Origin of the sequence: Flavobacterium sp. GT3R68 (genome assembly GCF_007109225.1) — a bacterium.
GTDB lineage: Bacteria > Bacteroidota > Bacteroidia > Flavobacteriales > Flavobacteriaceae > Flavobacterium.
On record NZ_VJZK01000001.1, the window covers coordinates 557,088 to 787,773 of the forward strand.

General features: G+C 38.0%; 197 protein-coding genes, 3 tRNA genes and 1 pseudogene (2 of these 201 only partly in view). 71 read left to right on the forward strand and 130 right to left on the reverse strand.

The window, feature by feature from the left end:
• The 3 genes in view from FNW07_RS02405 to FNW07_RS02415 are tightly spaced (at most 17 nt apart) and all read right to left on the reverse strand, a layout consistent with a single transcriptional unit that may run on beyond the window.
• On the reverse strand, positions 1–635 hold the 5' end (the start) of the coding sequence (locus tag FNW07_RS02405) for a M28 family peptidase (RefSeq protein WP_255512716.1). Its footprint begins 1,765 nt before the window's first position; 635 of the gene's 2,400 nt are visible here — the first part of the coding sequence; the start codon lies at positions 633–635; its stop codon lies off the left edge, out of view.
• Between the two features lie 17 nt (positions 636–652).
• Positions 653–1,000 (reverse strand): hypothetical protein, encoded by a 348-nt coding sequence (locus FNW07_RS02410; RefSeq protein ID WP_126742430.1) that lies wholly within the window; start codon positions 998–1,000, stop codon positions 653–655.
• The gene (locus FNW07_RS02415) at positions 997–2,526 is read right to left on the reverse strand and encodes a bifunctional GNAT family N-acetyltransferase/carbon-nitrogen hydrolase family protein (RefSeq protein ID WP_126742431.1); all 1,530 of its coding nucleotides are present in this window, start codon (positions 2,524–2,526) and stop codon (positions 997–999) included. Before FNW07_RS02415 ends, FNW07_RS02410 begins: the two co-directional genes overlap by 4 nt.
• 180 nt (positions 2,527–2,706) lie before the next feature.
• Between FNW07_RS02415 and FNW07_RS02420 the strand changes: the two genes are divergently transcribed.
• Complete coding sequence (locus FNW07_RS02420; protein WP_126742432.1) at positions 2,707–3,039, forward strand: single-stranded DNA-binding protein; 333 nt, start codon at positions 2,707–2,709, stop codon at positions 3,037–3,039.
• A 56-nt stretch (positions 3,040–3,095) separates the two neighbouring features.
• Here FNW07_RS02420 and FNW07_RS02425 read toward each other — a convergent pair whose 3' ends face one another.
• The 5 genes from FNW07_RS02425 to FNW07_RS02445 form a co-directional block, all read right to left on the reverse strand.
• Positions 3,096–3,725: a chloramphenicol acetyltransferase gene (locus tag FNW07_RS02425; protein ID WP_126742433.1), complete on the reverse strand. Its 630-nt coding sequence runs from the start codon at positions 3,723–3,725 to the stop codon at positions 3,096–3,098.
• Positions 3,725–4,408, reverse strand: a complete 684-nt coding sequence (locus tag FNW07_RS02430) for an HAD family hydrolase (RefSeq protein WP_126742434.1) — start codon at positions 4,406–4,408, stop codon at positions 3,725–3,727. The genes FNW07_RS02425 and FNW07_RS02430 overlap by 1 nt, the downstream gene beginning before the upstream one ends.
• Before the next feature lie 4 nt (positions 4,409–4,412).
• Positions 4,413–5,849 (reverse strand): hypothetical protein, encoded by a 1,437-nt coding sequence (locus tag FNW07_RS02435; protein WP_126742435.1) that lies wholly within the window; start codon positions 5,847–5,849, stop codon positions 4,413–4,415.
• A 12-nt stretch (positions 5,850–5,861) separates the two neighbouring features.
• On the reverse strand, positions 5,862–7,922 hold the full coding sequence (metG, locus tag FNW07_RS02440) for a methionine--tRNA ligase (RefSeq protein WP_126742436.1): 2,061 nt from the start codon (positions 7,920–7,922) through the stop codon (positions 5,862–5,864).
• Positions 7,923–8,191: 269 nt separating this feature from the next.
• Complete coding sequence (locus FNW07_RS02445; RefSeq protein ID WP_126742437.1) at positions 8,192–8,938, reverse strand: hypothetical protein; 747 nt, start codon at positions 8,936–8,938, stop codon at positions 8,192–8,194.
• A gap of 185 nt (positions 8,939–9,123) precedes the next feature.
• Between FNW07_RS02445 and FNW07_RS13740 the strand changes: the two genes are divergently transcribed.
• From FNW07_RS13740 to FNW07_RS02465, 5 genes are all read left to right on the forward strand, one after another.
• Positions 9,124–9,294: a hypothetical protein gene (locus FNW07_RS13740; RefSeq protein WP_185964604.1), complete on the forward strand. Its 171-nt coding sequence runs from the start codon at positions 9,124–9,126 to the stop codon at positions 9,292–9,294.
• Positions 9,295–9,362: 68 nt separating this feature from the next.
• Positions 9,363–9,902, forward strand: coding sequence for a hypothetical protein (locus FNW07_RS02450; RefSeq protein ID WP_126742438.1), 540 nt, complete (start codon positions 9,363–9,365; stop codon positions 9,900–9,902).
• Between the two features lie 135 nt (positions 9,903–10,037).
• Positions 10,038–10,934: an LD-carboxypeptidase gene (locus tag FNW07_RS02455; RefSeq protein ID WP_370511488.1), complete on the forward strand. Its 897-nt coding sequence runs from the start codon at positions 10,038–10,040 to the stop codon at positions 10,932–10,934.
• Positions 10,935–11,294, forward strand: coding sequence for a YraN family protein (locus FNW07_RS02460; protein WP_126742440.1), 360 nt, complete (start codon positions 10,935–10,937; stop codon positions 11,292–11,294).
• Positions 11,295–11,357: 63 nt separating this feature from the next.
• Positions 11,358–12,017: an aspartate kinase gene (locus FNW07_RS02465; protein ID WP_126742441.1), complete on the forward strand. Its 660-nt coding sequence runs from the start codon at positions 11,358–11,360 to the stop codon at positions 12,015–12,017.
• Between the two features lie 2 nt (positions 12,018–12,019).
• Here the strand turns inward: FNW07_RS02465 and mfd are convergent, their stop codons facing one another.
• The 3 genes from mfd to FNW07_RS02480 all read right to left on the reverse strand — a co-directional run bounded on the left by mfd (position 12,020) and on the right by FNW07_RS02480 (position 17,816).
• On the reverse strand, positions 12,020–15,376 hold the full coding sequence (gene mfd / locus FNW07_RS02470; RefSeq protein ID WP_126742442.1) for a transcription-repair coupling factor: 3,357 nt from the start codon (positions 15,374–15,376) through the stop codon (positions 12,020–12,022).
• 122 nt (positions 15,377–15,498) lie between these two features.
• A complete protein-coding gene (locus FNW07_RS02475) occupies positions 15,499–17,157 on the reverse strand; it encodes a T9SS sorting signal type C domain-containing protein (RefSeq protein ID WP_126742443.1) in 1,659 nt (552 codons plus the stop codon).
• 74 nt (positions 17,158–17,231) lie between these two features.
• Positions 17,232–17,816: a hypothetical protein gene (locus FNW07_RS02480; protein ID WP_126742444.1), complete on the reverse strand. Its 585-nt coding sequence runs from the start codon at positions 17,814–17,816 to the stop codon at positions 17,232–17,234.
• Positions 17,817–17,953: 137 nt separating this feature from the next.
• Here FNW07_RS02480 and FNW07_RS02485 point away from each other — a divergent pair, with 137 nt between their 5' ends.
• Entirely contained in the window at positions 17,954–18,892 is a 939-nt protein-coding gene (locus tag FNW07_RS02485; protein ID WP_126742445.1) for an L-threonine 3-dehydrogenase, read from the forward strand.
• 68 nt (positions 18,893–18,960) lie between these two features.
• On the opposite strand, the gene FNW07_RS02490 is transcribed toward FNW07_RS02485, so the two are convergent.
• A complete protein-coding gene (locus FNW07_RS02490; protein ID WP_126742446.1) occupies positions 18,961–19,470 on the reverse strand; it encodes a nuclear transport factor 2 family protein in 510 nt (169 codons plus the stop codon).
• A gap of 134 nt (positions 19,471–19,604) precedes the next feature.
• Here FNW07_RS02490 and FNW07_RS02495 point away from each other — a divergent pair, with 134 nt between their 5' ends.
• Complete coding sequence (locus tag FNW07_RS02495; RefSeq protein WP_126742447.1) at positions 19,605–21,182, forward strand: murein L,D-transpeptidase; 1,578 nt, start codon at positions 19,605–19,607, stop codon at positions 21,180–21,182.
• Between the two features lie 59 nt (positions 21,183–21,241).
• Here the strand turns inward: FNW07_RS02495 and FNW07_RS02500 are convergent, their stop codons facing one another.
• Together FNW07_RS02500 and trxA are read right to left on the reverse strand one after the other, a co-directional pair.
• A complete protein-coding gene (locus tag FNW07_RS02500; protein WP_126742448.1) occupies positions 21,242–21,457 on the reverse strand; it encodes a DUF2892 domain-containing protein in 216 nt (71 codons plus the stop codon).
• Positions 21,458–21,475: 18 nt separating this feature from the next.
• Positions 21,476–21,775, reverse strand: a complete 300-nt coding sequence (trxA, locus tag FNW07_RS02505; protein WP_126742449.1) for a thioredoxin — start codon at positions 21,773–21,775, stop codon at positions 21,476–21,478.
• 131 nt (positions 21,776–21,906) lie between these two features.
• Here trxA and FNW07_RS02510 point away from each other — a divergent pair, with 131 nt between their 5' ends.
• Positions 21,907–23,172, forward strand: coding sequence for a sorbosone dehydrogenase family protein (locus tag FNW07_RS02510; RefSeq protein WP_126742450.1), 1,266 nt, complete (start codon positions 21,907–21,909; stop codon positions 23,170–23,172).
• 18 nt (positions 23,173–23,190) lie between these two features.
• Here the strand turns inward: FNW07_RS02510 and FNW07_RS02515 are convergent, their stop codons facing one another.
• Positions 23,191–24,027, reverse strand: a complete 837-nt coding sequence (locus FNW07_RS02515) for a polysaccharide deacetylase family protein (protein ID WP_126742451.1) — start codon at positions 24,025–24,027, stop codon at positions 23,191–23,193.
• A gap of 18 nt (positions 24,028–24,045) precedes the next feature.
• Positions 24,046–25,080, reverse strand: coding sequence for a hypothetical protein (locus FNW07_RS02520; RefSeq protein WP_126742452.1), 1,035 nt, complete (start codon positions 25,078–25,080; stop codon positions 24,046–24,048).
• 230 nt (positions 25,081–25,310) lie between these two features.
• Between FNW07_RS02520 and FNW07_RS02525 the strand changes: the two genes are divergently transcribed.
• Entirely contained in the window at positions 25,311–27,383 is a 2,073-nt protein-coding gene (locus FNW07_RS02525; protein WP_255512718.1) for a TonB-dependent receptor, read from the forward strand.
• 3 nt (positions 27,384–27,386) lie between these two features.
• Here the strand turns inward: FNW07_RS02525 and FNW07_RS02530 are convergent, their stop codons facing one another.
• The 4 genes from FNW07_RS02530 to FNW07_RS02550 form a co-directional block, all read right to left on the reverse strand.
• On the reverse strand, positions 27,387–28,511 hold the full coding sequence (locus FNW07_RS02530; RefSeq protein ID WP_126742453.1) for a PQQ-dependent sugar dehydrogenase: 1,125 nt from the start codon (positions 28,509–28,511) through the stop codon (positions 27,387–27,389).
• 389 nt (positions 28,512–28,900) lie between these two features.
• On the reverse strand, positions 28,901–32,356 hold the full coding sequence (locus FNW07_RS02540; protein ID WP_126742455.1) for a DEAD/DEAH box helicase: 3,456 nt from the start codon (positions 32,354–32,356) through the stop codon (positions 28,901–28,903).
• 1 nt (position 32,357) lies between these two features.
• Complete coding sequence (locus FNW07_RS02545; protein ID WP_126742456.1) at positions 32,358–32,747, reverse strand: (deoxy)nucleoside triphosphate pyrophosphohydrolase; 390 nt, start codon at positions 32,745–32,747, stop codon at positions 32,358–32,360.
• Positions 32,748–32,913: 166 nt separating this feature from the next.
• Positions 32,914–36,276, reverse strand: a complete 3,363-nt coding sequence (locus tag FNW07_RS02550) for a T9SS type A sorting domain-containing protein (RefSeq protein WP_126742457.1) — start codon at positions 36,274–36,276, stop codon at positions 32,914–32,916.
• 331 nt (positions 36,277–36,607) lie between these two features.
• Between FNW07_RS02550 and FNW07_RS02555 the strand changes: the two genes are divergently transcribed.
• From FNW07_RS02555 to FNW07_RS02575, 5 genes are all read left to right on the forward strand, one after another.
• Positions 36,608–37,666, forward strand: coding sequence for an HNH endonuclease domain-containing protein (locus FNW07_RS02555; protein WP_126742458.1), 1,059 nt, complete (start codon positions 36,608–36,610; stop codon positions 37,664–37,666).
• Positions 37,667–37,765: 99 nt separating this feature from the next.
• The gene (locus FNW07_RS02560; protein WP_126742459.1) at positions 37,766–39,937 is read left to right on the forward strand and encodes a sensor histidine kinase; all 2,172 of its coding nucleotides are present in this window, start codon (positions 37,766–37,768) and stop codon (positions 39,935–39,937) included.
• 2 nt (positions 39,938–39,939) lie between these two features.
• The gene (locus FNW07_RS02565) at positions 39,940–40,584 is read left to right on the forward strand and encodes a hypothetical protein (RefSeq protein WP_126742460.1); all 645 of its coding nucleotides are present in this window, start codon (positions 39,940–39,942) and stop codon (positions 40,582–40,584) included.
• A 4-nt stretch (positions 40,585–40,588) separates the two neighbouring features.
• Positions 40,589–41,230: an HNH endonuclease gene (locus FNW07_RS02570; protein WP_126742461.1), complete on the forward strand. Its 642-nt coding sequence runs from the start codon at positions 40,589–40,591 to the stop codon at positions 41,228–41,230.
• Entirely contained in the window at positions 41,227–42,834 is a 1,608-nt protein-coding gene (locus FNW07_RS02575) for an N-6 DNA methylase (RefSeq protein ID WP_126742462.1), read from the forward strand. Before FNW07_RS02570 ends, FNW07_RS02575 begins: the two co-directional genes overlap by 4 nt.
• Positions 42,835–42,863: 29 nt before the next feature.
• On the opposite strand, the gene FNW07_RS02580 is transcribed toward FNW07_RS02575, so the two are convergent.
• The 8 genes from FNW07_RS02580 to FNW07_RS02615 form a co-directional block, all read right to left on the reverse strand.
• On the reverse strand, positions 42,864–43,514 hold the full coding sequence (locus FNW07_RS02580; protein WP_126742463.1) for an NUMOD1 domain-containing DNA-binding protein: 651 nt from the start codon (positions 43,512–43,514) through the stop codon (positions 42,864–42,866).
• Positions 43,504–44,907 (reverse strand): primase-helicase family protein, encoded by a 1,404-nt coding sequence (locus FNW07_RS02585; RefSeq protein WP_126742464.1) that lies wholly within the window; start codon positions 44,905–44,907, stop codon positions 43,504–43,506. Before FNW07_RS02585 ends, FNW07_RS02580 begins: the two co-directional genes overlap by 11 nt.
• 209 nt (positions 44,908–45,116) lie before the next feature.
• Positions 45,117–45,854 carry a hypothetical protein gene (locus FNW07_RS02590; protein WP_126742465.1) on the reverse strand — a complete coding sequence of 246 codons (738 nt, stop codon included), beginning with the start codon at positions 45,852–45,854 and terminating at the stop codon, positions 45,117–45,119.
• A 173-nt stretch (positions 45,855–46,027) separates the two neighbouring features.
• Positions 46,028–46,276 carry a hypothetical protein gene (locus FNW07_RS02595; RefSeq protein WP_185964605.1) on the reverse strand — a complete coding sequence of 83 codons (249 nt, stop codon included), beginning with the start codon at positions 46,274–46,276 and terminating at the stop codon, positions 46,028–46,030.
• A gap of 71 nt (positions 46,277–46,347) precedes the next feature.
• The gene (locus tag FNW07_RS02600; RefSeq protein WP_126742466.1) at positions 46,348–47,325 is read right to left on the reverse strand and encodes a DUF3871 family protein; all 978 of its coding nucleotides are present in this window, start codon (positions 47,323–47,325) and stop codon (positions 46,348–46,350) included.
• Positions 47,306–48,199 (reverse strand): AAA family ATPase, encoded by an 894-nt coding sequence (locus FNW07_RS02605; RefSeq protein WP_126742467.1) that lies wholly within the window; start codon positions 48,197–48,199, stop codon positions 47,306–47,308. The genes FNW07_RS02600 and FNW07_RS02605 overlap by 20 nt, the downstream gene beginning before the upstream one ends.
• Before the next feature lie 110 nt (positions 48,200–48,309).
• Complete coding sequence (locus tag FNW07_RS02610; RefSeq protein WP_126742468.1) at positions 48,310–48,651, reverse strand: hypothetical protein; 342 nt, start codon at positions 48,649–48,651, stop codon at positions 48,310–48,312.
• Positions 48,652–48,894: 243 nt separating this feature from the next.
• Positions 48,895–49,839 (reverse strand): hypothetical protein, encoded by a 945-nt coding sequence (locus FNW07_RS02615; protein ID WP_126742469.1) that lies wholly within the window; start codon positions 49,837–49,839, stop codon positions 48,895–48,897.
• Positions 49,840–50,005: 166 nt separating this feature from the next.
• Between FNW07_RS02615 and FNW07_RS02620 the strand changes: the two genes are divergently transcribed.
• Positions 50,006–50,257: a helix-turn-helix transcriptional regulator gene (locus tag FNW07_RS02620; protein WP_126742470.1), complete on the forward strand. Its 252-nt coding sequence runs from the start codon at positions 50,006–50,008 to the stop codon at positions 50,255–50,257.
• A 30-nt stretch (positions 50,258–50,287) separates the two neighbouring features.
• Here the strand turns inward: FNW07_RS02620 and FNW07_RS02625 are convergent, their stop codons facing one another.
• The 4 genes from FNW07_RS02625 to FNW07_RS02640 all read right to left on the reverse strand — a co-directional run bounded on the left by FNW07_RS02625 (position 50,288) and on the right by FNW07_RS02640 (position 55,261).
• Complete coding sequence (locus FNW07_RS02625) at positions 50,288–51,493, reverse strand: site-specific integrase (RefSeq protein ID WP_126742471.1); 1,206 nt, start codon at positions 51,491–51,493, stop codon at positions 50,288–50,290.
• Positions 51,494–51,722: 229 nt separating this feature from the next.
• A tRNA-Asn gene (locus FNW07_RS02630) sits at positions 51,723–51,796 on the reverse strand.
• Positions 51,797–51,899: 103 nt separating this feature from the next.
• On the reverse strand, positions 51,900–53,246 hold the full coding sequence (gene rseP / locus FNW07_RS02635; RefSeq protein WP_126744222.1) for an RIP metalloprotease RseP: 1,347 nt from the start codon (positions 53,244–53,246) through the stop codon (positions 51,900–51,902).
• 77 nt (positions 53,247–53,323) lie between these two features.
• On the reverse strand, positions 53,324–55,261 hold the full coding sequence (locus FNW07_RS02640; protein WP_126744223.1) for a M1 family aminopeptidase: 1,938 nt from the start codon (positions 55,259–55,261) through the stop codon (positions 53,324–53,326).
• Positions 55,262–55,419: 158 nt separating this feature from the next.
• Here FNW07_RS02640 and serS point away from each other — a divergent pair, with 158 nt between their 5' ends.
• The 10 genes and pseudogenes from serS (at position 55,420) to FNW07_RS02690 (ending at position 66,321) form a co-directional block, all read left to right on the forward strand.
• Positions 55,420–56,691: a serine--tRNA ligase gene (gene serS, locus FNW07_RS02645; RefSeq protein ID WP_126744224.1), complete on the forward strand. Its 1,272-nt coding sequence runs from the start codon at positions 55,420–55,422 to the stop codon at positions 56,689–56,691.
• Positions 56,692–56,799: 108 nt separating this feature from the next.
• Positions 56,800–58,578 (forward strand): tetratricopeptide repeat protein, encoded by a 1,779-nt coding sequence (locus FNW07_RS02650; RefSeq protein WP_126744225.1) that lies wholly within the window; start codon positions 56,800–56,802, stop codon positions 58,576–58,578.
• A 24-nt stretch (positions 58,579–58,602) separates the two neighbouring features.
• Positions 58,603–58,914: a DUF4286 family protein gene (locus FNW07_RS02655; protein WP_126744226.1), complete on the forward strand. Its 312-nt coding sequence runs from the start codon at positions 58,603–58,605 to the stop codon at positions 58,912–58,914.
• Between the two features lie 115 nt (positions 58,915–59,029).
• Entirely contained in the window at positions 59,030–59,809 is a 780-nt protein-coding gene (gene rsmA / locus FNW07_RS02660; protein ID WP_126744227.1) for a 16S rRNA (adenine(1518)-N(6)/adenine(1519)-N(6))-dimethyltransferase RsmA, read from the forward strand.
• Complete coding sequence (gene mgtE / locus FNW07_RS02665; protein ID WP_126744228.1) at positions 59,799–61,151, forward strand: magnesium transporter; 1,353 nt, start codon at positions 59,799–59,801, stop codon at positions 61,149–61,151. Before rsmA ends, mgtE begins: the two co-directional genes overlap by 11 nt.
• 12 nt (positions 61,152–61,163) lie before the next feature.
• Positions 61,164–61,940 (forward strand): pyrroline-5-carboxylate reductase, encoded by a 777-nt coding sequence (proC, locus tag FNW07_RS02670; RefSeq protein ID WP_126744229.1) that lies wholly within the window; start codon positions 61,164–61,166, stop codon positions 61,938–61,940.
• A 271-nt stretch (positions 61,941–62,211) separates the two neighbouring features.
• Positions 62,212–64,038: a PAS domain-containing sensor histidine kinase gene (locus FNW07_RS02675; protein ID WP_126744230.1), complete on the forward strand. Its 1,827-nt coding sequence runs from the start codon at positions 62,212–62,214 to the stop codon at positions 64,036–64,038.
• Positions 64,039–64,116: 78 nt separating this feature from the next.
• Positions 64,117–65,097 (forward strand): annotated as a pseudogene (locus FNW07_RS02680) (2-hydroxyacid dehydrogenase); the annotation flags it as partial.
• Positions 65,098–65,570: 473 nt separating this feature from the next.
• On the forward strand, positions 65,571–65,996 hold the full coding sequence (locus FNW07_RS02685) for a DUF805 domain-containing protein (RefSeq protein ID WP_126744232.1): 426 nt from the start codon (positions 65,571–65,573) through the stop codon (positions 65,994–65,996).
• A gap of 43 nt (positions 65,997–66,039) precedes the next feature.
• Positions 66,040–66,321 carry a TM2 domain-containing protein gene (locus tag FNW07_RS02690; protein WP_126744233.1) on the forward strand — a complete coding sequence of 94 codons (282 nt, stop codon included), beginning with the start codon at positions 66,040–66,042 and terminating at the stop codon, positions 66,319–66,321.
• Between the two features lie 46 nt (positions 66,322–66,367).
• Here the strand turns inward: FNW07_RS02690 and FNW07_RS02695 are convergent, their stop codons facing one another.
• Both FNW07_RS02695 and FNW07_RS02700 read right to left on the reverse strand, forming a co-directional pair.
• The gene (locus tag FNW07_RS02695) at positions 66,368–66,721 is read right to left on the reverse strand and encodes a DUF805 domain-containing protein (protein WP_370511480.1); all 354 of its coding nucleotides are present in this window, start codon (positions 66,719–66,721) and stop codon (positions 66,368–66,370) included.
• Between the two features lie 36 nt (positions 66,722–66,757).
• Positions 66,758–68,563 carry a lysophospholipid acyltransferase family protein gene (locus FNW07_RS02700; RefSeq protein ID WP_126744234.1) on the reverse strand — a complete coding sequence of 602 codons (1,806 nt, stop codon included), beginning with the start codon at positions 68,561–68,563 and terminating at the stop codon, positions 66,758–66,760.
• A gap of 146 nt (positions 68,564–68,709) precedes the next feature.
• Between FNW07_RS02700 and FNW07_RS02705 the strand changes: the two genes are divergently transcribed.
• From FNW07_RS02705 to FNW07_RS02715, 3 genes are all read left to right on the forward strand, one after another.
• Positions 68,710–69,477, forward strand: coding sequence for an exodeoxyribonuclease III (locus tag FNW07_RS02705; protein ID WP_126744235.1), 768 nt, complete (start codon positions 68,710–68,712; stop codon positions 69,475–69,477).
• A gap of 22 nt (positions 69,478–69,499) precedes the next feature.
• A complete protein-coding gene (locus FNW07_RS02710) occupies positions 69,500–70,462 on the forward strand; it encodes an OmpA family protein (RefSeq protein ID WP_126744236.1) in 963 nt (320 codons plus the stop codon).
• 90 nt (positions 70,463–70,552) lie between these two features.
• Positions 70,553–71,590 carry an aldo/keto reductase gene (locus FNW07_RS02715; protein ID WP_126744275.1) on the forward strand — a complete coding sequence of 346 codons (1,038 nt, stop codon included), beginning with the start codon at positions 70,553–70,555 and terminating at the stop codon, positions 71,588–71,590.
• A 7-nt stretch (positions 71,591–71,597) separates the two neighbouring features.
• On the opposite strand, the gene FNW07_RS02720 is transcribed toward FNW07_RS02715, so the two are convergent.
• The 9 genes from FNW07_RS02720 to panC form a co-directional block, all read right to left on the reverse strand.
• Positions 71,598–72,986 carry a sorbosone dehydrogenase family protein gene (locus FNW07_RS02720; protein ID WP_126744237.1) on the reverse strand — a complete coding sequence of 463 codons (1,389 nt, stop codon included), beginning with the start codon at positions 72,984–72,986 and terminating at the stop codon, positions 71,598–71,600.
• Between the two features lie 113 nt (positions 72,987–73,099).
• On the reverse strand, positions 73,100–74,713 hold the full coding sequence (locus FNW07_RS02725; RefSeq protein WP_126744238.1) for a DUF4139 domain-containing protein: 1,614 nt from the start codon (positions 74,711–74,713) through the stop codon (positions 73,100–73,102).
• A gap of 57 nt (positions 74,714–74,770) precedes the next feature.
• Positions 74,771–76,729 (reverse strand): transglycosylase domain-containing protein, encoded by a 1,959-nt coding sequence (locus FNW07_RS02730; RefSeq protein ID WP_126744239.1) that lies wholly within the window; start codon positions 76,727–76,729, stop codon positions 74,771–74,773.
• Between the two features lie 20 nt (positions 76,730–76,749).
• Positions 76,750–77,214: a hypothetical protein gene (locus FNW07_RS02735; RefSeq protein ID WP_126744240.1), complete on the reverse strand. Its 465-nt coding sequence runs from the start codon at positions 77,212–77,214 to the stop codon at positions 76,750–76,752.
• Between the two features lie 146 nt (positions 77,215–77,360).
• Positions 77,361–78,722, reverse strand: a complete 1,362-nt coding sequence (radA, locus tag FNW07_RS02740) for a DNA repair protein RadA (RefSeq protein ID WP_126744241.1) — start codon at positions 78,720–78,722, stop codon at positions 77,361–77,363.
• Positions 78,722–79,972 (reverse strand): alpha/beta hydrolase, encoded by a 1,251-nt coding sequence (locus tag FNW07_RS02745; RefSeq protein WP_126744242.1) that lies wholly within the window; start codon positions 79,970–79,972, stop codon positions 78,722–78,724. Before FNW07_RS02745 ends, radA begins: the two co-directional genes overlap by 1 nt.
• A 63-nt stretch (positions 79,973–80,035) precedes the next feature.
• Positions 80,036–81,079 (reverse strand): lysylphosphatidylglycerol synthase transmembrane domain-containing protein, encoded by a 1,044-nt coding sequence (locus FNW07_RS02750; protein WP_126744243.1) that lies wholly within the window; start codon positions 81,077–81,079, stop codon positions 80,036–80,038.
• Positions 81,080–81,095: 16 nt separating this feature from the next.
• The gene (gene panD / locus FNW07_RS02755; RefSeq protein ID WP_126744244.1) at positions 81,096–81,446 is read right to left on the reverse strand and encodes an aspartate 1-decarboxylase; all 351 of its coding nucleotides are present in this window, start codon (positions 81,444–81,446) and stop codon (positions 81,096–81,098) included.
• A 14-nt stretch (positions 81,447–81,460) separates the two neighbouring features.
• On the reverse strand, positions 81,461–82,309 hold the full coding sequence (gene panC / locus FNW07_RS02760; protein ID WP_126744245.1) for a pantoate--beta-alanine ligase: 849 nt from the start codon (positions 82,307–82,309) through the stop codon (positions 81,461–81,463).
• 109 nt (positions 82,310–82,418) lie between these two features.
• Between panC and FNW07_RS02765 the strand changes: the two genes are divergently transcribed.
• The 7 genes from FNW07_RS02765 (at position 82,419) to FNW07_RS02795 (ending at position 93,541) form a co-directional block, all read left to right on the forward strand.
• Positions 82,419–83,228, forward strand: a complete 810-nt coding sequence (locus FNW07_RS02765) for a glycogen/starch synthase (RefSeq protein ID WP_126744246.1) — start codon at positions 82,419–82,421, stop codon at positions 83,226–83,228.
• A gap of 13 nt (positions 83,229–83,241) precedes the next feature.
• Entirely contained in the window at positions 83,242–84,960 is a 1,719-nt protein-coding gene (locus FNW07_RS02770; protein ID WP_126744247.1) for a DUF4270 domain-containing protein, read from the forward strand.
• A gap of 8 nt (positions 84,961–84,968) precedes the next feature.
• Positions 84,969–86,816, forward strand: coding sequence for a glutamine--fructose-6-phosphate transaminase (isomerizing) (gene glmS, locus FNW07_RS02775; RefSeq protein WP_126744248.1), 1,848 nt, complete (start codon positions 84,969–84,971; stop codon positions 86,814–86,816).
• 284 nt (positions 86,817–87,100) lie between these two features.
• Positions 87,101–89,953, forward strand: coding sequence for a TonB-dependent receptor domain-containing protein (locus FNW07_RS02780; protein ID WP_126744249.1), 2,853 nt, complete (start codon positions 87,101–87,103; stop codon positions 89,951–89,953).
• A gap of 34 nt (positions 89,954–89,987) precedes the next feature.
• Positions 89,988–91,445: an SGNH/GDSL hydrolase family protein gene (locus tag FNW07_RS02785; protein WP_126744250.1), complete on the forward strand. Its 1,458-nt coding sequence runs from the start codon at positions 89,988–89,990 to the stop codon at positions 91,443–91,445.
• A 236-nt stretch (positions 91,446–91,681) separates the two neighbouring features.
• Entirely contained in the window at positions 91,682–93,193 is a 1,512-nt protein-coding gene (atpD, locus tag FNW07_RS02790) for a F0F1 ATP synthase subunit beta (protein ID WP_126744251.1), read from the forward strand.
• Between the two features lie 66 nt (positions 93,194–93,259).
• Positions 93,260–93,541 carry a F0F1 ATP synthase subunit epsilon gene (locus FNW07_RS02795; RefSeq protein WP_126744252.1) on the forward strand — a complete coding sequence of 94 codons (282 nt, stop codon included), beginning with the start codon at positions 93,260–93,262 and terminating at the stop codon, positions 93,539–93,541.
• A 303-nt stretch (positions 93,542–93,844) separates the two neighbouring features.
• On the opposite strand, the gene FNW07_RS02800 is transcribed toward FNW07_RS02795, so the two are convergent.
• Both FNW07_RS02800 and FNW07_RS02805 read right to left on the reverse strand, forming a co-directional pair.
• Positions 93,845–94,051: a helix-turn-helix transcriptional regulator gene (locus FNW07_RS02800; RefSeq protein WP_126744253.1), complete on the reverse strand. Its 207-nt coding sequence runs from the start codon at positions 94,049–94,051 to the stop codon at positions 93,845–93,847.
• Positions 94,052–94,053: 2 nt separating this feature from the next.
• Positions 94,054–94,566, reverse strand: a complete 513-nt coding sequence (locus FNW07_RS02805; RefSeq protein ID WP_126744254.1) for a DUF2975 domain-containing protein — start codon at positions 94,564–94,566, stop codon at positions 94,054–94,056.
• Positions 94,567–94,687: 121 nt separating this feature from the next.
• Between FNW07_RS02805 and FNW07_RS02810 the strand changes: the two genes are divergently transcribed.
• The 7 genes from FNW07_RS02810 to FNW07_RS02840 all read left to right on the forward strand — a co-directional run bounded on the left by FNW07_RS02810 (position 94,688) and on the right by FNW07_RS02840 (position 100,990).
• Complete coding sequence (locus tag FNW07_RS02810; RefSeq protein ID WP_126744255.1) at positions 94,688–95,836, forward strand: pyridoxal phosphate-dependent aminotransferase family protein; 1,149 nt, start codon at positions 94,688–94,690, stop codon at positions 95,834–95,836.
• Positions 95,837–95,951: 115 nt separating this feature from the next.
• Complete coding sequence (locus FNW07_RS02815) at positions 95,952–96,455, forward strand: RNA polymerase sigma factor (protein ID WP_126744256.1); 504 nt, start codon at positions 95,952–95,954, stop codon at positions 96,453–96,455.
• A complete protein-coding gene (locus FNW07_RS02820) occupies positions 96,445–97,065 on the forward strand; it encodes a hypothetical protein (RefSeq protein ID WP_126744257.1) in 621 nt (206 codons plus the stop codon). Before FNW07_RS02815 ends, FNW07_RS02820 begins: the two co-directional genes overlap by 11 nt.
• A gap of 196 nt (positions 97,066–97,261) precedes the next feature.
• Positions 97,262–97,660, forward strand: a complete 399-nt coding sequence (locus tag FNW07_RS02825; RefSeq protein WP_126744258.1) for a GxxExxY protein — start codon at positions 97,262–97,264, stop codon at positions 97,658–97,660.
• Between the two features lie 49 nt (positions 97,661–97,709).
• Positions 97,710–98,327 carry a dethiobiotin synthase gene (gene bioD, locus FNW07_RS02830; RefSeq protein ID WP_126744259.1) on the forward strand — a complete coding sequence of 206 codons (618 nt, stop codon included), beginning with the start codon at positions 97,710–97,712 and terminating at the stop codon, positions 98,325–98,327.
• Positions 98,328–98,330: 3 nt separating this feature from the next.
• On the forward strand, positions 98,331–99,602 hold the full coding sequence (gene bioA / locus FNW07_RS02835) for an adenosylmethionine--8-amino-7-oxononanoate transaminase (RefSeq protein ID WP_126744260.1): 1,272 nt from the start codon (positions 98,331–98,333) through the stop codon (positions 99,600–99,602).
• A 233-nt stretch (positions 99,603–99,835) separates the two neighbouring features.
• The gene (locus FNW07_RS02840) at positions 99,836–100,990 is read left to right on the forward strand and encodes a beta-ketoacyl synthase N-terminal-like domain-containing protein (RefSeq protein ID WP_126744261.1); all 1,155 of its coding nucleotides are present in this window, start codon (positions 99,836–99,838) and stop codon (positions 100,988–100,990) included.
• A 47-nt stretch (positions 100,991–101,037) separates the two neighbouring features.
• Here FNW07_RS02840 and FNW07_RS02845 read toward each other — a convergent pair whose 3' ends face one another.
• Both FNW07_RS02845 and FNW07_RS02850 read right to left on the reverse strand, forming a co-directional pair.
• Positions 101,038–101,739 carry a hypothetical protein gene (locus FNW07_RS02845; RefSeq protein WP_126744262.1) on the reverse strand — a complete coding sequence of 234 codons (702 nt, stop codon included), beginning with the start codon at positions 101,737–101,739 and terminating at the stop codon, positions 101,038–101,040.
• A gap of 100 nt (positions 101,740–101,839) precedes the next feature.
• Positions 101,840–102,355, reverse strand: coding sequence for a regulatory protein RecX (locus FNW07_RS02850; RefSeq protein ID WP_370511481.1), 516 nt, complete (start codon positions 102,353–102,355; stop codon positions 101,840–101,842).
• A gap of 245 nt (positions 102,356–102,600) precedes the next feature.
• Here FNW07_RS02850 and FNW07_RS02855 point away from each other — a divergent pair, with 245 nt between their 5' ends.
• From FNW07_RS02855 to FNW07_RS02865, 3 genes are all read left to right on the forward strand, one after another.
• On the forward strand, positions 102,601–109,803 hold the full coding sequence (locus FNW07_RS02855; RefSeq protein ID WP_126744264.1) for a T9SS sorting signal type C domain-containing protein: 7,203 nt from the start codon (positions 102,601–102,603) through the stop codon (positions 109,801–109,803).
• A gap of 340 nt (positions 109,804–110,143) precedes the next feature.
• Entirely contained in the window at positions 110,144–114,217 is a 4,074-nt protein-coding gene (locus tag FNW07_RS02860) for a reprolysin-like metallopeptidase (protein WP_126744265.1), read from the forward strand.
• 483 nt (positions 114,218–114,700) lie between these two features.
• Complete coding sequence (locus tag FNW07_RS02865; RefSeq protein WP_126744266.1) at positions 114,701–117,502, forward strand: T9SS sorting signal type C domain-containing protein; 2,802 nt, start codon at positions 114,701–114,703, stop codon at positions 117,500–117,502.
• A gap of 72 nt (positions 117,503–117,574) precedes the next feature.
• Here the strand turns inward: FNW07_RS02865 and bioB are convergent, their stop codons facing one another.
• The 3 genes from bioB to FNW07_RS02880 all read right to left on the reverse strand — a co-directional run bounded on the left by bioB (position 117,575) and on the right by FNW07_RS02880 (position 120,315).
• Positions 117,575–118,663, reverse strand: a complete 1,089-nt coding sequence (gene bioB, locus FNW07_RS02870; RefSeq protein ID WP_126744267.1) for a biotin synthase BioB — start codon at positions 118,661–118,663, stop codon at positions 117,575–117,577.
• A gap of 92 nt (positions 118,664–118,755) precedes the next feature.
• The gene (locus FNW07_RS02875) at positions 118,756–119,193 is read right to left on the reverse strand and encodes a hypothetical protein (RefSeq protein WP_126744268.1); all 438 of its coding nucleotides are present in this window, start codon (positions 119,191–119,193) and stop codon (positions 118,756–118,758) included.
• Between the two features lie 192 nt (positions 119,194–119,385).
• A complete protein-coding gene (locus FNW07_RS02880; protein WP_126744269.1) occupies positions 119,386–120,315 on the reverse strand; it encodes a bifunctional riboflavin kinase/FAD synthetase in 930 nt (309 codons plus the stop codon).
• A gap of 331 nt (positions 120,316–120,646) precedes the next feature.
• On the opposite strand from FNW07_RS02880, the gene FNW07_RS02885 reads away from it, so the two are divergent.
• Positions 120,647–123,928: a reprolysin-like metallopeptidase gene (locus tag FNW07_RS02885; protein WP_126744270.1), complete on the forward strand. Its 3,282-nt coding sequence runs from the start codon at positions 120,647–120,649 to the stop codon at positions 123,926–123,928.
• 370 nt (positions 123,929–124,298) lie between these two features.
• Entirely contained in the window at positions 124,299–127,082 is a 2,784-nt protein-coding gene (locus tag FNW07_RS02890) for a zinc-dependent metalloprotease (RefSeq protein WP_126744271.1), read from the forward strand.
• 135 nt (positions 127,083–127,217) lie between these two features.
• Here the strand turns inward: FNW07_RS02890 and pth are convergent, their stop codons facing one another.
• From pth to FNW07_RS02905, 3 genes are all read right to left on the reverse strand, one after another.
• Complete coding sequence (gene pth / locus FNW07_RS02895) at positions 127,218–127,844, reverse strand: aminoacyl-tRNA hydrolase (RefSeq protein ID WP_126744272.1); 627 nt, start codon at positions 127,842–127,844, stop codon at positions 127,218–127,220.
• A gap of 271 nt (positions 127,845–128,115) precedes the next feature.
• Positions 128,116–128,724 (reverse strand): 50S ribosomal protein L25/general stress protein Ctc, encoded by a 609-nt coding sequence (locus tag FNW07_RS02900; RefSeq protein WP_126744273.1) that lies wholly within the window; start codon positions 128,722–128,724, stop codon positions 128,116–128,118.
• Between the two features lie 130 nt (positions 128,725–128,854).
• Positions 128,855–129,796 carry a ribose-phosphate pyrophosphokinase gene (locus FNW07_RS02905; RefSeq protein WP_126744274.1) on the reverse strand — a complete coding sequence of 314 codons (942 nt, stop codon included), beginning with the start codon at positions 129,794–129,796 and terminating at the stop codon, positions 128,855–128,857.
• A 289-nt stretch (positions 129,797–130,085) separates the two neighbouring features.
• On the opposite strand from FNW07_RS02905, the gene FNW07_RS02910 reads away from it, so the two are divergent.
• A tRNA-Leu gene (locus FNW07_RS02910) sits at positions 130,086–130,165 on the forward strand.
• 104 nt (positions 130,166–130,269) lie between these two features.
• Here FNW07_RS02910 and FNW07_RS02915 read toward each other — a convergent pair.
• From FNW07_RS02915 to aspS, 26 genes are all read right to left on the reverse strand, one after another.
• Complete coding sequence (locus FNW07_RS02915) at positions 130,270–131,292, reverse strand: RES family NAD+ phosphorylase (protein ID WP_126744647.1); 1,023 nt, start codon at positions 131,290–131,292, stop codon at positions 130,270–130,272.
• Positions 131,293–131,306: 14 nt separating this feature from the next.
• On the reverse strand, positions 131,307–132,230 hold the full coding sequence (locus tag FNW07_RS02920; protein WP_126744648.1) for a sce7725 family protein: 924 nt from the start codon (positions 132,228–132,230) through the stop codon (positions 131,307–131,309).
• 4 nt (positions 132,231–132,234) lie between these two features.
• A complete protein-coding gene (locus tag FNW07_RS02925) occupies positions 132,235–133,113 on the reverse strand; it encodes a sce7726 family protein (RefSeq protein WP_126744649.1) in 879 nt (292 codons plus the stop codon).
• 764 nt (positions 133,114–133,877) lie between these two features.
• On the reverse strand, positions 133,878–134,816 hold the full coding sequence (locus tag FNW07_RS02930) for a hypothetical protein (RefSeq protein WP_126744650.1): 939 nt from the start codon (positions 134,814–134,816) through the stop codon (positions 133,878–133,880).
• A 276-nt stretch (positions 134,817–135,092) separates the two neighbouring features.
• On the reverse strand, positions 135,093–136,283 hold the full coding sequence (locus FNW07_RS02935; RefSeq protein ID WP_126744651.1) for a hypothetical protein: 1,191 nt from the start codon (positions 136,281–136,283) through the stop codon (positions 135,093–135,095).
• A gap of 124 nt (positions 136,284–136,407) precedes the next feature.
• The gene (locus FNW07_RS02940; protein ID WP_126744652.1) at positions 136,408–136,686 is read right to left on the reverse strand and encodes a helix-turn-helix domain-containing protein; all 279 of its coding nucleotides are present in this window, start codon (positions 136,684–136,686) and stop codon (positions 136,408–136,410) included.
• A 96-nt stretch (positions 136,687–136,782) separates the two neighbouring features.
• Positions 136,783–137,496: a hypothetical protein gene (locus FNW07_RS02945; protein ID WP_126744653.1), complete on the reverse strand. Its 714-nt coding sequence runs from the start codon at positions 137,494–137,496 to the stop codon at positions 136,783–136,785.
• Positions 137,497–137,529: 33 nt separating this feature from the next.
• Complete coding sequence (locus tag FNW07_RS02950; protein WP_126744654.1) at positions 137,530–138,849, reverse strand: phage integrase SAM-like domain-containing protein; 1,320 nt, start codon at positions 138,847–138,849, stop codon at positions 137,530–137,532.
• A 444-nt stretch (positions 138,850–139,293) separates the two neighbouring features.
• Positions 139,294–140,010, reverse strand: a complete 717-nt coding sequence (locus FNW07_RS02955; protein WP_126744655.1) for a DsbA family protein — start codon at positions 140,008–140,010, stop codon at positions 139,294–139,296.
• 148 nt (positions 140,011–140,158) lie between these two features.
• The gene (locus FNW07_RS02960) at positions 140,159–141,529 is read right to left on the reverse strand and encodes an NADH-quinone oxidoreductase subunit N (protein ID WP_126744656.1); all 1,371 of its coding nucleotides are present in this window, start codon (positions 141,527–141,529) and stop codon (positions 140,159–140,161) included.
• A 12-nt stretch (positions 141,530–141,541) separates the two neighbouring features.
• Positions 141,542–142,984: a NuoM family protein gene (locus FNW07_RS02965; protein ID WP_126744657.1), complete on the reverse strand. Its 1,443-nt coding sequence runs from the start codon at positions 142,982–142,984 to the stop codon at positions 141,542–141,544.
• Positions 142,985–142,993: 9 nt separating this feature from the next.
• Positions 142,994–144,880, reverse strand: coding sequence for an NADH-quinone oxidoreductase subunit L (gene nuoL / locus FNW07_RS02970; protein ID WP_126744658.1), 1,887 nt, complete (start codon positions 144,878–144,880; stop codon positions 142,994–142,996).
• Positions 144,881–144,886: 6 nt separating this feature from the next.
• Positions 144,887–145,207 carry an NADH-quinone oxidoreductase subunit NuoK gene (nuoK, locus tag FNW07_RS02975; protein WP_126744659.1) on the reverse strand — a complete coding sequence of 107 codons (321 nt, stop codon included), beginning with the start codon at positions 145,205–145,207 and terminating at the stop codon, positions 144,887–144,889.
• Position 145,208: 1 nt separating this feature from the next.
• Entirely contained in the window at positions 145,209–145,721 is a 513-nt protein-coding gene (locus FNW07_RS02980; RefSeq protein WP_126744660.1) for an NADH-quinone oxidoreductase subunit J, read from the reverse strand.
• Entirely contained in the window at positions 145,721–146,278 is a 558-nt protein-coding gene (locus FNW07_RS02985) for an NADH-quinone oxidoreductase subunit I (RefSeq protein WP_126744661.1), read from the reverse strand. The genes FNW07_RS02980 and FNW07_RS02985 overlap by 1 nt, the downstream gene beginning before the upstream one ends.
• Positions 146,279–146,449: 171 nt before the next feature.
• On the reverse strand, positions 146,450–147,502 hold the full coding sequence (gene nuoH, locus FNW07_RS02990; protein ID WP_126744662.1) for an NADH-quinone oxidoreductase subunit NuoH: 1,053 nt from the start codon (positions 147,500–147,502) through the stop codon (positions 146,450–146,452).
• On the reverse strand, positions 147,502–148,545 hold the full coding sequence (locus FNW07_RS02995) for a 2Fe-2S iron-sulfur cluster-binding protein (RefSeq protein WP_126744663.1): 1,044 nt from the start codon (positions 148,543–148,545) through the stop codon (positions 147,502–147,504). The genes nuoH and FNW07_RS02995 overlap by 1 nt, the downstream gene beginning before the upstream one ends.
• Positions 148,546–148,621: 76 nt before the next feature.
• The gene (locus FNW07_RS03000; RefSeq protein ID WP_126744664.1) at positions 148,622–148,996 is read right to left on the reverse strand and encodes a four helix bundle protein; all 375 of its coding nucleotides are present in this window, start codon (positions 148,994–148,996) and stop codon (positions 148,622–148,624) included.
• Between the two features lie 20 nt (positions 148,997–149,016).
• Positions 149,017–150,372: an NADH-quinone oxidoreductase subunit NuoF gene (gene nuoF / locus FNW07_RS03005; protein ID WP_126744665.1), complete on the reverse strand. Its 1,356-nt coding sequence runs from the start codon at positions 150,370–150,372 to the stop codon at positions 149,017–149,019.
• Between the two features lies 1 nt (position 150,373).
• Positions 150,374–150,904, reverse strand: coding sequence for an NAD(P)H-dependent oxidoreductase subunit E (locus FNW07_RS03010; protein ID WP_126744666.1), 531 nt, complete (start codon positions 150,902–150,904; stop codon positions 150,374–150,376).
• A gap of 3 nt (positions 150,905–150,907) precedes the next feature.
• Positions 150,908–152,146, reverse strand: a complete 1,239-nt coding sequence (locus tag FNW07_RS03015) for an NADH-quinone oxidoreductase subunit D (protein WP_126744667.1) — start codon at positions 152,144–152,146, stop codon at positions 150,908–150,910.
• Between the two features lie 22 nt (positions 152,147–152,168).
• The gene (locus FNW07_RS03020; RefSeq protein ID WP_126744668.1) at positions 152,169–152,690 is read right to left on the reverse strand and encodes an NADH-quinone oxidoreductase subunit C; all 522 of its coding nucleotides are present in this window, start codon (positions 152,688–152,690) and stop codon (positions 152,169–152,171) included.
• The gene (locus tag FNW07_RS03025; protein WP_126744669.1) at positions 152,690–153,238 is read right to left on the reverse strand and encodes an NADH-quinone oxidoreductase subunit B; all 549 of its coding nucleotides are present in this window, start codon (positions 153,236–153,238) and stop codon (positions 152,690–152,692) included. The genes FNW07_RS03020 and FNW07_RS03025 overlap by 1 nt, the downstream gene beginning before the upstream one ends.
• Before the next feature lie 98 nt (positions 153,239–153,336).
• On the reverse strand, positions 153,337–153,702 hold the full coding sequence (locus FNW07_RS03030; RefSeq protein ID WP_126744670.1) for an NADH-quinone oxidoreductase subunit A: 366 nt from the start codon (positions 153,700–153,702) through the stop codon (positions 153,337–153,339).
• A gap of 236 nt (positions 153,703–153,938) precedes the next feature.
• Positions 153,939–154,139, reverse strand: coding sequence for a cold-shock protein (locus FNW07_RS03035; RefSeq protein WP_027310289.1), 201 nt, complete (start codon positions 154,137–154,139; stop codon positions 153,939–153,941).
• 127 nt (positions 154,140–154,266) lie between these two features.
• Positions 154,267–156,018: an aspartate--tRNA ligase gene (aspS, locus tag FNW07_RS03040; protein ID WP_126744671.1), complete on the reverse strand. Its 1,752-nt coding sequence runs from the start codon at positions 156,016–156,018 to the stop codon at positions 154,267–154,269.
• A gap of 158 nt (positions 156,019–156,176) precedes the next feature.
• Between aspS and FNW07_RS03045 the strand changes: the two genes are divergently transcribed.
• Positions 156,177–157,175 (forward strand): TlpA disulfide reductase family protein, encoded by a 999-nt coding sequence (locus tag FNW07_RS03045; protein WP_126744672.1) that lies wholly within the window; start codon positions 156,177–156,179, stop codon positions 157,173–157,175.
• A 317-nt stretch (positions 157,176–157,492) separates the two neighbouring features.
• Here FNW07_RS03045 and FNW07_RS03050 read toward each other — a convergent pair whose 3' ends face one another.
• The 5 genes from FNW07_RS03050 to FNW07_RS03070 all read right to left on the reverse strand — a co-directional run bounded on the left by FNW07_RS03050 (position 157,493) and on the right by FNW07_RS03070 (position 165,296).
• A complete protein-coding gene (locus tag FNW07_RS03050; RefSeq protein WP_126744673.1) occupies positions 157,493–158,533 on the reverse strand; it encodes a TlpA disulfide reductase family protein in 1,041 nt (346 codons plus the stop codon).
• Between the two features lie 173 nt (positions 158,534–158,706).
• Positions 158,707–162,177, reverse strand: coding sequence for an efflux RND transporter permease subunit (locus FNW07_RS03055; protein ID WP_126744674.1), 3,471 nt, complete (start codon positions 162,175–162,177; stop codon positions 158,707–158,709).
• Positions 162,178–162,219: 42 nt separating this feature from the next.
• Positions 162,220–163,356, reverse strand: a complete 1,137-nt coding sequence (locus FNW07_RS03060; protein WP_126744675.1) for an efflux RND transporter periplasmic adaptor subunit — start codon at positions 163,354–163,356, stop codon at positions 162,220–162,222.
• Between the two features lie 19 nt (positions 163,357–163,375).
• Complete coding sequence (locus FNW07_RS03065; RefSeq protein ID WP_126744676.1) at positions 163,376–164,689, reverse strand: TolC family protein; 1,314 nt, start codon at positions 164,687–164,689, stop codon at positions 163,376–163,378.
• Positions 164,690–164,699: 10 nt separating this feature from the next.
• The gene (locus FNW07_RS03070) at positions 164,700–165,296 is read right to left on the reverse strand and encodes a TetR/AcrR family transcriptional regulator (protein WP_126744677.1); all 597 of its coding nucleotides are present in this window, start codon (positions 165,294–165,296) and stop codon (positions 164,700–164,702) included.
• A gap of 155 nt (positions 165,297–165,451) precedes the next feature.
• Between FNW07_RS03070 and FNW07_RS03075 the strand changes: the two genes are divergently transcribed.
• Entirely contained in the window at positions 165,452–166,426 is a 975-nt protein-coding gene (locus FNW07_RS03075; protein ID WP_126744678.1) for a polyprenyl synthetase family protein, read from the forward strand.
• Positions 166,427–166,446: 20 nt separating this feature from the next.
• Positions 166,447–166,797, forward strand: coding sequence for a hypothetical protein (locus FNW07_RS03080; protein WP_185964606.1), 351 nt, complete (start codon positions 166,447–166,449; stop codon positions 166,795–166,797).
• A gap of 49 nt (positions 166,798–166,846) precedes the next feature.
• Here the strand turns inward: FNW07_RS03080 and FNW07_RS03085 are convergent, their stop codons facing one another.
• From FNW07_RS03085 to FNW07_RS03165, 19 genes are all read right to left on the reverse strand, one after another.
• Positions 166,847–167,632 carry a CPBP family intramembrane glutamic endopeptidase gene (locus FNW07_RS03085; protein WP_158626865.1) on the reverse strand — a complete coding sequence of 262 codons (786 nt, stop codon included), beginning with the start codon at positions 167,630–167,632 and terminating at the stop codon, positions 166,847–166,849.
• 7 nt (positions 167,633–167,639) lie between these two features.
• Positions 167,640–168,347 (reverse strand): hypothetical protein, encoded by a 708-nt coding sequence (locus tag FNW07_RS03090; protein ID WP_126744681.1) that lies wholly within the window; start codon positions 168,345–168,347, stop codon positions 167,640–167,642.
• A 6-nt stretch (positions 168,348–168,353) separates the two neighbouring features.
• Positions 168,354–168,785, reverse strand: a complete 432-nt coding sequence (locus FNW07_RS03095) for a DUF2141 domain-containing protein (protein ID WP_185964607.1) — start codon at positions 168,783–168,785, stop codon at positions 168,354–168,356.
• A gap of 10 nt (positions 168,786–168,795) precedes the next feature.
• Positions 168,796–170,988 carry a TonB-dependent receptor gene (locus FNW07_RS03100; protein WP_126744683.1) on the reverse strand — a complete coding sequence of 731 codons (2,193 nt, stop codon included), beginning with the start codon at positions 170,986–170,988 and terminating at the stop codon, positions 168,796–168,798.
• The gene (locus FNW07_RS03105) at positions 170,985–172,028 is read right to left on the reverse strand and encodes a hypothetical protein (RefSeq protein ID WP_126744684.1); all 1,044 of its coding nucleotides are present in this window, start codon (positions 172,026–172,028) and stop codon (positions 170,985–170,987) included. Before FNW07_RS03105 ends, FNW07_RS03100 begins: the two co-directional genes overlap by 4 nt.
• A gap of 15 nt (positions 172,029–172,043) precedes the next feature.
• On the reverse strand, positions 172,044–172,802 hold the full coding sequence (locus FNW07_RS03110) for an alpha/beta fold hydrolase (protein ID WP_158626866.1): 759 nt from the start codon (positions 172,800–172,802) through the stop codon (positions 172,044–172,046).
• A 4-nt stretch (positions 172,803–172,806) separates the two neighbouring features.
• Positions 172,807–174,030 carry an arginase family protein gene (locus tag FNW07_RS03115; protein WP_126744686.1) on the reverse strand — a complete coding sequence of 408 codons (1,224 nt, stop codon included), beginning with the start codon at positions 174,028–174,030 and terminating at the stop codon, positions 172,807–172,809.
• The gene (locus tag FNW07_RS03120) at positions 174,030–175,220 is read right to left on the reverse strand and encodes a hypothetical protein (RefSeq protein ID WP_126744687.1); all 1,191 of its coding nucleotides are present in this window, start codon (positions 175,218–175,220) and stop codon (positions 174,030–174,032) included. Before FNW07_RS03120 ends, FNW07_RS03115 begins: the two co-directional genes overlap by 1 nt.
• Before the next feature lie 279 nt (positions 175,221–175,499).
• Positions 175,500–175,640: a hypothetical protein gene (locus FNW07_RS13745; protein WP_158626867.1), complete on the reverse strand. Its 141-nt coding sequence runs from the start codon at positions 175,638–175,640 to the stop codon at positions 175,500–175,502.
• A gap of 35 nt (positions 175,641–175,675) precedes the next feature.
• A complete protein-coding gene (locus FNW07_RS13935; RefSeq protein WP_255512719.1) occupies positions 175,676–175,810 on the reverse strand; it encodes a hypothetical protein in 135 nt (44 codons plus the stop codon).
• A gap of 41 nt (positions 175,811–175,851) precedes the next feature.
• Positions 175,852–176,142, reverse strand: a complete 291-nt coding sequence (locus tag FNW07_RS03125; RefSeq protein ID WP_126744688.1) for a hypothetical protein — start codon at positions 176,140–176,142, stop codon at positions 175,852–175,854.
• Positions 176,143–176,165: 23 nt separating this feature from the next.
• Positions 176,166–177,386 carry a beta-ketoacyl synthase gene (locus FNW07_RS03130; protein WP_126744689.1) on the reverse strand — a complete coding sequence of 407 codons (1,221 nt, stop codon included), beginning with the start codon at positions 177,384–177,386 and terminating at the stop codon, positions 176,166–176,168.
• A 53-nt stretch (positions 177,387–177,439) separates the two neighbouring features.
• Entirely contained in the window at positions 177,440–178,192 is a 753-nt protein-coding gene (locus FNW07_RS03135) for an SDR family NAD(P)-dependent oxidoreductase (protein ID WP_126744690.1), read from the reverse strand.
• Positions 178,180–179,403 carry a beta-ketoacyl synthase N-terminal-like domain-containing protein gene (locus tag FNW07_RS03140; protein WP_126744691.1) on the reverse strand — a complete coding sequence of 408 codons (1,224 nt, stop codon included), beginning with the start codon at positions 179,401–179,403 and terminating at the stop codon, positions 178,180–178,182. Before FNW07_RS03140 ends, FNW07_RS03135 begins: the two co-directional genes overlap by 13 nt.
• A 6-nt stretch (positions 179,404–179,409) precedes the next feature.
• A complete protein-coding gene (locus FNW07_RS03145; protein ID WP_126744692.1) occupies positions 179,410–179,847 on the reverse strand; it encodes a 3-hydroxyacyl-ACP dehydratase FabZ family protein in 438 nt (145 codons plus the stop codon).
• Positions 179,798–180,400, reverse strand: a complete 603-nt coding sequence (locus tag FNW07_RS03150; RefSeq protein ID WP_144265609.1) for a 4'-phosphopantetheinyl transferase superfamily protein — start codon at positions 180,398–180,400, stop codon at positions 179,798–179,800. Before FNW07_RS03150 ends, FNW07_RS03145 begins: the two co-directional genes overlap by 50 nt.
• Entirely contained in the window at positions 180,375–181,778 is a 1,404-nt protein-coding gene (locus FNW07_RS03155; RefSeq protein WP_126744694.1) for an AMP-binding protein, read from the reverse strand. The genes FNW07_RS03150 and FNW07_RS03155 overlap by 26 nt, the downstream gene beginning before the upstream one ends.
• 4 nt (positions 181,779–181,782) lie before the next feature.
• Positions 181,783–182,211, reverse strand: a complete 429-nt coding sequence (locus FNW07_RS03160) for a hypothetical protein (RefSeq protein ID WP_126744695.1) — start codon at positions 182,209–182,211, stop codon at positions 181,783–181,785.
• A 289-nt stretch (positions 182,212–182,500) separates the two neighbouring features.
• Positions 182,501–183,055 (reverse strand): hypothetical protein, encoded by a 555-nt coding sequence (locus FNW07_RS03165; protein ID WP_185964608.1) that lies wholly within the window; start codon positions 183,053–183,055, stop codon positions 182,501–182,503.
• 116 nt (positions 183,056–183,171) lie between these two features.
• On the opposite strand from FNW07_RS03165, the gene FNW07_RS03170 reads away from it, so the two are divergent.
• The gene (locus FNW07_RS03170; protein ID WP_126744696.1) at positions 183,172–185,949 is read left to right on the forward strand and encodes a 2-oxoglutarate dehydrogenase E1 component; all 2,778 of its coding nucleotides are present in this window, start codon (positions 183,172–183,174) and stop codon (positions 185,947–185,949) included.
• Positions 185,950–186,073: 124 nt separating this feature from the next.
• Entirely contained in the window at positions 186,074–187,315 is a 1,242-nt protein-coding gene (gene odhB, locus FNW07_RS03175) for a 2-oxoglutarate dehydrogenase complex dihydrolipoyllysine-residue succinyltransferase (protein ID WP_126744697.1), read from the forward strand.
• A gap of 51 nt (positions 187,316–187,366) precedes the next feature.
• Here the strand turns inward: odhB and FNW07_RS03180 are convergent, their stop codons facing one another.
• Together FNW07_RS03180 and FNW07_RS03185 are read right to left on the reverse strand one after the other, a co-directional pair.
• Positions 187,367–187,822, reverse strand: a complete 456-nt coding sequence (locus FNW07_RS03180) for a hypothetical protein (RefSeq protein WP_126744698.1) — start codon at positions 187,820–187,822, stop codon at positions 187,367–187,369.
• A 105-nt stretch (positions 187,823–187,927) separates the two neighbouring features.
• A complete protein-coding gene (locus tag FNW07_RS03185) occupies positions 187,928–188,368 on the reverse strand; it encodes a retropepsin-like aspartic protease (protein WP_126744699.1) in 441 nt (146 codons plus the stop codon).
• Between the two features lie 104 nt (positions 188,369–188,472).
• On the opposite strand from FNW07_RS03185, the gene FNW07_RS03190 reads away from it, so the two are divergent.
• From FNW07_RS03190 to FNW07_RS03215, 6 genes are all read left to right on the forward strand, one after another.
• Positions 188,473–189,240 carry a TatD family hydrolase gene (locus FNW07_RS03190; protein WP_126744700.1) on the forward strand — a complete coding sequence of 256 codons (768 nt, stop codon included), beginning with the start codon at positions 188,473–188,475 and terminating at the stop codon, positions 189,238–189,240.
• A 61-nt stretch (positions 189,241–189,301) separates the two neighbouring features.
• Positions 189,302–190,438, forward strand: coding sequence for a 1-acyl-sn-glycerol-3-phosphate acyltransferase (locus FNW07_RS03195; protein ID WP_126744701.1), 1,137 nt, complete (start codon positions 189,302–189,304; stop codon positions 190,436–190,438).
• A complete protein-coding gene (locus tag FNW07_RS03200; RefSeq protein WP_126744702.1) occupies positions 190,428–191,453 on the forward strand; it encodes an asparaginase in 1,026 nt (341 codons plus the stop codon). The genes FNW07_RS03195 and FNW07_RS03200 overlap by 11 nt, the downstream gene beginning before the upstream one ends.
• A 63-nt stretch (positions 191,454–191,516) precedes the next feature.
• Positions 191,517–191,604: transfer RNA gene (locus tag FNW07_RS03205), tRNA-Ser, on the forward strand.
• Positions 191,605–191,688: 84 nt separating this feature from the next.
• On the forward strand, positions 191,689–192,495 hold the full coding sequence (locus FNW07_RS03210; protein WP_126744035.1) for a hypothetical protein: 807 nt from the start codon (positions 191,689–191,691) through the stop codon (positions 192,493–192,495).
• 121 nt (positions 192,496–192,616) lie between these two features.
• A complete protein-coding gene (locus FNW07_RS03215) occupies positions 192,617–193,303 on the forward strand; it encodes a porin family protein (RefSeq protein ID WP_126744036.1) in 687 nt (228 codons plus the stop codon).
• Here the strand turns inward: FNW07_RS03215 and FNW07_RS03220 are convergent.
• The 4 genes from FNW07_RS03220 to FNW07_RS03235 form a co-directional block, all read right to left on the reverse strand.
• Positions 193,298–193,903 (reverse strand): hypothetical protein, encoded by a 606-nt coding sequence (locus tag FNW07_RS03220; RefSeq protein ID WP_126744037.1) that lies wholly within the window; start codon positions 193,901–193,903, stop codon positions 193,298–193,300. The two genes, FNW07_RS03215 and FNW07_RS03220, sit on opposite strands and share 6 nt — an antisense overlap.
• A gap of 12 nt (positions 193,904–193,915) precedes the next feature.
• Positions 193,916–195,382 carry an RNA polymerase factor sigma-54 gene (gene rpoN, locus FNW07_RS03225; protein ID WP_126744038.1) on the reverse strand — a complete coding sequence of 489 codons (1,467 nt, stop codon included), beginning with the start codon at positions 195,380–195,382 and terminating at the stop codon, positions 193,916–193,918.
• Positions 195,383–195,463: 81 nt separating this feature from the next.
• Positions 195,464–196,897, reverse strand: a complete 1,434-nt coding sequence (gene asnS / locus FNW07_RS03230; protein WP_126744039.1) for an asparagine--tRNA ligase — start codon at positions 196,895–196,897, stop codon at positions 195,464–195,466.
• 235 nt (positions 196,898–197,132) lie between these two features.
• On the reverse strand, positions 197,133–199,550 hold the full coding sequence (locus FNW07_RS03235; protein ID WP_126744040.1) for an RND family transporter: 2,418 nt from the start codon (positions 199,548–199,550) through the stop codon (positions 197,133–197,135).
• A gap of 196 nt (positions 199,551–199,746) precedes the next feature.
• On the opposite strand from FNW07_RS03235, the gene FNW07_RS03240 reads away from it, so the two are divergent.
• Both FNW07_RS03240 and FNW07_RS03245 read left to right on the forward strand, forming a co-directional pair.
• Complete coding sequence (locus FNW07_RS03240) at positions 199,747–202,014, forward strand: cation:proton antiporter (protein WP_126744041.1); 2,268 nt, start codon at positions 199,747–199,749, stop codon at positions 202,012–202,014.
• A 2-nt stretch (positions 202,015–202,016) separates the two neighbouring features.
• Complete coding sequence (locus FNW07_RS03245; RefSeq protein ID WP_126744042.1) at positions 202,017–202,346, forward strand: multidrug efflux SMR transporter; 330 nt, start codon at positions 202,017–202,019, stop codon at positions 202,344–202,346.
• Here the strand turns inward: FNW07_RS03245 and FNW07_RS03250 are convergent.
• The 3 genes from FNW07_RS03250 to pyrH form a co-directional block, all read right to left on the reverse strand.
• Positions 202,343–204,832 (reverse strand): DUF5686 family protein, encoded by a 2,490-nt coding sequence (locus FNW07_RS03250; RefSeq protein ID WP_126744043.1) that lies wholly within the window; start codon positions 204,830–204,832, stop codon positions 202,343–202,345. The two genes, FNW07_RS03245 and FNW07_RS03250, sit on opposite strands and share 4 nt — an antisense overlap.
• Positions 204,833–204,925: 93 nt before the next feature.
• Positions 204,926–205,489, reverse strand: a complete 564-nt coding sequence (gene frr, locus FNW07_RS03255; protein ID WP_126744044.1) for a ribosome recycling factor — start codon at positions 205,487–205,489, stop codon at positions 204,926–204,928.
• A 65-nt stretch (positions 205,490–205,554) separates the two neighbouring features.
• Positions 205,555–206,262, reverse strand: a complete 708-nt coding sequence (gene pyrH / locus FNW07_RS03260; protein WP_126744045.1) for a UMP kinase — start codon at positions 206,260–206,262, stop codon at positions 205,555–205,557.
• Positions 206,263–206,474: 212 nt separating this feature from the next.
• On the opposite strand from pyrH, the gene FNW07_RS03265 reads away from it, so the two are divergent.
• Positions 206,475–207,080, forward strand: coding sequence for a thioredoxin family protein (locus tag FNW07_RS03265; protein ID WP_126744046.1), 606 nt, complete (start codon positions 206,475–206,477; stop codon positions 207,078–207,080).
• Here FNW07_RS03265 and truB read toward each other — a convergent pair.
• Genes truB through FNW07_RS03285 form a run of 4 tightly spaced genes read right to left on the reverse strand, consistent with a single transcriptional unit; the run spans position 207,052 to position 209,734 of the window.
• On the reverse strand, positions 207,052–207,849 hold the full coding sequence (truB, locus tag FNW07_RS03270) for a tRNA pseudouridine(55) synthase TruB (RefSeq protein ID WP_126744047.1): 798 nt from the start codon (positions 207,847–207,849) through the stop codon (positions 207,052–207,054). The genes FNW07_RS03265 and truB overlap by 29 nt on opposite strands.
• On the reverse strand, positions 207,773–208,582 hold the full coding sequence (locus FNW07_RS03275) for an undecaprenyl-diphosphate phosphatase (RefSeq protein WP_126744048.1): 810 nt from the start codon (positions 208,580–208,582) through the stop codon (positions 207,773–207,775). The genes truB and FNW07_RS03275 overlap by 77 nt, the downstream gene beginning before the upstream one ends.
• Positions 208,583–208,585: 3 nt before the next feature.
• A complete protein-coding gene (locus FNW07_RS03280) occupies positions 208,586–208,828 on the reverse strand; it encodes a DUF3098 domain-containing protein (protein ID WP_126744049.1) in 243 nt (80 codons plus the stop codon).
• A gap of 30 nt (positions 208,829–208,858) precedes the next feature.
• Positions 208,859–209,734 carry an ABC transporter permease gene (locus tag FNW07_RS03285; protein ID WP_126744050.1) on the reverse strand — a complete coding sequence of 292 codons (876 nt, stop codon included), beginning with the start codon at positions 209,732–209,734 and terminating at the stop codon, positions 208,859–208,861.
• Between the two features lie 308 nt (positions 209,735–210,042).
• On the opposite strand from FNW07_RS03285, the gene leuS reads away from it, so the two are divergent.
• Together leuS and FNW07_RS03295 are read left to right on the forward strand one after the other, a co-directional pair.
• The gene (leuS, locus tag FNW07_RS03290) at positions 210,043–212,904 is read left to right on the forward strand and encodes a leucine--tRNA ligase (protein ID WP_126744051.1); all 2,862 of its coding nucleotides are present in this window, start codon (positions 210,043–210,045) and stop codon (positions 212,902–212,904) included.
• 75 nt (positions 212,905–212,979) lie between these two features.
• Positions 212,980–213,651, forward strand: a complete 672-nt coding sequence (locus tag FNW07_RS03295) for a zinc metallopeptidase (RefSeq protein ID WP_126744052.1) — start codon at positions 212,980–212,982, stop codon at positions 213,649–213,651.
• A 173-nt stretch (positions 213,652–213,824) separates the two neighbouring features.
• Here the strand turns inward: FNW07_RS03295 and FNW07_RS03300 are convergent, their stop codons facing one another.
• The 5 genes from FNW07_RS03300 to FNW07_RS03320 form a co-directional block, all read right to left on the reverse strand.
• A complete protein-coding gene (locus FNW07_RS03300; RefSeq protein WP_126744053.1) occupies positions 213,825–214,412 on the reverse strand; it encodes an NUMOD4 domain-containing protein in 588 nt (195 codons plus the stop codon).
• Positions 214,413–214,550: 138 nt separating this feature from the next.
• Positions 214,551–215,021, reverse strand: coding sequence for an Lrp/AsnC family transcriptional regulator (locus tag FNW07_RS03305; protein ID WP_126744054.1), 471 nt, complete (start codon positions 215,019–215,021; stop codon positions 214,551–214,553).
• A 170-nt stretch (positions 215,022–215,191) separates the two neighbouring features.
• A complete protein-coding gene (locus FNW07_RS03310) occupies positions 215,192–216,562 on the reverse strand; it encodes a saccharopine dehydrogenase family protein (protein ID WP_126744055.1) in 1,371 nt (456 codons plus the stop codon).
• Positions 216,563–216,681: 119 nt separating this feature from the next.
• Complete coding sequence (locus FNW07_RS03315; protein ID WP_126744056.1) at positions 216,682–217,002, reverse strand: hypothetical protein; 321 nt, start codon at positions 217,000–217,002, stop codon at positions 216,682–216,684.
• A 12-nt stretch (positions 217,003–217,014) separates the two neighbouring features.
• The gene (locus tag FNW07_RS03320; RefSeq protein WP_126744057.1) at positions 217,015–217,764 is read right to left on the reverse strand and encodes a DUF3108 domain-containing protein; all 750 of its coding nucleotides are present in this window, start codon (positions 217,762–217,764) and stop codon (positions 217,015–217,017) included.
• 130 nt (positions 217,765–217,894) lie between these two features.
• On the opposite strand from FNW07_RS03320, the gene FNW07_RS03325 reads away from it, so the two are divergent.
• Positions 217,895–218,281 (forward strand): DUF423 domain-containing protein, encoded by a 387-nt coding sequence (locus FNW07_RS03325; RefSeq protein ID WP_126744058.1) that lies wholly within the window; start codon positions 217,895–217,897, stop codon positions 218,279–218,281.
• Between the two features lie 129 nt (positions 218,282–218,410).
• The gene (gene pckA / locus FNW07_RS03330) at positions 218,411–220,024 is read left to right on the forward strand and encodes a phosphoenolpyruvate carboxykinase (ATP) (RefSeq protein ID WP_126744059.1); all 1,614 of its coding nucleotides are present in this window, start codon (positions 218,411–218,413) and stop codon (positions 220,022–220,024) included.
• Positions 220,025–220,092: 68 nt separating this feature from the next.
• On the opposite strand, the gene FNW07_RS03335 is transcribed toward pckA, so the two are convergent.
• From FNW07_RS03335 to FNW07_RS03345, 3 genes are all read right to left on the reverse strand, one after another.
• Positions 220,093–220,458, reverse strand: coding sequence for a hypothetical protein (locus FNW07_RS03335; protein WP_126744060.1), 366 nt, complete (start codon positions 220,456–220,458; stop codon positions 220,093–220,095).
• Between the two features lie 115 nt (positions 220,459–220,573).
• Positions 220,574–221,365, reverse strand: a complete 792-nt coding sequence (locus FNW07_RS03340; protein WP_126744061.1) for a uroporphyrinogen-III synthase — start codon at positions 221,363–221,365, stop codon at positions 220,574–220,576.
• Positions 221,366–221,385: 20 nt separating this feature from the next.
• Entirely contained in the window at positions 221,386–222,051 is a 666-nt protein-coding gene (locus tag FNW07_RS03345; protein ID WP_126744062.1) for a DUF4271 domain-containing protein, read from the reverse strand.
• A 100-nt stretch (positions 222,052–222,151) separates the two neighbouring features.
• On the opposite strand from FNW07_RS03345, the gene FNW07_RS03350 reads away from it, so the two are divergent.
• From FNW07_RS03350 to FNW07_RS03360, 3 genes are read left to right on the forward strand one after another with little or no spacing between them, the layout of a single operon-like run.
• A complete protein-coding gene (locus tag FNW07_RS03350; protein WP_126744063.1) occupies positions 222,152–222,877 on the forward strand; it encodes a polyprenol monophosphomannose synthase in 726 nt (241 codons plus the stop codon).
• A 12-nt stretch (positions 222,878–222,889) separates the two neighbouring features.
• Entirely contained in the window at positions 222,890–224,230 is a 1,341-nt protein-coding gene (locus tag FNW07_RS03355; protein WP_126744064.1) for a dihydroorotase, read from the forward strand.
• 12 nt (positions 224,231–224,242) lie between these two features.
• On the forward strand, positions 224,243–224,602 hold the full coding sequence (locus FNW07_RS03360; RefSeq protein ID WP_126744065.1) for a DUF4296 domain-containing protein: 360 nt from the start codon (positions 224,243–224,245) through the stop codon (positions 224,600–224,602).
• Here FNW07_RS03360 and FNW07_RS03365 read toward each other — a convergent pair.
• Complete coding sequence (locus tag FNW07_RS03365) at positions 224,599–225,609, reverse strand: NAD-dependent epimerase/dehydratase family protein (protein WP_126744066.1); 1,011 nt, start codon at positions 225,607–225,609, stop codon at positions 224,599–224,601. The two genes, FNW07_RS03360 and FNW07_RS03365, sit on opposite strands and share 4 nt — an antisense overlap.
• A gap of 123 nt (positions 225,610–225,732) precedes the next feature.
• Here FNW07_RS03365 and tyrS point away from each other — a divergent pair, with 123 nt between their 5' ends.
• A complete protein-coding gene (gene tyrS, locus FNW07_RS03370; RefSeq protein ID WP_126744067.1) occupies positions 225,733–227,028 on the forward strand; it encodes a tyrosine--tRNA ligase in 1,296 nt (431 codons plus the stop codon).
• 58 nt (positions 227,029–227,086) lie between these two features.
• Here tyrS and FNW07_RS03375 read toward each other — a convergent pair whose 3' ends face one another.
• From FNW07_RS03375 to FNW07_RS03395, 5 genes are all read right to left on the reverse strand, one after another.
• Positions 227,087–227,752, reverse strand: a complete 666-nt coding sequence (locus FNW07_RS03375; RefSeq protein WP_126744068.1) for a hypothetical protein — start codon at positions 227,750–227,752, stop codon at positions 227,087–227,089.
• Positions 227,753–227,857: 105 nt separating this feature from the next.
• Positions 227,858–228,838 (reverse strand): acyl transferase, encoded by a 981-nt coding sequence (locus tag FNW07_RS03380; RefSeq protein ID WP_126744069.1) that lies wholly within the window; start codon positions 228,836–228,838, stop codon positions 227,858–227,860.
• 82 nt (positions 228,839–228,920) lie between these two features.
• Positions 228,921–229,910 (reverse strand): T9SS type A sorting domain-containing protein, encoded by a 990-nt coding sequence (locus FNW07_RS03385; protein ID WP_126744070.1) that lies wholly within the window; start codon positions 229,908–229,910, stop codon positions 228,921–228,923.
• A gap of 107 nt (positions 229,911–230,017) precedes the next feature.
• The gene (locus FNW07_RS03390; RefSeq protein WP_126744071.1) at positions 230,018–230,353 is read right to left on the reverse strand and encodes a T9SS type A sorting domain-containing protein; all 336 of its coding nucleotides are present in this window, start codon (positions 230,351–230,353) and stop codon (positions 230,018–230,020) included.
• Between the two features lie 101 nt (positions 230,354–230,454).
• Positions 230,455–230,686 carry the 3' portion of a hypothetical protein gene (locus FNW07_RS03395; protein ID WP_126744072.1) on the reverse strand. It continues 944 nt past the right edge of the window, so only the last 232 of its 1,176 coding nucleotides appear in the window; its start codon lies off the right edge, out of view; the stop codon is at positions 230,455–230,457.

Below are 230,686 nucleotides of genomic sequence, written 5' to 3' on the forward strand. Positions count from 1 at the left end.
CCTTGATTGACTTCCATCAGCATATAACTCGGGCCACCGGTACCCCGTGCTTCAAAATTCAAAACCAGTCCAACGTCTTTAGCCCATTTGTTTTGTGTAACAAAAAGAGCCGCGCCGTTCAGGCCCAATTCTTCGGCATCCGAAAAAAGAATGATAATGTCGTTTTTATGTTTTGTTTTGGTGTGCAGAAAAGCACGTACCCCTTCCAGAATAGTGGCAATTCCGGAACCATCATCGCTGGCACCATGCGAAAAGGAATGAGGCGCGCTGTCATAATGGGATAAGAGCAATAAGGCTTTGGAGTTATCCAATCCTTTAATTCGGGCTAAAATATTTTTTGATTTCACCAGATTACCCCAGTCGGAAAGTGTTGTTCCTTCTTGTATAGAAGTTTCCAATCCCATTCGTTGTAATTCTCTTTGGAGATAATCGGCAACTTGCTGATGGTTTTCGGAACCTATAAAATGGGGTGTTTTTGAAATTTCTGCAACTTGCTCCAAAGCTCTTTTTGTTGAAAATTCGGCTAGCGGACTTTCTTCTTTGGGAATCCATTGCGGCATCATTGTGAAATACATCAATCCGAGAATCACCATGATAAACAGAGTGGAAAAAAGAGAGGTATAATTTTTTTTCATGGCATTAGTGTTGGGGTCTAAATGTCTTTTTTGACTAACATGTAAAAATCATTGTCCAGTGCGAGATAGCCCTGGTCGTATAGGAAATAGTAGGTATTTCCGGTTTTGGTCTGCAGGATATTGGTAAAAAATTCAAAATCAAATCCTTTTCCCAGTAATTTTGTTCGGGTCGTTTTGGATTTTCCTTCAGTATTGAGTTCGGATAAAATTCGGTAGTTCTTGCGCAGCTTATTATTGACATTGCGCATGAAATTGTTACTGTCTTTATTGATCTTGTTGTTGTAGGCGTTTCTGCAACCGTCACTGCAAAACTTTTTGTCTTCGCGGCCGACTAATTTTTCACCGCATTCTAAGCAGGTTTTCATGGCTTTATTTTTTTGATGTCATATAAATCGCGGCGACGATCTTTCAAGATTCGGACGCTTCCATGCTCGTGGAGTTCTTTCAGTAAATCGAGATCCACATCTACAATAAGGGTCATTTCGGTATTGGCAGTTGTTTCCGCTTTTATTCCGTTGCTCGGAAAAGCAAAATCAGATGGAGTAAAAACGGCGGATTGGGCATATTGAATATCCATGTTGTTGACCTTCGGGAGGTTTCCAATGCATCCGGCAATCGCAACATAACATTCATTTTCTATGGCACGGGCCTGAGCGCATATTTTTACGCGCATATAAGCGTTTTGCGTATCGGTTAAAAAAGGTACAAATAAAATATTCATTCCCTCATCGGCCATTAACCTTGCTTGTTCCGGAAATTCGACATCATAACAGATCATAATCCCGATTTTTCCACAATCGGTGTCAAAAGTCTGGATGTTTGAACCGCCTTTCATTCCCCAATGCAAAACTTCATTCGGCGTCACGTGGATTTTAGCATACATTTCGGAAGTTCCGTCTCTTTTGCAAAGAAAACCGACATTGTACAACGTGCCTTTATCCAGATACGGCATGCTTCCGGTAATAATATTGATGTTATATGAAATGGCAAATTCCTGGAAACGTTTTCGGATGGGGTCCGAATGTCTTGCGAGTTCCCGAATTGCATCTGCTTCCGATAAATGGTTATAATCGGCCATTAAAGGCGCAATGAACAGTTCAGGGAAAAGCGCAAAATCACAACCATAGCCTGAAACCACATCAATAAAAAATTCACTTTGCTCAAATAAAGAGTCCAGATTATTCAACGGACGCATTTCCCATTGTATTAATCCAAGGCGGATAACACTCTTCTCCTTGTTGATTAAACTTGGGCTTTCGTTGTAATATATATTGTTCCATTCCAGTAAAACGGCGACCTCTTTAGAATCTTTGTCGCCTTCGAGATAATTTTTCATGATCCGCAATACATGAAAATCATTGCTGAGCTGAAAGGAAAGTACCGGGTCGTGTAATTCTTTAAGTTTTACTTTATCGATATAGGTTTTCGGGCTTAATTCCTTCGCATAATTAGTGTAATTTGGAATCCTTCCTGCAAAAACAATAGCCTTCAGGTTTAACTCTTCGCAGATTTCTTTTCGCGCATCATACAAACGCCTTCCAAGCCGTAAACCTCGATATGTGGGATGGATAAACACATCAATTCCGTATAAAATATCTCCTTTCGGATTATGGGTTGAAAAGGTATAGTCTCCGGTTATTTTGGCGTAATCATGGTTTTTGTCAACCAGGTCCTCATCCACCACTAGTGATAATGCGGCTCCAACTACTTTTCCATCCACCAAAATGACTAATTGGCCTTCGGGGAAGACTCCCAACAACTTTTCAATATCATCTGCCCGCCAATACGAGTCTACCATTTCGGGATAGGACTGCACCATGGATTTTTTCAATTGTTTGTAGTCGTCAAACTCAAGATTTCGTAATTCTACTTTTTTTATTTTGGCCTGCATAAGAGTCTGATTTTGATCAAATATAATCAAAATAATTCCATTTACAAACGGTTACAAACAACTACAAACGAAATTAAATAGTTTCCAACCGATTAACTTGACATAGCCATCACATCTTTGCCTCGTTGATTTGAAACAACAATCATCACGAACATTTATAAACATTTAAATTTACAAGCCATGAATGCATTAAAAAACAGAGTACAGTTAATCGGGAACGTAGGAAATGATCCGGAAATCAAAATTTTGGACGGTGGAAAAAAATTAGCCAATTTCACTTTAGCTACTAATGAACGCTACAAAAACGACAAAGGGGAAAAAGTTGAGGAAACGCAATGGCATCGACTCACAGCGTGGGGTAAAACGGCGGAACTGATTGAGAGTTATGTAACCAAAGGGAAAGAAATTGCCATTGAAGGCAAACTAACGCATAGAAGCTATGAGGATAAAAACGGCGAAAAAAGATATGTTACTGATGTGGTGGTGAATGAAGTGTTGATGCTCGGAAAATAACTGAGGCAGTAAACAAGTAGTAACAATAAGAAGGTTTCCAGCAATGGGAGCCTTTTTTATCTGTTCATCAATTCCTGAAAACAATCTATAAACTGCCCCAGATGGAAACCGTCCATTAAACCATGATGCACATGCACAGAAAGCGGCATTGTTCTTTTGCCGTTTTCTGAAATAGTCATTTTACCCAAGGATATTTTTGGGCAGCTGTCTGGAAAAGTTAAATTCCGGGCATGGGAAAGCGAAGTAAAATCCAACCATGGTACGGCCGAAAAATGCAATAGGTTATCTTCATCAAAAGTTCTGGTAAACAAGCCGGGTGTATTTTTGACGCGCTCGATTTCTATTAGGGCTTTTTCTGCAAAGACATTAAAATCAGGATGGTATTCAACCAATGAAAAACCAAAGGTATCATCGTCGCGGCTGATGGTAGCAGACACATCGATTTGGTCATGGATGTGAATTTCGTCACCTGAAATCCGATAACGGAAAGGTTCAATCATATTGGCAGCGCCGACAGTTTTGTGTAAGTAATATAGAAAAAAAGAATGACCGAATTGTTTGGAAACGGCATAAGCTTTAGAACAATCGATTGTTACGGTTGCTCCAAAGAAAGGATCTTCAAATTTTCTAAAAAAATCAAAGTGCTCTTTTCTGTTCCACTGCTCAATATCCAAAATGGTTATCATTACAATACTTTTAAAACATCCGTAATCTTTGCAAAGGCTCTGAAATTTTCATGCTCCACCGCATGGTCAATACGCTCATGTTCCCAGGTTGTATGAAACGGAATATGAATCGCATGTCCGCCAATGGCCAGTACTGGCAAGATGTCGGATTTAAGGGAATTACCGATCATCAAAAATTCAGAGGCATCAATGTCCAAACGCTTCAACAATTTCTCATAATTGATTTCGTGCTTGTCGTCCATCACTTCGATATGGTGAAAATAAGGACCCAGACCTGAATTATGCAGTTTGCGCTGCTGGTCTTTTAAATCGCCTTTGGTCGCAACAACCAATTTATAGCGTCCCTGAAGTGCCTGCAAGGTTTCTTCGACACCGTCCAGCAATTCGATTGGTTTTTGACTCAGCTCTTTTCCGAATTCCATGATTTTGGAAATGAAATCGACCCCAATGGTTCCATTAGATACTTTAATTGCCGCTTCAATCATCGAGAGGATATAGCCCTTGATCCCATAACCATACAACGGAAGATTGTTGACTTGTGTCGTGAACAATTCACGGGACAATCCCTGATGTGACAAATAATCCTCCAGAAGCACGCAAAATTTCTTTTCGGCTTCTTCAAAATAAGGTTCGTTGACAAATAAAGTGTCATCCGCATCGAAGGCAATTACTTTTATGTTCATATTGTTAATCTTCAAATTTTCTTAGTTTATACATTTTTTCATAATTGTTGTAAAACCCTAAGAAATAGGAATTATCCAGTTTAAATAAAGTTGGGGAAGAAACAGCCTTGTTTGCCTCAAAGAAATCTCTCATTTTGTCAAAAGCAAGAGGTTGTAGTTCTCCATCTAAGTGATTCCCATTTTTGTCGAACAAACAATTGATATAAACTACTTTTCTCTTGGAGTAGGAATTAAAACTCTGATACGTCGGATTGGAAATGGCATAGGCAATCAAAACGCCACCGGCCCCAAACATCGCTCCATACATCACGGCACTGTTCTCGCTTACTTCAGAAATACTGCCAATCGTAGCTATATAATCATCATTTTTTTTATAGCAGGATATACCGCAGTTTAAGTTATTAACCTTCCTGATAAACTGGGATGTTTTTTCCAAAATCCGAGTATTACTTTTTTCACCGTTTTCTTGGATAATATCAGAATTCTTAAAACTAATAGGATTAGCTTCTGTAACAACATATTCTTTTAAAAGATGGTCTTCCGGATCTTTTATATTTAAAATAAATTTCTCCGTAGAAACCTTTATTTGATATAACCGGTCATCAATCAAAAAAGAATTAGAGTTAACCTGATAAAATTCGGTATATTGAATGAAAGGCTTTTTGAATAATTTCTGTTTGGCGGTAAAATTTTCCAAATCCAAAGTTACCATTTGGGTAAGGTCAAAATTATTATCAAAGGTCAGAATAATTTGTTTCGCATTTGAATAACATTTTCTTTTTTTGGCACTTTCGGTAAGCGATGTTGGACTTTCCGGATTTATTTTCTGTAATTCAAATGCGTTTTCCAATGGTAGTAAATTTTCTGAAAGCAGACCATATATAGTTACTTTGGAATAGTTAGTCTGAAAAAAACGGAAACCGGTCAGGTCAATTACTTTTTCTTCTAATTTCCCGTCATTTCCAAAAACATACAGTTTTAAAGTATTGCTGTTTTTTAATACCGTCAGAATATAGAATTTTTCATTTTCCGAGAATTTCTGCAGGAACCGCTCGTCCTTCAAGGGCAAATTATAATTTTTACTGGTAACCTTTCGGCCTTCAAAATTATACGATTGCGTAAGGATTTCTTTGTGATTTTCCGAAGACCAAAACAAGGTGGTATTGCTTGTATTGGTAGTATAACCAATCATGTCGCTATACATTTTTTCGGGCCTCACGGTCGACAAAGAATCTATAATCTGGATTTGCCCGTTTAGGCGAATCGCATTAACCGTTTTTTTATCGCTTACAAACAAAGTGGTCTCTTTCGTTTTGTCGTTTACAATCTGAAAAACATCCCGGTCTTTTTTAAGGACTAACGGAATCGAAGTCACGATTTCCTGAGAAAATGAAAGAAAACTGCTTAGATATATTAGGAAGACAATGTTTATTTTGTACATGTAAATCTTTTATTAATTGATCGTCTCCCCATTTCCAACACCATCGGCATCCGGATTGACAAAAACCAGTTTCCCTTCGGCGTTGTTGGTCATCAGGATCATTCCCTGGCTTTCAACTCCACGCAGGTTTCTTGGCGCAAGATTCACTAAAACGGTTACGCGTTTGCCAACAGTTTCCTCTGGCGTAAAACTCTCGGCGATTCCCGAAACGATTGTGCGGACATCAATTCCTGTATCGACTTTCAGGATTAAAAGTTTGTTGGCTTTTGGCATTTTTTCGGCTTCCAGAATGGTTCCGACACGCAGATCCATTTTGGCGAATTCCTCAAATTGAATCGCCTCTTTCTGAGGTTCTGCTTTTTTATTTTCGGCTGTATTGGCCACTTTCGTTGCTTCCAGTTTGTCTATTTGTTTTTGGATTTCTTCGTCTTCGATTTTTGAAAAAAGCAATTCAGCTTCCCCAATCTGGTGTCCCGCCGGAATTAAATCGGAGTCTTCAGAAATGGTTTTCCAGTTAATTTTATTTTCGATTTTCAGGATTCGGGAAAGTTTCGTACTCGTAAACGGCAGGAACGGTTCACACAACACACTCAATGCAGCAGCGATTTGCAATGCCACATACATTTGGGTCTGCACACGCTCCGGATTGTCTTTAATGACTTTCCAAGGCTCTTCATCTGCTAGGTATTTGTTTCCCAAACGGGCCACATTCATCAGTTCGCCTAATGCTTCCCTGAATCTGTATCTTTCAATCGAACTCGAAATGACCGCAGGATAAGCTTTCAATTCCGTCACAGTTGCCTCATCGACTTCCGAAAGTTCATTCGGTTGCGGAACGATTCCGGCGTAATATTTATTGGTTAACACCACGACACGATTGATGAAGTTGCCAAAAATCGCTACCAGTTCATTATTATTTCTAGCCTGAAAATCTTTCCAGGTAAAATCATTGTCTTTGGTTTCCGGAGCATTTGATGTCAGTGCGTAACGCAACACATCCTGCTGATTCGGGAAATCTTCAAGGTATTCATGCAACCAGACCGCCCAGTTTTTTGAAGTCGAAAGTTTGCTTCCTTCCAGATTCAAAAACTCATTCGCCGGAACATTGTCCGGTAGAATATAGCTTCCTTCGGCTTTTAGCATCGCCGGGAAAATGATGCAGTGAAAAACAATATTGTCTTTCCCGATAAAATGCACCAGTTTCGTATCGTCACTTTTCCAGTACGGTTCCCAGTCTTTACCTTCACGAAGGGCCCATTCTTTGGTAGAGGAGATGTATCCGATAGGCGCATCAAACCATACGTATAATTTTTTTCCTTCGGCACCTTCAACCGGCACATCAATTCCCCAATCCAAATCGCGGGTTACGGCACGAGGTTCCAATCCGCCATCAATCCATGATTTTACCTGACCGTAAACATTCGGTTTCCAGTCGCTTTTATGTCCAACGAGAATCCATTCTTTCAAAAAATCTTCATAACGATTCAGAGGCAAAAACCAGTGTTTCGTTGATTTCAATACGGGAACTTCTCCGGTTATCGTTGATTTTGGATTGATTAAATCGGTCGCGTTCAGGGTCGATCCGCATTTTTCGCATTGATCACCATAGGCTTCTTCGTTGCCACATTTCGGGCAAGTCCCAACAACAAAACGATCCGCTAAGAATTGATCCGCTTTCGTGTCGTATAATTGTTCGGTTACTTCTTCAATAAAATCGCCATTATCATACAATTTCCTGAAAAATTCCGATGCCGTATCATGATGAATTTTAGCCGAGGTCCTCGAATAATTATCAAATGAAATCCCGAAATCCATAAACGATTTACGGATAATCGCATCATATTTATCAATAACCTGTTGCGGTGTGATTCCTTCTTTTTTGGCTTTCATCGAAATCGCCACGCCGTGCTCATCGCTTCCGCAAATGAAGGCCACGTCTTTCCCCTGTAATCTCAGGTATCTGGAATAAATATCAGATGGCACATAAACGCCCGCCAAATGGCCAATGTGAATCGGTCCATTCGTATAAGGCAATGCCGCTGTAATGGTATATCTTTTTGGATTTTGTAACATAACTCAATTTAATTACTTCGTCTGTTCGGGATAATTCCCTCGAGTGACTGCAAAAATAAGCAATAGAATTGAGAGTTTTATGGTTTTTATTAGGAGCTGTTTCCCGCTATTCGCTACAATCTTTTGCCCCGCTAAAAAGCGCGACAAAAGGATTTTCGCTGCTATCCGGGCTAGAGATTCCGTTAATGGGAAGTTGTATTTGGTTATTTTTAAAATAAAATCCCGATTAGAAGCACTAATCGGGATTTTTTAAAATCATTTTATTTCAATTAATGATGGCTCATTTTACCACCCCCATTATCATTATTCTCATCATCATCATTGTGGTCCCCATCATGGTGACCGCATTCTGAATCAGCTTCTTCAATAGCCGTCTGTAAATCGTCATTATTATTTACAATAACTGTTGTTCCAGTAGCGTCGGTGATAGTAAGCGGGTAAGAAATAACGATCGAGTTTGTTGCTTCTAAATTGGTTAAAAAAGCGTACGCTTCATCATCAGTATTTAAAATGACAACGGTGCTAAGATTATTGGCATCTGTATAAGTGATGTTAATTGGATAATGAATATTCAGGCACTCAATATCATCCTCATCTTCGTCTTCATCACTGCAAGTATCCAAAACCTGTTGTAAACCTTCCGTACTGTTTATTGTCTGGGTTGTACCATCAGCAAAAGTAATGTTTATCGGAAAGACAAATGACACACTCGTGCTGTCATCATCACATTGGTGAAGGGCGTTTTGTACAGTGGCGTAATCATCCTGACTGGTTACGGTAACACTTTGCCCGTTGTTCTCAATAGTCACGGGAAGGTTTACGGTAAAACAAAATTCATTGGTTTCATTCTCGGATTTACCAGCTAGGGTGGGATTATGGGTAACCCGTAAAAGTAAATTGGTCAATGGGGAAGTTTTGGTTAGCGCTTGAGAACTGCCTCCGTCATCATTCTGACAGGAATTTGTTGTCAAAATAATCATTGTTAAAACAGCAACCGATAAAATAAATTTTTTCATAGTAGGATGGGTTTAAATTATTTTTTGTTAAATATATTATTTTTTATTACAAAACATATGGTTTTAATTGTAAAATGTTAAAGATCAATTAAAAACAATGCAATTTTTATATCGTTATCAATGGGATCCGATTGAACAATCAGAATACTTATATTTGCAAAGGGAATTAATGAAAATCGAAAATTATGGCAAAAGGACCTGAAAAAAATACCAAAAACAAGGCTTTACACACCAAATTGCTAAACCGGAAAAAGACGAAACTTCAAGAAGTAAAAAAAGAAAAAGCATTACGTTTGAAAGCTTTAGTTGCAAAAATGAATCAAAAAATGAATACCGACGAACTTGATCCCAAATAAATCATCTTGTATTTCATTTCTGTTTTATTTTCGCCGAAATTTGCTTCAAATCTTTAAACTCAAACCCTATGGAATTCGGCAGAATAATTATTTCAGAAAACGCAATGAACAGTGAAAATCTTCAGGATATAATTCATTCCAATATTTCGGTAATTAACTTGATGCGGGAAGAAAAGATTGATGATGATCTGATTCACAATGATGCTCTGATGAGTTATTATTTGGATTATTATACCTCACAATACACTCAGGGTAATTTTTCCCAGTTTGTATTTAATTCGGGTTGGAATTCCGAGTTAAACGAGTTGATTGAAGAAGGCCTGGCTTTAATCTGTGCCGAAAAACATTTGGAATTATTCAAACAACAAAGCAAAAAAGTAAAATTATTGAGCAGCGTGAAGCTGAATAAGTTCCTAACTGGAAAACTCGAAGGGGTAAATCCCACCAGAGATTTGCTCAACAATGACGCTTTTTTTGATCTGGATGAAAATTTGGCACACTTGAATGCCAATTTCTTAAAAACCCATCCTGATCTTGAAGTACTTTCGGTAGATGACATGTTTGCCGTTATTGAAGAATTTATCGGACATGAGATTAAAAGAGAGTAAACCACTCAAAACGATTAATTCACATAGATTTATATCTTTGTTAGATTGATTTCCATTACTATGAAAAACTTCAAGCCAATTAGCATCTTGTTATTACTAATCTTTTTGGTTTCCAACACCCAAGCACAAAACCATATCGTTATGCCAAAATTTTTGCAAAAAGGAGATACTGTAGGCATTTTGGCCACAGCCAGAAAAATTGATTCAGAAACCCTGCAGCCTGCCGTTGCGTTACTCGAAAGCTGGGGTCTGCATGTGGTCATCGGGCGAAGCATCGGGAAAGAAGAAAACCAATTGGCCGGACCCGACTGGCTTCGTGCCACGGATTTTCAGGAAATGCTCGACAATCCAAAAATAAAAGCCATTTGGGGTGCCAAAGGCGGTTACGGTACTGTTCGGATTGTGGACCGCATCGATTTTACCAACTTCAAAAAGAACCCGAAATGGATTGTGGGTTTTAGCGATATTACCGTTTTGCACAGCCACATCAACAATATGGATATCGCTACTTTGCACGGTATTATGGCAATCAGCGCAAAAACGGCAAGTCCTGAAGCAGTTGAAAGTCTCCGAAAAGCACTGTTCGGCGAAAAATTGGAGTATCATGTTCCTCATCACGCCTTTAATAAAATGGGAAGTGCGAAAGGCGAATTGGTAGGCGGTAATCTTTCGGTCCTTTATAGTGTCATGGGTTCCAAATCGGAAATCGATTACATAGGGAAAATTCTTTTCATAGAAGATCTGGATGAGTATCTCTATCACATTGACCGCATGATGATGAACCTGAAACGCAATGGGTATTTTGACGGTCTGAAAGGCCTAATTATTGGCGGAATGACCAGCATGAACGATAACGAAATTCCGTGGGGAAAAGATGCGTTGGAGATTATTCAGGACGTCACCAAGGATTTCGATTTCCCGGTGGTATATGATTTTCCGGCGGGACACTTAAAAGACAATAGGGCTTTGATTCTTGGTAAATCAGTCACGTTGGAAGTGAATGAAACCGAATCGGTTCTGAAATTCGAATAAATGGCAGAACATAATGATTTAGGGAAATTAGGAGAAAAACTGGCGGTCGAATTCCTGCAGAAAAACGGTTACTCCATTCTGGAAACGAATTGGACTTTTCAAAAAGCGGAAATTGACATTATTGCCAGAAAGGAAAACATCATTGCCGCCATTGAAGTAAAAACCCGTACCGGAGTAGATTTTGGATTGCCTCAGGATTTCGTAAAACCAAAAAAAATCCAATTGTTAGTAAAAGCAATCAATGAATATATAGTTGCAAACAACTTCGACAACGAAGTTCGTTTTGATATTATTGGGATACAAAAAGAAGGCAACCAATTCAAAATGGAACATTTAGAGGATGCTTTTTATTATTTTTAGCAGGTTAAATCCCTTACAAATTGTTTTTTCGACTATATTTGCCCAACCATAAATCTCAAAAAAATGAAAACCGTTTCTTCCGTTGTAGAGCATTACATTCAGACTAAACCATTTTTATTGGGTGCTCTTTCCCAAGGAATTATAAATTTGACGTCTTTGTCTAGAAATATGATGACGGAACTCGAAGGCGAGTTGGGAAAAGAGGTGAAGCAAGGAGCAATTGTAATGGCGCTGAAAAGACTTTCTGTCGATTTAGACTTCCGATTGAATCACAAAATCATAAAAGTTTTCAAAAATTTAGGGGAAATCACCGTTCGTTCTTCGTTGTGTGATTACACGTTTGCCGTTACGGATTCCATTTTAAACAAGCAAGTGGAGTTTATGTCTGAGATCAACAATTATTCTGATATTTTCTATACTTCATCCAGAGGTGTGAGCGAAACGAATATTGTTGTTAGTGAAAGTGTCAGCCATTTGGTAGACAAACACTTTTCAGACGAAAGACTCTTGCACAAATTTGACAACCTGGCGTCAATAACCGTTAAGCTTCCAAAAGAAAACGTTTCGACTCCGGGTATTTATTACTTTATCTTTCAACGTTTGGCGTGGGAAGGAATTGTCATCAATGAAGTAATTTCGACTTCCTGTGAATTTACACTTTTGGTTAGCGAAGATGAAATCGACGTTGCTTTTAAAGTAATCAAGGATCTCAAATCGTTGTAGGTCTACACCATTTCTATCATCTCCAAAGCTTTCCTGATTGATTTTACGTTTTCGAAAGTCAGCAATAAACGCAATCCATTGACGGTTTGTTTTTCCTTCATTTTGCACAACGTCGGATGCTTTTGTACAAACTGCAACACCTGATGAAAACGCTCCGATTGGTAATACTGTGATTGTTGGTCCGAAACAAAATAACAAATCATTTTACCCTGCTTCATTACCAGTTTTTCAACACCCAATTTCGTAGCAATCCATTTTATCTTAATACTGTTCAATAACGCAATTGCCGGTTTTGGCAATGGCCCGAAGCGGTCAATCAGTTTGTTTTCATACTTCAGAAGGGAATCCTCATCCTTAATCAGACTCAGTTCATTGTATAAATTCAGACGTTCCGAGATGTTATTGATGTATTCATCCGGAAACAACAATTCGAAATCCGTGTCAATCTGAATGTCTTTTACATATTCTTTTTCTTCCCCTTTATCTTCATCGGCATACAATTCCTTGAATTCATTTTCCTTCAGTTCATCGATCGCCTCGTTCATAATTTTTTGGTACGTATCAAAACCAATTTCATTGATAAAACCGCTTTGCTCACCACCAAGTAAATCTCCGGCACCCCTAATTTCCAAATCTTTCATAGCGATATTGAATCCACTGCCAAGTTCACTGAATTGTTCCAGTGCCTGGATTCGTTTGCGTGCATCATCTGTCATCGCAGAATACGGCGGACAAATGAAATAACAAAAGGCTTTCTTATTGCTTCGTCCTACGCGGCCTCTCATTTGATGTAAATCGGATAAACCGAAATTATTTGCGTTATTGATAAAAATCGTATTGGCATTTGGAACGTCCAAGCCACTTTCAATAATGGTGGTGGCCACCAGGACATCAAATTCACCATTCATAAAAGCCAGCATCAGTTCTTCCAGTTTTTTTCCGTCCAGTTGGCCGTGTCCAATTCCGACTCTCGCTCCCGGAACCAAACGTTGAATCATTCCGGCGACTTCTTTAATGTTTTCAATACGATTGTTGATAAAGAAAACCTGTCCGTTTCGCTGTATTTCATAAGAAATCGCATCCCGAATCAGTTCTTCACTAAAGCCGACAACATGTGTTTCGATAGGATATCTATTGGGCGGTGGGGTCGTAATAACCGATAAGTCCCTTGCGGCCATCAATGAGAATTGAAGCGTTCTTGGGATTGGGGTGGCGGTCAATGTCAGCGTATCCACATTCGCGGCAATCGTTTTGAGTTTGTCCTTGACGTTGACTCCGAATTTTTGTTCCTCATCCACAATCAGTAATCCTAAATCCTTAAAAACGACGTTTTTGTTCACCAACTGATGCGTTCCGATGACGATATCGAGTTTTCCATCTGCCAATTCTTTTAAGGTTTCCGTTTTTTGTTTGGCTGTCCTGAAACGGTTCAGATAGCCAATGGTAACGGGCATGTCTTTCAGCCTTTCCGTAAAGGTACGGTAATGCTGAAAAGCAAGGATAGTGGTTGGCACCAAAATAGCCACTTGTTTGCCGTTATCAACGGCCTTGAATGCAGCGCGGATGGCAACTTCTGTTTTTCCGAAACCAACATCTCCACAAACCAATCGGTCCATCGGACGGTCGCTTTCCATGTCGTTCTTTACTTCCTGCGTGGATTTGGTTTGGTCCGGGGTATCTTCATATATGAACGAACTTTCCAATTCCAGTTGTAAATAGCTGTCCGGTTTGTATCGAAACCCTTTCTCTAGTTTTCGCTTGGCGTACAATTGAATTAAATTGAACGCAATATGTTTGACGCGAGCCTTTGTTTTTTGCTTCAGAACTTTCCAGGCATTCGAACCCAGTTTGTAAATCTTGGGCGGGGAACCGTCTTTCCCATTGAATTTGGAAATCTTATGCAGCGAATGGATACTCACATAGACAATGTCATTATCGGCATAAACGAGTTTAATCGCTTCTTGGGTTTTGCCTTCGACCTGTATTTTCTGCAATCCGCCAAATCGCCCGATTCCATGATCGATATGCGTTACATAATCACCAACTGATAAGGTGGTTAATTCTTTTAGGGTAATCGTCTGTTTTTTGGAATACCCGTTTTTGATGCTGAATTTATGATAACGTTCAAAAATCTGATGGTCGGTATAGCAGGCAATCTGCATTTCCTCATCGATAAACCCTTGGTATAATGGAAGTACGATTGTGTCGTATTGTTTTCGGATGCTTTCATGGTTGGCTTCATCCAAAGTCTGGAAAATATCATGAAAACGTTTCGCCTGAGCATCATTGGAACAAAACAAATAATTTTTTATTCCATTGAAATGGTTGTCACCAAGATTATTCAGAAGCAAATCAAACTGCTTGTTGAATGACGGCTGTGGCTGAATATGAAATTCAAATGTTTTTTGGGTTTTGAAAATGGGTTTGGTCCCCAATTCTATAATCGTAAAATCCAATGCTTTTTTGATGAACGCCGATTGGTTCAAAAACAACTGCTGAGGTTCAAGATGTTTAACCGTCGCATTTAAGGCGGCAAAAGTCTCTTCGGCTTTTTGGAACAGCTTATCTAATTTTGAAAATAAAGCATCGGTATCCTGAATAAAAAGCACCGTTTTTTCATGGATATACTCGAGGAAGCTTTCACGGTTTTCTTGGAAAAACTTATTTTCGACATTGGGAATAATCGTTATTTTTCGTTGTTTTTCAATCGACAATTGTGTCTCAACATCAAAACTCCGGATACTGTCCACTTCGTTGCCAAAAAACTCAATTCGGTAGGGATTGTCATTTGAAAAAGAAAAAACATCGATGATTCCGCCACGAACAGAGAACTCTCCCGGTTCAGTAATGAAATCGACGCGCTTGAATTCATATTCAAAAAGCACTTCATTGATAAATTCAATCGAAATTTTATCGCCTACGGCTACTTTTAAAGTATTTTTCTCAAGTTCTTTTTTGGTGACCACTTTTTCAAAAAGTGCTTCCGGATAGGAGACAATGATGGCTGGTTTTTTTCGGGAATTGATTCTGTTCAGTACTTCCGCACGTAATAAAACATTGGCATTGTCGGTGTCTTCAATCTGATAGGGACGGCGATAGGAGCCGGGATAAAACAATACATCCTGTTCGCCTACGAGTTGTTCCAGATCATTCAGGATATAGGCAGCCTCTTCTTTATCCTGTAAAACCAATAGGAAAGGCAATTCACTTTTGGAAAAAAGGGAGCGGATAACAAAAGATGTCGACGATCCTAAAAGTCCTTTGAGGTGGATTTTATTTTCTCTTTGCTGTAAGCTTTCCGCAATTTGGTTGACTTTCGAAGATTTGTCGTATTTGCCTAAGAGTGCTGATTTGCTCAATGTCTAAATGATTTTAAAACGTAGTACAAAGATACTATTTTGCATTTGGAAGTTGGTAAAAAATAAAATCCGGTTCTTTCTCTGAAATTAGAAAAAGAACCGGATTGAAGTATTTGTGGAATCTAATTCATCAGCTTTTTGATCACTGTCTGATTGTTCTCCAGTTTTATTTTAACAGCCAACGCTTGGTTTTTTGCTGTAAGTGTTGAAATCACATATTGGTTTTGATTAAGATTATTGGTTTCAAAAAGAAGTCTTCCCAATAAATCATAAACTTCAATGGATTTAATTTTAACTAAAGTAGATTCAATAGTAATCACATTATTTTTAGCACTCGCCGCAACAGTATTGGTGTCCAAAACATGGGCTTCGTTTGATAATAATGGATTTACATAGTGAATTACAAATCTCGAATTGAAAGTACCGATGGCAGTATTAAAAGTATAAGGACCGGTTTTTAGATTGTGAACCGTCCCGGTCGTTAAATCTTGAAGAAAAATATCCTTGGAATCAAAAAAAGTGTCATTATGATCGAGTGTAATATCAAATGGGCCAACGATAGTAGTGGAGTAACCCAATGCAATCTGGTCGGTTATATTCCAGGGAAATGCTCTTCCCTGAATTGCATATCCTGTGGTTCCTATCAGAGAATAGAAATTGATAAAGGTTCCGGGTGCAGCAGCGGCATCGGTTCCAAAATCATAGCCGTTAGTAGCGCCCTCCTCATACCCGAAAGCCAATTGTTTAAAGGCACCTCCGGTGTTAGTCATATTCAGCCAGGTGTAATAATATTGTGGATCGGTTTGGGTGGTTTCAGTATTTTTAAAAAATTGCGAATTGTTTCCGCTGACGCGCATTGTATTTGTAAAAGTGATTGTCCCTGTTGCGCTTGAAGATGCAAAAAATCCCTGTCCGGATGCTACATAAGCTCCTGGGACGCTACCTCCCGTTACTGCTTGGGTTCCCACAAATTTAGTTCGGATGGCATAATCATTACTTGAAAACGAATTGTTTGTAATGGCAGTATTATGTGTCCAGAAATAAAGCGTTCCTAACGTAGTATTGTTAATTAAGGAAACTACACTAATAGCGGAAGGATAAGGGTTTCCCAGAAGGTTGTAATCCAATAGTGCGGGGTTGTGGATGATCACTCCGGCTGTTATATTCCCGTTGTTTGGATTTCCAGTGAATTCTCCGTTAAAAATCTGTGGTGTGGGAGTATAGTCATCCGGCGCACTAATAGCATATCCTTTTCCAGGAATCATAGTGTTGCTTCCGTTTTCACTTACCCATGTATTCGCAGCGGTATCGAAAGAAAAATAACGATCGGGGTCGGTCAAAGGTGAAAAGCCTGCTAATGTTTGTCCAGTAACAGGGGATGACCAATACGTGTACTCAAATTCACGCATTGCTGTAGCATTTCTCTTGAAGGTGATGTTTCCTGTATTGATTGCCGCGGCGTTAATTTGTAATAAACTGGCATTGTTCTCAAAAACCAGACTGGAACCGGCTGCGATGTTGATGTTGTTATCTACTGTGAACGTATGCCCCGAAGAGATGGTTACCAAAGAATTGTTTGTTATTAAAACCGTTTTGGCCGCAAAATCAATTACCGAAGAATAATTGGCGTTAAATATCGCGTCTTTACTGTTGTCCGGAGCGCCCGCATCCCAAATTGTTCCATCCCATGTGGTGGTCTGTGCGGAAACAGTATTATTGAAAGACATAAGCCCAATGAGTCCAAAAAGAATGGTTTTAAATAAAGTGTAAAATTTTGGCATAAGTGACGATATTAAATATTCAGTAAAATTACGATTAAGTATTTGATATAAAGTCAATTACTAAAAAATTATTTTTATTCAGGTATCTTAGTGGTGGGTACAGCTCGGGAAGTATCCAGCATTTTAATTAAATCGGATTCACCCTCTTCTTTCGGGATTAGATTTTTCCGGACAATTTCATCAAATTGTGCCTGAAGCGAGGCTAACTCAATATTGATTTCGCTAATCAGCGACAGGACTTTCTGAATCGGAATTTCATCCAGGTTGATGTACAAATTCAGTGAATTAATTTTGGTGGTCAGTACTCCAATCCTGCTTTTTACTGCCGGTTTACTATAGGTAGCCGGAATATTATTATTCAATTCCGTCACTTTTACTGAAAGTGTTTTGGCCTTTTTTTGAAAGGCACCCATAGTACTCTTTGGTTTTTGTGATAGTTCGTTCAGAAAAATTCTCCATTCACTCCAAGTGTTGGCAAGCGATTGAGAAGTTGCGTTGGATGGCTGCCCATTAAAATTCCAACCCTTATTGATATTTTCAAAAATAACGTCCTTTTTTTTAGCGTCTTTTGCATTTTCAGAAGTCCGTTTAGCGAGGTCTTCCTTGCAGGAAGTCAACATCAGAAGTAAAAGAAGGATATACGAAAATTGGATTTTCATTTTTATGGATTTTGAGCAAAGTTACAAAGGTAAATTATGAAAACAGAATCAGGAGTTAATATTTGTAACCGAATTGGCGACATATTGATTTTTATTTTTCGAAATCGCTATCTTTGCTCTTCAAATCGTTATTACATATGAGTACAAAAATTTTGATTATCGGAGCTTGCGGCCAAATTGGCACGGAACTCACCCAAAAATTACGAGCTATTTACGGTACAGAAAACGTTATTGCATCCGATATTAGAAAATTAAATACTGATGTAGTCAATTCAGGGCCTTTTGAAGTGGTCAACGCGTTGGATTTTAACCAAATTGAAAATCTTATTGAGAAACATCAAATTGATGAGGTGTATTTAATGGCTGCTTTATTATCGGCAACGGCCGAAAAAAACCCTGCATTTGCCTGGGATTTAAATATGAATTCGCTTTTCCATGTTTTGAATCTGGCGAAAGCCGGAAAAATAAAAAAGATATTCTGGCCGTCCAGCATTGCTGTTTTCGGACCTACAACTCCGAGAGAAAACACCCCGCAATATACCATAATGGAACCTTCTACTGTTTATGGAATCAGCAAACAGTCAGGCGAAAGATGGTGTGAATACTATCATAACATTTTTGGTGTCGATGTCCGTAGCATCCGTTATCCCGGTTTAATCAGTTGGTCATCGCCTCCCGGAGGTGGAACTACCGATTATGCGGTTGATATATTTCATAAAGCATTAGCAGATGGAACATACGAATGTTTCCTTTCTTCGGAAACGAAAATGCCGATGATGTATATGGATGATGCCATCAATGCAACGATTAATATCATGAAAGCACCCGCAGAGCAAATAAAAATCCGTTCTTCGTATAACCTGGCAGCCATGAGTTTTACGCCGACAGAAATTGCCGCGGAAATTAAAAAACACATTCCGGATTTCACAATAACCTATGCTCCGGACTTTCGTCAAAAAATAGCCGACAGCTGGCCCGCGAGTATCGATGATGCGAGCGCCAGAGAAGATTGGGGATGGAAGCACGAATTCGATTTAACTTCGATGACTACCGATATGTTGGAACATTTATCGTAAACCGAACTGTATATAAAAGTAAACGCCGCTTCTGTTTCAGGGCGGCGTTATCATTTATGTAATTCTGATTATTTAGACGTTTTCAGTTTCACGAGTAAAGCATCATCAAATGCGGTTTTTAGTTTGACCACTTCATCGGTGCTGTCATTTGGAATAGCGATGGACAATACGTAATGAGCAATTTTCCATTTTCCGTTCTGTAGTTCCAAAACGCCGGATCCACGGCAAATCTTCATTTGAGTATCCAGTAGTTCATCAAACCAGGCTGTTTTTTTGTCTTTACTGAAATAAATGTGACGTTCCACTGTTTTGAAGTTCCAGGCTTTCCCTTTGTTAAAATAAGGTTTAGCGAAAGCTATGAAAGCGGTTTTGTTCCAATTTTCGGTTGGATCGGTACCAATAAATATGGCGTCCTCAGTCATTGCACCAAAGTACTCGTTAAAATTGGTTTCGGCAGCAGCCTTATGCCAGGCATCGAGAGTTGCGTTAATTTTTGCCCTTTCCTGCTGAACATCTTTAAACGGAACAAAGGAGGAAAACAATACGATACCTCCGATAAAAAAGAAGAGTTTTTTCATGAAAATGGTATTAAATTTGGTATAATAAAAATATAAATCCGTAATGATTGTTATGTAAATATAGTATTTTAAGTTAAAATGGTAGTTTATGTGATGGCGTTTTGGTTATTTTTATAAAAAAAATAAGTTCATATATGAGAAAGTTGTATGCCCCAATGATGATTATTTTTTGCACGTTATTTTTCGCCACTGTTTCCTGCAACAAACGCGAAAAGAAAATAGCCGAGAATCAAAGTAAATTAAAAGAATATGAAATACCTTTTGATAGCGGTGTTATCAACGATTTTTTTTCAAAACACCCGAAATTAAAGGGATATCAGGCCGAAGTAGAATCTTTGTACAGCAAGCACGAATACCATTATGTGTGGTACGATAAAAACGGGATTAATGAGTTTGGAAATTTGTTATATGACAAAATCAATAATCTCGACGATGAAGGGGTTCAGGCCGTTGTTCCTTATAAAGACAGGCTGGATGAAGTGTATGAACATCCGGAAAACGGACAAAAACCCAACATTGAAACCGAACTGCTGAGTTCTTCCCTGTATTTTTTTTATGCCCATAAAGTATTTCACGGACTGGATGCCAAAAAAACAACCGAATTGGAATGGTATCTGCCCCGAAAAAAGCAGTCCTTCGTCACTTATCTCGATTCGTTATTGGCAAATCCTGCATTAATCAACAAAAATGAACAAGGCGTATTGAGCCAGTATTATCGTCTAAAAACGGTGTTGCAGCGCTATCGTGAATTGGAAAAAAAAGGAGGCTGGAAAACTATTGTTGTAGATTCGAAAATAAAATCTTACAAACCTGGGGATAGTGCCAAAGCGATTGCACAAATCAGAGAAAGATTGTTCATTACGGGTGACATTCGAATGGATTCGAAGAGTGCTGTTTATGATAAAACGCTGGTTGCAGGGGTATTAAAGTATAAACAACGGAACGGGAATATCGTCAACAAGACAATTTTACCGGAACATATCCAAGAAATGAATGTCCCGATAGCCGACCGTATCAAAACCATTATGATCAATATGGAACGTTGCCGTTGGATTTCGAATGACATCACCAAATCAAAAGAATTCATTGTGATAAATATTCCGTCGTACCAATTAACCTATTTCAAAGATGGCAAGCCTGAACTGCGCTCAGATGTTGTAGTTGGTAAAGCGTTGAATAAAACCGTTATTTTCAGTGCCACCATGAAATACATCGTTTTTAGTCCGTATTGGAATGTGCCGACGACCATTCTTAAAAAGGAAATACTTCCGGGCATTGATGAGAATCCGAATTATCTGGAGGAACATGAAATGGAGTGGTTTGAGGGAAATGTACGACAACGTCCTGGACCCCAAAATTCATTGGGAAAGGTCAAGTTTTTGTTTCCAAATTCGAACAATATCTATCTGCACGATACGCCTTCCAAAAACTTATTTAACAGTGAGGACCGCGCTTTCAGTCACGGATGTATCCGTGTTCAGAAACCAGCAGAACTGGCCAAAATTATTTTAAAGGATGATAAGAACTGGACACGTGAAAAAATCGATGAAGCAATGGATGCAGGAGTGGAATCCTGGTATACACTTAAAAATAAAATCCCAGTGTATATCGGTTATTTTACCGCCTGGGTGGACGACAGAGGAGCGGTGCATTTCTATCAGGATATTTATGAACGAGATCCTGAATTGGCTTCCTTGATATTTAAGAAGTAATGAAATTTATAAATAAAACCCCGTTAGGTGCCAACTTACGGGGTTTTATTTATAAAGTATTAAATCTCATCCTCTTCTTTTGGAGCGGAAGTAAATCCCCACAGCATATATACTGGGCAGCACCCAATAAAACTGGTAATAACAAACATTATAGCTATAGCCGATAGCACGTAACTGAGTGTTCCCGTGACTACATCAGTATTGACCAGATATACCAACATCGCTGCAATAATGATGCGGATGGACTTGTCAAGCATTCCCATATTATTTTTCATTTGGAATGTTTTTAAAAGTTAAAGCAGGTGTGGTGTTATAACACTAACCAAATCATTCTTAGAAAGGACGCCTGACTGCCTCCAGAGTTGCTTCCCATTCCGGAACAGCAGCATCGTCGGTATGCCTCGTACCTGAAACTGCGAAGCAAGCGCCTCGTTTTTATCGACGTCAATTTTTATAATGGATATATTGTCCCCGAATTCGACCTTTACCTCCTTCAAAATTGGCGTTAAAGCTTTGCATGGACCGCACCAGGTGGCAAAAAAATCCACCAGGACCAGCTTATCCCTATTGATGAGATCTGAAAATGTATTCATATCATCATATTCAAAAATTTCGAATAAAGTTACTGAATATTTTGAAAACTCTAAATATTAGCAGCATTAAATTTTTATTAAATAACTGTAAATCAGTACCTTTATAAGACATGTCTCAAAAACCAATGCTCATGAAACGTCATCTATTATTCATGCTGATTTTGCCCTTAATTTGTTTTGCCCAAAATACTTTAAAAACGACAACGCTGCCTCCGCCATCCAAAGCAACGGGCAATTATTCCAAAGTAATCGGATGGAAAGGGGGCCAGACACCAATTGCACCTTCAGGATTTGTAGTGAGCAAGTATGCTGACGGTTTTAAAAATCCCCGTTGGATTTGTATTACACCCAATGGCGATGTTTTGGTGGTGCAGAGTAATTCCAATTACAGTTGGCTGAAGCGCATAGGGGCCTCACTAATAGGGGCCGGAAGATCCAATAATCTCAAACCAAGTGCCAATGTCATTACGTTATTGAGGGATTCAAACAAGGATGGCGCCCCGGATCAGCGGGAAACCTTTTTAACAGATGGCCTCAATCAGCCTTTTGGAATGCTGGTAATCGGGAATTGGTTTTATGTGGCCAATACCAATGCTTTGATTCGGTATCCATACCAACCAGGCCAAACAAAGATAATCGGCAAAGGAGAAAAAATTGCGGATCTTCCTGCCGGAAAACACAACCAGCATTGGACGCGAAATATCATCACCAATGCCGATAAAAGCAAAATCTATATTTCGATTGGATCCGGATCAAACATCGCGGAACATGGAATTGCAAACGAACTTTCAAGGGCGTGTATTTTGGAATTAAATCCGGATGGTACCGAGTTGCGAGTGTTTGCTTCGGGTCTTCGGAATCCGGTAGGCATGGATTGGGCGCCCGGATCAAAAACGTTATGGACGGTGGTGAATGAACGTGACGGTTTGGGGGAGAATTTGGTGCCGGATTATCTGACTTCTGTTAAAGAAAATGGGTTCTATGGCTGGCCGTATGTTTATTTTGGAAACCATATTGATGTCCGGGTGAAGGAAATGAAACCGGATCTGGTTGAAAAAACCCTCGTTCCTGATTTGGCTTTAGGGTCACACACAGCTTCTCTGGGATTGGCTTTTTATACCGGAACAGCTTTTCCTGAAAAATACAGAAACGGCGCTTTCATTGCCCAGCATGGTTCCTGGAATCGGAAAATACTTTCGGGTTACCGCGTGGTTTTTGTTCCGTTTAAAGACGGAAAACCTTCCGGTGATTACGAAGATTTTCTTACGGGGTTTATTATTGATCCCAATAAAGATAAGGTACACGGAAGACCAACGGGAGTTTTTGTTCATCCCGACGGATCTTTATTACTGACGGACGACAAGACCAATACGGTCTGGCGCATCGCCGCTAAATAAAAGTTTTCCTGTTTATTTTTAGTGGAAAGACGATTCCATGGCTTTCAGCATTCCCGCAGTCGACCAGGAACTTGGCACCAAGATTCTTCTGACAGTGTATAAAGGATCAAGAGTGTCTCTTTTGGTAGCAAGAATGAATGCCATTTTGTAACCCTTCTCTTTTAGTTGAGGAATGGCCGCCTGATTCCACAATCCGAATGGATAAGCAAAATGTTTTAAAGGTTTTCCGGTAATATCTTCGAGCTTCTTTTTTGGTTTAGCGAACTGAAGATTCCAGTCTTCACCCGAATATTTGGTTACCATATGATGGTCCCAGGTATGGGCTGCAATTTCATGTCCGTCATCGGCTAGCTCCTTAATCATCTCTTTGGTCATGTAGTTGGGACGGTTAATAGAAACGGTCATGATGAAAAAAACGCCCTTAAAACCATACTTTTTCATTTCGGCGGCACCGACAGTATATTGCTGCAGATTGGTATCATCAAATGTGAGCATTACCGGTTTAGCCGGCAATGGCACATCATAGGCCAGGTAATCGTATAATTGGTCTGGGCTGATGGTATGGAACCCATTCTCTGATAAAGTTTTCATCTGCTCTGCAAAAGCCTCCGGAGTTACCGTATAGGCTCTTTTGTATTCACTGTCACCGGGTTGGATGTTCTTGATGTGGTGATAGCACAGCACCGGAACTTCCTTTTTTGCCAGAATTGTAGCCGCATCAGCCATTGTTTTTTTGACAACTTCTTTTTTAACAGGCTTTACGGCCACAGGTTCGGTTTTGTCTTTTTTCGCTTCAGACTGACAGCCAACAACTAAAAAAAGCAACATAACAAAGGAAATAGAAATATTTTTCATAGAGGAATCTACCAGGAATTATTGAAATTGAATATACATCGGGATTGGGGTGAACTTAAGCAATTCTTCAGGAGTGTAAAGTCCGTTTGGATCTTTCTTAATGTCATTCTTATAAAACAGTTTAAATCCTGTAAACTGCACCGGCTCTCTTTTAATATAAGTCAGGTATGTAGATTTTTTCAAAATTTTAGGACCGAATCCGTCCATATCCATTACGATCTGAACTTCAGGAACTTTTTTGATTCTTTTATAATCGGTTACCATTCCTTGTGTAAAACGGTGCACTACCAAAATCTTCGGAGGCAGATTGTTTTCACGTACAATTTTGGCCAGGTAATCAATAGCGTCATTGATGTCATCCGCATTCATCGTTCCGATTTTTCTTCCCGGGACATGTCCGAATTTCATCGAAAACTCCGGATCGATTCCTAAATGTACCTGTGGTAATTTTAAATATTGTTCCAACGTAGGCACTTCTTCTTTTACCGTGCTGTGTCCCACCTGAATATCAAGAAAAACAAGCGCATCGATAGGTTTAGCCCATTTGATCACCGTATCAATCTGGCGCAGTGACAAACGCATGCGGTATTTATTATCTTTTCCGGGAACACCCTGTGCAGTGGTAGCGATATAATGCAATGCCGGAATGGCTTTCACCGTTGGATCGGCTGCCTGCCATTTGGCAACTTCTCCCTGAAGTTTCTTCAGCATTTCGTCTTTTGGCAATTCGCCCAAAATCCCCATTCTTTTGGAATACAAATTTCCGTAAAATGCAATGATCCGGTTGTACGGTAAAATAGCGCCCGGTAATGGGTAAGGTGTTTTTACAGGCCATCTTCCGGTAGTATCACCGTTACTGATTGCCAGCATTCTTTTGTTATAATCAGCGGTATCGATGACGGTGGCTGCTTTTTTGGTTTCGGTTACTGTAGTAATGGAATCCTTTTTTTTATTTTCACTTGCCGTGACAATGGTATCATTTTTTTTGCAACTGGTAACACAAAGTAATACTATTGGAAGTATGCGGACAAGAACAATAAACGGCTTTCTCATAAATAAATTCTAAAGATGGATTTTCACAAATATAAAGCATTTTAGGAATTGGAAACTAACAGTAATCGTTTTATGGTGCTAATTTTTAACATAATCGGTTCAAAGACTTGATTTACTTGTATTTAAACGGAACAAATTTAAGTTAATTATGGCTTCATCAATAGATTTTTGAAAACCGAAAGAAAAAGCTAACTTTATGAAACTTTTCTAATCCTCTAAATAGCAAACCATTGTTCAAAAATTTCCTTTTCACTTTACTGCTTTTGGTAATTACCGGCGTTGCTGTTTGTGCTCAGGGCAAAAAAGATACAATTGTACTTTCGCAGGTTGTTTTGAAAGGACCGCCCATTAAAAATGCACTGCAGAATACCGCTTCTTCCATTTCGGTGATTACGGAAGCTGACCTCAACAAAAGTGACGGCATTGTGCTGACGCCGGTTTTGAATAAAATCCCCGGGGTCACCATGCAGCAAGGGGCGTTGAATACCAACAGGATTACGATTCGGGGAATTGGCGCGCGGTCCCAATACGGAACCACTAAGATCAAAGCGTATTTTGACGGGATTCCGTTGACTTCCGCCGAAGGGGAAACCACTATTGATGATATTGATCTGGCGGCTATCGAAAGAATAGAAATCACAAAAGGCCCCAATTCCACCAGCTTTGGTTCCGGCTTGGGTGGCGTGATCCAATTGTTTTCCAGAGAAATACCGTCGTTGGAATCTTTTGGAAAATCATCCCTTACTTCGGGGAGTTTCGGTTTGCTGCAGCAACGTCTTTCGGCAGGATACAGCAATGCCAAATACAATTTATACAGCAGTTATACCGATTTGCAAAGCGAGGGATTCAGGGACAACAGTTCGTATAACCGAAAGTCATTTAATTTTCATGGCAGGCAAAAAATCACAGCTCATAGCAGTTTGTCTTTTTTAGGGATTTTCACCAAATTAAAAGCTTTTATTCCCAGTTCGCTGAATGAAACCGATCTGGAAAACAATCCGCAGAATGCTGCCACCACTTGGGCAGCGGCGAAAGGTTATGAATCATTTGATAAATTTATGTTGGGTTTGGGGTACAGTCATCAGCTTTCTGAGAAATGGGTTTTGCAGACGAGTGTGTTTGCCAATTTAAAAGACGCGTATGAACCCCGGCCGTTTGATATTTTGGATGAAAACACCAGTTCCTTCGGTTTTCGTGCGAATGTGAATTATAAAGAACAATTGTTTTCGCGTCCTTTCGAATTAAGTTTTGGTACCGAATTGTTAAGCGAGAACTACCAGTATTCTCTTTTTGAAAATGAGTATCAATCGCAGCCGGGACAGGGAAGCATTGAAGGGGATAAGTTCAGTGACATCAGGCAAAACCGGAAGTATGCCAATTATTTTCTGCAAATGGAAATCTGGCTTTTATCATCCCTACATCTCGAAACCGGTATTGCTTTCAATACGACCAAATATACTTTAAATGACGTCTTTGAGAATACTCCCGAGAACCCGTTTACTTTTGGGGAAGTCTGGTCACCACGCTTGGGATTGTCTTATAAAGTCAGTCCAGGGAAGAACCTGTTCGCATCCGTAAGTAAAGGATTTTCGGTTCCATCCGTTGCGGAGACACTGACGCCGGAAGGCCAGATCAATACCAATCTGAAACCGGAAATCGGGTGGAACTATGAAGTGGGATTTAAAGGCAATTGGTCAGCAAAATTATATACCGAAGTCACACTGTATAGCACCCAAATCAAGAATCTTCTGGTGGCGCGCCGCACGGCCGATGATCAATATGTGGGAATCAATGCAGGCAGCAGTTCGCATTCCGGCTTAGAGTTCATTATTAATTATAAACTTTATGACGGTCAACACTTTCAACTCACGCCGTATGTTTCAGGGGCGGTCAATACTTTTGAATTTAAGGACTTTGTCGATGGCGATGCTGATTATTCCGGAAATGAACTGACGGGAGTTCCTGATGAACAGTATAACTTCGGAGTGGATGTGAACACCAGATGTGGATGGAGCCTGAATTCGTCTTTCCGCATGACGGGGAAAATTCCGCTGAACGATGCCAACACCAAATATACCGAAAGGTATTCGCTGCTCGATGTTAAAACGGCGTATGTTTTTACAATCCTGAAGCACCTGAAAACGGAATTGCATGCGGGAGTCAATAATGCTTTGGATGCCAAATATGCAGCGAGTATTGTCCCGAATATGGTGGCGTTTGGGAATGCTGCGCCCCGCTATTTTTACCCCGGAAACCCGGTAAATTATTATGGCGGTTTTTCTGTCGCGTATGTTTTCAGGTAAAAACTACTTCGGCATGATCCGGATAATTCCTTTTCCTTCGACACCCATATAGATATAACCGTCCGGGCCTTGCGCTACATTCCGCATGCGGCCGATATTGGTGGCGATTTTCTGCCGTCCGATAACCTGGTTGCCTTTCAGCTTCACCAATTCCAGATATTGAAATTTCAGTGAGCCAACTAATAAATGTTCTTTCCATTCGGGATACACATTGCCGGTGACGAAAGCCATTCCGCTGGGAGCGATGGACGGTATCCAATAGTAAATGGGTTTTTCGATACCGGGTTTCTCACTTTGTTTACTGATGGTGGTGCCGTCATAATCGATGCCGTAGGTCACCACCGGCCAACCGTAGTTCGCGGCTTTTTTGATGATGTTGATTTCGTCGCCACCCTGCGGGCCGTGTTCGTGCGTCCAGATGGCGCCTGTAGTGGGATTTTTTGCCATTCCCTGCGGATTGCGATGCCCATACGAATAAATTGCTTTTTTCGCGCCAGCCTGATTCACAAAAGGATTGTCTTTTGGGATGCTTCCGTCGTCATGGAAGCGGTATATTTTTCCGCCATCGCGTTGGATATCCTGCGGGTTTTTGAAGTGTTCGCCACGTTCCCCTATCGAGAGATACAAATAGCCTTTGTTGTCAAAGGCAATGCGGGAACCAAAGTGCTGTCCGGCGGTGGTATTGGGTGTGGCTTTGTAAAGCGATTGGATTTGCGTCAGGCTTCCGTTAACGATTTTGGCACGTATCAGTTTGGTATGGCCGCCATCACCTCCGCTTTCATCTGATGCATAGGTCATATAGATCCAGCCATTTTTAGCATACTGAGGATGCACGGCGATGTCCAATAAGCCACCCTGTCCGTGGACATATACTTTAGGGACATTCTTTATTTTGGTTTTTACGCCTTTTTTGATTTGGTATAGCGTGCCGCTTTTTTCGGTAACCAATAAGGTTCGGTCCGGTAACCAGGCCATTCCCCACGGAATATCAATACCGGAAGCGACGGTTTGGAACGTGTAGTTTTTCACTTCGGCTTTAAGGGGAACATCGTTGGGTTTTACCTGAGCTTCGCAGCTTATAAAAAGCAACGAAAAGACGGAAAGATAGAACGATAGGATTTTTTTCATGACGGTTCTTTTTAGCAAAACGAAACTTAAAGATAGTGAAAAGCAGCGGAAGTATACTACTGCGCGCAAGGCATAAAGCAGCGTGCGGAAGACATGAAGCAGCGTGCGGAGAGAGTAAAGCAGCGTGCGGGAGGGAAAAAGCAGGGTGCGGAAGGAAGAAAGCAGCGTGCGGAAGGGATAATGCAGCGTGCGGGAGGGACAAAGCAACGTGCGGTAGGGATAATGCAGCGTGCGGAGAGCATAAAGCAGCGTGCGGAGAGCATAAAGCAGCGTGCGGAAGGGATAAAGCAGCGTGCAGAAGGGAGTTTACTGCGAACGGGAGGTATGTGTGTTATTGCGGATTTTTCTTTAACTGGATTTCTGTCTGGATTTTAAGGATGCAAAATATTTTAATTCAATACTTCAACAAAAACTCCAATTACTTTAAAATCAGTTAAATCTTCATCTACTAAAATCAAATCTGAATATCCTGGCAAAGTAGAGTGTGGTTTCAGAATTATTGAATTATGATTCCAATTTTCTTCAGTAACCGTTTTTTTACTTTCATATAATTTTACGGTAAAACCGGAACCAAAATCAGAATCTTGAATATTAGTTTGGTGAACTAATACAATTTTACCGGATCTTGAACCACCCGGATCTTTTTTAAATAAACACCAAGAATCACTAGGAATAATTTTATTCATAGATTCTCCAATTACTTTACATACAAAATAATCGTGATTATATTTAAAGGGTTTAATTAATTCAATCCAGTCGGTTTCTGAGTTAATTTGTAAATTACTAAAATTACCCGCTGCAGCTTTTATATTGTAAAGAGGGATACAATTTTCATATTCATTTACTTCCTCGGGAGGTAGAATTCTGAACGGATTAATAATTGAATCTTCAATTTCATCTGAAACAACATCAATTGAAGCATTATCAAACTTATTAGTCAAATATTCATAAATAGAATCTTCAACTGTATTATTCATAGAAAAATGAACTTTAACAACAGACACTTGTTTTCCGTTATCATCCGGAATTGATGTTTGCCTAAAACTATTTTCAATTGGAGTTACATTTCCCATGAAATAGAATTCTGTTCCTTCATCATTATTTTTTTTTACAAAAAGAGGCAAACGCAAACCACTTTTATAATTTTTAATTGATAAAACATCAGGACTATTCAAAGTACGTTTTGACTTAGACATCCATTCGAATTCTGAATTGTTTATAAAACCATCTTCATATTTGGTAGTACTAGAAATACTTTCCTCTTTGTGGTAATTTACGAAAATAGGACAGTTTGTTTTACTAGAACTTATCATATAACCGCCAACATTTTGTGCTAAAGGATTACTTTCCCAATTTAAAATTCTAAAAACATCTTTCCGTGAATATTTTCGATACAAAACAAAACCCTCAATAAATTTACTCTTCACAAATAATTTATTAAATGTTTGAATTGAATAGTTAACATTGTCTTTTAAGAATTTTAAAAAAGTTAATTTTTTCAATGTTTTAGAGAAAGATTCATCAATTATAATTTGATTGCCAACTTTTTTTAAAACATTAATACCATATATTTCATGAACAGTGACCAGCTTTTTATTTTTATTTTCAGTTATAAATTTAAAATTCAAATTATTTATACATGATTGAATTGTTTCGTCTGAAAGATTATAGTCATACTCCTTATTTACCAAATCTTTTAACTCCGAAATATTAATTTTGCCTAATTCTATTATGCTATTAAGGATTAGACTTTCTTCAACACGTTTCGAATTATTTATTTCATTTGAAAAAAGCTCAAGCAGTTTTTTTTCGTTATCATCCAATAATGGTTTTAAACTATCTTCTAAATCCATCATAAAATTGTAATATGATTTTGAATAACCTACATAAAGAAATGGATCTCTAGAACCATGTTCAATAAAATCAACCATCATAGGAATTCTGCCTAATTTGAATTTTAATAGTCTGTAATCGTTGACTAAATCCTTTTTCAATTGCATATTTGCAGTATCAATGGCTTCAAATATTTTCTCCTTTGAGATTTTATCAAAATTTATTGTAGACGTTCCAGGTATTAAATTACTTCCGCTCGACATTAATTTTCGTAAAGAATCTTTATTATAAGAAGTGTCGCCATATAGTGCAATAGGGACTAAAAAGTTATTTTTATAGTTCCCAATAAAATCAATTACTGTTAAATATTCCTTATCGTCAATTTTTCTTAGTCCGCGACCAAGTTGTTGAACAAATATTATTGCAGATTGAGTTGGTCTCAGCATTATTACTTGATTCACACTGGGAATATCAATTCCTTCATTGAAAATATCGTAAGTGAATATATAATCAATTTTATTCTGCTCATCTTTAGATTCAAGTTTTAAGATTGCTTGAGCTCTTTCTTCTTCAATATTTTCTCCACAAAGGGAGATTGTTTTTAAACCTCGTTTATTAAATCCTTCTGAAAGGACTTTACTTTCTGGAAGGGACGAACAAAAAATTAATCCTCTTACATTTCCATTATCGCAACCATAAATACCTGCCTTTTCAATTATTCGGTCTATTCGCTCTTCAGAAGCTAGATACTTAAAATCTGTTTTTTCGTCTAATAAACTTCCATTCACAGTTATATCTGTTACGCCATAATAATGAAATGGACTTAGAATATTCTCTTCTAAAGCTCTGTGCAAACGGATTTCATATGCAATGTTATAATCAAATAACTTAAAAACATCTAATCCGTCAGTTCTTTCAGGAGTTGCTGTCATTCCTAATAAAAATTTAGGAGTGAAATAATTCATTATTTTTTGATAGGATGCTGCAGCTGCTCTATGAGTTTCATCTATTACGATATAATCAAAATGACTTTGTTCGAATTGTTTCAGATTTTCCTCTTTAGAAATTGTTTGGACAGTACAGAAAATAAAATCTGCTTGTAGGTCTTTACTACTTCCAGAATATATCCCCATAGTCTTAGAATTACCAAATATTGATTGGTATGTCCGCATTGCAGCTTTTGCAATATTTAAGCGATGTACTACAAATAGGAATTTTTTTGGGTTAGTTTTCTTTGCATCGAATGCTGATAAATAGGTTTTTCCGGTTCCTGTAGCTGATATTAATAATGCTTTTGATTTACCTTGAATTCGCAATCGTTCGAGATTGCGCAAGGCTTCCACTTGCATTGAATTTGGAATTATTTCCTTTATACTAGAAATAATTAATTTATTTTTAAGCGCTTTATTAAAAGCAAATTGTTCTTTGTATAAAACTTCATAGTTTGCGATAAAAGCTGAATCAACAACAACAGCTTTTGCATATTCAGCTGTAAATTCCTTTATCGCATTAAAAATAATATGGCTTATGGGTGTTGCTGTAATTTTTAAATTCCATTCTATATTCGTAGATAGCGCACTTGCGGTTAGATTACTACTTCCTATAATCAAATCATATACTTCTCCTTTTTTAAAAAGGTAACCTTTTGAATGAAAAGCACTATCAACAGCTATTTTTACTTCAATATTATTGAATTGTAATAGTTTTCTCAAAGCCTCAGGCTGCGTAAAATTTAAGTATTGAGACACTAATATTTTACCTCTAATACCTTTACTTTCTAAATCGATTAAAGTTTCTATTAAACTTGCAACACCACTTGTTGTTATAAATGCCACTGAAAACCAAAACTCTTCACAATCATTTAATTCTTGTATAATCGTTGAAAGAACTTTTTTACCTTCAATCTTATCATTAACTAATAATTGGGGTAGATATCCGCTATAGGAAGGAAGACTTCGGCTTAAAAAACCTGTTTGTAAACTTTGCTCTAATTGAGTAATTATTAAACTCATATTAATTCATTAATTTTTTTACAATTGGGATATCAGCAGCAGCCCAATCTAAATTCATCAATTCATCTTTGTTTAGCCATTTAAAATCAACATGTTCTGTTAAAGTAAGGTCTGGATTATCACATAAACATATAAAGCTATGCATTGTCAGTATAAAGTCAGGATAATGATGATTTACCGTAATAAAATCTTCCTTAACTTTTATTTCCATTTTTAATTCTTCAAATATTTCTCTTTTAATAGCTTCCTCTCTAGTTTCACCAATCTCCATTTTGCCACCTGGGAATTCGTATTTATGAGAGATGTAATCCAGCTTATTTGTGCCACGTTGAACACATAAAATTTTATCGTTATAAATTATTATAGCCGCAACTACTTCAATACTTTTCATTAATAAAAATATTATTGGTTAAAAATTTATAGTGCAATATACTGAACAATTTAAGAACAAGTATAATCCATTTTTGTTTCAAAAGTATTTTTTAAGCACAAGCAGATATGATATAAACAAAAAAAGCCACTCTTTCGAATGGCTTAATAATTCAACTTTATGCTTGTTAATTTTTAATCACCTTAAACACCGCCGTTTCTTCATCACATTGCAGGTGCACCCAATAAATCCCTTTTGCGGCTTCTTCGAGCGAAACTATAAATTCCTGCTGTCCTTTAAAATTTTCTTTTTTGATAATCTTTCCAATCACATCCGTAACCCGTATGGTCGTATTTTCGAAAGTAGTCGGCAGTTTTATTGTACAGATGCCCGTTGTCGGATTCGGATACAGTTTTGCAGAATGGGCCAATGCAGAATGCGCACTTAAGAACGTCTGACAACTGGACGTATTTCGGCAGCCATTGAATCGGGTCATTGCGGCGTAATTTCCACTGACCGTTGGCGTAAAAGAGGCGTTAGTGGCTCCTGTAACCGGGGCGTTGTTATTGTTGCAGTCAATCCATTGGTAGGAATCCGCCGGTGTGGTGACCGTTAATGCATTTGCCAATAGGGTAACAGTAACCGGAGTGGGGCTGCAGTCTTTGTAGGTGGCCAAAAACATGTCGGAAGAGTTCAGCGCTTTTAACTCTGACACCTCAGTGGAGAAATCAAAATCAGTGGTCAGCATAAAGGATCCGGTGAGTACCATTTCATCATTTTGGGTTATCGCCATGGAACTACCCGATTCGTCCAAAACGCTTCCGGCTGATTTCGCCCAAAGGTATGTTCCGCTACCATTGAATTTGGCTAAAAAAAGATCTCTTCCATCCGTGGTGGTTAGGGTAGTCGCGGGATTGGTGGGGTCAAAAGTGATGGTGGTGCCGCTGTTACCCTGCGACCTTCCAAACTCCCCGGTCATGATCAGGTTGTCTTCGCTGTCTGCCACAATCGCATTGATATAGGGCGATGAATCTCCGGTAATGGGTTTCGCCCACAGATAATTGCCGTTCCCATCGTACTTGGCAATGAAGTGGTCCACACTGCCTGAGGAGGTCGTAATTGCAACGGCGGCCGACGGATCAAAATCGGCACTGCCCACGAATCTTCCGCTGAGGTAGAGTTGATTGTTGGCATTAATCGCCATCGTCTCGAATTCGGCGACATCCAATCCCAGAATGCCTTTTACCCACAATAGTCCGCCATTGCTATTGTACTTGGCGAAATACATGTTGTTGAGGCCACCACCATCGAGAATCGCGGTACCTGCTGACGGGTCAAAATCGACCACATCGGCAAAAGGACCGGTGATATAAATGTCTCCGTTGCTGCTCAGGCACATCGCGTTTGCCCGGTCGTACCAATTGCCTCCAATGGCGTTTGCCCAGAGGTAGTTTCCGTTAGAATCGTACTTGGCCATGAAGATGTCATAAAATTGTGTGGAAGTGCGTATCGCATTGGCGGGCGAAGGGTCAAAATCCAACGAGCCTTCAAAATATCCTGAAATATAGATGTTCCCATTCGCATCTGCTGCGATTGATTTTATGGGATTCGTCCCTGAATTATTGCCGGTTTTTTGGATAAGTTTGGCCCATAGATAATTCCCGGACGGGCCGTATTTGGCAATGAAAATATCACTAAAACCCACCGAGGTTAATGCTGCGGTGTTGGGGGATGGATCGAAATCAACCGTACCGTAAAAATAACCGGTAATATACACATTGTCATTGGTGTCGGCCGTTAGTGCTGTTATCGACATGCTTTCACTGGCGACTCCTCCAATAGATTTGGCCCAACTGTAATTTCCTGCCGGAGTGTATTTTGCGATAAAAATATCTTTTTGACCGAGAGCGGTTAAATTCACTTTGGCCGGCGAAGGGTCAAAATCGACAATGTTTGAAAAGACACCCGCAACATAAATCGATTCGGTCGGACCCAATGCGACTTTGTTCTCGTTTTCGGCGAAGTCACCGGTAGGATAGCCACCGATTATGCCTGCATTCAGAAAAGCGCCCGCGGAAGAATATTTGGAAATAAAGATATCGAAATTACCAATGGAGCTGAGGTTCTGGGTTGCCCCTGACGGATCAAAATCAAACAGCTTACTGAAATTTCCGGTACTGTTTATATTTCCGTTACTGTCCAGGGCAATCGATCCCATATTGGCATCACCGGTTCCGCCTGATGCCTTCGCCCAAATGTAATTTCCGTTGGTATTGTACTGAGCCATAAAAACGTCACGCTCGCCCTGCGAGGTCAGGTTGGCTGTCGCCGCAGAAGGATCGAAATCGACGGTATCACGGAAATTCCCTGCAATATGAATGAGTCCGGAGGAGTTAATTTTAATGACATTAAACCCGTAACCATTAGCTGCCGCACCGACGGAATTTGCCCACAGGTGGTTTCCATTGGTGTCGTACTTGGCCATAAAATTATTCCACTCGCTGGTCGCTGTGAGGTTGTTGGTCGCTGTCCCCGGGTCAAAATCGACAGTGCCTGAAAATGCACCTATAATATGAACCTGTCCGCTTGCGTTCACTGCTATGGCATTTGGATTGGGATCTGCGGTAGTGCCTCCGATATCTTTGGCCCAGATATAATTCCCGTTCCCGTCGTATTTGGCGATGAAGCCATCCTGAAAATCTACGGTATGGGAGGTCAGGTTGGCGGTGGCCGCAGAAGGGTCGAAATCGACGGTGTTTAAAAATTGGCCGGTCAGATAGATATTACCGGCAGTATCGGCGGCAATGGCGCGGGTGGAGGCTGTTGCCACTAACGGTTTTACCCATACAAAATTTCCGCTGGCCGTGTATTTCGCGACAAACTGATGAAAACCTCCCGCTATCTGTACGATGGCTTCCGAAGGATCAAAATCGACATCACTAAGGTCACTGCCTGTTAAATAAATGTTCCCGGCGGTGTCTGTTGTAAACGACGAGAGGCTATTGTATTTGCTGACTAAAATGGTAAAGGACGAAAGGTAATTTCCATCAGAATCATATTTGGTGACAAAAATACCGAATTCAGCAAAAGATTCTGCGGTAGCTTCTGAAGGGTCAAAGTCAAAAATACCTCCCCGCTTACCAATAATGAGTATGTTGCCGCTGTTGTCCAATATAATTCCAAAGCCACTATCACTGCCATAATAGGAATCGGGTCCACCGATGGTTTTGGCCCACAGTAAATGACCGTCTGGGTCGTATTTGGCGAAAAAAACATCACCCCTGTCAGGGCGATAGTACGTATCGATGTAGGTTGCGCTCAAATTGAAGACAGCGGGTGAAGGATCAAAATCAGCGTTTAAGGTATAACGGCCGGTTATGTAGCGATTGCCGGCTGCGTCGACCGCTATGGCATTACTTTGAACGAACGCGGCGGAGGGTGTGGGATTTCCTGCGCTGAAAGCCCATTGTAACTGAGGGGCAGATTGTGCGAAAGTGTTACCGGATAATCCTGCTGCTACTAACCAGATAAATACGTATATATTTCTCATAATCAATAATTTAGGACCTTAAAGGTAAGGAAAATTTTGATGGGGTAGGGTATGAAAAATGTTGTAAATACAACAAAATGAGGGCATTAAAAAAGCCGGACATGGCTGTCCCGCTTTTCAATTATTTTACGGAAGTATATAAAACAAAAAACGCCACTCTTTCGAATGGCGTCTGCTTTTTGCTCCCTCTCTTGGGCTCGAACCAAGGAGTGTGGCTAGCAGTAAACCAAAGCTTTACACCGTTTCTTTTTTTTAAGTTACCGAATTGTATGCCTTTTTTATTAATTTTCTTATATATTTACTAGGTTAGAACTTGTTAATCCTGAAATGAATGAACTTTCCTTTTTCAAATGATCTTCCGATAAATAAATTATCATCGTCATTTTCAAATACATCTGCAACTTACAAATTTTATTGGTTAATTGCAATTCTCGAGTTGGTTGAAGAAGGTAATCAAAAAATTGAGAAAAGAAAACTTTTCTCGAGAATGATAAGTAATTCATGGTATACGGTTAATTATTTTCATATCTCTTTTGGGCAACAAGATTTGATTCAAAAAGCAATAAAAGAAATTACTGTTTATGAGAAGTTGGCTATTGATGATAAAAAAGATAAAGTGATTTCTGTTCTGGAAAATTCACAGAACATTTTAACTAAGAGAGCTTTGAACCATTTTAATTCAAATGTTCCACATTGGTTCTTATCGCCATGGTTCCCTAAAATTAAAGGTGAAAACGATAACAGCCACAAGAGGCGTATTTATTTTTCATCACAAAACTTTGAAAATGATTGCATTTATGGCTTGTACGATGATGTAATCATTATAAATCCAAAATGGATTTCATATTTAAAATTAAATTCGAAAATTCTTAAAGACTTTTGTTATTGGAATTTATCATTATTTCTTCAATCTAGAAATCCTAATGTCCCAGATATTCCCAACAAATTAATTAAACCTGTAATTAGGAACGGACTTATTAAACAAAGAGCCAATTATTGGGATTTAGTTTTTAAAGAACTTGGCTCTGTTAATTGCATTTTTACAGATAAAAAATTGCTGATAGATAACTTTGCTATCGACCATTTTATTCCTCACGCTTTTGTTTCACATAATTTAATTTGGAATTTGATACCTATTGACAAAAGTTTTAATTCATCAAAAAGTGATAAGTTACCATCTATAGATAAACATTTTGATAAATTTTTTGAGTTGCAAAAAACTGCATATGAAATTGTTTCAAATCAAAATCCTAAAAATAAACTTTTAGAAGATTATTTAACGATTTTCCCTAATCTTAAAAGTAGTAATGAATTTGAATATTTAAGATATAAAGACAGTATACAGCCTTTAATCACAATAGCGCATAATAACGGATTTTCTTATTTTTGATCAACTTAGCTTATGAAATAAATTGGAACAGTTAAGTCATTTGGTAGAATTTTTTTTACAATTTTAAATTCATACATTTATACGATTATTGAAAAAAACATGGGAAAAAATTTTAGTATTGATGCAAGACTAATTTTACAATTAGGGAGAGATAGTATTAAAAATCATACGACGGCTCTGACGGAGTTAGTTAAAAATGCATATGATGCAGATGCTACAAAAGTTGATGTAGAAATTAGAGCGGATTATATCAGAGTAGCTGATAACGGCTTTGGGATGACAGAAGATGAGATAAATAAAAACTGGTTAGTAATCGGTTATTCAGAGAAGAGACATTCTAAAGAAAGTGAAAAAGGAAGAAGAAAGACAGGTGAGAAGGGCATTGGAAGGATTGCTACAGATAGATTAGGTAAAATTGTAGAGATTAAAACAAAATCAGCTTTAGAAGTTGGTCAAGGATTACGGATTGATTGGGAGCAATTTGATGTTGACAAAAAATCACTGGATTCAATAGATATTGAAGAAATTGAAAATCCTACTTTAACAATACCGAAAAGAGATGATGGTAAAATCTCTGGCACAGAAATTATTATAACAAGTCTGAGGGAGCAATGGACGTCGCAAAATATACAAGATTTATATGATGAATTATCATATTTCATTTCGCCTGCAGGAGCTGATGATAAAAAATTTGAAATCAATTTTGCAAATGACTTTGATGGTGCTTATTCTAAAAAGGTAAAATCTGCGATAGACAAATTATCAGAAATAGATTTAACAGCAATCTATGATGGTGGGGATGAAATAATTTATACACTAACAAACAAGTATAATAGTGTTATTACTACCAAGATAATGAAGATTACTGAGCTTTACCAAACCTTGAGTATTGAAGATTTGGATAATAAAACAGAGTTAAATAGTGGACCTTTTAATCTAGATTTATCACTATTTATTCAAAAAACTTCTTTGTTGTCAGGTACTAATTTCAAATTAGGAGATTTAAGAGATTTTTTAAATAATAATTCAGGAGTAAAATTTTTTAGAGATAATATTGTTGTGAAACCTTATGGTTTCGCAAAAAGTGTTCTGGGATATGATTGGTTGAATTTAGCAGAAAGAAAAGCAAGAGATCCTGCGGGTGTTGGTCGTGATACCTATAAAATTTCTCCCAACCAACTAGTGGGCTCAGTGTTTATAACTAGAGATTTAAATCATAATCTAAAAGACAGTGCAGCAAGAGAAGGGTTAGTTGAAAATGATTCGTTTTTTGATGTAAAAAATGTAGTTTCTGGTGCAGTATTTCTTATGGAGTCATATAGAGTGAAACTATTAAAAGAAATAGAAAAAAAGCCTGAGAAAAAACCAAAAACAAGTTACGATAGCATTAAACTGATAACTACTGAGTTAGATGATGTCAAAAAAGAACTTGAAAAAATTCAGGCGCATGTTGGGACTCTGGATGATTTTAAGGGTAGGCCTTTAAGTATGACAATTAATAAAATTAGTCATGCTATCGAGCAAACGGAATACACCTTTGAAAATTTATTGGACGAGAAAAGAGTTTTAAATGCTTTGGCAACTCTAGGAATTTCTTCAGCAGTCTTTGGTCATGAGACTGAGGATGCCATTTCCAATCTAAAAATCAGTTCAAAAAACGCACGGGATTACTTAACAGTCGATATAGATATCGCGCAGTCAGAACTTAATAAGGCATATGAGCAAGCAAAATTAGTTTCTGGTTGGGGGGCATTTGCTTTGGCAAGAGTTGAGAGAGAAAAAAGAAGTAAACGAAAAAGAATGATTTCTAAGGTAGTTGTCGATACTATTGAACAAATTAAACCTGCTTTAGAATCAAAATCTATTGAATTAATAGAAGAATATGACGATTTTTATGCCACTTCATATTCAATGGATATTGAATCGATAGTAATGAACTTGATAACAAATGCATTTACTTTTTGTGTCAATGAAAACAAAGTACGTAAGATTAAAATTGTGGTTTCAAAGAATATAATTGAAACGAAAATAGGCTACAATATAATTGTTAGTGATACTGGTAATGGTGTGCCAGATGAATATATTGATAGAATCTTTTCGCCGTTATTTAGTACTAAAATCACGGGCGAAAGGAAACATAACGGGACGGGTTTAGGTCTTACAATAGTAAAATCAATAGTTGACGAAATGAACGGTTTTATTGTAGTATCTAAAGATAAAGAATTAAAAGGAGCTAAGTTTGATATTTGGCTACCCACTGAAATTAATTAATTATGAGATATATAGGACTTATTGATGACAGAGAAAGGACACGAACAAGCTTAAGAAACGCGATTTTATTGCCGTTCTTAACTGATGGAAATAAAGAATGGGATGTTATAGATATCGAACCACTTAGTAGCAAAGCGGATTATCAATCGTGGGTTTTGGAAAATGAAATTTCAGTTTTAATAATAGATGAGAAACTTAACGAATCATCTGTTGTGGACTATTTAGGTCATGATGTTGTTATTTTATTGAGAGCGGTTTATCCTGAATTACCTATTTTCTGTATAACAGCTGCCAAGAGAGACGATGATTTAAATGAAAATTATAAAAATTATAATTTTATACTTTCTAAATCCGACTTTGAAAAAAACACCAATGAATGGGTAAATTTATTCGTAAAATCTGGAAGTGATTTTTATGACAAATATTCTTCAAAAAAAGATAGGCTTTCAGAATTAGCAGCTATTGTTTCCAGTTCAGATGGTGAAGTATCTCCTGAAATCAAAGAAGAAATGAATAAAATTCAGGAATTTCTTTCAATAACGCATAATGTTGATACTGTTTCAACAGAAGCATGGTTAAGAGAATTTTCTGCGGAAATAAAGGAATTTGATGAATTACTCATAAAAATTGAGTCGAACCTAAAATAAGAATATGATTTGGGATATTGTAGTTAAAGATGCACATAAACTTTCACAAGAAAAAAATTATAGAGATTGTAAACCTGAGTTAGCAATTGAAGCTGGGTATAAATGTGTATACTGTTGTATACATGAGAGTAGATTTGGGGGAATCAGAAATTTTCACGTAGAGCATTTTAAACCAAAATCAAAATTTCCAAATTTAATTAACACATATAGTAATTTATTTTACTCATGTTCAATTTGCAATTGTTTTAAAGGTAATGATTGGCCAAATAATCATAGCGATAAATTTGACAAACCTTTTTATCCTAATCCTTTACTAATAAATTACTTCGATTACATATCAGTAAATCCTTCCACAGGATTTATTTTAGGAAAAACAGTAACTACAAATTACATCATAGAAAAGCTATACTTAAATAGACCTCAATTAGTAAATGAAAGAAGGTTTTATCAGCTGATGAATCAATTGACAAAAAATTTAAATTGCTTAAGGGAGCTTGAAGAAAAATTGCAAAAACTCCCGAAAGAAAAAAAAGCTGAAATATTTGATTCTTTTCTTGAAACAGCAACGTCCGTTCGTAGAATCACGCAATTACAAGTTAAACTGCAGAGTATTTCCCCTTATACAATCCCACAAATTAGTAAATGATTAATAAAGAAACAGGCTCTTATTATACCCCATATGTTTTATCAGAATTCTTAGTTAAACATATTGTTAAGAACTATAAGTTAAAAAATTATAAAATTTTAGAACCTAGTTGCGGAGATGGAAGTTTCGTCGAAGCCTTAAAGAACAACTTGCCAATAAATAAAAAGATCCTTATAGATATATGCGATATTAATGAGGAGGAATTATTAAAGTCCTCAGATATTTTGCTGTCCAATAAAAATTTTACTGTCAAAGTACATCTGGGAGATTACCTCACGAAAGAGAATGATAAATTTTCAATTATTATTGGAAATCCACCATACATAAGTAAGAATTTTTTATCTAAAGAACAAATTGAATTATGTAAAAAAGTTTTAGACAAATCCATAGATAAATATGGTGAGGTCAAAAATATTTGGCCAGCATTTTTAATAAAAGCTACTGAGGAACTAGATGAGGAAGGGATAATATGTTATGTACTTCCCTCGGAACTCCTTCAAGTAAAATATACTAAACCAATCAGAGATTTTTTATTAGCGAATTATAGTAGAATTGAAATTTTTGCTTTCAATGAATTAATATTTAAGGGTGCTGAACAAGATGTTGTAGTTTTTATAGGTAAGAAAAAAAGTAATCCTATAAAAAATGAAGTTTCCTTTTATCAGGTAGAAAAACTGGAAGATTTAAAAATTCCTGACTTTGTTGAAAAACATACTAACATAAACAGAAAAAGATTAGACAAGTGGACTAATTATATATTAGATGAAGATGAATTAAATTTTATTGAATCACTTGTGACTAAATTTAAATTGCAGCCTATAAAAGAATTTTGTGCAAAGGCAGAAGTTGGAATTGTATCGGCGGCAAATGATTATTTTATTAGAAGTAAGTCAGAGGTTGAGGAAAGAATGCTAACAGATATATCAAAAACAATCCTTAAAAAGAGCAGTTTTCTTAAGAATACAATAATTTTTGATATTGATGAGCTTATTAAATTAAATAATGAAAATAAACCTACACAATTAATACTATTTGAAAATACTAGATTCAAGTTGCAGAATAAACCTTTTCAAAAATACATTTTAGAGGGAGAAAAATTAAAACTTAATCTTAGATATAAAATGAAACTGAGAGAAAATTGGTATACAATACCTTCTGTATGGCATCCAGAAGGATTTTTTGTAAAAAGGTCTCATGTCTTTCCAAAAATAATTTTCAACCCAGTAAATGCTTTGGTTACTGATTCTTTCTATAGAATAAAAATGCGTGATTCTTTTTCTATTGAAACCCTTACATTTTGTTTTTACAATACATTAACATTTATTTTGTCTGAATTAGAAGGGCGATTTTATGGTGGGGGAGTTTTGGAATTAACACCATCTGAATTTAAAAACCTTAACATTCCGTACCGCCATGAAATAGGTAATGAAGAGCTTAAGGAATTAAATACAATGTTTGTAAAAGAAAAAAGTATAATTGAAATTTTGAATTATACCGACTCAATTATTTTTAAAGATTTACCTATTAATGATATAGACAAACTTAGGGGTATCTGGATTAAACTTTTAAAAAGAAGATTAAAATCTGATATTGATTTCAAATAAAAAAGACGGTTTTTACACCGTCTTTAAGTTTAAGAATATTTCCATACAAACCCTTTACTCTGTTCAGTTTCTCCACGACAACATCTAGTAATAGAAGTTTTCGAAACATCGGTTTTTCTTGATGCTTCAGCAGCCGAAGAGTAATCTGCAATAAATGTTCCGTCTAAAGAATATTGGGAGACGAACTTCTTACGGCAGTCAGGCTCATTTTTAAAAACTGGAGCCTTGGTGTAGCTCCAATAAAATTGTTTACACGATTTATAAATTTGCAAACACGAATTACTGATACTTCGTTTGTCAGTGTCCACCGCTGTTGCTGCACTTTGTAAATCCTCATAAGAATTTAGGAATTCGCCAGTATTAAAATCATATTGATATATGGTTTTTTTAAATCCACCACCACGATTTGAGTTATAGCCATTTTCTTGACTATTGAACTCAATAATAAAATTCCTCTCTTTTTCCGCTAAGTCATTAGCTGTTTCTGCTGTATCTATGGCTTCCCATACAAAAGCATCTGCGCCGTATGTCGCAATAGCTTCTTGAAAATATGAGCCATTTGATTTATTGGCTTTTTGAATATGGTCTTCGATTCTATCCTCTAAAGTTTTTGCAGTTGCACCTATGTATACTTCTTGAGTAATCGTGTTTATAGCTTTATATATAATATTAGTTTCCATTTGCATCTTCGTGTTTGTTTAAAATAAATAAATAAATACCACCAGTAGATTTGTCTTCATACGCACTTCCAAAACTTACGCCATAATCTTTAATCCATTTTGTGAATTTATGGGAAGATAAGTCCTCTATTTCAGGATATGAAGATTGAAAAATCTGAAAAATATTCCTTTTATCAATCCATTTATTAAAAGTGATATTTTCTTTGGCGAATTCAATAAATTGTGGACAACTCTGGTCAATCATCCGATTCTTTCTCAGGTTTATTGATTCAGGTTTAATCAATCCATTTTTTAAATAATCCATTACACAGGTCATCATAAAAAAGTAGAATTTATTCCATTCTTCCTGACTCCAGTCACTATTGAAAAATCGTGACCCAAATTCCATTTCTGGGGTTAATTCTTCATTGTAATAGTTTGCAATTTCAAATTCATGTCTTCGTCTTGAATCGGAAGAACCGCCTGGACCCTTAACAATGTAATTGGAACTAATTAAAATTTTTGGTGATTTGTCCTGCTCAATGTAAAAAGACTGTTTGCCTTTTTTTTCCACTTCTATACCAGAGGTGATTATTGGAAAAAATGATTCAAAATTCACATTGGCTTTTAAATCGTCGTATACCATTAAATCAGTAGTAAGATTTAATCTTTGATTTTTAAAGAAACTGCCCTCTTTTATTTCCTTCCCGTCGAAAGTTTCTAATTCTCTACATTCTTTTAAAGCGAGGCTTAGTAAAGTCTTTCCAGTTCCTCCATGGGCTTGTTTGTTAAGTCCCATTTTTTCGTCATACAGAATAATAGCTTTAGATTCCCCGACTTCTTTATTTCTATGAAGTAAATAACCTAACGTTGTTTTTAAAGCCAGGAATCGTTCATCATTGTTAAATGAGATGTTTTTACAGAAGATTTCAAAATCTCCGCTTGTACTCAGAGAAGGCATTTCGAAATTTCTTTTTATCAATTTGTCTTCCCAAATAACTGAGGTTAATGCGCTGTAATCTAGAATTTGGATACCTTCAGAAGTTACTCTACAAAAGACATTTTGGAAAAAGAAATTTGAACTGTCCTTAGAGTCTCTATCATCAATTAGAGCAGTTTGGTCGAGTAACTCTAATTTGCATTTTGTAACATAAGATCCAACACCTTTTGTAAATGTTTCTAAAACTTCTTCATTCGCATATTCCTTCAAATGCTTCTGTACAAGAATTTTTATTTCTTCCTCTGAGGCAATTCGAACTCTATTATTTGTTTTCTTAACCAATATCGTATTGGTATCATTTATTTTTGCTTTTGAAAAACCGTTTTCGTTTATAAATCCAAGTAGTTTTGAATGGCTGATTTTTGCAGTTTTTCCTTCTTCATTCCAGAAAATTTTATTTTCTTCCTTTATCATTAAATCATTTTTAAAATGCTACTCACTTTACCATTATGGTCTTGTAGTGGAGTAGGTTAACTACGCCGTTTTTGGAACATAAAACTTATTGCTCGAGCTAAATAAGTTGTTTCTATTTCAAAGAACTGGTGCAAAAGTATTTTAAAAATAGAGTTTTTATAGGGGAAAAGATTTCATCCCCTGTTGGTTTTTAGAGAAGAAAAAATCCTTCATAAATTGTAAAACGAATCGTCTTGAAGTATACTTTTTAATCGGTCTATTGCTTTATTTACAGGTCTAGATCCGTTTTTAATATCGTTTATTACTTTTCCTGCTTTAATAATATTATCATATGATTTCGTTTCTTCATTATAATATTGAAAAGTTTTTTCAATCAAAAATCCTAGTTGGGCATCATAGGGACAGTTTAAATGTCCCTTCAATCTAAATAAATGCATTAATAAGAGTAAATCAGTTTTGTTTAAATTGAACTGCAATTTTTTTTCTATTTTGTATTCTTTATCAGAATTATAATTTGAAAGAAAATCTATAACCATGTTTAATTGGAGAAGTAATTCATCTTGAATTGTACTATTAAAATAGTCAGCTGATGATACTCTTTCCCCTATTACGAATAGCTCATCTAGTGTGTATTGTATGAAATGTTCTCTTTCGGGTACATTGTGTAAAAACTGGGAATCTATTTTCGTGTTTATCTTTCCAATAAAAGTTCTAGCTAAGGTATTTATCTGTGGATTGATGAAGTCGTAAAATGAAATCTCTGTAACATCAGGATTGTGATTTTCATCTACAGATTGAGTTGTTATTGTAAAATCGCCTAGAATAAATTGCTCATATTGTGGCTCCTCCATTCCCTGACGACTAACGTCGTAGTTGGCAAACTTATTTTGAAGGGCTAAATATCTTTCAACGGTGGTAAAATCTGAAAAAAGTACGTTTAATATCATAATATAAATTTGATGCCAAGTTTGACAAGTTTTTTAGTAAAAAAGGTAACGCAATGTATATATTTTTTGCGTTACCTAATTAAATAGCTATTACGTTTTCAATTGTTTTTTGTTAAAGGAGAAACGGTTTCAAAAGCTTGGTCATACAAAAAAGCATAACTCCTTTGCCTATTTTAAACTTCGATATTAAAGTGAAAGTAAAAATAAGCGGCATTGTTAATTATATAAACAGTTTTTAATTCTAATGTAACCTTGATTTCGTCAACTAATACAATCTGCCCACTCTCCAGTACTCCGATATCTCGCAATACTTTTACTGAGAATGGACAAAACAACCGTATTAGGACACCGTAATGCGTAATAACATACAATTCTTGTGGAGAACTGTATTTTAACAGCTCCGCCAACTCTTTTTTTGTCATTTGTGGAGTGATTATTTCTTTTTTTAGATGCTTTTTTTGCTGTTGTAAATGGGCATAAAAGCTATGTATAATTAATGAAGGAAGTAGTTTGGTTTCTGATTTTCAACCGAATTTAGCATGTAATTGATAAACTCGAATGCATTTACATTGCGCTCCAAGTTATTGTCAATATACGTGCTCTTATTGGCTTCTGTCATTAGATTGTAAAGACTCCAAAAGTTAATCGTATTGTCCCCTGATTTAGAGAAGTGTGCATCCGTATGATAATCCTTCACGATAATATTTAGCTGCGTGTCATTTATCGCCAATGGGAACAGGGTTTGCTTTTCTTCTTTAGCCAAATACGGAAACAACTTCATTTTACCAATAAGGTGGGCAAATTGTATTTCTGTTAACGAGTACCTGAACATTCTTTCCATATTGATAAGATGCTCCTTCTTTTTATAGTTGTTGACTAGCTCATAAATTTTAGCTTTCAACTCTAATACAGAACTTACCCGAAGATCCTCCAGCAAGCCATCAGTCGAAACACAGAGGTTCGTACAAACTGTATTCTGGAATCCAATAAACACTTTAAATTTTTCCATAGATTTTTTACTGAAAAGGTTTTCCTGATTATATGAACGTACACCACCGATGGTTAAATTGAGTTTATTGCCATTGATAATTTCACTTATTTCAGGGATTTCTATTAGGAACATACAGCGCTCATAATAGATGGTCTTCTCGCTGTCAGAGAGCTCGTTTGCGGGCTTTCCAATTGCGGACGGAATTCTGCCTTTGATTATGTGAGATGTTCTTATATTAGGCGTTAAAACGCCTTTATAACTCAATATATCTTCAATCACTTCTTTCGCGCTGTTGATAAATTCATAATGGCTAATTGTACACTCATTATCTTTGGAAAACACGGGAATCGTGCATTCATTTTGGAGATGTTTCAACGAAACTTCAATTGTGTTCGCTTCAATAAAATTTCTTTTTTTTGATTGAACAATTTCTATGTCATCAATGATTTGACTGTCGGGATTATTTATTAATAAATTCATTTTCTTGAGGATTTAAGTTTTGAATGATTTCTTCTTCGTTGATTAATTGTGCTGAAGCATTATCTAATACTTCTTTTCTAGCCATTACAATTGGATAAAGTTCAGTGCTTAAATTTGGGTACTTAGCATAAACTTGTTTCAAACTATCAGCAGTTTCGCAAGTATTGATTTCTTCTTTAATTTTATCAATACTAATTCCTTGATTACACCAATTGATTAATTTTTTTCCAGTTGCAGAATTAATTATAAATTCAGGTTTACCCATAAATAAACCAGTTCTGTCTTTAGATGCGGACACGAGATGATTATCATTTAATAATTCAAAGTTTACTGTGAGCTCATACTCAAAACCTTCTCTTGTAATTTCTTTTGTACCCAGTTTCATTACTTTGGTTTTACCATTACCATCTTTGTCAAGGCTGTAATCCACCTTTCTACGGGAAGTGGTAATAACATGGCATGGAGATAGCAGGATAGCATCTATAAAAGAATTATGACGAGGAGTTACACGAGCCCAATCTTGAAAACGAGCTCCTAATTGTTCGTGGATTTCAAGACATCCGCCTTTTCCCTGCCATTCATGCGAGATAGAATCAATAATGATAATTTCTATACCTGAGTCTTCACATACCTTAATCGCTTTAATATAGCGTTCTGGGGTAAATGGTTCTTCCAGTGACAATACATTGAAATCTCCTAAATGAGAGTAAAGGCTTGCGGATTTGTTCTCTGTGTCAATTAAAGCGATTTTGCCCCAATCGTTTGTGATTCCATAAGCTAACAATAATGCGGAATAGGTTTTTCCAAATCCACTAGGACCTGAAAGACCAATGCGTAGTTTTACCTGATGGCGTTCTGCTTTTTGTAGTTTCATAATTTTTAGTTTTAAATTTTTTCTTTAGAAATTTGACAATTGTTTTGAAATAGATGTAATAAAAAAGGTCTCCCAAAAAGAAGACCTTGTTATTTATACCTTTCAAGGGTTTAGTGGACTAATTCACTATTTACTAACTGATGTTTTAGTGCATCGACACCCGTTACATACTCGTAACGATGATTTAGTTTTACAGTTTCACCCGTTTCCTTAATAGTGAACTCATAAGAGTCACTTGGAACTTTGACAATCGTACCTTCAAATTGTGAACCAATTAAACTTTTGCAAGTCGCTTCATCGAATGTTGCTGGGACTCTAACGGTTCTTGTCGTGAAATACATTTTGCCAGTTGTAACACTTTTTACAGGTTCGACTCCTCCCTGCAAGACTAATAACAAGAAATTTTCGCCGTCTTCTTTTTCTACTGATTTGTAATCAATTACACTTACCATAGTTTTTTGTGATTTAAGATTAAACAATAATGGATAATTCCCAGGAATTGAAAAGTTAGAACGTCAATTCAACTCTACATTCCTGGGGGTATCTCCCAAAGTTTGAGGAGAGTCGGGGCTTGATGTTGGGTTTATCCACACGTTTGATCATAAATTTTTTTAAAAAAAATAAAAATTTTAACCATAAAAAAAGGCTCCCGTAATGGAAGCCCTGATGTTTAAATTTTTAACTCTGAATCCAAATCATGATTCTATAAATTTAGGGTAAACATTAGCGTATGCTTTTGAGATTATATATTCAATGTCGTCTTCGTTGATGTCAAATTCCACTTTATTTGATGTTAATTGGGTTTTGAATTCGTTACTTATTATCTGCATCTTGTTTATTATTTGAAGTCCTTCAAGCGGACTGTCTTTCCACGGATTGTTAGGGATGAAACCTTCAATTTCTTGAATCATGATTTTTTCGATTTTGCCAGCCCAAAAAACATTAATCTTTTTATTTACAATAACATCATCAAAGATTCTAACTGGTTGTATTTCCTCCTCAAAATCCTCCTCCTCAAAATCCTCCTCCTCGAAATCCTCTTCTTCCAGACCCATAGTATGATTAATAGCTAAAATTTCTTCTGAAGGTTTTTGTACTTGCATAATGTCAATTTCCGTAATAACAGCGGGAGAATTGGTTTTGTCGATTAATTCCTCATTGTTATCACTTTTAATTGTATTATAAATGAAGATAATAATTAGAAGAAACACAACTCCTATTCCAATATTTCTATAAACCCCCCATTCCTCTTCCCACTTTTGTTGTCGAAATCTATTCAACGAACCTTGAACATCGTTCGGATTAATGTCACCATTCCATTTTATTTCTGAATCATATTTTGATGAACCCAAATCAGTATTATAATATTGGTTATTTGAATAATTACTTGTTGTTTGTGTCGATGTTGAATCTAATTTATTTAATTCATCTAAGAGTAATTCATTTTCACTTTTTGATTCATTTTCCTTCGGCTCTACTTTTAATCCCAAGTGGGTTGTTTTTGATATGGGCAATTTAGAAGTGGGATCAAAAATCGATACTTTATTAGTTTTACTTTCACCATCTGTTTTGATATCATCTTGGGCTGTAACTGTAAAATTGGAAATTATTAAAAATGAAAGTAGAAGTAGTTTTTTCATATAGTTGTTGTTTTTTAGTTTAAAATAATAATTGATTTTTGTTGGTTAAAACTCATGGCACTTTGCATCTTTTTGTATTTCTAAAAATACAAATCTAATTTAATTTTCGACTTATAAGTCGAGAGGTGAAAGGAATTTTGAGTTAGCCATTTGTTTCCTTTGTTCAATGCAGAAGCATCTTGAACAAATAGAAGTTGAATTAACTCAAAGGCTCTACAAAGAGTTCCTTGTGAAATTTGATGGAAATAAATCTGAATTTGCCAGAGCTTCACAATGTTCAGAAACTACCGTACGAAGGGTATTTAGAAATGAACAAAGAATGACAGTAGATTTATTATTGAGATTTTGTTCTGCTTTAGGGAAAAATATAAATGAAATCTTTGAAGGATTAGATATTTTAAATAAAAAAGGAGACTAGGCTTATTAAATATGTTAGTCTCCTTTTGTGTTATTTCAATTTATTTTTAAGATTGGACATTGCCTCACTCACTTTCTTCTGAACAATTTTCCCATAACTCTCTTGTGTAATAGTCATATTTGAATGACCTAACAATTCTGATACAATTTCCATAGGAACATCGTTGAAAAGCAGAACCGTAGACGCAAATGTTTTTCTTGCAATATGATGAGTAAGTCGTTTTTCAATTCCAGTTATTTCCGCAATCTCTTTGAGATAAGAATTGAATTTCTGGTTGCTTATGGATGGGAATACGAGTTTCTTCTCATTTGAATACTTATCAATAATTTCTTGAGCCTTTGGAAGTATTGGAATAGAGATTTGACGCTGTGTTTTCTCTCGTTTCATTTGAATCCAGTTAATGCCATCAAAGCCTACTTGTATGTTTTGCTTTTCAAGATGGGTCATTTCTGTGAACGCCAATCCTGTATAGCAGCAAAAAATAAATAAATCTTGAATGATGCATAATCTTTTTTGTTGCAATACCGCTTCTTCAAGTGTTTGGAGTTCTTCTGTGGTAAGGAATGTAACGACTTTACGAACTGTTTTGGACTTATGGAGTACAAAAGGATCCCTCGCTAAATAACCTTCTGAAATGGCTTGTTTTATTGGCGCTCTAAGTCTCTGTATTGTTTTATTGATGGTAATCTGCTCTTGACCTTTCTCTGTCTTTAAATAGTAATCAAAGTAGTCAAGAAATTGTAAGTTCAATTCTTCCAAAGGGAAGTCTGATTTTTTAAATTTCCATTTTATGAATGACTCTAAATGCGTGCCAACATAGACGAATTTTTTATAGGTGCTCTCTTTGATTTCTAATCCTACAAGTTTCTTGATTTTAGTTAAATATTGTTTGTAATAGGAGAGGATGTGTTCTTTCTTTTTGATTTCTACACCGATATATTTATTATAGATGTTATCAAGCGTGCAATCTGCTCCCTGAAGTTGGAGAACCAATGCAATATTTTTTATCTTAATTTCAATTTTCTCAATTTGAGCATTAATGAATTTGTGATTAGAATCCTGTGTGTTGACTTTTTGGAGTTTGTTTCCCCAATATTTGGGATTAACAAAAAGTCCTGTACTGAATTGTTTCCGTTCTTTATTGAACGTAATTCTACAATTAAGAGGACATAATCCTTTTTGATTGGTTTTGTTTGCGCTAATTACAAACAGAATGGTGATTTTTTCTTGATGCATTTCCAATTGAATTTGAGTTAAACAATTGGCATATCAATTCGGAATTTAAAAATGGGTACCTCGAGATTTTAGATGGGTACCGATTTGGGTACCTTTTTTTATCAAAAAACCTGTCAAAGTTGTCAAACGACAAAATATCCATTTGTAATAGAAATTAAGTGAAGTCTTGAGTTTACTGAGATTGTATAAAACAAAAAACGCCACTCTTTCGAATGGCGTCTGCTTTTTGCTCCCTCTCTTGGGCTCGAACCAAGGACCCTCTGATTAACAGTCAGATGCTCTAACCAACTGAGCTAAGAAGGAAACTGAGCAAGAAAAGTTAACGTGTGTTTCACTTTTAAAGCGGTGCAAATATAGGGCGAAATTTAATTATTGCAAACAAATTTCAATAAATTTTTCAAAATAATTATTTTCCGATAACGGCTTTGTAAATATCGTTCCCGTTAGCAAATAAAAGGAGCGAGATAAGTAATACGAAACCAACCATTTGGGCATTTTCCATGAATTTATCGCTTGGTTTTCTTCTCGAGATCATTTCGTATAATAAAAACATCACATGTCCTCCATCCAATGCCGGAATAGGCAATAAGTTCATTACACCCAACATAATCGACAGCAACGCCGTGATGCTCCAAAATGCTTCCCAACTCCAGGTTTTAGGGAAAATGTCAAAAATGGCTTTAAAACCACCCACACCTTTGTAGGCACCTGTGCTTGGATTGAAAATCGCTTTTAATTGTTTTCCGTATCCTAATAATTGGTTTTTACCTTTTGTTATTCCAACAGGAATTGATTCCAATAATCCGTATTCCTGTTTGCTTACTTTGTACAAACCTAACTTTTCTAAATTATCAGCCGACAATCTCGGAGCGAATGCTATTCCCATTTTGGCACTGTCATTCACTTTCAGGGAAACAGCAATTTCCTTGTTGTCTCTGGTGACAATAGCAGGAACTGTTTTTCCTTTCAGGCTGTCTACTGCTCCTATAATCTCATCGGCATATTTCACGGGAACACCATTGAAGCTGGTAATGATGTCTTTTGGCTGGACCTTATCCTTGTTTGGAGAATCTTCGGTAACTCCGCCAACAACAAAAGGAATTCTCAATTCAACCACAGAGATTTTTTCTCCCTGCATCAATTTGTCAATAAAATCTACCGGCAAGGCAATTTTTTGTTCGGTTCCATTGCGCTCCACGACCACTTCTTTTCCTAAAAGGATTTTTTCGTTCAGTTCGTGGAATTTATCGGCTTTAACACCGTCAACGGAAATAATTTTATCACCGGTTTTCAAGCCTGTTTTCTCCACTACCGGATTCGCGATCCAGATACCGTCTTTTACTTCCGAATTTGAAATGTACAAATCCCCATAAGCGAATGCCATCCCGATGTAAATGATAAAGGCTAAAATAAAGTTGACCGTCACTCCTCCAAGCATAATGATCAATCGCTGCCAGGCCGGTTTCGAACGGAATTCCCACGGTTGAGGGGGAAGTGCCATTTGCTCTTTGTCCATGCTTTCGTCAATCATCCCTGAAATTTTCACGTAACCACCAAGAGGCAACCATCCGATTCCGTATTCGGTTTCACCGATTTTCTTCTTAAACAAAGAATACTTAACGTCAAAAAACAAGTAGAATTTCTCTACTCTGGTTTTAAATAATTTGGCAGGAATAAAATGTCCTAATTCGTGCAGTATAATCAGTAAAGAAAGGCTCAGTAAAAACTGGCCCATTTTGATAGCTATTTCCATTTGTAAGTTTCAGGTTCAATAATAACGCACAAAAGTAAGGTTTTCGCCTTACTTTTTGCATGAATGTTCAGGACAGTTTATTTTTTTATGAATTTTTTGTGAAAGGTTCCTGCGGAAGTGGTCATTTTGATAAAATGAACCCCGGTTGAAAGCGCCGCAACCGAAATAATGTTGCTGTTGTTTTCAAGAACCGTCTGTCCGATGCTGTTGTAAACGGTCACTTTTTCCAAAGTTATGGATGAAGGAACTTCGATATGTAAAACATCTGCCGTAGGGTTCGGATACAACTGAATGGCCTGCGCCATAATGTAATCTTCAGTCCCTAAGGTAGCCGTGTTGTTTCGGGAGATAATATCTTTATTCGGATCAAAAGTGACACTGGAAACTGCAAAAGGAACATTTTCCAGGAAAATCTGTCCATTGGTCGTATTCTGCAAAATGAAATCCATCTGTTGTCCTCCGGATCCAAAAACCCTTACCGGTACCGGCATTTCAAAGAACGTAACCGAAGCATCAGATTGCGTTTGATTTACCACGAACCGTACTTGTCCGGGAATCGTATTTTGCGCTGTAATGGTATAAGTTGGATATCCTTGATTGTACACCCAGTCATTAAAGAACTCGGTAAAACTTAATCCGGAAACCGCTTCCAGATGTGCCTTAAATTGTGGAGTTAAAGCAAAACCGTATGCTAAAGCTGGATCGGCTAAATAATTTTTTAACGCCTGAAAGAAGTTAGTATCGCCCATTCTAAATCGAATCATATGGGTAACCATCGATCCTTTATCATAGGTTATTCGGCTACTGAAAATTCGGTTAACATCCATCGCCTGAGCATCGGTTAAGTAAAGATTTCCGGTGGCCTGTGAAGTGATATTGGCTGATTTTCCATTTTTCCAGGAAACAAAACTTGCCGCCCCGTCCTGATTTTCTACGACCAGACCGGACATGTATTCGGTGATGCCCTCGTTTAACCAGATGTCTTTCCAGGTACCACAAGTGATTTTATCCCCAAACCATTGATGGGCCATTTCGTGCGCAATCAGGCCTCTCGACCATCCACCCATAAAAGATACTGTTGTATGTTCCATGCCACCACCCCAACCAAATTGGGCATGACCGTATTTCTCATTTCGGAACGGATAATTTCCCACCAGGGTTTCATATAAATTGATGATTCCGGGTGTAACTGCCAAGCTGGCTTGTGTGCTGGCTGCCGTTTCGGGATAGATATAATTGATGATAGGAAAGTACGGACTGGCAACAGTGCCTAAACCTCCCTGTTGGTTGAATACATTATAATTGGTAACGGCCATGGCAATCAGGTAGGCAGGAATTGGATAGCCGTGGTGAAAATGTGTCGTTTTATTGGCGCCAACAATTACCGGTGCTGTCGTTTCGATTCCGTTGGAAACGCTGACATATTGGGACGGCGCTGTAATGTATACGTCGATACTGTTTACCTTGTCGTTCAGGTCCTGTTTACATGGCCACCAATCGCGAGCGCCGAAAGGTTCTGAAAGGGTATATAAAACCGCGGCTCCCGAATGGGTTTCAGTTGTAAATGCTTGCTCGGCAGTTGAGGGGGCACCACTATAGGTGATTACGACAGTAGCAGAATTTCCTGTTGTCAAAGTCGAAGGAAGGGTAATGATCAATTCATGACTGCTGTTGTGTACAAAAGCCAAACTGACATTGTTCATTTTTACTGAAGAAATATTAAATGGAACTATATTTTTTTTGTAAAAATCAAATGTAACTGTCGACATATTCGACAAGGCCGTAAATGTAGTCGTTACTTTTCCTGCGATGGAATAAACCGCCGGATCCACTGTAAATTCTAGCTTATGGTAGGTAATGTCGTAGTTTAAAGTATTCGGATTTACCGCTAAATTAATCAATTTTGAGGCTGCTTTCATTTCAGCTTCAGCAATATGACTGGTTTCTATATCTGATTCCTGAGCAAATACTCCAGATATGGCAAACATTAGGGTAAGTAGGTAGGTTTTTTTCATTGGGCGTGGTATATTTTTGCGAATATAGTCAATATAGTTGTAAAATTGCGTTAATGCACTACCAAAATACACTTCCGAATGTAAATTTCAAGTTTTTCAGTTTGCCTGTCTTTATATAAAACAAATCCTTAAATTTGCTTCCTTATTAAAATCAGGATATGTTACAGATAGCATTTATTAGGGAAAATCAGGAAAAAGTTATTAAAGCTTTGGCGAAAAAGAACATGGATGTCAAAACGGTTGTGGATGAAGTGGTGCAGTTGGATGAACAACGCCGTTCGACGCAGGTGGAATTGGACAACATTTTATCCGAATCTAATAAACTATCCAAAGATATCGGTGAGTTGATGAAAAGCGGTGAAAAATCAAAAGCCGAAATTTTAAAAGCGAAAACCGTTGTCCTGAAGGAAAAAAGCAAAACACTTGCGGAAAAAGCAGACGCATTGGCAGCTGAATTGACGCAAAAATTATACACGTTACCCAATCTTCCGGCGGACATTGTTCCGGAAGGAAAAACTCCTGAAGAAAATCTGAATGTTTTTGAAGAAGGTGCTGTGCCGGTTCTGCATGAAGGTGCTCAGCCCCACTGGGAACTGGTAAAAAAATATGACATAATCGATTTTGAACTTGGAAATAAAATAACAGGTGCCGGTTTTCCGGTTTATAAAGGAAAAGGTGCCCGTTTACAAAGAGCGTTGATCGCTTATTTTTTGGATAAAAATACCGAAGCCGGTTATCTCGAATATCAGGTACCTCATATGGTGAATGAAGCTTCTGCTTTCGGAACTGGACAATTGCCCGACAAAGAAGGACAGATGTACCATGACGCCACCGATAACTTATATTTAATCCCAACTGCGGAAGTCCCGGTGACGAACCTGTTCAGGGATGTCATCCTGAATGAAAACGAATTACCAATTTTGGCCACAGCCTACACGCCTTGTTTCCGTCGCGAAGCAGGTTCGTATGGCGCGCATGTCCGCGGATTAAATCGTTTGCATCAATTTGACAAGGTGGAAATCGTTCGCGTGGAGCATCCTGATAAATCGTATGAAGCGCTGGACGGAATGGTCGAGCATGTCAAAGGCATTTTGAAGGAACTGAAATTACCGTACCGAATCTTACGACTTTGTGGTGGTGATATGGGATTTGCGTCTGCGTTAACCTATGATTTTGAAGTATTTTCTACCGCTCAGGATCGTTGGTTGGAAATTTCTTCGGTATCCAATTTTGAGACGTTCCAATCCAATCGTCTGAAATTGCGTTTTAAGGATAAAGACGGAAAAAACCAATTGGCCCATACCTTAAACGGAAGCTCATTGGCATTGCCGAGAGTTTTGGCTGGAATTTTGGAGAATTACCAAACGCCCGAAGGTATCGTTATCCCGGAAGTGTTACGCTCTTATTGCGGATTCGACATTATAAATTAGATTTCGTATAAAGTGTTCGTTTGGAATATCCACTGAAGACGGATACTGCTCCGGATAGCTTCGGGACTGATAACTAATTGAGTATCTTTGCAAAATACTGAAAGTGCAATGAAAACTGTTTTCCTATATATCGCTTTATTTTTCTCACTGGTCGTTTTTGCCCAAAACGAACAATTGGCCGCGAATTATTACGATAAAGGAGAATTCGAAAAAGCGCTGATCTCTTTCCAGGAATTATTAAAAAACCAATCCGGCAATAGTGTCTATTTCCTAAAAATGATTGACTGTTATCAGCAATTAGGGCAATTTGATGCTGCCGAAAAGGCGCTTCAGGAACGTCTCGACAAATACAGACAGGCCAATATTCTGGTCGAATTGGGCGCCAATTTCCAATTAAAGAAAGACGAAGACAAAGCCAAAAAATATTTCGAACAGGCTTTGGACCGGATTAAAAAAAATCCCAATGAAGTGTACGGAGTTGCCGGAGCTTTCGAACGCAAAGCATTGATTGATTATGCACTGAAAGCTTATGAAATGGCAGTTTCATTAGATCAGAAATTTAATTTCAATTTTCAGATGGCATTGCTTTATGGTCAAAAGGGAAACACGGACATGATGATTGAAAAGTTTTTGACCGAATCCTACAACAATCCACCCAACCTGATTGCCATACAAAACCAGTTTTCCCGTTTTATACTCGAAGACGGCGAAGCGACTTTCAATGAAGCCCTGCGGAAAGCCTTGTTGCTGAGAGTCCAGAAAAACCAGGATATTTTTTGGAACCAATATTTAAGCTGGTTTTATGTTCAGCAAAAGGAATACGGAAAGGCATTTATTCAGGAAAAAGCCATTTACCGACGCAATCCGGAAACCTTCTCGAACATTGTCAACCTGGCCCAATTATCCATAGCGGAAGGCGAATTCGAAACGGCGAAAGAAATTCTGGCCTTCGTATTGGAAAATACCCAGGATTTGGATTTGCAGATTCAGGCCCATTATTTTCTGACCGAAATGAAGATTAAAAATGCGTCCGAAAAAGAGTTTAAAACTATCGAAGGAGAATTAGAACAATTGGTCAAACAATTTGGCATCAGTCCGTATTCCTTGTCTTTACAGATTTTACAGGCACACTTTGTAACGTTCCATTTGAAAAATTCCGAACTTGGAAAAACGATATTAAAAAAAACGCTGGAATTGCCTTTGAATCAATATCAGATTGCGGAGGTCAAAATGGAACTGGCCGATATTCTGTTGTATGAAGAGAAATTTAATCAGGCGTTGATTTATTATTCGCAGATTGAAGAGGATTTAAAAAATGATGTCGTGGGACATGAAGCAAGTCTGAAAGCCGCCAAAACCAGTTATTTCAAAGGTGATTTCGATTGGGCGTTAAGCCAGTTTAAGGTTTTAAAAACGGCTTCGACACAATTAATCGCGAATGATGCGCTCGAATATTTCCTGTTGATTAATGATAATAAGGTAGCCGATTCGACACAAACGGCTTTAAAACAATTCGCCCGGGCGGATTATTTGCTGTACCAAAATAAGAACCAGGAGGCATTAATTCAATTTCAGGCGATTCTGAAGAATTTCAAAGGTGACGAAATTGAGAGTATCACGTTGCTCCGCCTGGGAAAAACATATGAAAAACTGGGCGATTATAATTCGGCTTTAAGCCAATACCAATCGATTATCATTACACATCAGGAAGGAATTTATATTGATGAAGCCTTATATTTTTCGGCCGAAATTTATAACAAACAACTCAAAGATGTTGATAAAGCCAAGCCGCTGTACGAAAAAATCGTTTTTAATCATGAAGACAGTATCTTTTTTATCGATGCGCGCAAAAAATTCAGGCAACTTCGCGGCGATACGAATTTGTAATTAAAACTATCTAAAAAATCTAAAATGATAATATATAACGTAACCATCAATATTCACGAAAGTGTCCACGATCAATGGATGAAATGGATGCAGGAAAAACACATTAAGGATGTTTTGGCAACGGGAAAATTTACTTCGGCAAGATTGGTCAAAGTTTTAATTGAAGAAGAAATGGGTGGAATTACGTATTCTATCCAATTCATAACGGACAGCAGGGAAACGTTGCAGCGATATTATGACGAAGACGCGCCAAGATTGCGTGAAGAAGGATTACAACTTTTTGGCGAAAGAATGCTCGCTTTCAGAACGGAGTTAGAGTTAATAAGTGAGCATTAAACAAGACATTTAGATTACTTAGACTGTTAGATTTTTAGAAATCGTATCAATCAAATGTTTAAAATTCAAATAACCTAAGACATCTAGATAATCTAAGGTGTCTAACAATCTAAAAATGGAAAAAGTAACAGCCAAAAAACACCTCGGGCAACACTTCCTGAAAGATGAAAGTATCGCCAAGGATATCGCCGATACGTTAAATCTACAAGGTTACAACGATTTATTGGAAATCGGGCCTGGAATGGGAGTGCTGACCAAATATTTACTGGAAAAGCCAGTCAATACTTATGTCATCGAAATCGACGCCGAATCGGTAACCTATCTGGATCAGAATTATCCAAAATTGAAAGACCGGATTATATCGAAGGACTTTCTGAAATACAACATCAACGAAATCTTTGAAGGGAAACAATTCGCCATCATCGGTAATTTCCCATATAATATATCGACACAAATCGTTTTCCGTGCGTTGGAATACCGCGACCAGATTCCTGAATTTGCTGGAATGTTCCAAAAGGAAGTTGCCCAAAGAATTTGTGAAAAAAAAGGAACCAAAGCCTACGGAATCTTATCGGTTCTGGCCCAGGCTTTTTATGATGCCGAATATTTGTTTACCGTTGATGAACACGTTTTTAATCCGCCGCCAAAGGTAAAGTCCGGAGTGTTGCGCTTGCGGAGAAAAGAAAACTTCACATTGCCTTGTAACGAAAAATTATTTTTTACCGTTGTAAAAACAGCCTTTCAACAACGCAGAAAAACACTTCGTAACAGTTTAAAAACCTTAAATCTGTCGGATAATTTGCGACAAGATACTATCTTTGACCTTCGTCCGGAGCAGCTGGATGTACAACAATTTATAGAACTTACTCAAAAAATAGCCGCCGATGCAGTTTAAAATCAGCAAAGAGCTTATTGTTCAGGTAGAACAACTTATTCAAAACAGGAACGACGAAGAGTTGGAAATGTTATTGAATGATATGCACCATGCTGATATTGCTGAAATTCTGGATGCGCTTGATTTTGACGAAGCGACTTATATTTTCCGGGTTTTAGATAGTGAAAAAACCGCTGAAATCCTGTTGGAACTTGATGAGGACTTACGGGAAAACATTTTGGACCGGCTTTCGCCAAAAGAAATCGCGGAAGAACTTGATGAACTTGAAACCAATGATGCGGCAGATATTATCGCAGAACTTTCGCAAAGTAAAAAAAGCGAAGTAATCTCCGAACTTCAGGATGTTGAACACGCGAAAGACATTGTCGATTTATTGCGTTATGCTGAAGATACCGCGGGAGGAATCATGCACAAGGAATTGGTAAAGGTCAATGAAAACTGGAGCGTACTCACTTGCGTGAAAGAAATGAGAATCCAGGCCGAGAACATTTCAAGAGTACATTCGATTTATGTCGTTGATGATGAGGACCGTTTAAAAGGCCGATTGTCTCTTAAAGATCTGCTGACCACTTCGACCAAAACACAGATCAGTGATGTCTATATCCGAAAATTAAACTCGGTGAATGTCGATACCGAAGATGTTGAGGTCGCCCGTATCATGCAAAAATATGACTTAGAGGCCATTCCGGTGGTTGATGAATTGGGACGACTTGTAGGCCGTATTACCATTGATGATATATTGGACGTAATCAAGGACGAAGCCGATAAGGATTACCAGTTAGCCGCCGGTATCTCGCAGGACGTTGAAGCGGATGACAGCATTCTCGAACTGACCAAAGCCCGCTTGCCATGGTTGGTATTGGCACTTTTGGGAGGTTTTGTAACCGTAAAAGTGCTGGGCCTTTTTGAAGGCGCCATGTTACAGCACGGGAAATTATTCTTTTTTACGCCACTGATTGCTGCGATGGCAGGAAATGTAGGGGTACAATCTTCGGCAATTATTGTTCAGGGTTTAGCCAACAATACGCTGAGCGGTTCCTTATTCAACCGATTGATTAAGGAAGTGTCGTTGAGTTTATTGAACGGTGTCATTCTGGCGACCATATTATTTTTAGGCGGATATTTTCTGTTAAATGTAGAACCCATAATAGGCGTGGTCATTACCATTGCTTTGGTTTCGGTAATTATCATTGCCTCCTTAATCGGTACTTTCATCCCTTTATTACTCGATAAATTTGGAATCGACCCCGCATTAGCGACTGGTCCGTTTATCACTACAAGTAATGATATCTGCGGGATTCTGATTTATTTTTCAATTGCCAAACTTATTTTAGGCTTTTAACTCCGACATTTCATGAACATACATATAATTGGTGGTGGTAACTTAGGTGTCGCCATCGCTATCGGTTTATCCAAATATTCCAAAAACACTAACATAACTGTCACCCGACGCAATACCGAAAGCATTCAATATCTAAGGCAATCGGGCATTACTGTTGCATCCGACAATACGTTCCAAATCCAGCAAGCGGATGTCATTATCCTCGCCGTAAAACCGCATCAGACCGCAACCGTCCTGAACGAGATCGCCCCCCTGACCTTGGGGAAAATGATCGTTTCCGCAATCAGCGGAATCACTATTGAAACGTTAAGGCAATTCACTGATAATGCCAGTCCAATATTCCGGATTATGCCTAATATTGCCATTCAATTTGGCGCATCCGCAACCTGCATTGCCTTTATTGATAAAGACAAAGAACAGGCCCAAAAGGTAATCACGCTCTTCGCCGATGTCGGAACTGTCCCGGTAATAGAAGAAAAACTTATGGACGCCGCTACGGTACTCGGTGCGTGCGGAACTGCCTATGCCTTGCGTTACATCCGGGCTTCGATGCAGGCTGGTATTGAGATAGGTTTCGATTCGCAGACCGCACTGGCTATTGCCGCCCAGACCGCAAAAGGAGCCTCGCAGATGTTGCTGGAAGAAAAAATACATCCGGAGCAATTAATCGACCGGGTGACGACCCCGCAGGGATGTACCATTGTTGGCCTGAATGAAATGGAACATCAGGGCTTTAGTTCGTCGTTAATCAAAGGAATCAAAACCTCTTTACAAAAAATTACCGGCTAACCCCGCATCTTTCCTAAAATCCTATTGACAAATCTCATCGTTAGTTTTAAAGTTTGGATAGTTTTAAATCATAAGAAATTTCTTGACTATGAATTTAAATATATCAAAATAAAGCCTTATACTTGTTAAGGATAATAAGAAACCCTAGCCCTATTATTTTATTGATAAGGTAAGTACAACAACTCCTTTACATTTTTTTACATTACCTTTCAATAAAGTAATTATAACTTTTTCGTCTCAATGAAAAGTGAAAAGAATACAGCATTAAACGATGATTAATACTATTCCAAAATTTAGCAATATATTCGACTCGCTGCTTGAAGGGGTGCAAATCCATGATTTCAACTGGCGATATACGTATGTAAATGATGCGTTGGTTAAATACAGCAATTATTCAAAAGAAGAATTGCTGGGATATACTATGATGGAAAAATATCCGGGGATAGAACAAACGGATCTGTTTAAAGCGCTGCAGCGGTGCATGAATGAACGCACTATGGAACAACTTGAAACCGAATTTGTTTTTCCTGATGGCACACCTGCATTTTTTGAACTCAGGATACAACCCATTCCGGAAGGAATATTTATACTGTCGATTGACAGAACCCAGCAGCAAAAAGCAAAAGAAAACCTTTTGCAAAGTGAAAAAAAATACCGGCATCTTTTTGATAATAGTCCAATACCGATGTGGATAATTGATGTGAAAACGTTAAGTTTCCTGGATGTAAATAAAATGGCGATTGTCCAATATGGGTACACCCGCGACGAATTTCTTTCGATGAGTGCAGTCGATATAAGGCCGGACGAAGACAAAGAGCAATTCGAGCAATTAGATCGTTCGTTAGGATTTAATGCACTAAATTATAATAGGGGGATTTGGGATCACCGTAAGAAAGACGGAACTGTCATACAGGTTGAGATTATTGCTAATGACATCATTTTTGAAGGAATTCCGGCACGAATTATTCTTTCTAACGATGTTACCGAAAGGAAAATGGTAGAGGAAAATCTCCGTAAAAGCGAATCAAGATTAAAAGAATCGCAGGCGTTAGCCCATATTAGTAATTGGGAAATTGATATGGTGCATGACATTCACATCTGGTCAGACGGATTTTATAAGATTTTCGGAATTAACAGGAACGAAGCCGAGCCTTCAATTGAATTATTTTTATCATTCGTACATCATGATGACGTTGACTTTGTGCAAAAAAAAATGCAGGAAGCCTTTGAAACCTATCAGGATTCATCATTTAATTTTTGTTTCATATATAAAGATGGCAGTATAAGATATGGCTATTCTGAATGGAAGTTTGAGTTTAATAAAAAAAGCAGGCCCATACGGATTTATGGGATACTCCAGGATGTAACGGAAAGTAAAATGGCTGAGCTAAAATTGGAGCAGCAAAATAAAGAACTTGTTAAAACCAATTCTGAACTTGACCGTTTCGTATATAGTGTCTCCCATGATTTGCGTTCCCCTTTGACATCAATGCTTGGTCTGATTACGTTTATTGAGGAAGAAAGCAAAGAGCCGGATACCATTGAACATGCAAATATGATACACACCAGTATCCTCCGCCTGGACAGATTCATTAAAAACATTCTTCTCTACTCACATAATAACCGCACCGGATTGGAAATGGAGAAAATCCCGCTCCAGAAAACGATAGAAGAAGTTGTGGATGCACTTCGGAGCATGAAAGAGGGAAAAGGAATTCATTTTGAAGTTAATATTATAGAAGAACAGCCTTTTTATTCTGATTGGCAACGCTTTAATACCATAATGGAAAATCTTATTTCCAATGCCATCAAATACCATAAAAAGGAGGAATCCGGGCGATATATAAAAATAACGGGGACATCCGATAGGGAAAAACTACAAATTGACATTGCCGACAATGGAATAGGGATTGCGCCTGTCTATCACGATAAAATTTTCGATATGTTCTTCCGCTTATCCGGAAAATCAACCGGCTCCGGAATCGGATTATATATAGTAAAGGAAATTATTGAGAAACTGCAGGGCAGTATAAAAGTTCATTCCGAAGAAGAAAAAGGAACTTCATTCAATATTACGCTTAAAAATTTAATGCCATAAAAGCAATGTAATATTTGCAGGCACTCACTACTTTCTTAAAGAGTTTTTAATAAATTTGGAATCTAAACTAACTTCAACTTGAAACCCGAAACCGTCAAAATTCTCCATATCGATAGCAATAACCATCTGCTTTGGGAACAATTGCAGCAAGAAGGCTTCCTCAACCACGAAGATTTCTCCTCTTCCAAAGAGGAAATCGAAACCAAGATTCACGAATATCACGGAATTGTCATTCGCAGCCGATTCAATATTGACAAACAATTTATCGATAAAGCCACCAGTCTGCAGTTTATTGCAAGAGTTGGCGCCGGTCTGGAAAGCATCGATTGTGACTATGCCATCAGTAAAAACATTGAGCTCATCGCGGCTCCCGAAGGCAATAAGAATGCGGTCGGCGAACATGCACTAGCAATGTTGCTGTCCCTGTTGAATAATCTGAACAAAGCCGACAGCGAAATCAAATCGGGGCATTGGAATAGGGAAGCTAACCGGGGTCACGAATTAGACGGAAAGACAGTTGGCATTATTGGGTATGGCAAAATGGGGAAATCATTCGCCAAAAAATTACGCGGTTTTGATGTTCAGGTTTTGTGTCACGATATCCTGGAAAATGTGGGCGATATGAATGCCAAACAAGTTTCTTTGGAAGAATTACAAACGAATGCAGATGTCCTGAGTCTGCACGTTCCATGGACACTCGAAACCAATCAAATGATCAAAAGTGATTTCATCAATTCATTCGCTAAACCTTTTTGGCTAATCAATACCGCCAGGGGGAAAAATGTGGTGACGGCCGATCTGGCCAAAGCGCTGCAGTCCGGAAAAATTTTAGGTGCCGGCCTGGATGTGCTGGAATATGAAAAATCATCCTTTGAACATTTGTTTTCAGATCATCATGTACCTGAAGCTTTTCAATATTTGTTAGACGCAGACAATGTGATACTTTCACCACATATTGCCGGATGGACCTTCGAAAGCCATCAGAAATTGGCGCAGGTGATTGTCGATAAAATCAAATCGAAATATTCGGGCGAAAGCAAAACAAACACCATTGAAAAAAGAGTTACCGGAATAGGCGGTGTTTTTTTTAAGGCAAAAGATTCCAAAGCATTGGTAGCCTGGTATGGAAAACATCTGGGATTGAAAACCGATGATTATGGCTCTACATTTTGGTGGAAAAACAAGGAAGGAGATAATTGTTCGACACAATGGTCTCCGTTTGCAGATACGACAACTTATTTCCAGCCTAGTGAAAAACAGTTCATGCAAAATTTCCGGGTACATGATTTGGACAATTTGCTGATAAAACTTAAGGAAGAGGGCGTTACCATTGTTGGTGAACCGGAAGCATTTGATTATGGGAAGTTCGGCTGGGTTATGGATATTGAGGGAAATAAAATTGAACTTTGGGAGCCAAATGATAAGGCGTTTCTGTAAATTGTATATATTAGCGAATCGGAGTTCAGCAACCAAAAACGAGGCGTATCCGAAAAGCCATAAGAGTAGGGACCCACTAACTAAAATAATTTATTATGATTGATTGGTACAAAAGCGTAGTTTTTGAGAATTATGCAAATTTTTCAGGACGCGCAAGAAGAAGCGAATACTGGTATTTTACCTTAATGAATATACTTGTTGCTATGGCTTTTGTAACTTTAGGAGTTATAATGGTTACTGCTTTAGGAATGGATGAACTAGGAATAGGTATTTTTGTTGTTTTATATGCTCTCTATACTTTAGCGATTATAATCCCGTCCTTTGCAGTAACAGTAAGGCGTTTACATGATTTAGGAAAAAGTGGATGGTATTTCTTGATCTATTTCATCCCATTCATAGGTAGTATATGGTTGCTTATATTATTGTGCACTGAAGGTGAAAGTCAGCCTAATCAATATGGGCCTGACCCAAAGAATGAACTAGATGAGCTCAATGAAATAGGTGCTACACAAGCTTATTAATTAAATTAAGAAACAATTCATATCCCAAAAGCAATAATCAATCATGGAAGATTCAAAACAAGAAGACTGGAACAGACCACAACGGGATTATACTGATAATAAAAAAATAGCGGCAGGTTTGTTAGCAATACTTTTAGGTCCCTTTGGGATTCATAAATTCTTATTGGGTTACACCCAGGAGGGAATTATATGGTTAGTTATTAGTGTTTTTACGTGCGGCATTGTAACCAGTATATTAGGATTGATTGAAGGAATTATTTACCTGACCAAATCCGACCAGGAATTTTATGAAACCTATCAGGTTAATAAAAAAGCGTGGTTCTAACCATAAAAAAAGCCGGGAAGTGATTCCCGGCTTTTTATTTATTCTTCTATCGTTCCAATTTCATTGATTTCATCTTCAGGAAATTTTGGATTTTCGCCATATTGATTAGGTCCTTCTCACCATCGGTACAAGCTAAAATAAAACTATAGATGGGAATTAATAGGTACCATCCGCTTTTCCCCACATCATGCATCCTTCTAACTCCTACAGCTAAAGATGGAAGTAAGGTTGCTAAAATATACAGGGTTGAAAGAAGACTTAGCGATAAAAATTTCATCCCCAAAAAGATTAAACTATACATACAAATCATATTGAATAATGTAAACATCCAATATTCTTTTCTTCGTGATCTTCCAGTAAAAGTGGCATACTTCTTCAATACTTCTAAATAGTAAATCATAGGTTTTGGGGTTTTAATTATAACTAGTTTGGATTTTTAACATTCTCCTTTTTCGGCTAATTTGCGTTCGAGTTCGGCTTGGAATTCTTCCATTACCGGTTTCATCGTGCTCTCCGGAATATCGGCAATCCGGATGTACATCAATCCATCAACCGCATTATTAAATAGAGGATCCACATTGAAAGCAACGACTCTCGCATTTTGTTTGATGTATTTTTTTATCAACACCGGTAAACGCAAACTTCCGGGTTCCAGCTCATCAATGATTTTGTCAAATTTGTTCAGATCCGATTCGGCTTCATCAAAAATAAAATCTTTATCAGCATCTTTAAGTTTGACTTTATAAGCCTTTTTAGGATGAATATATTGCGCTACATAAGGATCATAATAATTCGATTTCATGAATTCGATCATCAGCGATTTCGAAAAGTCCGAAAACTGATTGCTGATACTTACGCCGCCAATCAGGAATTTATGTTCCGGAAAACGAAGCGTAATGTGCACGATTCCTTTCCATAACAAAAATAACGGCATTGGTTTTTGTTGGTATCCCTTAATAATGAAAGCCCTGCCCATTTCAATGGATTTGCTCATCATATCGTGCAATTCCGATTCAAAACGGAAAAGCTCCTGTAAATAAAAACCGTCAACTCCATGCTTGGCATAAATTTCAGACCCCAATCCCATTCGGTAAGCACCGGCAATTTGTTTGGTTTCGTCGTCCCATAAAAACATATGACGGTAATAATGGTCGTACTTATCCAAATCAATGGATTCATTGGTGCCTTCTCCCACTTCCCGAAAGGTTACTTCTCTCAAACGGCCAATTTCGTGCAGGACATTAGGTATGGCTTTAGCTTCGGCAAAAAACACTTCGTAATTTTTACTCTGTAGCAAACGGCAATCCGTACTGCGCAAAGCATCCACTTCCTTGATGATATTGTCCTGGCTAGCGGCCGTAACAATTTGTTTGGGACTTCTCGGTAATTTTAAATTGGGCGTTGGCAGAAAATTAGTTTCTTTTTCAAAAGGATTGGCCAACATATAGGTTTTCCGGCGTAGGAACTCCGAATATTCTTCTAGCGTTTTATGCTCATTTTGTTCCGCTACTGAAATCGGTTTTCCGACGCGGACTTTTATTACCCGGTCTTTTTGAGAAAACAATTCCGATGGTAATTTCGCAGTTCGGATCGTATCGTCTATTTTGGACAACAGATAAAATAACTTACTGTTTTTGGCATGGAAATATATCGGGACTACGGGTACCTGCGCTTTGCGGATCACTTTCATAGCTCCTTCTTCCCACGGTTTGTCCACCACCAATTTCCCATCATTATAGGTCGATACTTCTCCGGCAGGAAACATTCCCAATGGTTTTCCATCGCTCAAATGACGTAAGGTTTCCTTAATTCCAACCACGCTGGATTTTGCGTCTTTGTGGTTTTCAAAGGGATTGACGGGCATGATGTATTTTTTGAGCGGCTCAATGCGGTGTAGCAGGAAATTGGCGATGATCTTGAAATTAGGTTCTCTTTCAAGCATCAGTTTCAATAGCAAGACACCATCAATTCCTCCCAATGGATGATTTGAAATGGTGATATACGCCCCATCTTTTGGTAAACGCTTTAAGTCTTCTTCAGGAATTTCAAATTTTATTTCGAGGTCATCCAAAATAGCATTTAGGAATTCCAAATCTTCCAGATGCTTGTTCTTGTCATAGATTTCGTTAAGAGTGGAAATCTTAAGAACCTTCATCAGTAACCAGCCGGAAAAAGTTCCAAAAACCCCGTATTTTTCAGTATTTATTGCTTTTGCAACTTCTTTAGCGGTAACTAGACCCATGTAAAATATATTTTTTTCAGCCAGTAACAAAGATAGAAAAAAAGTCGACTATCCAACGGTTGCGGGAATCGATTTTCTTTGATTTTTCTGTATTGTTCTTTATACTTTTTTATTACATTTGGAAAGATAAAATTATAAATTGAGTAATGAAAATTATTTCCTACAACGTTAACGGAATTCGGGCGGCCATCACAAAAGGCTTCCTCGAATGGCTGCAACAGGCTAATCCCGACGTCATTTGTCTTCAAGAAATAAAAGCAATGGAAGACCAGATTCCAGTTGCCGAAATTGAAAAAGCGGGCTATCCGTATCAGTATTATTATCCTGCCACCAAAAAAGGGTATAGCGGCGTGGCTATTCTGTCCAAAATAAAACCCAACAATATTGTTTTCGGTACCGGAATCGAGCATATGGATTTCGAGGGAAGAAACGTGCGGGTCGATTTTGATCATCTTTCGGTGATGAGTCTGTACTTGCCTTCTGGAACGAATATGGCCCGGCTGGACCATAAATTTATGTACATGGATGATTTCCATAATTACATTAATGTATTAAAAAATGAAATTCCAAATCTTGTGATTTGCGGCGATTACAACATCTGCCACGAGGCCATCGATATCCACGATCCAATCCGTAATAAAACAGTTTCAGGTTTCCTTCCGGAAGAAAGAGTCTGGCTAGACGGATTCATGAAAAGCGGATTTATCGACAGTTTCCGCCATTTCAATAAAGATCCGCATCATTACAGTTGGTGGAGTTACCGTGCTGGAGCAAGGGGAAATAATAAAGGATGGCGCATCGATTATGGGTTAGTAAGCGAGCCCTTAAAGGAAAAGCTCAAACGGGCGGTTATCTTACCCGAAGCAAAACATTCTGACCATTGTCCGATTTTAGTTGAATTTGAATTAATATAAACCAATAACAAAAAACCAAAAAATGATAAAAAAAGCCGCTATGGGATTTGCAGTATTGGCGTTGACCACATCATGCGTATCCAAAAAAGTGTACAACGAGCTAGAAACTAAATTCGCTGATCTGAAAAAAGAAAACCGTCATATAGCCGACCAGAATGATAGTATTTCAAAAGTAAAAAACCAATTAAATCTGGATCACATTGCTTTGAAATCTGACTATGATAAATTAAAAGCCGAGCGTGATAAACTGGCAGTGGATTATGCAGCGTCGTCTAAAAATCTGAAAACACTACAGGAGTCTTATAAGGCGCTGGAAAAAAACAGCGATGAATCGTTGCAGGCTAACATGGCTAAAAACCGTGAATTGTTGGCGCAGTTGGAATCCAAAGAAAAAGCATTGGCTGCTGAAAAAGACCGTCTGAATAAATTGAATGCCGACTTAAAAGAACGCTCAAACCGAGTGAACGAATTGGAAAGCATGATTGCTGCAAAAGAAGCCAGCATGAAGAAATTAAAAGAAACGTTGTCCAAATCGTTAAAGGCTTTTGAAGGAAAAGGACTTACGGTACAGCAGAAAGACGGAAAAGTATATGTTTCGATGGAAAACAAATTGCTTTTCGAATCAGGAAGCTGGGCAGTAGGATCGGAAGGTAAAAAAGCAGTTGTGGCTGTCGGGAAAGTATTGGGTGACAACCCTGAAATTTCTGTATTGATTGAAGGACACACTGACAACGATAAATTCGCTGGTGCGATGGGACAAATCGAAAACAACTGGGATCTTTCTACAAAAAGAGCCACGGCTATTGTAAATATCCTGTCTGAAAACAAAAGCGTTAAAAAAGATAATTTAACAGCTGCCGGTCGTGGGGAATTTGCGCCATTAATGACTAATGATACTCCGGAAGGAAAAGCAAAAAACCGTAGAATAGAAATTATTTTGACACCAAAATTAGATGAGATTTCAAAAATGCTGAACGACATTTAATCAGCTTAATATTTAGAATAAAAAAGGTTCGGGGTTTTTGCTCCGAACCTTTTTCTTTTATATCCATCCTTTGCACTTAGAATCCCGATGATGAAATACACTACGTTACCCAATACCGATATAAAAGTCAGTAAAATTTGCCTCGGAACCATGACTTTCGGGCAACAAAATTCCGAATCAGAAGCGCATTCCCAATTGGATTTCGCAATCGAAAGAGGAATCAATTTTATTGATACTGCCGAAATGTACTCCACACCGGCACGGGCGGAAACGTATGGTGTCAGTGAAGAAATTATTGGGAATTGGTTTCTAAAAACGAGAAAAAGAGAAGAGGTGGTTCTGGCAACTAAAATTGGCGGACCAAACCGCGGTTTGGAATACATGAGGGATGATTTGCAATTCAATTCCAAAACCCTCGCGCTTTCTGTGGAGAAAAGTCTAAAACGCCTGAAAACGGATTATATCGATTTATACCAATTGCATTGGCCGGAGCGCAAATCCAATATGTTTGGACAACGTGGATTTAAAATACAGCACGATGAATGGGAAGATAATTTTCAGAAGGTTTTAGAAGATTTGCACGATTTAATCCAACAGGGAAAAATTAAAAATATCGGGGTTTCCAATGAAACGCCGTGGGGCTTGATGCGTTTTTTGGAAGAAGGCAGAAAGCATGATTTGCCCAAAGTAGCTACGATACAAAATCCGTATTCGCTGTTGAACCGTACTTTTGAAGTAGGGCTTTCAGAGGTATGCCACCGTGAAAATGTGGGTCTACTGGCGTATTCTCCAATGGCTTTTGGGGTTTTGTCGGGAAAATTCCTGACAGGCGAATCCCATCCTAATGCCAGAATAAATCTGTTTCCGCAATTTTCGAGATACAACAGTCCGAACGCCCGGGAAGCTTCCAAAAAGTATAGTGAAATAGCGAAAAAATTTGGCTTGACCCTAACCGAATTATCGTTGGCTTTTATCGAGCACCAGTCTTTCGTGTCCAGTACAATCATTGGCGCCACCAACTTAAAACAGCTTGAAGAGAATATCAATACAATTGAAATTACAATGACCGAAGAGGTGCTTCATGAAATTGAAAACATCCAAAACCTGATTCCGAATCCGGCACCTTAGCGGAAAATTAGTTTACGGTTCTATCGGTGATTTTCAATTTGGAAGTAAAGTTCCGGCCATTCGAATCTTTTATCGAAACCAGATAAATGCCGTTTTTTAATGAACTAGTATTGATAGCATCATTTTCAGTTACTAACGTTTGGGTGGACAATGATTTTCCGGTCAGGTCTGAAATGATTGCAGTCAAAGGGAAATCGATATTCGTTGTTTTGATAAACACATTTGAATTCGCCGGGTTTGGATACAACATGAAATTTTCTTTGCTATTGTCATTTACACCCAAATTTGTGTCTACTAATTTATAAATGATACCGGAACTCCCACCGGCCAGATACAATTCCCCATTTTGGTCTTCGCCAAAAGAAGTGAAATTCCCCGAAAAAGTATTTGACCACGTAATTACTGCCGACGAATTTAACATCCCGATCCTATTGTTGCAATAATCAGCAAAAAAATAATTGTTCTGGAAGTCGGGATATAAAGAACCCGTATAAACATAACCGCCGGTAATCGAACATCCACCTGTTGCCGCATGCGTGTATTGTGCAATGGGCATTGTCATTGTACCAATAGGAGCGCAGCCTGCGGTATTGTAGGGTGACGTTCCTTCATAACATCGCCACCCGAAATTCAAACCCGGAGTTAAAGGAGCGGTGATTTTATTGATTTCTTCGACCGCATTTTGACCTACGTCCGCAATCCATAAATCACCATTCAGCCGATTAAAAGAAAATTTCCATGGATTCCGGAGTCCGATTCCCCAAATCTCATCATTCCCGGAGATAACTGCATATGGATTTGCTGGTGGAATTCCATACAAGGCTCCTGAATTGACATCAATCCGTAACATTTTACCTAAGTTTTCATTGATGTTTTGCGCCCGATTTTCGGGATCACCTCCACTGCCCCCATCTCCCATTGCAATGTATAAATAACCATCCGGACCAAATCTGATGCTGCCACCATTGTGGTTGGAATAAGGCTGGGCAATGGTCAATAAAATAGTTCCGGTTGCAGGATTGGCAATATCTGGGTTTCCTGAATCCACAGAATATCGCGCAATTATGGTGTTTCCTGAAATGTTTGTATAATTAACATAAAAATAACCGTTGCCCGCATAATTGGGATGAAATGCCAATCCTAATAATCCCCTTTCTCCACCTGTAGAAATGGTTGCTGTAGTAAGAGTTAAAAAATTAGTTCCATTTGTAGTTCCGTTACTGTTCAAAATCTTTATGGCACCGCCTTGTTCGACAACAAACAGTCTGGCATCTGCTGCAGGGTGAGCAATCTCCACCGGAGCAGTAAAACCCGAAGCAAAAGGGGTAACGCCAATGGTTTGCGAAAAAGCAAAGAAGAATAGTAATAAGCTGAAGAAAGTAAAAATCGTTTTCATGGTTATGAAATTTTGACTTTGACTTGTAAATTTAATCAAAACCCTTTCAAAACCCTAATCTTTTATATATGAATCGATTACAGCTGAAAACGATTTTTACTTTTTTTAAAAACTTATAAATTTGCTATAATCTTATCTTTTGGATATTTCACTTTATAACTGATGCGGATTTTTTTGGTTTCATTGGGTTTTAAATTAAGATCCCAGGTCAGGATGGCGGTTTCAGCATTCACTTTCGCGCCGTCTTTCTGAAGTAATTCTATTTCTATTTCCTTGTCGGTACTTAACGGATACTGGTCTTCCACTTTCAGTGAGATCGCTTCTTTTTTATTGTTCCGAATTGTAATATCATACGTAAACGTTTGTTCTTTTTTGCCTGATAAAAACTTGGTGCCTGACTTATCCACAATCTTTTCACGGGTAATCGATACTTTCTTATCTCGGCCCATGCTCAGGTTTAAAGTATCTGAAGTCTGGTTCGGATCTACCATCGTTTTTCCGACATACATGCCTTCAAAAATGATGTTGGCTTCCCCTTTAAGTAAATTGTATTTACCGTAATCGGTAATTTCTGCCAAGAGGAACGCTTCCTTGTCCAGTTTTGGTGCCGCATAATATTTATAGGTCGCAGGTAATTTGATTTCTTTCAGAGCTACGCTGTGTATTTTCCCGTTCGATAAAATATCGTACGGAATGTCAATGTCAAAGGACACATTCAGTTGATTTTCATTTATAGTTGTGTAGTTCGTAACAGAAGATCCAAGCGATTTGTCTTTCCTTTTAATTCCCATACTTGTTACAACCTCTTGCATTTGCGGTTTCGCCGCTTCAGTATCGTAAGCATATGCATATGGCTGTCCCTGATAGCTCAAAAACCATGGATTTATAGTCGGAGTCTGATTGTTTTGATTGGGCAATCCACTGAACAAGGTCAGCTTCACCTTTTTCCAGTCAATACCGGTATTTTGAACGACCTGCGCTTTATACATCATGTTGATAGGTGCGGTTACGCTCTCTGTTCGTAAATCGTAAAAAGGAATCCAACTCGCATTATTGGTCAGGTACGAAATTTCCAAAGGTACATTGCCTGCGATTTCATTCATCACCTGCAAGACCAATTTTCCGGATGAGGTTTTTTCTTCCTTACTCGTGTCAATTTCCAATTTGTTGTTGAGTTTTACCAGAATATCATTTAGTTTTTTCTCTTTTTCAGTTAACGTGTTGATCATATTGCTGGTTTCGGTTCTTTTGGCCTTGTAGTAATCCACCATTTTTATCAGTTCCGCCACATCCAGTCCGGAATTGGAACCCGTCACTTGTTGATTTTTATCCAGAAGCTCAATGGTTTTGACTTCCGAATTCCTGGCATTGATGACTTTTTCCAATTCTTTTTGTACCAAAGTTATACTGTCCTTTACTTTTTTTGTGGCAGGTGAATTCCCGTCTATCTCATATTCCGAGATGTAATCGTTGGTAAATTGGACTGAAAGTACTGTCACGTTGGAAGGTGCGCCTATCTGAATCGAACTTTCGTTCAAATAGTTGGCTACGTTTTTAACAACGATTTCATGCGTTCCTACAGGAATATTGACATTGATTGTTTGCGAAATTTCTGCCGCGTTGAAATAAACGGTAGCTGATTTTGCTTTGGCAGAAGTAAAAATGGGTTTTTGGGCGAAAAGCATTCCTGAAAGTAACAGCATGCAAAATAGAAGGATCTTTTTCATCTTTGATTTTTTTATCTATTAGTATAGATGCCCTAATCAATCAAAAGGTTGGGAAGGTCAGAAATTAAATTCTTCAACAGACATCGTGTCCAGCTGCTGAAGGTTTAGCTCTTTGATTCTTAAATGTGATCTCGCAGTTCCGGAAATCATTATTGGTAATTGATAAATAGTGTCTTCAGAAGTGATGATTCCCCGGCGCAGCATCAGGTTCCGGATAAATATATCGCGTTTGATGGCATACGGTTTCAGGTTTCCTTCATCGTTGAACTGATACATAAATTTTCTCGGGCTCGGAATAATATTTGCCAAAAACAAGCATTCGTTAATGGATAGTTCTGTCGGTGTTTTTTGAAAATAAAAATTGGAAGCTTCCCCAATCCCGTATACATTTGGACCCCATTCAATGATATTAAAATAGACTTCAAGCATACGTTCCTTACTGGCAATCCGGTTATTTTCCAGAATGTAAACCAGCAGGATTTCCTCGAGTTTTCGGGACAATGTTTTTTCACGGGTCAGAAAGACATTTTTTACCAATTGCATACTGATGGTACTCGCGCCTCGGGAAAATTTCCTCGTCCGGATATTTTTCACAATAGATTGTTTGAAAGCCTCGTTGATAAACCCCTTGTGGGAAAAGAAAGACGGGTCTTCAGTGGTCAGCACAGATTTTTGCAGATATGGTGAAATTTGGTCCAGTGGCGTATAATTTGGATTCGCATTCCCGACCAACACCGGTCGCTGGGGCACATCGTTGATGATAGCATGGTATATGAATTCCCCGTTGAGTTTGTTGAGGTTGGCATCCCCATATTTTACTATTTTCAGACCTTCTTTATGCAGTTTACTGTCAAAAACCACGGCGTCAGGTTTGTTGTCATTGAACAGAAAATCCAATTGGTAATCAAAATTCCCTTCGGCTTCCATACCTTCAAAATGGGTAAAAAGACCTTCCGGCAGCGAAGTGATAAAATCTTGTGCCCTCATTTTTGGAATGGCAATTTTCAGTTTATAGATTTTATCTTTTTCGTTATTGTATTCGACAAATGGACGAAATTTAATTTTGTTAAGCGTGGCCACAGAACTACTGTCAATCGCCATAAAGTGTTCCCCGAAGAGCAAGTGATAATCAAAACGCGCATTTTTGATAACCACATCTTTCTGTGCAATTTTCGGATGGTTCACGGTAAAATTGGAAATCGAAGTAAAGCCGTCAATCTGCAATTCATCGCCATCCTTGTCAATATTGCTGACATTTAAGCGGATCGAATCAAAACTGGCTTTTAGATTATACCGCTCATCGAAATACGGAACTTTAATTTTTCCGGTATCGATATTAAAAAACCGGATGTCGGTTTTTTTGTTTCTGGAATCCACAAATCCCTTAATTCTCCAGCGTTGGGTAAATGTATTGGTCTGCACCCGGATGGAAGTTTCCATTTGCTTGTCGGCCAACGAGAGTTTATTCAGGCGCATGGTAGCCCTTTTGCCCATATCGTCCATGCGCAGGGTAAGATTTTCCAATTGCATTTCGGTTGGAACCAAATTGAGTGCGGTGTTCAGCAAATCATACGCTAACTCGGCATAATTGGTTTTCGTATCTTTAATGGTGGTGGTTTTCTTTTTTTTGGGTAAAAAAGCATCAAAGTTCCGTCCGTTGGCAGTTTTTACCAATTGGGCAAAACCATTTTTAGCTTCAAGGCTTTCCAGTTGAATGTTTCCGGCCATCAATTGCCACAGGTTGATGTGGGTTTTAATGCTTTCTATACGAAACAGTGTGTCTGCTTTTTTGGGAACCAGAACTACATCTTCCATATGGATGGTCGCAAACCCGTCAAACTGTGCTTTTTTTACTGAAAAATCGCTGTCGTAATCCTGTTCCATTTTGTAGGAAACTTTAGCGATTACCTGTTGCAGAACAGCATCACGAAATAGTATGAGAGTAATAACAGCAAACCCTATGGCAATGCCCAGTATTTTGAGGAAGAGAAAAATATTTTGCTTCTTGGTTCTCATTTTTTAATTTGAGATTCAGTTTATTTTGCTACTGCAACATTCAAACCCACGCCAAGTACATTAGGTAAATAGGGTCCCTGCTTGAAAGCATGTGAAATAATAATTTTATAATTTCCTTTTTGGAGTTTGACTTTTTCTTTAATTTTTAATTCCAGATCACAAACATCACCACTACAATCGGCCAAATCTTTTCCGGAAGCATCTTTCATGACTAAATCTATGGAGCATTTTTCTTCTTTCCCCGCTGGGTCTATGATCGTGATAGTAATAGGGACACTTTCATATTGGTAATCATAAACATGGCCGAATTTTAAAAAGACATCATACGCTTTTGAATCGGTAATCGTAAATTCAAATTCTTTGGCATTCTTTGATTCCCATCGATTACTTGGGAAATCATCGTAAAATTTACTGTATAAGTTGGCATCATTACAAGAAGTAAGAACAGTAAACAGACTAAAAAGCAGGATGGTTAATTTTTTCATATTTAATAGAAAGGAAATAATACTTTATGGCAAAAGCATTTTGTTAAATTTATATAGAAAATAATCAATAAAGTTAATGATATTAAAAATGAGAATATCACAAACAAACGTTAGGGTCTTTTTTGAGAAATAAAATTCAAATTATTTTACCCAAATAATTCGCTGGCGACATCTTCGATTTTTGAAACGAGGCGTACCTTTATTAACGTATTTTTGAGTGAAATCTTATTGTATTTGGATATGAAAATAGTAGAAAAACCGAGTTTTTCAGCTTCCTGAATCCTTTGTTCAACGCGGTTTACCGGACGAATCTCTCCCGAGAGACCTACTTCTCCCGCAAAACAGAAATCCTTGCTTACAGGAATGTCTTCATTAGAGGATAAAATTGCTGCAACAACAGCTAAATCAATAGCGGGATCATCCACTGAAATACCTCCTGTGACATTTAAAAATACATCTTTGGAACCCAAATGGAATCCGGCTCTTTTTTCAAGGACGGCTAAAATCATATTCAGACGTTTGGCATTATAACCGGTTGTGCTCCTTTGTGGCGTTCCATAAACCGCAGTGCTTACCAATGCCTGAATTTCAATCATCAGCGGGCGCATCCCCTCCAATGTGGTGGCAATGGCGGTTCCTGAAAGTGCCGAATCATTATGGGAAATCAGGATTTCTGACGGATTTGCCACTTCGCGCAGTCCGCTTCCCTGCATTTCATAAATACCAATTTCCGCGGTGGAACCAAAACGATTTTTGAGCGAACGCAAAATTCGGTACACATGATTGCGATCTCCTTCGAATTGAAGGACGGTATCAACCATATGTTCCAGGATTTTCGGTCCTGCAATGGCGCCATCTTTCGTAATATGTCCGATTAATATCACCGGAACGCCGGTTTCTTTTGCGAATTTTATCAGTTCAGCGGTCGTCTCGCGGATTTGGGAAATGCTTCCGGCAGCTGATTCAATATAATCGGTGTGTAAGGTTTGAATGGAATCAATGATTACAATTTCCGGTTCGATTTCTTCAATCTGCCGAAAAATATTTTGCGTTTTGGTTTCGGTCAGAATATAACAATTGTCGCCGTTGCGGGTAATCCTTTCGGCCCGCATTTTAATTTGTTTCTGGCTTTCTTCCCCCGAGACATATAAGGTTTTATAGGGCAGTTTTAAAGAAATCTGAAGCAACAGCGTACTTTTTCCGATACCGGGCTCGCCACCTAAAAGGATTAGTGAGCCGGGAACAATTCCGCCACCAAGCACCCGGTTTAATTCACCGTCGCAAGTATCCAGTCGGATTTCTTGGGTGGAATCAATTTCGTTTATTTTTAAAGGCCTTGAGGCTTTTTTAGTGTCGGATGAAGAGGCTTTCCAAGCTACTTTTTCTTCTTTCTGAATAATTTCTTCAGCAATAGTATTCCATTCTTTGCAGGCATTGCATTGTCCTTGCCATTTTGCGTATTGTGTTCCGCAACTCTGACAAAAAAACGAGGTTTTTACTTTAGCCATTATTCTGCTTTTTTCTCTTCTTTAGGTTCTTCCACTGGTGTGTCAACTGGCTGATCCGTTGCGGGTTCTGCCACAGGTTCCTGGACAGGCTCTTTTCCTTTTTTTGCAAACGTTTTCTTTAAAGTATCGGCTTTGTCAAGCATCATGTCTTTAGTAAGACTGCCAATTTCTTCTTTTTGAAATGCTGCTTTATAGTATTTAACAGCATTTTTGTTATCACCTTTTTTCTCAAACATCATCGCTAAATGATAGTCAGCCAACATGGCTTTCGGATAGCTTTTTCGGGCCATTATGGATAGCGCATCGAAATCGTTATAGTCTTTGTTTTTTAGGATTGCGGCTTCAATGGCACGGAAATCATTAATACGGATAGGCATTTTGATACCTAATGATTTTTCGATCACATCGTATTTTTTTTCTAAATATTCTGAATAGCCCGATGGCATTGTGGCAATTTTTTCATTGAATTCAACCATAGAAATAGGCTGGTATATTGAAAAAAACTGATATAGGGCATTCGGAATAGAATACAACACTAAAGAATAGTGAGATGCTCCTTTAAATTCGTCAAATCGGTAATTTAAAGTCGGTTTTTTAATCAATTTGGCTTCGGAATCCAGTTTTTGAATTTTCTCCTGCATTTTCTTAACATCGCCATCTGCGGTCGAATGGTAGTAATAAATTGGTTTGGCAATCAAACCTATGCGTTCAGGGATCTGTTCCTCCATTCCTGGAGCCAAATCCGGGCTTAAGGAAATGTAGGCATCAAATAAAGGGACATCTTTATATAAGAAAAAATTCAAAAATCCCGCTGTAATATCATGTCCGGCTATAATTTTGAAAGGGGCAATTCGATAATTTTTTTGGATGGCTGGCAGTAATTCCTGTCCGATGAATTCAAAGAATTTTTCTCCTTTTTCTGTCGGAAGTCCGGTGTCCTTATCAACCGTACAGTCTGATTCCCGTTCGTTATTTTTGTTTTGACTAATCCCAACAATAATTACTTCAGGCAAATCATCCCAATAAGCACCATAACTAAAGGCGCCCTGAAATGGGTCCATTAAGTAGTCTCCGTCCAGCAGAACGACAAGGGGATATTTTTTGGTTTTGTTTTTCTCGTAAGAGGCTGGAAGGGAAATGTGAATTTCTCTTTTTTCTTTGAGTTTTTGAGAATCAATCGTATCAGTTATTTTTTGAGAAGAGGCAGTAAATGAGACTGTAAAAAACAGCAGAAAAAATAGATATTTCATTGATAATGTGGTTGGTTTTTAATAAATCTGTCAGATTAAAAAACAGAGCAGCAATATAATAAATTATTTGCTTCTATTGAAAAACGGTAACAGTAAAAAAGAAATCCCGCCTAAGAACACTAAAAGAAACATTTGTGAGGTCCATACAATCCAGCCAAAGGCATTTCCGGCAGTTTCTGCAATACCATAGAAAACCAGGATTTTCGCTATTAAAAAAGGATATGACCCAAAACCGCTGTTGGTAAATGCAATAGCGATACTTCCAACGACAAAAGAGGTAATAACGGGTCCCAAGCTGAGGTTGCTTGTTTCCGGAATCACAAAAATACCGATATAAAACATCACGATATAAGAAAACCAAATAAAGACGGTATGGGCTAAATAAGCCCATTTCTTTTTCATATACACCAAACTAAGAAGCCCTTCCTTAACCCCGGAAACTTTTTCTTTAATAGTGGCGATGAATTTTGATTTTGAATAAATAAAAACCAAAATCATCCCAAACATCAAAATGCCGGCAATGACCGCTAATGCCAATAGTTTTTGCATCGGGATTTTATCCAATATAAACGCTTTGACCACATCAAACTGAAGAAAAAAGGCTAAAATTATAAACAATAGCAAAATCAGCATATCAATGATTCTCTCAGCTACGATGGAACCGAAACCTTTGTCAAAAGGAATGTCGTTGTATTTTTTTAAAATTAGGGCACGAGAGATTTCCCCAGATCTTGGAATGGTCAGGTTCATCAGATAGCCAATGGAAACCGCCATAAAATTATTGGCAAATGAGGTTTTGTACCCCATGTGTTCCAGTGAATATTTCCATCGATACGCTCTGGAGGCACTGCCTAAAAATGCAATAAAAATGGAAAGATAGATGCAATTGTAGTTGGCGTTGGCAAAATGGCTTTTTATCTCAGCCAGTTGTTCGGCAGAAAATTTGTTGTAGGTATACACAATAATAAAAACACCCAATAAAAAAGGCAGCAGAATAGACAGCCATTTCCTGGTCAATCGAGTAATACGGGATGTTTTGGTAATTTCCTTAAGATCTTTATGAACCGCAATGGGGTTTTTCGCTGAATCGGACGAAGGATTATTCATAGCGGTCGAGTGAAAATTAAGTCAGAGAATTGTCTTTTTCGTTAGGAAACACTAAAGTAGGCTTGAAGGTTTTGGCTTCTTCAAAATCCAGTATTCCATAGGAAATAATAATGATAACATCTCCCTTTTGAACCCGTCTTGCCGCGGGTCCGTTTAGTGTAATATCACCACTATTCCGATTTCCTTTGATTGCGTACGTTTCCAGACGCTCGCCATTATTGATGTTTACGATAGCCACTTTCTCCCCTTCGAGGATATTGGACGCTTCCATCAAAGCTTCGTCAATAGTGATGCTCCCGATATAATTTAAATCGGCTCCTGTTACCGTAACACGGTGTATCTTAGATTTTACAACTTGAATTTGCATGGTGCAAAGTTAATTTAATTTAATGAAATAGTATCTATCAATCGGATGTTGTTCACAAAAACAGCGATGAAAGCACGATATTTCCTGTTTTTGCTCTTTCGTAAACACGGTAATAAGGTGGCTTCGTCGGCAATTTGAAAATATTCCAATTTGAAATCAGTTTCTCTTTCAAATTTGTTTGCGACCCATTCCTTAATATTTTCAGCACTTTTCGTGCCAAATTTAGCTTTGGCATCCAATAATGTCTGGTAGATGATGGCTGATTTCTGTTTTTCATGGGCAGATAAGCGTTCGTTTCGGGAACTCATTGCCAGGCCATTGGATTCTCTGAAGATATGGCAACCCACCACATTTACTGGTAGTTGCTCCTTTTCCACCATTTTTCTGACAATCTGCAACTGTTGGAAATCCTTTTCTCCGAAATACGCATTTGTGGGTTGAATGATTTCAAAAAGACGTTTTACAATTGTACCCACACCGTCAAAATGCCCTGGTCTGAAGGCGCCTTCCATTTGGTTTTCCAATCCGTCAAAATCAAAATGTTCAGAAATCGTTTTCCCCTCGTAAATATCATCCACCTTCGGCGCGAAAACAAGGATGGATTCGTTTAATGATTTTATTTTCTGCACATCGCTTTCCAATGTGCGCGGGTATTTTGCCAAATCCTCGTTATTGTTGAATTGGGTAGGATTGACAAAAATACTTATGATGGTAATGGTGTTATTTTGTAAGGATTCTTGAAGCAAAGACAAGTGTCCCTGATGCAAAGCGCCCATCGTCGGAACAAATCCGATTGTTGTTTTAGGGTAAGAAATAGATTTTAAATGCTCTTTTAAAGCTACTTGTCTATCGAAAATGAGCATGGTCCGTTTTTTAAAATAAAATGCAAACTTAAGATTTTAGTTAATAACTGCATAAAATTTTGTAATTTTGCATGTTTTTTATTGATAATAAGTAATACTAAATTATAATATGGAGGATAAGAGGATATTGTATGTATCATCTGAAGTAGTGCCCTATTTAGCTGAAAACGAAGTTTCGCTGATGTCGTATGACGTGCCGAAAATGATCAATGATCAGGGTGGCCAGATCAGGATTTTCATGCCAAGATATGGAAATATCAACGAGAGACGGCACCAGCTGCACGAAGTGATCCGTTTGTCGGGGATGAATTTAGTGGTAAACGATTTGGATATGCCGTTGATTATTAAGGTAGCTTCTATTCCGAAAGAACGGATTCAGGTTTACTTTATTGACAATGATGAATACTTTAAAAGAAAAGCCACATTTACCGATGAGGAAGGGGTTTTGTATCCTGATAATGATGAAAGAGCAATTTTCTTTGCCAAAGGCGTAGTGGAGACCGTAAAAAAACTCAACTGGGTTCCTGATATTATCCATGTTCACGGTTGGATGGCCAGTATGCTGCCTATTTATATGAAGCATTATTATAAAGATGAAGCTTTATTTGCTGATACTAAGATTGTAACTTCTGTTTACAGCCAGTCATTCGACGGTACATTAGATCCGGAAATGATAAATAAAGTGAAGTTCGACGGAATTCCGGATGACGCTGTTGCGTATTTGGAAACTCCTGATTATGAAAACATCATCAAGGCATCCATTTTACAGTCGGATGCGGTAATTATAGCTTCGGATAATCTATCATCAAGTTTAACAAAATTTATAGAATCTTCGAACAAACCTTTTTTACCTTTCGCCCCGAAAGATAGATTCGCTGAAGCGTACACTGATTTCTATAAAAACACTGTTCTAAAATAATTTAAAGATAAATATGCAAAACACTTCTTTTTTTAAACTAACGCTGGTTGCTCTAATTGCCGTTTTCTTTGCTTCCTGCGATAAAGATTATAATGAAGTCGGTTCAGATATCATTGGAGACGATCATTTCGGTCTTGTGGAAGATAATACAACGACCGTTGTGGCCTACAATCAGAGCCTAGGCGCAGTACAATCCAACAACCTTCCAATCAATGCGTTAGGATATTATGAACATCCTGTTTTTGGAAAGACTACGGCCAGTTTTTTAACCCAGGTTGGATTACAAGCTGCTAATCCTACTTTTGGAGTGACTCCAACAGTAACTAGAGTAGAGCTTTCAATCCCGTATTACAGTACTTTAACAAAAACCCTTGAAGATGGGGCTCATACATATGAATTGGATTCTGTATATGGAGGATATGGTAATAATTTTAAATTAGGTGTTTATGAATCTAAGTATTACTTAAGGGATTATGATGCGGCAACTGGATTTCAGGAGGTGCAAAAGTATTATTCTGATCAGGCATCTGATTTTACAATCAACCCGACCCGTTTAAATGACGACACCATAAGTCCAACCCAAAACGATGAATTTTTCTTCAGTAACGGAGAAATCGTAACCCAGGAGATCGACGAACATGGAGAAGCAAAAGAGGTACGTTCCGCTCCGAGAATGCGACTGAACCTTAATGCGACATTTTTTCAAGACAAAATTTTTGGAGCTGGAGCAGCCGGAAAATTGATAAATAACAATACTTTTCAGGAATATTTCAGGGGGTTGTATTTTAAAGCAGAAACCACATCCGAATCTACAAATCCGGGAAGTTTGGCAATGCTGAATTTCAAAGCGGGAAAAGTGACTATATCTTATAAGGTTTTTGTTGCCGAGGTGCCTGCCAATGGTACCACAGCTGCAATTCCTGCACATTGGGATGACAAGAAACTGGTGCTTGATTTAGGCGGAAATACGGTTAATGTATTCGAAAACGAATATAATCCCGCTTATGTATCAAGCTTTACATCGCCAGATAAAATTGCTGGAGATCCATTGCTTTATGTAAAAGGTCAGGCGGGATCAATGACGGTAATCGAACTTTTCAGTAATACTGATGTTAATCAAGGATATGACGCGAACGGAGTGCTGATCCCAGGGTCTAATAACGTTTCAGACGAACTGGACGCCTTGCGACACCCGGCCAACGGAAAACAACGTTTAATAAATGAAGCCAATCTGTCATTTACCATCGATGCTGCGAAAATGGACGGTTCGCCGGAACCAAACAGGGTTTATCTGTATGATCTGGATAACAAGAGACCACTGATTGATTACTATTCTGACAATTCCCTTAGTGCCAATCCCAAATTTAACAAAGTGGTTCATGGAGGTATTATCGAAACGAAAACTGTTACAATCGCCGGTGTGAAACAGAAAAAAGGAATCCGTTATAAAATCCGATTGACCAATCATATCAGAAACCTGGTGAAGAACGATTCAACCAATGTGAGATTAGGATTGGTAGTGACCGAAGATATTAAAACGGTTACTTCCGGGGTGCTGCGAAATTCATTCAATGTAAATCCTACCCCGGAATTTGAGAATCCGTTTACAGTGGACCGTGTGCCATTATCTTCGATAATCAATCCGTTGGGGACTGTGCTGTATGGCAGCAATCCTTCAGTACCTGTTAACCAAAGATTAAAACTTAGAATTTATTATACTGAACCTAAATAATTCAAATTATGTGTGGAATTGTAGGATATATAGGATTTAGGGAAGCATACCCTATTATAATTAAAGGATTAAAAAGATTAGAATATAGAGGGTACGATAGTGCCGGAATTATGCTGTACGACGGAGAGAACCTCAAACTTTGTAAAACCAAGGGAAAAGTTTCTGATCTGGAGGAGAAATCTCATAGAGAAATTACACCGAACGGAACTATCGGGATCGGTCACACTCGTTGGGCCACGCACGGGGTTCCAAATGATGTTAATTCGCATCCGCATGCTTCCAATTCAGGTAATCTGGTGGTGATCCATAATGGAATCATTGAGAATTATGCACCGCTAAAAAAAGAATTAATCAACAGAGGATACGTTTTCCACTCGGATACGGATTCAGAGGTTTTGATTAACCTTATTGAGGAAGTTCAAAAGAAGGAAAATCTTAAATTGGGTAAAGCCGTCCAAGTAGCTTTAAACCAAGTAGTAGGTGCTTATGCGATTTGTGTTTTCGATAAAAAGAAACCGGACGAAATCGTCGTAGCCCGTTTAGGAAGTCCTTTGGCGATCGGAGTAGGAGAAAACGAATATTTTATTGCTTCTGATGCTTCGCCGTTTATCGAATATACATCCAATGCCATTTATCTGGAAGATGAAGAAATGGCTGTTGTGCGTTTGAATAAACCGTTAAAAATAAGAAAAATTAAGGACGATACCTTAGTTGATCCCTATATCCAGGAATTGAAAATGAACCTGGAGCAAATTGAAAAAGGCGGTTACGATCACTTTATGCTAAAGGAAATCTACGAACAGCCAAGTGTTATTAAAGATACTTACAGAGGAAGGCTTCATGCTAATTTGGGGTTAATCCAAATGGCTGGGGTCGAGGATAATTTGGAAAAATTCCTGAATGCCAACAGAATTCTTATCGTTGCCTGCGGAACTTCCTGGCATGCTGGGTTGGTGGCAGAATATATTTTTGAAGAATTTACAAGAATACCTGTTGAAGTAGAATATGCCTCTGAATTCAGATACAGAAACCCTATCATCAATCCAGGTGATATTGTTATTGCAATTTCTCAATCCGGAGAAACAGCAGATACGCTGGCTGCGATTAAATTAGCCAAAGAAAGAGGGGCTTTCGTTTTTGGTGTTTGTAATGTGGTGGGTGCATCTATTTCTAGAGAAACGCATGCGGGAGCTTACACACATGCCGGACCGGAAATCGGGGTAGCTTCTACAAAAGCTTTTACAACCCAAATCACGGTGTTGACTATGATTGCATTGCGTTTGGCTAAGGCTAAAGGAACCTTGACTACTTCAGATTTCCATCGTTATTTGCAGGAATTGGAAATTATCCCTGAAAAAGTTGCCGAAGCATTGGAAACCAATGAAAAGGCAAAAGAGATAGCCGAAGTATTTAAAGATGCGCCAAATTGCCTGTACTTGGGAAGAGGTTATAACTTTCCTGTAGCTTTGGAAGGGGCGTTGAAACTAAAAGAGATTTCATATATCCATGCAGAAGGATATCCGGCTGCCGAAATGAAACACGGACCAATTGCCTTGATTGACGAACATATGCCGGTAATTGTTATTGCGCCCAGACAAGGGCACTATGATAAGGTAGTAAGTAATATACAGGAAATTAAGTCAAGAAGCGGAAAAATTATAGCCGTTGTAACAAAAGGCGATACACAAGTAAGAGATTTAGCGGATTATGTAATTGAAATCCCCGATACTGCAGATGCATTGTCGCCGTTATTGACTACGATACCATTACAATTGCTTTCGTATCACATTGCAGTATTGAGAGGTTGTAATGTTGATCAGCCAAGAAATTTGGCCAAATCGGTAACTGTGGAGTAAAACGGTTTAACTATTTATAAAAAGCGGGATATAATATCCCGCTTTTTTTGTGGCTGAAATATTTTAAATTTATTTTCTACTATTTTTTGTATGTTATAGGTACGCATACTATGGGTTTTTCGGTCAAAGTGTTAAAAAAATGATAAAATTAAAGTAAAGGTGCTTTAATTTTGAAATTACCTCATTTTAACAGGATTACAGATATTTAAATTTTTTAGGTCTGTTTTTAGTAATCTCAAATTAATTTGTACTTTGGCTTGATAAACAAACAAAATTCTAACCAAATGAGAGTGTATTTACTTATTTTGTCATTGTTTTTTTGTGGCATAACCTTTGCCCAAAATGCAGTAACAGGCACAGTTACAGACAGTAACAATCAACCGGTTTTCGGGGCCAACATCAAAATCGTGGGTAGTTCCGCAGGAACGGTAACAGATGTTGATGGAAAGTTTCGGTTCACCACAGCTGATAAGCCGCCATACGTAATCGAAGTTTCCAGTGTCGGATACGCATCCCAGAAAATTAACATTACAGAAAACAATCAAAATGTTAACGTTGCTCTTGTTGAACAAGAAACTTTATTGGATGAAATTGTAGTTTCGGCATCGAGAACTCCTGAACGGGTTATTGAATCACCTGTAACCATTGAAAGAATGGGAATTAAGGAAATCAAATCTACTACCGCAGTGACATTCTATGATGGTATGGAAAATATGAAGGAAGTGCATTTCAATACCAGTAGTATGTCCTTCAAATCGGTAAATACCCGTGGTTTTGCTTCTGTAGCGAATACTCGTTTTATGCAATTGGTGGACGGAATGGATAATTCCTCTCCCGCATTGAACTTTGTTTTAGGAAACTTAATTGGACTTTCCGAATTGGATGTGGCCAGTGTGGAATTATTACCGGGAGCTTCATCGGCATTGTATGGAGCCAACGCCTTTAATGGTATTTTGTTTATGAACAGCAAGAGTCCTTTTACTCATCAGGGTATCAGCACCTACATGAAATATGGTCGGACTACCCAGAAAACCGCCGGAACAAATGACTATTATGATTTTGGAATTAGAGCCGCAACTGCTTTCAGTAAGCATTTTGCAGCAAAAGCCAATTTAAATATCATGAAAGGAACCGAATGGATAGCGTCTGATAAAAGAAATATTGTCAACGGAGGTGTTTTAGCCAATCCTGATGCTATCGGACATGCTGTAAACCCAAATTATGACGGTCTAAACGTCTATGGGGATGAGATTTCTACCAACTTAAAAGGAGTAGGAGTATCATTGGCTAATATGGGATTAATTCCAGCGGCAGCTGTCAATTTATTGCCAAATTCAAATGTGAGCCGGACAGGTTACGAGGAAAAGGATTTGAGTGACAATAAAGTGGAAAGTGTTAAAGCCGATTTTTCTTTGCATTTCAAACCTTGGGCCAATGATTTCGAAATTATTTTGCAACATAAAGTTGGTTTAGGAAATACGGTTTACCAAGGTGCGAACAGATACTCTCTGAAGAATTTCTTTATGAACCAGACGAGATTAGAAGTGAAAGGTAAAAACTTTTTTGCAAGAGCCTATATGACAGCAGAGGATGCAGGAGATTCGTATGATACCCGTTTTGCGGCATGGAACGTGAACCGCGCTTGGAAAAGTGACAACACTTGGTTTGGTCAATATGCCGGAGCGTATATCCAATCCACGTTAGGTGGTCAGACACCTGAACAGGCACATGCTACTGCAAGACAGGTAGCTGATTCAGGCAGATTCATGCCTGGAACACCAGAATATCAAGCAGCTTTAGCAGGAATTATTCAGGATGCTGACTTTACTAAAGGAGCTAAATTTGTGGATAAATCCAAAATCTATCATGGAGATGCAAATTATAATTTCAAAGATCTTATTCATTTTGCGGAATTCCAGGTAGGTGGATCAGCAAGAGAATATGTGATGGATTCTGAAGGTTCAATCTTTACAGATTACGACAAGCCTATAAAATATAGTGAATATGGCGTTTATACTCAGGTTCAAAAGAAATTAATAGAAGAGAGATTGAAATTAACGGGTTCTATCCGTTACGATAAATCCAAAAATTTCGACGGCAATATTTCACCAAGACTATCGGTTGTGTATTCCGCCGGAGCGGCAAAAAGACATAATTTCAGAGTTTCTTACCAAACCGGTTTCCGTAATCCAACAACTCAAGATCAGTATATTGGACTTGATTTAGGGCCGTTTGCATTAATCGGATCTGCGCCTGAAAACTTAGACCGTTATGTGGAAACACGAAATGTTAGTGCTCCTGGTCAATTGCTTGGAAATGGACCAACTGTGGAATTGTCTGGGCAAAACGCATATTTTAATTCATACACAGTTACTTCAGTTCAAGCTTTTTCTGCTGCATTAAGTGCAAATCAAGCCGATCCTCAAGGAGCTTCAGATTTACTTGTAGTAGCAACTCCGGGGTTTGTGAAACCAGAAAAGGTACAGGCTTTCGAAGTAGGGTATCGTTCGGTAGTGAAAGAGTTTTCAGTTGACATCAATGGATATTATAACATTTATAATGACTTCTTGAATACGGCCAATGTTATTGCTCCTTATTATGGCGATGTTAACACACCTATTGATTTCTCTAACGCTACAACGTTAAATCCATTTTTTGCATTAACAAATGGCGACCGAAGAGTGTTCCAGGTCTATACGAATTCTAAATCAGAAATAACTTCAACAGGATTCGGAATAGGTTTATCTAAGAAAGTATACAAAGATTTTGAAGTGGGAGTGAACTATAATTTTGCTGAATTTAAATTTGACCAGGCAAGCGACCCAAGCTTCGAAGCAGGATTCAATACTCCAAAACACAGAGTCAAAGCATCGTTAGGTAATGCTAATTTGTTTAAAAATATCGGTTTCAATATGAACGTGAGATGGAATACGGAATACTTATGGCAATCTTCATTTGTTGACGGAAAGGTTCCTGAGAACACGGTATTTGATGCACAGGTGAATTGGGCTATTCCGGTAATTAAATCTGTTCTTAAAGTGGGTGCTACCAATTTGTTTGGAAAAGATTACATTCAGGTTGTGGGAGCGGGAGAAATTGGACATCAATGGTTTGCGTCTCTAACAATCAATCCTTAACTCCTTAAATCACTAACATAAAAAACATAGGATTATGATAAAAAATTTCAAATGGCTGCTATTGGTTTCCTTAACCTTTATGGCATGTGACAGTAATGATGATGATACTGTAACGGATGTACCCGTAACTTCCGGTTCGGCGGATTTTTCAAAATATGTGGCATTGGGTGATTCTTTTGCTGCAGGATATAGTGATAATGCATTGTTCAGAGCCGGACAGGAAGGGGCTTACACTAATATTTTAGCGCAGCAGTTTATGGCTGCAGGTGGTGGGGATTTCGCTATTCCTTTAATGGCTGACAATGTTGGAGGATTTTCATCAGGAGGTGTTCAGATACCTCAATTCCCAACCCGACTGTTTTTTAACGGTTCGGCTCCTGTAAATGTACCTGGTGTTTCCGGGGAAATTTATGGTACGGTACTGGCGGGGCCCTTCAATAACATGGGTGTTCCCGGTGCAAAGAGTTTTCATTTGGCATATCCTGGATATGGAACTGTCAATCCATATTTTGGACGTTTTGCCTCATCTGCTGGAGCGAAAATAATTGATGATGCGGTTGCACAGGATCCTACATTTTTCTCTTTATGGATTGGTGGTAACGACGTATTGTCGTATGCTACTTCCGGAGGTGTTGGTGTGAACCAGACAGGGAATTTTAATCCGGCAACGTACGGAAGCAATGATATTACAGATCCAAACGTTTTCGCAGGGGCTTTTACCGGACTGGTAACAGCATTGACCGCGAACGGTGCAAAAGGCGTTGTGGCGAATCTCCCATACGTAAATACATTGCCTTACTTTACTACGGTGCCTTACAACCCGGTCCCATTGGACACTGCGACTGTAGGATTGTTGAGCAGCGCAAGCGGTTACGGTACTTACAACGGTGGTATTCAGTTTGCTTTGGCAAATGGTTTGATTTCTGCTGCTGAGGCAGCTCAGAGAACCATTACCTTTCATGTTGGTGCCGGAAATGCAGTTGTTTTAACCGATAGTTACTTGACCAACTTAACAGCATACGGAATCCCGTCATACAGACAGGCAACCAGTGCAGATTTGATAATACTTCCGGCGAGAACCTTTATTGGTACTTCTGTAGGAGGAAATCCAACATTGATTAATGGGGTGTCTGTTCCATTAGCTGATCAGTGGGTGCTTTCTAAAAATGAAATTTCGGAAGTGAAAACAGCTACCGATGCTTACAATACAACTATAGAGTCAGTTGCTACGGCAAACGGATTGGCATTTGTAAATGCAAAAGCCGTAATGGATCAATTGGCGACACCTGCCGGTGTTGCGTTTGGAAGCTATACGATGTCTACTACGTATGTGACCGGAGGAACGTTTTCTTTAGATGGTGTTCACCCTTCTCCAAGAGGATATGCGCTGATTGCCAATAAATTTATTGAGGCGATCAATGCAAAATACGGATCGACATTAAGACTCGTAGAGTCACAAAACTACCGAATCCTTTATCCGATGGCTTTGTAATAAATGTAATAAAAATCCATAAAAAACCACCGATTCTTATTGGTGGTTTTTTTATGCAATCTATTTTCTAAAACGGTATTCTTTTGTTTGCGTTCGATTTACAAACAATGCTGTAAAAAAATCATATTTTTTTATCAAAATAGTGTTGATTTTATATTATAAAAAATTATCTTTGCACTCTGAAAAAAGAGGTGTTTTTCATAAACCTAAATAGCTATTTAATAAATACATAAGCAATGTCAAAAGTAATAGGAAAAGTTTCACAGATCATCGGGCCAGTAGTTGACGTAGTTTTCAACGGTAAAGATGTAGAGCTTCCAAAAATTTATGATTCATTAGAAATCACTAAGAAAGACGGTACTTTATTAGTACTTGAAGTACAATCTCACATTGGTGAAAATACAGTTCGTACGATTTCTATGGACTCAACTGATGGTTTAAGCAGAGGTTATGAAGTGGTTGGAACAGGAAATCCAATCAAAATGCCAATCGGTGCGGACATTTACGGGCGTTTATTCAACGTAATCGGAGATGCTATCGACGGATTGGGAGAATTGCCTAAAACAGGTGAAAACGGAATGTCAATTCACCGTCCGGCACCAAGATTCGAAGATTTATCTACTTCTTCTGAAGTTTTATTTACCGGTATTAAAGTAATCGATTTGATTGAGCCTTATGCAAAAGGAGGAAAAATCGGATTGTTCGGTGGTGCTGGAGTTGGTAAAACAGTATTGATTCAGGAGTTGATCAACAATATTGCAAAAGGTCACGGTGGTCTTTCTGTATTCGCAGGAGTAGGAGAAAGAACACGTGAAGGAAATGACTTACTTCGTGAGATGTTGGAGTCAGGAATTATCAAATACGGTGAGGAATTCATGCACTCTATGGAAAATGGAGGATGGGATCTGTCTAAAGTTGATAAATTAGGAATGAGAGATTCAAAAGCGACTTTCGTTTTTGGACAAATGAATGAGCCTCCTGGAGCCCGTGCACGTGTGGCACTTTCAGGATTGTCTATTGCGGAATACTTCCGTGACGGAGCAGGAACTGACCAAGGAAAAGATGTATTGTTCTTCGTGGATAACATCTTCCGTTTTACACAAGCAGGTTCAGAAGTGTCTGCCCTTTTAGGTCGTATGCCATCTGCAGTAGGATACCAACCAACGTTGGCTACTGAAATGGGGGCGATGCAAGAGCGTATTACTTCAACAAATAAAGGTTCTATTACTTCAGTTCAGGCGGTTTACGTTCCTGCGGATGATTTAACGGATCCGGCACCGGCAACAACGTTTGCTCACTTAGATGCTACAACGGTATTGTCTCGTAAAATCGCTGAGTTAGGTATCTATCCTGCGGTTGACCCGTTGGATTCTACTTCAAGAATTTTGACTCCTCAGATCTTAGGGAATGAGCATTATGATTGTGCGCAAAGAGTAAAAGAAATTCTACAGAAATACAAACAATTACAAGATATCATCGCGATCCTAGGTATGGAAGAATTATCAGAAGATGATAAATTAGCCGTATCAAGAGCGCGTCGTGTACAACGTTTCTTATCTCAGCCATTCCACGTAGCGGAACAGTTTACAGGTTTGAAAGGAGTATTGGTTGATATTAAAGATACCATCAAAGGATTCAACATGATCATTGATGGAGAATTGGATCACTTGCCTGAGGCAGCATTCAACTTGAAAGGGACAATCGAAGAAGCGATTGAAGCTGGAGAAAAAATGTTGGCAGAAGCTTAATATAAATTATGAATTATGGGTTATGAGTTATCATAGCCCATAACTTATAACTCATAACTCAAAAAAATGATTTTAGAAATAGTATCACCAGAGGCAAAATTATTTTCAGGAGAAGTAACTTCAGTTACCTTGCCTGGAATTGACGGAAGCTTTCAAATATTGAATCATCACGCACCGATTGTTTCTATCTTAGGAAAAGGAATTGTGAAGATTGCAGCACCTAGTTTTAAAATAGGTAAAGATGTAGCCGGGAAATTCACCAAAGTGGACGACCAGCACTACACCCTTGCAATTGCTTCCGGTACAATTGAAATGAAAGACAATAAAGTAATTATTTTAGCCGACTAACGACTACCATAATCCACTATAATGAAAAGCCTGACGTCACTGTCAGGCTTTTTTATTTTGGAGCTGTTTCCGGCTATCCGTTGTAATCTTTTGCTTTTTAAAGAAAAAAGCAAAAGGATTTCCACTTCTATCCGGGCTAGAATCCGAAAGAACCCAAAACCGCTGTGAGATTGTACCAGTGTTGTTTGTAAATTAGTCTATTGTCAGTTCGAGCGCAGTCGAGAACCCAATCTCGACTGCGCTCGATTTGACAAAACATATTGGACTACTATATAATATGATACATAAACTGTCGCAACGCGCTTACTCTTTTACATACTCCATAATATCACCCGGCTGGCATTCCAAAATATCACAAATCGCCTCCAACGTCGAAAACCGGATCGCTTTCGCTTTTCCGGTTTTCAGTATAGAAAGATTGGCCGTGGTAATACCCATTTTTTCAGCGAGTTCATTCGACCGCATCTTGCGTATGGCCAGCATTACATCCACATTGATGATGATTGGCATAATTAGATTGTTAATTCATTTTCCTCTTTCATGGTTTTAGCCATTTTGAATACTTCGCTCAAAACCATAAAAAATAAACCTAAACTGGCGGTAAATAAAAAGGAACTGAATCCGCCTCCGAACTCTACAGCCATGTCACCCTTAGTTCTTACATTGTAGATTAAAGCGGGTATTCCTGTCAAAAAAGATGCAAACATGAAATTAAGTCCTACCTGATGTAATAACAAAATTATTTTTTCATCGAAAATTATTCTGTTGGAAAACAGGACTAATAATTTTCGGAGCTGATAAATTGCATAAACAAAAAAACAATAGGCAATAACCCCAAGGACTAAAATGATTCTTGTTGTCCAATCGATAACCAGTATTTTTTCGCCATTTATTTTAATCGGAATGTCCATCGCCTCATCGCTAAAAAACATAAACGGAATAAAAAGTGCCAGTCCAATAATTCCAATAATTGAAAAAACCCAGAATACATCTAATAGGGTTTTTAAAATGTTTAATTTTTTCATATTTAATTGATTTGTTAATTATGGCAAATATATAAAATTATTGATAAACGATAATAAAAAAACGAATATCGATATTTTTTTCATCTGTGCGAACAAAAAAACTTTCCTTACTTTTGTAAATATGACACGATTTCCAAAATCTCTATCCGATAAATTAGACCAGCGAATCCAGTCCAATTCGCTGCGATCTTTGCCCGAATCCAATTCCAGGATAGATTTCGCGTCGAATGATTATCTGGGGTTTTCCAAATCCGAAACCATTTTCAATACGGCCCACCAATATTTGACGGATCATAATCTCCTTCAGAATGGCGCCACCGGTTCGCGTTTGTTATCCGGAAATCATCAAACCTACGCAGATGCAGAGATGTTTCTTGCCAAATTCCACCAAGCGGAAAGCGCACTTATCTTCAATTCCGGTTATGATGCCAATGTCGGTTTTTTCAGTGCCGTGCCGCAACGCGGGGATTTGATTTTGTATGACGAATTGTGTCATGCATCTATACGCGACGGAATGCAGCTTTCGAAAGCCAAATACTATAAATTCAAACACAACGACGGCGAAGATTTGGAAATGCTTTTGCAGCGTTTCAAAACCGACAACAATGAAATATTTATCGTCACCGAAAGTGTTTTCTCCATGGATGGCGACTGCCCCGATATCGAGGAACTGATTGTTCTTGCTGAAAAATACAACGCGCTGCTGGTTATTGACGAGGCACATGCGTTGGGTGTTTTTGGGGACAAAGGAGAAGGACTGCTTCAAAGCTTACAGCTTCAGGATCGCATTTTTGCCCGAATCATGACGTTCGGAAAAGGACTGGGTTGTCATGGGGCCGCTGTTTTAGGAGCGGAACTATTAAAAACCTATCTGGTAAATTTTGCCCGCAGTTTTATTTATACGACGGGTTTGTCACCGCATTCAGTCGCGACTATTTTGATCGCCTACCAGCAGTTGGAATCCGAACGAAAAATCGTGCAGCAGCTCCGTGAAAACATCGTCCATTTCAATCAACAGAAGAATTTATTGGGTCTGAAACCCATGTTTGTCAGAAGCAAATCGGCCATCCAATCGGCGATTATTCCCGGGAATGACAACGTGAAATCCATCGCCGCAAAACTTCAGGATGCAGGTTTTGATGTCAAAGCTATTTTGTCACCAACCGTTCCGGAGGGTCAGGAACGATTGCGGTTTTGCCTGCACAGCTTCAATTCCAAAGAAGAAATTACCACTGTCTTGTCCCATCTTTGCTCCTTTCTTTTTAAATAAAGCATAAAATCTGTAACGTTTTGGTTTTTCTTTTACTTACGGACTATAAACAAAGCAAAAGCGGTGAAAGCAAATCCATCCACTTTCCAATCACAAAAACCGAAGAGATAGTATTTTGAAGGAAAAAGAGACCGAATTTTTAAACCGAATCGAAAAACATAAAGGAATACTTTTTAAGGTTTCCAAAATGTATATGGATAATCCTGACGACCAGCAGGATTTGTTTCAGGAAATTGTCTGCCAACTCTGGAAAGCATATGATAGTTTTAGAAACGAGAGCCAATTCTCGACCTGGATGTATCGGGTAGCAGTAAATACCGCAATTGTTTTCTTTAAAAAAGAGAAAAGAAAAGTGCCCGTTTCTCCGCTCTCTTCGGATAATATTAAAGAGGAAGAAGATGATTCGCATATCAAAGAAGCCCAGATCAATCATTTTTATACTGCTGTAAACCAATTGGACAAAATCGAAAAAGCCTTGGTTTTTTATCATCTCGAAGGGTACTCTCATAAAGAAATTGGAAAAAACATGGGTATCAGCGAAGGAAATGCACGCGTAAAACTCAATAGGACCAAAAATAAATTAAAAGAAATCATAGAAAAGCAACAATATGGATTTTAACGATATACAATCAGCCTGGAACAATGACAAGTCAGAGAATGTCATACTTCCCACATATCTGCAAAAATTGCAATCAGCAAATATGCCTTTGGATAAAATCAGGAAAAATTTAAAAAAAGAATTGGTTTACCAAATTTTCTCTATCCTTTTTTTAGGATCTATCCCCGTGATATGCCATTTTTCGCCGCTATTGCAAACGGCATTTTACGGACTTTTTGTGCTTTTTTTAGTGACCTGCGGTTATTTTCTAGTCAAACTGTATTGGTTTTACAAAAGATTGAACAAAGTGGAAACAAATACCAAAGACAATTTGTACGACACTTATTTTGATGTACGATTGAATATGGAATTGTATAAATCCTTTACGTATTCCTTAGTGCCCTTTGTATTGGTTTTCGTGGGAATGATTTTCCTGAATAATTACACCGTAGAACAATTGACTGTCCTCATACATGAAAAGTCAGCCGATTTTTTTCTGGGATTATTGATGGGTGTTTTCCTTGGTATGATGGTATGTTTGGGTTCCGTTACCGAATGGTGGGTCAATAACCTTTACGGCAAGTACGCTAAGGAACTTAGGAAAGTATTGGATGAATTAAAAGAGGAATAACTAAAAGCAACTTTCGGGTTGCTTTTTGTTTTACAAAACATGAGGAAGTTTGTAAATACTTTACGAAATTTACGGTCAGGTTCTGTCTGTACGAGTTCAATTCTAAAGAAGAAATCCCCGAAGTCTTACGATTGTTAAGTACTTTTGTTTTTGGAACGCAGATGACGCAGATGTAACGGATTAACGCAAATTAAATATGAATAATTTTTTACATAAAAAATTGAGTGAATCCATTTTGAAAGTTTATTATGAAGTCTATAATGAATTAGGTTATGGCTTTTTGGAGAAAGTATATCAAAATGCAATGTTTCTTGAGTTGAAATCGCAGGGTTATAAAGTAGAGCCTCAGAAGCAAATCAAAGTGTATTTCAAAAACCAGGTTGTTGGCGAGTATTATGCCGATTTACTTATTGAAAATGCAATAATATTAGAACTTAAAGCATGTGAGTGTTTAATGGATGCTCATAAAGCGCAGCTTATCAATTATCTCAAAGCGACTGAAATTGAAATAGGCCTGTTGCTGAATTTTGGAGAAACACCGGAATTCAAAAGATTCATTTACAGCAATAATAGAAAGAAATTTTATAAACTTTAAAAAATCCGTGATAATCAGTTAAATCTGTGTCATCCGTGTGCTATAAACTATGAAACTATTCATTACAGGAATTTCCACCGATGTCGGCAAAACTATCGCCTCAGCCATCATCACCGAAGCGCTCGAAGCCGATTACTGGAAACCCATTCAGGCCGGTGATCTGGAAACTTCCGACACCCATAAAATCCAAGCGTATATTTCCAATAAGAAAACGGTACTGCATCCCAACAGTTATGCGCTCCATACTCCATCAAGTCCACATTTGGCCGCTGCATTGGACGGGATTGCGATTGATCGTCATCAAATAAAAGAACCCGAAACAAACAATCATCTGGTGATAGAAGGTGCCGGAGGTGTATTTGTACCATTAAATCATACCGATTGTGTCATCGATCTGATACAACCCGATTACAAAGTGATTGTCGTTTCCCGTCATTATCTGGGCAGCATCAACCATACGCTACTGACGGTGGAAGCCTTAAATAACAGGAACATTACCATTGCCGGGATCATCTTCAGCGGGAATGAAAATAAACCTTCGGAAGAAATTATCCTCAAAAAAACAAACTTGAAATGTATTGGAAGAATCGACCAGGAACCGTATTTTGACCAAAATATAATCTTGGAATATGCCGATTCGTTTCGGGAAACGCTACTAAACCTATAACGCATGAATCTGACAGAAAGAGACGCACTTTACAATTGGCATCCGTACACCCAGCATAAAACGGCACAACCACCGATTGCTATTGTTAAAGGGAAGGATGCGTTGCTTTGGGATGAAAATAACAAGGAATATATTGATGCCATCGCCTCGTGGTGGGTCAACCCGTTCGGGCATAGCAACACGGTTATTGCCGATGCGATCTATAAGCAGCTGACAACTTTGGAGCACGTTTTATTTGGCGGATTCACACACGAACCGGCAGTAAAGGTCTCCGAAAAACTGATGACGCTTTTGCCCAACAATCAAAAGAAGATCTTTTTTTCTGATAACGGCTCCACGTCAGTAGAAGTCGCGATAAAAGTTGCACTGCAATATTTTTATAATAAAGGCGAAAAGAAAACTACCATAATTGCGTTCGAAAACGCCTTTCACGGTGATACGTTTGCGGCGATGGCTGCCAGCGGAATCTCGTTTTACACGCAGGCTTTCCAGGGGATGTTCATTGATGTGGTCCGGATTCCGGTGCCTGTCAAAGGTCATGAAGTTGCCAGTTATGTAGCGTTGCGCGAAGCAATACAGAATAACAACTGTGCCGGTTTTATTTTTGAACCGTTGGTTCAGGGCGCCGCCGGAATGGTGATGTATGAGCCGGAAGCCTTGGATGAATTGCTAAAAATCTGTCAGGAGCATAAGGTGATCACCATTGCCGACGAAGTGATGACCGGATTCGGGAAAACCGGAAAAACTTTTGCCTGCGATTATTTGCAACACCAACCCGACATGATGTGCCTGTCGAAGGCACTGACGGGCGGAACCATTCCGATGGCGATTACGACCTTTACCCAGGAACTGTTTGATGCTTTTTATGATGAGGACATCAACAAGGCGCTGTTCCACGGACACACCTTTACGGCTAATCCAACGGGTTGCGCAGCCGCTTTGGCGAGTATGGAATTGCTGCACACCGACGAAATGCAAAACAATATTGCACGTATTCATCAAAGTCATCTTGAATTCCAGAAACGAATCGAACAGCATCCCAAAGTCGCAACAGCACGGACATTGGGCGTTATTTTCGCACTGGAAATAAAAACCGAAGGCGCGGCCAGTTACTACGGAACCCTCCGCAACAAACTGTACGATTTCTTTATTGAAAACGGCGTGATCTTAAGGCCGGTTGGGAATATCGTATACATTTTGCCTCCATATATCATTACCAAAGAACAACTCGAAAAAGTGTATCAGGTTGTCGAAAGTGCCTTGGAAATAGTTTAATTTTGCAGCTGTTCCTGCTGTTTATTGCAATCTTTTTGTTTTTAAAGAAAAAACAAAAAGGATTTTCATTTCCATCAGGGCTAAAACACCGCATACCGATAAAAAACCGTGAACATCTTTAAAATCTCTGACATTCGTGTTCAAAGAGCACATGGATTGTACAGATAACACAGATTTGCACAGATAAAAGAAAAGCCTGACAGCTGCTTTAAACAATATTCAAAAAATAAACTTTGTCAAAACTCATTTCCATAACGGCCATTGCCTCCCTTTCCCCGCTGGGAAATAACTCTAAAGGAATCTGGGAACACTATCTGAACGACCACCACTGTTTTGTTGAGGGAATGTATGGAAACCAAATGGCTTTTGCCGCGGTTTTGGATGCAGACTCTAAGCTTGAAGTTGAAACGCTGAAGCAGTCCGATTCCAAATACCGTTCCTTAGACAACTCCGTTTTGTATGCGATGGCAGCCGCAAGGCAGGCAGTAGCTCAGGCTGGCTGGAAAAAAGGCGACGACTTCGGGATTAATATCGGGTCTTCGCGCGGGGCCACCGAATTGTTTGAAAACCACCATCAAAATTACCTGAAAACCGGAAAAGCGCAGACGTTGGCTTCTCCAACCACCACTTTAGGAAATATCTCTTCGTGGGTCGCCCACGACCTGCAAAGTCAGGGCCCTGAAATTTCGCATTCCATCACATGTTCTACCGCGTTGCATGCGTTGCTGAACGGTATCGCGTGGCTTCGTGCCGGAATGGCCGATAAATTTTTGGTTGGCGGCAGTGAAGCGCCATTGACGCCCTTTACGATTGCGCAGATGCAGGCGATGAAAATCTATGCGAAAGAGGATCAGGAATATCCGTGTCGCGCTTTGGATTTAGAGAAGAAAAGCAACACGATGATTTTGGGCGAAGGTGCGGCAGTCTGTTGTCTGGAAATGGGAAGGGCAGCAAATGCGCTCGCTTATATTGAAAGTATTGGTTATGCCACCGAACTTCTGGCACACGGGACATCCATTTCTGCGGAAGCGGACTGTTTCCAGAAGTCGATGAAAATGGCGTTGCAAAATACCGACCCATCGAAAGTGGATGTGATTGTCATGCATGCGCCGGGCACTAAAGCCGGTGACTTAACCGAATACAAGGCCGTCCAAAAGGTCTTCGGGGAGAATCTTCCTTTGCTGACAACCAACAAGTGGAAAATCGGGCATACGTTCGGCGCCTCCGGGATGCTGAACATTGAGATGGCCGTTTTGATGCTGCAGCATCAGCAATTTATCGGAGTCCCTTTTGCGGAAGCGCAAACCCAAGTCAAATCAATCAAAAAAGTACTGGTGAATGCCGTTGGCTTTGGCGGAAACGCCGTTAGTGTGCTGTTGTCGTTATAGTTTTAATCTCATAGTTTACCCTAAATTACCCCTGCTTAATTATCCAATCAGGGTACAATTACAGCAGAAACCAGTCGGTCCTCCCAAGCCTGATCTCCGGCTATCTCCGTGCTTTGTCCCCTGACCAAACCTTTCTGCCACTGGTAATCTATTTCAACCGTTCTTGTCGGGTTTGTTCCATTAAAAGGAGTATAGGAACCCATATAACGCAGTACGGTATAGGGGTTTCCTTCAACTTCTACCGGTATTGCGGCCGTTCCTGCTAGCTGGTATACAGCAGTGCCAGATGCCAAATCTAACCTATATTGATACTTGTAATCTTCACCCGGATGGAATACAGTGCCTGAAGTTTCGGTAATTGCAGAGAAATCTTCAGGTAACTCGTTCTGATACAGGCCCTCATAACCCACCAAATTTCCTGCGTTATTCACCCGCAGATAGGAATAGGTAACGTTTCCATTTGTCGTAGAAACATTGACATTGTATCGGGTACGCTTTTGTTTTGAGAATGTAAATCCGTTTAAATTAACGGTTTCGGTAATTTCTATGCTGTCAATTATTCCGTTGAACGTATACACATCGCCGGGAATGTTTCGGTGATACGCATATTGCTTATAGACATATTTATTGCCCGGATTGATGTTGAAGAAAGCGTGGGATGGTGATGGATCATCATCATTATTGCAGGAGGAACACAGACTTATAAGGCATGTGGAAATAAATAGAGTTGACAGCGTTTTAATTTTCATGGCGTTAGTTTTTTATGTTAACGAAGAAAAAGAACAAGTATTATACGTACATGAAAACTATATCTTATTATACTTATAAAAACCTGAGTAAACTAAATTGTCATAGTGGCGCAGCAACTAATTTATTGACTTTGTCATAAACCAGGTTGCTCTCGAAACCTTTGCGGAGCAGGAAGTCGCAGAACTTCTTTTTCTTTTTCGGGAGGCTTCTTTCTTTGATGGTTTCCCACTGTTTTTCGGCCAGTGCATGGAAAGTGGCGGCATATTCTTCGGGGGTAATTTCCTTTAAGGCGGTATTGATGTTGTATTGGGAAATTTTTCGGAATTTGAGTTCATTGACGATACGGACTTTTCCCCAATGCTTGATGTGGTGTTTCCCGCGGGCAAAACTGCAGGCGAAGCGTTCCTCATTCAGGTAATTATTATCAATGAGATGTACCACAATCAGATCGATGGCCTGCGGAATCATATTCAGGCTTTTCAGTTTCTCGATGACCTCGCCGTGGCAACGTTCCTGATAAGCACAATAATGCTCCAGTTTGTTTCGGGCTTCGGCAACGGTACAGGAGATGTCAGACATATAGGGGACTGGGATTGGAGTTCCAAAAATACTCATTTAAAATCAAAATGAAAGTATCTTCTTTTGAAATGGGAATTGCGTCAGACACATCACGCTGCCTACTACTTTATAAGAAAATTTTTATAGAAAACAAATAAATTCGATAAAGAGCGAATCTTAACGATAAAATTACAATTATTTTAACTTCAGCTACATATTTTGTTAAATTATTAAATATCTTTACAGGCTCGTAATTATTTAAATTTCGAGCTTAAAATTGATTGTATAATACTACTAATGTTATGAAAATTAGACTATTACTATTTTTAACAATGTTATTTTCGGTTGGAAGTTGGGGACAAGTTTCTATTTACTCTGATAATTTTGGGGTTAGCGCAGTCAATCCGCTTGTCAGGACTGGTTATACAGCGAATGCTGCTTCGGGTGTTGCTTGGGAGTTAAGAACTTCAGGCGCGAGTACTACTTATACATGGACTTCACCAGCCGCAAGTTTTTCAGGGGGAGCGAATGTTTTTACAAACTTAGGGACGAACACGAACGTCAAAACATTAACATATGATAATTCTTTATCAACTATAGGTTATACTGCTATTAATGTAAGATTTGGAGCATTGAAATCTGGGACAGTTCCTAATTTAGATGTTTCTTATTCTGTCGATGGTACAATATATAATTCTGCTGGCTCTGTTACATTGAATACTGGATGGACAGCAAATTCAATTGCTCTTCCGGTGGGCGCAGAGGGTGTTTCGAATTTGAGAATACGATTTTCGATTGTCGCAAATAGTAATTCAGCAAATTTTTTCAGAATTGATGATTTTCAGTTAATAGGAACTCCTTCCTCCAGCAATACAATCACTACAAATACGACATTAACGGGTAATCCCTATTGCGTTTCGGCATCAACGGGTGCTGCAGTATCGATACCTTTTACCAGCACCGGAACCTTTACCGGTACTAATGTCTATACCGCGCAATTATCGAATGCAGCGGGAAGTTTCGCCGCTCCGATAACTATTGGAACGTTATCCAGTACAGCAAATACAGGAACAATAACAGCTACTATTCCTGCGGGAACAGTCTCCGGTACCGGATACCGAATCCGTGTGATTTCGGATACTCCTGCGATAATAGGAACTGATAATACAGTCAATTTAACAATCAACCTTGCAACCAACAGTGTTGCGCCAACCACGACTCAAAACCTGGCGACGGGAGCCAATGGTTCTGCCTTAACAGTTACAGAAGGATCAACCCCGGTAAGCAGACAATGGTATTATGGTACGGTTAGTGGTGGACCTTACGGGACTGCTATTGGTGGTGCGACAGGGGCGAGTTATATGCCTAATTTTGGATCGGTCGGAACATACTATGTGGTTTGTATATCGACTTTTGCCTGTGCGACCATTACCAGTGGACAGGTACAAATAAATGTGGTCAGCGCTCCGGGAAATGACCTTTGTGCCAGTGCGGTTGCCCTGACCATAAATGCAGGAAATACAGCGGGAACTTTATTAAATGCAACCGCTACTCCTGCAAATACATTTACATATCAATCGGCCAAAAATGACGTTTGGTATAAGTTTACACCCATCTGTACCGGTTCACATACCGTAACCTTAACTTTTCCATCAGCAGTCAGTGATGATATCGACATGGATATTTTTTCAGCGGGTTGCCCAACTACGGGGACGGCTTCGTTTACTGCTCATGGAAGTACGGTGACAGAAACCATAACAAGCACCTTTACTGGAGGAACCACTTATTATATCAGAGTAATCGATTTCAGTACAACGGGAAGCACTATGAATATTCAGGTTACGGGTAATATTGCTGCGCCTTCACAGCCCGGTGCAATTACCGGAAGCGCCAGTATTTGTAGTGGTGCAGCACAGACGTACTCCGTTACTGCTGTTAGTGGCGCAACTTCTTATACCTGGACTTTGCCGTCAGGATGGTCCGGAACCAGTACAACCAATTCGATAAACGCAACAGCCAGTTCAACTAGTGGTAATGTACAAGTGACTGCTAATAACGGTTGCGGAAGCAGTACAGCACAAACCTTGGCTATTACGGTTATCAGTACCGCTACTCCAGTAGGTTCTATTTCTGCTACACCAATTTGTGGCAGTACCGGTTTAAATTTCTCGGGAACGGCAATCGCTCCGGAAATTTATTATTGGCAAACCAGCGCAACGGGAACAGCAACTGCTAATCCTACGACCGCACCCTATAATGTAAGTTCGGGTGGTACTTATTATGTAAGAACATACGACGGCACCTGTTGGTCAGCCGGAACAGTTTCTTCGGCAGTCACTGTAAATGCAGTGCCAACTGTGCCAACTACCGGAAACCCAGCTGCGGTTTGTGAAGGTAGTGCCGTGACTTTTACCGGGACAGGAAGTAGTGGCGCTACGTCATATACTTTTTGGGATGCGGCTTCAGGCGGAACCAAATATTTGAATGGTGTTTCCGGATATACCATTACGGGGACAGCATTAACCACACCAACTGCTTTGACATCAGGTACGTATACCTATTATATTCAGGGAGAAACAGCGAGTTGTGTAAGTGCAGCACGTAAATCGGTAACAGTGACTATCAATGCCATTCCGGCTAATCCGGCGGGAACGATAAGTGCTTCAGCAAATCCATCTTGTGGTGCTGCAACATTAACCTATTCAGCGCCAAGCGCCACCCTATACTGGCAAACTACTGCCGGCGGAACTTCAACAACTAATGCCACGACTTCTACTTATAATGCGGCTTCGACAGGAACGTATTATGTAAGAAGTTATAACGGTTCATGCTGGTCAACCGGAACAGTATCTTTAGCCATAACGGTGAACGCGGTTGTAAATATTGCCGCTCAGCCTGCTAATCAGGCAGTGGTTGTAGGGAATATAGCGACTTTTAACGTTACCGCAACAGGAGCTACTTCATATCAATGGCAGGTTTCTACCAATGGAGGTTCGACCTGGAGTAATGTGGGGACTAATTCCAACAGTTATACCACTGCGGCTACTACACTTGGAATGAATGCCTACCAATATCAGGTACTTGTCAGCGGGACTGCTCCTTGCGCTACAGTTACATCCACGGCAGCAATATTAACAGTAAATACTGCTCCATGTTTGAGTGAGAATTTCGCTGTGAATGCTTTGCCTTCGGGATGGGCTTCAACTGCAGCTACTTTTTCAAGTAATTATGCTGCATTTGTATCTGCGACAGGTGATTTAGCGACCATTGCAGTAAGCAATCCAAGCTCGATGACCTTTACTTTGGAACGTTCAAGTAATAATGCCACCGACAAAAGTATGTTGGTTGAGGTTTCTACTACCACTCAAACTACCGGCTTTACAACGTTAGCAACATATATTGATGGGAATACCACATCTGCCGGAATAACAAATTGCACTGTAGATTTATCATCATATACTGCCAATTCAACCGTTTATATCCGATTCAGAAAAACCGGAACTACTACTTCCTATTGGAGAGTAGACGATATCAATGTATACTGTGGAGGAACCACACCAACCATTACCTTAACTCCGGTGACTTTAACCGGAATGACTTATGTTTTTGGGGCAGGGCCATCAGCGAACCAAACTTTTACCGCCAGTGGGGTGAATTTAACAGCAGACATTTTGCTGACACCACCAACGGATTATGAAATATCAACGGCTGCGGGTTCCGGTTTTGGAAGCGCCATCACTTTAACCCAGACAGCAGGAATTGTAAATGCCACCACCATCTACACCCGATTAAAAACAGGATTGGCAGTCAATACCTATAACACCGAAAATATTGCGGGAACCAGTACCGGTGCCACCACCAAAAATGTGGTGTGTAGTGGTAGTGTAACAGTGGCGGCGCCAGTCAACAATTTGTGTGGCAGTGCGACTTCCTTAACCGTTAATGCCGCTGCAACAGCCGGAAACATGACCGGGTCTACTGTGACGGCTCCTTTTACAGTGGAGAAAGACGTATGGTACAGCTTTACGCCAACATGTACCGGCATTCATGCTATTACCGTTACCGGGTTTAGCGGCGATATCGATATCGAATTATTTGGAGGTTCTTGTCCGGCAACGACAACTATATTAGATGGTTCTGCAGGAACTACTTCTACAGAAACTATCAGTACTTCGTTAACTTCGGGTACCACGTATTACCTTAGAGTTTTAGCGTATAATGCAGCTGCAGAAACTACTGCTTTTACCGCTCAGGTTGTTTCAACCAGTGTTTTGACATTAACCAATGCGGGAAGTCCTGCTACAGGAAATATTCCGGCAGGAACGGCCAATGCGGTGATTATGGGATTCACCACAACGCCTACTTGTGCGACCAGTTACGATCTTACGGCGGTAACTTTAACCAAATCGGCGATATCAACCGTAACGACAGCTGATATATCGGGTTTCAGAATTTTCTATGACGCCAATTCCAACGGGATTGTGGATGGAGCTGAAGCTTCGGTATCGGGAGCAGGAATTGCTTTGGCAACAACCATGTCCTTTACCTTAACCGGACAAACCGGCATTACCACTGCCAGAAAATATCTGCTGGTAGCGAATATCCTTGCCGGAGCGGTAAACGGAAACACGATTAAAGTCAACCTATCACCAAATACAGATTTAACCTCGGTACTTACGCCGTCCGGAACGAAAACGGGAACGGCATTGGGTAGCACCCAAACCATTACGCCTCCTGCCTGTACGTCGGCAGTCATTGCGACTATTACTCCGACATCCGGCCCGGTAGGTACAGAAGTGACCATTACTGCTTCATCCGGAAATTTAACAGGGGCAACGGCAACATTCAACGGAGTGGCTGCGACAGTAGTGTCGAGTTCGGCTACCCAATTGATAGTTAAAGTCCCAACAGGAGCGACAACCGGAAATTTGGTTGTAACCGATGGACAACCTTGTAACGTAACAACTGCTTTTACGGTTATCAATAACGACATTACTACGTGCCAGGGTGCCGGAAACTCGTTCACTGATTTGATTATTTCTGAAGTGTATGACTCAGTAGCTGGGAATGTATGGCATATGGAATTGTTTAATCCAACGAATGCACCAATCAATTTGGATGCTGTTGGTGCTAATTACAAAATAGAAAGATACGGAACCATTGGCGATGCCGCTCCGACCAGAACCATAGATATTTCAGGAATTATTCAACCAGGCGCTGTCTATTTGGCCGACTTAGGAACAATTACGGATCCTTCCTGTATCAAGACATTTGATTTTACGTCGTATGCACAGGGAATCAATGAGCAGGATGCCATCAAGTTGACTAAAGAAAATGTCAGTGTGGATATCGTTCATTGTCCAAATGAAAAAGGATATACCATTACCCGAAACACGACTGCAAGCGGACCGAATCCTGTCTTTAATGGAGCTGATTGGAATACGAACAGTACCGAATCCTGTACGGATTTAGGCTTGTTCAGCGCTACTTTAAATGTTCCGCCAACGATTACCGCACAGCCAAGTATTAATCTGACGTGTACGAGTACTTCTGCTGCTGTAGCAGTTACAGCTACCGAAGGTTTTGCCGGAGGAAATCCACTAGCGTATCAATGGTATGTAGCGGCTCCGGGTGCAGCAACGTGGACAGCATTAACAAATACTGGGGTTTATACCGGTACAACAACAAGCGTGTTAAACATTTCGTCTGTTGCAGGTTTGGATAATTATCAATATTACTGTCAGGTACGTGAGAATGGGGCGAACTGTTACAAAGCGTCAATCGCTGTTAAAATTCCTGCAGGAACTGGTACTACCTGGAATGGAAGTGCCTGGTCAAACGGGACTCCTACCTTAGGAATGCTGACAATTATAAACGGAGATTACAACACGACAACCAATGGTGACATTGATGCGTGCAGTCTGATTGTGAAAGCCGGTTTTACAGCTACAGTCACTGCCACTCACTATATCAATATTCAAAATGATTTAACGGTAGAAGCCGGAGGAACATTAGATGTATTGAATAATGGATCATTAGTTCAGGTTAGTGATACCGGAGTGAACACTGGAACCATTTTGATGAAACGTACCGCTAATATCCGTCTATATGATTATGTGTACTGGTCTGCACCAGTAGCAAACTTCCCGGTAGCAAGTGTTTCCCCAAGTTCACCAACAGGAAACATTTTCAAATGGAATCCTACCGTTGCCAATAGCAATGGTGGATTTGGAAATTGGGAAAATACGGTGGAGAATATGGTTACTGCAAAAGGATATATCGTTCGGGGGCCTACCGGATTCAATAATGCAGCTCCGCAGGCCATGACCGCTAATTTCTCCGGAGTTCCTAACAACGGAATCTACACGCCATCGATATTAAGAGGGAACAATACAGCTGCCGATTATCCGGGCACCAATGGGATAACCATTACCAATAAAGAAGATAACTGGAATTTAATTGGGAATCCATATCCATCGGCTATTAAATCGATTGACTTCTTAGCAGCAAACACGAATATAGAAGGAGCGGTTCGTTTATGGACACATGGTACATTGCCAAATGCTGGAACTCCAAATCCGTTCTACGGAAGTTATGCCTATAATTATACCGCTACGGATTATATAGTTCATAATGGCACCGCGACAACCAGTGGTCCTGTTGGGTTCAACGGACTTATCGGGGCCGGACAATCGTTTTTGGTATTAATGAATGATGGTGCTGCCGCAACGCAGACCGTGACTTTCAATAATGCCTTACGAAGCAAAACCTATGACAACAGTCAGTTTTATAGAAATGCAAATTCCCAAAATGCAGTAGGAGGAATTGAGCAAAACAGAATCTGGCTGGATTTAATTTCCTCAACAAACGTAATTAACAGAGCCGTTGTAGGTTATGTTGAAGGCGCGACAGATCAAAAAGACCGCATGTATGATGCATACACCGATTATAAAAACGCACAGAATTTTTATTCCATTATCAATGATGATGTAGTGATAATCCAAGGAAAGTCATTGCCATTTAAGGTAGAGGACCGTGTACCGATGGGAATCAAAATTCCGTCAAACGGAACCTATCAAATTGCAATCGCAGCGGCAGATGGAATATTTGCTGCAGGGGGGCAAACGATATATCTTGAAGACCTTTTATTGAATGTAATCCATAATTTGTCTGCAGCGCCATACCAATTTACAACCGTTACCGGAATCATCAACAACCGTTTCGTGCTTCGTTATACGGATGCCGCTCTAGGAAATGATAGCTTCGAAATCGTTGAAAATGGCGTCACTGTTGCGACAGAAAATCATGAAATCAATATCAAATCACAGTTGGAACAAATGAAAAACATTTCTGTTTATGATGTATTGGGAAGACAGGTATTTGAAAAAAATAATATTAATACTACAGCATTTACGATTCAGAATTTAGTCGTAAGTCAACAGGCATTGATTGTCAAAATCATTTTGGAAAACGGACAGACTGTCAGCAAGAAAATCGTTTTTTAAAATAAATGTTTGCTGTTAAAAAATAAAAAAAGCCTGCGTCAGCGGGCTTTTTGATTGAAAGTCCGCGGGATATTTTTTTAACCCCTGATTTAACTTACAAACCAAAGGCAATAATAGTTTTTAAAGAACTGAAAATCATCATTTTCATTAAATTATCCGCAATAAAATTATTGTATTTTATGCTTTTAAAATGAATTATTCACGATGTTAATTAAAATGGTATGAAGTATTTAGTTTATTCAGTAGAACTGCTTTTTAATGTTTAAAAATTTTGATTTGAACACTGAAATTGATACTATTGCCAACTGATTTCCCCAAATCACGCAGAATTTTTATACCTATGAATAAAACACTACTTGTTTTCTTTTTTATTTTGAATTTTATTGTGGCTTCCGCCCAAAAAAATAATGTCTGGACTAAGGCTACAGAGGATGAAATGCGTTCTGTTCCCAAAATCGCCAGAAGCGAATATCCGTCAAAATATCAGCTATTTCAATTGGATTGGAATGCTTTTAAAAGCCAACTCACCCGCGCTCCCAAAAGAGAGGAACTGTCGGCCATTTCAAATGTAATTGTTACGTTTCCGAATCCGGAAACCGGACATTTGGATTCCTATCGTATTTTGGAAGCATCTATCATGGAACAGGAGTTGCAGGCTTCTTATCCTGAAATCCGTTCGTATGTCGGCCAGAGAATAGATAATCCTTCTGATGTAGTACGTTTCAGTATGTCACCACAAAAGGGCCTGAGTGCTATTATTCGCTCTGCGACATTCGGAACCAGCATCATTGATCCGTATACCTCGGATAATAAAAACTACATCATTTTTAATAAGTCCCATTCGAATACGAACTTTCCATTTCAATGTGCTACAAATGATGCGGTTCTTGAGATGGATGCGCTTCAAAAAAGTGCTTTAAACAATGCGGATGATAATCAATTGCGAAGACTGCGACTGGCGATGTCGGTAACAGGAGAATATACTGTTTTTCACGGCGGAACCGTTGCGGGCGCTTTGGCTGCTATCAATGCAACAATGACCAGAGTTAATGGTGTTTTTGAAAATGATTTTAATTCTACGATGGTTTTGATTGCAGCCAATGCGAATGTGGTTTATACGAATGCTGCCACCGATCCCTATTCGCCTGCCGCCAGTATGGCGAACTGGAATGCTGAACTGCAGGCTACTTTGACGAGTGCAATTGGGGAAGCTAATTATGATGTGGGACATTTATTCGGTGCAACAGGAGGTGGTGGAAATGCAGGCTGTATTGGATGCGTGTGCGTCAATGGGCAAAAAGGAAGCGGCTATACCTCACCGGCTAACGGAATTCCGCAAGGAGATACTTTTGATATCGATTATGTAGCACACGAATTAGGGCATCAGTTTGGGGCGAATCATACGTTTACCCATTCGACCCAGACACCTGTAGCGCAATTGGAACCCGGGAGCGGAAGTACCATTATGGGATATGCGGGAATCACGGGAGCGACCGATGTGCAAATGAACAGTGATGCTTATTTTCACGCAATCAGTATACAGCAGGTTACCAACAATATAAAAGCTAAGGCGTGTCCGGTTCTTATCGCCACGGGTAACGCAACGCCAACTGCCAATGCAGGACCAGATAAAATACTTCCTATAAGCACGGCATTCAAATTAATTGGTTCAGGCACAGATGCAAACGGTACGGCTTCATTGACGTATTGCTGGGAACAGATGGATATTGGCAGCGCAACTACCACTTATCCAAACGGAACAAAAACGGCAGGACCAAATTTCCGATCCTTTACGTCCACCAGCAGCTCAATGCGCCGCCTTCCGAGATTGGCAGATCATGTTGCGAACGGTGTAGGCGCAAACATGTGGGAAATTGTCCCGGGAGTCGACCGTACTTTGAATTTTCGTTTGACAGTCAGAGATAATCGGGCGGGAGGAGCCAGTAACGAGAGTGATGATATGACTGTTTTCTTTGACAATGCGTACGGCCCTTTTTCTGTTACTTCCCAGAATACTGCAGGAGGAAGCTGGACTCAGGGAACCAACCAAACCATTACATGGACGGTCAATAACACGACTGCATTAACAGGATCTGCGAATGTCAATATCCTGTTGTCTACTGACGGTGGAGTCACTTTCCCCATTACAATACTAGCTAATACTCCAAACGACGGAAGCCAGGTAATTACCGTTCCAAACGTTTTATCCACCACCTGCCGACTTTTGATTGAGCCTACAGGGAACGACTATTATGCGATAAACACCATGCCTTTTGCCATTGGATATACCATTGCCACTACATGTAATTCGTATACCTACAATACCGCTTTTGCAATACCGGATAATAACACTGCCTACACCGTTAAATCCATTAATGTGCCAACTACGGGGATGATTACAGATGTCAATCTGGCTGTAAATCTTACTCATACGTGGATTTCCGATATCAATATTGCCTTGATTAATCCAGCCGGTACGAGTCAAATCAATATTTTTAACAGAAGTTGTACCAATGACAATAATATCAATGCCACTTTTGACGATCAGGGCTCAGCTTTGGTTTGTGCAGCGACAATAACCGGTAATGTGGTTCCAACACAGGCATTGTCTGTATATAATGGAATAAATCCGCAAGGAAATTGGTTAATTGGAGTCCGGGATTTAAATGCCACTGATACGGGTAGTGTAACATCATATACTTTAACGATCTGTTCCCAGACAACTACGGAGATTGTATTTGCATGTGGAGCACTGACTACCACCTGGGATGGATCAGCCTGGAGTAACGGAGTGCCCTTGAAAAATGCCTACGCTGTTATAAATGGGAATTATAATACGGCAACTAACGGAAGTTTCCGCGCCTGCAGCATGACAATAAATGCCGGAAGAACACTGACCATTAATCCGGGTGGCTATATAGAGTTGGATAACGATTTGACGGTTAATGCTACGGGAGTGCTGAAAGTACTTCATGAAGGCTCATTAGTTATGCTAAATGATACCGGAGTCGTTACCAATAATGGAAATATTGAAGTTTATAAAACTACGTCAAGTTATGAAAGGTTTGATTATATATATTGGTCCTCACCGATTGTAAATGCAACTATCGGCGGCATTTTTAGCAGTTGGAGTTTGGATCATGCTTATAAGTTTGAAACTGCAAATTATTCTGATTTGAATAATGATACTTTTGACGACAATCAGGACGATTGGCAACTTGTACCTTCCGCTACAGTAATGACGCCTGCTAAAGGATATATCGTAATGACCCCAACCAGCGGAACTTTTCCGTCGATTTCAAGTGTGATGTTTAGCGGAACTGTAAATAATGGAGTTATCAATCATCCTATGGTTTTGAGCGCAAATGGTGCCAATGCCAATGATGACTTCAATTTGGTTGGAAATCCTTATCCTTCGGCTATTTCATCAAATGACCTGATTAATAATAATTTGTCTATATCAGGAACATTGTATTTTTGGACTCATGTGACTGATATATCTAGTGCCAATGCAGGACCGAATCTTTTAAATTACAGTTCAAACGACTATGCGATGTACAATCTTTCGGGAGGGATCAAAAGCGCGTCGAACAGTTCCGTACCGACGGGATACATTACATCAGGGCAAGGATTTTTGGTAGAGGCCATTGCGGCAGGTAATCTGACCTTCAGCAATGCTTACAGAAGAGGTACTTATGCCAACAATAGTTTTTTTAAAAATTCGTCAACCGCACAAGGATTTTCCCGGGACAGAATATGGCTGAATATGCAAAATGCCACAGGTGTTTTCAATCAGCAGTTAATTGGTTATTTTGATGAAGCAACTGCTGGTGTAGACCGAGGATATGATGGATTGAAAAGTTCAAGTCAAAATTACATCAGTTTTTATTCCATTATCGATAATATGAAATATGGTATTCAGGGGAAAGGAACTTTTGATTCTGCGGATACGGTTCCGTTAGGTTATTTTTCTGCGATGACCGGGACTTTTGAGATAGCTATTGACAGTATGGAAGGACAATTTAATTCTGCTGACGTATATTTAGAAGACAAACTATTGCAGGTCATACACGATTTAAAACTAGGTCCTTATAGTTTTTTAACCGAGACAGGAACTTTTAATAATCGTTTCGAACTTCGCTATACGAATCAAACACTCGGTGGGTCGGATTTTGACTTGACTAATAATGTAGTGAACGTCAACACTGCGAATCAGGAAATAGCTATCAGATCTCAAAGTGATTTAATTCAGACCGTAAGAATATTTGATATACAGGGAAGATTAATAGCGGAAAAAAATCAGGTCAACAACAAGAATGTTATTTTAACAGACATCGTCTCATCACATCAACTATTACTTATAAAAATATTGTTGCAGGATGGCCGGACAGTTATCAAAAAAATCGTTTTCTGATAAGTTTGTTTATTGAATATTAAAACCCCGTAAAGATTAATTTTTACGGGGTTTTTTGTTTAACGATTATTAATTGTTGAACCAATATTTAACATTCGTAAGCGATTTTTTTAAAATTAATTTTCCGTCTTGGCAGAAATCTCCACAAATTTCATATACAAATGTATCATAAATAAAGAAAAAGCTTGTTAAAATTAGAAATTTTAGCAAGTAAATTAACGCTATTTACCGAGAATATACTTACAGTTTAATTTCTATTTGTCAGTTAATCAGTTTTATTAACCGATTTCCGACAAAAGAAAGTATTACTGTCAATAATTTGTAATTTTCTTGTAGGAATAAGGACGAATTTAATGCGATGCAAATTTATAGAAGGTACCGCATTCTTATTTACGGTTATTCCGCATAAATTGTTAAAGTTGATTTTTAGTTTAAAAATTTGAATAAAACACAAAATAAACAAAATCTTAAAACGCGCAGAAAATGAATAAAACTCTACACACTTCAAAAAATAAAGCTGTTTCCATATCATTATTGCTACTTGTCTTAGGCTCCTTAAATGCTTTCTCCCAAACCAATACTTTTACCGGCACGGTCAACTCCAATTGGAATACGGCTATGAACTGGTCTTTGCTGGCGGTGCCAACTGCTATTCACGACCTTGTGATTCCGTCAGGGAAAAGTGTTATTGTAAATGCGGACGCCTCAGCAAAAACGATCAGTCTATCAGGAAATTTAACGATGAACAGCGGGATAAAGCTTACTGTTAATGGCAATTTGACCGTAAATGCTACCGGAAATTTTACAATGCCTGGCGGCTCCGGATTGGCAACGTTGGTCGTCTATGGCAATTTTATGAACAATGGTCTGACTGATTTTTGGAAAAGTACAGTGGTGATTTTAGGGGATTTGATTAGTCCGCTAACTTCCAGTTTACAGAATCAGGGTAATATAGTGGTAGGAGGTAACATAATTGGTAGTTTTGCTATTACCGGCGGAAGTGGTGCCGGACAAATTTATGCGTTAAATCCAAATGCGACCGTAACAATTACCCCAGCTTCCATTGATAACAACGTTACGCCGGGAACTCCTTTGTCCGGTTCTGAAAGTAATGCTCTGATAGATTTAGTCAATCAGGTCATCTATGGCGCGAGCTGTCCATTTGCGATTTCTGATGTGGCGAATGTTACTATCTGTTCCGGAAATATTGCAGTATTTACAGTGTCTACAACTGGAACATTGCCAACTTATCAATGGCAGGTAAACAGTGGCTCAGGCTGGCTTGATTTGGCAAATGATGCTGTTTATGCTGGAGTTTCCACGCCAACAATGACAATTGCCAATGCCAGTATTACTATGGATGGTTACAGATACAGAGCCAGCATTACTGCGGCTTCTTGCACTAAAAACGGGAATTACGGAAAATTAATTTTCACAGTGGCACCAACAGCTCCAATTGTTGGGGCTATTACCCAGCCAGCTTGTGTGGTTTCAACGGGTAGTGTTGTGTTGAGCGGTCTGCCTGCTTCAGGAATCGTAAATCCGGGAAATATTACTTATGTAGGTACTTCCTGCACGATTAATAATCTCAATCCTGGGACGTACAGCTTTATCGCTTCAAATACAACTTGCGCATCTCCGGCTTCTGCCAATGTGGTAATAAATCCAATATTGACTACAATCTGGAATGGTTCTTCGTGGTCGAATGGAGCGCCAGCGGCTGACAAAAATGTTATTTTTTCTGCGAATTATAGCAGTTCCGCGAATTTTGATGCTTGTTCCTGTAGTGTAAACAGTGGCGTTAATGTTACGGTTAATTCGGGTCATACGCTAACTGTTTCAAATGCAATCACAGCGACAAGTGGGTCGTTGATATTTGAAAACAATGCCAGCTTAATCCAATCTGGATATACAGGTATCAATACGGGTATCATCATTGCCAAAAGAAATTCGGCTCCAGTGATTTTATCTGATTATACGTATTGGTCATCCCCAACTTCGGGAAGTCAAACGTTATTAAATTTCTCACCGAATACAGCTGCATCTAATTTTTTCACGTACCATAATGCATGGACATATAGTGCTCCGGCTACAGATACTTTTACGAAAGGGTTGGGCTATGCGATTATTGCTCCAATAGGCACCAGTACCACTGTTCCGGCGAGTCTTGCGCAACAGTTTACAGGAGTTCCTAATAATGGAAACATTGACGTGACAGTTGCCTTAGGGCCGAATCCGATATCAAACCGATTAATAGGTAATCCTTATCCGTCCGCGATAGATGCCGATGCTTTCATTAATGCGAATGTTATTGGTACCGGTTCTATAAATAAAACGATATCGGGGACTTTGTATTTTTGGACCCATAATCATTCTCTTTCCGGGAATAATTATTTATCAAGTGATTATGCGACATACAATCTTTCAGGGGGAACAGCTGTAGCCTCAGGAACAGGAAATACCGGAGCGCCGATACGATATATTCCATCCGGGCAGGGCTTCTTTGTACATACTGTTGCCAATGGGAACGTAAGTTTTACAAACACGATGCGTACCGGAACTTCCAATACTAATTTTTATAAAACTTCCAATAGTATCACGGCGGTTCCTACATTGGAAAGTCACAGAATGTGGTTGAACCTAACTAACAGTACATCCAGCTTCAGTCAGATTTTATTGGGTTATATTGAAACCGCTACCGATGACGCTAATCCGGGCTTGGACGGACTTTATTATGGTGCTGATCAACATGTTTTGTATTCTTTTATTGGAACTGAAGCCTACACTATTCAGGCTAAGGCGTTGCCGTTTGCCAATTCGGACGTGGTTCCGTTGGGTTATAAAATCAATGTGGCGGGGGCTACAACAATTAGTCTGGATCATTTAGATGGAGTGTTTGCAGGAAACCAGAATATATATTTGGATGATCAGTTGTTGAATGTGACGCATGATTTGAAAGCGGCTCCGTATACTTTTACATCCCAAGCGGGAACTTTTAATAATCGTTTCGTGGTGCGTTATACTACAGAAACTTTAGGGAACGGGGGTTTTGATTTGCATAATAAAGTGACCGTTGCCACCGGCAAGAATCAAATTATAATCAAATCCGAATCGACCGCAATAGATCAGGTGATTCTTTTTGATGTGCTTGGCAGAAAAATACATGAAAATAAAAAGATTAATAATAATGAATTTCAGATTTCCGGCTTGTTGACACATCAGACAGTAATCGCGCAAATTATTTTGGCTGATGGTCAAGTAATAGCCAAAAAGTTAGTTTATTAAGTTTTTTGAGAGTTAGTAACAAAAAACCCCATCTGGAGAGATGGGGTTTTTTAATTGTATGAGGATTTTTAATTATGCTTTGCCTTTTCCTGAAGCTTCCAGATTTTTTTCAATAGTATGCCCCGGACGCGTCCATTTTGGTTTTTCGCCTAAAGCCTGAAATTGAGAATCAGCTGCTTCAACGGTGGTTGGCTGAGATACTTTTGTAAATGGTTTTTGAGGATTCAATCCCAGCATTTCAAACATTTTCATGTCTTCATTGACATCCGGGTTTGGCGTGGTCAACAATTTGTCTCCTGCAAAAATAGAATTGGCCCCTGCAAAGAAACACATTGCCTGACCTTCTCTGCTCATGTTCATTCTTCCTGCTGAAAGACGCACTTGAGTTTCTGGCATGATGATTCTTGTGGTGGCTACCATTCGTATCATTTCCCAGATTTCCACGGGTTTTTCTTCTTCCATCGGAGTTCCTTCCACAGCAACCAAGGCATTAATTGGCACGGATTCAGGTTGGGGATTTAATGTAGAAAGCGCTACCAGCATACCTGCACGGTCTTCAATACTTTCTCCCATACCGATAATTCCGCCGCTGCAAACGGTTACATTAGTTTTTCTAACATTTTCAATGGTTTGGATACGGTCTTCAAAACCACGGGTAGAAATAACTTCTTTATAATATTCCTCGGAGGTATCTAAGTTGTGGTTATAAGCATAGAGTCCTGCTTCTGCTAAACGGTGAGCCTGGTTTTCGGTAATCATACCTAACGTGCAACAAACTTCCATATCCAGTTTGTTAATGGTTCTTACCATTTCAAGGACCTGGTCAAATTCCGGACCGTCTTTTACATTTCGCCATGCGGCACCCATACAAACTCGGGATGAACCACTTGATTTTGCCCGTAAAGCTTGAGCTTTTACCTGGCTAACGGACATTAAATCATTGCCTTCAATTTCGGTATGGTAACGTGCCGCTTGGGGACAATACCCACAATCTTCAGGACAGCCGCCGGTTTTAATGGATAGTAGTGTAGAAACCTGTACCACGTTTGGATCGTGATGTTCTCTATGAACTGATGCCGCTTCAAAAAGAAGGTCCATCATAGGTTTGTTGTATATAGCGATAATCTCGTCTTTTGTCCAGTCGTGTTTTTTGATACTCATATCTACATATTTAGAAGTTCCAAAAGTAGTTAAATTGTTCTAAAAACACAAAGTTGACAGTGGATTATGTATATAGGAAGAGCCTTTTTATTTTAATCGGAAACAATATGTCGGCGCCAGTACTGCATTAATATAAAGGTTGCAATTACGGCTGAAGCTGAAGCTTCGAAAAGGACACCGAGACAATATTCATTCTCTGTAGGATTGTTCCCAAATAAAAACACATCGGAGAGGCTTTTTATATAGGCATCCCCCCCGCGTATCGCGATGTAGATACGAAGACCAATGACACTCAATATAACTCCGATAAATGCGGTTAACCCTCCCGATTTTATATTTTCAAGATAGTCATCTTTTCCTTCTTCAATATTGGATTTTAAAGTTTTGTTGACTCCATATAAAACTATAAAGATGTTTAGGATTCTTAGAAAAAATATATCTGATAAGCCAAGTGCTTCCATAAGTAGGAAATAGGCACCAACGCCTGCTGTGATTAACATTCCGTTCAACCATTCTCTGCTGAGTTTCATAACAAATAGTTTTTAAGGTATAGAATTACAAATTTTAAGGCGTTTCTGTTCGAAGACTTGAAAATCTTCAATACTGTTACATACATCAAATTTACTAAAATTATTAGCAATATTCATTCTTTTAACGTAAATAAAAAGAAATATTCAGATAAAAAGTGGTAAAACCAAGAATATAAAGAAGCGGGTGCTGGCTTATAAATCTGCTAGATAAGACAAGGATGCACTACGGTCTTTTTCAAGCTGTGCCTGTAGTAATCCTACTGAATCAAATTTTTGTTCAGAACGTAAGCGTTTTAAGATCGAGACAGTTATTTTTTGATTGTAAAGGTCATTGTTAAAATCAAAAAAATGAACCTCAATGGATAGATTTTTCCCGTCCACGGTTGGGTTAGTGCCGATATTCATCATGCCGAAAATCTCCCGGTTGTTTAAAATGCTTTTTACAACATAGACTCCGTTTTTAGGAATAAGTTTTGAGGCTTCCTCTATTTTTATATTTGCAGTAGGAAAACCTATGGTTTTCCCCAATTGTTTTCCTTTAATAATGGGACCGGAAAGGAAATAATAGTACCCCAAATACTTATTGGCCAATGTTATTTCGCCCTCAGTAATGGCATTTCTGATTTTGGTGGAACTGATGGAAACATCATTGATTTCCTTAGCAGAAATCTGTTCTACCTCAAAATCATATTGCTTGCCGTAAACAATCAGGTCATCAATGTTGGAGTTACGATTTTTGCCAAAGCGATGGTCGTAGCCGATAATGATTTTCTGGATATTTAGTTTTTCGACCAAAACCGTGCGAACAAATTCTTCTCCGGTCAATTCGGAAAACTGGGCGTCAAAGGGATGAATAATCAGATTGTCTATCCCTTTTTTTTCCAACAATGCACTCTTTTCCAGATTTGAATTTAGTAATTTGATATTGCTGTCCACATGTAATACAGCTCTGGGATGCTGCGAAAAAGTTAATACCACACTTTCCAGATTATTGTTTGAGGCGCTGTTTAGCAATCTGTCAATTATTTTTTGATGACCTAAATGAACTCCGTCAAACGTGCCAAGCGTTACTACGGTTTTCTTTGGACAGGCAAATTCTGAAATGGAATTGAATACTTTCAAAAGGAATAAATTTTATACAAATGTAAAGTTAAGTTTTGAATAAATAATGTAGTCAGATTCGGGATAATATCCGAAAGCTATTTTAGATCATGGGAGTGTTTGCTGTTTCCAGGCGCAGGGATATTCTTGCAAATTTTAACTGGTGTTAATTTTTATTAAAAGGTAGTAAGTTGTTATTCCCGAAGAGGTAAGTACGATTTAATTTTTATAAATTGCAAAAAAACACACATCACAATTTTTATTTGTTAATAATTTGTTATAAATATAAAATATTATACATTTGAACACAAATAACCAATTTTTACCTTAAAACGATTTAAATTTAATCCAAATGAAAAAAACATTACTATTAACATTAGTGTCTTTTTTGTTGTGCACCCAGTCCTATTCGCAAGTGGAAAGGCTTTGGACGCCCACAGCAAACAAAAATGTTATCGCCTCTAAAAATGTAGAGAGACCATCTTTTCCTGCTGAGTTTCAGTTGTACGAACTGAACATCGCATCAATGAAACAACTTTTAGTAAATGCACCTGACCGTGCCATTGCAAAAAAAGGAGTGATTATTTCCTTACCGAATATGCAAGGTATAATTGAGCAATTTGAAGTTTTTGAAGCTTCCAATTTTGCGGCAGATTTACAAGCACAATTTCCTGAAATTAGATCTTATGCTGGAAAAAGTCTACAAGACAGAACCGCTATTCTGCGTATGAGTGTTTCTCCACAAGGGATTCAGACTATGGTTTTCAGAACGGATACCAGAAATGAATTTATGGAACCTTATTCTGAAGACGGGAAAATCTATGCGGTTTATAATTCTTCCAGAAGCAAAGGAAAACTGCCTTTCACTTGTATGACTGAGGATAAAGCTATCGCCGAGTCATTAAATAATCAGGTTACAGGAAAACGTTCAAGCGCTTCTGAATTGCTTACATTCAGACTAGCCCTTTCCTGTACTGGAGAGTATGGAGCGTATTTTGGTGGTGCAGCGGGAGCTTTGGCTCAAATGAATGCTACCATGACTCGTGTGAACGGTGTTTTTGAAAAAGATTTTACCATTCGTATGACAATGGTCAATAATGCTGCCGTAATTTACACAGTAGCTGCTTCTGATCCATATTCGCCAGCGGCACAGATGGCTAACTGGAATGCTGAATTACAAACTACATTAACTGCTCAAATTGGGGAAGCCAATTATGATATTGGTCACCTTTTTGGCGCTTCCGGTGGTGGTGGAAATGCGGGTTGTATCGGTTGTGTTTGTACTGATGGTACCAAAGGTAGCGGAATCACATCACCTGGTAGCGGAGCTGCTATGGGAGATACTTTTGATATTGATTATGTTGCCCACGAAATGGGGCACCAATTCGGTGGAAACCATACTTTTTCGCACGCTGTTGAATCAGCAGGTGTGAATGTGGAGCCGGGATCTGGATCGACCATCATGGGGTATGCCGGTATTACTAATTATGATGTTCAGATGAATTCCGACGCATATTTCCATTACGCTACAATTTCACAAGTGGAAGATAATATGTTGAGCAAAACCTGTCCAACAAGAACCCCTATTGCAAATATAGCTCCGGTTGTGGATGCCGGATTGAATTACACGATTCCAAAAAGCACGCCTTTTGTCTTAACAGCTTCGGGAACAGATGTAAACGGCGATGCATTGACGTATTGCTGGGAACAAATTGACTCAGCGACAACTCAAACAAATGCAAACAGCGCAGCATCTGCGTCAAAAACTGCAGGTCCAAACTGGAGGTCTTATTCGCCTACAGCTTCACCAAGCAGATATTTCCCGGCTTTGGCAAGTGTAATTGCTAACTCAGCTTTTACAACCGCAGTTTCAACTGATACAACGCCAATTAAAACGGAATATTTAAGTTCAGTAGCAAGATCATTGAATTTTGCGGTAACAGCAAGAGATAATGTCGCAGGAGCTGGTTTAACAGATACGGATGGAATGTCGGTAACTGTTAATGCAACAGCAGGACCTTTTGCAGTGACTTCGCCAACTACAGCGGTTTCATGGGCGGTTGGAACCAACCAATCTGTAACCTGGAGTGTTGCAGGAACCACTGCAAATGGAGTGAATGCTGCATTTGTAGACATTTATCTTTCTAATGATGGCGGAAACACATATCCAACCTTATTGGCTAGCAGAGTGCCAAATGACGGTACTGAAACGGTAACTATTCCTAATGCCGTGGGAACGACAAAAAGAATAATGGTAAAAGGAAATAATCATATATTTTTCGATATCTCTAATGCAAACTTCTCTATTACAGCTCCGACAAGTGGATTTGCAGTTAGTTTCGATGGAACAACGACTGGACAAAATAAGCAAGCTTGTCAAGGAACGAATGTTGCTTTCTCAATTCCTTACACTACTTATGGAGGTTTCTCTGGAACAACATCCTTTAGTGCCGCTGGTTTGCCTGTAGGAGCTATTGCCACTTTCTCTCCTGCAACTATTTCGGCAAACGGAGTTGTTACAATGACTATAAGTAATACTAACGGTGCAGCCCCAGGGGTTTATTCTATAGTTGTAACGGCAACTTCGGGAACGACTAAAACAGTACCATTCTATTTAGATTTGCTTAGTTCTAACTTTGGTGTTCAGGCATTAACCGGACCAGCTGATTTGTCAACTGGAGTGAGTACTACAGCTGTGTTAACCTGGCCGGCAAATGCTGCTGCAACATCATATGATGTTCAGGTAGCTACGGACAGCGGATTTACAACTATTGTTAATACCGGAACTGCTACAACAAATAGCTATAATGCTTCAGGATTGGCAGAGGGAACTCTATACTATTGGAGAGTTTTACCTAAAAATACAGGTTGTGCGGGGACCTATAGCGCAGCCTATAGATTTACAACCGGAACTTCAGCATGTAATGTGTATTCTAATAACACAACAGTAGCTATTGCAGATGGAACAGGCGCGAATGTTGCGGGAGCAGTTGCTTCTAAAACAATCGTTGTGCCTGCAGGCGGAAACCTGAATGATGTGAATGTTTCTCTTTCATTTACCCATACTTATATTGAAGATTTAGTAATTTGGTTGGTTCACCCTGACGGAACGCAAGTTTCTTTATGGAATAGAAATTGTGATAATGAGTTTAGTACTGTGAATGTTACTTTTTCTGATGGAAACGCAAGTGTTCCTGATACCGGATGTACAATTTCAACTGGAACCTTCTCTCCGGATTCTCCTTTATCAGCATTAAATGGTAAGGCATCGGCGGGAACATGGACATTAAGAGCTACCGATAACTATAATGGTGATACTGGATCTCTCTTGAACTGGTCATTGGATATATGTGCCGCACAACCTTTGGGTGTTATTCAAAATTCGCTTTCTAATTTTGCAATCTATCCAAATCCAAACAAAGGAAACTTCACAGTTCAATTTAATTCTGACTCAGGTAATGATGTTGCAGTTTCTGTTCATGATATCAGTGGAAGAAAGATTTTTGACAAAAAATATTCTAATAATGGATTATTTTCTCAAAACCTACAATTGAATCATGTACAAACAGGAGTATATCTTGTAACAGTACAAGACGGAGACAATAAAATTGTAAAAAGAATTGTTGTAGAATAATTTATAGATAATGACAAAAAAGGGGAGACATAACAGTTTCCCCTTTTTTATTTCCTGTTATTGCAATTACAAATAGCCTGATTATACCATTTCCCGCACTATTAACGAGCGGGGCCATCGGCATCGACAGGTAAGTCATCTTAAAAGTTTAATAGTTAGGCGGCCAACGTTTATATCGCGTTTCAGATAACAGGACGAAATTACTCAATCGCAGGAAGAATTGTAGTACACCAATCCCTCTGTTATAGTAAAATACTCACATTTTAAGCAATTATGTTTTATTATTATGTTAAAATATTGGATTATATATATTATTTGATACATTTGCCCCAATTACCCTTCTACCTATAAATTATAAAATTAAAAAAGCATGAAAAAAACATTACTATTTTTGTCATTGTCAATTTTCACTTTGGGCCAAGTAACCGCCCAGACCAATAAATACTGGACAATGCACAGACAAGGCAGCGATAAAATGCCGACTGCTAAAGGAGTGGCAAGATTGTCATTTCCTGTTAAGTTTGATTTGTATGATGTAAATATTGACCCGTTAAGACAGGCTTTGTTTTCTACAGTAAATTCAACTTCTAAAAATAGCGTGGTAATCTCTTTACCGAACGTTAAAGGAGACTTAGAGCAATTCGAAATGTACGAAGCGTCTAATTTTGAACCGGCTTTACAAGCACAATTTCCAGAAATACGTGCGTATTCAGGAAGAGGAATCACAGATAAATATGCCACCGTAAAGTTAAGTATTTCTCCACAAGGGATTCAAACTATGGTTTTCAGAACCGACAAAGAAAATGAGTTTATGGAACCATATTCACAAGATGGTAAAGTTTATGCAGTATTCAATTCTTCCAGACAAAAAGGAAAATTGGCTTGGTCATGTTCTACAGATGATAAAAATTTGATTGCCAGTGTGGATAAACAACTGCCAAGCAGCGCTAAATCAAGTGCAGGACAATTAAAAACCATGCGTTTGGCACAGTCTTGTAACGGTGAATATGCCGCTTATTTTGGTGCAACAACAGCAGGTACTGCTGGAGATAAAGCTTTGGTTATGTCAGCATTCAATGCTACATTAACCCGTTGTAATGGTGTTTATGAAAAAGATCTGGCTTTACACCTTAATCTTGTTGCCAGTACTACAAACGTAATTTTTTGTAACCCTGCAACAGATCCATATTCTGCCACTTTAGGAAACTGGAATGCAGAATTGCAAAACACATTGAGTTCAAGCCTTACCGGTGCCGCTACTTCATTGGCAGCTAATAATGCTGCTTATGATATCGGACATATGTTCGGTGCTACTGGTGGTGGTGGAAATGCAGGTTGTATCGGTTGTGTTTGTACAGATGATACAGCAAGTACAACTGATCAAAACAAAGGATCGGGCATTACTTCACCAGCCGATGGAATACCTATGGGAGACAATTTTGATATTGATTATGTAGTGCATGAGGTTGGTCACCAATTAGGTGGAAACCATACTTTTTCTAACAGTAATGAAGGTTCAGGTGTAAGTAAAGAAGTTGGTTCAGGTGTAACTATCATGGGGTACGCAGGAATTACTTCGCAAGATGTTGCGCCGCACTCAATCGATATTTATCATCAAGCGACTATTGCCCAGATACAGACTAATTTAGGAACTAAATCTTGTCCAGTGACTACGAATATAGCTGCTAACAATGCTACTCCGGTAGCGAACGCGGGTGCAGATATCACCATTCCAAAAAGCACACCATTCATGCTTACCGGTTCTGCGACAGACGCAAACTCTGGTGATGCATTAACGTACTGTTGGGAACAAAATAATGATGGTGGTGCTTCAACTGGTGCCAATAGTGTTGCCAGTGTAACAAAAACTGTAGGTCCAAACTTCACCTCATGGTCACCGACGGCTTCACCTACCAGATATTTCCCTCAAATGGCAACTATTTTAGCGAATTCGCAAACAACTGCCGGCACAGGAAATGATGGGATAAATGTGGAGGCGCTAAGTTCAGTTGCCAGAACGTTAGCTTTCAGATTAACTGTTAGAGACAATGCTCCTTACAGTGCAACTGCACCTATAAAAGTTGGACAAACTGCTTTTGATGATATGGCTGTTACAGTTGATGCTACTAAAGGACCATTTGATGTGACTTCACAAAATGTGGATGGTATTTCATGGGTTCAGGGAACTACACAAACAATTACATGGACGGTAAACGGCACTAATACAATGACAGGTGCTGCGAATGTAGATATCTTGCTTTCTTCTGACAACGGAGCAACCTATTCCACAGTTTTAGTTGCGAATACACCAAATGATGGTACCGAAGCTTTTACTGTACCTAATGTCGCGTTCCCATTTTGTAGAATAATGGTAAAACCAACTGGAAATGTGTTTTTTGATGTAAATGCAAAAACGTTTGCTATTGGATACACTGTTACCAGTACTACCATTTGTACAGATTATACAAGAACTTTCAGCCCACCTCAGGCTATGACTACAGGTTGGACAGGATACGGAATCCCCGTTACAGATAATTATATTATAACAGATGCTAACTTTCAAGTAGTGGCTACTGCTGCAAGAACGAATCAAGTATCTATCGGTTTAGGTAAACCTGGAACTGGTAATGTAGATATGATAATGGTTGACGCAAATTGCACCAATGCAAAAGTTAATTTGAACGCAGTTTTTGATGATGAAGGTGCTGTTTTCAATTGTAATGCTACTGCTACGGGTGCTGCTTATATTCCAGTCAATGCTTTATCAAGTGCTGATGGGATGTCATCTTTAGGGACTTGGTCATTGGCTGCAAAAAGTACTCTTACCACAAACACGCTAACAAGTGCTACATTAACATTATGCCGTGTGGATACAACAACAACGTTATTAAACCAGGATTTCGGTTTAGCAGAATTCTCTCTATATCCTAATCCAAACAAGGGTAATTTCACAATTCAGTTCAATTCTGCAACTAACAATGATGTGAATATCTCGGTTCATGATATCAGCGGAAGAAGAATCTTTGATAAGAAATATAACAATACAGGAATGTTTACTCAGAACCTTCAATTGAATAATGTACAGACAGGCGTTTACGTCGTTACTGTTCAAGATGGGGATAGCAAAGTTGTAAAAAGAATTGTTGTAGAATAATTCGAATTCCATTCATAATAAAATGCCCACCTGATTCAGGTGGGCATTTTTTTTATTAAAAAGTTGTATTGTTTGTAAAAAATTAAAAGTTTCTTCATTGGACAGTATAAAAATAAAGGTAATCAAAAAGAAGTCTTATTTCCCGTTAAAGAGATTCATCGTATTTTCCAGTCCGGCAGTACCGAAGGATTTGATGATTTCAGTTGCCATTTCCAATCGCTCCGGAAGTTTAACTTGTTCTGCGTCGTCCCAGTTGCCGAGCACGTAATCGACCTGTTTTCCTTTCTTGAATTCATCGCTGATGCCAAAACGGAAACGCGGGTATTCGGAAGTATTGAGTGTTTGCTGGATGCTTTTTAATCCGTTGTGGCCGCCGTCGCTTCCTTTTGGTTTGATGCGGATTGCGCCGAAAGACAGGTTCAAATCGTCTGTAATTACGAGAATATTTTCCGTTGGAATGTTCTCTTTATCTATCCAGAACTTTACCGCTTTGCCGCTGAGGTTCATATAGGTATTGGGTTTCAAAAGCAGAAATGTCCGGCCTTTGAATTTGTATTCGGCCAGTGCGCCCAATTTGACGGTTTCAAATGAAAGGGATTCTTTGCGGGCCATATAATCGAGCACTTTGAATCCAATGTTGTGGCGGGTATTGACATATTCGGCGCCAATGTTGCCTAATCCTATAATTAAAAATTTCTTCATGACATCGGTGTTGTCTGCTGTTTTGGTGGACGAAAAGAGTTGGGTCAGCCATTTTATCATGACGCAAAAATAACATAATTAGATTAGTGGATTGTCAGATTTGCAGAAAATGATTTGGTTGGATTCTTATATTGTTGTTCCGGGGAAAGATAGTTGTGATTAATAGCCCTATGGGAGCGGCATCCCGCGCGCTTTTGCGCGGATATAGCGGACAGCAGGAGGGGTGCTGATGCTATGGTAAGTGGTGTGCTTCAAAAAAAAGCAGGAGTGACTTAAAATAAAAAAGCACCAGTTTTGCAACTGATGCTTTTGAAATATGATTGAAAAAAAATTATTTTTTCTTTTTTCCTGCAGGTGCTTTTGCTGCTTTTGCTGCCTCTTGAGCTGCTTTCATAGCCGCACGAGAGATCTTCACTTGAGCAATTACAGTGTTGTCCGGGTGCATCAATTTGAAATTGTCTGTTGCTACTTTAGTTACATACAATTTGTTACCCATCTGAAGTTCTGAAATGTTAGCTTCTACGAAATCAGGAAGATTTTTTGGCAAAGCTCTCACTTTTAATCTTCTTTGATTTAAACGTAAATCACCACCTAACAATACTCCTGGAGATGTTCCGGTAATTTTCACAGGAACTTCCATAGTGATTTCTTTCTTCTCATCTAGTTCGAAGAAGTCAATGTGTAAAATTTTGTCTGATACCGGGTGAACCTGTACGTCTTGCAAAACTGCATTATAGGTTTTCTTTCCAAGGTCAATTGCAACTGTGTGCGCATTTGGAGTGTAAACCAATGTTTTGAAAGCTTTTTCTTCTGCAGAAAAATGCACTGGTTGATCTCCTCCGTATAATACGCAAGGAACCGCTCCAGCATTACGTAAGGCTTTAGTTGCTACTTTGCCCACGCTTTCTCTTTCTGATCCTTTAATTGTAATCGATTTCATTGTAAAAAAATATAATTAATAAATAATAATTTATGCTTTGATGCATTAAGTTTTTAAAAACTTGTGCAAATGTAATAAAATTTAAGCGATTATCCTAGTAAGGGTAAAGCCTTCAGGATATTGCCAAATATTACATCAAAAATTTCCCACTGATGGAATTGTTGTGGTGTACCATGTGCATCACTTCTGCAAAAAGAGGTGCACAACTCACTACTCTGATTTTTTTGGATTCTTTCTTTAACGGAATAGAATCGGTAACAATTAATTCACTCAATTGGGAATTTTCTATTTTTTCGTAGGCGTCACCCGATAAAATGGCGTGCGTACAAATAGCTCTCACGCTTAAGGCTCCTTTTGCAATCATCAGATCTGCGGCTTTCGCCAAAGTGCCTCCGGTATCGATCATGTCATCCACCAAAATCACGTTTCTGCCTTTTACTTCACCGATCAGCTCCATCGTATCGATGACATTGGCTACTTTTCTTTGTTTGTAGCAAATTACCACATCGGATTCTAAAAATTTAGAATAGGCATAGGCTCTTTTGGAACCTCCCATATCTGGCGATGCAATAGTCAGATGGTCTAACTTCAGGCTTTTTACATATGGCAAAAATATTGTCGAAGCAAAAAGATGGTCTACTGGTTTTTCAAAGAATCCCTGAATCTGATCGGCATGCAAATCCATGGTCATGATACGGGTCGCTCCGGCGGTTTCCAGCAGTTTTGCTGTTAGTTTTGCTCCAATCGGAACTCTTGGTTTGTCTTTTCTGTCCTGTCTTGCCCAACCAAAGTAAGGAATGACAGCTGTTATGTGTCTCGCCGAAGCTCTTTTTGCCGCATCAATCATCAGTAACAATTCCATCAGGTTATCTGCATTTGGAAAAGTGGAACAAACAATAAAAACGCGCAAGCCTCGTATAGACTCTTCGTAAGAAGGCTGGAATTCACCATCGCTATATTTCGAAAAGGTAACCTTGCCCAGCGGAACTCCATAGTCTTTAGCTATTTTTTCTGCTAAATAGACACTTTGTGAACACGCAAATATTTTCGCTTCTGGTTCTAAATGTGGCATTCAATGTGTTGTTTTATTCCGCTGCGGTCCATACAATTCCGCTTTGACAATTGCCTAAACAGGGTATATATAAACGCCTCGGGTGTAGTTAGTTAGTGTGTGTCGCGTAAGCGAGGTGCAAATTTATGAATTAAATCGCAGTTCCAAAGGAAAATTTTGAGTAAATTTTTTAGAATTTGCAAATAATTTATTTACATTTGCAGCGTGTTAAAGGAATTGATGGTTGATTTTACAATCACATCTTTTATTGCGTTAGATAATGGCTGTCGCTGTTATTTATGTCTGCTAAGCCCGGATGGCGGAATTGGTAGACGCGCTGGTCTCAAACACCTGTGGGAAACCGTGCCGGTTCGACTCCGGCTCCGGGTACTTAAAAAGTCTGTAACTGCTTGTTTATCAAGTATTACAGGCTTTTTTTTATTGCAGTTGCCCAACCATTGCCCAACGAGTAGATAAAACTTAATGTTTTTAATTTAAGATATTAATTTATGAGAAACATCAACATTCGTTACTCGATAAGTATTTACTTCGATACATTCTGTTTTTTTTTCTGTAAAAAGAACAACATTTACACCTCCAAGATGTAATGAACTATTAAACATGATTCCATCGGCATTAGAAATATTTCTAATATATTCACAAATAAATTGAGTAGGAATATATTCTAATTCTGAATCATATCTTCTCAATGGTTTGGATAAATCAATACTTATGTTTTTCTTTAAAATCACACTTTTTATATACTCTTTGATACTGTCACTGTTTAAAAAAAGGCTTGTCGTTTCTGTGAAATCAACTAAAGAAATTTCTTCTCCTTTTCGCACCTTGAATTTACCCACACTAACTTCGTCTAGATAGGTTGCTCTAGTTTCGTAAAATGTGGTGCTTTCTGACATGCTCAAGTATAAATATGGAATTCCTTGTGGATTTGCTCTACCACCTAAGGATTTTGTCTTGTCCGGACATCCCATTTCTAAAGTATTGAATGCGCTTTGAGCATCATTTGGATGGATTCTAGCTCTAAAAAGTACTGAATCCTCATGCAAAGATGAGTTTCTTTGAAAAAATGTATCCCATCTAAAATCTTCAAATGATTTTAGATCAGTTAAAAATCTACTTTCCCATTTAAGGTCTTCTTTTAATTTTGACCAAAAGGATATGCAGTTAAATATTTCTTCTTCATATCTAACTTTCTTTAAAGGGGTGTTGATTGTGGAATCTAGTTTTGTTAAAACTTCGGATAGAATGCCAAGACCTTTGTCTTTGTTTGTAAAAAAGTTCCAGTCTTGATGAATTAAATCGAGTAAAGGAATGCCATTTTCATCTTCTTCGAAGGATGATAGGAAGTCAGAAAAAAAGTCTAAAAGTTCTTCAATCGCAATTAGTTCTGATTTGGGAGGGTTATTACAAAAATTGCAATGTCCATATATAGATAGATTAGTTTCTATAAATAATTTAAGGTCGTCATCGTTAAAGCAGTTACTACAAACATTCATAAATTGATGAAATATTAAATTATCCCATTTATTAACTCAAGATGGTTTTTTATAGAAATCTTTTTTACCATTCCAAGTCCTGGATATTTAGATTCATTATGATAATTTCTCAATTCGTTTGTAGCCTCATTATGAATATCATTCGAATTAATAAAAGTAACAGCTTTTTCTAAAGCTTCTGCAAACTTACCTTGGATATTTGCTCTGTCAAAATTACTTTTCGATGTAAAATGTCTAATCCAAACCTCATCATTCTCTTTCTGATATGTTAAGTGTATTGCTACTGCAAAAGGCGCACTCCCACCTTCAAGAAAATCACTAACTAGAACCGTGTAATCAGAAAACCCATGATATCCTTCATCCTTATAAAATAAATGTTCTTCAGAAAATTTTTCTTCAGACATTTCTAAATAGTCACTATTCCTTTTTTGTCCATTAAATTTATCATCTAATCTTATAAGAAACTTGTCTTGTCCTGAAAGAGATCTTTTTAAAGTCCTGTTTTCTTGAGAAACAACTATGTATTTTACTTTTTGAGAAACAACTAACTGGCTAAAACTTTCATTACTTGTATCAGTTAAACCATTACATATTATCATCACATCGGAATAACCTGTTTCAACAATCAATTTTCCTATCTCATCATAATTATTCGACACAATAAACGCAGGAATCCAACTATCTTCTCCTATTAAACAATCACCTAAACCATCGATTATCTGATTATAATTATCAATTTCTCCAACTTGAGGATTCAATACTAAAGCAAACTTAATACTTGCATTTCTTAAAATTGGCAAAGCAATCTTCATGCTATTGAAAGTTTTTTTCACGGGCTCAATTATTGGAATTACATTATTATGTTCTCCTCGACAACCAGCAAACTCTCTTAATGCAATTAACTCAAATTGCCTTCCTCTTAAATATGGATAATACATAGCTCTAAATTTGTATAGTTTTATTTAATTTTTCAAATAAAATCTGATAATTTCTATCATCAATATTCAACGCTAACCCTATTTGTCGTAATTCTTTAGCGAAAGATTTTATATTTATAGTATTAGATTTGCGTTTCTTTAATTGTTCAATAAATAATATATTTAAGTCTTCTGTAGGAATTTGTTTTATTAAATCACTACAAATATCAAACATGTTAAAACTATTCATTTTAGGCAATCCGCCATAATACTGATTGACAATCGCTTTATATTCATTTGTTCTTATTGAACGAATGATACTTTCTGGATTTATTTCTAAATTTATTTTTGCAGGTCTAATCTCGGTCATTTTTAAAGACTTTGAGTTGCTGCTTAAAGCAATTAAACCTACCGAATCATCCTCTTTTAAATATTTATCAATTAATGCGTCATGTGTAACAATATAAGATTCTTTAAAAATTTTACTATAATCCGATAATTGTCCAATAAGTCTTTTGTTTGAATCTAATTCTGTTTTAATTTCAAAAGCCTTGCTTGTTCCGTTAAATAAAACAATATCGGCTATAGAGTCTCCTACTCTAAATTCATTTATTGCAACTGTATCTTTTACTCCATAAGAGTTTATAAGTAATTCATTTATAAAAGTATTTTTATAAACATACTCATTTCGATATTGTTTACTCATTTCTTTATACACAAAACGAATATAATCATGATAAGTAATAATATCATTTCCAATCTTTAGTTGGTCGTATTTGATGATTTTAGAATTAATAAATGAATAATCATCATTCCTCAATAATTTTGAAAAATATGTACTTGAAAAAATTGAAGAATAGCTCCTCATTCTATTCAATTCTATATTTTGAATTTGATTTTTCATTTTATCTCTACTGACAGATTGTTTTTTGCAAAGGTAATTTAATCCTTTGCTTTAAAGCCAATTTATATTATTAGAAGTATATGCAGGAAAAACAACCAAATTTTACCGAAATATAATATGTGAATATATAAAAAACAACATTAAAAACTCCTTTTAATTGTTCTTTATTTATTGTAATGCTTATTTCCTATAGACTAATTCCTATTTTAAATACCTTTGCGTTATAAATGTATTTCATTTAACTTTAACTATTATAAGTCAAGTTCTATTCTTGCAACACTTCTATATTTGAATTCGCAAATTTTACCGCTAAACTCAATTATAACAATCCTAACACTTGTTTTAAAATAGTAAATCCTACTAATAAACTGCAACAGAACATTGTAATTTATTAATAGGATTTGTTGCATTGTTAAAAAAAGGTGTCGGTGTTTTTAAAATGCAATGCAACCTTATTGCGGTAATAATAATGAAACAGTTTACAGTACCTTTTATCTTAGACTTACACAGTTTATCGAATAGTGCCATTGTTAAATACACATCCATATTATAAACACTATGATTATTGATACAACTACTATCTTGATGTGTGTTTGCTGGTCTTTTGCTTTGTCATTATTGCACCAATGGCACACATTACCACTAAATGGCGTTTCTTTTCCGCAGTTACTACATCTCATTTTTCTGTAATTTATTTATTGAATTAATATATGAATGTTCTTTAGCTTATGCAGTTTATAGAATAATATCAGGCAATTTAGTTGCTAATCTTGAATAGTTATTAAAATACCATTTTCAAAATATAAATACTTTTTTAAACTATAAACATATTGTTCATGATTACCGTATGGAGTTGTAGTGCGGTTTATATCCCGTGGTTTGCCCCATGAAGCAATGCACATTGATTTTGTCCATCCAATTTTAACCTTATGATTTAAAATAGCCTCTCCATTTTCTAAACCATATTTATTAATTATATCCTCTCTTCTTTGATTTTTCTTTTTTTCGTTCTCTAATTTGCTCTTTGTTTGCTTTTCAATTTCGTGCTTTTTTTGTGCAATTTTTATTTTAACGTCTTGTTTTCGCCGTTCTTTTTCTTTAGCCTCATTTATTTTTTTTTGCTTTATATATTCTATTGAATCTTTTATTTCTCCTTGTCTTCTTTCAATAACAAATATGCTGTCATTCTTTTTTTTAGCCAAGAGCATGTCGGAAATTCTTTGCCTTTTTAGTTCTTCTTCCCTTTTCGTTTGCTCGTTATGTTCTTTAATTCTTTCTTTTGTTTTTTCTTCTTGTATTTTATAATAAAAACTCTCTTTTTTATAATTTTCTAAATCAAAATATACGCTATAAGCCTTCGCAGTTTGAGTTAAGTTGTTAAAACGTACTTCTATGTCATTCGGATTATCAGGAATTTCTCCTTTACTTCGGGCTTCTAAATACCCCTCAATACTTCTAACGGCGTCTAAAAGTGGCCAATAATATCCACGTGAATCTGAACGTGATTCAAATTCCATTAGTTTATGATATTCTGTGCCATTTAACCGTTGTACTTTTATCGTATCCGACTTAGTTATAATATAGCTAGATATGTGTTGTATTATTGGAGTTTTCTTTTGTCCGTATGTCAATATGTTCAATGAAAAAAAGAAAAAAAGTAGAATTGTTTTTTTTGTAGTACTTGTTTTTTTAGGTATTTCCATTTTTTAATTATTATTTCCAAATGTCCCAAAGTAGAAGTTGGTAAAAATAATCAGCGTGGGACATTTCCTATCTGCTAGCAACGTCCGACCAAGAACGCAAACACAAAATAAGAAAGCCCACGCCTTTGCGTGTGCAATTCTTATTCATTTGTGTTATTTTTTAACTTGGCCGGTTTTGCTAACAAGAATAAGTACGCCGATATGTAAATATTTTTTTATTTCATACCACGAATATAAAGCAATTATCTAATTAAACTGTATAAATATTAGTGTAGCTTATTGATTGTATTTTGTATTGTAATTTTGAACTGTCAAACGATTGTATTCTGCAATGGTTTTCTTTTGCTCCTGATAGCTCGAAAACGGTTTTGCGAACTCATCCTTTTTAGGCTCTTTTTCAATCTCTTTTTTGAAAGTATTTTGTATAATGTTTAACTCTTTATCCAAGAGGTTAAGCGTGCTACAGAATGGGTTTTCAAAAACACGGTTAATCGTGCTACACTTTTTATTAATTTCTTCTCTAGTTTTATTATCAAAAAGTTGGTTAACCGTGCTACACTTTTTTTCAATCTCAATCAGGATTTTTTGAAACCTTTTTTTTGAAAATTTAGTCGTGATGCTGTCTAATCTTTTCAAATGTCGATCCCTATCATTTGGTTCTAAATCATTAATCCAATACCTAGGGTTGGAATAATCCCTCAACGCATTTAACTTGTGTTCTGTAAGCTTCTTTTTGTCGATGGAGTAATCATAATGTCTAATTTCGTTGAACCTCTTTATAAGCAACTTTGAAACTTTATCCAAGGTGTTTTCGTTTATGTCCTCAAACGTCTTAATATCAATGACAATGTTTTTGTCTTTTAGCCCATCCATTTTTAGGGTTTTCAACTCTATACGGATTACATTTTCTGCCATATCGTATTGATATAATTTACTGTAAATCTTGAGTAAATAATTACAGTATATTACTTTTGAACTATTACCGTGATGACTAAACTCAAACATTATGTTTTTGCGATATAGCAACCCTTTTATAAACAATATAGGGTTGTAATCTAATATTATATTTACTCCAAATTCGATGTTCTGAAAAATCATTTGAGATGCTTTACAGTCAAATAAATCTTCTAAATGAGTTCTAACCTCAACAATGTTGTTTAGTGTAAATTGATTGCCATTAAATCCCTTATACAATTTCTTTTCGTCGTAATTGGGTGCTTTTATTCCGTTGAGTTCATTCCACATTTTATGAATACTGCCTACAAAAAACACGTGAGTTCTTTCGGGTTTGCCTTCTTCTTTAATTCTCTGAATAGTGATTTCGCAAAAGTGATATTTCGCAATAAAAACACTTTCGTTAATTTCGCCAGTAGTTTTTGAAATTGTGCTTTTAAAGTCCAGGACTTTTAATTTTAGCAACTTTTGAGTATCAATATTTAAGAGGTATATTTTTGTGTAATCTACCATTAATATTATCTTTGAAAACGGTTTTACAATTGCCTTGTGAAACTAACTTTTGAACAAAGTATAAGGGAGCGTGAACAACTCCCTTTTTTGTTGCCCTAATGTTTCGATAAATTAAATGATTGGCTTAGCCGTTTAATGGTGTTAAACTTGCTTCTACTTCGGAACGTAGGAAGTAAACACGCCCCGATATTCCTAGAGGTCGTAATTTGCCGTTTTTTTGCCAGTTTGCTACTGTTGAAATATCCACATCAAACATTTCACTTACCTGTTTTCTTGTCAGATAGTCATTTGGTTGTTTCGGCGCGAAATTTTTAAGAAATTCGTCTAGTTGGATTTTAATTTCCCCGCTAATTTGGGTTTGAAGTTCCTGCGGGCTAGTACTGATAAATTGAATTTGTGCCATCTTGCAAAGTATTTGTTTGTTAATGCTTTGGCAAAATTGATTCTATTTCCAGTTTTATATATCACTGCACTTGTGCAGAATTTGTGCAATATTTGATTACGATTGTTTGTCTACTATTGACAAGTATTTACTTTTAAAACTTTCGCAAATATCTATTTTGTTTTCTTCGCAATAATTAACAATCTCTTTCATCTGTTTAATGTTTTTATAAATATTGTGATGTGATTCACTTTCTTTCATACTATCGTTTATATATTGCCTAGAAAGTTTTAAATGTTTTGATAATTGTGTAGGGTTTTCAAATTCTTTTGTTAAATGATAATAACGAAAACCTTTTTTCGGGTCTAATTTAGAATATACTTCTCCCTTTGCAAATAATAGTCCTATTTCAAAAGACTGTTTTACTGTTGGTTTTGATACTTCAATCTTTGGTAAGCCGTTAAGTTTTATTTTATAGAAAATCAATTCTAAATCAATATAGTTATCTCGATGATAATAAACTTTGTGATAGGAATTTCTGTTTTCAAAAAATTCTTTTATGTTTTCTGCTTCATCGCCATTATTAATAAATATTTCTTCTTGTTCATTTCTAAATTCTTGATAGAATTCATTATCCGGCAAATTAAATTTTCTTTGTCTTTCTTTAATCTGAAAATTGATACTTTCAATTTTACTTGCAATGAAATCATTTTCTGTTTTTCCATCATTATCAATTAAAAATGTCAGTCTGTCGCTGATGTACTCATTTTCTAATAATAGTTTTGTTTCAAAGTCCAGCATAATTTTTTGGTAAGGTTCATCTATTTGCATTGCTTTCTTATTAGGTTCCTTAAATGGTCATATTTAGTTGTCAGTTCCGTTTTTAATCAACTTCATTTCCGGTTTTTTGTCTTTGTTTATGGTTTCGTAAAACTTCATAAATAAATCGGCGTTGCTGTCTTTGTCTTCACTTTTATTGATATAGGTTAAAAATAAACTTTCTTTAGAATGTCCAGTTATTCCAATTAGCACTGCTGTTGGTACAATTTTATAGTAATTAGTAGCAAAAGAACGCCTAAAACTATGCGAGGTTATCAATTTATGTTTTTCATAAAATTTCAGCTCTTTACGCCCTGTTTTTGCATCAAATATTTTGCCCTCGGTAAGGGTTTCAATTTTTGCAATTTTGCAAACTTCTTTAATGTAAAGATTCAATTTTTGAGTGCTTATTTTATAAGGGAAACTGTTTTCTATTATGTCAATAACGTGAGGTGCTTTAATACCAATTGTAACCTCTTTTTTTGTTTTTTGCTGTATTATATCTAAATACATATTTCCTTTACTATATCGAATATTCTCTTTAGTAATATCCATTAAGTCGCCTCCACGTTGCCCAATTTCGCACCCAAATAGCACCCATTTGCGGGCGTTGTTGTACGCCTCGCCTTTTATGTCGGCGGTTCTAATGATTTCCAATTCCTCAAAGGACAAAGTTTGTATAAATCGGTCTTCGTCTCTTTCTGAAAAAATAGTAATTTGCTTTGCAAATGGGTTAACTTGAATGCCTTTTTTTTCTGCTTCAATACTAATTGTTTTAATATTTGCAATATGTTTTGAAGCTGTATTTACAGCATATTTTTTTGTTTTGATTAGCCAGTTTGTAAACTTATCAATCAGGGTTTCGTTAATATCAATAAAGTGGATTTGCTTTTTTGTTTTGGTTTGATATTCTGAAATTATACTTTTAGTTGAGATAAAACTGTTTTCTCTGCTTTTTGACAACCCCAGCTTATGACCGCCTTTTATTTTTACTTTTCGTGTACTCGCATTGTCGATAATGTCCTGAATGTAATTTACTATCAATCCTGTATCTGTTTTCTCAATACGTTCAAAACAATCATTTATTTTAGTTTCGAGCCATAAAGCATCTATTAAAACACTTTTGCCTAAATCGGTGTTGAGGTTGGTTAAAACAAAGGTTTCTAACTTTTTAAGGTTATTAGATAATCGTTTGTTTTCTGCAAGAGTTTGCTTTGGCAGTCCATTTGGCTCACTCCAGTTGTTTGGGTTGATTGTAAAGCCTGTATTTAGCTCAAATACGTTATCTCGATTGATTGATAAACGAATTTTTATGGAAACGTTTTTATTTGCCTTGCTTCTTAATCGGTATTGAATTGTTGCCATTTTATAACTTTTGAACGGTTGAACTTTTGAACACTTCAAAAGTAATGAAATTTGTACTAGATTTCACAAAGTTGCCCAACCGTTGCCCAACCGTTTTGAGATTTCATTCTATTTTATTAAATTTCATTAGGCAATATGTTTGTTTTAAATATGCTGTAATGTATCTAAAAATAAGGGTTTTTAAGTATTTATTGTAATGTTTTTGGTTGTTTAGTAAAATGGAGGAATCGAGGGGTTTCAATTCCGGCTCCGGGTACGTAAAAAACCTCTTCGAAAGAAGGGGTTTTTTCTATTTAAACTGGTTTAGTTTTAAACCATTTTTTGAAGCTATATCCTGCACCCGAGGCTGAAGGCCGAACTGGCGAAGCAATCCGCTTTATTTTTTATTTTTTAAAGAAAAAAATAAAAGGATGCCGCTTTTATCAGGGCTAGTCCAGCACTGATTTAATCACATGCATTGATATCACAACTATTGGCTGGGGAGTCTTTCAATAGCGTCACTTCTGAATCAAATTTCCCTTCTTCCCATACTTTTTCAAGAGTTTTCACAAAAGTCTCCACGTGTTGTGCTCCGGAAATGGCATATTTATTGTCAAAAACAAAAAAGGGAACACCCTGTACTCCTAGGGCGTTTGCTTCTTCGATGTCTTGTTTCACTTCGTTCGCGTAAGCTTCAGAATGAAGAACTTGCTCAATTGCTTCGGTTTCAAGTCCGACTTGCTGTCCAAGTTTGATTAACGTTATTACATCATTGATGTCTTTACCATCGGTTAAATACGCTTTAAATAATTGTTCTTCCAATTCATTCTGTAGGTTATGCTTTTTTGCCAGGTGCAACAGACGGTGTGCATCGAAAGAGTTGGCAAGAACTGCTTTTTCAAAATGAAAGTCTAACCCTGAATTTTTTGCGTTCTGAGTCATATTTGCTACCATTTCTTTGGCCCAAGCGGTATCTTTTTGATATTTTTTTGCTAAATGATCGATAGTGTTGTCGTCTGGTGATGCGATAAAATTGGCATCCAGCTGAAAGCTTTTCCATTCGATCTCGACGGCATCCTTATGTTCAAAAAGCGACAGAGCACCCTCAATTCTTCTTTTTCCAATATAACAATAAGGACACATGACATCGGACCAGATTTGTATTTTTAATTTATTTTCCATAAAACTTATTATTTGTATATACAAATGTAGTCAATTCCTTTTGCAGCTGATTTGACTTTAGGTTTTTATTAGGAATCGCCATAGAGTTATAGGAAATAAAAAATCCATCAAAATTGCTCTTAATGGATTTTCTATAAGTTGTATAATTTTATCCCAATATGTTCATTACCAGGGAAGGGAACAGACCTATAATAATATTTAATAGTATCGATACTACACCTACCGCATAAAATACAAACGGTGTTTTTTGGGTTTCTTCATTTGGTTCTTTGGTATACATTGCCAAAATCAGTTTGAAATAGTAGCCAATACTGATGATGGAATTAATCACCGCAGCAATAACGACTACCAGATAACCGGCTTCAATGGTCTGGCTGAACAATATGAATTTTGCAAAAAATCCGGAGAAAATCGGAATTCCACCCATCGAGAGCAAAGCGGCAGTAAGTACGGCAGCTAAAACCGGGTTCGTTTTTCCAAGTCCGTTGAAATTGAAAATTTCTTCGTTGTCTTTATTTTTACAAACATATAAAATCACGCTGAACGCAGCAATTCCGGACAATGAATAGGCAGACGCATAATATAATAAGCTACTGGATGACGTGCTGATGCTCAATAATGCCATCAACATAAATCCGGCATGTGAGATTCCGGAGAAAGCCAACATACGTTTCACATTGCTTTGTCTCAGGGCCATAATATTCCCAACAGTCATCGAGGCAATAGAAATGACTACAATGATGATTTCGAAACGATACGTAATATCCGCATTCATGGCTGTCAGTAACTTGTATAATGTCGCGATAGCCACAACTTTAGCCAACGTACTCATTACCGTGGTAATCAAAGTTGGAGAACCTTGGTATACATCCGGTGCCCAGAAATGAAATGGAACTGCAGCCACTTTAAACAACATTCCGATAGTAACCAATACAATTCCGATAAAGAACCAACTCGGTAATTCAGCCGATCTTGATAATTCACTAATTTCTGCCACGTCAAAAGTTCCCATCGCCCCGTAAATCAAACAGATACCGAATAATATGATTCCGGAAGCAAACGAACCCATCAGGAAATATTTCATTCCCGCCTCATTACTTTTAAGACTCAATCGGTTGCTTGCCGCCAAGATATATAAGGAAATAGACAACACTTCAATGCCCAGGAAGAACATTGAAAGGTTCCCGAACGATACCATGGCTACGGCTCCGGATAGTAAAAATACTTTTATGGCAATGAAATCAGAGATTTTGGTCTGATGATTTTCATAAACATCATGACTCAAAGCCACTAAAAATATGGTCAATACGATGAATAAACTCGAGAATGCCACTGAGAATTTGCTGACAACAATCATGTTGTTGTAATAGTTCGCAGGGGTATTAAATTCGGATATGTTCAGACCCAAAACGGCCAACAGTCCGATGATGGTAATCGGAACCAATGCTTTTCTCAGATTTAAAATTTCAAATAAAAGGCATAAAACACCTAATCCTGTTATAGCTATTAATGTATTCATTTTTTATTTGACTTAGTTAAATCGGTTTATTTGTAATAAGATGTTTTCAAGACTTGGCGTAATCATATCGATAATCGGTTTTGGATACATCCCAAAGAAGAACAAAACGGCAATGATAATTACCAATGACAATCCTTCATTGAAAGTTACATCCTTGAATATTTTAGCGTTTGTTTCTCCCAGCATCACATGCTGGAACATTTTCAACATATAATAGGCTCCGAAAATAATGGTGGTTCCTCCCAAAATCGCAAACCAGATGTTGATTTGGGAAAGACTGTACAATACGGTAAATTCCCCAATAAAGTTGAACGTAGATGGTAGTGCCACAGATGCCAAAACCAGAATCATGAACATGGACGTGAATTTTGGGGATTGGCTACGGATACCACCCATTTCCGAAATGGAGTTGGTTTCGTATCTTCTGAAGATTATTTCAGCTGCAAAAAACAATCCTACGATAACGAAACCGTGGGCAATCATTTGTAAAACCGCTCCTCGCAATCCGTCCAATGTTAATGTATAAGAACCCGCTGCAATTAATCCAACGTGCGCTAAAGAAGAATAGGCTAATAGTTTCTTAAGATCCTTTTGTCTCAAGGCTACGATAGAACCATAGATGACACCAGCAATTCCCAATCCGATGAAAATGTACATGTATTCTTTAGCCGCTAAAGGCGCAATAGGCAGCTGCCAACGAAGAACGCTATACAATCCCATTTTCAACATGATACCGGATAACAGCATGGTTCCGACTGTTGGGGCTTTTTGGTATACGGTTGCCTGCCAGGTATGGAAAGGAATCAATGGAATCTTGATTGCATACGCTAGGAAGAAAGCGAGGAATATCCAGAATTGTTCCGTTGAGGATAACATCAATCGGGTCAAATCACCCACTAAAAAGCTTCCGGATTTGTTGTATAAATAAGCAAAGGCCACTAACATGAATAAAGAACCGGCAAGTGTGTAAATAAAGAATTTTAACACGGCTTTTTTCCGTTCTTCGGCATCCCCGTTACCCCAAAGCAATGCGATGAAGTATATTGGAATCAATGCCAATTCCCAGAAAATATAATATAAAAACCCATCCGCAGCAAGGAATGTACCCGCCATGGCAAATGTCATGAATAGGATTAATGCATAGAAATTCTTGGCGTTTTTATAGGTATTTCCAAATGAGGAATAGATTATAATCGGTGTCAAGGCCGTGGTCAGTAATAACATGGCCAAAGCAAGTCCGTCCACTTGTAATGCAAAAAAGATTCGGGGTTTACTGATCCAAAGTCGGATAAATCCGATCTCATGTCCTGAATTGTATTGGCTCAGCAAACATAAGGAACCTCCCAAAGCAATTAGGCTAAAGAACAAAGCTACTTTTGGAGCCCATTTATCGCCTGAGAAATAAGTGGCGAAAGCGCCAGCTAAAAGTAGAATTAATATATAAGTTACATCCATTATGTAAAATTATTGTGCTATAAATAAACAGGTTAATATTGCGCAAACTCCTAAAACAAAGGCGAAAAGATACAGTCCGATATTTCCGCTCTGTAATGTCTTTCCTTGTGTCCCGATAGCGTTGGTTACCTTTGCAAATCCGAAAACAAAGGCTGATAAAGCGGTTTCCACATAATCCCTGAAGAATCTGGATAGCGCATTAACAGGTTTTACAAATAGGAATTCATAAGCTTCATCCACATAATATTTGTTGTATAAAACTTTGGAGAAACCGGTAATTTCACTGTCTTCGTTAGGAACTTGAGCCTGCTTGATATATTTGGTGTATGCTATCCCGATTCCGAGCAGACCGCCCACAACGGCAATGGCCATCAGCATGTATTCGGTAGTACCGAAAGCATGTGCTTCATGGATTTCTTCCGGTAAAATCGGAGCTAAATAATGGTTCAGCCAACTGTTGCCCGGTAAACTGATCAATCCGCCCACGGCCGCTAAAATAGCCAATACGATTAAGGGGAAAGTGATTAAACCTGGGCTTTCATGCAAATGATGTTTTTGTTCTTCGGTTCCTCTGAATTCCTTGAAGAACGTAAGATATAACAAACGGAACATATAAAAAGCAGTCATGATTGAAGCAATCGAAGCGATAACCCAAAGCACTTTATTGTGTTCAAAGGCGACCAATAAAATTTCATCTTTCGAGAAGAATCCTGAAAAAGGAGGGATACCTGATATAGCCAATGACGCGATCAGGAATGTGATAAAGGTAATTTTCATTACGTTTTTCAGCCCACCCATTCTGCGCATATCCTGTTCTCCGTACAAGGCATGAATAACCGAACCCGAACCCAGGAACAGGCATGCTTTGAAAAAGGCATGCGTGATAACGTGAAAAACGGCTACTTCATAAGCTCCTAATCCTAAGGCCAGGAACATTAATCCCAATTGTGAAACGGTAGAGTAGGCCAATACTTTCTTGATGTCATTTTGAACTAGTCCAATAGTAGCAGCTACCAAAGCGGTAACGGCTCCAACAATCGCAATGATATTCTGGATTTGCGGTGCCAGTTCAAACAGGAAATTCAAACGGGTAATCATAAAGATACCTGCGGTAACCATCGTTGCCGCGTGGATTAATGCTGAAACCGGTGTAGGTCCCGCCATTGCATCCGGCAACCACGTGTATAATGGAATCTGAGCCGATTTTCCGGAAGCACCGATGAATAAAGCTAAGGCTGCCAAAGCAATCCAAACTGTATTTCCACGGCTGGTTCCGCCAAGAATCGTTTCTTTAAGCTCCATAAAATCTAAGGTAGAGAACAAATAACCCACGATAAAGATTCCGATAAGGAAACCCAAATCCCCGATTCTGTTCATGATGAAAGCCTTTTTTGCCGCATCATTGAAATCCTGGTTTTTGTACCAGAAACCAATCAATAGATAGGAACAAAGACCAACACCTTCCCAACCAATGAACATCACCAATAAATTGCTTCCCATTACCAACGTAATCATGAAGAAAATAAACAGGTTTAAGTATGCAAAAAAGGAATGCATTTTCTCGTCATCGTGCATGTAACTGATGGAATACATATGGATCAACGCTCCAATTCCTGTTACAAAAAGCAACCAAAGCAAGGAAAGCTGGTCCAAAAGGAATCCGAAATTGATTTTGAAGCTTTTCAAGGAAATCCATTCAAATAAATTGATGGCTATCGGCTGTCCTGTTTGGTTGATTTGCATGAAAAAATACAATGTCACCGCAAAAGAAACCACCACTGAAAGTGTCCCTACGATCCCGACAATACTTTTGCCTGCTTTTTTACCTAAAAAAACATTAAATAAAAATCCTAAAAAAGGAGCTGCTACTAATACTAAAGCTAAACTTGTATCCATTGAAGATTATCCTTTTAAGTTTTTTAAATTATCGATATCAATCGAACCTAAATTTCTATAAATCGAAACCAGAATTGCCAATCCAACAGCTACTTCGGCGGCGGCCACAGCCATCGAAAAGAATACGAATACTTGTCCCTGAGCATCCTGATGATAGGTTGAAAATGCCACGAATAAAAGATTTACGGCATTCAGCATGATTTCAATTGACATAAAAACGATAATGGCATTGCGTCGGTATAAAACTCCAAATACGCCAATACTGAAGAGTATTACCGCCAGGAAGATATAATTTTCGATACCAATTTGATTCAAAATATTATTCATATTATTTGGCTGATTTTTCTTTTTTAGACAATAAAACCGTTCCGATCATCGCAACCAAAAGTAATATGGAAGCATATTCGAAAGGCACCATATATTCGTTGAGCAAGACTCTACCCAATACTTTTATCGATTGGTAATCTTCACCGGTCGTGATGTATTCTCCAACAATAGGTTTGGAGTTGATAAAAATGGCAATTAAAACCATACAAGTCAGACAGAATACCACCACGGCTCCCAAACGGGTTACACGCGGTTTATGCACTTCATCCTCTTTGTTGAGGTTCATCAACATAATGGTGAACAGGAACAGAATCATAATCGCACCCGAATACACAATCACGTGAACAATGGCAAGAAACTGGGAATTCAGTAATAGGTAATGTCCGGCGATGGAGAAAAAACAAATTACCAGGTAAATGGCACTATGAATCGGATTTCGGGTAAAGATGGTCAAAAATGCCGTTGACAAAGTTATGGCAGCTAAAACACAAAATATAATAAGTATAATCGACATTAGTTAACGTTTTTAAGTTGGGCATTCGCTTGAGCATTTTTCATTGCTTCATCCAAAGGCATGACTAATTTATCTTTTCCGAAAATAAAATCTTCTCTTTCATAACTAGAAGGAACCAGTTCTTTGGAAGTTGTCAGGTAAATGGCATCTTTCGGACACGCTTCCTCACACAATCCACAGAAAATACAACGCAGCATATTGATTTCATATATTGTCGCATATTTTTCTTCACGATATAGCAATTCTTCGCCTTTCTGGCGTTCCCCGGCTTTCATCGTGATGGCTTCTGCCGGACAGGAAAGTGCACACAAACCACAGGCGGTACAGTTTTCACGTCCCAGTTCGTCACGCTTCAACTGGTGCTGACCGCGGTACACCGGACTCATTTCCCGAACCTGTTCCGGGTACTGAATCGTCACTTTTCTGCGGAACAAGTGTTTAATCGTAATAATCAAACCTTTGATAATCGCAATCAGATACATTCTTTCCAAAAAGGTCATCTCCTTGTTAGAGACTTGCTTCTTTCTTCCCGATAAGGATATGTTTTCTATCGACATTTTATTTTTATTTTTTATTTGAAGCTATTCCTGCTTTCCGTTTCAATCTTTTATCCTGATTTGTTTCAGGATCCTGAAACAAGTCCAGTATAAAAGGATTTCCACTGCTATCAGGGCTAAGGCATTTCTATATATTTAGTCCTAATATTTCCCCTTCGGGGGTTAGGGGGCTTATAATCCTAAATAGGCTGCTATTTCTCCTCTCAAAATTACGATTCCGGTAATCATAATATTGACAATCGACAACGGAATCAATATTCTCCATCCCAAATGCATCAATTGGTCGTAACGGAATCTTGGAATTGTCCATCTCACCCACATATAGAAGAAAATAAACGCGCAAATTTTGATAAACAACACTACAATCCCTAAAATATTCGCCGGATTGACACCTACGTTTTCCACCATCCATTCCATTCCCGGATAATTGTAACCTCCAAAGAACAATACCGCTAAAATCGTAGAAGAGATAAACATATTCGCATATTCAGCAAATAAATAAAATCCCATTTTCATCGATGAATATTCGGTGTGGTATCCACCAATCAATTCGCTTTCACATTCCGCTAAATCGAATGGCGTCCTGTTTGTTTCGGCGAAAGCGCAAATCAAGAAGATCAAAAACGACAACGGCTGATAAAATACATTCCAGTTCATCCCGGATTGTTGTAACGATATTTCTCTCAGACTCAAGGTTCCGGTCATCATCAACAAGGCGATTATCGAAAGTCCCATAGCCACTTCATACGAAACCATTTGCGAAGCGGCACGAACCGCTCCCATCAAAGAAAATTTATTATTCGAGGCCCAGCCACCAATCATGATACCGTATACTCCAACGGAAATTACACCGAAGATGTACAATAAGGCCACATCAATATCGGTTGCCTGTAAGATGACGTCCCTGCCAAAAACATGCAGTTTGTCCCCCCAGGGAATCACGGCACTCGTCATTAAAGCGGTACTCATGGCGATAATCGGACCTAGGAAAAACAGGAATCTATTAGGAGTGTTGGGCTCAAATTCTTCTTTCGAGAATAATTTTAGTCCATCGGCAAGCGGCTGTAATAATCCACCCCAACCTGCACGGTTTGGCCCTTGTCTATCTTGTAGAAAAGCTGCTACTTTACGTTCAGCCCACGTCGAATACATAGCCATAATCATTGTAATCGCGAAAACTACGGTGATAATGATACTTTTTTCTATAATAATTGTACTGTCCATTAAAGATTCCCTTTTTTAAATTCTTCTTCTTCTTGTTTACTCAATGGAACAGCAGGCATACTTATTTTTTTACGATCTTGCTCCCTACCTTTCAAAATACCTGTTTCAGTAGCGATATGAACTGTTTCTAATTTTTTCTCGTATTTGTTTTGGTTGATAACCGAATCCTTTTCGAAAATTCTCGGTCCTTCAATAACCCAGTGTGATGGGTCTTTGTGGTCAAAACGACAACCGTTACAGATAAATTCTTCTACTTCATGGTATTCATCTTTTCTTCCGGTAACCCTTTGTATCTCATCACCAAACATCCACACGGTCGTTTTTCCGCAACATTTATCGCAATCGCGGTGTGCATTATACGGTTTGTTAAACCAAACTCTCGATTTGAAACGGAACGTTTTGTCAGTTAACGCACCCACAGGGCAAACGTCAATCATATTTCCGGAGAATTCATTATCGATGGCTTTGGAAATACAAGTTGAAATATTCGAATGATCTCCTCTGTCCATCACGCCATGAACGCGATTGTCAGTCAATTGATCGGCTACCATCACACAACGGTAACACAGAATACAACGATTCATGTGCAACTGGATGTTAGGGCCAATATCTTCCGGTTCGAATGTTCTTTTTTCTTCGATGAAACGGGTTTTGGATTTTCCGTGTTCAAAACTTAAATTCTGTAAATCACATTCACCGGCCTGATCACAAATCGGACAGTCCAATGGGTGATTGATCAGTAAAAATTCTGTTACCGACTGTCTTGCTTCTTCAACTCTTGGGGAGGATTTACTGTTCACTTCCATTCCGTCCATACATCCTGTCACGCAGGAAGCCATCAGTTTTGGCATCGGTCTTGGATCGGCTTCGCTTCCTTTGGAAACTTCCACCAAACAACAACGACATTTCCCACCGCTACCTTCTAATTTAGAATAATAGCACATGGCTGGTGGTACGGATTCGCCTCCAATTTTTCTGGCGGCTTGCAAGATGGTGGTTCCTGCTTCAACTTCAATTTCCTGACCGTCTATGGTTACTTTCATTTATTAAGTCTTAATGTCTTAATGTCTTAACGTCTTAATGTCATTTATGCCGGGCCCTTCGACATGACTTTTGACTTTATGACTTTTGACTATCATTTAAATATTTTATAAATCCACTTATCAACTTTGAAATGTTTGAAACATCCTCAAATAACTCTTCAAATTCTAATTTTGAAATATAGTTTAAATCCAGTGCTAAGTACAACTGAGATCTTACTTCACCTGCTGATGCTTTTGCAATGTATAAGAAATAAACAAATTCTATATCTGTACTCCTTTCAAATCCTTCTGCAATATTCGAAGAAATTGAAATTGATGCTCTTCTTATCTGTCTTGTTAAATCAAAATCTTTTTTAAAAGTTTGATTTTCTGTTATTTCGTAAATCCTCTTATTAAACAATCTTGCTTTTTGCCAAGAATTAATTTCTTCGAATGAATTGAATTTCCCCAATTTATAATCCGCTAAGACTTTTAGACATTCGACATTATGACTTTAGAAAAAGGTTCCGCCACAAAGTGATCTCTGTTTTTTATTTTTTCCGGGAAACGGACATGGTATTCAAATTCGTCCCTGAAATGACGAATTGCTGCTGCTACCGGCCATGCTGCTGCATCACCAAGCGGACAAATCGTATTACCTTCAATTTTACTCTGAATGCTCCATAACAAATCGATATCTTCTTCACGGCCGTGACCGTTTTCAATTCGGTGCAATACTTTTTCCAACCAACCGGTTCCTTCGCGGCAAGGCGAACATTGGCCACAGCTTTCATGGTGGTAAAATCTTGAAAAATTCCAGGTATTTCTAACAATACAGGACGTATCGTTATACACTATAAAACCGCCAGAACCCAACATCGATCCGGATGCAAATCCACCATCGCTTAAAGATTCATACGACATCAATCGGTCTTCTCCGGCTGCCGTTTTGTAGATTAAATGAGCAGGTAAAATTGGCACAGAACTTCCTCCCGGTACAAATGCTTTTAAAGGTCGCTCTGAACTCATTCCGCCTAAATACTCATCGGAATTCATAAATTCATAAACCGATAAACCCAATTCAATTTCATAAACGCCCGGATTTTTGATGTGTCCTGATGCTGAAATTAATTTGGTTCCGGTAGAACGTCCAATTCCAATTCGGGCATAATCCGCACCTGAATTATTTACAATCCACGGCACAGCGGCAATGGTTTCCACATTGTTTACTACCGTAGGATTTGCCCAAAGTCCCGAAACTGCCGGAAATGGCGGCTTGATTCTTGGGTTTCCTCTTTTTCCTTCCAGAGATTCAATTAATGCGGTTTCTTCACCACAAATGTAAGCTCCGGCACCAATTTGGACATATAATTCCAAATCAAAACCCGAACCTAAAATATTTTTTCCTAAAAAACCAGCAGCTTTCGCTTCGGCAATAGCTCTTTCTAAAATTTTGTAAATCCACATATATTCTCCACGAATATAGATGTACGATAAATTGGCGCCCAAAGCATAACTGGAAGTAATCATTCCCTCGATCAATAAGTGAGGAATGAATTCCATCAGATAACGGTCTTTAAAAGTTCCTGGCTCTGATTCGTCGGCATTGCAAACCAAATGTCTTGGTTTTCCTGATTTTTTATCAATAAAACTCCATTTCATTCCTGCCGGAAATCCAGCGCCACCACGACCTCTGAGTCCGGAAGTTTTTACTTCTTCCACCACTTCATCGGGTGTCATTGTTTTCATGGCTTTTTCCACTGAAGCATAACCTCCGTTTTGACGGTATACTTCATAGGTTCTGATTCCCGGAACATTTATTTTGTCTAATAATATTTTTTTTGACATCTTATTTATCGTGTAATATTATTTTATTGTCTTTACAATCAGCGATTAACTGGTCGATTTTTTCTTCCGTCAGATGTTCCTGATAAAAGTCACCCAACTGCATCATCGGGGCATAACCACAAGCGCCTAAACATTCAACACCACGTACTTCAAACATACCGTCTGGGGTTGGTTCGCCTACTTTTACGCCTAATTTGTTACAGGTGTAATCCATTAAATTCTCCACTCCATTCAGACAACATGGGGAAGTCTGGCAAAATTCGAACATGTATTTACCAATTGGTCTTTGATTGTACATAGAGTAAAAAGAAGCTACTTCATATACTTCAATCGGTTTGATCTGAAGAATTTCAGCAACTCTGTCCATTAGTTCAATGCTCAACCAGTTGTCGTGAGCATCCTGAACTTCATGTAAAACCGGTAATAAGGCTGATTTTCTTTTATCGGAAGGATAATGACTGATTAATTCATTGATGCGAGTCATCAAAGCGTCAGTAATATTTATGTTTTGTGTTTGATTTGTGTGTTCCATAATTTATGCGTCTAATTCTCCCGCAATTACATTTAAACTTGACAATATTACGATGGCATCAGAAAGTAATGCACCTTGGATCATTTCCGGATAGGCTTGATAATAAATAAAACAAGGTCTGCGGAAATGCAGTCGGTAAGGAGTACGGCTTCCGTCAGTAACCAAGTAAAAACCAAGTTCCCCGTTTCCACCTTCCACTGCATGGTAAATTTCTGCTACCGGAACCGGAACTTCACCCATTACAATTTTGAAATGGTAAATCAAGGATTCCATGGTCGTGTACACGTCTTCTTTTGGAGGAAGGTAATAATCCGGAACTTCAGCGTGATAGTCGTTTCCTTCCGGCATTTTTGCTAACGCTTGTTTGATGATGCTCAGACTTTCCCATACTTCGGCATTTCTTACGCAGAAACGATCATAAGTATCACCTGATTTTCCGACAGGAACCACAAAGTCAAAATCTTCATAAGAACTGTACGGGTGTGCGACACGAACGTCATAATCTACTCCTGCAGCACGCAGGTTTGGACCTGTAAATCCGTATGAAATTGCTTTTTCAGCAGAAATCGGGCCTACATTAACGGTGCGGTCAATAAATATTCTATTTCTTTCGAACAGGTTTTCGAATTCTTTCCAGGCAATCGGAAATTCTTCTAAAAACACATCTAATTTTCTAAATGCCTCCGGTGACCAATCTCTTTCGAAACCACCGATTCTTCCCATGTTGGTAGTCAGACGGGCTCCGCAGATTTCTTCATAGATCTCATAAACTTTTTCACGGAATTGGAAAACATATAAAAATCCGGTATAGGCTCCGGTATCCACACCAAGAATCGAATTACAGATCAAGTGGTCGGTAATACGAGCCAGTTCCATTACGATTACCCTTAAATATTGCGCTCTTTTTGGAACTTCAACACCTAATAATTTCTCCAATGTCATCCACCATCCCATATTGTTTATAGGAGAGGAGCAGTAGTTCATTCGGTCGGTAAGGGGAGTAATCTGGTAAAAAGGACGGTTCTCCGCAATTTTTTCAAAGGCGCGGTGAATGTAGCCAATGGTTGGTTCGGCCTCTAAAATTCTTTCCCCATCCATTAAAAGGATGTTCTGAAAGATTCCGTGCGTTGCCGGGTGTGTAGGGCCTAAATTCAGAACAGAAAGCTCGCTTCCTTCATCATTCATCCTCTTTTTTATAATTTCAGCATATCGATGCTCCGGTGGTAATAATAGTTCTGACATTTATAGAATGTGAAAAATTATATTAGTAATTGTCTACGGTTCTTCCGAAAAAACGATCGTCTTTATCAGTTCTTCCGCCATCTTCCATAGGGAATTCTTTTCTCATCGGAAATGAGGTCATCTCATCCATATTCAAAATACGTTTCAATTGCGGATGTCCTATGAATTTGATTCCATAAAAATCGTAGGTTTCTCTTTCCATCCAGTTGGCCGATAAGAAAATATTGGAAACCGTTCTTATTTCCGGATTCTCGCCGCTAATAAAAGTTCTGATTTTGATACGGATGTTCTCATACCAGTTATGCATGTGATATACCACTGCAAATTGTCTGTGCATTTCATTATCCGGATAATGGATGCCGCATAAATCAGTCAGAAAATTGAAACGCAGGGTTTCGTCATTTTTCAAAAAAAGCATTACTGCGGTAATTTTATCGGCGGCAACCTCAAAAGAAAAAACATCTCTTTCCTGGTTAAAATGAAAAACATCTTCCCCAAATGTTTCCGTCAATTTATCTTGAATCTGGATTGTTTCTAAAGCCATTATTTAATGTTATAAGAGGCTAATAATTCTTTGTATTCAGGAGAATTTCTTCTTCTAACGGATTCGTTTCGTACCAATTCCTGTAATTTCATTACGCCGTCAACGATTTGTTCCGGTCTTGGAGGACATCCGGGTACGTATACGTCAACAGGAATAACCTTATCGATTCCCTGCAAAACAGAATACGTATCGAAAATACCACCTGAACAGGCGCAGGCACCAACAGAAATCACCCAACGGGGCTCAGCCATTTGTTCGTAAACCTGACGTAAAATTGGGGCCATTTTTTTGGAGATCGTTCCCATCACCATTAACATATCCGCTTGACGGGGAGAAAAACTCACACGCTCAGAGCCAAATCGTGCCAAATCATAATGTGAAGCCATGGTTGCCATGAACTCAATTCCGCAACATGAAGTTGCAAAAGGCAATGGCCAAAGCGAATTGGCTCTTGCCATCCCTACGACGTCATTCAGTTTTGTAGCGAAGAAACCTTCACCGACAACACCTTCTGGCGGCTCCACCATCTTTATTTTTGAATCGCTCATTGTATTTAGTTTTTAGATTTCGATTAGATCTGTATCTAAAATTTGAAATCAATATTTTTAAAATCACTTGTGTAAATAATCTACAGATGTAAATTATCTTATTCCCATTCCAATGCTTTTTTCTTGATGATATAGAAAAATCCCACCAACAGAAGCATCATGAATATGACCATTTTGACCATCCCTTCTATTCCCAGTTCCTTGAAGTTGATGGCCCAAGGATAAAGAAAAATAACTTCGACATCAAACAGAACAAATAAAATGGCTACTAAGAAATATTTTACAGAGAAAGGAATACGGGCATTTCCCACTGATTCAATCCCACATTCGAAGTTCTCATCTTTTATTTGTGAATTTCTTTTCGGCCCTAAAAGTCCCGAAATTAACACTGTTCCTACAACAAATCCTACCGCAAGAATAAACTGCATAAGGATAGGAAGATAGCTTAGCTGGGTTGTTTGCATATTTTGTAATATTAACCTTGAAATTAACTACAAAGGTAAGTTTTCAATAATTAAATAACAACCCTATGAATCAATTTCGGTTTGTTTTGCGTGTTAAATAAACGCAGTTTTTATTAATTATAAATAAGGATGCTTTTTTGGGTTTAAATTTCAGTTTATTGCAAAAAAAAAACGTTCCGAAATTAATCGGAACGTCTTTAAACATTCAATAGGTAACAAAAATAATCTATATATTTTTAGTCTTCAAGTACTGCAACTTGTGCAGCTACTTTACCTTTTCTTCCTTCTTCTTCTTCGTAACTTACTCTGTCACCTTCTCTCAACTCTTCAGCTCTAATACCTGAAGCGTGAACGAAAATGTCTTTTCCTGTTTCTTCGTCTGTAATGAATCCGTAACCTTTTGATTCATTGAAAAATTTAACTGTACCTGTACGCATTGTAATAGTAATAATAATTTATAATGATACAAATGTAACCTTTAATATAATACGCACAACATTCTTACGTTAAAATTTTGTAAAAATATTGATATTTAGTGTTTTAGAGCCTTTTTTTATGCGTAAATTATAGCAAATCCACTTTGATGTGCAACTCATTTAATTGCGTCGCGTCAATTGCCGATGGAGCGTCAATCATGACATCACGGCCGGAATTATTTTTAGGGAAAGCAATAAAATCACGAATCGTTTCTTGTCCGCCTAAAATCGCTACCAATCTATCTAATCCAAACGCCAATCCTCCGTGAGGAGGTGCTCCAAATTGGAATGCATCCATCAGGAATCCAAATTGTTCTTTTGCCTGTTCTTCGGTGAAACCCAAGTATTTGAACATTAATTGCTGTGTCGCTTTATCGTGTATCCGAATCGAACCTCCTCCAATTTCATTTCCGTTCAATACCATGTCATAGGCATTGGCACGAACTTTTCCGGGATCGGTTTCCAATAAATGCATGTCTTCCGGTTTTGGAGACGTAAATGGATGGTGCATCGCATGATAACGGCCACTGTCTTCGTCGAATTCCAGTAGTGGAAAATCAACTACCCATAAAGGGGCAAATTCTTCCGGTTTTCTCAATCCCAAGCGCGTGGCCACTTCCATACGCAAGGTGCTTAATTGTGTTCTTGTTTTATCCGCCGGGCCCGACAATACGAAAATCATATCGCCTTTCTGTGCTCCGGTAGTCTTTGCCCAATTGCTTAAGTCGTCCTGATCGTAGAATTTGTCCACAGATGATTTATAGGTTCCGTCTTCGTTACATTTTACATAGACCATTCCGGTTGCTCCAATCTGAGGACGTTTCATCCATTCAATCAGTCCGTCAATTTCTTTTCGGGTATATTCTCCGGCACCGGGAACAGCAATTCCGACCACCAATTCAGCCGAATTGAAAACAGGGAACTCTCTATTCTGGGCAACATGGTTCAGTTCTCCAAATTCCATTCCGAAACGGATATCCGGTTTGTCGTTACCATATGTTTTCATCGCGTGTTCGTAGGTCATTCTTGGGAACTTCTCTACTTCCACACCTTTTATTTCTTTCAGTAAATGTCTGGTCAGTCCTTCAAAAACATTCAAAATGTCTTCCTGTTCCACAAACGCCATTTCACAATCGATCTGTGTAAACTCCGGCTGTCTGTCGGCACGTAAATCCTCATCACGGAAACATTTCACGATTTGGAAATATTTGTCCATTCCACCCACCATCAATAATTGCTTGAAGGTTTGTGGGGATTGTGGCAATGCGTAAAACTGTCCGGCATTCATTCGCGAAGGAACTACGAAATCTCTTGCGCCTTCAGGAGTGGATTTTATTAAATAAGGAGTTTCCACTTCACAGAAGTCCAGATCAGAAAGGTATTTTCTAACTTCCATCGCTACTTTATGGCGAAACAACAAACTGTTTTTTACAGGATTTCTACGGATGTCCAGATAACGGTATTTCATTCGGATGTCTTCGCCTCCATCAGTCTCATCTTCAATGGTGAAAGGAGGTGTCAAAGCAGCATTCAGGATATTCAGTTCGGTTACTAAAATTTCGATATCACCGGTAGTCATGTTTTTATTTTTGGCTTCACGCTCAATAACAGTCCCTTTTATCTGGATAACGAATTCACGTCCCAAAGTTTTGGCTAATTCGAATACGGCTTTATCGGTACGATCTTCGTCAAAAATAAGCTGGGTAATTCCATAACGATCGCGCAAATCGACCCAATTCATAAATCCCTTATCACGTGATTTTTGAACCCAGCCTGCCAGTGTAACTTCAGTATTTATATGTGCAGCGTTTAATTCTCCACAGTTGTGACTTCTATACATTATCTAAATTTTAGACTGCAAAAGTAAAAACAAAAATCAGATTAATGTCCAAAACTGCGAAACTTCAATAAAAATTTAAAATGAAATGTTTTGTTAATCTCTTTTGCTGATTAGAAAATTAGAGTAGATTTGGTTACCAAAAATAAACAAAACCTTTTATGAAAAAATTATTCTTTATTGCTTTTCTAGTTGTCTGCTCCATTAATAGTAATGGACAGGACAAGAAATACGTGACATTTCAAGCAGAGATCGCCAACAGGAATGGGGATTATATTTATTTAAACAATGGCGATAAAACCCTGAAAAAAATTCAGATCAACAAAGACGGCGTTTTCAAAGACTCTTTAAATGTAAAAGAAGGTTTTTATCAAATGTTTGACGGAGTTGAATATGCCAGCCTGTATCTTAAAAATGGTTTTGATTTAAAGTTAAAAATGGATGCCAAAGAGTTTGATGAGTCATTGGTTTATTCCGGAAAAGGGTCGGCAGAGAATAATTATCTTGCACAAAGCGCCCTTTTAGATGAAAAATTCAATTATGACAATCTCCTTACGGCAAGCGTAGCCGATTTTAATAAACTGGTGGGTGAAAAGAAAAAGGCTGATTTCGCAGCATTGGAAGCGGCTAAATTAGATCCGAATTTCGTGTCTTTGCAAAAGCGAAATATTGAAATGTCCTTAAAAGGTTTGGAGAAATTTTATAACGAAACCCAAGCTACCAATAAAATAAACAATTCAATTTCAGCTTCTTTCGATTATGAAAATCATAAAGGAGGAAAAACAAAATTAGAAGATTTTAAAGGCAAATATGTTTATATTGATGTTTGGGCAACCTGGTGTGGCCCATGTCGTGCTGAAATTCCTTTCCTGAAAAAGGTAGAGGAGAAGTACCATGGTAAGAATATTGAATTTGTAAGTATTTCTATTGATGCTTTAAAAGATCATGATAAATGGAAAAAATTCGTAACGGATAAGGAATTAGGAGGCGTTCAACTTATGGCAGATAAAGAATGGAATTCTGATTTCGTGAAGAGTTTTGGCATTCAGGGTATTCCGAGGTTTATCTTAATAGACCCAAACGGAAAGGTCGTTAAGGCAGATGCGGCGAGACCTTCCTCTCCAAAACTCCAGGAAGAATTGGATGCCTTGTTGCATTAAAAATTCTAAGCTCTGTTAATAAACTGTTTTCAAACTTTAAGTTTTCATTTTTTGGGAGAAAAAAGTTTTTTAAATACTTTATTTTTACTAAATTTGGATATGAACAAGACGTACTGATAAACAGAGATTCTCAGTATATTCCACCGAATATCTATCTCTGACTATTTTAATACAGGTATTTGCGTCTATAAAGAAATCGGCTGTCACACATTGGTGTAACAGCCGATTTTGATTTTAATACTATTTTGAAAGGGATACTTAAAATATTTTCATCATCTTCATATGTTGCCGATAAATCTACAATTACTAGTTTCCCATTAAAGTTTATTCAAATAATTTTCTAATTCTTGCATCGTAGGATTATTGGCAAGTATTACTCCTTTTTCATTTATTAAAAAAGAAGTTGGTATTGCATTTACTTCGTATTCTTTTACAATTTCACTAAGAAATTCTTTATCCTCAAGGACATTATCCCATTGCATTTTTTCTTTTTCTAATGCTAAAAGCCATTTTTCTTTATTTTTATCTAACGATATACTTAAAATTTTGAAGTTTTTATCCTTAAACTTCTCATATATTTTAGTTATTTCTGGGATTTGTTTTCTACAAGGAGCACACCATGAAGCCCAAAAATCTATAAGTAATACTGAGCCTCTGTATTGGTTGGTGTTTATATATTTTCCGTTTTTGTCAGGAAGTACGAAGTCTACCATTGGTTTACCTACCTTTGAACTTTCCGAAGGGTAGATGTTTTTTTTAAAAACTAACATTGTAGAAGGACGTTGTGATTTCAAATCCAATTTATTATAAAAATATTGCAATTTTTTAACGTCTGCTAAAGAATCCCACGATACTCCAGTTAATAAATCGCCAGTCAAATTATGGTTAGGATATTTTGAAACAATCTCATCTAATTTTTTGTATTGCTTCATTTGCCAATCTTTATCATTTTGATGTTTTGCTACAAAATCTTCATAATCTTTTTCAATCAAACTTGTCTTTGTTCCAGATATTGAATTAATTTTTATAAAATCAATTTTAAAGTCTTTAATTATTTTAGTTTCAATACTAATATCTATTTTGATATTTGCATTTTCTAAATAAAAATCTTTTTCCATTGAAGTTAACTTACTTGTAGTGAAATATCCCACATCCGCAATTGGCATTTTTCCTTTGAAATGAAATTTATTATTTATTACTAAACAACTATCTTTTTTATTATTGTAACTAAGATAAATATATCCACTATAATTTGTTCTTATAATACCCTCTAATGTAAAATAGTCTTTCTTTGTTTGACCTACGAATTTACTTGATATCAGTAAAAAGATAAATAGTGTAAGGATGTTTTTTTTCATTTTAAGTTTTTAGTTGTTATACAAAAACGAGAGTAAGAATATTTTTATCAAATTTGTAAAAAAAAGATCACTTGGTACTGATTAAAACTGTTAAACTTGTCCCAATGTAGAATAAAAAAACCATCAAAATTTCTCTTGATGGTTTTATCTTAACTACTAGAATTAGCTTAAAATTATTTCACCAATTCTACGATCTTATTTTTCTTGCGGTCTCTCAACCAGTATTTCGTTCTCTTTACCAAGTAGAACATTACCGGAACCATCACTAAAGTCAGGATCGTCGCGTAAGTCAATCCGAAGATAATCGTCCATGCCAAAGGTCCCCAGAAAATCACGTTATCCCCACCCATGAATACGTGCGGATTCAAATCGGTAATCAAAGAAAAGAAATCGAAATTCAGTCCTATGGCAAGCGGAATCAATCCCAATACCGCGGTTAAAGCCGTCAATAGTACCGGACGCAATCTTGATTTTCCGGATTCGATAATCACTTCTTTGATGACTGCCAAAGACAAATCATCATGTGTTTTCAGACCGCGTTCTTCAACTTGTTTGTCGAGCAATAAGACGAAGAAGTCCATCAGTACGATTCCATTTTTCACCACAATTCCGGCGAGCGAAATGATTCCCATCATCGTCATCAGGATCACGAAATCCATATTGGCAATTATATATCCGTAAAACACCCCACTAAAACTCAGGATAACCGTAAACAAAATAATTGCTGTTTTAGAAACCGAGTTAAACTGCAATACAATAATAAGGGTAATTCCGGCCAAGGCCAAAAACAACGCATACATCAGGAAACTCTGGTTTTTACCCTGTTCTTCCTGCACCCCGGAAAACGAGTAGGTGATTCCTTTCGGTAGTTGGTAATTCGTCAGCTGTGCCTGAATTTGTTTTGTGATTTCATCGCCATTATATCCTGTCAAGACATTTGAATAAATGGTCATGATACGTTTCTGGTTCTTTCTTTTGATCTGATTGTACGTTGTGGTTTTCTCAGTCGTAGAAACAGCTGAAATCGGCAATTGTACAATCTGTCCATTATTCTGATTACGGAACGTCAACGATTGGTTGAACAAAACGCTTTGGTTTTTGCGTTGGTCTTCCTGCATACGCATCACAATGTTATAATCATCATCGCCTTCCTTGAAAGTAGAGATTTCCTGTCCGTATACTGAACGACGCAGATTCATTCCGATTTGTCCGGTAGAAACACCCACACTTCCCGCATTAACACGGTCGACATTCACTTCCAATTCAGGACTTTCTTTGTTGACATCAACACTCAATTTTTCAATTCCAGGAATGTTTTTGGAATTGACAAAAGCAATCATCTTATCGGCTTCTTTCAACATGTCGTCATAATCCAATCCGGTCAGCTGAATACTGATTGGATATCCCGCAGGCGGTCCATTTGCATCTTTTTCTACGGTAACGGAAGCCCCGGCAATACCTTTTACCTTGGTTCGTATTTCTTCCAGAATATCGGCCGTATTGATGCCTTTCCTGAATTTGAACTCTGAGAAGCTGACCGTTACTTTTCCTTTATAAGGAGTTTCAGAGGCAGACCCGGCATCTACATTGGGATTACCGGCACCAACACCCACTTGTGAAACAATCGATTCCGCGAGGAAATTTTTGTTCGTTTTCGGATCTACATATTTGCTTAAGATGGAAATCACCTGTTTTTCGACAAAAATCGTGGCTTTGTTGGTTTTATTAATGTCCGTTCCCTGTGGATACTCGATATATGTGATGACCTGATTTGGGACATTATCAGGAAAAAATAATACTTTTCTGGGGAAAATGCTCAATAAGATAAATGAAAGGAACAGCATTCCGATAATTCCACCCAAAGCATACCAAGGCTTATTATCGTGAAGGATTTTTGCAAGGAAGTTTTTATATCGTTCTTCCATTCTTGGAAAAAAACTATGCTGGAAATCCTGTGTCCATTGGTAAATTTTAAGACGGTATGACCACATCAAGACCATTGATATGATAGCCAAATGACCAATGGCACGAGCTAATTTAGAGTCGTATACATTGCCGACAATAACAAAGATTACCGCAATAATAATAAATATAATCGAATAGTTTTTTGCTGATTTTTTGGTGACATTCTTGTCCTCAATATCCATGGAACCTCCTGTCATCGCCGCATTGACCACCATCGCCACAAATAGCGAAGCACTGAGGGTTACGGTTAATGTAATTGGGAAGTATTTCATGAATTTACCCATAGTTCCAGGCCATAATGCGAAAGGCAGAAACGCCATTAACGTGGTGGCTGTCGAGGAAATTACCGGCCACGCGATTTCGCCAATACCGATTTTTGAGGCGTGCACACGATCGTGCCCCTTCTTCATATTGGCAAACACGTTATCGACGACTACAATTCCATCATCCACGAGCATTCCTAATCCCATAACCAATCCGAAAAGTACCATAGTATTTAAAGTCAACCCGAAAGCGGAAAGAATACTAAATGCCATCAGCATGGATAAAGGAATTGCGGCTCCAACAAATAAGGAATTTCGTAATCCCATCGTAAACATCAATACAATCATTACCAGTACAATACCAAAAATAATGTGATTGGAAAGTTCGTCTACCTGATGTTCTACTCTTGAAGACTGGTCGTTGGTCAATTCCACCTTTAAGTTGGCGGGTAAATAAGATGCTCGGGCCTCTGTCAGTTTTTCTTTAATCTGTTCAATAGCCGAAATCATGTTTTGGTTGGAACGTTTTTTTACATTCAGCATCACCACTTCGGTCCCTTTTTCCCGGGCATAGGTCGTTTTTTCTTTTTCCTTAAATGTTACTGTTGCAACATCTTTAAGATATACGGTTCCCCCGTACGATTTTACAATCACATTTTCCAGTTCTTTCGGGTCCTTGATCTCACCCACAATACGGATGTTATTTCGGGAACCCTGAGAAACTAAATTCCCTCCGGAAAGCGTCAGGTTTTCATAACGTACCGCATTTTGGATATCGTCAAACGACACCTGTGCGGCGGTCATCTTATAGATATCAACTGCGATTTCTACTTCTTTGTCATCCACACCCAAAATATCCACTTTTTTGACTTCCGGGACTTCCTCTATATCGTCCTGCAGTAATTCGCCGTATTTCTTCAGCTGTTGTGTAGTATAGTTTCCTTGCAGGTTAATGTTTAGAATCGGCACTTCCTCCGAAATATTCAATTCAAAAACACTTGGTTCTACTTTGCTACCATTGTCCATGTTAGGCCAATCGGTGTCAGCTTTAACAATATCGACCTGGTCTTTTACTTTTTGCTTGGCAATTTCTATAGTAACGTCGTCGTCAAATTCTACAATGATCATTCCGTAATCCTGAAACGAACTGGAAGTGATTTTGTCGACGCCACTGATATTCTTGATTTCCTTTTCTAAAGGTTTGATGATCAGTTTCTCTACATCTTCGGCTGAATTCCCGGGGAAAACAGATGAAATGTAAACTTTGTTCTCAATGATCTCCGGAAAATCCTCACGGGGCATCGTGACATAGGCCATTAATCCGGTGATGACAATCATTAATGTAAGGATGTAGACGGTAACCCGGTTTTCTACAGCCCAGCTGGATATGCTGAATTCTTTATCTTTATGACTCATAGTATGATGTGCTGTTTAAAGCGTTTATATCCTGTCTTTTCTTTAAAAGTTTAATTTCATTCCTTCGGAAATCGTGTTCACACCTTCACTTACAATGACATCATCGGCATTTAGGCCTGAGATCACTTCAGTGGTATTATCCGTGGTAAGACCCGTTTTTACGATTGCTTTCTTCGCAATTCCGGTGCTTCCTTTAATGTCCGTGGCAACAAAGACAAATTTTTCTCCGGTCCCATCTTCCTGTATTACATTTGCCGGTACGACAAGCGCATTTTTACGGGTATAATCGATGATTTTAAGTTTAGCTACCTGATTTGGTCGTAACAGATTCTCTGTATTGGGAACCGTAACTTCAATGTTGAAACTTCTGTTTTCAGGGTTGATATTGCTTCCGATCTGACGGATTTTACCAACATAATTTTTGCCTAAGGAAGTAATGAAAACATCTACAGCAGTACCTACTTTTAATTTATTGATATACGTTTCAGGGACGGAAGTCGAAACATACATGTTATTTAAATTCACGATACGCATCAGTCCTTGTCCCGGGCTGACCACCTGGCCTTTTTCGATAAGTACTTCATCGATGATCCCTGTGAATGGCGCGATAACTGCTGTTTTTGACAGCTGTGCCTTGATTTGGGAAACCGCTTTCTGCTGGCTGATCATATTGGTCTGTGCTTGCAAATATTGGATTTCAGAACCGATTTTCTGGTCCCATAAACGTTTTTGTCTTTCGAAAGTAGTTTTGGCCAAAGCCAACTGCGTTTCAAGTTGGGCAACTTGTTGGCTTAATCCGCCATCGTCAATTCTTCCGAGAACCTGACCTTTAGTCACTTTCTGTCCTGATGTTACATTCAACGTAGTAAGGATGCCTGAATATTGCGGGTAAATGATTAAGTTTTGTTTGGTGTCGATATTTCCCTGAATATCCAAATAGTGAGTGAAGACGGTATCTTTTACAGTTTCAACACTCACTAATGTTTCCGTTTTTTTGGTATCTAAATTGGCGATGGCCTCATCCAGTTTAGTTATTTCAATTTGTAGTGCCGCTCTTTTTTCTTTGATTTTAGCCAAGTCTTTCGAACTTATCAAAGTGTCAGTATTATCGTTTTTAACTCCATTGGAACAAGAGAACAAAAACATGGAAATAGCTGTGAATACTAATATTTTTTTCATTTTAGTGAGTTGTATTGAATTATTGTTTGTTGATAATTTTTTCTAAAGCGGCTTTTTTATTGATGATATCAATCATCGACTGCAGGTAAGTTTGCTGTGCTGCGTATAATTGTCGCTGCGCTTCGCTGAATTCGTAACTGGAAGAAAGACCTTCTGTGAATTTGATCTGCTGCTTTCTCTCGATGCGTTCCGCCAGGTTCAGGTTGCTTTTTGATGTTTCGTATTGCTCAATGCTGAATTCGTATTGGCTCTTGGAATTCTCATATTGCAATTTCAGTCTTTGCTCAGTTTGCGTAAGTTGGGTTTTGGCCTGATCGTATGCGATTTTGGCCTGTTGTGTTCGGGCGCTTCGGGCGAAACTGCTGAAAATAGGCACATTCAAGCTTACGCCCAGATTTGAATAATTAAGCCATTTTTGATCTTTTGTAAAAAATTCAAATTGATCATCATTGTACCCATTGTACCCAAAATTCACATTCGCGGCTAAAGAAGGTAAAGCTTTACTTCTCTCGCGTTTCATTTCTAGTCTTCGTTGATCCTGAAAATTCAGTCCAATCTGGTAATCTATATTATTAGCAATGTTAAATTCCGTTTGTGTCAAGGCCAAATCCAGATTGCTTGTGGTTAAAGAGTCTAATTTGTCGGTAAGTTTTACCTCGGCAGCCAAATCAATTCCTAAGTTGATTTTTAGCATTTTATAAGCGATGTCTTTTAATCGTTTGGTATTGTTCAGACTGCTGTTGACAGACGAAAGCGTGATTTGGAGCTGCTCTACATTTTCCTCCTCAATAAGTCCGTTTTTGAAAGTTTCCTTGGTGTCGAATAATGTTTTGTCTAAGATGCTCTTGTTTTTTTCAAGGATTGCAATGCTTTCTTCTGCCAACAGTACATTCCCGTAGGCGTTAATGACCATTTCCTTGATTTCGACATTGGTTTTTTGTTTAGCATTTTCGAAATACTTCAAGTAGGTTTTGGCGGCCTGAAGCGCTACAATATACGAGCCATCAAAAATCAATTGGCTCAAAGTTGCTCTGGCGGTCATATTTTGTTTGGAACCAAATGGAATTTCTTTGTCACCAATAACAACTTTCTGTATTTCGAAATTATACTGATAATCTAATCCGGCGTTAATTTGGGGTAAACCCATCGCGGTCGTTTCCCATTTTTTCTGCTTGGCCGACTCAATATCCCGCCCGGCATTAATGGCAGCATAATTGTTGGTTACCGCATAATTAATGGCTTCTTCCAAACTAAAGGAGTAGCTCTGTTTGTTTTCTTGTGCTTGAGCCGTTATGGCAAAAAACACAAGTGTCATGGCGATTACTTTTTTCATTGAGTGATGATTATATATTTGAGTTTGATAATTGTTTTTCCAATTCGGCTATGCCTTTTTCGGTGGCCAAAGCACGGGTATGGTATTCCAAGGCTTCCAATTCCAGCTTTTGGGCTTCACTTTCCAAGATGGTCGTTTCGTTGATGCTGAAAATAAGGGTGTAATAAAATTTGATATAGGTGTCAACATTGATGTCTTTTCGGTATAAGCCCTGCTCAACACCTTTCTCAATATTTTGGCGGAAACACTTGTTGCACTCGTCAATTTCCCGCGAGATTACCTTTTCGTAAATTTCAGGATAGTGTTTCTTCAGTTGATAAATAGGAGAGGTGTCCGAGGATTTAAACATTTCTTTGAACATTTTTCGAATCTCGAAATTTTCCTGAATGGCGTTGTAGTTTTGGGCCACAATACTGTCGATAATCTGATGTACTTCTTTATGGACCATCGCGGTGCTTTCTTCCACCAGAATTTCTTTATTGCAGAAGTATTTGTAAATCGTTTTTTTTGAAATGCACATTTCTCCCGCAATATCATCCATGGTAATGCTTTTGAAACCAAGTTTCAGGAACATTTCGCTCGCCTTTGTTATAATCTTGTCTTTCATAGGAAATGAAACTGTTAAAATTTCGGTACAAAGATAGAATGGAAACTTTGAATACTAAAATAGTTTCCAAAGTATTTACATTTTTTTAACATTTGAAAACAGGCGGCAGTTTGTTATGAAGATTGAATACTGTAAATTAGCCAAAAATTACTTTTATGCACGCCATCAGCCAGTATCAGGAATTCTTCATCGACTATTTAGAGAGCCAGGTGATTATAAAAGAGCCTAAAAACCTATACACGCCTATTTCGTATATTGTAGGTCTGGGAGGGAAAAGAATGCGTCCTGTCCTGACATTAATGGCGGCTGAGGTTTTTGATGCGGATTATAAAAAGGCATTGCCCGCAGCGATGGCAGTTGAGGTTTTTCACAATTTCTCTTTGGTACACGATGATATTATGGATGATGCGCCCCTGCGAAGAGGTCAGGAAACGGTTCATGAAAAATGGAACATCAATACCGGAATTTTGTCCGGAGACGCCATGCTGATTTTAGCGTACCAGTATTTTGAACAGTACGAGCCGCATATTTTCAGGGATCTGGCCAAACTGTTCAGTAAAACGGCTTTGGAAGTTTGTGAAGGACAACAATGGGATGTCGATTTCGAAACCCGGGAAGATGTCACGATACCGGAGTACCTTAAAATGATTGAATACAAAACAGCGGTTTTGGTGGCTGCTGCCATGAAAATGGGTGCTATCATTGCTGGAACTTCCGAGGAAAATGCGAATTTGATTTATGAATTCGGACTCAATTTAGGATTGGCGTTCCAGCTTCAGGACGATTACCTCGATGCTTTTGGGGATCCGGAAACCTTCGGAAAGCAAGTTGGAGGGGATATTATTGAAAATAAAAAAACCTATTTGTATTTAAAAGCAGTAGCTTTCTCCAAAGAAACAGAAGCCGAACAGCTGATGCATCTTTTTTCGATCCAACCAAAAGACAATACCGAGAAAATCAATTCGGTAAAACAGATATTCAATTCGTCAGGAGCAGCGAAAATAACTCAGGAGTCCATTGCGGAATATACTTTTAAAGCTTTTAAAACTTTGGGAAAAATGAATATTTCAGAGGAGAAAAAAGCGATGCTTAGCGATTTTGGGAAAAGCCTGATGGGAAGGAACGTATAATCACAATCTAATCAATCATAATGTTTATAGCGCCAACAAATACGGATTCCCTTTTAACAGAGGCTGCAAATGAAAATTTATATCTGAAATTGGTCGAGCAGATTAACAAGGATTTTAATTTAGCCAATGAACCGATTGATTTTCCGTTGAGTACCAAGCCATTTGAATTGAAGGTACAGCTCCACGAAAAAATCTACCGGCTGATCCAATACAAGTTCGCCGAATATCTGAATTTACTTTATATTATTGATGTTTCTGAAGATCAGATAAAAAAACTGGACGGTTCCGATTTGGTAGTACTTTCGGAACAGGTTGCGTTTTTAATTTTAAAGAGAGAATGGCAGAAAGTGTGGTTTAGGAATAGACTTTAACTTGGAGTAACCGGCCACTTGCTCTCTAAAATAGAATGCCATATTCTTCCTATTTGACTTTTAGGTATTTGTGAGTAGGAATAATACTCTTTAAAAAAAAAATCATTTGTGGAGAATTTTTATACTTTTTATATACAAAGTATGTGCATAGAATAATAGTTATTGCTCTGAAAATATTTGAAGACCATCCGCCTAAGGCACCGTTTTCTAAGGCAAAACTATCCCAAAAAAAGTTCATAAAAAAGTGCATTCCTATAGGCAGCCAGATGTTACGATTCGTAATTAAAAACAACCAGGAAAACCAGGCATTCCCCAAAAATGTAATTAAAAGAATACCTAAAGCACTGATAAAATCATGTGTCTGATATAGATGGCCTATCCCGAAAACAACACCGCTCACTAAAACGGCAGGGATAAATCCCCATTTAGCTCGGTAAAATAAGGTTCCAAAAATAAAACCTCTGAAGTAAATTTCTTCACCAAAGGCAGAAACTAAAGACGATACGGCTATATATATATAATCTGTTTTGTGAAAATTAATTGTAGCCAAAGTAAAATAACCCAAAAGCATCGGTAAGGAAACCAATAATGAAAATGCAAAAGGTTTGAAGAAATTATTCTTCAAACCTAAAGATCCAACTATGGATAATCTGAGGCAAATTGTAGCTAAAAGTACAATTGTAAAATACCAAATAATCCGGTAAAGTTCGTATTGGTAGTAATTGGTAAACAGATAAACTCCTTTGGTTGATATAGTGATAAGCCCTAAAAATTCATCGATTGAACTTCTAAAAAAACGTTCAATAACAACAATGGTAATTAGCGCTATAGCCAATATTTTTTTATTTTGCAGGAGCTTCTTTTTGAGCATTTTTATCATCACTTCCGTAGCATTTAATTAATAAACTACTATTATGCTCAGCCCCCCATAAAGGCATTAAATAGGTGTCTTTTTCGACAAAATCTTTTACAAATATTTTATTGGCGAGCAAAAAGCTATTGCAATAATTATCTTTTGTATTGAAAAAATTGGCCATTCCTGATTTGAAAACTGCATTTAAATAGATGGCTCTTGGATTTTTTGGATAAAGTACCATTGCTTCATTAAATAATTGTAATATTTCACCACTTAAATCTTTTCCATGTTTTATCGGATCACTTATCAGGACATCTATTTTTAAAAATGCCTTTAAAGTAAGCAATTCACTTTTCTCCTGATTTGTTTTTGCAAAATTTTCTGCAATGCTATATATTTTAAAAAATGAATTGCAATAAACATCTTTTTCTTCACTTGTTTTACTCTCCATAGCTACTAAAAGATAGAAGTAACATAAATAATAGTTACTGGTCCAGCAATTATTTATTTTGGTAACTCTTTCCATCATATTGGCAGACCACCGCATGTTTTCGACAGTTTCTTCTTTGTCAATTTTTTTTACACACACCCTTATAACGCTATCTAATTCCTTTTTGCCTAGGGATTCCTGACTATGTACAATGGAAGTAAAGAAAAGGAAGCAGGCTATTATGCCTATTATTTTTATTTTCATATCTGTTTAATCTATTATAATACTAATTGGGTTATTCTTTAAAAGAAAAACTACCTTAACCTCTTCAAAAGACGGTGGTCCAAAATACCCTTTGACATTATTAGAAAAACCATAAGGTTCCATCGGTACACCAAAGGCATTTTTATCGAGTGTTTCATTGCCGTTTTCATCAAGAAAAGATGTAATGGCATATTCTTTTCCAACAACTAAATCTCCTATTTTTAATTGTGTATTTTCCCCACTGGACATGTCTATTTTTTGTTTTTGTAATTTTACCTTCATAAAATTATCTTCGCTGTCATAAACAGCAATATATAATATTCCTTTTTTCCCTTTTGATGAAAAGTTTACTTTAAGTGTAGGTTTGTTTTCTTGGGAGAAAACAAAAGATGTTGTCAAAAATGCTAATGCAAAAAATAGGATTCTACTCTGTTTCATAAATAGTAATTTAGTTGTTAATTTCATTTATTTTGTTTTTAATTTGTTTTGTCCCTCCAAATTTATAAAACATCCCGATAAAAAAGAATTGATCTGATGAGGGAAGTATTTCCTGTTCTTCATATACTCCATCTGTATTAGGATTTCTAGTGTAATCGTAAGATGCTATATTAGAAAAATCTAAGATATTAGATATGGAAGAATATATAAATAAGTTATTGGATAAAAGGTATGAATAACTCAAATTTAAACTGTTGTACGGTTTTGTAAAAGAGTTATTAAATCCTGTCTTATTTGGGTTTGTATATGGATTGCCGCTAGAATATATATAAGATATACTGATAAGACTGCGTATTTTTTCGGCCCAGTATTTAGTAACTACAGAGGCATTGTGCTTCGAGTAAAAGCCAGGATATGAGAGACCGGGATAATCTTCATAATCTCTTTTGGCGTCTATATAGGTATAGGATAACCGATATTCAAAGTTATCAATAGATTTCCTATCCCAGAAAAAGACATCTACCCCATTTGCATAGCCCTTTCCTAAATTATTAAAGTTCGATGGACTTGTACCGTTAGCAGCAAAATCGTATTTAACCAAATTTTTATATTCTTTTTTATAAGCATCTACATAAATAAGTCGTTTGTCTTTGTTCCAAAAAACATTTAAACCTTGTTGAAATGCTCTTTCACTTTTTAGGTTTTTCTCAAAATCGAAAATTAAATGGCCGTTTTGAGGAGATTGATTATATACTCCGTAATAAGGCGATATGGTAAGGTTTGGAATTATTTCGTAATTCAATCGAACTCTGGGAGAATAAACATTTTCATTTAAACGATCTGTATAATCGTTTCTTATCCCAGTCTTAAGCATCAGCTTATTCGAAATTTTAAGCTCAACATCCATGAACGATGAACTGGTATTAGTATCTGTCTTATTTATAAATTGGTTGCTCGTGAAATGGTCTACATAATTTATGTAATAAGTGTTAAAAAAATGTTCTAACCCAACCTTTAATTTCAACTTGATGTCATGAAAATTATATTCCCCTCTGGCTTTGAAGTGCAGGAGTTTATCGGTTACAAATGAATTGTCCTGATCAGAAAATATTCCATATATATCTCTTTGATTATTGGAGTAGACGAGTCCGGAATAAAATTTAAATGTATCATTAAATGTAAGATTTAATGAATTATTTGAATAAAAGTTTTTTTCATATATCCTGGTATTAATGATTCTTCCAAAGCCAAAATCATTACGATCATAGTCCAGCCTTGTTTGATCATATTTATTGTATGATTTAAAGAATCCATTTTTAAGATTGATAATGGTTCCTATCTCACTGGCTAAAGTATTATAATCCTCATTCCATTTATATCTGGAAGGGAATATGGCTCTGTATGGCCCTAAGTGGGTATAGTCTAAGGTACCGGTTAGAGAAATATTTTTAGTTAAAATCCTGGAGATTCCTGCATCTAAACCTACTGATTTTATTGATAGCTCTGTTTCATTTTTTACAGGAGAGGGTTTTGTATTCATTAATAACACACTGGATAAGGCCCTGCCATATTCTGCTTCAAAACCACCCGCCGAAAAGGCTATGCCGTCAAACAAAAAGGGGGAAAATCGTCCTCTGTTGGGTAAACTTGGTCCATTGGTATTGAAGGGTGTATGAACATTCAAATCATTAATAAATATTTTGGTTTCATAATGATCACCTCCTCTTACAAAAAATCTGCCGTCGTTTGGGTCAATTTGATTTCCTGGTAACGATGTCGAAATGGCAGTCATGGCATCCCCAAGGGCAGTTGGGGTTGTTATAAGATCTAAAGCAGAGAGTCCGGAAATGTATCCAGCTTTTACTTTTTTATCAGAAAAAATAACAATTTCATTCAGATTGTTGATTTCTACAAGAGTAACGCTAATGGCTTTAGAGGTTAAATTCTCAAAGGTGTCTTCCACATAATATTCCTGATAACCTACATGCGAAAAAATGATTTTTATGGGTATGTTGCTTTTTTTTAGAACTAACTCAAAATTTCCATCTTGATCCGAAACAGTACCTAAAATAGTGTTAGCAACATATATGTTGCAATTTTGCAATGATTTTTTACCATGAGTTATTTTTCCTCTCACAATGTTATTCTGAGAAAAAACTGTATTAAAAAAGAATATTAAAATAATTACAATTATTTTTTTCATAAAATAATTGCGTTTAATTTATTGAACTGTTCAGCTGTTATAGGATAAATTTGATATTCTTTTTTATTAAATAAAAAGGCATCTTCGTTAATCTTAAACAGGCCCAAATTATTACTGGTGAAATCTTCGTTTGTTATACCTTCAAGAGTGAAACTATTATCTTTGTCGAAGAGGATTTTTTCGTCCAGGTACTTATGAAAATAAAACCATGACTCCCATTGATTATAATGTTTGGTGATGTATTTTTCAAAAACTTTATATAATTGTTTCGTGGTATTTTCCATATACAAACTGATATTTTCTCCCGAAAACGATATTTCTTCCAAAAATTCAGTTACAGGAAAGTCATTTTCATCATAGTATGAAACAAAGGGCACAATTGGGGTTTTGGTAAAGTAGGATATTGCAGATAAACCTGTACGGGAAACAATGGTGCTATTTAAGAATGGTATTTCAATGGTTCTTTCTTTGTTATACACTCCTTTATATCCGGAGTTCCCATCCATATAGGCAAAAAGAGAGTAACCTTCTTTTATAAGCTGAATCATTTCTAATACAGAGCCGCTCTTTTCTACATTAATGATTTTAATATTGTAATCTATTCCCTTGAGCGCTTTAAATTTGTCGTGCATGGCCTGAATGGCCGCAGATTGTTTGATATACGTATTTTGGTCTACAACTAAGGCAATTTTATCTACTCCTTTTAATATTAACAGACTAATGGAAGCTTTGCAAAAACCCAGGTGACAGGTGATATATATTTTAGGGCTTCCAACCGTTTTTTCACTGTCATTATATAAATTATCTGCCAAACTGACGAGATGTACATCGAAATCGCGAAGCATCATCGTACACAATACATTCAAATAGATGTCCCAATGCTCTTCCAATGGGAGGTGAGGCATAAACCGGCTTAAATTTGCAGACAGGAAATGGTAGTCCTTAAGTTGATTTTGAGCTCTTTTTCCATTTTCCCTTTCAATAATCTTATCTCTTAATTTTGTTCTACTTTCTCTTAAAGTAAGTATGTCTTGTGTCATGAAACAGTTTATTTGTTAATTAATGTATTCTTTTATTATTTCTATGCTATCCTGATTGTAGTCTAAAACAAAATGACCTGCATCACTAAACTCTTTGAATATAATGTCTTTAAAGAGGACATTATATCGGTCAATGATATCCTCAAATACCGTTTCGTCATCTTCCCCAATAATAATTAAAGGAATCAGCGTATTTTTTTGAAGTACCAAATCTCCCACATTATTTTTTAAATGATCGAGTTGTTGTTCCAGCGCTAACTGATTTACATTAAGTCTTAATGAGGCATATAATGTAAGGTGTAAAAACGGATTGGATTCTTTTTCTTTCCTGTTATAACAAAAATTTAAAAGCGAAGTCGAAAAATCATAAAGTCCATTTTGCTTCAGAGAATTTTCTAAATACTCATAGAACTTAATTTCATTTTTGTGGATATATGGATTGGTTCCAATCAGCACCATTTTATGTATCGAAAGATATTCTGTCAGACATATGGCCACATTCCCGCCATAACTAAAGCCGATTACTATCGTCTCTTTGCTGTTCAATTGCTGTAAATCGTCCGCAATTTCCCTTGCCAGTTTTTGCAGGCTTTCGACATAATAAAAATCAACAGAGGCATAACCCGGATAATCTAAAAAGACCAGTTCAAAATTTTCAAAACTATTGTGTATCTGCAAATTTTGCAACCAATACTGAGATGTGGTTCCCATTGGGTTCAAGAACAGAATCCGTTTTTTACATGCGGTATTTAATCTTTCTGTAATAAATGTCATTGATTTATGAAATGGCATTAAGAAGATTAAAAATAAACTGGCTTGCCACCTGATGAGTAAGTTCCAATTCGTCTTTATCGGTGTATAATTCCACCACATCCAATCCTATGATGTCTTTGTCTTTCAAGACTGTTTTAATTAGATATGAGCACTCTTCCAAAGTAAATCCATTCATTACAGGGGTTGTGGTTCCCTTGAAAAATTGCGGATCCAAGACATCAAAATCAAATGTTACATAGTATTTTTTATCTTTTGGCAATTCATCAAACCCATGTTTTTCTTTGATGAGTTGCTTTACTTCATTGCACCAATAAATGGTTTGAAACTCATTTTTTTCCTGATTGCAATTTACAAGTCCTCTAATCCCAAATTGGTAGGCCTGTTTCAAGCCCGCTTCAAAACACTTGGTTAAGAAGTTGCCATGATGATGCGTTTTTTGGTCATGTTTTATTTTGCTATAAGGAGAGTCGTAAGTGTCGGTATGAGCATCAAAATGGATCACACATAAGTCGTCTCCAAAAACCTCTAGGGCAGACTTAATGATAGGATAAGAAATGGAATGATCGCCTCCAATAAAAAAAGGTATTTTATCCGCTGTGTCTTCAAATATTGTTTTAGATATTTTTTCTATTTTATGGTAACAGAACGTCGAGGACTCATTGGAATCAAAGAAAATATTTCCGTTGTCAAAAAGTCTTCCGTCTCGTTTCAATTTTTCTAAAGAAAGAAACTCATTGGCAGAACCAATAGCTTTTGAATTAAAAAAAGATTCCTTATTTAATTTTACGCTATACTTTTCGGTATAGTTACGCAGCGAATTCGGGTAATAGGAAGCCGAGGTATTGGTTTTATTTCCCATTCCCAACGGCACTCCAATAAAAACAATAGCTTTTTCCGTGAGGGTCTGCAGTTTTTGTTTTGACAAAAACGGCAAATTAAACAGATGAGGTGTGCACGGTGTTATGGTTGTTACGGTGTCTTCCGATTCGCTGTGCCTGAACAAAAACTTCTTTGCCAAAAGCGTATGAATTAATTGGGGCAATTCGTCTTTTATCTCGCAAAATTTCTCTTCAATGATCTCAAACTCTTTGGGTTCTCTTAAAAATTTTATAAGCTCAATGATTTTTTCCCCGCATAAAATTTTCTCTCCCGTCAGGGTATTGGATAATTTATCTTCGGTAGAACTGTCAAACACTATATAGGGATTAGTCTGGATTTTTGATTCCATTATTTTAAGAATTTAATTGTTGTTAAATAACCTTTCTTGGTAAACTTGAACACGATTCGCCCAATGACCCACATAAATAACGCGTAGAGTAACCAATTTTTTATGGTGCACCATGAAAGAGACTCTTCGGAGCTGAAATCGATCTTCATAATGTTGCTCAAGACATTGAGCACCATCTTGCCAATAAAAAAGAGCAGGAAGATATTGGTCAGGCCCTTAAAAAAGGTATAAATAATAAGGGAGAGGTTTTTAAAACTAAACGAACTCTGCTCGTTACTGTCGGTTAAAAAAGGAAAAGGAATTATTTTTTTGATTAAGGAAGAAACTAGTGTTTTTGATCTTTTCCCTAAGTTCGGCGCATTAAACAAATCACTATAGCACCAATAGCCATCAAATTTGAAAAACGGAAATAAATTCACTAAAATGGTGATTGCGTTGGCAATAAAAATATAATACAGAAAATTAATAAAGAAGGTATCTCCTGAATTATCCTTGAAGTACTGATAAGTAAAATACAGCAGTATACCTAATATGGACTGAACATAGATACCCGACAAATTGACAATCATTCTTTTGCTTTTGCTCAATGGCCATATCCCGGTAATATCCGCGAAGAAAACAGGGAAAACAGAATAAAATCCAAATCCTATCGACTTGGCTTTTACCCCAAAATTGAGGGCTGAGGACGCATGAGATAATTCATGGAGCATGACTATGACAAACAAGGACACATAGACACAGGTGTTTAAAAGCAGCATTTCTTCGCATCCTGTTATAGCAATGGTGGGCAGAGGAAGGGAAAATAACCAGTACAGATTTAAAATCAAAAACGTAAAAAACGGAATCCAAAAAATGGATGGTTTAAAAATAGCCTTAAATGGATTGATGACTTTTTCATATTGGCCAAATGATAAAAGCTCTTTTTTTAGCCAAAAAGTACTGGAATTTTGTAGTTTATGTTGTTTTTCAAACAGAGGGTTAATCTGATTTTGAAGAATGCTTTCAATATCATTTTCAGAAGCCGAAACCCCGAATTTTTTTTCAACATCTACTGCAATTTGGTTAAAAGGCAACCCGCTTTTGATTTCGTTTAGAATAAAATAAGTAATTTCATTAATTGTATAATATATACCGTTGATAATCAGCATATATTTTCCTTCCAATTCTTGTATTTCAAAACTATTTTGCATTCCCTTTTTTTTGATTCTTAAAATTTAATTTTTATATAAAAATGGTTGCTAAACTAGCGAACCAAATGAAAATCCTGAGTTAATTATATTTCACACCAGTGATGTTGTGAATCCCATTTACAATAGAAAATGTTCTCTACAGTAATGAGTATTTTTTAATCTACAGCTGAATCCAATACATCTTGAATCAACGTCATTTACTAATGGCAATCTTTTTATTTAAAAGGAACTCATTTGCATGAGTTCCTTTTTCCTACTTCTTAAATACCTACGAATTTATTATACTGCTTTGATCTCTACTTCTACTCTAGCTCCGTCGCCACATCTTTCAGCGTCTAAAGCAAAAACAGAAGTTTCAAATCTTTCTTCTAATTCTACTATTGAGATCGAAGACAATACGGTTTGTTTATTTGTATTCATAATTTTAAATTTGTTAAGGTTTTTAATTAAATTGATTATACAGCGCTAACTGTAACTCTTACATCAGCATTGTCACCACATCTTTCTGCGTCTAAAGCAAATACTGAAGTTTCAAATCTTTCTTCCAATTCTACTATTGAGATTGAAGATAAAACATTGTTTGTTTCCATGTTTAATTTTGTTTTTAAATGATTAGATAATATAGATAGTTTTAAGAAGTAGTTATTTTATCCGCATTAACGAATTTCAGTGTCAATTCTGCTAATGAGGTTACGTTTACAAAGGATTCCTCATTGAATTCTGTTGGAGGAATATCATATTTTTCAGACAGAACGGTAGCTATTTCCAAGATAACAAGGGAATCTTCAATAATTCCAGGTTCGGTCTCAGTCCCAAAAAAATTTTGATCATCGTCAATGTCTTCTGGTGATACATTTAATCGAAGTATATCTATTATTACTTCCTTAATTTCTGTTTTAATTACTGACAACTGTTGGTCCATAGGATGTTTGTTTTTAAGTTTGTTTAATTCATGTTTTTGATAAGAATGCTTGACATATTTCCGCCAAAGGCAAAGGAATTTGATAAAGCATAAGTGATTTTATGTCCGGTGGCTTCAGAAGGAATTTTTATTTTACTGTTATTAATCTTTAGAAGCTCATGCGGTTCGACATTTATATTGGGCAAAATAAAATTGTATTTCATTCCGAGGATCGTTGACACTAATTCCGCGCTGCCTGCTGCGCCTAAACAATGGCCAATCATACTTTTTGTAGAACTTACATACAGCTCATTGTCTTCTTTAGCCTCATCAAGTAACAGTTCAATCCCCTTTAGTTCGGTGGAGTCATTAACATTTGTAGCTGTACCATGTGCGTTGATATAATTGATGTCGTCTACAGTAAGATTTGCCTTATTTAAGGTTTGTTTCATACAATCATAAATGGAAGAGCCATCTTCTTTGACTGCCGTGGGATGGTATGCTTCGTTTAAAAAGTGATACGAAACTACTTCAGCATAGATTGACTTTCCATTGCTTTTTGCGCTTTCGTATTCTTCTAAGATTAAAAATGCTGAGGCATCTCCAAGCATTAATCCGTCTCGGGTGCTTGAAAAAGGTTTGCAGTCACTTTTTGATAAGGCTTGCAGGCAATTAAAACCACTAAAGGCCAGCTCAGAAAATATATCTACGCCTCCGGCAATGGCTATTTTGACTTTACCGGACCGAATCATATCTAAACCCCTGCCGACCGCATTAGTACTTGCGGAACAAGCTGTAGAAATAGTACAGGTTGGTCCGGAAATCTTGTAATGTTTGGCAATACTTCCGGTGATTGTTTGTGCAGAATTGGAAGCTAAATCCAAGGCTTCCTCAGAAAGCTTTTCATCAGTAATATATTCCTTAAAAAAATCCGCAAATGTGTGGCTTGCTCCAATGGAAGTGCCAATGATAAGGGCTGCTTCTTTTAAATCACCAGGAGTTAATTTTGCATCGTTTATGGCCTGGTCAATACTAAATATACCACAATTGATTTGCTTCGTTTTGTCCAGTTTTGTAATAGAATTCAATTTTTCCTGATCGATTATACACGCACTTTGATTTCTGTAAATAGGATGAGCGGTATTTATTCTTTCAATATTTTTTTTTCCGGATTTCCCAACAAGTAACGAATCTAAATGTTCCTGGATATTATTCCCAATGGAGCTTAAGATTCCTATTCCTGTGACTACTATTCTTTTTTGCATTTCGAAATTATTTGATTCACTACTTACATTACTACACTGCCCTTGCTTTTCTGCTATCCTGAGATTCCTCCGTCAATAATAATTTCCTGTCCTGTTAGGTAAGCAGGAGACGTAGAACCCAGATAATGAACCAGATTAGCGATTTCTTCAGCGGTAGCCATTCTTTTTAAAATGCTGTTTTCTATACGTAGTTTATAATACTTTTCCGTAAGGTCCTTAATACTGTCAGTCTCCACAAATGCAGGAGCAACTGAATTTATAGTGATGCCCATTGGCCCAATCTCTTTCAGGATAGATTTTGATAGGGAGGCTACTGCTGCTTTTGAAGCGGCATAAGATGAATGTCCCGGATTTCCTTTTGGACCGGATAATGAGGTAATATTTACTACTCTGCCTCCTTTGTTTTTAATAAATATCGGTAGTGTTTCTCTATAAGCATTTACCACAGATTTCAGGTTTAAATCGATCATATCCCAAAAATGGTCATTTGAACAAAATAAAAATGGCACCGTTTTCCCGTGTCCGCCGGCATTATTTACCAGGGTTTGAATAGAACTAAAATCAGTCCTATTTTCTTTAAAAATCTGTTTTACAGCTTCCGGGTTCGTCATGTCACACATGAATCCCTTCGGTTTAGGACAACTGTAATTGGTTTCAATAAATTCAACTAACTCATCCGCTGCCGCTTCATTAGATTTATACGTAAAATAGACTTGATATCCATCCTCTGCAAATTTCAAACATATTGCTTTACCAATTCCTCGGGCTCCGCCAGAGACAAAAACTGCTTTTGTTACTTCTTCCATTCTGATTCGTATTTTTTTAATAATAATAAAGTGTTATTTCCTCCTGTCGAAAAGGTATTAGTTAAAACCATTTGGGATAATTCTAATTCGTCAAAATCCATGGTTACGTTTTCTGGTGGCGTATTCAAAAAGGTTGCGTCTTTAAATACACTCGGAAACTTATTGTTTTGCAATCCTAAAATTGCGGAGGCTATAGTAGCATTGTTGGATCCTGAAAGTCCTTCGCCAAGCAAAATTTTTGAATTAGCATACAAATAATTATAAGAGGTATTGCCCAATGCTTCCCATTCATAAGAATGCACATGCCATGGTAAACATGCCGATCCGTAAAATAAAATGGGATCTGTAGTTGCCAGGTTATTCTGCTGCAGGAAACGTTCTACCTGAAAGGTCAAGTCCTCACTGGATCTCGTAAAAATCACTTTGTCTGATTTTGAATCCATAAATTGTTTATGGTCCACAATTTCAGCATATATCTTAGCATTCCTTACCAGTGCAGATTCCAAAGATTCAATTATTACATAAGAAGCGGATTCCCCAAAAATGTAATTGTCTCTAGCGGTAGTATTGTTAATCTGATCAATGGCCTCATCTCCGTCAGGCTCCAATAACCGATTCATTTCTTTAGCGACTAGCAGGGAAGTTTCGCTTAGTTCATCAACACCTCCGCAGATAATAATCTCTGCATGGTCGTTTTGAATTAAATCTATACCATACGTTATACTATCTTCTCCGTAAATTAAAGAACCGGGCCCTTTTATTTTTAAGACTCTTGATACATCTCCAAGAATACTATTGGAGGTTGCTTTAGAGAAAACAAACGGACTCAGTTTATCGGGTCCTTTGGTGTATAATTTGCCTAAAAACTCCTGAATAGCTTTACTCGCTCCTAAAGTAGTGGTGATGATTAGCCCGGCAGTCTCCAGTAAGTCTGCTCTCTCGGCTAAGTCGGCGTCTTTCAATGCATTAAGACAGGCTAATATTCCCAGACTGGAATATCTGTTAGGAAAAGGAGGCTTTAGAGATGGCAGCTCTTTTAAAATATCGAAGGCAGGAACTTCGCCAAAATATTGCTTTCCTATACCTTCCTTTTGCCAATTCTCTTTTTGAGTATAGGCTACTTTTGAGGTATATGAATTTTCAAATTCTTCATTTGAAAGCCCATGGGAAGATAGACAGCTCCAACCGGTTATAACTATTCTTTTTTTCATTTCAGATTAGGATAAAACTAATTCACTCTTACAGACTACTTTGTCATTTAACATTATATAACAGTCAAAGCTGAAAAAATTCATCATTCGGTGTTTATAATTGACAGTGATGGTCATTTCTTCATTGGGTTTTACTTCTTTTAGAAAAGAGGCTTCTTTCACTTTTACGGCTCTGCCTTGTATAACCTGAAATTCTTTTGAATGTTCAGCGCTTAATCGTAGATATAATCCACAGGTCTGAAACATGGTTTCAATTAAAATTATTCCCGGAGTTATTGGGTTATCCGTAAAATGTCCCTGAAAAAAGAAAGAAGAAGGATCAAATGAAGTTTTAGCTTCTAAAAACAAGCCATATTCAAATTTTGTGATTTTATCCACTAATGACATTGGTTTGTCATGAGGTAATATATCTTCCGGCTTCGGAAATGTTTTTGTCTCTAACATAATTTTTTAATGTATTAAATGAAATATTTTTATAATTAACTGTATCAATTGGATCATCCGAACTCAGGAAAGCAACATAATTTGCGTCTAAAAACAATTCTTTATAAATAATCCCTTTAAAAATATTTATATCTGAAATTTTTTTCTTTGCTACACTTTCTAGCTTTAATCCTTTTAATTTTAAACTGCTTTCAAATTTCACCCATTCCTCCAGGCTTGCTACACTTATGTAATCTGAATAAATGTTGTTTAAAAATACAAAACACGCACTGTCGATTTTTCTTTTAAATTCAATATCAATCCCTATTTCCTTACTATAAATAGCGCATACTGTAATATTTTTTGAGTTTGAAATACTTATTTTGTAATTAGAGTCACTTAAATGGGGCTTGCCGTCATTATCTTTATTTAGGGTAATCCCTTTGTTATGGATATTAAAAAAATACTCTACCATTAAAGCGGACATTCTCTTCTTTGAAATTAACTCTTGGGTTTCTTCATGTACCGCATACAAAACCCAAACGGAATCATTTGGTGAAAACAAACTGCTCATTATAATTTTCGACAATTATATTTTTCATGGTAGATTGTCCAAATCTCTTGTTCAGTGGAGCTATTATTTCCCCATAGTCCAATTTTATCTTGGGATGTTTCATAATCCCAATATGAATATCTTCCTCATTTCTTGAAATTTTGATTTTCAGTAATCCGGATATTTGTTCAAAAAGTAGATCTTCTATCTCAAAGCTCCAGAAACCAGTTGAATCTAATGTGTAATAATCTGATTTTCGTCCTAATATATAAATTCCATTTTCTCTTCCATAGACAATATCCCCTGTTTCCAGCAAACGGGCTTGAGCTGACTCGCTACCGCATAATAAATAACCTTTAAATATGGAAGGAGTGGATATCTGTAGATAATTGATGGCAAAATCCATATAATTACCGGCATTTTCGCCTAATGATAATGTGACGTTTTCAAGAGGCTTCCCTAAATAATTGGGTTCGAAAGACGGCGCATCAATATGCTCAATTGCATAGGTGGACACTCTTGGCCCAGCTTCCGTAATGCCATACGTTTTATAATAAACTGCTGCAGGATATTTTTTTGTAAAATTCAAAAAGCTGAATCTATTTAAATAGCCTCCGCCAATAGCCACGAACCGTAGTGAAAATGCGTATTGTTTCATATTAAAAGCCAGCAACACATTTACCTGAGTCGGGGTGGTGAAAAAATTGGTAGGCTTATAATAATTCAACAGATATTCTAATGAAAAGGAAACAAATTTATAGGGCGCGATAATAATATTGCCGCCTTGAAACAAATGTGAAAAAAATTGGCCTATTAAACTATAGGAATAGTATATGGGCAAACACAATAAGGTGCTGTCCCTTGATGTTATATTTAGCGATTTTATATTAGAATATATATTGGATATAATACCTTCGGAACTGCATTTAATAATTTTCTTAGCCCCGGCTGTCCCTGAACTTGTAAGCAATAAGGCACAATCTGCAAACGTTGGCATTCCGAATGAATTTTGTTTAATCAAAACGGCCCCGTACGGTGTTTCATAGTTAGAAAACTCGAAATCGCTTTCTAATATTAAGGTTGATTTTCTATTCTTGATTATGGCAAAGTAAGGAAGTTCTTTTAGTAAATTAGATGAAATCCCCGACACTTCTAAAACTACAGGAATAGCTTCTTGTACTATCATAAAAAGATATAATACCACGAGATTGATGGAGTTTTCATTGAAATCAAAGACAATTATTTTGCCTTTAAAGTCCACGTCATCAAAAATGCGTTCCAGTCTTTTTATCTCCTTAAATATTTCGCCGTAAGTTAATTCTGTTTGAAGAGAACTATCTATAACCTTCGAATTACAATATTGTGTTAGAGCATTTTCTAATTCTACTTTTAAACACATATTGTTAATTTGATTTACTTAAAAACCCAACAATAAAATTTTTGTAATTATCGTCAAACCCAAGGCTGTCGATATCAGTAATTTTTTCTTTTAAGAATAATGAGTCCTTTTCATAGGAGTCTGAAAATCCTAAGCCTCTGGGAATATTTTTTTGGATCAGATGTCTCAAAAAAACGGCTTCATAAGAATTATTAGTTTCCACTATCGCTTCATTGATGTTTTTATGAAACATATTCAGATAGTGAATCTTCTTTATCGGATTGAGATGGGTTTTTGCTTTATAAGCTAAAGAAACGGCATGAAAAGCTTTTTCAAAAGAATTGTTGATTTCGCTTTTCTCGAAGAGACTAATAAATTTTTTAATTGATAGATGCTTCTCTGTACTATTTGTACAATCTATCAAATTTACTCTAATTTCAGTTAGATTCATCATGTTTGTAAAACTATGTCTGAGGGTTTTTATATATGCATATATTTTGTAGGATTATTATTAGTTTTGGGTAGGCCAAACTTAAATGTTTTTTTTAAATCTGCAATTTTTAATACAAGTTTTTTTTAAATTTTTATTAACAGGGGAATATTTACAAAACAGATAGTTGTAAATTGTGTTAAAATAGGTAGTTACAACCGTGTTAACAGATTGTGTTTTAGTCTTCAAATTGAGGCTAGATAAAAAAGGAGGAACACAAGTTGAGATTATATATCACATTAAGAATTAGATATTAGAAATAAACTCTGATAAATGGCATAAAAGCATCCCCGTACACATTGTCGTTTTTATTGAACAACACATTATACCGAACGCCAATGGTAGCGTTGCCTGAGCGGTAACCTCCTCCTAAAAACACCCCCGTGTTCCAGAAATCTCTGGATTCCGAAGTGGCAGCCAAATCATAATTTACACGCAGTTGTTCTACTTCAACCGAAAGTTGTATTTCCTCTATCGGAGCAAACAAGCCTATTATACTTCCCCCATAAAGATGTGAGGAATAAAATTGCTTTTGTTCCACATAAGTATACTGCGCCCCAACTCCCAGGGCAACATACTGGTTGAAGTTATAAATGGCACTCGGTGCAACCGTAATATCAGTATATCCGGATCCGACGCCTACTCCCAATCCGCCGCCAAACTGAACGTGTTTCCAGAATTCGCTTGGTGGTTTCGGTGGTTCGACGGGTTTTTCCACAGGTTCCTGCGCTGATACAGTCAAATAAAAAACACTGCACATTATGGTAAAAACAACTTTGGAAACCGGAAATATAAATAAGTTTTTCATGGTTTTTCGGTGGTTAATTTTAATAATATAAAAGTATCCAAAAATCATTAATAATTTATACCATTTATTGTACTTTTGCGGGACTATTTTACAAATCAGTTTATTTAACAACATTTATGGATAGGTTTTCCTTTTTAAACGCAGCACATACAGAATTTTTCGCCGATTTATACGAGCAATATCTAGAAAATCCGGACAGCATTGAACCAAGCTGGAGAAGTTTTTTTCAAGGTTTCGACTTCGGAATGGCAACATACAACGATGAAAATCCGGCCACTCAAATGGCAAATTACGCTGCGGAGAATCAGGATTGCGCGTTGGTTTCAGAAAAACTACAAAAAGAATTTAATGTTCTTAAATTAATAGATGCTTACAGAACACGTGGTCATTTGTTTACCAGAACCAATCCGGTTCGTGACCGAAGATCCTATACACCCACTTTAGAACTTGAGAATTACGGACTTTCAAAATCAGATTTAACAACTGTTTTTGATGCTGCCAAAATAATCAAGATTGCACCTTGCACTTTACAGGAAATCCTGGATCATCTGGATAAAATATATTGCCAGTCCATCGGGGTGGAATATATGTACATCCGTAAACCCGAAGTAGTGCAATGGATTCAGGATAAAATAGGATACAACGACAATACTCCAAAATTCTCGGCAGAGGAGAAGAAAAATATCTTAGGAAAATTAAACGACGCGGTTTCTTTCGAGAACTTTTTACATACCAAATATGTGGGTCAGAAACGTTTTTCTCTTGAAGGAGGAGAAAGTATCATTCCCGGATTGGATGCTTTGATTGAGGCCGCCGCCGAAAAGGGGGTAGAGCAATTTGTAATGGGGATGGCACACCGTGGCCGTTTGAATATATTAGCCAACATTTTCGGAAAATCCACTCAGGATATTTTCTCTGAATTTGACGGAAAAGATTATGATGATGACGTCTTGTTTGACGGGGATGTGAAATACCATTTGGGTTTGACTTCTGACAGACAAACAAAATCAGGAAAAAGCATCAATATCAATTTAGCGCCCAACCCGTCGCATTTAGAGACAGTAGGTGCTGTAATCGAAGGAATTACCAGAGCGAAACAAGACCGTTATTTTCCGGACGATTTTTCTAAAGTATTGCCAATTGCACTTCACGGAGACGCGGCAGTTGCCGGCCAGGGAATTGTATACGAAATTGTTCAGATGGCACAATTGGACGGATACAAAACAGGCGGAACGATTCATATTGTCATTAACAATCAGGTCGGTTTTACAACAAATTACCTGGATGCGCGTTCGTCAACCTATTGTACGGATGTCGCCAAAGTTACGTTATCACCGGTATTGCATGTCAACGCGGATGATACCGAAGCGGTGGTTCATGCGATGTTATTTGCACTGGATTACAGAATGCAGTTTGGAAGCGATGTCTTCATCGATTTATTAGGATACAGAAAATATGGCCACAACGAAGGGGATGAACCTCGTTTTACACAACCAAAACTGTATAAGATTATCTCCACACATAAAAATCCAAGAGATATTTATGCGGAGCGTTTAATCGCAGAAGGGGTTATTGACAATGCTTATGTAAAAGGCTTAGAGGTTCAATACAAAGCGGTCATGGAAGAAAATTTGGAAGCTTCCCGCAAAAAAGACCTGACTATAATTACACCTTTCATGCAGAATGAATGGCAGGGATATGCACAGGCTGATGCATTGGAAATGCTTAAAAATGTGGATACAACTTTCCCGAAAGAAGGCTTGACCGAAATTGCAAAAGTGATTACTGAATTACCTTCGGATAAAAAATTCATCAGTAAGATTCAGAAATTAATCAATGATAGAAAGACCATGTATTTCGAAACGGACAAGCTGGATTGGGCTATGGCCGAATTATTGGCTTACGGTTCGTTGATGGTGGAAGGGTATGATGTTCGTATTTCAGGTCAGGACGTAGAAAGAGGGACTTTCTCTCACCGTCATGCCGTTGTAAAAGTAGAAGATTCGGAAGAAGAAGTCATCTTATTGCAACAACTGAAAAACCAAAAAGGGAAATTCAACATATTCAATTCGCTTTTATCTGAATATGGAGTGGTTGGTTTCGATTACGGTTATGCTTTGGCAAGCCCTAAAACATTAACGATTTGGGAAGCACAGTTTGGGGATTTCAGCAATGGTGCCCAAATTATGCTGGATCAATATATATCAGCTGCAGAAGACAAGTGGAACAACCAGAACGGTCTGGTAATGTTATTGCCTCACGGTTATGAAGGCCAGGGTGCGGAGCATTCCTCAGCCAGAATGGAGCGTTACTTACAGATGTGTGCCAACGAAAATATGTTTGTTGCCGATTGTACCACGCCAGCCAATTTTTACCATTTGTTGAGAAGACAGATGAAAACGACATACAGAAAACCATTGATCGTATTCACACCGAAAAGTTTGTTGCGTGATCCAAGAGTGGTTTCCTCTGCAGATGAGTTTGCAACCGGAACGTTCCAGGAAACAATAGATGATGTCGAAGCAAACAAAAATGAGGTGAAAACCCTGGTATTCTGTACCGGGAAATTCTATTACGATCTGCATACCGAAAGAGAAAACCTAAACAGAACAGACGTTGCCTTGGTTCGTATTGAGCAAATGTTTCCATTGCCGGTTGAGCAATTGAAAGCTATTATAGCACAATATCCAAATGCCGACGATTATGTTTGGGCACAGGAAGAACCAAAAAACATGGGCGCTTACAGTTTTATGTTGATGAATTTTGATTTAGTAAAACTAAGATTAGCATCATTAAAAGCCTACAGTGCACCGGCTGCGGGAAGTTACGCGCGTTCTAAAAAACGCCATGCTTCAGCCATTGCGATGGTTTTTGATAAAAATTTATTTAATTAGGAGCTATTTCCTGCTGTCCGCTGTATCCGCGCAAAAAAGCACGGGATGCCGCTTCCATCAGGGCTAAAAATATAGTATTTTTGATATATCGATAATTAACAACACACATAAAATTATATAAAAGATGATTTTAGAAATGAAAGTTCCTTCACCGGGAGAATCAATCAAAGAAGTTGAAATTGCAACTTGGTTAGTAAAAGATGGCGATTATGTAGAGAAAGACCAGGCAATTGCGGAGGTGGATTCTGATAAAGCTACCTTGGAATTACCGGCAGAAGCCAGCGGAATTATTACACTCAAAGCCGAAGAAGGTGATGCGGTTGCCGTTGGTGCCGTAGTTTGTCTTATCGATACAGACGCAGCAAAACCATCAGGTTTAACTGAGACTTCTGCTGCTGAAGCAAAACCGGCCGAAACTCCAAAACCCGCTGCTGAAGCGCCAAAACCAGAAGTTCCAAAACCGGATCCTGCTCCTGCAGCTACTTATGCATCAGGAACACCATCTCCTGCAGCACGAAAAATATTGGACGAAAAAAACATACAGCCATCGGATATTGCCGGAACCGGTAAAGATGGGAGAATCACTAAAGATGATGCCGTAAACGCTGTGCCATCTATGGGAACGCCAACCGGTGGATCTCGTGGTTCAGAACGTACTAAATTATCGATGTTGCGCAGAAAAGTGGCCGAACGTCTGGTTGCTGCTAAAAACGAAACAGCGATGTTGACTACATTCAACGAAGTAAACATGACACCAATTAATTTGGTCCGTAACCAATACAAAGACGAATTCAAAGCCAAACATGGCGGAGTAGGTTTGGGCTACATGTCATTCTTTACTAAAGCGGTGACAAGAGCATTGAAATTATACCCGGATGTAAACTCCATGATTGATGGGGATTATAAAATCGGTTACGATTTTTGTGATATCTCAATCGCAGTCTCAGGACCAAAAGGATTAATGGTTCCTGTAGTTCGTAATGCTGAAAACTTAACGTTCCGTGGGGTGGAAGCCGAAATCAAAAGATTGGCTATCAAATCCCGTGACGGACAAATCACCGTTGACGACATGACGGGAGGGACATTTACCATTACTAATGGTGGTGTTTTTGGAAGTATGTTGTCTACACCAATTATCAATCCGCCACAATCCGGGATCTTGGGAATGCACAATATTATTGAGCGTCCGATTGCAGTAAACGGACAAGTGGAGATTCACCCAATGATGTACGTGGCTTTGTCTTACGATCACAGAATTATCGATGGACGTGAGTCAGTAGGTTTCCTTGTCGCTGTAAAAGAAGCATTGGAAAATCCGGTGGAATTATTGATGGACAACAATCCTAAGAAAGCATTGGAATTATAATAAATAGTTATCATATTAATAAAAAAGCCTCAGTATACTGAGGCTTTTTTATTAATAAGTGATATCAAAAGTTCCCTGCGTAATATCGACACTGGCATTTCCGGAGGAAGTTAGCGGACCACTAAAAGTACCAACCAGATGATTATTGCTATTCACGGTGATATTGGAGTTCATTGGATTGTTGAGTTCATCTTCATTATACTCCACACTATTCAATAGATATGAATAACCCCAGGAATTCCCGGTCCCCGTAAATCCTTTAGCGGCGCCGAAAGTCACTGTTTCATCAGGGTTTCCGCTCATGCTGGCTACAATTGTTAAATCAACGTAGTCAACTCCATCCTGAGTATAGGGGGTCTGAGTAACGGCTACAGTATCAAATGTTTTTTGTACTCCGCCTACTCTCATAGTTACACTATCGCCTGGCGTTGAATTATTATCTGATGAACAAGAGTTAAATGGTAGTGTCAATCCGGCCACTAACATTAAAAGGAATACTTTTTTCATACGAATGGTTGTTTTAAGGTGTTAATAAACATAAAGTTAACAAAAATTTTAACTCCTGCTATAATTTTAACACAAAAATTTGTGAAAAAAATAACACTCTTTTTATTACCTTAATAAGTATAAATAGCGGTTATAGTAATCAATAATTCCTCTTCCGGTCAGGAGGACATCGGCTCCTATAATTCCATGGACAGGCTTGGCCTTGTGCTGCACCAATGCCATGTTTACATGGGAAAGATTAAAAATAACCACATCGAAATCATTATTTTGCCAGGAGCCAATTTTTAAAGAGTTTTTCGTCGCAATCTGAGTAAACATGCCGGTTGCCCCAGCTCCGGCAGCTTGTGTTTTGGAATGGGAAGGCTTTAAGTGGAACAAGGCCACATTTTCAAAACATACACACGTATTGGAAGCACCAGTATCGAGAATAAAATTGCCCGTCACCCCATTAATTTTCGCTTTAATTAACAGATGTTGGGTTTTGGTGATTTTGAATTTAATTTTCCGGTACTTTTCTTTTTTAAGAATCTCGTGAAGGTTTTTCATAAATCGGCGGTGAGTATCAAAAGTAATCTAAAAATTCAAATAATCTAAAAATTCAAATAATCTAAAACTCCAAAATAGTAACTTTGCCACTTCAATTTGAATAAATGATAATCACTGATACCCATACCCATTTGTATAGCGAGGAATTCGATCAGGACCGTGCCGAAATGATGCAGCGTGCGATTCAAAATGGGGTTACCCGTTTCTTTATTCCGGCAATCGATTCCACTTATACACAAACGATGTATGATTTGGAAAAAAATTACCCGGATCATGTTTTTCTGATGATGGGACTGCATCCTACCTATGTTAAAGAAAATTTTCTGGAAGAATTGCTACATGTTGAAAATCAATTGGCAAGAAAAAAGTTTTATGCAATTGGCGAAATAGGTATCGATTTATACTGGGACAAAACCACCTTAGACTTACAGGTTGCGGCTTTTAAACATCAAATCCAACTGGCCAAACAATACAAATTACCGATAGTCATTCATTGTCGCGACGCTTTTGACGAAATTTTTAAAGTTTTGGATAGTGAAAAAAGTGAGGATTTGTTCGGGATTTTTCATTGTTTCTCAGGGACCTACGAACAGGCTTTGCAAGCCATCTCCTATAATATGAAACTTGGAATCGGCGGCGTTGTGACTTTTAAAAATGGTAAAATTGATCAGTTTCTGAACCGGATTGATCTGAAACATATTGTGCTCGAAACGGATTCTCCATATCTCGCGCCCATCCCATATCGGGGAAAGCGCAATGAAAGCAGCTATATTATAAATGTGGTCAACAAACTTGCGGAAATTTATAATGTTTCTGCTGATGAAATTGCCCGTGTGACCACCGAAAATTCCAAAGCAATTTTCGGGATTTAATCGAAACAAATCATTGTTTTCAATAAATTTTCGTTCTTTTGTGAATATAAATAAAAACCCGATGTCAAAATTTGATACTATTCGTCCGTTTTATGATGCCGAAATAAATGACGCTATCCGTAGCGTAATTCATCATCCGATGATGAAGGCATTGATGAATTTTACTTTCCCTGAAATGGAAGATGCAGAGTGGAAAGAGCAATTAAAAAAGACGCATTCGATTCGAGATTTCCAATGCAACTTTATCTATAATTCCGTTCAGAAAGTACTTGAGAAAAGTTCTGATGGACTGACAACTTCCGGCTTCGAAAAACTGGACAGTAATACCTCTTATTTATTTATATCCAACCACCGGGATATCATTTTGGATACCTCTTTACTAAATGCCTGTTTGTTTGATCATGGTTTGATCATGACCGCCTCAGCAATTGGTGACAATCTGGTAAAAAAAGCGTTTTTATTGACTTTGTCCAAACTGAACAGGAATTTTCTGGTCCAACGAGGACTCTCTCCAAGAGAAATGCTGCAAAGTTCTAAACTTCTTTCCGAGTATATGGCGCAATTACTATTGCGTGAAAATCGTTCTGTATGGATTGCTCAAAGAGAAGGCAGGACCAAAGACGGTAATGATGCAACCAATCCAGGAGTGTTAAAAATGCTGGCAATGGGTTCAGAAGAAAAAAACCTGATGGAATATTTTAGAAATATAAAAATCGTTCCTGTTTCAATATCATACGAATATGACCCCACGGATGCTTTGAAAATGCCTCAATTAATGGCAGAAGCCAACAATGAGACGTATATCAAAGAAAAAAATGAGGATTTCATGACGCTATTAAGCGGAATTATGGGACAGAAAAAGCGGATTCACATTCATGTGGGTGAAGTATTGAACAAGGAGCTGGATCTCATTGAAACGCAATTTGACAACTCGAATAAGCAAATCCAGGCTTTGGCACAGGTTATTGACGAATCGATTTTGAGTACATATAAATTATGGCCGACCAATTACATTGCTTACGATATCCTCAATAAAAGCCAAACGTATTCTCATATGTATACGGAGAACGAAAAATCGCTTTTTGAACGCAGGCTGGAAATGAGGATCGATGAACAGAATCCTGTGGCATTACAAGGATTTTTGGCGATGTATGCTAATCCTGTAGTCAATAAATTAAAATACCAAAATGCAGTCTAAGGCCAAAATACTTCTGATTTATACCGGCGGAACAATCGGTATGATGAAAGATTTTGAAACCGGAGCATTAAAAGCGTTCAATTTCAGTAAATTACTCCAAAGAATTCCTGAATTGAAACAATTGGATTGTGAAATTGAAACGATCTCTTTTGTAAATCCCATGGACTCCTCCAATATGAATCCGGAGAGCTGGATTAAGATTGCAGACATTATCGAGGAAAATTATGATTCTTTTGATGGATTTGTTGTTTTGCATGGCTCCGATACTATGTCATACTCAGCTTCAGCTTTGAGTTTTATGCTCGAAAACTTAAACAAACCGGTTATTTTCACGGGTTCCCAATTACCGATTGGAGATTTGCGCACCGATGCCAAAGAAAATTTGATTACTGCGATTCAAATCGCTTCGCTGCAGCATAAAAATGCGGTTATAAATGAAGTGGGATTGTATTTTGAATATAAATTGTACCGGGGCAATCGGACTACCAAAATAAATGCCGAACATTTTAATGCGTTTGCTTCCCCAAATTATCCCGAATTGGCGGAATCCGGAGTGCATTTAAAAGTCAACCATGCGTTGCTTTTACCTAAATCACGTTCGAAGAAACTTAAGGTCAATACCGATTTGGATAATAATGTGGTTATCGTCAAGATGTTTCCAGGAATTAATGAAGCGGTTTTAGCTGCGATATTCAATATTCCGAATCTGAAGGGTGTCATCCTCGAAACCTATGGGTCGGGAAATGCCCCTACCGAAGAGTGGTTTATTTCCCTAATGAAAAAAGCAATAAAAAACGGACTGCATATCATAAATGTGACGCAATGCTCCGGCGGAAGTGTCAGTATGGGACAATATGAAACCAGTACGCTGCTCAAAAAAATCGGGATCATTTCCGGAAAAGACATCACTACAGAAGCCGCTGTTACCAAGTTAATGTATTTATTGGGACAAAAAGTGGCTCCTAATGTATTCAAAACCATCTTCGAAACAGCTATTCGCGGAGAATTATCATAAAAACTGCTTTTAAATTTCGATAACTGACTTTTTTTTTTGTTCTTTGCAATCTTAAAATAAATTAGAGAGGTGGCCGAGTGGCTGAAGGCGCACGCTTGGAAAGCGTGTATATGGCAACATATCGAGGGTTCGAATCCCTTTCTCTCTGCCAGATGATATTTAAGCAGTTAAGCCCTTCGAATCACAAGATTTTGAGGGTTTTTTGTTTTAACCTACTTTAATATTATTCAATCATATGAATTACAAGTTAAACCCGAAATCCATATATGGAAAAGTGTTGCCAATCGCGTTGCTGATTGCATTGGTTAAATTCATATCCATATTTATCAAAACCAAAGATGGCGTTTCCGTAATAGAATTTATAGAATTTTCCGATGTTGGAGTCATTTTTACCGGAGCTTTTTTTGTAATGGGGCTTTTGCTTGCAGGTACCATGTCTGATTTTAAAGAAAGTGAAAAAATCCCGGGAGAAATTGCCTGCAACTTAGAGTCCATACAGGATTGGATGCTACTCGTGATCCGCGTTTCTTCGGTTTCCTCTTCTGGAGTAGTCTTAGACAAGAAATTGTTGAAATCCGAGTTGATTTTTGTAACCGATAATATTCTAGAATGGCTGAAAAGTAAAAATAAAAATTCCCAAACCGTCTTTCCGTTATTGAGGCGCTTGAATGAAATCGTATACTATTTTGCTGAAAATTCCTGTGATAAGGAAGCCATTAAAGGAATTCAGGAAAATACGAATGCGCTTCGCAAACAATTAACCCGAACCTATACTATCGCGCGTACTAATTTTATCAGGTCAGCCTATATTTTACAACAGAGCATACTATTTATAATAATCCTGTTGGTAATCGTGAGTCATTTTAAAACGGATACGGCTTCTGTAGTGGTTTCAGGAGTTTTGTCATTTGTTTTTTTGTATTTGTATTTTCTTATCAAAGCCTTGGACGATCCATTCGATTTTGATGGTACGGATACTGAAATTGATTTGATGCCTTTAGATCGTTTTAGGAACAGAATAGAAAGCACTTTTATAGTTTAAGCAACCTAGTTCTCTAAAAACTCCTAGAATTTTCTGTCGGGGTTAAATTTTTAATGTAATTTTATATGCGTATCAGTCTTAGTTTTCTGGGACAGGATATTGAAATCCCAAAAAAACCAATATGAGATTTTTTCTGAATATTTTTATTTTTTTCTCCATCTTCAATGCTTTTTCTCAGGAAGCACCAAATTTTGCCGCATTGGATTCCTTGTATAGGGAAGATCAGTTTTATGTCGGTATTACTTATAATGATTTGCAAAACCGGCCAAAGGGGATCTCTCAAAACAAATTTACGCCTAGCTTTTCTATTGGGTTTTTGAGGGATATGCCCATCAATACGAAAAGAAACCGGGCAGTAGCGGTTGGTCTGGGTTATTCCATTAATAATTACAATCACAGTCTTCTGATTTCGGAAACTGATGGAAGACCGGAATACAATAAAGTAGATCCTGAAATAGATTATGATAAAAATAAATTAATCTTACATTACATTGACCTGCCAATCGAGTACCGCTGGAGAACCTCCACGCCTGAAAGCCATATTTTCTGGCGCATTTATACCGGAGTCAAATTAAGTTATCTTGTGTACGACAAATCAAAATATATTGATGGCGACAGCCGTATTATTGTTAAAGGAAATAAAGACCTGGATAAATTTCAATATGGACTTTACATGGCAGCAGGACGTAATACGTGGAACGTTTATGCTTATTATGGATTAAAACCCATCTTCAAATCGGCTCAACTGGAAGGGAATGAGATAAAAATGAGTACCCTGAATCTGGGGCTTATGTTTTATATCCTATAGCCAAAAATATCCTAACACTACCTGCGGAAGCATTCCCACAAAGAAACCCAACACTAATTCCTGATTCGTATGCGCTTTCATGGCAAGTCGGGAAGAAGCAACGACTCCATTCATGAAAATTAAAAAAGCAATCGTGTAGATAATATTGGTCTGCGTATGGAAACTCAATCCGATAACAAAAGCCGTTAACGTGCTGATGCCAATCATGTGCAGACTGACTTTTATTTTGCAAAGCAGAAAGATAAGCGCCATTATAGTACTTGCAAGGCCGCCTAAAAAGAAAAAATACAATTCCGGAATGGTTTCCAGTGTAATGCTTTTTTGGATGAGAGTGACAATTAAAACCGCCTGGATCATCAATGGAAATTTCCTTTGCGATAACTCCGAAACCATTATGTTATCGATTTTTCCTAAAGAACGAAGCAGAAAAAAAAAGGAGATCGGAATAAATATGGTAATAATGACAATCTGAAGTACGATTAGAAGTTTTTGCTGGTCATTGAAATAACTTTCGTTGAACAAAAAATAAAACAAGGTCGCAAAAACCGGAATGAATATCGGATGGAATAAATAAGAAAAAAAGGGAAGGGTTTTTTTCATCAGAAGGCTGCCTTACATTTTTTTCCTCATTCTTGCCACCGGAATATCCAATTGCTCTCTGTATTTTGCAATCGTCCTTCTGGCAATCGGATAGCCTTTCTCTTTCAGAATTTCGGCCAGTTGATCATCCGGTAAAGGTTTTTTCTTATCCTCTTCCTCTATGACATTTTGAAGGATTTTCTTGATTTCAAGTGTAGACACATCTTCGCCCTGATCGTTTTTCATCGCTTCCGAGAAAAACTCCTTGATTAATTTTGTTCCGTACGGGGTTTCAACATATTTACTGTTGGCTACCCTCGAAACGGTAGAGATATCCAAACCTACCATATCCGCAATGTCTTTAAGGATCATTGGTTTCATTTTGGTTTCGTCTCCTTCAAGGAAAAATTCCTGCTGATAATGCATAATGGCATTCATTGTCACAAAAAGTGTTTCCTGACGCTGGCGTATCGCATCGATAAACCATTTGGCAGAATCGAGTTTCTGTTTGATAAACTGTACCGCTTCTTTTTGTGCGTTGGATTTATCCCGGGACTCTTTGTAAGTCTGCATCATTTCCTGATAATCTTTGGAAACATGCAAAGCAGGGGCATTTCGGCCGTTCAGGGTCAGTTCCAAATCTCCTTCTACAATACGGATGGCAAAATCAGGAACGACATGCTCGATCATTTTGTTGCTTCCCGTATAGGAACCTCCTGGTTTCGGATTCAGTTTTTCAATTTCCTCAATTCCTTTTTTCAGCTGTTCCTGTGAAACGCCGTATTTCTGTAATAACTTATCGTAATGTTTTTTGGTAAAAGCCTCAAATTGGTTTTCAACGATATCCATTGCCAATGCTACTGATTCGGTAGGGGTTTTGTGTTTCAGCTGCAATAAAAGACATTCCTGCAAATCCCTGGCTCCAACTCCTGAAGGTTCCAGTTCGTGAATGATGTGCAGCATGCGGTCCACCATTTTTTCATCGGTGTAGATTCCCTGGGTGAAAGCCATATCGTCTACAATGTCCTGAACACTTCTGCGGATGTAACCCATATCGTCTATACTTCCAACAAGGAATTCGGCAATTTCGCGTTCCTCATCATTCAGAATAAACGTATTCAGCTGATTAATCAGATCCTGATGAAAACTCACCGGTGCCGCCAAAGGAGATTCCCTTTCCTCGTCGTCATCGCTGTAGTTGTTGACCTGCGTCTTATAATCCGGCGTGTCGTCATTACTTAAATATTCATCGATATTAATATCTTCGGCATCAATTCGTTCGGATTCGGACGCATCGTAATCGTCATACTCTTCATTTTCGAACTCATCCTTTTCATAGTCCTCTTCCTCTTTTCCGGATTCGAGAGCGGGATTTTCATTCATTTCCTCCAAAAGGCGTTGCTCGAAAGCTTGCGTAGGCAATTGAATTAACTTCATCAGCTGGATTTGCTGTGGAGATAATTTCTGTGATAATTTTAAATTTAAAAATTGCTTTAGCATGGTAATGTGTATTCGGTTATTTGATGACTTGGTTATTAATTATTATTGGATAAACAATTTACCGAATCAACAAATTTACTATTAGAATTCAGCGTTCATTGGTGTTCTTGGGAAAGGAATCACGTCACGGATATTGCTCATTCCGGTTACGAAAAGTACCAGTCTTTCAAATCCAAGTCCAAATCCTGAATGAACCGCGCTTCCAAATCTTCGGGTATCCAGATACCACCATAATTCTTCTTCATCGATTCCTAAAACTTTCATTTTCTCAACCAACACGTCGTAACGTTCCTCTCTTTGGGAACCTCCAACGATTTCCCCGATTCCTGGGAAAAGTATATCCATCGCGCGAACTGTTTTTCCGTCTTCGTTCAGACGCATATAAAACGCCTTAATATTTGCTGGGTAATCGAATAAGATTACCGGGCATTTAAAGTGTTTTTCCACCAAATAACGTTCGTGTTCCGACTGTAAATCGGCACCCCATTCGTTAATGATATAGTTGAATTTTTTCTTTTTATTCGGCGTTGAATCCCTTAAAATGTCAATTGCCTCGGTATACGAAACACGTTTGAAATTATTTTCCAAAACGAAATTCAATTTTTCCAATAACGGCATTTCGCTTCTTTCGGCCTGAGGTTTCGCTTTTTCTTCTTCGGTTAAACGAGCTTCCAGGAATTTCAAATCTTCCGGGCATTTTTCCATTACATATTTGATGACGTACTGGATGAAATCTTCCGCCAGGTCCATATTATCATTCAAATCATTGAAAGCCACTTCCGGTTCTATCATCCAGAATTCGGCCAGATGGCGTGATGTATTCGAATTCTCCGCTCTGAACGTTGGTCCAAAAGTATAAACCTGGCCCAATGCCATCGCAAAAGTTTCAGCTTCCAATTGTCCGGAAACGGTAAGGTTGGTTTCTTTTCCGAAGAAATCTTCTTTGTAATTGATTTTTCCTTCCTCTGTTCTTGGCGTATTGTCAAAAGGCAAAGCGGTTACTTTGAACATTTCCCCGGCACCTTCAGCATCCGAACCGGTAATGATTGGCGTGTTTACATATACAAACCCTTTTTCCTGAAAATAATGGTGTACGGCAAACGACAAAACCGAACGTACGCGCATAATCGCTCCAAAAGCATTGGTACGCACACGTAAATGCGCATTTTCACGTAGGAATTCCAACGAATGTTTCTTAGGCTGCATTGGGAATTTCTCCGCATCCGAATCACCAAGGATTTCAAGTCTGGTTACCTGAATTTCATATTTCTGACCCGCACCTTTGCTTTCCACCAATTCACCAATTACTGAAATGGCTGCTCCGGTGGTAATTCTTTTTAAAGTTTCTTCCGGTGTGTTTTCAAAATCGACAACACATTGTATATTATTGATCGTCGAACCGTCGTTCAGTGCGATAAATTGACTGTTTCTAAAAGTTCTCACCCAACCTTTTGCATTTACTTCGTGAAGCGTTTTTGTACTGTTCAGTAAGTCTTTAACTTTTGTATGTTTCATTATAATTATGAATTGGTATTAAAAATGTTCTTGCATTTTGAAATGCAAATATAATCGATTTGTTGTAATTGTCATGGTGGGAAATAGTCTAATCAGGAGCTATTTCCCGCTATTCGCTATATCTTTTACTTTTTTGATTGCTTCGTTCCTCGCAATGACAAAAAAAGTAAAAGGATACCGCTGCTATCGGGGCTAACGCAATCGGAAGCTTCGTTTTGTGCGTTAAAATAAAAAATTAAAGCTTCTTTTCCAGATTATCAATCTCCTCATCGCTATGTTCAATAATATCGATTTTCGGTTCGATGAATTCCTGCTCGTTTGCCAGCGTTTTGTTTAACGTTAACACCAAAGCCGGAAGCAGCATCAGATTCGACAACATTCCGAAGAATAAAGTGATTGAAACGAGTCCGCCCAAGGCGATGGTTCCCCCGAAACTTGACAGCATAAACACCGAGAATCCAAAGAACAATACGATTGAAGTATAGAACATACTCAGACCTGCGTCGCTGAATGTGGCGTATACGGATTTACGGATTTTCCAGTTGTTTTTCTTTAATTCCTCGCGGTATTGAGCCAGAAAACGAATCGTATCATCGACCGAAAGTCCGAACGCAATTCCGAAAACAAGAATCGTTGATGGTTTCAGCGGAATATCAAGGAAGCCCATAATACCGGCGGTCAGTAACAGTGGCAATAAGTTCGGGATTAACGAAACCAGTACCATTTTGAACGATCGGAACATAAAGGCAACCAACATGGAGGTCAGGAAAAACGCAAAAACCAATGACGAAAGCAGGTTGTCCAGCAAGTATCCGGTTCCTTTTTGGAACACCAGGGCTTTTCCTGTAATGGTCACATGATAGCGGTCCGGCGGGAAAAGTTTATTTGCCTTTTTCATGATCTCACTTTCGATTTTGGGCATTTTATCGCCACTGTCATCGCGCATAAACGTGGTAATCCGTGCGTATTGGCCCGTGGAATCCACATAACTTTTCATCAGGTTGTCTTTGTTGCCCTTGGCGGCATTTTTTGCATACGATAAGATGAACGCCTGTTCCTGAGAAGTCGGCAGTTCGTAATATTCGGGATTGCCATTATAATACGCCTGTTTGGAATATTTTACAAGATTGACAATCGAAATGGGTTTGGACAATTCCGGGATTTCATCAATCGTTTCCTCCAATTCTTCCATTCGTTTCAGGGTAGCGAGTTTCATGACGCCCCGTTTCCGTTTGGTGTCAATCATGATTTCTAGTGGCATCACACCATCGAATTCTTTTTCAAAGAAAACAATGTCCTGGAAAAAAGGTGCTTTTTTGGGCATGTCCTCAATGAGGCTGCCGGAAATACGCATTTTGTAAATTCCAATGATGCTGATAATCAAGAGGCTCACTGCCACAACATAAATTGAAAAACGGTTGTATTTTACGTTTCGCAGAATCCACTCCATAAAAACCTTGACGTAATTTCGGTCCAGATGTTCGATATGTCTGTCTTTTGGAGGAGGAATATAACTGTGAAAAATCGGAATAACAATAATGCACAAAACAAAAAGGCCCATAATATTGATGGAAGTCACCACGCCAAATTCCAATAACAATTGATTATTGGAAGCTACAAAGGTGGCAAAACCGATGGCGGTGGTAAGATTGGTCATCAGAGTGGCCATTCCTACTTTGGTTGTAACGCGTTGCAAGGCTTTGGCTTTGTTTCGGTGGATTTTGTATTCCTGATGGTATTTATTGGTAAGGAAAATACAATTGGGAATTCCGATGACAATGATTAAGGAAGGAACCAAGGCCGTCAATACCGTAATCTCATAATGCAACAATCCCAAGAAACCAAATGACCACATAACGCCGATAATTACAATGATTATTGAAATCATTGTCGCGCGGAAACTTCTGAAAAAGAAAAAGAAAAGCAAGGAAGTGACCAGTAAAGAGGCACCGATAAAAATGCCGATTTCGTTCATGATTGTTTGTGCGTTCAGCGTACGGATATAAGGCATTCCGGAAACACGGAGATCAATTTTGGTTTCGTCCTCAAAAGTTTTGATTGCCGGGATTAATTTTTTGATAATGAAGTCTTTCCTGGCCGGAGTATTGACGATTTTTTTGTCCAGATAGACCGCCGAACGGATACTTCCCGAACGTTTGTTGAAAAGCAATCCCTCATAAAAAGGCAAATCATTGAATAATTGCTTCTTAATTTTCGCCAGATAGGCCGGGTCTACTGTTTTGCTTTGGTCAACAAAAGGAACCAATTCAAACTTTTGGAGGGAGTCGTTTTTCTGTAATTTTTTTAAATCGTTCAGCGACACTACCAAGTCCACTTCCTTGTTATTCTTAAGCGAGTTCATCATCTTACTCCACGCTGCATAGGCTTTTGGGGTAAAAATAGTACTGTCTTTAACCCCAATGATAACGAGATTTCCTTCTTCTCCAAATTTATTCAGGAAGGCGTTGTATTCGATATTGACAATATTATCATCCGGCAGAAGATTGGCCTCGGTATACGTAAAATGAATATGCTTCCACTGCATGGCCAGAAGCGCCGTTATTCCGACGATAATTGACAACATCAGAATTTTATTTCGAAGCACAATTCGGGCGATTAACTCCCAGAATCCTAAACTGAACCACTTGACCATATCACTGTTTTAAAGGGTAACAAAGGTAGTTAAAAGCGCGAAATCCATTTTAATTTACACCAGTTTTTATTTAAATATTGACATAGTTTTACGGCGAGTTTTAAATTTACATTAATATCTTGAAAATCGGTATTATTTATAGTGTGGGTTTTCTCATCTTTGTACTTCAAAAGACGAAAATACAGTACCTGTTTGTATGAATAAATTTAGAAATGCATTATTTTATTTTGGTGTAACGGGAGGTTTTACAATACTCATCTATTGGATTATCTCAAAAGGAAAAGATTTGGAATTGGGAAAAAAATTCCAGATTACTGCGCCACAAAATGGACATTGGGAAGATTTTTTGAATGCGATGAGCCATAATCTGCGTCATCCGTTGGCAATTCTTTTAGCGCAAATCATCACCATTATTCTTGTGGCCCGTTTTTTTGGTTGGTTGTTTAGAAAAATTGGCCAGCCTTCCGTAATCGGTGAAATTATCGCCGGTATTGTTTTAGGACCCTCCTTGGTGGGAATGTACCTTCCGGAATATTCAGCTGCTTTATTTCCGTCGGAATCCTTAGGTAATTTGCAGTTTTTGAGCCAAATTGGTTTGATTCTTTTCATGTTTGTTATCGGCATGGAACTGGATTTGAAAGTTCTTAAAAATAAAGCGAACGATGCGGTGGTGATCAGCCATGCCAGTATTGTTATCCCTTTTGCACTCGGAATCGGCCTTGCTTATTTTGTGTATCACCGCTTTGCTCCTGAAGATGTCGAATTTCTTTCGTTCAGTCTGTTCATGGGAATTGCAATGAGTATTACCGCATTTCCGGTTTTAGCCAGAATCGTACAGGAAAGAGGTATTCATAAAACCCGTTTGGGCGCTATTGTAATTACATGTGCTGCTGCAGATGATATTACTGCCTGGTGTTTGCTGGCTGTAGTGATTGCGATAGTGAAAGCCGGAACATTTGTCAGCGCTGTGTATATTGTCGGACTTGCCGTTGTGTATGTTATGGCGATGGTGTTTGTGGTAAAGCCTTTCCTCAAAAGAGTGGGCGATTTATATGCTGCCAGCGATAGTTTGAGTAAACCCGTTGTGGCTATTTTCTTTTTGACATTAATTTTATCTTCCTATGCAACTGAAGTAATTGGGATTCACGCTCTTTTTGGTGCCTTTATGGCAGGAGCAATTATGCCGGACAGCACCAAGTTTAGAAATATTTTCATCGAAAAAGTAGAAGATGTTTCGGTCATTATATTATTACCGTTGTTTTTTGTTTTCACAGGATTACGGACTCAAATTGGATTGATCAATGATCCGTATTTATGGAAAGTTACCGGTTTGATTATTTTGGTAGCGGTAGTGGGTAAGTTTTTCGGAAGCGCCTTTGCTGCCAAATTTGTCGGGCAGAGTTGGCGGGACAGCTGGACTATTGGAGCATTGATGAATACGCGAGGTCTGATGGAACTGATTGTACTGAACATTGGTTTGGATTTAAAGGTACTAACGCCGGAGGTCTTTACTATGATGGTGATTATGGCTTTGGTGACCACTTTTATGACCGGACCAGCTCTTGATCTTATCAATTGGGTATTTAAAACCAAAGATGCCATTATTCCGGAGGAAATTATAGACAATGGAAAATTCAAAATATTAATATCGTTTGGGAATAAGGAGAAGGGAAAATCATTACTTCGTTTGGCCCATAGTATGATTAAGAAACAAAAAGAGACAGCGACCATTACCGCGATGCACTTAACATTTAGCGATGAAATCCACTCTTTCAATATGGAGGAAAATGAAAAGGACAGTTTTCATCCTATTATTGAAGAATCAGAAGTGCTTGATCAAAAAATCACCACTATCTTTAAAGCCACCATAGACATTGAAACCGACATAGCGGATATTGCAAATCATGGCGAATACGATTTATTACTGGTAGGTCTTGGAAAATCTATATTTGAAGGTACTTTATTGGGGAAAGTCCTTGGGTTTACCACCCGGATTATAAATCCGGATCGTTTGATTGATAAATTTATCGGTAAGGAAGGGTTGTTCGAAAATTCTCCTTTTGACGAAAGAACACGCCAAATTATTTCTAAAAGCAAAATGCCACTGGGTATTTTAGTGGATAAAGATCTTCATGATGTAAAGCATGTTTTTATGCCGGTTTTTGGACTGGATGATGCTTTTTTGATTGATTATGTGCAAAAACTAATCTACAACAACGACTCCCATATCTCTATCTTGGATATGAACGGACAGATAAAAAATAATTTTGTCATTGCTAATGCCATTGAAGCTTTGGAACACAAATATCCTAATAATATTTCCATGATTGCAAACGTAGTCGGAAACAAGTTTTTAACCGAGCAGGATCTGATGCTGATTAGTCTGGACAGCTGGAAAAGTCTGGTGAATTCACAAAGTGGCTGGCTGAGCGATATTCCGTCCATTCTGATTATTAAACCATAATTATGAATTGGTTCTTATTGATTATCGGCGGACTTTTTGAAATAGGTTTTGCGGCTTGTTTAGGTAAAGCCAAAGAAACATCAGGCACAACGTCAACGTTGTGGTTAGGCGGTTTTTTAATTTGTCTGGCCATCAGCATGCTCTTGTTGTACAAAGCTATCCAGACACTTCCAATAGGAACTTCGTATGCCGTTTGGACCGGAATCGGGGCTGTCGGAACCGTATTGGTTGGAATTTTCATTTTTAAAGAACCCGCTGACTTTTGGCGTATTTTCTTCATTACCACTCTAATTGCATCCATCGTCGGATTAAAGTTGGTGTCGAGTCATTAAAGCCCTAAGTCGAGTACAAAACTCAATTTAATAGATAGATTGTCTTCGAATCTCGCCAATTGATAAGGACCGTACCGATAAAAACCTGATAATCCAAATCCGGAATAAATCTGATTCAGTTCGATTCCGGACTCGAAAAATCCTTTGTTTAATGTTTTGTAAACAATACCCACATGCTGTTCGGGTTTTTCCATATTCCCCCAAGCCATGCGCGTTACCAATACCAATGACGGTTTCACTTTTTTGAATAAAGTGACCCGTTTCGAGCCGTGTTTCAGTTGAAGAAATATATATTGGCTCGAAAAGAACTCGTTGAAATACATCGTTTCAAAACTGTTTTTCCCCGCAAGCGTGATACGCTGAATTACCCGGTCTTTTGTCAGGCTGTTGGGAGATGTATTGTACAAATGCGTTAACGGGGCATCTCCAAAAGCGTATCCTGCTGACATCAGCAAGGCTGTTTTCTGTCCGTCAAGATATTTTTTTTCATAGTCTGCCCGTAAGTCAATTTTGCCGAAAGTAAAATCATTACCCAATACATTCGGCAACGATTGGGTGAACTGAAAAGTAAATTTTGGAAACCTCTTTTCAATTTCTAACCTGCCGGTAGGGGTCTGCATATAATCACTGAATGGACTCCACTGTAAGGAAACCATAGCGGTGGTCATATTAAAAACGCTGTATAATTTTCCATCTACATTGAACGCATAATTGAATTTGGGCTCAATCCTACTTTGGGTTAGCTGCCAGATACTTTCCGTTTTCGGAATTATTTTGGTCTCAATGTAGGCTCTCCACGTCACATGATTGTAAAAAGTGCTGACGTTGATAGGTCTTGGGTCATAAATTTTGAAAACCCTTTTATCAATTGTAAAAACAGTACTTGCAATCTCCCGAACATCGTCGGTATACGCCGCTCCAATCCACGTGTTCGAAAATTTGCCAACGCGTGCTGCACCTCCTAAGTTATATTTAAAATTCCCGTCCTTTGTTCCGTAAGCAGTATAGCCTTCAATGCGGTATTTTTGCGAGAATTTTTCACTGGTGATGCCCCCAAATCCCAAGCGGAATCCTTCATAGTTATTATAGCTTAACAGATAACGCAAATCCACATCGAAAAAGCCAATCGGTAAATACCCGTTAATTATTTTTCGTCCCAAACGCAACCGGGTTTCAATCCTTTTTTTGACCGAAATACTGTCTAATACTTCATATGTTTTTTGGCTCCTGAGATCAAGGCTGTCTTTTCGGTAGGTGTACCAAAAGGTCTCATTTTTAGTGGCCGCATCGTCCTTGACATCCACAGCAATAAATGATTTTTTAATGTTGACCGGGACATTGTAAACGATTTCGGAATAGTTGGTTTCGGACAATAAATACGTGAAATCCGATGCGACTTTTTCTCTGGATTTGAAATCTTCGGTATCAGCTTCAAATTGAATGGTTCCACCGAGAATCTTAATGTCATCATCGTTTTTTCCTTTGACGATTTTGAAATTTTTTGTGATCGGAAACCAAAGATCTTCTTTTTCCAAATATAGGAACTCATTGACTCCCGTGATGTCCAAAACCCCTTTGATACGTGTGATGGCTTTCGCAATGGCAAAATTTTCCTGGTCAATATAAAGAATGCCTTCCAATCCGGCAGCGTTTCGCTTCTTTTTATTTTTGAAGTGAATCATAAATGTAGAGCGTCCTGCGATGACCACCGTGTCCAATAATTTAAAATTATAATGCGTTACAGCATCGCTTGCAATGGGACTGTTGTATTTGGTTTCAAAAAGTTCAAAACGCGAATCATAAATGGAAAAGGATTGCAGGTCGAAAGCCAAAAGTTCATAAACGGGCTGTTTAAACCCGGCCATTTTGGTTCCCAATACCGTTTCTTTCAGTCCGCTTTCGTTAAACTGGAACTGCGAGACTTTCTCCGTCTGAAACAAATGTTGCTTGCTGATGATCTTTTTAAATTGGTAATCCGAGGAATCGATTTTTGTGAATTGTTTTCGTCCGAATTTATGCGTAAAAACAGAATCAATAGCTCCTTTTATAGAATCAGGATTGGCACTGACTATAAGTTTGTTGTATGCTTTAAACTGAAAGCTTTTTAATTTTTTCTGGGGATTGTTTTGGTCTTTCCGTTGAATTACTTTTTTGATGAGGGCTACCGCCGGATTGCCACTGATAATAACTTCGTTGAGGTTATCGGGCTGAGGTGAAAGAAAAACGGAATAGAATTTTTTATTAGGCTCTACAATGCTGTTGGTGGAATTGTAGCCAACGTACGAAGTAATGAAACTGCTGATATTTTGTTTGGTCTGCAAAGTGAATTTTCCATCGACATCTGAAATAGCGCTTCCTTCGGAACTCGTAATAGTCGCAAAAGAAAGCGGTTTATTAGTGGATGCATCTTTCACAACTCCATTGATTTGGAATTGCGCCTGTAATATTCCGGTAAAAAAGAACAACAAAAAAAGGTATCGCTTCATTAAGGTGTCAGATTTATTTCTGTCAGTTGAAAAGGGATAAAGATAGCAAAAATAAAAAATCCGCACGAAGCGGATTTTTAATAAGATTGCTCTTTATACTTTCATGATTTCGGCTTCTTTAACAGCCAGCAATTCCTCCACTTTTCTAATAAAACTATTAGTCAGATTTTGGACTTCCTCTTCTGCGCTTTTGCAGATGTCTTCAGAAGTACCGTCTTTTTCTAATTTTTTGATGTCGGTATTGGCATCTTTTCGAACGTTTCGAATACCAATTTTAGCATCTTCTGCTTCTGATTTCGCTTGCTTCACTAAATCACGACGACGATCTTCCGTTAATGGCGGCACGCTGATGATGATCACATCCCCATTGTTCATCGGGTTGAAACCGATATTGGCAACCATAATCGCTTTCTCGATCGGGTGCAGCATGTTTTTTTCGTAAGGTTGAATCGTAATGGTTCTCGCATCAGGCACATTCAAATTGGATATCTGAGCAAGCGGGGTTTGTGATCCGTAATAATCCACAAATACGCTTCCCAACATTGCCGGAGATGCTTTCCCTGCACGAATGTTTAAAAATTCTTTTTCTAAATGGGCAATAGAACCAGTCATTGATTCTTTAGCACTGTCCAATATAAATTCAATTTCCTCGGTCATTTTTTCGAATTATTTGATTTTGATAATTTGGTTTTCATCAAATTGGAAACCAATAATCTATTTTTTTATACGTTAACTACAGTTCCGATATTTTCTCCCTTACAGATTTTCAATAAATTGCTTTCTTTGTTCATATCAAAAACAATGATAGGCAATTTATTTTCCTGGCTTAAGGTGAAGGCTGTACTGTCCATCACATTCAATCCTTTTTTGATTACGTCTTCAAATGAAATCGTATCAAACTTGATGGCGTTGGCATCTTTTTCCGGATCGGAAGTATAAATACCATCCACACGGGTTCCTTTCAAAATTACGTCAGCATGGATTTCTACACCACGTAAAACGGCAGCAGTATCGGTTGTGAAGTAAGGATTTCCGGTTCCGGCACCAAAAATAACAATTCGCCCTTTTTCAAGATGACGTACCGCTCTTCTTTTTATGTAAGGCTCGGCAATAGCCTCAATTTTTAACGCAGTCTGCAAACGGGTCAACATTCCTTTGTCTTCCAAAGCACCTTGCAAGGCCATGCCGTTAATCACTGTCGCCAGCATCCCCATGTAATCCCCCTGAACTCGGTCCATACCGTTGCTAGCTCCGGCAACACCCCTGAAAATATTTCCACCGCCAATTACAATGGCAATTTCAACACCTTCTTGATGAATTTTTTTGATTTCTTCTGCATACTCGGCTAATCTCTTCGGATCAATTCCATATTGCAGATCGCCCATCAATGCCTCGCCGCTTAATTTTAGAAGAATTCTTTTGTATTTCATCAGTGGTACTGTTTGTTGTATGGATGCATAATTGCGTATGCAAATATAGACATATTCTGTTTTTTTAAAATATAGTTTTTAAAAAATATGATTTTAAGGTAAATCCTCAGATTAACTGTTGTTCAACCCTTTTTTATTTGGTGCATTTTACGAGTACAAAATCGGCTATTTTCTTTTAAAGCGCTAAATTTGTAGTAATCATTTATCCACTTATGAAAACCATCATTGCCAAATCCCTGCTGAATTCTTATTCGTATTCCGGATACCGAAAGATTGTTTCTGATTTATTACTCGAAGGAAAATCTTCCGGGAATGACCAGTCAGAGGCGCTGACCAATTACAGTACGCTTAACGAAACGAGAATGAACCGATTGGAAAAAACGATTTTGGTACCTCTTGAAATACAACAAAAACTGGAATCGCTTAAAAACGAATACATATGGGTAGTTATTGCAGAAGGCTGGTGTGGTGATGCGGCGCAATTGTTGCCCATATTTCATAAAATGGCTTCTGTTAGCAATAAAATTGAAGTGAAGATTGTCTTCCGAGATGAAAATGAAGATTTGATGAATCAGTTTTTGACCAATGGTTCCAAATCAATCCCGAAACTAATCGTTTTAGATAAGAATACATTAAATGTGGAAGGCAACTGGGGACCAAGACCAAAAGGGGCAACAGAACTCATTAAAAATTATAAAGCTGAATTTGGTTTGGTGGATGAAACTGCCAAAACCGAATTACAATTATGGTATCTGCACGATAAAGGATTAAGCACGCAACTCGAATTGGTTACTCTGATGCTGGACTTGGAGGAGTAACCAAGCTGTCTTCAAACAACGTCACATCCATCGCGTTTTTCACATCATAATCACCAATTTTGGTCCGTCTCAAAACGATTAAATGAGAACCGGAATTCATTGCCTTTCCAAAATCATACGCCAGCGAACGGATATACGTCCCTTTGCTGCAGACCACCCTAAAATCAACTTCAGGAAGTGCAATCCGGGTGATTTCGAATTCATGTATTGTGGTTTTTCTGTGGGCAATCTCTACTTCTTCACCTGCTCTGGCATGTTCGTATAATCGTTTTCCATCTTTTTTGATAGCAGAAAAAATAGGAGGTTTCTGGTCTATTTCGCCTAAAAATTGTTTGGTCGATTCACGGATCAAAGTCTCGTCAATATGTTCGGTTGGGAAAGTCTGGTCAATTTCGGTTTCCAGGTCATACGAAGGCGTCGTGGCACCGATATAAAAAGTTCCGGTATATTCTTTTGCCTGTCCCTGAAGTTCTGCAATTCTCTTGGTGAATTTTCCGGTGCACACCAATAACAAACCGGAAGCTAACGGATCTAAAGTTCCTGCGTGGCCTATTTTGATTTTCTTCAAACCCAGCTTGCTTTTCAAAGCCCACTTCATTTTATTGACAGCCTGAAAGGATGTCCAATGCAAAGGTTTGTCAATCAATAAAATTTGTCCGTCCTGGAACTGCTCGGCTAATATCAAGGGAATTTTATTTAAGGTAAGTGAAGTAAATGACAAGAAAAATTCCAACAACAATTCGGTACCATCCCCAAGGTCTGAAACCATATTGCTTGATAATTCCAATGAAGAATTTAATAGCTATAACAGCCACTATAAAGGCAATTACATTTCCAAGTAAAAACATTTTAATATTGTCATTGGATTGCAAAAGCAACTCATAGCCTTTCAATTGAGAGGTTTCGTATGTTTTCAAAAACACGGAATACATCGTTACGGCCAACATCGTCGGCACTGCCAAAAAGAACGAGAACTCCGCTGCTGCCTGACGGGTAAGTCCCTGCTGCATACCGCCAATAATGGAGGCTGCTGAACGACTTGTTCCGGGCATCATGGCCAGGCATTGCCAGAATCCAATGGCAATTGCTTTTTTAAGGGTAATATCTTCTTCTACGGTGACTGTTGGATTTTGGAATCTGCTGTCAATAAAAAGCAATACCACACCTCCAAGAATCAGAACAATTGCTATCGGGATTGGGTCTCCGAGAATCGCTTCAATTTTATCGTCAAATAATTTCCCTAAAACCAAAGCCGGAATAACGGCACAAGCCAGTTTGATGTAAAAGTTGAATTTTGAAAAATCGAAAAACTTTCTCCAGTATAATGCAACAACTGCAAGGATGGCTCCGAACTGTATCGAAACCTGGAATAACTTTACGAAATCATCATTTTGGATTCCAAAATACGAACTCGCAAATATCATGTGTCCCGTGGAGGAAATCGGTAAGTATTCGGTCAGCCCTTCAATGATGGCGAGAATAACCGCTTCAAAAAAATCCATTCGTTATTTTTTCGGGTTTTTAAAAATGGAATAGATGGTAATTCCGAAACCAATCAGCACGGTGGTTGGTGCCAAGCGGATTCTTCTGAAATCGAAAACCGATTCGTTGAAAACTTTTGGATCATCGCTTCCGCCCCCGGACATCAGGATAAATCCCAAAATAATGACACCCAAACCGATTAAGAGAATTTTATAATTAACTTTTTCAAAAAGAAAGTCAGGCTGTTGTTTATTGTTTGTTTTCATGTTTTATAAGTAATTTTAAAAAAGCTGCGACTAATACAAATCGTCAGTTCTCAAATTCAAAAAGCGCTGTGTCGCAAAATAGGTACTGAGCCAGGTGATTAAAATCCCTACACCCACTACACCCAATAATACTAAGCCAATCATTAATTTCTCTTCTAAAATACCCAAATTCGGATAATTATTGTCCAGGTAAAGCAAGGTGGCAATCAATGCGATAACCGCCAAAACGGAACCTAATATTCCTAATTTAATGCTTCTCCAGATAAAGGGTTTTCTGATAAATGATTTTGTTGCCCCAACCATCTGCATGGTTTTTATAATAAAACGGTGCGAATATATCGAAAGGCGCATCGAGCTGTTAATCAATAAAACGGCTACCAAAGTCAGGAAAGCGCTGCTGATCAATATCCACAGACTCACTTTTCTGATGTTGTCATTGACCAAATTCACCAATTGTTTGTCATACACAATATCCGAAACCATTTCATTGGCTCTCAGGCGGCTTTCGATTTTTCTGATGCTGTCCGATACGATGTAATCAGCTTTCAGGTGAATGTCATAAGAGTTTTGCAATGGATTCGTTCCCAAAAAGGTCATGAAATCCTCGCCAATAATATCGGTATGCTGTTTGGCAGCATCGTCCTTATTCACAAAAACACTGGATTTTACATACTTGGCCTCTTTCAGTTCAGTGCCAAAAGCCCTTAAAATACTGTCGTTCGCCTCATTTCTGAAAAACACGGTCATCGCAATTTCTTCTTTGAAATCATCCGATAATTTTTTGGAATTCAGGACAAACAAGCCCAAAATTCCCAATAAAAAAAGTACTAAGAATACACTCAGTACCACCGAAAAATAAGACGAAATTAACCTGCGTTTTTGAAACTTATCGTAAGAAGAACTCATATTGTATTGTAATTATTGGGTAAAAATAATAAAGTATTTCTTTATATGAACTTAATAACGCTCAAAGTTTCAATTTTCGTACAATAAATGTAAATTTGTCCGCTTGAATGGCTTTTTGTCTGAAGGAGCAGAAAATTATGACTTTTTTACTGTTGCCATTCCCGCTGTACGCAGTATCCACGCAAAAAGAAAGCGTGGGATACCTGCTTCCATCGGGGCTAAAGGATGAAAGCTTTCGCTTGTTTATTTTAAACCCAAAAACAGTCATTATTTCGCATAAGCCTTTAAAAAAATAGATAAAATATCGCATGAAATACATTCCGAATAAAGTAGAAGCCACGTGGCAGAAATATTGGGCAGAAAATCAAACTTTTGCAGCACAAAACCATTCCGATAAACCCAAATATTATGTATTGGACATGTTTCCTTATCCATCCGGAGCTGGTCTGCATGTAGGTCATCCGTTGGGTTATATCGCTTCCGATATCTATGCGCGTTTCAAACGCCACAAAGGTTTCAATGTATTGCATCCGCAGGGGTATGACAGTTTCGGATTGCCCGCCGAGCAATATGCGATCCAAACGGGTCAGCACCCGGATAAAACCACCAAAGAAAATATTGCCCGTTACCGCGAGCAACTCGATAAAATAGGATTTTCATTTGATTGGAGCAGGGAAGTGCGCACTTCCAACGCCGATTATTATAAATATACACAGTGGATTTTCATCCAATTGTTCAATTCCTGGTACAACAAAACGTCCGATAAGGCCGAAGATATCGACACCTTAATCGCGGTTTTCGAAGACAGGGGAAATGCGGAAGTCAATGCGGTTTGCGATGACAATATTCCAACATTTTCTGCAACGGAATGGAATAACTTCACATCCGAGCAGCAACAAAAAATCCTATTACTTTACCGACTGACCTTTTTAGCCGAAACTGAAGTGAACTGGTGTCCCGGATTGGGTACCGTTTTGGCAAATGACGAAATCGTCAATGGAGTTTCAGAACGAGGCGGACATCCGGTTATTCGCAAGAAAATGACACAATGGAGCATGCGTATTTCTGCATATGCGGAGCGCCTTCTGCAAGGATTGGAAACCATCGACTGGACCGAAGCTTTAAAAGAAAGTCAGAGAAACTGGATAGGAAAATCTGTTGGGGCCACCGTTTCATTTAATGTCATCCCGAACGTAAATAATGTCATCCCGAGCGCAGTCGAGGGATCTAAAATAGACGTTTTCACCACGCGTCCCGATACAATTTTCGGAGCAACGTTTATAACATTGGCGCCGGAACACGAATTGGTTTCTAAAATCACCACACCGGAACAGAAACAAGAAATTGAAAATTATATTACTGCTACAGCTAAACGTTCCGAACGCGAACGTATGGCCGACGTAAAAACGATTTCCGGAGTGTTCACCGGAGCCTACGCGGAGCATCCATTCACCAAGGAACCGATTCCAATCTGGATTGGGGATTATGTGCTTGCTGGTTATGGAACCGGAGCAGTTATGGCGGTGCCTTGCGGAGATGAGAGAGATTATGCGTTTGCCAATTTCTTCAATGGACAAAACGGAATGCCGGCGATCAAAAACATATTTGCTAATGTCGATATTTCAAAAGAAGCCTTCGGATCCAAAGACAATGTGATATTGGCCAATTCCGATTTCCTGAACGGACTGAATTACAAGGAAGCGACCAAAAAAGTTATTGCAGAACTAGAAAAAATAAACCACGGACAGGGAAAAACCAATTACCGTTTGCGTGACGCGGTGTTTTCCCGTCAACGCTATTGGGGTGAACCGTTTCCGGTGTTTTATGTCAATGGATTGCCGCAAATGATTTCCGCGAAACATTTACCAATCGCCTTGCCAGAAGTGGAGAAATACTTACCCACCGAAGACGGACAGCCGCCATTGGGAAATGCGACCGTTTGGGCCTGGGATACTAAAACCAATCAAGTGGTCAGCAACGATTTGATTAATAACCAAACGATTCATCCGTTAGAACTGAACACGATGCCGGGTTGGGCGGGAAGCTCCTGGTATTGGATGCGTTATATGGATGCACACAACGAAACCGAATTTGCCAGCAAGGAAGCTTTGGATTATTGGCAAAATGTCGATTTGTACATTGGCGGAAGCGAACATGCAACCGGGCACTTGTTGTATTCCCGTTTTTGGAACAAATTTTTAAAAGACAAAGGATTTGCACCCACCGAAGAACCATTCAAAAAACTGATCAATCAGGGAATGATTTTGGGAATGAGTGCGTTTGTTTATAGGCTTGAGGGTACTAATACATATATCTCTAAAAATAAAATTGCAGAACAAAAAGTACAGCCTATTCACGTAGATGTTTCTTTTGTAAACTCCTCGGATGAATTGGATGTTGAAAAATTCAAAAAATGGAGGGAAGATTACGCGAATGCGGAATTCATCACCGAAGAATCTGGAAAATACATCGTAGGACGCGAGGTCGAAAAAATGTCCAAGTCAAAATACAATGTCGTAACTCCGGATGATATCTGTAACGAATACGGAGCCGATACGTTGCGTTTGTATGAAATGTTTCTCGGACCATTGGAACAGGCAAAGCCATGGAATACAGCCGGAATTACCGGTGTTTTCGGATTCCTGAAAAAACTATGGCGTTTGTATTTTGATGATAATGGCTTGATTGTAGCGAACAACGCACCATCAAAAGACAGCTTGAAATCCCTGAACAAAACCATCAAAAAAGTAAATGAGGATATAGAGAATTTCTCTTTCAATACCTCCGTGAGCCAGTTTATGATTTGTGTCAATGAATTGACAAGCCAGAATTGCCACGAACGTGCCATATTGGAACCGTTAGCAGTTTTAATTTCGCCGTATGCCCCGCACATTGCGGAGGAATTATGGAAACAGTTGGGGAATGCCGGTTCGATTTCAACCGTGGATTTCCCGGGATTCGACCCGCAACATTTAGTAGAAAGCAGCAAAGAATATCCGGTGTCCTTTAATGGGAAAATGCGTTTCACAATCGAATTACCTTTGGACCTGACCGTTGCGCAAATTGAGGAAATCATCATGAAAGACGAAAGAACGCAGAAGCAATTGGAAGGTAGAACGCCAAACAAAGTGATTATCGTTCCCGGAAAAATCATCAATCTGGTGGGGTAGTGACAAAATTGCAGTTACAATAACTGGCTTGTAATTTGATGTAGTTTAGTAACTTTATATTAAAAAGAAACAATTATGTATTTGATATTAGCAGGTTTAATCATGTTATTCAGTTGGATGGTCAGCAACCGTCTGAAAAACAAATTTGAAAAATATTCCAAAGTGCAATTGCAAAACGGAATGAGTGGCGCCGAAATCGCCGAAAAAATGCTTGCCGACCACGGAATCCGTGATGTAAGAGTTATTTCTACACCGGGACGATTAACGGATCATTACAATCCGGCCGATAAAACGGTCAATTTGAGTGAAGCGGTCTATAACCAAAAAAACGCAGCAGCGGCAGCGGTTGCTGCCCACGAATGTGGTCACGCGGTACAACATGCTACAGCCTACAGTTGGCTGGAAATGCGTTCAAAGTTAGTGCCTGTTGTAAGTGTAGCCTCAAATTATGTACAATGGATCCTGATTGCCGGGATTTTAATGATGCGAACCTTTCCATCGCTGTTGTTGGTTGGAATCGTGATTTTCGCTGCCACTACATTGTTTTCGGTAATTACGTTGCCGGTAGAATACGATGCGAGTAAACGTGCGCTGGCGTGGCTGGAAAACAAAAACATGCTGACACGCGATGAACATGCCGGTGCCAAGGATTCCCTGACATGGGCCGCCCGAACCTATGTGGTTGCAGCTATTGGGTCAATTGCGACGTTGCTATATTATGTGTCGGTATATATGAACAGACGATAATTTTCTGAAATAACAATAAAAAATCCGCTTCGAAAGTTGCGGATTTTTTTTTGGAACAAAAAGGCCGGGCTTTTTCGATAAATCATATTCCCGCTATCCGCTTTATCCACGCAAAAAGGCGTGGGATGCCGCTGTTATCGGGGCTATGAGATGAAACGTCAGGTTGGATTGCGCTATACTTTGATATGTCCCCAGTTCTCGCCTCTTTCAATTCTTTTCAGGTGGGTTTCACTGATGTTGAATTGTTTGGCAATCATTTTCAAACGGGTTTTACGATCCGGATTCTGGAGTAATTTTTTGATCAGGATTACCTTGGTGGCCGTCAGTTTTTTTCCGTCCGCTTTGATATTGTGTTCCAGTAATTTTGCTTTCGCCAATATCACGTGTGGACTCTTTCTGCTGTGGTCCAGCATTTCCTGGCGGGTGGCCCATTGTAGGTTGCGCACATGGTCATTATCCCGGACATAATCCAAATGCAGCACATAGGTCTGATCTTCGGATCTTTTAGGAATAAAGTATTGGGCAACCATTTTATAAAAGAAATGGTATTTATGGATTAATTTGCCATCTTCCCGATACGCATAACGGAATATCCGATAGCCGTCAGCGATTCCGCCCAATAATAATTTGCCGTCATCTAAACGTTCTGTGAAGCTGACGAATCGGCCATAATTCGAAATGGCATAGCGGAATTTGAGGGGTTTTTCAGTGGAGACTTCCTTGAATTCCTCATTGGGGTAAAGTCTAAAGGGTGTTGTCATAGGTGGTATTTTTCTTCAGCTTTTTAAACTATCGCTAATATAAAACGTTTTTATTCAAAATAAAAGCGAAAACCGATGAAATATATGATTTAAATATCTGAATGACAGCCTATTCCTACTAAAATTAATTCATTCACTTTATAATTGGATCTGGCGTTCAATCTGCTGATCCAAAGAAATGAAAGTTTCCGTGCGCGATACGCCTTCGATGGCCTGGATTTTTGTATTCAGCAACTGCATCAGATGTTCGTTATCCCTGCAGATGATTTTGATAAGGATTGACCAGTTACCGGTCGTGTAATGGCATTCTAGTACTTCGGGAATTTTCTTCAATTCTCTTACTGTTTCCGGATTACGGGCTGCCTTATCCAGATAAATGCCCACAAACGCCATTGTGCTGTAACCCAAAACTTTGATGTTGACCATGAATTTGGACCCGGATATCACCTGGGATTGCTCGAGTTTGCGCAATCGCTGGTGAATTGCCGCTCCCGATATCCCAATTTTATTGGCAATCTGGAGAATCGGTTTTCGGGCGTCTTCCATCAGATATCGCAGAATTTCCTTGTCGATGCCGTCAATTTCTACGGTGTGGGCGTTAATTTTCATGTTATAATTTGTAAGTGTAATGGAGCTCCTTGCTAACAGTTGGAAAGTAAAAATACTAAAAAACCGCTATTTTAATTGAAATAGCGGTTTTTTTTATTTTTAGCCCTGATGGAAGCGGCATCCTGCGCTTTTTTTGCGCAGATACAGCGGACAGCAGGATTTGCTCCAAATTATGCCAGAACCATATTCGGATTATAGCCTTCGTAATGCATTTCCTTCTCGTGAAATACGACGCCAAACTCTTCCAGTTCTTTCAATATTGGCAAATAGACTTCGCGGTTGATAGGTAGTTGTACGCCGGGAGTTTTGATGTTTCCGTTCAGGATTTGCAATGTAGCCATGGCTACCGGTAATCCAACCGTTTTTGCCATCGCCGTATACGTTTGGTCATCGCCAAGGCATACCATTTTGGAGTCTATTTGTTTTTTTACTCCGTCGATTTCAAATCCGAACTTGTGGTACATGACAATCATGTCCTTATCTTCGGGTTGCAGAGTCCAACTGTCGGTCAGGATTTTTTCCAAAATCTGAGCTGGTGTCGCATCTTTCAAACCTACAATTTTGTTGGCATTGAAAAGGTCCAGTTCCACCAATTTGTCCCACATCACGTCGTCCTGATCGATTTTCAGAACATGGCGTAACTTGATTTCGACAGAATCCGTTGGATGGTATGGCAGGAATAAATTAACGAACCCTCTATAGCTCATCGTTTCGCTATCGTCGATAATATAGCTGTCGTCTGTCATTCCCAATTGCACAAACATATCCCAGGCTTTTGAAAAACCAACCCTTCGTAGTGTACCGCGATACAAAGTCAGTACATCATCCAAGCCATATACGCTTCTGTATTTTAACGAATCGCGGTTGGCATAGCCTTCGAATCGGCCGTAGCCTTCGACTTCCATAAATTCGGTTCTACGGAATAATTTATGGTAAGGAATGTATTTGTAGGTTCCTTCCTGAATGAATTTAGCAGCACCGCCTTGTCCGGCTAAGACCACGTTCCTTGGTGCCCAGGTGAATTTATAATTCCACAGGTTATTGTCTGATTCCGGAGCCACCAAGCCGCCGCAGAAAGATTCGAATAAAATCATTTTACCGCCCTGATCTTGTACTTCATCAATGATTTTCATTGCGCTCATATGGTCTATCCCGGGATCGAGCCCAATTTCATTCATGAAAACCAGGTTGTTTTCTTTTGCTGCCGCATCGAGAGCCTGCATTGCTTCGCTAACATAAGAGGCTGTTACCATATGTTTTTTATACACGATACAATCTTTAGCAATTTCTATATGTAGGTGCGCCGGAAGCATGGATATTACAATATCGGCTTTTTCAATTTGGGCTTGTCTTTGGGCGGAATCAAAAATATCCAAGGCAATAGCGGTAGCATTTGGGTGATTTTTTGTTTTTCGCTGTGCAAGTTCCAAAGATAAATCGGCTATGGTAAGATGAAGGTTTTCTTCAACAGACTTGTTTAACAGGTATTTTATTAAAGAGGAAGCGGATCGGCCGGCGCCTATAATTAGAATATTTCTCATGATGTTAGTAATGTAACACAAAGGTATGGATTTGTTATATTTTTCAAAACTAAAAAATTATAAAAGCGACTTCAATTAAAAAATCAGAGCCATAAACGCTGTTGCGTAGGAAAATTCTACTACATACCTTCCAGTTCTTCCAAATCTTTCTTGGCTTCTGTTTTGGACTCTATTTTTTTCTGGTCAAATTGTGTATCGACAATCACTTCATCTTTTACAAATGCTTCTCTTCCAATAACAATGAATAATGTCAATGCAGATAAAATTAGCAACATTATCGGAAATTTTTTCTGGGTGGCTTCTGACTTTATAAGGACAAGTAATGCGAAGAGCAGGGCTAATGCAATAGGTATTAAGGCAATCGTTCCCAATGGAAGAATGGTGAATATGATTCCTAAAACCGTAAAAAAGGATGCCAAAACAATAAATAATTTTCTCATGATGTGGTATAGTTAGATTCCAGTGGCCTGGGATAAGGTTAATTGTCCGGTTCCTACAGGAATACTGAATTTAATTAATGCGGGGATTTTTTTGGTATCGGCGGTCAGCCAGATTAAATTTTTGTCGGTTCCTTTTAACGCATCTGTTTTAGCGGCAATTGAAATTTTATAACACTCTTTTTTGCCTAAATTCCCGGCAGAAACAGTTTCTTTACCCATGAATTTAACGATAACCGGAATTTCTTTCTCATCAAAAACAATGGTAAACGATTTGGTTTGACCAGGTTTGAAATTCTGGAAATCAACCGTTCGCAGTTTGTAAATTATCGAAACAATATCCTGGGTTGAATTCCCGATTTTTACCGTTCTTTTGGTTTCGGGTTTGTTTTTTCGTTTGGTGGTGCTGATAATAGTGCTGCCTTTAAAAACGTATTTTTCAGCTTTTGTATAACCTCCTTCGTTGATGCTTCTTTTATAAAGACTTGGTTTGAGGGTAGAAGGATCGACGTAAGATTCATACAAATCCCTGATTTTGAAAAAAGTATCCCATTTGCTAAACGTGGCTGCCTCACAACTCAAATGCAGAAAACTGTTTTTTGAAGTTTTCATGGCTTCGGTGGTCATCGAAACCTGCGCTAAATGGGTCATTAAACCACTCATATTATAGGAAGCGGCATACACCAGTTTTTCATTGGGTTTAATTTGGGAGTATCCGAAGATAAAACTGAAAGAAAGACTCAGCGTAAAAAGTAATTTCCTCATTATTTTTTAGGATTTTTGATGTACAAATGTAATATTATTTTTCACGGGCATACTGCAAAAAATTCAACAAAGTGAACAGATTTCATTTGATAACGCATATTTTTGTATACTATTTCACCAATTACAGCAAATGAATAGAAAAATTATACTCGCATCGACAGTAATGGGGATGATGGCCATTATTTTAGGGGCTTTCGGGGCCCATAAATTAAAAGAAGTACTGAGCATAGAAGAATTAAACACCTTTGAAACAGGTGTAAAATACCAAATGTATCATGCTCTTTTCCTCCTTTTTTTGGGAACGGTAAACATCATTAGTGATAAAGCCAGAAATACCATTTTGTATTTAACAGTAACAGGGGTGATTTTCTTTTCTGGTTCTATTTATCTGTTGGCTACCAATAGATTAACTGCTTTTGATTTTAGGGCTATTGGGATTGTTACGCCTATTGGGGGGGTGTTACTTATATTGGCATGGTTCGTATTATTTATGAATGTTATCAAGAAAAAGGCATAATGTTGTTCTAAATAAAATATATCTGAAATTTAATTTTTACTTTTGCGTTCTTTATTGCTTTGCCGAAAGGTAAAAATATGGCAGACTATTAACAAGAATACAATAATAACACAACAACAATTATTAGTTATGAATGTTACGAAAACAATTTCATTAGAAAAGTATGGTATCAATGATACGGTTGAGATTATTTACAACCCGTCATTTGATTACTTGTATAATGAAGAATTAAACCCTGATTTAGAAGGTTTTGAAAAAGGACAATTATCAGAGCTTGGCGCTGTTAATGTAATGACTGGGGTGTTTACGGGAAGATCTCCAAAAGACAAATATATTGTTGAAGATGCTGTAACGAAAGATACAATTTGGTGGACTTCTGATAAAGCTGTGAATGATAATAAAGCAATATCGCAAGATACCTGGAATGCGTTAAAAGCGACTACAGTTAAACAGCTATCTGGCAAAAAATTATATGTTGTTGATGCCTTTTGCGGCGCCAATGAAAACTCCCGTCTGAAAGTACGTTTCATTATGGAAGTGGCCTGGCAGGCTCATTTTGTAAAAAATATGTTTATCCGTCCGACGGAAGCTGAATTGGAAAACTTTGGCGAACCGGATTTCATTGTAATGAATGGTTCAAAAACAACTTTCAAGGATTATGCAGCTCACGGATTGAATTCGGAAGTATATATTGCATTTAACCTTACGGAAAAAATCCAAATTATTGGTGGAACCTGGTATGGTGGTGAAATGAAAAAGGGGTTGTTCGCGATGATGAACTACTACTTGCCATTAAAAGGAATGGCTTCAATGCATTGTTCGGCAAATAAAGGAAAAGATGGTGATGTTGCTGTTTTCTTCGGACTGTCAGGTACAGGAAAAACAACTTTGTCAACTGATCCGAAAAGAGAATTGATCGGAGATGATGAACATGGATGGGATGATGAAGGGGTTTTTAATTTTGAAGGTGGCTGCTATGCAAAAACTATCGATTTAAGCAAGGAAAATGAACCGGACATCTATGGTGCTATTCGTCGAGATGCCTTATTGGAAAACGTAACTCTTGATGCCAATGGAAAAATTGACTTCACGGACGGTTCGGTTACCCAAAACACACGTGTTTCGTACCCAATCAATCATATTCACAATATTGTAAAACCCGTATCAAAAGCGGGTCATGCTTCGAAAGTGATTTTCCTTACGGCAGATGCTTTTGGTGTAATGCCTCCTGTTTCTAAGCTGACTGCAGAGCAGACTAAATATTTTTTCCTTTCCGGATTTACAGCAAAATTAGCTGGAACGGAACGTGGAGTTACCAAGCCGGAACCAACTTTCTCTGCGTGTTTTGGTAAAGCATTCTTATGCTTGCACCCAACACAATATGGTAAGGAATTGGTTAAGAAAATGGAAGAGCACTACGCCACCGCCTACATGGTTAACACGGGTTGGAATGGTACCGGAAAACGTATTTCGATTAAAGATACCCGAGCTATCATCGACAGAATTCTGGATGGCTCATTAGAAAATGCGGAAACGCACATCGTTCCAATCTTTAATCTGGAAGTGCCTACTTCTTTGGAAGGAGTAAGTACTGATATTTTAGACCCTAGAACTACCTATGTTGATGCATCTGAATGGACTGCAAAAGCTACTGATTTAGCGCAATTATTTATCAAAAACTTTGCGCAGTATACGGATAATGAAGAAGGTAAAAACTTATTGAAAGCTGGCCCTCAGTTGTAATTTAAGTTCAAATATATTAAAAAGAGCCTTTCGTAAGAAAGGCTCTTTTTTTATTTAATTAGGAGTAATTACCATTCTTTATAAATATAGTAAGTAAAACCAGCTAAAAAGACTGATAATCCTAAATATACATAACAAAGAAATGTGTATTTGCCTAAATTATAATTGTGATTTTCAATAATTCCTCTTTTATTATTTCTTGACTCATAGTAATAATAATTTGCAGCAAATAAAACTATAATACCTACTAAATAACATTTTGGGATATCATAATTATCATTAGTACGAGTAAAAAAGAAAAGTAAATTTAATACAGTAAGTAAATTATTAATTTGGCAATGTGAGATAAGGCCTATAACGGAAATTTCCGGCGTTGCATTAACCTTTTTACTAGACTTGTATACATTGTAATAGATATATTTATAAAATTCCATGTTTAATGAATTTATGAAATCCATAAAAAGCACATTGCGTGTCAATTTAGAATAAAAAAGGCTTTCAAATTTTGAAAGCCTTTTTTTATATAAAGTAATTTTTGTTTCTATAGATCTATTTTTTTGCTTCCTTGGTTTCTTTGGTCTCCTTTGGTTCTTTGATTTCTTTATTTGCTTTTGCAATGTATTTTTCCAGAGCCATAGTCATTGAAGGTGCTTCTGGTGACGGAGCCATAATGTCCACGCGTAATCCGTGTTCCAAGGCTTCTTTTTGTGTTGTACTTCCAAACACAGCAATACGGGTATTGTTTTGTTCGAAATCCGGAAAATTCATGAACAATGATTTGATTCCTGTTGGACTGAAAAATGCCAATACATCATAATACACATCTGCTAAGTCAGACAAGTCGCTCATTACTGTTTTGTAAAAAACAGCTTGGGTCCAATCTACTTTTAAATTGTTCAGTGTAATTGGCGCTTCGGCATTCAATTGGTCAGAAGCCGGTAAAAGGAATTTTTCGTCCTTATACTTTTTTATCAATGGAGATAAATCGACAAAATCTTTCTGGCCTACATATATCTTCCTTTTGCGGTATACCACATATTTCTGTAGGTAAAACGCAATAGCTTCCGATTGGCAAAAATATTTTAAACCCTCCGGAACTTTGTAACGCATTTCTTCAGCTACACGGAAAAAATGATCGACTGCATTCTTACTGGTCAAGATAATCGCAGTATAGTTATTGATATCGATTTTCTGTAGTCTAATGTCTTTCGCATTGACTCCTTCAACGTGAATAAAAGGCCTGAAATCAATTTTTATTTTATGCTTTTGTTGAAGCTCGAAGTAAGGAGAGTTCTCTACTTTAGGCTCAGGCTGTGACACCAAAATCGTTTTCACTTTCATATTTGACTTTTTCTAAAATGCTAACTTTTTGTAAACCAATAGTACATAAAATAGTAGGGCGCTATTTCAAGTGCGCAAAGATACAAAATAAAATAAAATATCTTGCTGAATATTAAATTTTGGTAATTCTTCAAAGAAACGAGATACGTCCATAGATTTATTGTCAATACAATAATAATTAAACTGATAATTAGCGTTTTTGACGGATTATCATTGTAATACAGGATAGTATTGATCGGTAAAATGAGTAAACCGATATAGGTGCGGTAACTCACTTTCTGTAAATTGAACTGTTCGGTAAATTCCTCTATATTAAAGGATGTCGCAATAATTTTTTCTATCAGATACTTCGATAAGATAAAAACGGTTATAAAGGTGAAGATTTGGATAAATATAAGCCAGTCGGTTTTAGGGACACCTGCAAAATAATACAGCAACAACTGGATGAAGAACGCGAACGAGATCAATTGAACAATAAACAGCGTGATATTGAACCAGCTCATCAGGTGGCTGGTGTCCCTGTAAATTTTGATGTATTTGTCTGATACCAGTAATCGTGAAAATTCTGTAAACCGGTTTTCGAAAATGGATTTGGCAACAGCAATCAAAGCAAACGCAACGACAAATAAAATGGTTGCCCAGTCTTTATTTTCAATTATCCGTGGATGAAGTACGTTTTCAATCATAGCGGTACAAAATTACTAAATTTTTATTGCTTTCATTTATTATAATTTTATGAATCGTCAAATATAAAAAGTTTATTTTTGTGAAGAAATTCAGACCCTTATGAGCGACAGTGTTGTTATAATCCCTACCTATAACGAAATTGAAAATATTGAAAGTATCATCAGAGCGGTATTTTCCCTGCATAAATCATTTGACATACTGATTGTCGATGATAATTCCCCTGATCAGACGGGTGAAAAAGTCCTGGCGCTACAAGAAGAATTTGATTCCCGTTTGTTTTTGGAAAAAAGAGAAAAAAAGGCGGGATTAGGTACAGCATATGTACATGGGTTCCAATGGGCTCTGTCCCGTAAATATGAATTTATATTTGAGATGGACGCGGATTTTTCCCATAATCCCCAGGATCTTGAAAAATTATACAATGCCTGTAAATTTAACGGTGCCGATGTGGCGATAGGTTCCCGATATATTACCGGGGTAAATGTGGTTAATTGGCCTTTAAGCAGGGTACTGATGTCGTATTTTGCCTCTTTTTATGTGAAGATGATTACCGGAATGAAAATCCATGATGCGACTGCGGGATTCATGTGTTACAAAAGACATGTCCTTGAAACCATTAATCTGGAAAAAATAAAATTTATAGGATACGCGTTCCAGATTGAAATGAAATACCGCGCCTTTATTGGAAAATTCCGAATAATTGAAGTCCCGATTATTTTCACCGACAGAACCAAAGGGGAATCCAAAATGAGCAATGCCATTATCAAAGAGGCTGTTTTTGGAGTTATTTCACTCCGAATCAGAAAGTTTTTTAATCGATTATAAGAAGGAGAGAAGATGAATACGGTTTTAATCAAGAATGCTAAAATTGTCAACGAAGGAACGATATTCGAAGGCGACGTTTTAATAGAGAACGAATTTATAGTTGAAATCGCCGAGAGCATCAGTGCTAAATCCGGTGATTGTAAAATTATAGATGCCGAAGGAAATTACCTGATTCCCGGTGCTATCGATGACCAGGTGCATTTCAGGGAGCCCGGGTTAACGCATAAAGGCGATATTGCATCCGAATCCCGTGCTGCCGTTGCCGGAGGAATTACTTCTTTTATCGAACAGCCTAACACGGTACCGAATGCGGTGACCCAGGAGATTCTGGAAGAAAAATACCAGATTGCTGCCCAAAAATCATACGCGAATTATTCTTTTATGATGGGAGCGACCAATGATAACTTGGAGGAAGTTTTGAAAACCAATCCTAAGAATGTAGCGGGAATTAAAATATTTTTAGGCTCCTCTACCGGAAATATGCTGGTCGATAATGAAGCTACGCTGGAACGGATATTTTCAAGTACCCCGATGCTGATTGCGGTGCATTGTGAGGATGAACAAACAATTATGAATAATCTTGAAACCTACAAAGCACAATATGGAGACGACGTTCCGGTGCAGGTTCATCATCTGATTCGTAGCGCTGAAGCGTGTTTTATTTCGTCTTCGAAAGCTATTGCTTTGGCTAAAAAAACGGGTGCTCGACTTCATGTCTTTCATCTTTCTACCGCAAAAGAAATGGAACTATTCACCAACAAAATTCCGTTGGAAGAAAAGAAAATTACGGCTGAAGTTTGTGTGCATCATTTATGGTTCACCAATGCCGATTACGATACTAAGGGGAATTTCATCAAATGGAATCCTGCGGTAAAAACTGCAGAAGACCGTCAGGCGTTATGGGAAGCGTTGCTTGACGACCGAATCGATGTGATTGCCACCGACCATGCTCCTCATACTTTGGAAGAAAAACAGCAATCCTATTTGAAAGCACCTTCCGGAGGTCCGCTGGTGCAACATGCCGTAGTGGCGATGTTTGAAGCGCATCATCAGGGAAAGATTTCAGTGGAGAAGATCGTGGAAAAAATGGCACATAATCCCGCGAAGATATTCAAAATTGAAAAAAGAGGTTTTATAAAAGAAGGTTTTTATGCGGATTTAGCCATTGTCAATCCAGGTTTGCCGTGGAGCGTTAAAAAAGAAAACATTCTTTCCAAATGTGGTTGGTCCCCATTCGAAGAATTTACCTTTACTTCCAGAATAACGCATACTTTTGTAAATGGACAATTGGTGTATCATAATTTCCAGGTGAAGGATGTTCAGTGTGGAAAACGATTGATGTTTGACCGTTAATAAAATCGAATCATGAAAAAACTTATAACCTTAATTATACTCTTTTCTTTTTTTGCCGGCTGTCAGAAATCAGCGGTTGAAAAACCAGACAACCTTATTGAAGAGGATGTAATGGTGGATATTATTTACGATTTGGCCATTCTCGACGCGATAAAATCACAAAATCCGGCTTCTTTGGATGCACACGGGATTAATCCAAACGAGTATATTTACAAGAAGTATAAGATCGACAGTCTTCAGTTTGCTCAAAATGACCGTTACTATGCTACCGATATTAAGAAGTACAAGAAAATATACGATGAGGTAGGGAGAAGAATGGAGGAACAATTGGGTAATCCTAATAAAAAATCCGACGAGCAAATTGTACGTTAATATTTTTGGGATTGTGTTTGCAAAACAATAACTTTTGGGATATAGGTTTTTATCTCCTGGAAGGGAAATCTAAAAATCTTCTTTGCTTTTTCATTGGAGTATAAAACTGAGGCATGTGATGCTCTAGCGGTATCTTTTGAAAATTTTGTTTTTTGCCCAAAAACATTCGATAGCAGCCAATCCACTCTCCAGGCGAGTTCCGTCAGCCAAAACGGAGCGTATAACCGAGGTCTTTTTACTTTCAACCCATCGGCAATGGTATTAAGGGTTTCTCTAAAAGGGATATTCTCGGAGATAACAATAAATCGGTCGCCATTGATTTCACTTTTCATCAATTGCACTAAAAACGCCACTACATCTGAAACTGCCACAAATCCGGTAGAACCGTCGGTGTAGAAAGGCAATCCTTTGGCTACAGCCCTAAAAACTTCACCACTCCCATTATCCCAAAAGCCCGGACCAAGAATTACCCCCGGATTAATTACGCCAACCTGAAGGCCTTCTTGTTGTCCGCGCCAAATTTCCATTTCAGCGCCATACTTGGAAATGGCATAATCACTATGGGGTTTCTCCGGATTCCATTCGGTTTCTTCATTGACAATGTTTTCGGATTCTTTCAAATCGCCTAAGGCCGCAATGGAACTAACAAAACACAGTTTTTTTATGTTATGAACAAGCGAAAAATTGACAATGTTTGCCGTTCCTTCGATGTTAATTTTTCGGAGATTTATCTCGTCTTTTGGATCAAAGGAAATCAATGCGGCACAATGATAGACATAATCAATGTTGTCAAATGTCCGTTCTAATGACGGCACATCAGTAATATCGGCCTGAATCCATTCGATTTTTTCAAACAGATTTTCTTTTTTATAAAGTTGAAAAAGAGATTTTATTTTGCTCAGCGATGCGGGGTTTCTGTAAATAGCACGAACCGATTCCCCATTCTCAATCAGATGAAGTGCTAAATGCGAACCGACCAAACCTGTAGCGCCTGTGATTAAAACCATAGAGACAAAGATAAATAGTTTGTTGGATTTTTAGAGGGTTCCATTTTCAAATTATGCAATTAAAACTATCTTTGTGCGCACAAGGTCAAAAAGACCGACTGACGAAAGTAAATTGAAATTGAAATGGAAAATATAGTTGAAGAATTACAATGGCGTGGGCTGGTTCATGATATTATGCCGGGAACGGAAGAACAATTATTGAAAGAAATGACCACGACATATATTGGGTTTGACCCGACCTCTGATTCCCTGCATATAGGAAATTTGGTTCCGATTTTACTTTTGGTCCATTTGGATAAATTTGGACACAAACCGATTGCCCTTGTAGGAGGAGCTACCGGTATGATTGGCGATCCGTCCGGAAAATCAGATGAACGAAATTTATTGGATGAAGCCACTTTGGATAAAAATGTAGCGGGAATTAAACGTGTATTATCCCGTTTTCTGGATTTTAATTCCACGGCAAAAAATGCTCCGATTTTAGTTAACAACTATGATTGGATGAAAACATTCACCTTTATTGATTTTGCCAGAGAAGTTGGAAAAAGAATCACGGTAAATTATATGATGGCCAAGGATTCCGTGAAAAAACGTTTGTCCAGTGATGGCGAAGGGATGTCTTTCACTGAATTTACGTATCAGCTGATTCAGGGATACGATTTTTACCATTTGCACAAGCATTACAACTGCCTGCTTCAGATGGGTGGTTCCGATCAATGGGGGAATATTACCACCGGGACAGAACTGGTGCGCCGGATGAATCATGAAGGTGCCAAAGCATACGCGATGACATGTCCATTAATCACCAAAGCGGATGGGTCTAAATTCGGGAAATCGGAAAGTGGAAACATCTGGCTGGATGCCGATAAAACTTCAGTATACAAATTTTACCAATTTTGGGTCAATTCCACCGATGTCGATGCTGAAAAATACATCAGAATTTTTACGTTTTTAGATAAAGAAACAATAGACGCCTTGATTGCTGAGCACCACGAGGCACCACATTTAAGAGTTTTGCAAAAAAGATTAGCCCAAGAGCTGACCACATTTGTACATTCCAAAGTAGAATTGGAAAAAGCGATAAAAGCATCTACGATTTTATTTGGAAATGCGACGGCTGATGATTTGAAACAACTGGATGAGATCACTTTCCTGGAAGTTTTTGAAGGAGTTCCGCAAGCAGAAATATCCAGAGGCGATTTGGAAAATGAAATTGATATAGTTGCTGTACTGAATGAAAAAACAGGTTTCTTTAAATCAAACGGGGAAGCTCGACGCGCTTTGACCGCCAATTCTATTTCGGTTAATAAAGAGAAAGTGATTGAAGATTTTAAACTTTCAGCGACGGATTTAATCAACAACCAATTTGTATTATTGCAAAGCGGCAAGAAAAATTATTTTGTAGTAAGAGTGGTTTAGGTTTTTAGACTATAATTTATAATAACAGCTCCGTCGGAGGTATTTCTGATGGAGCTTTTTATTTAAAATCGATTTCCATTTTGTTGGAAGTGAAAACGCCCTGAATGAAGTTTTTGTCGGCTGTAACTTTTTCAAATTCCTCGGGAAGAAGCCTTTCCTTATACTGATCCCTTAAAAGGACAAGATAAAGTTCGATGCTGAAAACAGACTTTTCATCCAAATAATGTTCATACCCATCTTGCTTATAATATCGGGTTTTGTCCCAATAAAAGAGCTGTGAAATGGTTTTAATTTCTTTTGGTTTCAAGGTGTAAATATTTTCCATAGGAGAAGGTGGGCTTGTGATGGCCATCCCCTCTTCAAAATCCGTATTATTCAGATCAAGGGAATCGGTATTGATGTGCAATTTTTCTTTGAAAAAGTTTTTCATGGCCAACTTTCTTTCCTTTTCATCTTTAATATTGGAAAAGTCCGGAATTTCAATGGTATTGTTCGTCAAAGAATTATTTAAAATACCACTAACAGCAACGATATCATTGTTTTGATACAACTTAAATAACGGTGATGTGCCCATGGAGCCGTAATGGGCTGGTATTAGTTGCTTTGGATTCAGAAAACAAGAGATTTCCCTGTCGGTCAAATTTTCAATATGGTACGTAATCGTATATTTTCTTGCGCCTGAAATAGTGTCTTTAGAAACAATCGAATCAATTTTAATGTCCAAGGGTTTATTTTGTGCAAAAATTGAAAGAGAATAGAGGAAAAAAATAGAATATATATAGCGCATAGAAATAGTGTTGTAAGAACTAACGTATAATAATCTAATTTATTACAGCACCATCAAATTGCAGCCGCGAATATCGGAATTGTCAAAACGGCCCAATACTTCGAAAGAATTGTTGGAATATTTTTTACCTAAATCCTGTGTCGCAATAAAAGAGCAAGAATTGATATTAGCTAAATCAATGACGTTGATGCCGCCTGTTTTTTCGGTTTCTTCATACGTCAGCGCATCTTCGGTATCACGGATCAGGATGTGCATCCAGGACGGACATTCAAAAACCCCATTTCCCAGTGAATAAGCCTGTGATAACAATTCTGTCATTCCGTACTCGGAGTGAATTGACGGCACTCCAAAGCCGGTGCAAAGTTGGTGGTGTAGTTCTTCGCGGATCATTTCTTTCCGTCGCCCTTTCATGCCGCCGGTTTCCATAATGATAGTATTTTTTAATTGGAATTGCTGCTTTTCGATTAAGTCGAGTAAAGCGTATGTAACTCCAATCAGGATTACATTTTGTCCGGAAGCGTCAAGGCTGGTTAGTTTCGCTGTCAGTTCGTCATGATTGTGTAAATAGAATCCACTGTCGGCATTGTTGGATAGCTGAATTAAGTCCTCGACCATATAGATTAACGAAGAACCTTCTCGCTCAAGATAGGAAGGTAACAGAGCCAAAATCGCATAGTCCTCGATGTTGCCATAGAATTGCGAAAAACCGCTTCGGTAACTTTGCTCGTATAAAGAAATATCGGTAACCAAATGTTTGCTGGTTATCATCCCGGTTGTTCCGCTGCTAATGAAAGTGGCCTGAACGGGTTTAGAATTAGAAGTGACAGCGTGGCTTTTAAAAAACTGAATTGGAAGAAACGGGATTTGTTGTAAAGATTTCACTTCCTGTTTGTCGATATTCAAATATTGGCAGAATTCATTATAAACAGCATTGTTTTCATATTGAAAACGAAACACTTTGAGTGCTGTTTTTTCAAATTGCTTGTGATTAGAAATGCTGAATATGTCGGAAGCTGTAATCAAGAATTATTTTTTACAAAAGTAATTAAATAAAAAAAACTCCAACTTTTCAATTGGAGTTTTTAAAATATTATAAAGAAATTAATTATCGGATAACTAATTTTCTTGTAGCTGTTTTTCCTTCTTCAGTTACTTTAACAATATAGATTCCATTGTTTAAGTTTCCTACGTTGATTGAGTTTCCAGAAGTTGCAGTGCTTAGAACTTGTTTTCCTAAAACATTATAAACAACCACTTTCTTTTCTGCATTGGCATTAGTGTCAATGTACAAAGTTCCGTTAGATACAGGATTTGGATAGATGTTCAAACCTGCTATAGCATTTTGTTGAACTCCTAAAACTGCACTCGTTACATAAGCCCATGTACCTCCAAGTCTAACATTGTCATATTCTACATTTCCAGTACCGGTTGCAGCCGTACCACCTTGTCTTAGAATAATGCTTGCAATTTGTGTAGGCGCAGCAGTTGTTCCTGTAACATTTGTGATATTGGCAGCTGTCTCAGCACCACCTAAAGCTGGATTTACCCATAAACTGGCAGTATTTGTCGCTATATCATATTTGGTAACTACGAATAGTGGGGTCCCAACTGGATAATCTGTTGGTAGATAAGATGGACTAACTGTTCCTCCGCTATTATTTAATATACCTATATTGAAGGTGTTGGCAACAGTTCCTGTTCGGAAATACAATCTTGACGGTAATGTACCAGCAGTCGCGCCTGCTGTTGAACCCATTGATAACGAATAGTCACCTATCGCTGCACTAGGGTGTAAGCCAGTTGTATTAGGTACATTCACAATAACTGAATAGTAAGCTACTCCTGTCAATGTTGAGGATGATGCTAAATTAACATCTTCCGTGTTTCCAGCGATTAATGCAACCTTGTTTCCGGTTGTTGTCATTCCTGGATATGTTATAGAACCAGGTGCGATTGTAAGTTGACCAGGTGTAGCACCACTATGCGTTACCCATCCATTAGCATTTAAAGAACCTGTTCCTAAAAAAGGATCAGTAACTTGTCCGAAAGATACGGTGGCAATCGTTAAGAATAATAAAGTGTAAAGTTTTTTCATTTTTCTAAATTTATATGAATTGGGAACAAAGATAAGTACTATTTTTCTTTGTGGGAATAAATCAATGTAAAAAAATCATTAAATCAGCAAAGAACGTATTTTTTCAACTACTTGATAATTAGTTTTCTAGTGGATGTAGCGTCACTTTCCTTAATTTTTATAATATATACCCCCGGAGAAAGTGCCGAAACATTCAACTCTCTTGAGTTCAAAACCGTTTGAAGAACTTTTTTCCCTAAAACATCGAAAATGGTAATTTCCTTGTCCAAGGAAGATTTTGAAGTAATGTATATTTTCCCATTGCTCACAGGATTTGGGTAGAAACTCAAACCCTCGATTGGGGCATCCTCATTTTTCAATTGCATTTTACTGTCCTGCGCAGCAACACTGAACGAAGACAACAAAACCAATAAGATTACAATATAAAAGTAGTTTTTTGTCATGGGTGTTGATTAGTTTGTAAAGATACAAAAAACAAATAGCATGCCAAAAAAAACATCCCGTTTTAACAGGATGTCTTTTTGATTGGATACCTGTTATTTTTTTAGAACCCTGCCGTCCAACCCGTGGACCATGCTGGCGCATTTGCTCCATTACCCGCGCCTGTGGCAAGGGCAGATTCGGTGAATACGGCACTCACATTTGCATCCGTTCCTGCAGTGGTTGTCCCTTTGGATTGCGTTAATACATCAATAAAATTCACGTTCGTAGCCTTCAAAAGAGTGCCTACGAAACTGATGGTAGCATCGTCTTCGACATTAAATCCCTGTTTCCAG

Excerpts from the sequence above, each read along its gene's own strand:
- FNW07_RS02550 (WP_126742457.1), bottom strand. The coding sequence starts at position 36,276 with ATGAGAAATATATACGTATTTATCTGGTTAGTAGCAGCAGGATTATCC.
- FNW07_RS03320 (WP_126744057.1), bottom strand. The coding sequence starts at position 217,764 with ATGAGGAAATTACTTTTTACGCTGAGTCTTTCTTTCAGTTTTATCTTC.
- FNW07_RS02690 (WP_126744233.1), top strand. The coding sequence starts at position 66,040 with ATGGAAGATTCAAAACAAGAAGACTGGAACAGACCACAACGGGATTAT.
- FNW07_RS02705 (WP_126744235.1), top strand. The coding sequence starts at position 68,710 with ATGAAAATTATTTCCTACAACGTTAACGGAATTCGGGCGGCCATCACA.
- FNW07_RS03350 (WP_126744063.1), top strand. The coding sequence starts at position 222,152 with ATGAGCGACAGTGTTGTTATAATCCCTACCTATAACGAAATTGAAAAT.
- pyrH (WP_126744045.1), bottom strand. The coding sequence starts at position 206,262 with ATGAAATACAAAAGAATTCTTCTAAAATTAAGCGGCGAGGCATTGATG.
- FNW07_RS03390 (WP_126744071.1), bottom strand. The coding sequence starts at position 230,353 with ATGACAAAAAACTACTTTTATATTGTAATCTTATTGGTTTTGTTGTCT.
- nuoL (WP_126744658.1), bottom strand. The coding sequence starts at position 144,880 with ATGGATACAAGTTTAGCTTTAGTATTAGTAGCAGCTCCTTTTTTAGGA.
- FNW07_RS02515 (WP_126742451.1), bottom strand. The coding sequence starts at position 24,027 with ATGAAAAATATTTCTATTTCCTTTGTTATGTTGCTTTTTTTAGTTGTT.
- FNW07_RS02530 (WP_126742453.1), bottom strand. The coding sequence starts at position 28,511 with ATGAAAAAAATCCTATCGTTCTATCTTTCCGTCTTTTCGTTGCTTTTT.
- FNW07_RS02865 (WP_126744266.1), top strand. The coding sequence starts at position 114,701 with ATGAATAAAACTCTACACACTTCAAAAAATAAAGCTGTTTCCATATCA.
- FNW07_RS02600 (WP_126742466.1), bottom strand. The coding sequence starts at position 47,325 with ATGAATTTATTAATAAATAATCCCGACAGTCAAATCATTGATGACATA.
- FNW07_RS02725 (WP_126744238.1), bottom strand. The coding sequence starts at position 74,713 with ATGAAAAAGATCCTTCTATTTTGCATGCTGTTACTTTCAGGAATGCTT.
- FNW07_RS02495 (WP_126742447.1), top strand. The coding sequence starts at position 19,605 with ATGAGAAAGTTGTATGCCCCAATGATGATTATTTTTTGCACGTTATTT.
- FNW07_RS03180 (WP_126744698.1), bottom strand. The coding sequence starts at position 187,822 with ATGAAAAAAGTATTCCTTTTAATGTTAGTGGCCGGATTGACACTACCA.
- FNW07_RS02420 (WP_126742432.1), top strand. The coding sequence starts at position 2,707 with ATGAATGCATTAAAAAACAGAGTACAGTTAATCGGGAACGTAGGAAAT.
- FNW07_RS02610 (WP_126742468.1), bottom strand. The coding sequence starts at position 48,651 with ATGGTAAGTGTAATTGATTACAAATCAGTAGAAAAAGAAGACGGCGAA.
- odhB (WP_126744697.1), top strand. The coding sequence starts at position 186,074 with ATGATTTTAGAAATGAAAGTTCCTTCACCGGGAGAATCAATCAAAGAA.
- FNW07_RS03340 (WP_126744061.1), bottom strand. The coding sequence starts at position 221,365 with ATGAAAGTGAAAACGATTTTGGTGTCACAGCCTGAGCCTAAAGTAGAG.
- FNW07_RS02980 (WP_126744660.1), bottom strand. The coding sequence starts at position 145,721 with ATGTCGATTATACTTATTATATTTTGTGTTTTAGCTGCCATAACTTTG.
- FNW07_RS02620 (WP_126742470.1), top strand. The coding sequence starts at position 50,006 with ATGCAGAAGCATCTTGAACAAATAGAAGTTGAATTAACTCAAAGGCTC.
- FNW07_RS02900 (WP_126744273.1), bottom strand. The coding sequence starts at position 128,724 with ATGAAATCGATTACAATTAAAGGATCAGAAAGAGAAAGCGTGGGCAAA.
- FNW07_RS03315 (WP_126744056.1), bottom strand. The coding sequence starts at position 217,002 with ATGAGAAAATTATTTATTGTTTTGGCATCCTTTTTTACGGTTTTAGGA.
- panC (WP_126744245.1), bottom strand. The coding sequence starts at position 82,309 with ATGCTCATTTTCGATAGACAAGTAGCTTTAAAAGAGCATTTAAAATCT.
- FNW07_RS03070 (WP_126744677.1), bottom strand. The coding sequence starts at position 165,296 with ATGAAAGACAAGATTATAACAAAGGCGAGCGAAATGTTCCTGAAACTT.
- FNW07_RS02800 (WP_126744253.1), bottom strand. The coding sequence starts at position 94,051 with ATGCCAATCATCATCAATGTGGATGTAATGCTGGCCATACGCAAGATG.
- FNW07_RS03025 (WP_126744669.1), bottom strand. The coding sequence starts at position 153,238 with ATGAGCGATTCAAAAATAAAGATGGTGGAGCCGCCAGAAGGTGTTGTC.
- FNW07_RS02920 (WP_126744648.1), bottom strand. The coding sequence starts at position 132,230 with ATGTATTATCCATATTTAAGAGGAAGGCAATTTGAGTTAATTGCATTA.
- FNW07_RS13740 (WP_185964604.1), top strand. The coding sequence starts at position 9,124 with ATGGCAAAAGGACCTGAAAAAAATACCAAAAACAAGGCTTTACACACC.
- FNW07_RS03275 (WP_126744048.1), bottom strand. The coding sequence starts at position 208,582 with ATGGATTTTTTTGAAGCGGTTATTCTCGCCATCATTGAAGGGCTGACC.
- FNW07_RS02750 (WP_126744243.1), bottom strand. The coding sequence starts at position 81,079 with ATGAATAATCCTTCGTCCGATTCAGCGAAAAACCCCATTGCGGTTCAT.
- FNW07_RS02735 (WP_126744240.1), bottom strand. The coding sequence starts at position 77,214 with ATGAAAAAATTAACCATCCTGCTTTTTAGTCTGTTTACTGTTCTTACT.
- FNW07_RS02435 (WP_126742435.1), bottom strand. The coding sequence starts at position 5,849 with ATGTACAAAATAAACATTGTCTTCCTAATATATCTAAGCAGTTTTCTT.
- pckA (WP_126744059.1), top strand. The coding sequence starts at position 218,411 with ATGAATGTTACGAAAACAATTTCATTAGAAAAGTATGGTATCAATGAT.
- FNW07_RS03105 (WP_126744684.1), bottom strand. The coding sequence starts at position 172,028 with ATGACACAAGACATACTTACTTTAAGAGAAAGTAGAACAAAATTAAGA.
- tyrS (WP_126744067.1), top strand. The coding sequence starts at position 225,733 with ATGGAAAATATAGTTGAAGAATTACAATGGCGTGGGCTGGTTCATGAT.
- FNW07_RS03015 (WP_126744667.1), bottom strand. The coding sequence starts at position 152,146 with ATGTCAGAACTATTATTACCACCGGAGCATCGATATGCTGAAATTATA.
- FNW07_RS03155 (WP_126744694.1), bottom strand. The coding sequence starts at position 181,778 with ATGTGTTTAAAAGTAGAATTAGAAAATGCTCTAACACAATATTGTAAT.
- bioD (WP_126744259.1), top strand. The coding sequence starts at position 97,710 with ATGAAACTATTCATTACAGGAATTTCCACCGATGTCGGCAAAACTATC.
- FNW07_RS02720 (WP_126744237.1), bottom strand. The coding sequence starts at position 72,986 with ATGAAAACGATTTTTACTTTCTTCAGCTTATTACTATTCTTCTTTGCT.
- FNW07_RS02700 (WP_126744234.1), bottom strand. The coding sequence starts at position 68,563 with ATGGGTCTAGTTACCGCTAAAGAAGTTGCAAAAGCAATAAATACTGAA.
- FNW07_RS02925 (WP_126744649.1), bottom strand. The coding sequence starts at position 133,113 with ATGAAAAATCAAATTCAAAATATAGAATTGAATAGAATGAGGAGCTAT.
- FNW07_RS03100 (WP_126744683.1), bottom strand. The coding sequence starts at position 170,988 with ATGAAAAAAATAATTGTAATTATTTTAATATTCTTTTTTAATACAGTT.
- FNW07_RS02580 (WP_126742463.1), bottom strand. The coding sequence starts at position 43,514 with ATGGAAACTAATATTATATATAAAGCTATAAACACGATTACTCAAGAA.
- FNW07_RS02965 (WP_126744657.1), bottom strand. The coding sequence starts at position 142,984 with ATGGATGTAACTTATATATTAATTCTACTTTTAGCTGGCGCTTTCGCC.
- FNW07_RS02605 (WP_126742467.1), bottom strand. The coding sequence starts at position 48,199 with ATGAAACTACAAAAAGCAGAACGCCATCAGGTAAAACTACGCATTGGT.
- FNW07_RS03050 (WP_126744673.1), bottom strand. The coding sequence starts at position 158,533 with ATGAAAAAAAACATCCTTACACTATTTATCTTTTTACTGATATCAAGT.
- FNW07_RS02930 (WP_126744650.1), bottom strand. The coding sequence starts at position 134,816 with ATGGAAATACCTAAAAAAACAAGTACTACAAAAAAAACAATTCTACTT.
- FNW07_RS02845 (WP_126744262.1), bottom strand. The coding sequence starts at position 101,739 with ATGAAAATTAAAACGCTGTCAACTCTATTTATTTCCACATGCCTTATA.
- FNW07_RS02805 (WP_126744254.1), bottom strand. The coding sequence starts at position 94,566 with ATGAAAAAATTAAACATTTTAAAAACCCTATTAGATGTATTCTGGGTT.
- FNW07_RS03210 (WP_126744035.1), top strand. The coding sequence starts at position 191,689 with ATGAATTACAAGTTAAACCCGAAATCCATATATGGAAAAGTGTTGCCA.
- FNW07_RS02855 (WP_126744264.1), top strand. The coding sequence starts at position 102,601 with ATGAAAATTAGACTATTACTATTTTTAACAATGTTATTTTCGGTTGGA.
- FNW07_RS02695 (WP_370511480.1), bottom strand. The coding sequence starts at position 66,721 with ATGATTTACTATTTAGAAGTATTGAAGAAGTATGCCACTTTTACTGGA.
- FNW07_RS02810 (WP_126744255.1), top strand. The coding sequence starts at position 94,688 with ATGACACGATTTCCAAAATCTCTATCCGATAAATTAGACCAGCGAATC.
- FNW07_RS03065 (WP_126744676.1), bottom strand. The coding sequence starts at position 164,689 with ATGAAAAAAGTAATCGCCATGACACTTGTGTTTTTTGCCATAACGGCT.
- metG (WP_126742436.1), bottom strand. The coding sequence starts at position 7,922 with ATGTTACAAAATCCAAAAAGATATACCATTACAGCGGCATTGCCTTAT.
- FNW07_RS02640 (WP_126744223.1), bottom strand. The coding sequence starts at position 55,261 with ATGAAAAAAACCTACCTACTTACCCTAATGTTTGCCATATCTGGAGTA.
- FNW07_RS03075 (WP_126744678.1), top strand. The coding sequence starts at position 165,452 with ATGCACGCCATCAGCCAGTATCAGGAATTCTTCATCGACTATTTAGAG.
- FNW07_RS02905 (WP_126744274.1), bottom strand. The coding sequence starts at position 129,796 with ATGCCACATTTAGAACCAGAAGCGAAAATATTTGCGTGTTCACAAAGT.
- FNW07_RS03345 (WP_126744062.1), bottom strand. The coding sequence starts at position 222,051 with ATGATTGAAAACGTACTTCATCCACGGATAATTGAAAATAAAGACTGG.
- FNW07_RS03145 (WP_126744692.1), bottom strand. The coding sequence starts at position 179,847 with ATGTTAGAGACAAAAACATTTCCGAAGCCGGAAGATATATTACCTCAT.
- FNW07_RS13935 (WP_255512719.1), bottom strand. The coding sequence starts at position 175,810 with ATGGAAACAAACAATGTTTTATCTTCAATCTCAATAGTAGAATTGGAA.
- FNW07_RS13745 (WP_158626867.1), bottom strand. The coding sequence starts at position 175,640 with ATGAATACAAATAAACAAACCGTATTGTCTTCGATCTCAATAGTAGAA.
- FNW07_RS02625 (WP_126742471.1), bottom strand. The coding sequence starts at position 51,493 with ATGCATCAAGAAAAAATCACCATTCTGTTTGTAATTAGCGCAAACAAA.
- atpD (WP_126744251.1), top strand. The coding sequence starts at position 91,682 with ATGTCAAAAGTAATAGGAAAAGTTTCACAGATCATCGGGCCAGTAGTT.
- FNW07_RS03095 (WP_185964607.1), bottom strand. The coding sequence starts at position 168,785 with ATGAAACAGAGTAGAATCCTATTTTTTGCATTAGCATTTTTGACAACA.
- FNW07_RS03010 (WP_126744666.1), bottom strand. The coding sequence starts at position 150,904 with ATGGAACACACAAATCAAACACAAAACATAAATATTACTGACGCTTTG.
- leuS (WP_126744051.1), top strand. The coding sequence starts at position 210,043 with ATGAAATACATTCCGAATAAAGTAGAAGCCACGTGGCAGAAATATTGG.
- FNW07_RS03200 (WP_126744702.1), top strand. The coding sequence starts at position 190,428 with ATGCAGTCTAAGGCCAAAATACTTCTGATTTATACCGGCGGAACAATC.
- FNW07_RS03250 (WP_126744043.1), bottom strand. The coding sequence starts at position 204,832 with ATGAAGCGATACCTTTTTTTGTTGTTCTTTTTTACCGGAATATTACAG.
- FNW07_RS02985 (WP_126744661.1), bottom strand. The coding sequence starts at position 146,278 with ATGTCGATAGAAAACATATCCTTATCGGGAAGAAAGAAGCAAGTCTCT.
- FNW07_RS03385 (WP_126744070.1), bottom strand. The coding sequence starts at position 229,910 with ATGAAAAAACTTTACACTTTATTATTCTTAACGATTGCCACCGTATCT.
- rseP (WP_126744222.1), bottom strand. The coding sequence starts at position 53,246 with ATGGAAATAGCTATCAAAATGGGCCAGTTTTTACTGAGCCTTTCTTTA.
- FNW07_RS02570 (WP_126742461.1), top strand. The coding sequence starts at position 40,589 with ATGATTTGGGATATTGTAGTTAAAGATGCACATAAACTTTCACAAGAA.
- FNW07_RS02485 (WP_126742445.1), top strand. The coding sequence starts at position 17,954 with ATGAGTACAAAAATTTTGATTATCGGAGCTTGCGGCCAAATTGGCACG.
- FNW07_RS03215 (WP_126744036.1), top strand. The coding sequence starts at position 192,617 with ATGAGATTTTTTCTGAATATTTTTATTTTTTTCTCCATCTTCAATGCT.
- pth (WP_126744272.1), bottom strand. The coding sequence starts at position 127,844 with ATGATAAAATGGCTGACCCAACTCTTTTCGTCCACCAAAACAGCAGAC.
- FNW07_RS02655 (WP_126744226.1), top strand. The coding sequence starts at position 58,603 with ATGATAATATATAACGTAACCATCAATATTCACGAAAGTGTCCACGAT.
- FNW07_RS03165 (WP_185964608.1), bottom strand. The coding sequence starts at position 183,055 with ATGAAAAACTTATTTATATTTCCGGTTTCCAAAGTTGTTTTTACCATA.
- FNW07_RS03020 (WP_126744668.1), bottom strand. The coding sequence starts at position 152,690 with ATGGCTTTAGAAACAATCCAGATTCAAGATAAATTGACGGAAACATTT.
- panD (WP_126744244.1), bottom strand. The coding sequence starts at position 81,446 with ATGCAAATTCAAGTTGTAAAATCTAAGATACACCGTGTTACGGTAACA.
- FNW07_RS02460 (WP_126742440.1), top strand. The coding sequence starts at position 10,935 with ATGGCAGAACATAATGATTTAGGGAAATTAGGAGAAAAACTGGCGGTC.
- FNW07_RS03335 (WP_126744060.1), bottom strand. The coding sequence starts at position 220,458 with ATGGAATTTTATAAATATATCTATTACAATGTATACAAGTCTAGTAAA.
- FNW07_RS02675 (WP_126744230.1), top strand. The coding sequence starts at position 62,212 with ATGATTAATACTATTCCAAAATTTAGCAATATATTCGACTCGCTGCTT.
- FNW07_RS02575 (WP_126742462.1), top strand. The coding sequence starts at position 41,227 with ATGATTAATAAAGAAACAGGCTCTTATTATACCCCATATGTTTTATCA.
- FNW07_RS02565 (WP_126742460.1), top strand. The coding sequence starts at position 39,940 with ATGAGATATATAGGACTTATTGATGACAGAGAAAGGACACGAACAAGC.
- FNW07_RS02940 (WP_126744652.1), bottom strand. The coding sequence starts at position 136,686 with ATGGCACAAATTCAATTTATCAGTACTAGCCCGCAGGAACTTCAAACC.
- FNW07_RS02520 (WP_126742452.1), bottom strand. The coding sequence starts at position 25,080 with ATGAGAAAGCCGTTTATTGTTCTTGTCCGCATACTTCCAATAGTATTA.
- FNW07_RS02585 (WP_126742464.1), bottom strand. The coding sequence starts at position 44,907 with ATGATAAAGGAAGAAAATAAAATTTTCTGGAATGAAGAAGGAAAAACT.
- FNW07_RS02820 (WP_126744257.1), top strand. The coding sequence starts at position 96,445 with ATGGATTTTAACGATATACAATCAGCCTGGAACAATGACAAGTCAGAG.
- FNW07_RS02410 (WP_126742430.1), bottom strand. The coding sequence starts at position 1,000 with ATGAAAACCTGCTTAGAATGCGGTGAAAAATTAGTCGGCCGCGAAGAC.
- radA (WP_126744241.1), bottom strand. The coding sequence starts at position 78,722 with ATGGCTAAAGTAAAAACCTCGTTTTTTTGTCAGAGTTGCGGAACACAA.
- rsmA (WP_126744227.1), top strand. The coding sequence starts at position 59,030 with ATGGAAAAAGTAACAGCCAAAAAACACCTCGGGCAACACTTCCTGAAA.
- mgtE (WP_126744228.1), top strand. The coding sequence starts at position 59,799 with ATGCAGTTTAAAATCAGCAAAGAGCTTATTGTTCAGGTAGAACAACTT.
- FNW07_RS02745 (WP_126744242.1), bottom strand. The coding sequence starts at position 79,972 with ATGAAATATCTATTTTTTCTGCTGTTTTTTACAGTCTCATTTACTGCC.
- bioA (WP_126744260.1), top strand. The coding sequence starts at position 98,331 with ATGAATCTGACAGAAAGAGACGCACTTTACAATTGGCATCCGTACACC.
- FNW07_RS02715 (WP_126744275.1), top strand. The coding sequence starts at position 70,553 with ATGAAATACACTACGTTACCCAATACCGATATAAAAGTCAGTAAAATT.
- FNW07_RS03110 (WP_158626866.1), bottom strand. The coding sequence starts at position 172,802 with ATGACATTTATTACAGAAAGATTAAATACCGCATGTAAAAAACGGATT.
- FNW07_RS02450 (WP_126742438.1), top strand. The coding sequence starts at position 9,363 with ATGGAATTCGGCAGAATAATTATTTCAGAAAACGCAATGAACAGTGAA.
- FNW07_RS03090 (WP_126744681.1), bottom strand. The coding sequence starts at position 168,347 with ATGAAAATAAAAATAATAGGCATAATAGCCTGCTTCCTTTTCTTTACT.
- glmS (WP_126744248.1), top strand. The coding sequence starts at position 84,969 with ATGTGTGGAATTGTAGGATATATAGGATTTAGGGAAGCATACCCTATT.
- FNW07_RS02595 (WP_185964605.1), bottom strand. The coding sequence starts at position 46,276 with ATGACAAAAAAAGAGTTGGCGGAGCTGTTAAAATACAGTTCTCCACAA.
- FNW07_RS03135 (WP_126744690.1), bottom strand. The coding sequence starts at position 178,192 with ATGGAAGAAGTAACAAAAGCAGTTTTTGTCTCTGGCGGAGCCCGAGGA.
- FNW07_RS02500 (WP_126742448.1), bottom strand. The coding sequence starts at position 21,457 with ATGAAAAATAATATGGGAATGCTTGACAAGTCCATCCGCATCATTATT.
- FNW07_RS02955 (WP_126744655.1), bottom strand. The coding sequence starts at position 140,010 with ATGGAAAATAAATTAAAAATACAAATCTGGTCCGATGTCATGTGTCCT.
- FNW07_RS03235 (WP_126744040.1), bottom strand. The coding sequence starts at position 199,550 with ATGGTCAAGTGGTTCAGTTTAGGATTCTGGGAGTTAATCGCCCGAATT.
- FNW07_RS02615 (WP_126742469.1), bottom strand. The coding sequence starts at position 49,839 with ATGAAAAAACTACTTCTACTTTCATTTTTAATAATTTCCAATTTTACA.
- FNW07_RS02890 (WP_126744271.1), top strand. The coding sequence starts at position 124,299 with ATGAAAAAAACATTACTATTTTTGTCATTGTCAATTTTCACTTTGGGC.
- FNW07_RS02540 (WP_126742455.1), bottom strand. The coding sequence starts at position 32,356 with ATGAGTTTAATAATTACTCAATTAGAGCAAAGTTTACAAACAGGTTTT.
- FNW07_RS03045 (WP_126744672.1), top strand. The coding sequence starts at position 156,177 with ATGAAAAAATTATTCTTTATTGCTTTTCTAGTTGTCTGCTCCATTAAT.
- FNW07_RS02875 (WP_126744268.1), bottom strand. The coding sequence starts at position 119,193 with ATGAAACTCAGCAGAGAATGGTTGAACGGAATGTTAATCACAGCAGGC.
- FNW07_RS02860 (WP_126744265.1), top strand. The coding sequence starts at position 110,144 with ATGAATAAAACACTACTTGTTTTCTTTTTTATTTTGAATTTTATTGTG.
- FNW07_RS02995 (WP_126744663.1), bottom strand. The coding sequence starts at position 148,545 with ATGAAAGTAACCATAGACGGTCAGGAAATTGAAGTTGAAGCAGGAACC.
- proC (WP_126744229.1), top strand. The coding sequence starts at position 61,164 with ATGAACATACATATAATTGGTGGTGGTAACTTAGGTGTCGCCATCGCT.
- FNW07_RS03140 (WP_126744691.1), bottom strand. The coding sequence starts at position 179,403 with ATGAAAAAAAGAATAGTTATAACCGGTTGGAGCTGTCTATCTTCCCAT.
- FNW07_RS02560 (WP_126742459.1), top strand. The coding sequence starts at position 37,766 with ATGGGAAAAAATTTTAGTATTGATGCAAGACTAATTTTACAATTAGGG.
- FNW07_RS02475 (WP_126742443.1), bottom strand. The coding sequence starts at position 17,157 with ATGCCAAAATTTTACACTTTATTTAAAACCATTCTTTTTGGACTCATT.
- FNW07_RS03325 (WP_126744058.1), top strand. The coding sequence starts at position 217,895 with ATGAATAGAAAAATTATACTCGCATCGACAGTAATGGGGATGATGGCC.
- FNW07_RS02490 (WP_126742446.1), bottom strand. The coding sequence starts at position 19,470 with ATGAAAAAACTCTTCTTTTTTATCGGAGGTATCGTATTGTTTTCCTCC.
- FNW07_RS02545 (WP_126742456.1), bottom strand. The coding sequence starts at position 32,747 with ATGAAAAGTATTGAAGTAGTTGCGGCTATAATAATTTATAACGATAAA.
- FNW07_RS03240 (WP_126744041.1), top strand. The coding sequence starts at position 199,747 with ATGAATAAATTTAGAAATGCATTATTTTATTTTGGTGTAACGGGAGGT.
- FNW07_RS02945 (WP_126744653.1), bottom strand. The coding sequence starts at position 137,496 with ATGCAAATAGATGAACCTTACCAAAAAATTATGCTGGACTTTGAAACA.
- FNW07_RS02425 (WP_126742433.1), bottom strand. The coding sequence starts at position 3,725 with ATGATAACCATTTTGGATATTGAGCAGTGGAACAGAAAAGAGCACTTT.
- FNW07_RS03285 (WP_126744050.1), bottom strand. The coding sequence starts at position 209,734 with ATGAGTTCTTCTTACGATAAGTTTCAAAAACGCAGGTTAATTTCGTCT.
- FNW07_RS03220 (WP_126744037.1), bottom strand. The coding sequence starts at position 193,903 with ATGAAAAAAACCCTTCCCTTTTTTTCTTATTTATTCCATCCGATATTC.
- FNW07_RS02510 (WP_126742450.1), top strand. The coding sequence starts at position 21,907 with ATGAAACGTCATCTATTATTCATGCTGATTTTGCCCTTAATTTGTTTT.
- FNW07_RS03295 (WP_126744052.1), top strand. The coding sequence starts at position 212,980 with ATGTATTTGATATTAGCAGGTTTAATCATGTTATTCAGTTGGATGGTC.
- FNW07_RS02480 (WP_126742444.1), bottom strand. The coding sequence starts at position 17,816 with ATGAAAATCCAATTTTCGTATATCCTTCTTTTACTTCTGATGTTGACT.
- FNW07_RS02780 (WP_126744249.1), top strand. The coding sequence starts at position 87,101 with ATGAGAGTGTATTTACTTATTTTGTCATTGTTTTTTTGTGGCATAACC.
- FNW07_RS03185 (WP_126744699.1), bottom strand. The coding sequence starts at position 188,368 with ATGAAAAACCTTCACGAGATTCTTAAAAAAGAAAAGTACCGGAAAATT.
- FNW07_RS02950 (WP_126744654.1), bottom strand. The coding sequence starts at position 138,849 with ATGGCAACAATTCAATACCGATTAAGAAGCAAGGCAAATAAAAACGTT.
- FNW07_RS03245 (WP_126744042.1), top strand. The coding sequence starts at position 202,017 with ATGAATTGGTTCTTATTGATTATCGGCGGACTTTTTGAAATAGGTTTT.
- nuoK (WP_126744659.1), bottom strand. The coding sequence starts at position 145,207 with ATGAATAATATTTTGAATCAAATTGGTATCGAAAATTATATCTTCCTG.
- FNW07_RS03055 (WP_126744674.1), bottom strand. The coding sequence starts at position 162,177 with ATGAGTCATAAAGATAAAGAATTCAGCATATCCAGCTGGGCTGTAGAA.
- FNW07_RS02730 (WP_126744239.1), bottom strand. The coding sequence starts at position 76,729 with ATGAGAACCAAGAAGCAAAATATTTTTCTCTTCCTCAAAATACTGGGC.
- frr (WP_126744044.1), bottom strand. The coding sequence starts at position 205,489 with ATGACCGAGGAAATTGAATTTATATTGGACAGTGCTAAAGAATCAATG.
- nuoH (WP_126744662.1), bottom strand. The coding sequence starts at position 147,502 with ATGGACAGTACAATTATTATAGAAAAAAGTATCATTATCACCGTAGTT.
- FNW07_RS02650 (WP_126744225.1), top strand. The coding sequence starts at position 56,800 with ATGAAAACTGTTTTCCTATATATCGCTTTATTTTTCTCACTGGTCGTT.
- FNW07_RS03160 (WP_126744695.1), bottom strand. The coding sequence starts at position 182,211 with ATGATGAATCTAACTGAAATTAGAGTAAATTTGATAGATTGTACAAAT.
- FNW07_RS03300 (WP_126744053.1), bottom strand. The coding sequence starts at position 214,412 with ATGACAACACCCTTTAGACTTTACCCCAATGAGGAATTCAAGGAAGTC.
- FNW07_RS02795 (WP_126744252.1), top strand. The coding sequence starts at position 93,260 with ATGATTTTAGAAATAGTATCACCAGAGGCAAAATTATTTTCAGGAGAA.
- FNW07_RS03190 (WP_126744700.1), top strand. The coding sequence starts at position 188,473 with ATGATAATCACTGATACCCATACCCATTTGTATAGCGAGGAATTCGAT.
- FNW07_RS03170 (WP_126744696.1), top strand. The coding sequence starts at position 183,172 with ATGGATAGGTTTTCCTTTTTAAACGCAGCACATACAGAATTTTTCGCC.
- FNW07_RS03150 (WP_144265609.1), bottom strand. The coding sequence starts at position 180,400 with ATGAGCAGTTTGTTTTCACCAAATGATTCCGTTTGGGTTTTGTATGCG.
- FNW07_RS02685 (WP_126744232.1), top strand. The coding sequence starts at position 65,571 with ATGATTGATTGGTACAAAAGCGTAGTTTTTGAGAATTATGCAAATTTT.
- FNW07_RS02935 (WP_126744651.1), bottom strand. The coding sequence starts at position 136,283 with ATGGTAGATTACACAAAAATATACCTCTTAAATATTGATACTCAAAAG.
- FNW07_RS02885 (WP_126744270.1), top strand. The coding sequence starts at position 120,647 with ATGAAAAAAACATTACTATTAACATTAGTGTCTTTTTTGTTGTGCACC.
- FNW07_RS02850 (WP_370511481.1), bottom strand. The coding sequence starts at position 102,355 with ATGAGTATTTTTGGAACTCCAATCCCAGTCCCCTATATGTCTGACATC.
- FNW07_RS03265 (WP_126744046.1), top strand. The coding sequence starts at position 206,475 with ATGAAAACCATCATTGCCAAATCCCTGCTGAATTCTTATTCGTATTCC.
- asnS (WP_126744039.1), bottom strand. The coding sequence starts at position 196,897 with ATGAAACATACAAAAGTTAAAGACTTACTGAACAGTACAAAAACGCTT.
- FNW07_RS03305 (WP_126744054.1), bottom strand. The coding sequence starts at position 215,021 with ATGAAAATTAACGCCCACACCGTAGAAATTGACGGCATCGACAAGGAA.
- FNW07_RS02590 (WP_126742465.1), bottom strand. The coding sequence starts at position 45,854 with ATGATATTAAACGTACTTTTTTCAGATTTTACCACCGTTGAAAGATAT.
- FNW07_RS02770 (WP_126744247.1), top strand. The coding sequence starts at position 83,242 with ATGCAAAACACTTCTTTTTTTAAACTAACGCTGGTTGCTCTAATTGCC.
- truB (WP_126744047.1), bottom strand. The coding sequence starts at position 207,849 with ATGGTTTCAGACCTTGGGGATGGTACCGAATTGTTGTTGGAATTTTTC.
- rpoN (WP_126744038.1), bottom strand. The coding sequence starts at position 195,382 with ATGCTAAAGCAATTTTTAAATTTAAAATTATCACAGAAATTATCTCCA.
- FNW07_RS02555 (WP_126742458.1), top strand. The coding sequence starts at position 36,608 with ATGAACTTTCCTTTTTCAAATGATCTTCCGATAAATAAATTATCATCG.
- aspS (WP_126744671.1), bottom strand. The coding sequence starts at position 156,018 with ATGTATAGAAGTCACAACTGTGGAGAATTAAACGCTGCACATATAAAT.
- FNW07_RS03030 (WP_126744670.1), bottom strand. The coding sequence starts at position 153,702 with ATGCAAACAACCCAGCTAAGCTATCTTCCTATCCTTATGCAGTTTATT.
- FNW07_RS03115 (WP_126744686.1), bottom strand. The coding sequence starts at position 174,030 with ATGGAATCAAAAATCCAGACTAATCCCTATATAGTGTTTGACAGTTCT.
- FNW07_RS03035 (WP_027310289.1), bottom strand. The coding sequence starts at position 154,139 with ATGCGTACAGGTACAGTTAAATTTTTCAATGAATCAAAAGGTTACGGA.
- FNW07_RS02960 (WP_126744656.1), bottom strand. The coding sequence starts at position 141,529 with ATGAATACATTAATAGCTATAACAGGATTAGGTGTTTTATGCCTTTTA.
- FNW07_RS03365 (WP_126744066.1), bottom strand. The coding sequence starts at position 225,609 with ATGGTTTTAATCACAGGCGCTACAGGTTTGGTCGGTTCGCATTTAGCA.
- FNW07_RS03280 (WP_126744049.1), bottom strand. The coding sequence starts at position 208,828 with ATGAAAACAAACAATAAACAACAGCCTGACTTTCTTTTTGAAAAAGTT.
- bioB (WP_126744267.1), bottom strand. The coding sequence starts at position 118,663 with ATGAGTATCAAAAAACACGACTGGACAAAAGACGAGATTATCGCTATA.
- FNW07_RS03310 (WP_126744055.1), bottom strand. The coding sequence starts at position 216,562 with ATGAGAAATATTCTAATTATAGGCGCCGGCCGATCCGCTTCCTCTTTA.
- trxA (WP_126742449.1), bottom strand. The coding sequence starts at position 21,775 with ATGAATACATTTTCAGATCTCATCAATAGGGATAAGCTGGTCCTGGTG.
- FNW07_RS02445 (WP_126742437.1), bottom strand. The coding sequence starts at position 8,938 with ATGAAAAAATTTATTTTATCGGTTGCTGTTTTAACAATGATTATTTTG.
- FNW07_RS03130 (WP_126744689.1), bottom strand. The coding sequence starts at position 177,386 with ATGCAAAAAAGAATAGTAGTCACAGGAATAGGAATCTTAAGCTCCATT.
- FNW07_RS03080 (WP_185964606.1), top strand. The coding sequence starts at position 166,447 with ATGTTTATAGCGCCAACAAATACGGATTCCCTTTTAACAGAGGCTGCA.
- nuoF (WP_126744665.1), bottom strand. The coding sequence starts at position 150,372 with ATGTCAAAAAAAATATTATTAGACAAAATAAATGTTCCGGGAATCAGA.
- serS (WP_126744224.1), top strand. The coding sequence starts at position 55,420 with ATGTTACAGATAGCATTTATTAGGGAAAATCAGGAAAAAGTTATTAAA.
- FNW07_RS02465 (WP_126742441.1), top strand. The coding sequence starts at position 11,358 with ATGAAAACCGTTTCTTCCGTTGTAGAGCATTACATTCAGACTAAACCA.
- FNW07_RS02915 (WP_126744647.1), bottom strand. The coding sequence starts at position 131,292 with ATGAATGTTTGTAGTAACTGCTTTAACGATGACGACCTTAAATTATTT.
- FNW07_RS03125 (WP_126744688.1), bottom strand. The coding sequence starts at position 176,142 with ATGGACCAACAGTTGTCAGTAATTAAAACAGAAATTAAGGAAGTAATA.
- FNW07_RS02765 (WP_126744246.1), top strand. The coding sequence starts at position 82,419 with ATGGAGGATAAGAGGATATTGTATGTATCATCTGAAGTAGTGCCCTAT.
- FNW07_RS03360 (WP_126744065.1), top strand. The coding sequence starts at position 224,243 with ATGAAAAAACTTATAACCTTAATTATACTCTTTTCTTTTTTTGCCGGC.
- FNW07_RS02415 (WP_126742431.1), bottom strand. The coding sequence starts at position 2,526 with ATGCAGGCCAAAATAAAAAAAGTAGAATTACGAAATCTTGAGTTTGAC.
- FNW07_RS03355 (WP_126744064.1), top strand. The coding sequence starts at position 222,890 with ATGAATACGGTTTTAATCAAGAATGCTAAAATTGTCAACGAAGGAACG.
- FNW07_RS02825 (WP_126744258.1), top strand. The coding sequence starts at position 97,262 with ATGAATAATTTTTTACATAAAAAATTGAGTGAATCCATTTTGAAAGTT.
- FNW07_RS03195 (WP_126744701.1), top strand. The coding sequence starts at position 189,302 with ATGTCAAAATTTGATACTATTCGTCCGTTTTATGATGCCGAAATAAAT.
- FNW07_RS03060 (WP_126744675.1), bottom strand. The coding sequence starts at position 163,356 with ATGAAAAAAATATTAGTATTCACAGCTATTTCCATGTTTTTGTTCTCT.
- FNW07_RS02430 (WP_126742434.1), bottom strand. The coding sequence starts at position 4,408 with ATGAACATAAAAGTAATTGCCTTCGATGCGGATGACACTTTATTTGTC.
- FNW07_RS02785 (WP_126744250.1), top strand. The coding sequence starts at position 89,988 with ATGATAAAAAATTTCAAATGGCTGCTATTGGTTTCCTTAACCTTTATG.
- FNW07_RS03120 (WP_126744687.1), bottom strand. The coding sequence starts at position 175,220 with ATGCAAAATAGTTTTGAAATACAAGAATTGGAAGGAAAATATATGCTG.
- FNW07_RS02710 (WP_126744236.1), top strand. The coding sequence starts at position 69,500 with ATGATAAAAAAAGCCGCTATGGGATTTGCAGTATTGGCGTTGACCACA.